Source organism: Pedobacter cryoconitis (assembly GCF_014200605.1).
GTDB classification, from domain to species: domain Bacteria; phylum Bacteroidota; class Bacteroidia; order Sphingobacteriales; family Sphingobacteriaceae; genus Pedobacter; species Pedobacter cryoconitis_B.
Genome location: NZ_JACHCE010000001.1, coordinates 57,672 through 288,357, shown reverse-complemented (window position 1 = coordinate 288,357; position 230,686 = coordinate 57,672). Strand labels below are relative to the sequence as shown.

Annotated in this window: 234 protein-coding genes, 1 tRNA gene, 1 other RNA gene and 1 pseudogene (2 of these 237 only partly in view); 128 read left to right on the top strand and 109 right to left on the bottom strand. The window is 38.2% G+C overall.

Annotation, left to right across the window (positions count from 1 at the left end; all coding sequences use genetic code 11):
* Nucleotides 1-1,633, bottom strand: partial view of an outer membrane beta-barrel family protein gene (locus HDE68_RS01445; protein WP_183878192.1) — the 5' portion only. 830 nt of this gene lie to the left of the window's left edge; 1,633 of the gene's 2,463 nt are visible here — the first part of the coding sequence; the start codon lies at nt 1,631-1,633; its stop codon lies beyond the left edge, outside the window.
* A 305-nt stretch (nt 1,634-1,938) separates the two neighbouring features.
* On the opposite strand from HDE68_RS01445, the gene HDE68_RS01440 reads away from it, so the two are divergent.
* The 3 genes from HDE68_RS01440 to HDE68_RS01430 all read left to right on the top strand — a co-directional run bounded on the left by HDE68_RS01440 (nt 1,939) and on the right by HDE68_RS01430 (nt 4,449).
* Nucleotides 1,939-3,045 carry a sensor histidine kinase gene (locus HDE68_RS01440; RefSeq protein WP_183878190.1) on the top strand — a complete coding sequence of 369 codons (1,107 nt, stop codon included), beginning with the start codon at nt 1,939-1,941 and terminating at the stop codon, nt 3,043-3,045.
* On the top strand, nt 3,020-3,778 hold the full coding sequence (locus HDE68_RS01435; RefSeq protein ID WP_183878188.1) for a LytR/AlgR family response regulator transcription factor: 759 nt from the start codon (nt 3,020-3,022) through the stop codon (nt 3,776-3,778). The genes HDE68_RS01440 and HDE68_RS01435 overlap by 26 nt, the downstream gene beginning before the upstream one ends.
* An 83-nt stretch (nt 3,779-3,861) precedes the next feature.
* Entirely contained in the window at nt 3,862-4,449 is a 588-nt protein-coding gene (locus HDE68_RS01430) for a GNAT family N-acetyltransferase (RefSeq protein ID WP_183878186.1), read from the top strand.
* Here HDE68_RS01430 and HDE68_RS01425 read toward each other — a convergent pair.
* Genes HDE68_RS01425 through HDE68_RS01410 form a run of 4 tightly spaced genes read right to left on the bottom strand, consistent with a single transcriptional unit; the run spans nt 4,406 to nt 7,087 of the window.
* Entirely contained in the window at nt 4,406-5,254 is an 849-nt protein-coding gene (locus HDE68_RS01425; RefSeq protein WP_183878184.1) for a helix-turn-helix domain-containing protein, read from the bottom strand. The genes HDE68_RS01430 and HDE68_RS01425 overlap by 44 nt on opposite strands.
* 38 nt (nt 5,255-5,292) lie before the next feature.
* Nucleotides 5,293-5,517, bottom strand: coding sequence for a hypothetical protein (locus HDE68_RS01420; RefSeq protein WP_183878182.1), 225 nt, complete (start codon nt 5,515-5,517; stop codon nt 5,293-5,295).
* Nucleotides 5,518-5,536: 19 nt separating this feature from the next.
* On the bottom strand, nt 5,537-6,478 hold the full coding sequence (locus HDE68_RS01415) for a DUF6268 family outer membrane beta-barrel protein (RefSeq protein ID WP_183878180.1): 942 nt from the start codon (nt 6,476-6,478) through the stop codon (nt 5,537-5,539).
* A gap of 60 nt (nt 6,479-6,538) precedes the next feature.
* Nucleotides 6,539-7,087, bottom strand: a complete 549-nt coding sequence (locus tag HDE68_RS01410; protein WP_183878178.1) for an SRPBCC family protein — start codon at nt 7,085-7,087, stop codon at nt 6,539-6,541.
* Between the two features lie 210 nt (nt 7,088-7,297).
* Between HDE68_RS01410 and HDE68_RS01405 the strand changes: the two genes are divergently transcribed.
* Genes HDE68_RS01405 through HDE68_RS01395 form a run of 3 tightly spaced genes read left to right on the top strand, consistent with a single transcriptional unit; the run spans nt 7,298 to nt 9,092 of the window.
* On the top strand, nt 7,298-7,882 hold the full coding sequence (locus tag HDE68_RS01405) for a Crp/Fnr family transcriptional regulator (protein WP_183878176.1): 585 nt from the start codon (nt 7,298-7,300) through the stop codon (nt 7,880-7,882).
* A gap of 3 nt (nt 7,883-7,885) precedes the next feature.
* A complete protein-coding gene (locus tag HDE68_RS01400) occupies nt 7,886-8,635 on the top strand; it encodes a DUF4386 domain-containing protein (RefSeq protein WP_260171558.1) in 750 nt (249 codons plus the stop codon).
* A gap of 22 nt (nt 8,636-8,657) precedes the next feature.
* Nucleotides 8,658-9,092, top strand: coding sequence for a DUF6326 family protein (locus HDE68_RS01395; protein WP_183878174.1), 435 nt, complete (start codon nt 8,658-8,660; stop codon nt 9,090-9,092).
* A 52-nt stretch (nt 9,093-9,144) separates the two neighbouring features.
* Here the strand turns inward: HDE68_RS01395 and HDE68_RS01390 are convergent, their stop codons facing one another.
* The 3 genes from HDE68_RS01390 to HDE68_RS01380 form a co-directional block, all read right to left on the bottom strand.
* Nucleotides 9,145-9,996: an NAD-dependent epimerase/dehydratase family protein gene (locus HDE68_RS01390; protein ID WP_183878172.1), complete on the bottom strand. Its 852-nt coding sequence runs from the start codon at nt 9,994-9,996 to the stop codon at nt 9,145-9,147.
* Nucleotides 9,997-10,040: 44 nt separating this feature from the next.
* Nucleotides 10,041-10,535 carry a GNAT family N-acetyltransferase gene (locus HDE68_RS01385; protein ID WP_183878169.1) on the bottom strand — a complete coding sequence of 165 codons (495 nt, stop codon included), beginning with the start codon at nt 10,533-10,535 and terminating at the stop codon, nt 10,041-10,043.
* 136 nt (nt 10,536-10,671) lie between these two features.
* Nucleotides 10,672-12,255: an FAD-dependent oxidoreductase gene (locus tag HDE68_RS01380; protein WP_183878167.1), complete on the bottom strand. Its 1,584-nt coding sequence runs from the start codon at nt 12,253-12,255 to the stop codon at nt 10,672-10,674.
* Nucleotides 12,256-12,373: 118 nt separating this feature from the next.
* Here HDE68_RS01380 and HDE68_RS01375 point away from each other — a divergent pair, with 118 nt between their 5' ends.
* Nucleotides 12,374-13,378, top strand: a complete 1,005-nt coding sequence (locus HDE68_RS01375; protein ID WP_183878165.1) for a helix-turn-helix domain-containing protein — start codon at nt 12,374-12,376, stop codon at nt 13,376-13,378.
* Between the two features lie 8 nt (nt 13,379-13,386).
* On the opposite strand, the gene HDE68_RS01370 is transcribed toward HDE68_RS01375, so the two are convergent.
* Complete coding sequence (locus HDE68_RS01370) at nt 13,387-13,848, bottom strand: DinB family protein (RefSeq protein ID WP_183878163.1); 462 nt, start codon at nt 13,846-13,848, stop codon at nt 13,387-13,389.
* Between the two features lie 135 nt (nt 13,849-13,983).
* Nucleotides 13,984-14,322: a gamma-glutamylcyclotransferase family protein gene (locus HDE68_RS01365; RefSeq protein ID WP_183878161.1), complete on the bottom strand. Its 339-nt coding sequence runs from the start codon at nt 14,320-14,322 to the stop codon at nt 13,984-13,986.
* Nucleotides 14,323-14,461: 139 nt separating this feature from the next.
* Between HDE68_RS01365 and HDE68_RS01360 the strand changes: the two genes are divergently transcribed.
* A complete protein-coding gene (locus HDE68_RS01360; RefSeq protein WP_183878158.1) occupies nt 14,462-15,184 on the top strand; it encodes an SDR family oxidoreductase in 723 nt (240 codons plus the stop codon).
* A gap of 67 nt (nt 15,185-15,251) precedes the next feature.
* Here HDE68_RS01360 and HDE68_RS01355 read toward each other — a convergent pair whose 3' ends face one another.
* A complete protein-coding gene (locus HDE68_RS01355; protein WP_183878157.1) occupies nt 15,252-16,019 on the bottom strand; it encodes a hypothetical protein in 768 nt (255 codons plus the stop codon).
* A gap of 148 nt (nt 16,020-16,167) precedes the next feature.
* Here HDE68_RS01355 and HDE68_RS01350 point away from each other — a divergent pair, with 148 nt between their 5' ends.
* Nucleotides 16,168-16,533 (top strand): winged helix-turn-helix transcriptional regulator, encoded by a 366-nt coding sequence (locus HDE68_RS01350; protein ID WP_260171557.1) that lies wholly within the window; start codon nt 16,168-16,170, stop codon nt 16,531-16,533.
* Between the two features lie 46 nt (nt 16,534-16,579).
* On the opposite strand, the gene HDE68_RS01345 is transcribed toward HDE68_RS01350, so the two are convergent.
* On the bottom strand, nt 16,580-17,635 hold the full coding sequence (locus HDE68_RS01345; protein WP_183878155.1) for an SDR family oxidoreductase: 1,056 nt from the start codon (nt 17,633-17,635) through the stop codon (nt 16,580-16,582).
* Between the two features lie 101 nt (nt 17,636-17,736).
* Between HDE68_RS01345 and HDE68_RS01340 the strand changes: the two genes are divergently transcribed.
* The gene (locus HDE68_RS01340) at nt 17,737-18,645 is read left to right on the top strand and encodes a LysR family transcriptional regulator (RefSeq protein WP_183878152.1); all 909 of its coding nucleotides are present in this window, start codon (nt 17,737-17,739) and stop codon (nt 18,643-18,645) included.
* 73 nt (nt 18,646-18,718) lie between these two features.
* Nucleotides 18,719-19,171: a VOC family protein gene (locus tag HDE68_RS01335; RefSeq protein ID WP_183878150.1), complete on the top strand. Its 453-nt coding sequence runs from the start codon at nt 18,719-18,721 to the stop codon at nt 19,169-19,171.
* Between the two features lie 19 nt (nt 19,172-19,190).
* Here HDE68_RS01335 and HDE68_RS01330 read toward each other — a convergent pair whose 3' ends face one another.
* Nucleotides 19,191-20,141, bottom strand: coding sequence for a helix-turn-helix transcriptional regulator (locus HDE68_RS01330; RefSeq protein WP_183878148.1), 951 nt, complete (start codon nt 20,139-20,141; stop codon nt 19,191-19,193).
* A 65-nt stretch (nt 20,142-20,206) separates the two neighbouring features.
* Nucleotides 20,207-20,788: a YdeI/OmpD-associated family protein gene (locus HDE68_RS01325; protein WP_183878146.1), complete on the bottom strand. Its 582-nt coding sequence runs from the start codon at nt 20,786-20,788 to the stop codon at nt 20,207-20,209.
* 210 nt (nt 20,789-20,998) lie between these two features.
* Here HDE68_RS01325 and HDE68_RS01320 point away from each other — a divergent pair, with 210 nt between their 5' ends.
* Nucleotides 20,999-21,391: a RidA family protein gene (locus HDE68_RS01320; protein ID WP_183878144.1), complete on the top strand. Its 393-nt coding sequence runs from the start codon at nt 20,999-21,001 to the stop codon at nt 21,389-21,391.
* 124 nt (nt 21,392-21,515) lie between these two features.
* Here HDE68_RS01320 and HDE68_RS01315 read toward each other — a convergent pair whose 3' ends face one another.
* Complete coding sequence (locus HDE68_RS01315) at nt 21,516-22,088, bottom strand: Crp/Fnr family transcriptional regulator (RefSeq protein ID WP_183878142.1); 573 nt, start codon at nt 22,086-22,088, stop codon at nt 21,516-21,518.
* 150 nt (nt 22,089-22,238) lie between these two features.
* Here HDE68_RS01315 and HDE68_RS01310 point away from each other — a divergent pair, with 150 nt between their 5' ends.
* The 3 genes from HDE68_RS01310 (at nt 22,239) to HDE68_RS01300 (ending at nt 24,754) form a co-directional block, all read left to right on the top strand.
* Nucleotides 22,239-22,691, top strand: coding sequence for a cupin domain-containing protein (locus HDE68_RS01310; protein ID WP_183878140.1), 453 nt, complete (start codon nt 22,239-22,241; stop codon nt 22,689-22,691).
* A 245-nt stretch (nt 22,692-22,936) separates the two neighbouring features.
* Nucleotides 22,937-23,767, top strand: coding sequence for a sulfurtransferase (locus tag HDE68_RS01305; protein ID WP_183878138.1), 831 nt, complete (start codon nt 22,937-22,939; stop codon nt 23,765-23,767).
* 63 nt (nt 23,768-23,830) lie between these two features.
* A complete protein-coding gene (locus tag HDE68_RS01300) occupies nt 23,831-24,754 on the top strand; it encodes a GyrI-like domain-containing protein (protein ID WP_183878136.1) in 924 nt (307 codons plus the stop codon).
* A gap of 61 nt (nt 24,755-24,815) precedes the next feature.
* On the opposite strand, the gene HDE68_RS01295 is transcribed toward HDE68_RS01300, so the two are convergent.
* Together HDE68_RS01295 and HDE68_RS01290 are read right to left on the bottom strand one after the other, a co-directional pair.
* Nucleotides 24,816-25,199: a VOC family protein gene (locus HDE68_RS01295; protein WP_183878135.1), complete on the bottom strand. Its 384-nt coding sequence runs from the start codon at nt 25,197-25,199 to the stop codon at nt 24,816-24,818.
* A 121-nt stretch (nt 25,200-25,320) separates the two neighbouring features.
* Nucleotides 25,321-25,707: a hypothetical protein gene (locus HDE68_RS01290; RefSeq protein ID WP_183878133.1), complete on the bottom strand. Its 387-nt coding sequence runs from the start codon at nt 25,705-25,707 to the stop codon at nt 25,321-25,323.
* Nucleotides 25,708-25,916: 209 nt separating this feature from the next.
* Between HDE68_RS01290 and HDE68_RS01285 the strand changes: the two genes are divergently transcribed.
* Both HDE68_RS01285 and HDE68_RS01280 read left to right on the top strand, forming a co-directional pair.
* Complete coding sequence (locus HDE68_RS01285; RefSeq protein WP_183878131.1) at nt 25,917-26,789, top strand: helix-turn-helix domain-containing protein; 873 nt, start codon at nt 25,917-25,919, stop codon at nt 26,787-26,789.
* Nucleotides 26,790-26,869: 80 nt separating this feature from the next.
* A complete protein-coding gene (locus tag HDE68_RS01280) occupies nt 26,870-27,985 on the top strand; it encodes an FAD-dependent monooxygenase (protein ID WP_183878129.1) in 1,116 nt (371 codons plus the stop codon).
* 133 nt (nt 27,986-28,118) lie between these two features.
* Here HDE68_RS01280 and HDE68_RS01275 read toward each other — a convergent pair whose 3' ends face one another.
* The gene (locus HDE68_RS01275) at nt 28,119-29,096 is read right to left on the bottom strand and encodes an NmrA/HSCARG family protein (protein WP_221300644.1); all 978 of its coding nucleotides are present in this window, start codon (nt 29,094-29,096) and stop codon (nt 28,119-28,121) included.
* A 111-nt stretch (nt 29,097-29,207) separates the two neighbouring features.
* Here HDE68_RS01275 and HDE68_RS01270 point away from each other — a divergent pair, with 111 nt between their 5' ends.
* Nucleotides 29,208-29,591 carry a winged helix-turn-helix transcriptional regulator gene (locus HDE68_RS01270; protein ID WP_183878127.1) on the top strand — a complete coding sequence of 128 codons (384 nt, stop codon included), beginning with the start codon at nt 29,208-29,210 and terminating at the stop codon, nt 29,589-29,591.
* Between the two features lie 18 nt (nt 29,592-29,609).
* Here the strand turns inward: HDE68_RS01270 and HDE68_RS01265 are convergent, their stop codons facing one another.
* The 3 genes from HDE68_RS01265 to HDE68_RS01255 are packed head-to-tail and all read right to left on the bottom strand — an operon-like array spanning nt 29,610 to nt 33,648.
* Nucleotides 29,610-31,214, bottom strand: coding sequence for an MFS transporter (locus tag HDE68_RS01265; protein WP_183878125.1), 1,605 nt, complete (start codon nt 31,212-31,214; stop codon nt 29,610-29,612).
* Nucleotides 31,211-32,254: an HlyD family secretion protein gene (locus HDE68_RS01260; RefSeq protein ID WP_221300643.1), complete on the bottom strand. Its 1,044-nt coding sequence runs from the start codon at nt 32,252-32,254 to the stop codon at nt 31,211-31,213. The genes HDE68_RS01265 and HDE68_RS01260 overlap by 4 nt, the downstream gene beginning before the upstream one ends.
* Before the next feature lie 41 nt (nt 32,255-32,295).
* Complete coding sequence (locus tag HDE68_RS01255; protein ID WP_183878123.1) at nt 32,296-33,648, bottom strand: TolC family protein; 1,353 nt, start codon at nt 33,646-33,648, stop codon at nt 32,296-32,298.
* A 162-nt stretch (nt 33,649-33,810) separates the two neighbouring features.
* On the opposite strand from HDE68_RS01255, the gene HDE68_RS01250 reads away from it, so the two are divergent.
* Nucleotides 33,811-34,704 (top strand): helix-turn-helix domain-containing protein, encoded by an 894-nt coding sequence (locus HDE68_RS01250; protein ID WP_183878121.1) that lies wholly within the window; start codon nt 33,811-33,813, stop codon nt 34,702-34,704.
* A gap of 1,040 nt (nt 34,705-35,744) precedes the next feature.
* On the opposite strand, the gene HDE68_RS01245 is transcribed toward HDE68_RS01250, so the two are convergent.
* From HDE68_RS01245 to HDE68_RS01225, 5 genes are all read right to left on the bottom strand, one after another.
* On the bottom strand, nt 35,745-36,197 hold the full coding sequence (locus tag HDE68_RS01245; RefSeq protein WP_183878119.1) for a PDDEXK nuclease domain-containing protein: 453 nt from the start codon (nt 36,195-36,197) through the stop codon (nt 35,745-35,747).
* 46 nt (nt 36,198-36,243) lie between these two features.
* Nucleotides 36,244-36,462, bottom strand: coding sequence for a DUF1016 N-terminal domain-containing protein (locus HDE68_RS26675; protein WP_411267905.1), 219 nt, complete (start codon nt 36,460-36,462; stop codon nt 36,244-36,246).
* A 569-nt stretch (nt 36,463-37,031) separates the two neighbouring features.
* Nucleotides 37,032-37,580 carry a biliverdin-producing heme oxygenase gene (locus HDE68_RS01235; protein ID WP_183878117.1) on the bottom strand — a complete coding sequence of 183 codons (549 nt, stop codon included), beginning with the start codon at nt 37,578-37,580 and terminating at the stop codon, nt 37,032-37,034.
* 55 nt (nt 37,581-37,635) lie between these two features.
* Nucleotides 37,636-38,691 (bottom strand): cytochrome-c peroxidase, encoded by a 1,056-nt coding sequence (locus HDE68_RS01230; RefSeq protein ID WP_183878115.1) that lies wholly within the window; start codon nt 38,689-38,691, stop codon nt 37,636-37,638.
* A gap of 52 nt (nt 38,692-38,743) precedes the next feature.
* Nucleotides 38,744-39,841 carry a GlxA family transcriptional regulator gene (locus tag HDE68_RS01225; RefSeq protein WP_183878113.1) on the bottom strand — a complete coding sequence of 366 codons (1,098 nt, stop codon included), beginning with the start codon at nt 39,839-39,841 and terminating at the stop codon, nt 38,744-38,746.
* 228 nt (nt 39,842-40,069) lie between these two features.
* Between HDE68_RS01225 and HDE68_RS01220 the strand changes: the two genes are divergently transcribed.
* From HDE68_RS01220 to gap, 7 genes are all read left to right on the top strand, one after another.
* Entirely contained in the window at nt 40,070-40,663 is a 594-nt protein-coding gene (locus tag HDE68_RS01220; protein WP_183878111.1) for a TetR/AcrR family transcriptional regulator, read from the top strand.
* A 204-nt stretch (nt 40,664-40,867) separates the two neighbouring features.
* Nucleotides 40,868-41,401, top strand: coding sequence for a DUF420 domain-containing protein (locus tag HDE68_RS01215; protein WP_183878109.1), 534 nt, complete (start codon nt 40,868-40,870; stop codon nt 41,399-41,401).
* A gap of 94 nt (nt 41,402-41,495) precedes the next feature.
* The gene (locus HDE68_RS01210; protein ID WP_183878107.1) at nt 41,496-42,632 is read left to right on the top strand and encodes an efflux RND transporter periplasmic adaptor subunit; all 1,137 of its coding nucleotides are present in this window, start codon (nt 41,496-41,498) and stop codon (nt 42,630-42,632) included.
* 17 nt (nt 42,633-42,649) lie between these two features.
* The gene (locus HDE68_RS01205; protein WP_183878104.1) at nt 42,650-45,820 is read left to right on the top strand and encodes an efflux RND transporter permease subunit; all 3,171 of its coding nucleotides are present in this window, start codon (nt 42,650-42,652) and stop codon (nt 45,818-45,820) included.
* A gap of 27 nt (nt 45,821-45,847) precedes the next feature.
* Nucleotides 45,848-47,260, top strand: a complete 1,413-nt coding sequence (locus HDE68_RS01200; protein ID WP_183878102.1) for an efflux transporter outer membrane subunit — start codon at nt 45,848-45,850, stop codon at nt 47,258-47,260.
* Between the two features lie 91 nt (nt 47,261-47,351).
* Nucleotides 47,352-47,834, top strand: coding sequence for a hypothetical protein (locus HDE68_RS26460; protein ID WP_260171555.1), 483 nt, complete (start codon nt 47,352-47,354; stop codon nt 47,832-47,834).
* A 21-nt stretch (nt 47,835-47,855) separates the two neighbouring features.
* Nucleotides 47,856-48,833, top strand: a complete 978-nt coding sequence (gene gap, locus HDE68_RS01190) for a type I glyceraldehyde-3-phosphate dehydrogenase (RefSeq protein ID WP_183878100.1) — start codon at nt 47,856-47,858, stop codon at nt 48,831-48,833.
* A 397-nt stretch (nt 48,834-49,230) separates the two neighbouring features.
* Here gap and HDE68_RS01185 read toward each other — a convergent pair whose 3' ends face one another.
* Together HDE68_RS01185 and HDE68_RS01180 are read right to left on the bottom strand one after the other, a co-directional pair.
* Nucleotides 49,231-50,223: a YhcG family protein gene (locus HDE68_RS01185; protein ID WP_183878099.1), complete on the bottom strand. Its 993-nt coding sequence runs from the start codon at nt 50,221-50,223 to the stop codon at nt 49,231-49,233.
* 136 nt (nt 50,224-50,359) lie between these two features.
* A tRNA-Ile gene (locus HDE68_RS01180) sits at nt 50,360-50,433 on the bottom strand.
* A 68-nt stretch (nt 50,434-50,501) separates the two neighbouring features.
* Here HDE68_RS01180 and HDE68_RS01175 point away from each other — a divergent pair.
* From HDE68_RS01175 to HDE68_RS01170, 3 genes are all read left to right on the top strand, one after another.
* Nucleotides 50,502-51,140 carry an HAD family hydrolase gene (locus HDE68_RS01175; RefSeq protein ID WP_221300641.1) on the top strand — a complete coding sequence of 213 codons (639 nt, stop codon included), beginning with the start codon at nt 50,502-50,504 and terminating at the stop codon, nt 51,138-51,140.
* Between the two features lie 18 nt (nt 51,141-51,158).
* Nucleotides 51,159-51,476 carry a DUF962 domain-containing protein gene (locus HDE68_RS26340; protein ID WP_184660192.1) on the top strand — a complete coding sequence of 106 codons (318 nt, stop codon included), beginning with the start codon at nt 51,159-51,161 and terminating at the stop codon, nt 51,474-51,476.
* A 116-nt stretch (nt 51,477-51,592) separates the two neighbouring features.
* Complete coding sequence (locus tag HDE68_RS01170; protein ID WP_183878098.1) at nt 51,593-53,101, top strand: catalase; 1,509 nt, start codon at nt 51,593-51,595, stop codon at nt 53,099-53,101.
* A 169-nt stretch (nt 53,102-53,270) separates the two neighbouring features.
* Here HDE68_RS01170 and HDE68_RS01165 read toward each other — a convergent pair whose 3' ends face one another.
* Nucleotides 53,271-54,455 carry a proline dehydrogenase family protein gene (locus tag HDE68_RS01165; protein ID WP_183878097.1) on the bottom strand — a complete coding sequence of 395 codons (1,185 nt, stop codon included), beginning with the start codon at nt 54,453-54,455 and terminating at the stop codon, nt 53,271-53,273.
* A 95-nt stretch (nt 54,456-54,550) separates the two neighbouring features.
* On the opposite strand from HDE68_RS01165, the gene HDE68_RS01160 reads away from it, so the two are divergent.
* From HDE68_RS01160 to HDE68_RS01125, 8 genes are all read left to right on the top strand, one after another.
* The gene (locus tag HDE68_RS01160; protein WP_183878096.1) at nt 54,551-54,757 is read left to right on the top strand and encodes an RNA-binding S4 domain-containing protein; all 207 of its coding nucleotides are present in this window, start codon (nt 54,551-54,553) and stop codon (nt 54,755-54,757) included.
* Entirely contained in the window at nt 54,757-55,824 is a 1,068-nt protein-coding gene (gene aroB / locus HDE68_RS01155) for a 3-dehydroquinate synthase (protein ID WP_183878095.1), read from the top strand. Before HDE68_RS01160 ends, aroB begins: the two co-directional genes overlap by 1 nt.
* Nucleotides 55,814-56,746 carry a sterol desaturase family protein gene (locus HDE68_RS01150; protein WP_183878094.1) on the top strand — a complete coding sequence of 311 codons (933 nt, stop codon included), beginning with the start codon at nt 55,814-55,816 and terminating at the stop codon, nt 56,744-56,746. The genes aroB and HDE68_RS01150 overlap by 11 nt, the downstream gene beginning before the upstream one ends.
* Before the next feature lie 270 nt (nt 56,747-57,016).
* Complete coding sequence (locus tag HDE68_RS01145; protein WP_183878093.1) at nt 57,017-57,850, top strand: prephenate dehydratase; 834 nt, start codon at nt 57,017-57,019, stop codon at nt 57,848-57,850.
* A gap of 52 nt (nt 57,851-57,902) precedes the next feature.
* Nucleotides 57,903-59,039, top strand: a complete 1,137-nt coding sequence (locus tag HDE68_RS01140; protein WP_183878091.1) for a chorismate mutase — start codon at nt 57,903-57,905, stop codon at nt 59,037-59,039.
* 67 nt (nt 59,040-59,106) lie between these two features.
* Entirely contained in the window at nt 59,107-60,369 is a 1,263-nt protein-coding gene (gene aroA / locus HDE68_RS01135) for a 3-phosphoshikimate 1-carboxyvinyltransferase (protein WP_183878089.1), read from the top strand.
* A gap of 62 nt (nt 60,370-60,431) precedes the next feature.
* A complete protein-coding gene (aroC, locus tag HDE68_RS01130; protein WP_183878087.1) occupies nt 60,432-61,523 on the top strand; it encodes a chorismate synthase in 1,092 nt (363 codons plus the stop codon).
* A 166-nt stretch (nt 61,524-61,689) separates the two neighbouring features.
* A complete protein-coding gene (locus tag HDE68_RS01125; RefSeq protein WP_183878085.1) occupies nt 61,690-63,330 on the top strand; it encodes a S8/S53 family peptidase in 1,641 nt (546 codons plus the stop codon).
* Between the two features lie 85 nt (nt 63,331-63,415).
* Here the strand turns inward: HDE68_RS01125 and HDE68_RS01120 are convergent, their stop codons facing one another.
* On the bottom strand, nt 63,416-65,839 hold the full coding sequence (locus HDE68_RS01120; RefSeq protein ID WP_183878083.1) for a thiamine pyrophosphate-dependent enzyme: 2,424 nt from the start codon (nt 65,837-65,839) through the stop codon (nt 63,416-63,418).
* Nucleotides 65,840-65,969: 130 nt separating this feature from the next.
* Between HDE68_RS01120 and HDE68_RS01115 the strand changes: the two genes are divergently transcribed.
* Both HDE68_RS01115 and HDE68_RS01110 read left to right on the top strand, forming a co-directional pair.
* Nucleotides 65,970-66,356: a DUF1573 domain-containing protein gene (locus HDE68_RS01115; protein ID WP_183878081.1), complete on the top strand. Its 387-nt coding sequence runs from the start codon at nt 65,970-65,972 to the stop codon at nt 66,354-66,356.
* 66 nt (nt 66,357-66,422) lie between these two features.
* Nucleotides 66,423-67,622: a pyridoxal phosphate-dependent aminotransferase gene (locus HDE68_RS01110; RefSeq protein WP_183878079.1), complete on the top strand. Its 1,200-nt coding sequence runs from the start codon at nt 66,423-66,425 to the stop codon at nt 67,620-67,622.
* Between the two features lie 82 nt (nt 67,623-67,704).
* On the opposite strand, the gene HDE68_RS01105 is transcribed toward HDE68_RS01110, so the two are convergent.
* The 6 genes from HDE68_RS01105 to HDE68_RS01080 form a co-directional block, all read right to left on the bottom strand.
* Nucleotides 67,705-68,148 carry a GNAT family N-acetyltransferase gene (locus HDE68_RS01105; protein ID WP_183878077.1) on the bottom strand — a complete coding sequence of 148 codons (444 nt, stop codon included), beginning with the start codon at nt 68,146-68,148 and terminating at the stop codon, nt 67,705-67,707.
* Between the two features lie 115 nt (nt 68,149-68,263).
* Nucleotides 68,264-68,440, bottom strand: coding sequence for a hypothetical protein (locus HDE68_RS01100; protein ID WP_183878075.1), 177 nt, complete (start codon nt 68,438-68,440; stop codon nt 68,264-68,266).
* Between the two features lie 92 nt (nt 68,441-68,532).
* Nucleotides 68,533-68,937: a hypothetical protein gene (locus HDE68_RS01095; RefSeq protein ID WP_183878073.1), complete on the bottom strand. Its 405-nt coding sequence runs from the start codon at nt 68,935-68,937 to the stop codon at nt 68,533-68,535.
* 2 nt (nt 68,938-68,939) lie between these two features.
* On the bottom strand, nt 68,940-70,364 hold the full coding sequence (locus HDE68_RS01090; protein WP_183878071.1) for a COG3014 family protein: 1,425 nt from the start codon (nt 70,362-70,364) through the stop codon (nt 68,940-68,942).
* A 62-nt stretch (nt 70,365-70,426) separates the two neighbouring features.
* Nucleotides 70,427-71,023, bottom strand: coding sequence for a penicillin-binding protein activator LpoB (locus HDE68_RS01085; protein ID WP_183878069.1), 597 nt, complete (start codon nt 71,021-71,023; stop codon nt 70,427-70,429).
* Nucleotides 71,024-71,072: 49 nt separating this feature from the next.
* Nucleotides 71,073-71,453 carry a hypothetical protein gene (locus tag HDE68_RS01080; protein WP_183878067.1) on the bottom strand — a complete coding sequence of 127 codons (381 nt, stop codon included), beginning with the start codon at nt 71,451-71,453 and terminating at the stop codon, nt 71,073-71,075.
* 288 nt (nt 71,454-71,741) lie between these two features.
* Between HDE68_RS01080 and HDE68_RS01075 the strand changes: the two genes are divergently transcribed.
* The gene (locus tag HDE68_RS01075; protein WP_183878065.1) at nt 71,742-72,632 is read left to right on the top strand and encodes a DUF3078 domain-containing protein; all 891 of its coding nucleotides are present in this window, start codon (nt 71,742-71,744) and stop codon (nt 72,630-72,632) included.
* Between the two features lie 56 nt (nt 72,633-72,688).
* Here the strand turns inward: HDE68_RS01075 and HDE68_RS01070 are convergent, their stop codons facing one another.
* Complete coding sequence (locus HDE68_RS01070; RefSeq protein ID WP_183878063.1) at nt 72,689-74,032, bottom strand: MFS transporter; 1,344 nt, start codon at nt 74,030-74,032, stop codon at nt 72,689-72,691.
* Nucleotides 74,033-74,202: 170 nt separating this feature from the next.
* Between HDE68_RS01070 and HDE68_RS01065 the strand changes: the two genes are divergently transcribed.
* The 11 genes and pseudogenes from HDE68_RS01065 to HDE68_RS01005 all read left to right on the top strand — a co-directional run bounded on the left by HDE68_RS01065 (nt 74,203) and on the right by HDE68_RS01005 (nt 81,815).
* The gene (locus HDE68_RS01065; protein WP_183878061.1) at nt 74,203-74,568 is read left to right on the top strand and encodes an ArsR/SmtB family transcription factor; all 366 of its coding nucleotides are present in this window, start codon (nt 74,203-74,205) and stop codon (nt 74,566-74,568) included.
* Nucleotide 74,569: 1 nt separating this feature from the next.
* Nucleotides 74,570-74,995: an SRPBCC domain-containing protein gene (locus HDE68_RS01060; protein WP_183878059.1), complete on the top strand. Its 426-nt coding sequence runs from the start codon at nt 74,570-74,572 to the stop codon at nt 74,993-74,995.
* A 242-nt stretch (nt 74,996-75,237) separates the two neighbouring features.
* Nucleotides 75,238-75,603: a transfer-messenger RNA gene (gene ssrA, locus HDE68_RS01055) on the top strand.
* A gap of 257 nt (nt 75,604-75,860) precedes the next feature.
* Nucleotides 75,861-76,757 (top strand): hypothetical protein, encoded by an 897-nt coding sequence (locus HDE68_RS01050; protein ID WP_183878057.1) that lies wholly within the window; start codon nt 75,861-75,863, stop codon nt 76,755-76,757.
* 16 nt (nt 76,758-76,773) lie between these two features.
* Nucleotides 76,774-77,400 (top strand): annotated as a pseudogene (locus tag HDE68_RS26455) (SOS response-associated peptidase).
* Between the two features lie 70 nt (nt 77,401-77,470).
* Nucleotides 77,471-77,707 (top strand): hypothetical protein, encoded by a 237-nt coding sequence (locus tag HDE68_RS01030; RefSeq protein ID WP_183878052.1) that lies wholly within the window; start codon nt 77,471-77,473, stop codon nt 77,705-77,707.
* Nucleotides 77,708-77,851: 144 nt separating this feature from the next.
* Entirely contained in the window at nt 77,852-78,094 is a 243-nt protein-coding gene (locus HDE68_RS01025; RefSeq protein ID WP_183878050.1) for a hypothetical protein, read from the top strand.
* Nucleotides 78,024-79,265, top strand: a complete 1,242-nt coding sequence (locus HDE68_RS01020; protein WP_183878047.1) for a hypothetical protein — start codon at nt 78,024-78,026, stop codon at nt 79,263-79,265. Before HDE68_RS01025 ends, HDE68_RS01020 begins: the two co-directional genes overlap by 71 nt.
* A 14-nt stretch (nt 79,266-79,279) precedes the next feature.
* Nucleotides 79,280-79,729, top strand: coding sequence for a hypothetical protein (locus tag HDE68_RS01015; RefSeq protein WP_183878045.1), 450 nt, complete (start codon nt 79,280-79,282; stop codon nt 79,727-79,729).
* Between the two features lie 662 nt (nt 79,730-80,391).
* Nucleotides 80,392-80,979: a Crp/Fnr family transcriptional regulator gene (locus HDE68_RS01010; RefSeq protein ID WP_183878043.1), complete on the top strand. Its 588-nt coding sequence runs from the start codon at nt 80,392-80,394 to the stop codon at nt 80,977-80,979.
* A gap of 83 nt (nt 80,980-81,062) precedes the next feature.
* Complete coding sequence (locus tag HDE68_RS01005; RefSeq protein ID WP_183878042.1) at nt 81,063-81,815, top strand: glucose 1-dehydrogenase; 753 nt, start codon at nt 81,063-81,065, stop codon at nt 81,813-81,815.
* A gap of 124 nt (nt 81,816-81,939) precedes the next feature.
* Here HDE68_RS01005 and HDE68_RS01000 read toward each other — a convergent pair whose 3' ends face one another.
* A complete protein-coding gene (locus HDE68_RS01000) occupies nt 81,940-83,277 on the bottom strand; it encodes a paraquat-inducible protein A (protein WP_260171554.1) in 1,338 nt (445 codons plus the stop codon).
* A 34-nt stretch (nt 83,278-83,311) separates the two neighbouring features.
* Nucleotides 83,312-84,628: a paraquat-inducible protein A gene (locus HDE68_RS00995; RefSeq protein WP_183878040.1), complete on the bottom strand. Its 1,317-nt coding sequence runs from the start codon at nt 84,626-84,628 to the stop codon at nt 83,312-83,314.
* Nucleotides 84,629-84,855: 227 nt separating this feature from the next.
* Here HDE68_RS00995 and HDE68_RS00990 point away from each other — a divergent pair, with 227 nt between their 5' ends.
* Complete coding sequence (locus HDE68_RS00990) at nt 84,856-85,191, top strand: hypothetical protein (RefSeq protein WP_183878038.1); 336 nt, start codon at nt 84,856-84,858, stop codon at nt 85,189-85,191.
* A gap of 148 nt (nt 85,192-85,339) precedes the next feature.
* Here HDE68_RS00990 and HDE68_RS00985 read toward each other — a convergent pair whose 3' ends face one another.
* The 4 genes from HDE68_RS00985 to HDE68_RS00970 form a co-directional block, all read right to left on the bottom strand.
* Nucleotides 85,340-86,077 (bottom strand): SDR family oxidoreductase, encoded by a 738-nt coding sequence (locus HDE68_RS00985; RefSeq protein ID WP_183878036.1) that lies wholly within the window; start codon nt 86,075-86,077, stop codon nt 85,340-85,342.
* A 64-nt stretch (nt 86,078-86,141) separates the two neighbouring features.
* Entirely contained in the window at nt 86,142-87,035 is an 894-nt protein-coding gene (locus tag HDE68_RS00980; protein WP_183878034.1) for a helix-turn-helix domain-containing protein, read from the bottom strand.
* 172 nt (nt 87,036-87,207) lie between these two features.
* On the bottom strand, nt 87,208-89,484 hold the full coding sequence (gene katG / locus HDE68_RS00975) for a catalase/peroxidase HPI (protein WP_183878033.1): 2,277 nt from the start codon (nt 89,482-89,484) through the stop codon (nt 87,208-87,210).
* Nucleotides 89,485-89,675: 191 nt separating this feature from the next.
* The gene (locus HDE68_RS00970; protein ID WP_183878031.1) at nt 89,676-90,404 is read right to left on the bottom strand and encodes a hypothetical protein; all 729 of its coding nucleotides are present in this window, start codon (nt 90,402-90,404) and stop codon (nt 89,676-89,678) included.
* 54 nt (nt 90,405-90,458) lie between these two features.
* On the opposite strand from HDE68_RS00970, the gene HDE68_RS00965 reads away from it, so the two are divergent.
* Nucleotides 90,459-90,956: a hypothetical protein gene (locus tag HDE68_RS00965; protein WP_183878029.1), complete on the top strand. Its 498-nt coding sequence runs from the start codon at nt 90,459-90,461 to the stop codon at nt 90,954-90,956.
* Nucleotides 90,957-90,977: 21 nt separating this feature from the next.
* Here the strand turns inward: HDE68_RS00965 and HDE68_RS00960 are convergent, their stop codons facing one another.
* Together HDE68_RS00960 and HDE68_RS00955 are read right to left on the bottom strand one after the other, a co-directional pair.
* Entirely contained in the window at nt 90,978-91,853 is an 876-nt protein-coding gene (locus tag HDE68_RS00960) for an acetolactate decarboxylase (protein ID WP_183878027.1), read from the bottom strand.
* A 35-nt stretch (nt 91,854-91,888) separates the two neighbouring features.
* Nucleotides 91,889-92,611 carry a hypothetical protein gene (locus tag HDE68_RS00955; RefSeq protein WP_183878026.1) on the bottom strand — a complete coding sequence of 241 codons (723 nt, stop codon included), beginning with the start codon at nt 92,609-92,611 and terminating at the stop codon, nt 91,889-91,891.
* 156 nt (nt 92,612-92,767) lie between these two features.
* On the opposite strand from HDE68_RS00955, the gene HDE68_RS00950 reads away from it, so the two are divergent.
* Nucleotides 92,768-95,173 carry an outer membrane beta-barrel family protein gene (locus HDE68_RS00950; protein ID WP_183878024.1) on the top strand — a complete coding sequence of 802 codons (2,406 nt, stop codon included), beginning with the start codon at nt 92,768-92,770 and terminating at the stop codon, nt 95,171-95,173.
* A gap of 23 nt (nt 95,174-95,196) precedes the next feature.
* Here HDE68_RS00950 and HDE68_RS00945 read toward each other — a convergent pair whose 3' ends face one another.
* Entirely contained in the window at nt 95,197-96,156 is a 960-nt protein-coding gene (locus HDE68_RS00945; RefSeq protein ID WP_183878022.1) for an MBL fold metallo-hydrolase, read from the bottom strand.
* 224 nt (nt 96,157-96,380) lie between these two features.
* On the opposite strand from HDE68_RS00945, the gene HDE68_RS00940 reads away from it, so the two are divergent.
* Both HDE68_RS00940 and HDE68_RS00935 read left to right on the top strand, forming a co-directional pair.
* On the top strand, nt 96,381-96,605 hold the full coding sequence (locus HDE68_RS00940) for a hypothetical protein (protein WP_183878020.1): 225 nt from the start codon (nt 96,381-96,383) through the stop codon (nt 96,603-96,605).
* A gap of 120 nt (nt 96,606-96,725) precedes the next feature.
* Nucleotides 96,726-96,902, top strand: coding sequence for a hypothetical protein (locus HDE68_RS00935; protein WP_183878018.1), 177 nt, complete (start codon nt 96,726-96,728; stop codon nt 96,900-96,902).
* 15 nt (nt 96,903-96,917) lie between these two features.
* Here the strand turns inward: HDE68_RS00935 and HDE68_RS00930 are convergent, their stop codons facing one another.
* Entirely contained in the window at nt 96,918-98,375 is a 1,458-nt protein-coding gene (locus tag HDE68_RS00930) for an ATP-dependent RecD-like DNA helicase (RefSeq protein WP_183878016.1), read from the bottom strand.
* 52 nt (nt 98,376-98,427) lie between these two features.
* Here HDE68_RS00930 and HDE68_RS00925 point away from each other — a divergent pair, with 52 nt between their 5' ends.
* From HDE68_RS00925 to coaD, 3 genes are read left to right on the top strand one after another with little or no spacing between them, the layout of a single operon-like run.
* Entirely contained in the window at nt 98,428-99,261 is an 834-nt protein-coding gene (locus HDE68_RS00925) for a DUF3822 family protein (RefSeq protein ID WP_183878015.1), read from the top strand.
* On the top strand, nt 99,252-99,791 hold the full coding sequence (locus HDE68_RS00920) for an RsmD family RNA methyltransferase (protein ID WP_183878013.1): 540 nt from the start codon (nt 99,252-99,254) through the stop codon (nt 99,789-99,791). Before HDE68_RS00925 ends, HDE68_RS00920 begins: the two co-directional genes overlap by 10 nt.
* A 3-nt stretch (nt 99,792-99,794) precedes the next feature.
* Nucleotides 99,795-100,256 carry a pantetheine-phosphate adenylyltransferase gene (gene coaD / locus HDE68_RS00915; RefSeq protein WP_183878011.1) on the top strand — a complete coding sequence of 154 codons (462 nt, stop codon included), beginning with the start codon at nt 99,795-99,797 and terminating at the stop codon, nt 100,254-100,256.
* On the opposite strand, the gene HDE68_RS00910 is transcribed toward coaD, so the two are convergent.
* Entirely contained in the window at nt 100,231-100,875 is a 645-nt protein-coding gene (locus HDE68_RS00910; RefSeq protein WP_183878009.1) for an NUDIX hydrolase, read from the bottom strand. The genes coaD and HDE68_RS00910 overlap by 26 nt on opposite strands.
* Before the next feature lie 215 nt (nt 100,876-101,090).
* Between HDE68_RS00910 and pyrE the strand changes: the two genes are divergently transcribed.
* Entirely contained in the window at nt 101,091-101,753 is a 663-nt protein-coding gene (gene pyrE / locus HDE68_RS00905; protein ID WP_183878007.1) for an orotate phosphoribosyltransferase, read from the top strand.
* A gap of 1 nt (nt 101,754) precedes the next feature.
* A complete protein-coding gene (locus tag HDE68_RS00900; RefSeq protein WP_183878005.1) occupies nt 101,755-102,153 on the top strand; it encodes an SRPBCC family protein in 399 nt (132 codons plus the stop codon).
* A gap of 80 nt (nt 102,154-102,233) precedes the next feature.
* Here HDE68_RS00900 and HDE68_RS00895 read toward each other — a convergent pair whose 3' ends face one another.
* The 5 genes from HDE68_RS00895 to HDE68_RS00875 all read right to left on the bottom strand — a co-directional run bounded on the left by HDE68_RS00895 (nt 102,234) and on the right by HDE68_RS00875 (nt 107,348).
* The gene (locus HDE68_RS00895; RefSeq protein ID WP_183878003.1) at nt 102,234-103,685 is read right to left on the bottom strand and encodes a nicotinate phosphoribosyltransferase; all 1,452 of its coding nucleotides are present in this window, start codon (nt 103,683-103,685) and stop codon (nt 102,234-102,236) included.
* A 43-nt stretch (nt 103,686-103,728) separates the two neighbouring features.
* Nucleotides 103,729-104,568, bottom strand: coding sequence for a ribose-phosphate diphosphokinase (gene prs / locus HDE68_RS00890; RefSeq protein ID WP_183878001.1), 840 nt, complete (start codon nt 104,566-104,568; stop codon nt 103,729-103,731).
* A 108-nt stretch (nt 104,569-104,676) separates the two neighbouring features.
* Nucleotides 104,677-105,384 (bottom strand): NUDIX hydrolase, encoded by a 708-nt coding sequence (locus HDE68_RS00885; RefSeq protein WP_183877999.1) that lies wholly within the window; start codon nt 105,382-105,384, stop codon nt 104,677-104,679.
* 205 nt (nt 105,385-105,589) lie between these two features.
* Nucleotides 105,590-106,396: an endonuclease/exonuclease/phosphatase family protein gene (locus HDE68_RS00880; protein WP_183877997.1), complete on the bottom strand. Its 807-nt coding sequence runs from the start codon at nt 106,394-106,396 to the stop codon at nt 105,590-105,592.
* A 40-nt stretch (nt 106,397-106,436) separates the two neighbouring features.
* On the bottom strand, nt 106,437-107,348 hold the full coding sequence (locus HDE68_RS00875; protein ID WP_183877995.1) for an EamA family transporter: 912 nt from the start codon (nt 107,346-107,348) through the stop codon (nt 106,437-106,439).
* Nucleotides 107,349-107,648: 300 nt separating this feature from the next.
* Here HDE68_RS00875 and clpB point away from each other — a divergent pair, with 300 nt between their 5' ends.
* The 4 genes from clpB to HDE68_RS00855 all read left to right on the top strand — a co-directional run bounded on the left by clpB (nt 107,649) and on the right by HDE68_RS00855 (nt 114,371).
* Nucleotides 107,649-110,261 (top strand): ATP-dependent chaperone ClpB, encoded by a 2,613-nt coding sequence (gene clpB, locus HDE68_RS00870; protein WP_183877993.1) that lies wholly within the window; start codon nt 107,649-107,651, stop codon nt 110,259-110,261.
* Between the two features lie 134 nt (nt 110,262-110,395).
* Entirely contained in the window at nt 110,396-110,887 is a 492-nt protein-coding gene (locus HDE68_RS00865) for an FUSC family protein (RefSeq protein WP_183877991.1), read from the top strand.
* Nucleotides 110,888-111,092: 205 nt separating this feature from the next.
* A complete protein-coding gene (locus tag HDE68_RS00860; protein WP_183877989.1) occupies nt 111,093-113,366 on the top strand; it encodes a glycosyltransferase family 4 protein in 2,274 nt (757 codons plus the stop codon).
* Between the two features lie 3 nt (nt 113,367-113,369).
* Complete coding sequence (locus HDE68_RS00855) at nt 113,370-114,371, top strand: glycosyltransferase family 4 protein (protein WP_183877987.1); 1,002 nt, start codon at nt 113,370-113,372, stop codon at nt 114,369-114,371.
* Here the strand turns inward: HDE68_RS00855 and HDE68_RS00850 are convergent.
* The gene (locus HDE68_RS00850; RefSeq protein WP_183877985.1) at nt 114,366-115,859 is read right to left on the bottom strand and encodes a glycoside hydrolase family 130 protein; all 1,494 of its coding nucleotides are present in this window, start codon (nt 115,857-115,859) and stop codon (nt 114,366-114,368) included. The genes HDE68_RS00855 and HDE68_RS00850 overlap by 6 nt on opposite strands.
* A gap of 389 nt (nt 115,860-116,248) precedes the next feature.
* Here HDE68_RS00850 and HDE68_RS00845 point away from each other — a divergent pair, with 389 nt between their 5' ends.
* Nucleotides 116,249-116,872 carry a porin family protein gene (locus HDE68_RS00845; protein WP_183877983.1) on the top strand — a complete coding sequence of 208 codons (624 nt, stop codon included), beginning with the start codon at nt 116,249-116,251 and terminating at the stop codon, nt 116,870-116,872.
* A 124-nt stretch (nt 116,873-116,996) separates the two neighbouring features.
* Complete coding sequence (locus HDE68_RS00840; protein WP_183877981.1) at nt 116,997-117,875, top strand: polysaccharide deacetylase family protein; 879 nt, start codon at nt 116,997-116,999, stop codon at nt 117,873-117,875.
* A gap of 95 nt (nt 117,876-117,970) precedes the next feature.
* On the opposite strand, the gene HDE68_RS00835 is transcribed toward HDE68_RS00840, so the two are convergent.
* Together HDE68_RS00835 and HDE68_RS00830 are read right to left on the bottom strand one after the other, a co-directional pair.
* Nucleotides 117,971-118,423, bottom strand: a complete 453-nt coding sequence (locus HDE68_RS00835) for a GreA/GreB family elongation factor (RefSeq protein ID WP_260171551.1) — start codon at nt 118,421-118,423, stop codon at nt 117,971-117,973.
* 1 nt (nt 118,424) lies between these two features.
* Complete coding sequence (locus tag HDE68_RS00830) at nt 118,425-119,003, bottom strand: nitroreductase (protein WP_183877977.1); 579 nt, start codon at nt 119,001-119,003, stop codon at nt 118,425-118,427.
* A 145-nt stretch (nt 119,004-119,148) separates the two neighbouring features.
* Between HDE68_RS00830 and HDE68_RS00825 the strand changes: the two genes are divergently transcribed.
* On the top strand, nt 119,149-120,780 hold the full coding sequence (locus HDE68_RS00825; protein ID WP_183877975.1) for an ABC-F family ATP-binding cassette domain-containing protein: 1,632 nt from the start codon (nt 119,149-119,151) through the stop codon (nt 120,778-120,780).
* A gap of 73 nt (nt 120,781-120,853) precedes the next feature.
* On the opposite strand, the gene HDE68_RS00820 is transcribed toward HDE68_RS00825, so the two are convergent.
* Nucleotides 120,854-121,741: a polysaccharide deacetylase family protein gene (locus HDE68_RS00820; protein ID WP_183877973.1), complete on the bottom strand. Its 888-nt coding sequence runs from the start codon at nt 121,739-121,741 to the stop codon at nt 120,854-120,856.
* Between the two features lie 78 nt (nt 121,742-121,819).
* On the opposite strand from HDE68_RS00820, the gene HDE68_RS00815 reads away from it, so the two are divergent.
* Nucleotides 121,820-122,008: a hypothetical protein gene (locus HDE68_RS00815; RefSeq protein ID WP_183877971.1), complete on the top strand. Its 189-nt coding sequence runs from the start codon at nt 121,820-121,822 to the stop codon at nt 122,006-122,008.
* A 54-nt stretch (nt 122,009-122,062) separates the two neighbouring features.
* On the opposite strand, the gene HDE68_RS00810 is transcribed toward HDE68_RS00815, so the two are convergent.
* Together HDE68_RS00810 and HDE68_RS00805 are read right to left on the bottom strand one after the other, a co-directional pair.
* Entirely contained in the window at nt 122,063-123,541 is a 1,479-nt protein-coding gene (locus HDE68_RS00810; RefSeq protein ID WP_183877969.1) for an alpha/beta hydrolase-fold protein, read from the bottom strand.
* A gap of 243 nt (nt 123,542-123,784) precedes the next feature.
* Nucleotides 123,785-124,990 (bottom strand): GTP-binding protein, encoded by a 1,206-nt coding sequence (locus HDE68_RS00805; RefSeq protein ID WP_183877967.1) that lies wholly within the window; start codon nt 124,988-124,990, stop codon nt 123,785-123,787.
* Between the two features lie 255 nt (nt 124,991-125,245).
* On the opposite strand from HDE68_RS00805, the gene HDE68_RS00800 reads away from it, so the two are divergent.
* From HDE68_RS00800 to HDE68_RS00785, 4 genes are read left to right on the top strand one after another with little or no spacing between them, the layout of a single operon-like run.
* Nucleotides 125,246-125,875 (top strand): ABC transporter ATP-binding protein, encoded by a 630-nt coding sequence (locus HDE68_RS00800; protein ID WP_183877965.1) that lies wholly within the window; start codon nt 125,246-125,248, stop codon nt 125,873-125,875.
* Nucleotides 125,872-127,146: an ABC transporter permease gene (locus HDE68_RS00795; RefSeq protein ID WP_183877963.1), complete on the top strand. Its 1,275-nt coding sequence runs from the start codon at nt 125,872-125,874 to the stop codon at nt 127,144-127,146. The genes HDE68_RS00800 and HDE68_RS00795 overlap by 4 nt, the downstream gene beginning before the upstream one ends.
* A gap of 46 nt (nt 127,147-127,192) precedes the next feature.
* Nucleotides 127,193-127,630, top strand: coding sequence for a hypothetical protein (locus HDE68_RS00790; RefSeq protein ID WP_183877961.1), 438 nt, complete (start codon nt 127,193-127,195; stop codon nt 127,628-127,630).
* Nucleotides 127,631-127,635: 5 nt separating this feature from the next.
* Complete coding sequence (locus HDE68_RS00785; RefSeq protein WP_183877959.1) at nt 127,636-128,067, top strand: Fur family transcriptional regulator; 432 nt, start codon at nt 127,636-127,638, stop codon at nt 128,065-128,067.
* An 84-nt stretch (nt 128,068-128,151) separates the two neighbouring features.
* Here HDE68_RS00785 and HDE68_RS00780 read toward each other — a convergent pair whose 3' ends face one another.
* On the bottom strand, nt 128,152-128,652 hold the full coding sequence (locus HDE68_RS00780; protein ID WP_183877957.1) for a peptidylprolyl isomerase: 501 nt from the start codon (nt 128,650-128,652) through the stop codon (nt 128,152-128,154).
* 11 nt (nt 128,653-128,663) lie between these two features.
* Nucleotides 128,664-130,676 (bottom strand): thioredoxin domain-containing protein, encoded by a 2,013-nt coding sequence (locus HDE68_RS00775; protein ID WP_183877954.1) that lies wholly within the window; start codon nt 130,674-130,676, stop codon nt 128,664-128,666.
* A gap of 163 nt (nt 130,677-130,839) precedes the next feature.
* On the opposite strand from HDE68_RS00775, the gene HDE68_RS00770 reads away from it, so the two are divergent.
* Entirely contained in the window at nt 130,840-131,709 is an 870-nt protein-coding gene (locus tag HDE68_RS00770) for a pirin family protein (protein WP_183877952.1), read from the top strand.
* A gap of 33 nt (nt 131,710-131,742) precedes the next feature.
* Entirely contained in the window at nt 131,743-132,051 is a 309-nt protein-coding gene (locus HDE68_RS00765; protein WP_183877949.1) for a GNAT family N-acetyltransferase, read from the top strand.
* A gap of 97 nt (nt 132,052-132,148) precedes the next feature.
* Here HDE68_RS00765 and HDE68_RS00760 read toward each other — a convergent pair whose 3' ends face one another.
* The 3 genes from HDE68_RS00760 to HDE68_RS00750 form a co-directional block, all read right to left on the bottom strand.
* A complete protein-coding gene (locus HDE68_RS00760) occupies nt 132,149-132,901 on the bottom strand; it encodes an SDR family oxidoreductase (RefSeq protein ID WP_183877947.1) in 753 nt (250 codons plus the stop codon).
* A gap of 39 nt (nt 132,902-132,940) precedes the next feature.
* Nucleotides 132,941-133,681, bottom strand: coding sequence for an SDR family oxidoreductase (locus tag HDE68_RS00755; protein ID WP_183877945.1), 741 nt, complete (start codon nt 133,679-133,681; stop codon nt 132,941-132,943).
* Between the two features lie 83 nt (nt 133,682-133,764).
* Nucleotides 133,765-134,703 (bottom strand): helix-turn-helix domain-containing protein, encoded by a 939-nt coding sequence (locus HDE68_RS00750; RefSeq protein ID WP_183877943.1) that lies wholly within the window; start codon nt 134,701-134,703, stop codon nt 133,765-133,767.
* 135 nt (nt 134,704-134,838) lie between these two features.
* Here HDE68_RS00750 and HDE68_RS00745 point away from each other — a divergent pair, with 135 nt between their 5' ends.
* On the top strand, nt 134,839-135,648 hold the full coding sequence (locus tag HDE68_RS00745; protein ID WP_183877940.1) for an arylamine N-acetyltransferase family protein: 810 nt from the start codon (nt 134,839-134,841) through the stop codon (nt 135,646-135,648).
* A gap of 31 nt (nt 135,649-135,679) precedes the next feature.
* On the opposite strand, the gene HDE68_RS00740 is transcribed toward HDE68_RS00745, so the two are convergent.
* From HDE68_RS00740 to HDE68_RS00730, 3 genes are all read right to left on the bottom strand, one after another.
* Nucleotides 135,680-136,291 carry a YiiX family permuted papain-like enzyme gene (locus HDE68_RS00740; protein WP_183877938.1) on the bottom strand — a complete coding sequence of 204 codons (612 nt, stop codon included), beginning with the start codon at nt 136,289-136,291 and terminating at the stop codon, nt 135,680-135,682.
* Between the two features lie 63 nt (nt 136,292-136,354).
* Nucleotides 136,355-137,557, bottom strand: a complete 1,203-nt coding sequence (locus HDE68_RS00735; protein ID WP_221300640.1) for a DUF3472 domain-containing protein — start codon at nt 137,555-137,557, stop codon at nt 136,355-136,357.
* 115 nt (nt 137,558-137,672) lie between these two features.
* Complete coding sequence (locus HDE68_RS00730) at nt 137,673-137,915, bottom strand: helix-turn-helix domain-containing protein (RefSeq protein WP_183877936.1); 243 nt, start codon at nt 137,913-137,915, stop codon at nt 137,673-137,675.
* 30 nt (nt 137,916-137,945) lie between these two features.
* Between HDE68_RS00730 and HDE68_RS00725 the strand changes: the two genes are divergently transcribed.
* Nucleotides 137,946-138,137 carry a hypothetical protein gene (locus HDE68_RS00725; RefSeq protein WP_183877934.1) on the top strand — a complete coding sequence of 64 codons (192 nt, stop codon included), beginning with the start codon at nt 137,946-137,948 and terminating at the stop codon, nt 138,135-138,137.
* Nucleotides 138,138-138,224: 87 nt separating this feature from the next.
* Here HDE68_RS00725 and HDE68_RS00720 read toward each other — a convergent pair whose 3' ends face one another.
* A complete protein-coding gene (locus HDE68_RS00720) occupies nt 138,225-139,157 on the bottom strand; it encodes a glycoside hydrolase family 25 protein (protein WP_183877932.1) in 933 nt (310 codons plus the stop codon).
* Nucleotides 139,158-139,190: 33 nt separating this feature from the next.
* A complete protein-coding gene (locus HDE68_RS00715; RefSeq protein ID WP_183877930.1) occupies nt 139,191-140,561 on the bottom strand; it encodes a dipeptidase in 1,371 nt (456 codons plus the stop codon).
* 205 nt (nt 140,562-140,766) lie between these two features.
* Here HDE68_RS00715 and HDE68_RS00710 point away from each other — a divergent pair, with 205 nt between their 5' ends.
* From HDE68_RS00710 to HDE68_RS00695, 4 genes are all read left to right on the top strand, one after another.
* Nucleotides 140,767-143,073, top strand: coding sequence for an ATP-dependent helicase (locus HDE68_RS00710; RefSeq protein ID WP_183877928.1), 2,307 nt, complete (start codon nt 140,767-140,769; stop codon nt 143,071-143,073).
* Between the two features lie 86 nt (nt 143,074-143,159).
* Nucleotides 143,160-143,846 carry a DUF4290 domain-containing protein gene (locus tag HDE68_RS00705; protein ID WP_183877926.1) on the top strand — a complete coding sequence of 229 codons (687 nt, stop codon included), beginning with the start codon at nt 143,160-143,162 and terminating at the stop codon, nt 143,844-143,846.
* A gap of 34 nt (nt 143,847-143,880) precedes the next feature.
* Nucleotides 143,881-145,206, top strand: coding sequence for a UDP-N-acetylglucosamine 1-carboxyvinyltransferase (gene murA, locus HDE68_RS00700; protein WP_183877924.1), 1,326 nt, complete (start codon nt 143,881-143,883; stop codon nt 145,204-145,206).
* A gap of 262 nt (nt 145,207-145,468) precedes the next feature.
* Nucleotides 145,469-146,341, top strand: a complete 873-nt coding sequence (locus HDE68_RS00695) for a ThuA domain-containing protein (protein ID WP_221300639.1) — start codon at nt 145,469-145,471, stop codon at nt 146,339-146,341.
* Between the two features lie 103 nt (nt 146,342-146,444).
* On the opposite strand, the gene HDE68_RS00690 is transcribed toward HDE68_RS00695, so the two are convergent.
* From HDE68_RS00690 to HDE68_RS00675, 4 genes are all read right to left on the bottom strand, one after another.
* Nucleotides 146,445-147,806 (bottom strand): pyridoxal-phosphate dependent enzyme, encoded by a 1,362-nt coding sequence (locus tag HDE68_RS00690; protein WP_183877922.1) that lies wholly within the window; start codon nt 147,804-147,806, stop codon nt 146,445-146,447.
* A gap of 158 nt (nt 147,807-147,964) precedes the next feature.
* Nucleotides 147,965-149,056, bottom strand: coding sequence for a DNA-processing protein DprA (gene dprA, locus HDE68_RS00685; protein ID WP_183877920.1), 1,092 nt, complete (start codon nt 149,054-149,056; stop codon nt 147,965-147,967).
* 60 nt (nt 149,057-149,116) lie between these two features.
* Nucleotides 149,117-149,749, bottom strand: a complete 633-nt coding sequence (gene rsmG, locus HDE68_RS00680; RefSeq protein WP_183877918.1) for a 16S rRNA (guanine(527)-N(7))-methyltransferase RsmG — start codon at nt 149,747-149,749, stop codon at nt 149,117-149,119.
* The gene (locus HDE68_RS00675; RefSeq protein ID WP_317617676.1) at nt 149,740-150,861 is read right to left on the bottom strand and encodes a glycosyltransferase; all 1,122 of its coding nucleotides are present in this window, start codon (nt 150,859-150,861) and stop codon (nt 149,740-149,742) included. Before HDE68_RS00675 ends, rsmG begins: the two co-directional genes overlap by 10 nt.
* A 128-nt stretch (nt 150,862-150,989) precedes the next feature.
* Between HDE68_RS00675 and tgt the strand changes: the two genes are divergently transcribed.
* From tgt to HDE68_RS00650, 5 genes are all read left to right on the top strand, one after another.
* Nucleotides 150,990-152,120: a tRNA guanosine(34) transglycosylase Tgt gene (gene tgt / locus HDE68_RS00670; protein ID WP_183877914.1), complete on the top strand. Its 1,131-nt coding sequence runs from the start codon at nt 150,990-150,992 to the stop codon at nt 152,118-152,120.
* On the top strand, nt 152,121-153,224 hold the full coding sequence (locus HDE68_RS00665; protein WP_183877912.1) for an LptF/LptG family permease: 1,104 nt from the start codon (nt 152,121-152,123) through the stop codon (nt 153,222-153,224). It begins immediately after the preceding gene.
* Entirely contained in the window at nt 153,224-154,117 is an 894-nt protein-coding gene (locus HDE68_RS00660; RefSeq protein ID WP_183877910.1) for a DMT family transporter, read from the top strand. Before HDE68_RS00665 ends, HDE68_RS00660 begins: the two co-directional genes overlap by 1 nt.
* A gap of 135 nt (nt 154,118-154,252) precedes the next feature.
* Entirely contained in the window at nt 154,253-157,057 is a 2,805-nt protein-coding gene (locus HDE68_RS00655; RefSeq protein WP_183877908.1) for a TolB family protein, read from the top strand.
* 4 nt (nt 157,058-157,061) lie between these two features.
* Complete coding sequence (locus HDE68_RS00650; RefSeq protein WP_183877906.1) at nt 157,062-157,352, top strand: LapA family protein; 291 nt, start codon at nt 157,062-157,064, stop codon at nt 157,350-157,352.
* Nucleotides 157,353-157,385: 33 nt separating this feature from the next.
* Here HDE68_RS00650 and HDE68_RS00645 read toward each other — a convergent pair whose 3' ends face one another.
* The 5 genes from HDE68_RS00645 to ispE form a co-directional block, all read right to left on the bottom strand.
* Entirely contained in the window at nt 157,386-158,351 is a 966-nt protein-coding gene (locus HDE68_RS00645; RefSeq protein WP_183877904.1) for an MBL fold metallo-hydrolase, read from the bottom strand.
* 8 nt (nt 158,352-158,359) lie between these two features.
* Complete coding sequence (locus HDE68_RS00640; RefSeq protein ID WP_183877902.1) at nt 158,360-158,752, bottom strand: ACT domain-containing protein; 393 nt, start codon at nt 158,750-158,752, stop codon at nt 158,360-158,362.
* A 78-nt stretch (nt 158,753-158,830) separates the two neighbouring features.
* Entirely contained in the window at nt 158,831-159,997 is a 1,167-nt protein-coding gene (locus HDE68_RS00635) for a trans-sulfuration enzyme family protein (protein WP_183877900.1), read from the bottom strand.
* A 4-nt stretch (nt 159,998-160,001) separates the two neighbouring features.
* A complete protein-coding gene (locus HDE68_RS00630) occupies nt 160,002-160,418 on the bottom strand; it encodes an OsmC family protein (protein WP_183877898.1) in 417 nt (138 codons plus the stop codon).
* 6 nt (nt 160,419-160,424) lie between these two features.
* Complete coding sequence (gene ispE / locus HDE68_RS00625) at nt 160,425-161,228, bottom strand: 4-(cytidine 5'-diphospho)-2-C-methyl-D-erythritol kinase (RefSeq protein WP_183877895.1); 804 nt, start codon at nt 161,226-161,228, stop codon at nt 160,425-160,427.
* Between the two features lie 166 nt (nt 161,229-161,394).
* Here ispE and HDE68_RS00620 point away from each other — a divergent pair, with 166 nt between their 5' ends.
* The 7 genes from HDE68_RS00620 to HDE68_RS00590 all read left to right on the top strand — a co-directional run bounded on the left by HDE68_RS00620 (nt 161,395) and on the right by HDE68_RS00590 (nt 172,505).
* Nucleotides 161,395-162,189 carry a thymidylate synthase gene (locus HDE68_RS00620; RefSeq protein ID WP_183877893.1) on the top strand — a complete coding sequence of 265 codons (795 nt, stop codon included), beginning with the start codon at nt 161,395-161,397 and terminating at the stop codon, nt 162,187-162,189.
* A complete protein-coding gene (locus HDE68_RS00615) occupies nt 162,186-162,671 on the top strand; it encodes a dihydrofolate reductase (RefSeq protein WP_183877891.1) in 486 nt (161 codons plus the stop codon). Before HDE68_RS00620 ends, HDE68_RS00615 begins: the two co-directional genes overlap by 4 nt.
* A gap of 112 nt (nt 162,672-162,783) precedes the next feature.
* On the top strand, nt 162,784-165,729 hold the full coding sequence (gene secDF / locus HDE68_RS00610) for a protein translocase subunit SecDF (RefSeq protein ID WP_183877889.1): 2,946 nt from the start codon (nt 162,784-162,786) through the stop codon (nt 165,727-165,729).
* Between the two features lie 246 nt (nt 165,730-165,975).
* Nucleotides 165,976-169,185 (top strand): glycosyl hydrolase, encoded by a 3,210-nt coding sequence (locus HDE68_RS00605; protein ID WP_221300638.1) that lies wholly within the window; start codon nt 165,976-165,978, stop codon nt 169,183-169,185.
* Between the two features lie 103 nt (nt 169,186-169,288).
* The gene (locus tag HDE68_RS00600; protein ID WP_183877887.1) at nt 169,289-170,002 is read left to right on the top strand and encodes a glycosyltransferase family 2 protein; all 714 of its coding nucleotides are present in this window, start codon (nt 169,289-169,291) and stop codon (nt 170,000-170,002) included.
* Nucleotides 170,003-170,137: 135 nt separating this feature from the next.
* Nucleotides 170,138-171,493, top strand: a complete 1,356-nt coding sequence (locus HDE68_RS00595; protein WP_183877885.1) for an alpha-L-fucosidase — start codon at nt 170,138-170,140, stop codon at nt 171,491-171,493.
* Between the two features lie 145 nt (nt 171,494-171,638).
* Nucleotides 171,639-172,505, top strand: a complete 867-nt coding sequence (locus tag HDE68_RS00590; RefSeq protein ID WP_183877883.1) for a hydroxymethylglutaryl-CoA lyase — start codon at nt 171,639-171,641, stop codon at nt 172,503-172,505.
* A 20-nt stretch (nt 172,506-172,525) separates the two neighbouring features.
* Here the strand turns inward: HDE68_RS00590 and HDE68_RS00585 are convergent, their stop codons facing one another.
* Both HDE68_RS00585 and fbaA read right to left on the bottom strand, forming a co-directional pair.
* The gene (locus tag HDE68_RS00585; protein ID WP_183877881.1) at nt 172,526-172,948 is read right to left on the bottom strand and encodes a GNAT family N-acetyltransferase; all 423 of its coding nucleotides are present in this window, start codon (nt 172,946-172,948) and stop codon (nt 172,526-172,528) included.
* A 204-nt stretch (nt 172,949-173,152) separates the two neighbouring features.
* The gene (gene fbaA, locus HDE68_RS00580) at nt 173,153-174,232 is read right to left on the bottom strand and encodes a class II fructose-bisphosphate aldolase (RefSeq protein ID WP_183877879.1); all 1,080 of its coding nucleotides are present in this window, start codon (nt 174,230-174,232) and stop codon (nt 173,153-173,155) included.
* Nucleotides 174,233-174,461: 229 nt separating this feature from the next.
* Here fbaA and accD point away from each other — a divergent pair, with 229 nt between their 5' ends.
* A complete protein-coding gene (gene accD, locus HDE68_RS00575; RefSeq protein WP_183877878.1) occupies nt 174,462-175,307 on the top strand; it encodes an acetyl-CoA carboxylase, carboxyltransferase subunit beta in 846 nt (281 codons plus the stop codon).
* Nucleotides 175,308-175,396: 89 nt separating this feature from the next.
* Here the strand turns inward: accD and HDE68_RS00570 are convergent, their stop codons facing one another.
* From HDE68_RS00570 to glmM, 8 genes are all read right to left on the bottom strand, one after another.
* Complete coding sequence (locus tag HDE68_RS00570) at nt 175,397-176,035, bottom strand: outer membrane beta-barrel protein (RefSeq protein ID WP_183877876.1); 639 nt, start codon at nt 176,033-176,035, stop codon at nt 175,397-175,399.
* Nucleotides 176,036-176,052: 17 nt separating this feature from the next.
* On the bottom strand, nt 176,053-176,733 hold the full coding sequence (locus HDE68_RS00565; RefSeq protein WP_183877874.1) for an outer membrane beta-barrel protein: 681 nt from the start codon (nt 176,731-176,733) through the stop codon (nt 176,053-176,055).
* Between the two features lie 290 nt (nt 176,734-177,023).
* Nucleotides 177,024-179,315, bottom strand: coding sequence for a GH92 family glycosyl hydrolase (locus HDE68_RS00560; protein WP_183879864.1), 2,292 nt, complete (start codon nt 179,313-179,315; stop codon nt 177,024-177,026).
* A 36-nt stretch (nt 179,316-179,351) separates the two neighbouring features.
* On the bottom strand, nt 179,352-180,047 hold the full coding sequence (locus HDE68_RS00555) for a basic secretory protein-like protein (RefSeq protein WP_183877873.1): 696 nt from the start codon (nt 180,045-180,047) through the stop codon (nt 179,352-179,354).
* Between the two features lie 259 nt (nt 180,048-180,306).
* Nucleotides 180,307-180,513: a hypothetical protein gene (locus HDE68_RS00550; protein ID WP_183877871.1), complete on the bottom strand. Its 207-nt coding sequence runs from the start codon at nt 180,511-180,513 to the stop codon at nt 180,307-180,309.
* Between the two features lie 114 nt (nt 180,514-180,627).
* The gene (locus tag HDE68_RS00545) at nt 180,628-181,161 is read right to left on the bottom strand and encodes a GNAT family N-acetyltransferase (RefSeq protein ID WP_183877869.1); all 534 of its coding nucleotides are present in this window, start codon (nt 181,159-181,161) and stop codon (nt 180,628-180,630) included.
* Nucleotides 181,162-181,225: 64 nt separating this feature from the next.
* Nucleotides 181,226-182,374, bottom strand: a complete 1,149-nt coding sequence (locus HDE68_RS00540) for a cysteine desulfurase family protein (RefSeq protein WP_183877867.1) — start codon at nt 182,372-182,374, stop codon at nt 181,226-181,228.
* Nucleotides 182,375-182,379: 5 nt separating this feature from the next.
* Nucleotides 182,380-183,768, bottom strand: coding sequence for a phosphoglucosamine mutase (glmM, locus tag HDE68_RS00535; protein ID WP_183877865.1), 1,389 nt, complete (start codon nt 183,766-183,768; stop codon nt 182,380-182,382).
* A 181-nt stretch (nt 183,769-183,949) separates the two neighbouring features.
* On the opposite strand from glmM, the gene HDE68_RS00530 reads away from it, so the two are divergent.
* From HDE68_RS00530 to HDE68_RS00520, 3 genes are read left to right on the top strand one after another with little or no spacing between them, the layout of a single operon-like run.
* Complete coding sequence (locus HDE68_RS00530; protein ID WP_183877863.1) at nt 183,950-184,681, top strand: class I SAM-dependent methyltransferase; 732 nt, start codon at nt 183,950-183,952, stop codon at nt 184,679-184,681.
* Nucleotides 184,678-185,241 carry a phosphatase PAP2 family protein gene (locus HDE68_RS00525; RefSeq protein ID WP_183877861.1) on the top strand — a complete coding sequence of 188 codons (564 nt, stop codon included), beginning with the start codon at nt 184,678-184,680 and terminating at the stop codon, nt 185,239-185,241. The genes HDE68_RS00530 and HDE68_RS00525 overlap by 4 nt, the downstream gene beginning before the upstream one ends.
* Complete coding sequence (locus HDE68_RS00520) at nt 185,241-185,966, top strand: ZIP family metal transporter (RefSeq protein WP_183877859.1); 726 nt, start codon at nt 185,241-185,243, stop codon at nt 185,964-185,966. The genes HDE68_RS00525 and HDE68_RS00520 overlap by 1 nt, the downstream gene beginning before the upstream one ends.
* Nucleotides 185,967-185,971: 5 nt before the next feature.
* Here HDE68_RS00520 and HDE68_RS00515 read toward each other — a convergent pair whose 3' ends face one another.
* The 9 genes from HDE68_RS00515 to HDE68_RS00475 form a co-directional block, all read right to left on the bottom strand.
* Nucleotides 185,972-186,427, bottom strand: coding sequence for a MarR family winged helix-turn-helix transcriptional regulator (locus HDE68_RS00515; protein ID WP_183877857.1), 456 nt, complete (start codon nt 186,425-186,427; stop codon nt 185,972-185,974).
* 7 nt (nt 186,428-186,434) lie between these two features.
* The gene (locus tag HDE68_RS00510) at nt 186,435-186,605 is read right to left on the bottom strand and encodes a DUF5522 domain-containing protein (protein WP_183877855.1); all 171 of its coding nucleotides are present in this window, start codon (nt 186,603-186,605) and stop codon (nt 186,435-186,437) included.
* On the bottom strand, nt 186,605-187,546 hold the full coding sequence (locus tag HDE68_RS00505; protein WP_183877852.1) for an MBL fold metallo-hydrolase: 942 nt from the start codon (nt 187,544-187,546) through the stop codon (nt 186,605-186,607). Before HDE68_RS00505 ends, HDE68_RS00510 begins: the two co-directional genes overlap by 1 nt.
* Complete coding sequence (coaE, locus tag HDE68_RS00500; RefSeq protein WP_183877850.1) at nt 187,547-188,143, bottom strand: dephospho-CoA kinase; 597 nt, start codon at nt 188,141-188,143, stop codon at nt 187,547-187,549.
* The gene (locus HDE68_RS00495; RefSeq protein ID WP_183877848.1) at nt 188,143-189,090 is read right to left on the bottom strand and encodes a YbbR-like domain-containing protein; all 948 of its coding nucleotides are present in this window, start codon (nt 189,088-189,090) and stop codon (nt 188,143-188,145) included. The genes coaE and HDE68_RS00495 overlap by 1 nt, the downstream gene beginning before the upstream one ends.
* A 121-nt stretch (nt 189,091-189,211) precedes the next feature.
* Nucleotides 189,212-189,535 (bottom strand): preprotein translocase subunit YajC, encoded by a 324-nt coding sequence (gene yajC / locus HDE68_RS00490; RefSeq protein ID WP_041885747.1) that lies wholly within the window; start codon nt 189,533-189,535, stop codon nt 189,212-189,214.
* Nucleotides 189,536-189,556: 21 nt separating this feature from the next.
* Nucleotides 189,557-190,009, bottom strand: coding sequence for a DUF1573 domain-containing protein (locus tag HDE68_RS00485; RefSeq protein ID WP_183877846.1), 453 nt, complete (start codon nt 190,007-190,009; stop codon nt 189,557-189,559).
* Between the two features lie 12 nt (nt 190,010-190,021).
* Nucleotides 190,022-190,915 (bottom strand): transcription antitermination factor NusB, encoded by an 894-nt coding sequence (nusB, locus tag HDE68_RS00480; protein ID WP_260171544.1) that lies wholly within the window; start codon nt 190,913-190,915, stop codon nt 190,022-190,024.
* A gap of 90 nt (nt 190,916-191,005) precedes the next feature.
* Nucleotides 191,006-192,094, bottom strand: coding sequence for a Glu/Leu/Phe/Val family dehydrogenase (locus tag HDE68_RS00475; protein WP_183877842.1), 1,089 nt, complete (start codon nt 192,092-192,094; stop codon nt 191,006-191,008).
* Nucleotides 192,095-192,205: 111 nt separating this feature from the next.
* Between HDE68_RS00475 and HDE68_RS00470 the strand changes: the two genes are divergently transcribed.
* The 13 genes from HDE68_RS00470 (at nt 192,206) to HDE68_RS00410 (ending at nt 204,914) form a co-directional block, all read left to right on the top strand.
* Nucleotides 192,206-193,996 (top strand): ABC transporter ATP-binding protein, encoded by a 1,791-nt coding sequence (locus HDE68_RS00470; protein WP_183877840.1) that lies wholly within the window; start codon nt 192,206-192,208, stop codon nt 193,994-193,996.
* A 70-nt stretch (nt 193,997-194,066) separates the two neighbouring features.
* Complete coding sequence (locus HDE68_RS00465; protein WP_111632195.1) at nt 194,067-194,393, top strand: DUF3276 family protein; 327 nt, start codon at nt 194,067-194,069, stop codon at nt 194,391-194,393.
* Between the two features lie 506 nt (nt 194,394-194,899).
* A complete protein-coding gene (locus tag HDE68_RS00460) occupies nt 194,900-195,595 on the top strand; it encodes a hypothetical protein (RefSeq protein WP_183877838.1) in 696 nt (231 codons plus the stop codon).
* Between the two features lie 7 nt (nt 195,596-195,602).
* Nucleotides 195,603-196,415: a hypothetical protein gene (locus tag HDE68_RS00455; RefSeq protein ID WP_183877836.1), complete on the top strand. Its 813-nt coding sequence runs from the start codon at nt 195,603-195,605 to the stop codon at nt 196,413-196,415.
* A 39-nt stretch (nt 196,416-196,454) separates the two neighbouring features.
* Nucleotides 196,455-197,033: a hypothetical protein gene (locus tag HDE68_RS00450; protein WP_183877835.1), complete on the top strand. Its 579-nt coding sequence runs from the start codon at nt 196,455-196,457 to the stop codon at nt 197,031-197,033.
* Nucleotides 197,034-197,067: 34 nt separating this feature from the next.
* Nucleotides 197,068-198,876: a type VI secretion system Vgr family protein gene (locus HDE68_RS00445; RefSeq protein ID WP_183877834.1), complete on the top strand. Its 1,809-nt coding sequence runs from the start codon at nt 197,068-197,070 to the stop codon at nt 198,874-198,876.
* Nucleotides 198,877-198,878: 2 nt separating this feature from the next.
* Complete coding sequence (locus tag HDE68_RS00440; protein WP_183877833.1) at nt 198,879-199,934, top strand: PAAR domain-containing protein; 1,056 nt, start codon at nt 198,879-198,881, stop codon at nt 199,932-199,934.
* 2 nt (nt 199,935-199,936) lie between these two features.
* Nucleotides 199,937-200,374 carry a hypothetical protein gene (locus HDE68_RS00435; RefSeq protein WP_183877831.1) on the top strand — a complete coding sequence of 146 codons (438 nt, stop codon included), beginning with the start codon at nt 199,937-199,939 and terminating at the stop codon, nt 200,372-200,374.
* A 7-nt stretch (nt 200,375-200,381) separates the two neighbouring features.
* The gene (locus HDE68_RS00430) at nt 200,382-201,017 is read left to right on the top strand and encodes a hypothetical protein (RefSeq protein ID WP_183877830.1); all 636 of its coding nucleotides are present in this window, start codon (nt 200,382-200,384) and stop codon (nt 201,015-201,017) included.
* A gap of 23 nt (nt 201,018-201,040) precedes the next feature.
* Nucleotides 201,041-202,198, top strand: a complete 1,158-nt coding sequence (locus HDE68_RS00425) for a hypothetical protein (RefSeq protein ID WP_183877828.1) — start codon at nt 201,041-201,043, stop codon at nt 202,196-202,198.
* A gap of 87 nt (nt 202,199-202,285) precedes the next feature.
* Nucleotides 202,286-203,596 carry a spondin domain-containing protein gene (locus HDE68_RS00420; RefSeq protein ID WP_183877825.1) on the top strand — a complete coding sequence of 437 codons (1,311 nt, stop codon included), beginning with the start codon at nt 202,286-202,288 and terminating at the stop codon, nt 203,594-203,596.
* Nucleotides 203,597-203,939: 343 nt separating this feature from the next.
* On the top strand, nt 203,940-204,413 hold the full coding sequence (locus tag HDE68_RS00415; protein ID WP_183877823.1) for a hypothetical protein: 474 nt from the start codon (nt 203,940-203,942) through the stop codon (nt 204,411-204,413).
* 18 nt (nt 204,414-204,431) lie between these two features.
* A complete protein-coding gene (locus HDE68_RS00410) occupies nt 204,432-204,914 on the top strand; it encodes a hypothetical protein (protein WP_183877821.1) in 483 nt (160 codons plus the stop codon).
* Nucleotides 204,915-204,989: 75 nt separating this feature from the next.
* Here HDE68_RS00410 and HDE68_RS00405 read toward each other — a convergent pair whose 3' ends face one another.
* From HDE68_RS00405 to HDE68_RS00390, 4 genes are all read right to left on the bottom strand, one after another.
* Nucleotides 204,990-205,994, bottom strand: a complete 1,005-nt coding sequence (locus HDE68_RS00405; RefSeq protein WP_183877819.1) for a hypothetical protein — start codon at nt 205,992-205,994, stop codon at nt 204,990-204,992.
* Nucleotides 205,995-206,037: 43 nt separating this feature from the next.
* Nucleotides 206,038-207,147 (bottom strand): hypothetical protein, encoded by a 1,110-nt coding sequence (locus HDE68_RS00400; protein WP_183877817.1) that lies wholly within the window; start codon nt 207,145-207,147, stop codon nt 206,038-206,040.
* 7 nt (nt 207,148-207,154) lie between these two features.
* The gene (locus tag HDE68_RS00395) at nt 207,155-207,865 is read right to left on the bottom strand and encodes a hypothetical protein (protein ID WP_183877815.1); all 711 of its coding nucleotides are present in this window, start codon (nt 207,863-207,865) and stop codon (nt 207,155-207,157) included.
* Nucleotides 207,866-208,321: 456 nt separating this feature from the next.
* A complete protein-coding gene (locus HDE68_RS00390; RefSeq protein ID WP_183877813.1) occupies nt 208,322-208,738 on the bottom strand; it encodes a hypothetical protein in 417 nt (138 codons plus the stop codon).
* A gap of 212 nt (nt 208,739-208,950) precedes the next feature.
* On the opposite strand from HDE68_RS00390, the gene HDE68_RS26450 reads away from it, so the two are divergent.
* Entirely contained in the window at nt 208,951-209,076 is a 126-nt protein-coding gene (locus HDE68_RS26450; protein ID WP_260171538.1) for a hypothetical protein, read from the top strand.
* Between the two features lie 99 nt (nt 209,077-209,175).
* On the opposite strand, the gene HDE68_RS00385 is transcribed toward HDE68_RS26450, so the two are convergent.
* The 3 genes from HDE68_RS00385 to HDE68_RS00375 all read right to left on the bottom strand — a co-directional run bounded on the left by HDE68_RS00385 (nt 209,176) and on the right by HDE68_RS00375 (nt 211,416).
* Nucleotides 209,176-209,586, bottom strand: a complete 411-nt coding sequence (locus tag HDE68_RS00385) for an OsmC family protein (RefSeq protein ID WP_183877811.1) — start codon at nt 209,584-209,586, stop codon at nt 209,176-209,178.
* A 107-nt stretch (nt 209,587-209,693) separates the two neighbouring features.
* A complete protein-coding gene (locus HDE68_RS00380; RefSeq protein ID WP_183877809.1) occupies nt 209,694-210,902 on the bottom strand; it encodes an MFS transporter in 1,209 nt (402 codons plus the stop codon).
* Between the two features lie 250 nt (nt 210,903-211,152).
* Entirely contained in the window at nt 211,153-211,416 is a 264-nt protein-coding gene (locus HDE68_RS00375) for a hypothetical protein (RefSeq protein WP_183877807.1), read from the bottom strand.
* Nucleotides 211,417-211,628: 212 nt separating this feature from the next.
* On the opposite strand from HDE68_RS00375, the gene HDE68_RS00370 reads away from it, so the two are divergent.
* A complete protein-coding gene (locus HDE68_RS00370) occupies nt 211,629-212,516 on the top strand; it encodes a hypothetical protein (RefSeq protein ID WP_183877805.1) in 888 nt (295 codons plus the stop codon).
* A gap of 159 nt (nt 212,517-212,675) precedes the next feature.
* Here HDE68_RS00370 and HDE68_RS00365 read toward each other — a convergent pair whose 3' ends face one another.
* Nucleotides 212,676-213,761, bottom strand: a complete 1,086-nt coding sequence (locus HDE68_RS00365; protein ID WP_183877804.1) for a TlpA disulfide reductase family protein — start codon at nt 213,759-213,761, stop codon at nt 212,676-212,678.
* Nucleotides 213,762-213,830: 69 nt separating this feature from the next.
* Here HDE68_RS00365 and HDE68_RS00360 point away from each other — a divergent pair, with 69 nt between their 5' ends.
* Nucleotides 213,831-214,310, top strand: coding sequence for a TlpA family protein disulfide reductase (locus HDE68_RS00360; protein ID WP_183877802.1), 480 nt, complete (start codon nt 213,831-213,833; stop codon nt 214,308-214,310).
* 212 nt (nt 214,311-214,522) lie between these two features.
* On the opposite strand, the gene HDE68_RS00355 is transcribed toward HDE68_RS00360, so the two are convergent.
* Entirely contained in the window at nt 214,523-214,915 is a 393-nt protein-coding gene (locus HDE68_RS00355; RefSeq protein WP_183877800.1) for a (deoxy)nucleoside triphosphate pyrophosphohydrolase, read from the bottom strand.
* A gap of 147 nt (nt 214,916-215,062) precedes the next feature.
* Between HDE68_RS00355 and HDE68_RS00350 the strand changes: the two genes are divergently transcribed.
* Both HDE68_RS00350 and HDE68_RS00345 read left to right on the top strand, forming a co-directional pair.
* Entirely contained in the window at nt 215,063-215,599 is a 537-nt protein-coding gene (locus HDE68_RS00350; RefSeq protein ID WP_183877798.1) for a hypothetical protein, read from the top strand.
* A 116-nt stretch (nt 215,600-215,715) separates the two neighbouring features.
* On the top strand, nt 215,716-216,495 hold the full coding sequence (locus HDE68_RS00345; protein ID WP_183877796.1) for an SDR family oxidoreductase: 780 nt from the start codon (nt 215,716-215,718) through the stop codon (nt 216,493-216,495).
* Here HDE68_RS00345 and HDE68_RS00340 read toward each other — a convergent pair.
* Complete coding sequence (locus tag HDE68_RS00340; RefSeq protein WP_183877794.1) at nt 216,488-217,141, bottom strand: DUF6266 family protein; 654 nt, start codon at nt 217,139-217,141, stop codon at nt 216,488-216,490. The two genes, HDE68_RS00345 and HDE68_RS00340, sit on opposite strands and share 8 nt — an antisense overlap.
* A gap of 657 nt (nt 217,142-217,798) precedes the next feature.
* Here HDE68_RS00340 and HDE68_RS00335 point away from each other — a divergent pair.
* Nucleotides 217,799-218,575, top strand: coding sequence for an SDR family NAD(P)-dependent oxidoreductase (locus HDE68_RS00335; protein WP_183877792.1), 777 nt, complete (start codon nt 217,799-217,801; stop codon nt 218,573-218,575).
* Nucleotides 218,576-218,852: 277 nt separating this feature from the next.
* On the top strand, nt 218,853-219,659 hold the full coding sequence (locus HDE68_RS00330) for a phytanoyl-CoA dioxygenase family protein (protein ID WP_183877790.1): 807 nt from the start codon (nt 218,853-218,855) through the stop codon (nt 219,657-219,659).
* A gap of 191 nt (nt 219,660-219,850) precedes the next feature.
* Here the strand turns inward: HDE68_RS00330 and HDE68_RS00325 are convergent, their stop codons facing one another.
* Nucleotides 219,851-220,189 (bottom strand): hypothetical protein, encoded by a 339-nt coding sequence (locus HDE68_RS00325; protein ID WP_183877788.1) that lies wholly within the window; start codon nt 220,187-220,189, stop codon nt 219,851-219,853.
* A gap of 517 nt (nt 220,190-220,706) precedes the next feature.
* On the opposite strand from HDE68_RS00325, the gene HDE68_RS00320 reads away from it, so the two are divergent.
* Entirely contained in the window at nt 220,707-221,348 is a 642-nt protein-coding gene (locus tag HDE68_RS00320) for a YceH family protein (protein ID WP_183877786.1), read from the top strand.
* A gap of 47 nt (nt 221,349-221,395) precedes the next feature.
* On the opposite strand, the gene HDE68_RS00315 is transcribed toward HDE68_RS00320, so the two are convergent.
* Nucleotides 221,396-221,770 carry a YybH family protein gene (locus HDE68_RS00315; RefSeq protein ID WP_183877784.1) on the bottom strand — a complete coding sequence of 125 codons (375 nt, stop codon included), beginning with the start codon at nt 221,768-221,770 and terminating at the stop codon, nt 221,396-221,398.
* A 273-nt stretch (nt 221,771-222,043) separates the two neighbouring features.
* On the opposite strand from HDE68_RS00315, the gene HDE68_RS00310 reads away from it, so the two are divergent.
* The 10 genes from HDE68_RS00310 to HDE68_RS00265 all read left to right on the top strand — a co-directional run.
* A complete protein-coding gene (locus HDE68_RS00310; RefSeq protein ID WP_183877782.1) occupies nt 222,044-223,306 on the top strand; it encodes a prephenate dehydrogenase in 1,263 nt (420 codons plus the stop codon).
* A 9-nt stretch (nt 223,307-223,315) separates the two neighbouring features.
* On the top strand, nt 223,316-224,524 hold the full coding sequence (locus tag HDE68_RS00305; RefSeq protein WP_183877779.1) for a GAF domain-containing sensor histidine kinase: 1,209 nt from the start codon (nt 223,316-223,318) through the stop codon (nt 224,522-224,524).
* A 437-nt stretch (nt 224,525-224,961) separates the two neighbouring features.
* A complete protein-coding gene (locus tag HDE68_RS00300) occupies nt 224,962-225,264 on the top strand; it encodes a hypothetical protein (RefSeq protein WP_183877777.1) in 303 nt (100 codons plus the stop codon).
* Nucleotide 225,265: 1 nt separating this feature from the next.
* Entirely contained in the window at nt 225,266-226,480 is a 1,215-nt protein-coding gene (locus HDE68_RS00295; protein ID WP_183877776.1) for a PQQ-like beta-propeller repeat protein, read from the top strand.
* Nucleotides 226,481-226,587: 107 nt separating this feature from the next.
* Nucleotides 226,588-227,391, top strand: coding sequence for a methyltransferase, TIGR04325 family (locus tag HDE68_RS00290; RefSeq protein ID WP_183877773.1), 804 nt, complete (start codon nt 226,588-226,590; stop codon nt 227,389-227,391).
* On the top strand, nt 227,384-228,412 hold the full coding sequence (locus HDE68_RS00285; RefSeq protein WP_183877771.1) for a glycosyl transferase: 1,029 nt from the start codon (nt 227,384-227,386) through the stop codon (nt 228,410-228,412). The genes HDE68_RS00290 and HDE68_RS00285 overlap by 8 nt, the downstream gene beginning before the upstream one ends.
* A gap of 37 nt (nt 228,413-228,449) precedes the next feature.
* Nucleotides 228,450-228,932 (top strand): CHRD domain-containing protein, encoded by a 483-nt coding sequence (locus tag HDE68_RS00280; RefSeq protein WP_183877769.1) that lies wholly within the window; start codon nt 228,450-228,452, stop codon nt 228,930-228,932.
* Nucleotides 228,933-228,939: 7 nt separating this feature from the next.
* Entirely contained in the window at nt 228,940-229,554 is a 615-nt protein-coding gene (locus HDE68_RS00275) for an RNA polymerase sigma factor (RefSeq protein WP_183877768.1), read from the top strand.
* 10 nt (nt 229,555-229,564) lie between these two features.
* Nucleotides 229,565-230,560 carry a FecR family protein gene (locus HDE68_RS00270; RefSeq protein WP_183877766.1) on the top strand — a complete coding sequence of 332 codons (996 nt, stop codon included), beginning with the start codon at nt 229,565-229,567 and terminating at the stop codon, nt 230,558-230,560.
* Nucleotides 230,561-230,686: the 5' portion of a TonB-dependent receptor gene (locus tag HDE68_RS00265; protein ID WP_317617675.1), read on the top strand. Its footprint extends 2,412 nt past the window's final position; 126 of the gene's 2,538 nt are visible here — the first part of the coding sequence; it begins with the start codon at nt 230,561-230,563; its stop codon lies beyond the right edge, outside the window.

Below are 230,686 nucleotides of genomic sequence, written 5' to 3'. Positions count from 1 at the left end.
TCAGTACATTGGGAAACAAAGAAAAATAATTTTGGCGGACCTGGCTTTCATAAGCTCCGGCATTACCCCTCACCCGGGTATATTCTCCGCGCAAACCGGCATTAAAAGTCCATGGTTTCATATTTAACTCCATAGCAGTATAAGCAGCATAAATGGCTTCCCGGTAGCTGAAATTATTGTTACGCAGCGGGTCTGCCTGCCAATTTCCCCCTACCCTGTTTTCACTGAACTGAGAAGTACTGATATGGGTTTGTGAACTTTTAACCCCAGCTTCAAACTTACCCGTTTTTTGATCTTCTTTCATCAGTTCCTGCACATAGTCTGCTTTGAATATCCTCCGGTTTATTTTTGAAGGATAGGTATTCCGGTAACGCAACTCAGGTAAACTAATTCCTGAACCTAAGGTTTTATGAATTGTAAAATCTTCAAATCCATCCGACTTCAAATGATTGAACTGGGCAGAAGCGCTCAGGGTTTTCTGCTCATCGAACCTGTGTTTAAACTTTAATCCATAATCCAGGTTCCGCAAGGTATTACGCAGGTAATTACGCTGATTTAATAAAGAATCTTCCACTATTCCCATACCAAAACGGGTAACCGTGCGCCCATCGGTGGGATTTCTGATATCATTAAAAGACAGGTTAATTCCTAAAGTGTTTTTCTCCTCAAAATGACGATCTAAGCCAAATTTCATCATATGTGTTTTTGATTGATCAGGATTAAGCTGCATTTGACTCATATAGTAATTTTTACCCGGGTCAGATAAGCCCGTAACATAGTCTGTGCCCTGACTTCTAAACATGCTGTCACGGTTCTGACTATGTTCAAAATTATAAGCATAGAATGCATTTAGTTCCCATTTTCCGGTACCATAAGTCAGATTGAGACTCTGGTTTGTATTGTAATACCTGCCTTTACTGACAGTAGAACTCATGGTCCCGTTAAAACCCTTTTTAACCTTCTTTTTGAAGACCAGGTTAATTACACCTCCGGTTCCGGATGCATCTAAACCCGATGGAGGATTAGTCATCACTTCCATAGTTTGAAGCGTAGTCCCCGGTGTACCTTTAAGCAAACTTTTGAGCTGTGAGCTGCCTATTTCTACAGGTTCCCCATCAATCATCACCGTTACTCCAGACTTACCTTTAATGCGGATATCACCGTCCTTATTGATACTTACACCGGGGAGGCTTTTGAGCAGATCATAAGCCGACTGACTTTGGGCCAGGTTGCTTTGTTCTACATTCATTGTGGTTTTGCCAGCTGAAACGGTAATAGCTTGTTTTTTTCCTTTAATAGTTACTTCCGCCAAATGCTGAGTTTCGGGCATGAGTCTAAAAAGCTGAACTTCTATCGGATCATTTCCTACGGTAAAAGTCCTTTCCTGACTCTTATATGTAATAAAAGCAACCTCAAGCTGATAATTTCCAGCCTTAATATTTTTCAATTTAAAACTTCCCAAAGAATCCGCAATGGCATAATAGCGTATTTTAATCTCTGTATGATGTCTTAATGTAATGGTGGCACCGGGTAATGGCAAGTTCCGCTGATCAGTAACTTTACCTGTAATGTCCTGCTGGGCGAAAGCAGTTAATGAACCCAGCAAGATTAAAATCAAACAAAAACAACGCATAGTCAATGGGCTTTAATCAATTAGTAATAGGCCCAAATTAGATTAACAGGCTATAGCCACGGGCACTAAACTACCCCAGCTTACTAAATTGATACGCCAACTGTTAGCTTACTTTCCTGAACTTGTTTTTGATATTAAATCTGATAACCATTTTGGGTCAGGGAACGATTTATACGATTAAACTGTAAATTCATACATCATTTAGGCAAGTTCAGTCGTTTTCTATTCCATCAGATCATATGATCCGCTTAAATTTGATCTGAAAATTGATAAAGAAATTCTCTTTATTTATTAAAACCTTATTCATGACTTCAAAGCAAGCTGTATCTATATTCAGTTCGGGAATTTTCAGGGTAATCCTTCCACTTATAGTCACCTCAGTTCTGATCTTTTCCATGATGATTATCAATCCTATCAGTGAGCGGAACTATATTCTGGAACCGGAATTAAGCCGGGACTTTTTTATGGACCTGATCTGGTTCATAACCCTCGGCTGGGCCATTACAGAAATCGGTATAATTATCTCCTATTACCTTGACCAATGGCTGCCATGGGTACAATTTTCTGTTAAACGCTTTTTTTTACAACTTTTCATACAATGTGTCCTGGTGATCGCAGTGATGACTTCACTTTGGTATGTTACAGATTTAGTACCCCCCTATTATGACGGCGCCGAAAATGATTGGGTAGGCTACCGCCAGATGATCTTTGTCAGCATTGTGTTATCACTGATTGTTACTGCGGTTCACATTGGCAGTTATTTGCTGCTCAATTGGAAAAATGCAATTGTTGAGGCCGCCGAATTAAAGCAGACCACTTTACAGTCTCAATTACAATCTCTTAAACTACAATTGGATCCGCATTTTATGTTTAACAATTTCAGCACCTTGTCCAGTCTGATTGCCGAAAATCAATCAGAAGCGCAGCAATTTCTGGATTGTCTTTCGGAGGTTCATCGTTATATGCTTTATAACCTGGAGAGAAATGTTATTCCCCTAAAAGAAGAACTGGATTTTATAACCTCCTATATCTATCTGATTAAAATCAGGTTTTCTGAAAACCTAAAGATTGAGGTTACTATCAAGGAAGATCTTTTGAACCAGGGAATCCCGCCAACCACCTTACAGCTGTTAATTGAAAATGCAGTGAAACATAATATTGCTTCCCGCAGCCAGCCACTTCATATCAGGATCTCTTCAGCAGGCAATACTATATGCGTTGCCAATAATATACAAAAGCTACCCTCCTGTATAGGCTCTTCCAAAATTGGTCTTAAAAATATTATTAACCGCTACAAATTATTATCCGCAAAGCTTCCCGAAATCATTCAGACAGCTCATGAATTTGTAGTTAAAATACCACTGCTTCCTTTAAAAACATCACCAAATGAAAGTACTGATTATAGAAGATGAATTGCATAATGCCAAAAGGTTAAAGGGTATCCTGGAAGATATTGATCCGGAAATTGAGGTCATTGCGATGCTCGAAGGTGTAACTGAAAGTATCGGCTGGTTTAAAAACCAACACCATCCGGACCTTATTTTTACAGATGTCCGTTTAACAGATGGTCTTTGTTTTGATATTTTTTCGGAAGTGGCATTTAAATGTCCTGTTATTTTCACCTCTGCATTTGATGAATATGCCTTACGTGCATTTCAGGTGAATAGTATCGATTACCTGCTTAAACCTATAAAGAAAGAGGATCTTATAAAAAGCCTGCATAAGTTTAAAACGACTGTACATCCACCTTATCTGGGTCAGGTTATGGATGATATAGCAGCTATTTTAAAACAGCAGCAAAAAAACTACCGGGCCAGGTTCCTGATCCCTACCAGAGACTCATTCTACACCGTAATGATCAAAGAAGTTGCTTATTTCTATACTGAACATCGGATAACCTGGGCTGTTATGGCTAACAACCAGCATCATACCATTCCATTTACGATGGAAGAACTGGAAGAGCAATTAGATCCGGACGTTTTTTTTAGAGTTAGCCGTCAATATTTGATTAACAATTTTAGCATTACACGCATTAATAATTATTTTAACGGGAAGCTGCAACTGATGTTAAATCCAGAAACGCCCGAAAAGATTGTCATGAGCCGGGACAGATCTAAAATCTTCAAACAATGGCTGGACCGTTAAAATTGTATATTTACATTAACCTTAGAATTATACAGGATGACAACTATTTCAGAAACTAATCATGATCTATCCCTGATCAATGTATGAATCAAATGATAATCACAGGCAAAAAAATAACGCTAAATAGCTTAACCGCTGTGCATAAAGCCGCATTGATTAAAGCTGCCAGCGATGGACAGCTATGGGACTTACCATTTACAGTTGTGCCCAATGAACAAACCATTGATGACTATATTGCAACAGCCCTGAATGGATACACTGACGGAACAGTACTCCCCTTTGTAATAGCAATAAAAGAATCAGGATTAATCGTCGGTTCGACAAGGTTCTGGAAAATAGATCCTAAAAACAGAAGCCTTGAAATTGGACATACCTGGATAGCTTCTTCCTGGCAGCAGACTTTTGTAAATACAGAAGCAAAATACCTGATGCTAATGTATGCATTTGAAGAACTGAAATGTATCCGCGTTCAGTTTACAACCGATGAGATCAATGAAAAATCACGCTCAGCCATTTTAAGACTCGGCGCTAAAGAAGAAGGGATTATCAGATATGAAAGGATCATGCCAAACGGCAGAAAACGGAATTCTGTAAGGTTCAGTATTATTGAAGAAGAATGGCCGCCGATCAAAAAAGCGCTGGCAGAGAAGTATGATTTTCAGAATTTATAGAGGACACACAGATTCCCTGCCTTAATTTTATATATTTTGATGGACTGAGATTAAGATAGTGTTTAAAGTCATGGATCAGCTGGCTCTGATCATAATAGCCGCATGCTTCGACCACTTCAAACCAATTTACCTGATCGGTACCGGAAGTCAAATGCTGAACTAACTGAATAGCTTTGAGAAAACGTGTATAACGCCCCATCTCTCTCGAAGAGTATCCTAAATGTTCTTTTAGTTTCATTTGCACAGATCTTTCAGACAACTGCTCCCTATTGGAGATTTCTTTCACCGGGCTAATCCCATTATTTCCTAAAGCAATGATTTGTTCTGTAATGGGGTGCCGGCCCTGTAAAAAGGGCCGGCAAAAAGTCAGCATATGGGTTATCTTACGCTCCAAAGAATCAATTTTGGTAAGTTCTTTCCAGAGCGTAGAGAAACAATTGTCAGTCATTAAATCATCCGGGTGAAGATGATCTTCAAGCAATGCTGTCCCAAAAAAACGAAAAAAAGCATCGTTTTTAAAATTAATCACCAACATTTCAGCACCCGACGGAAGCGTATAGCGAACTGCCTGTTTAAGGGGGCCGGCAATCATACAATTGCCCATTTCTATCTCGTCATTCTGTTTATTAATAAAAGAAACAGCTGTACCAAAATTGAATATCATCATCGTCTGAAATGATGGTACAAGGGTGTGGGTAATGGAATTGCCGGATTTGTTTTCAGAAAAATAGAAATGTGAGAACACCTCTTCAAACTCAACCGGCACCGCTATCCGATAACCGTTATATGTTCCCTGATTTTTCATGTTTCAAATATGCCCATTTTTTTTTCAAATAAATTACCTTATTCTAATACAGAGCACTCATAACCAAGATGATTAATGAACTTAATCACCTGATGGCGACTCAATTGAGCAGAGATGACTCTCAGCACACATTCCTCATCCATCAGATCTACATTCCATTCTTGAATAGACAGATGTTCATCTAATGCAGGCTTCAGCCTTAATTTATCTGATTCAGATTTTATATTCGTTTTAAAAATTAATACATGATCAATGTTCACCATCTTACAGTTGTATTTAACGTTAAAATCTATATTTAATTCCGGTTTGCGCAGCAAATCCTGCTTTTTTCAGCTCTGCTAAAGGCTCCCTTTTATTCGGATCATTAAATGGCACCCAGTCTACTTTCTGATCTTTTGAATACAGGTCTAGCTGTTGCTTTAAATTATACCCTGCATTCAACTCCACAGAGAATTTTCCAGAAAAGGAATATTCATAGAAAAAGGCAGTTTTAAATTGCTGGAGCTGTAAATAATCAGAGTTCATCTTCTTTGATAAACGATAAGTGCCACCACCAATAGCAAAATCAGCCAGTACCCCAAATGCACTTTTATCCGATAGCTGATATTTGATTTTTTCGGAGATGGGCAGAATACCAGAAAACGTAAGCTTATCATTTACCTTCCAGTCAACGGCAACTATAGGTACTAATACAGTACCAAAAAACTGCCTCGCAAAAGCAATCCCCAAGGAATAGTTAAATTGTCTTGATTGATTAATTTTTAACATAACAGCACCCGAATACACCATATCTTCTCCGGATATGTCTTTCATATCAGAAGAAAGTGAAGGGACAAACGAGGCTACAATTGCGTATTTCTGTGAAAGGGCTTTCTGGAAGGTAACGGGTATAGCAATAGCATGAAAATTTGTACCTCCAAATTGTTCCCCGGCACCAGAAAGAAACAATCCATTATAGCTGGCCCCCACCAGCAGGAAATCAAGTTTACCATCTTTCATATGATTTATAACGGGTATAGTAAGTGCCCCTCCAACCTGCTGCATGTTTATTTTTGCCCCATTGAGTTTAAATGGTGCGACGCTGTGATTGGCTTCAAAAGAACCCAGTCCCCGGATTGATGAAGCTGATGTTGCCTGCTCCAGCGGTGTACTTTCCCTATCCTGTGCAGATAGTTTAGAACCTATTAAAACTAGAGTAAAAAGAGACAGGACTATTGTTTTCATATCTGTGTGTGTTTATAATTTGAAGTTTTAATTAATTTTAAGGCTATAGACAAATAGGGTTTAAGAAGAGAAGACAGGGTTGTTTTTCTTTTCGGAAGCTATTTTTAAGGCATTTAACCAATAAATAAGAGAGCCGCGGTTTACGGCCTGAAAGTTATCCTTCAACAGCCAGACCAGCCATCCTTCCATACTTTCCTCCACTTTTACAACGGTATGATTTCCCTGTCTGATAAAATGCCAGTTATGAATGGCAAAGGAGCCTAATGCCGGACCAGACCATCCGATCTCACTATTGGTATTCACAGTATGGAATGTTGAATGAATAGTTAGCCCATGTGTCTTCCAGTCAAAAGATGCCCCTGTTTTGAAAGGTCCGTTAATTTTACTTTCCGGAATTTCTTTTTGCCATTGAGACCAGTTATCGACATCGGCAAAAACTTTCCATACGGTTTCTACAGGAGCGTCAATAGTTATTTGTAATTGATTAATTACAGGGGCATCTGTATGAATAGTTCTGGTCATTTTATAAGAACTGCTCATTTCCAGTATGGCTATTATTAAAGCCAGTGTTCCGATAACCAGGGCGGTTATTTTAATAAAATTTTTCATTACTGTTTCTTTTACATTGATTTAATGATGTAAAAGTATGCCCGCCTGTCAGCATAAAATTGTAAGATTCCGAAAAGCGAACTTTGCAGTTTACTACAGCTGGATTTTTCTTATTTTTATTGTTCTGATGTCGCTTTACTATTGCTAAGCAAATTTTACTCAGCCCTGCTTTTGTAATTTTAAACCGCTTATTTATCAGCTTGAAATAAAATGGATCATTATTACGAAACTCTTTTCAACTACATCACACAAATTATAGAAATTCCAGAAACGGATAAAGAACAGTGCCGGCATTCTTTTATGCCCGTATCTGTTCCTAAAGACACAATACTTGAACAAGCCGGAAAGGTCCCGGGCTATCATAACTTTATTGTATCAGGTTATATGCGCAATTTTCATGTTGATCATAAAGGCGAAGAAATAACTGTAGACTTAAATGATGGGCCAAGGTTTTTCACCTCCTATTTTCATTTTATGAATCAAACAGTTTCTAATGAAAGCCTCCACTGTATTACAGATTGCGAACTGCTGAGAATTACCATGGCTGATGCCCAGGCTACTGCTAAAACCAGCAGTACACAAAAAGATTTTACGATTAAGTTATTTCAGAAAATACAGGAAGAAAACAAGCAAAGAATAAACGATCTGGCTACACTTACTGCCGAACAGCGGTATTTAAAACTAGTTAATGAAAAACCTAATATTATAAAGAACATACCACTTAAATATATCTCCTCTTACCTGGGTATAAAACCCGAAAGTCTAAGCAGAATAAGACGGGAACTATTTTCCTAACAAATGTTAAGTGTACTGAATATTGTATTGGATATCTTAGCCTTACAAATCAGAAGAAAAATGAACCCCAGAAAAAACACGGCGGGAATAGCTGGTTTACTCTACTTAATTGTGATTTTATGCGGCACACTTTATTTACAGTATATCCCTTCCAGGTTTAAAATAAAAGGTGATCCATCAATAGTTATACACGATCTCCTCACCTCACAATTGCTATTTAAAATTGGCATCATAAGCGAATTAATTTGCTGGATTTTCTTTTTACTATTAGCTGTCACTTTATATAAATTACTCAAACCTGTTCACGAAACCTGTGCTAAACTTATGGTTGTTTTTGCTATAGTTCAGGTTCCTGTTGCATTTATAAATTTGCTCAGCAAATTTGCAGTCCTTTCTCTTCTCAGTGGATCTGTATATGTTAAAACACTCACCATAGACCAGCTATACAATCAAATCTTATTTTATATTCATTTGTACCATCAGGGTAACTTTATTAATCAGATATTTTGGGGGCTGTGGCTATTCCCATTTGGTTATTTAGTCTTTAAATCAGGGTTTCTGCCAAAAATACTGGGTGTTTTTTTAATGATAGGATGCATCAGTTACCTGATAGATTTTTCCGGAACTTTTCTTTTTCCTGAATATGATAAAACTTTAATTTCTAACTACATCACATTCCCAGCCAGTATTGGTGAAATAGGAATTAGCCTATGGCTGATTATTGCAGGAATAAAAGACAGACAAATACAGTAATCACTATTTAACAGATTTAAAGATGATCAAAACAAGAAATGGCTATCAGGATTTCAAAATAAATATAAAGCTTAAACTTTCGGCTTTATGGATTTCCGTTATGTTTTGTTATATCTATGGAGATTTCTTTTCATTATTTGTACCGGGCCGGATTCAGGGTTTGATCAATGGCCAATCCGGGGCTGGCCCAACTACCCCCCTGGTATTACTCCAGTATGCAATACTTTTATCACTGCCACCGTTAATGATATTTTTATCCTTAGTATTAAATCCTAAAGTAAACCGGATGGTCAATATAATTGCAGGGCTATTGTTTACTATAATTATGTTATTAGTTGTTGGCTCTTCGATCAGTAAATGGATGATTTTTTATAGTTATTTAGGTGTCCTTGAAATTATAATCACTTGTTTAATTGTAAGATATGCCTGGTTCTGGCCCAGAGAAAGACACAATTAGTTTTACTCCTGATAATCCGGCATAAGTTTCACGACATGCCCGAAGAGCTGTTCTACGGATTTAGGTTTTCAAGTAAAAACCCGAATGTATATTTAGGTGAATACCCTAATAATTTAGTCGCTTTTCCAGTCACATAAATCCGGTCAATGCTTTCAGGAAAAAACCAGTTATTCGCTTCATAAATACCTTTAGCAACAGGATACTTTCTAAGGATTACCGCTATAGGATCTGTCTTAAGAATTTTTAAGTCACTTTTTGAAAACTGACTGCTGCTGGAAATATTGAAAATCTCAAAATCAGCAAAATCATACTTTAATGCCAGGAATAATGCCTCTGCAGCATCCCTTTCGTCAAGCCCGCGGTAGAGCCGGTGATTGGCCTGCAAATTGGAGTCTTCCGGTAAAAAACGACCTACACGATAGACTGAAGTTTGAAGACCGTCTTTATAGAAAAAATCTTTACACAATTGTTCTGCAGCTTGTTTCGTAATGTCATAGATATCCCTGGGTTCTGCCGTTAAATTTTCATCTACCCAGACAGCCTGATCCGGATCATCCATCGCACTGCCATAAATAGAGGTCGTACTGATGTAAAGAAAACGTTTGACCCCATGTTCGATTGAAGCGTTCAGCAAATTTAACGTACCGTATATATTGGTATCAATAAATTCTTCCCTGGGATAATTCAGCTCGTAATGTTTACCATGGATAGCTGCTGTATGAATAATAGCATCAACACCTTCACAAATTTGAAAAACCTGCGCTTTATTTTTTATATCCATGATCGCAGTAGTAGTTGGGCCAGCAATAAGATCGGCACCAATAACAACTATATTTTCAGACCTTAGTCTTTCGATGACTGCTTTCCCAAGTTTACCTGCAGAACCTGTAACCAGAACTTTCATAAAATATTCTACCTTATCCGATTCTAAAACACTAAATCAATACCTTAGCCCAATATTTTCTGAAAAGCATCTCTTGGAGTCCCGTCACTTACATAGATCACTCCACAATAACTGAAACCACTGTTCTTAAGAAAATTCTGCATTGGGATATTGTCATGGTTCGTATCAACTCTCACATTACTGATACGGCTAAATGCAAAATCAAAAGCCTGTCTTGCAATTCCTTTTGTTGTTCCTGATGATGCCAAACGGTGTATTACCCCATAAGGGGCACTGTTAAGCCAGGCACCATTTTCAATTACTTTATAGTTTGGGTCAGGATCATCTCCGGTCATCAAACAAAAATAACCCACTATTTCCATATCAGCCAGACATACAAAGGCATGTTGATTGCGAATATCAGTTGCTATGATTTCCATGGATGGATATCCATTGATCCATTGTGTGTGATTACCATTTTTCCGCATAATCTGTTTCGCTTGCTCGATAACGAGCATAATCTGATTAATATCTTCTGGCTGAGCGGCAATAATCTCCATAGTAATTTTTGAATAAGTTCTTTAAAAAATAATATGCAGGTGAAATTACCATTCCGGTCTTATAAGACAAATATTATTTGATTAAAAGACACAAATCTGAGATTCACAGTACTGATTTTTTTTATCTCATATATGCTCAATTGTCCTTTTGACTTAGAATTGATTGCATTGTATGTACTAAATCACCGGGTACCAGTTTTGCTGCGACAAAATCATCAGGTCTGATTAACAAAGCTTCGGCATATGTTGTCTGGGTCAGTTCCTTCCATTCATTTCTTATATTTTCTTCGTTTAATGTGACTAATTGAATATTGATGTCTAACTCCTGTTCAACTTTATCACATTCATCCCGCCAGCCTTCACTGTTGTTAACGATCAGTACAAATTGACCTCTTATCCAGTCGAGCGAAGATCCCTTATGCGATTCATCGAGCCATAAATGCGGGACGCGCGTTCCTGGCTCTCCAATAAAATAACTAAACGGCAAATTAGCTTCTCTTTGAACGGCTGATGAATAATAACCATAATTAGGTAATCCGATCAGATCTTTAGCCTTTTCAACCATCAGTACACTATTGATTAGTCCACTTTTATCCGCCAGTTCACCAGAAAGCATCGCATAATAAGCTCCTACAGGCTGCCGCTCTACAGGGTAAGTATCCAGTAAAGCATCACCCGCCCCATGTTTCAAAACCGCTGCAATTTTCCAGGCTAAATTCTGGACATCCTGGACACCTGAATTCGCACCTTTACCTGCGTAAGGTGTCATTGTATGTGCAGCATCTCCTGCAAGAAAAATGTTGTTGATCCGCATCTCACTGGCAATGATCACGGTAAGCTGCCAGGGTAAAACCTGGAGAATAGAAATTTTCTGATCCGGAATCCCTAAAATATGCCGAAGGGTTGCCACTAGTTTTTCTTCCGGATAGTCTGTTATTGTCTCTCCCTTTTCAGGATAATAACGCAAATGAAATGCCCATTTATCTTTGTTGTTAATAGCCAAAAGAAAACCTGTTATTTCTGGTGTATCAATCAGAAACTGACTAAACTCTCTTCCTTTTACCAAATGCTCCAAATCGGCTTCAAAATAGATATTCAGCAAATCCGTCCACGAGCCGTTGCCCGATACCGGAATATCCAGTTGTTTTCGCACCATACTATTTGCCCCATCTGCTGCAATCATATAATCTGCTTTGATTGTATATTGTACGCCGGTTATCCTGTTTTCTACTAAGACCTCTACTTCGTTTTCATGTTGTACAAAAGATAACACCTGGTGATAAAAACGAAGGTCTGAACCTTGTTCTTTTGCAGTTTCATAAATGATAGCCTCGCTAATATCCTGTGTACAACGGCATACCGTTTCAGGAGACCTTTCGGCAAAGGATTTAAATTCTTTTTGAGCCTCCATTAACTGGGCCGGGGTTATTTTCCCAGCAGGATTTTGTAAAGCCTCTAACATGTTACTTCCACGTATAATCCCCCAGGCAGGAGCCAATGCTTTTCCTCCTTCACGCAAATCTTCATTGATCCCCAGTCCTCTGAATAGCTCCATCGTTCTGATATCAATAGTTCTTGCCCGTGGATTTATTGAAGTCCCTTTGTGTTTTTCTATCAGGATAAAATCAACTTTTTGTTGCGCTAAATATAATGCAGCACTAAGACCTGTAATCCCACCGCCCAAAATAATGACTTGCGTTTTCTCTATTTGCTGTTTCATTTCTCTTTGGTTATTCTAATCGTGTTTTCAAATAAATATTTGATAACACAAATTTAGATGACCGATAAAAAACAAAATAGCTAGATTTGACTAAATAATAGCTCTAAACGGCCTAAATATGGAATCAGGTTCAGCAGACAAAAGTGACATTACCAAAGATCTGGCAAAAGCAATTGGAGAAAGGCAGGAAAATGGGGTGACCTATATTCCTTCAACTATGGGGACTGGTTATATCAAGGGCTTTTTTATCAATCCGGGGTTACGGTTAATCGTACGGCAATATGAGCTGAAAGACGAATGGGTATTAGACCGGGGCATCGGCACAGAAGAAAACAAATTTGTCGTGATTGCCTTTCACAATATTTATCAATCAAAAGATGATATAAAAAATCTATTGTTACAACCATCATCAAACAGAAAATGGTTACCGTCAGTGCAGGTAGCCACTACTGGATTTAATATCGAACACCTTCCTGCCAACAAAAAGATTAATTCAATAGTGATCACTGTAAGTATAGACTATTTAAAGGATTTGCTGAAACCAAAAATGGGAAATACACTTTTACAAATGATAACTTCTGGTGATCAGCCGTTTTTATTTGAAGAAATAATTTCGCCGCAAATACAGGAAGCCGGGGCTGCTATTGTCACCGCAAATCCTGCTATAACATTACAGGAACTATATTACAAAATAAAGGCCGAAGAGCTTATTTATCTATTGTTTGTGGAATTACTGAAAAGAGAGGATACTACGCTGCAAAGGTTAAATATTGCTGATATTAAAAAAATCTATGAAATAAAGGATAAACTTCTTTCGGACATTGACACCCCACCGAGACTTCCTGACCTTGTAAAACTTTCAGGCATGAGTGAATCTAAATTAAAGCGCCTTTTTAAACAGATTTTCGGAAATAGCATTTACAACTATTATCAAAGTTTCAGAATGAAAAAGGCAGCTTACCTGATCAAAGAAGAAAACCTGTCCGTGTCGGAAGTGGGTTATCGTCTGGGTTTTTCAAACCTTAGCCATTTTACAAGATTATTTGAAGCGCATATCGGTATAAAGCCGAAGAAGTATTCTACTGGTAAGTACTATAATTCATCGGGTAATTATTATAAATAAAATCCTGGTTATTTCCAGATCCCCAATAAACGCCGGATGACTACAATTTCAGCAATATGATATGCCGCATGATCAGCAATTTGAAACGCTTCACGTAAAATGTTTTGTCCACTTCCATGAGGGATTGGTTCATATAGATCCCGTTTCTGAATGAGCTCAATAAATTCATTTAAATCGTCATCAATCTGTTTCAAAGTTTTATCCCAACTATTTTTGTCTGCCGGGGCATTTTCTTCCGGCCAATATTCATCGGGCCATTTGGGCGATTTATGATTACCATCTTTGCTAAACTCCAGCATATCCCATTGGGCAATTCTGATATGTTCAACAAGCTGCCAGATACTGTAAGGTAAACCATGCGGCCTTTCTCCAAGCATAGCAAAAGGAATATCTGCTGCAGCATCTTTTAAACCCACATGGGCACCGCCGCCGATTAATAATTTTTTAAGTTCTTTGATTAAGAGTTCCATACGATGAATCTGAATATTTTTATCATTTTACAAACCGATATAACTAATACAATTCATCAGGAATAAAGTTTTCTTATCAATACGCTTTGTCTGTCCCTTAACCTCTAAATCACCACCGTTTAGTCAGCCCTTCAATTATGCGTTAATATATACCCAGGCCTTTTTCCCCGATGCTAATACAACCTCTACCCTCTTATAATCATCAACTTCATAAGCATCTGTTTGCTTAAGCTCATCTGCTGAAATTTCAAAAACCATTCCATCAACGGCATCTGTAACTATACCTGTATGTTTAACCATTGGATGGTATGCTGCCCCACTTAAGGCTACGACCTCTGCATCTGTAATCTCAATCATTGACAGTGCATATCCGGTAAGCTTATCTGTTTTTCCTTCCAGCGTTCTGCCATAGTTTTTTATTTGTACATTCTCGTTCTGCAGAGTTCCGTAGGAGAATAAATTTTCAGTATTCATATGCTATTTTTTGTCTTTACTCAAGTTTGCGAATATAGTTATCAAACCCATTTTCCTTATCATTTTGTTAAACATAAATCCCCGGCTTTTCCGTTATATTTATTACTAATCCATTGTACATAAGTTATAACTAAGTAAAATGAAAATATCGAACAATAAAATCCTAATCACTGGCGGCGCCAGCGGTATTGGCCTGGGCCTTGCAGAGCGGTTTATTAAAGAAAATAACACCGTTATCATTTGTGGAAGACGCGAAGCAACATTAAAGGAAGTTGCAGACAGGTTTCCGTCTATAATTACCAGAACCTGCGATCTGGGTATTGAAACAGACCGCGTTGACCTGTACAATTGGATTGCAGAAAACCATAGCGATCTCAATGTACTGATCAACAATGCTGGTGTTCAGAACTGGATGGACATTTCAGATCCCAACTTTTACAAAAAGGCCAATGATGAAATTACCACAAATATTGTAGCCCCTGTTCATTTAGCAAACCTGTTCATTAACCTAAAGTCTATAAAAACCATAATTAATGTGACTTCAGGACTAGCTTTCATCCCGCTTTCAAAAATCCCAATCTACTGTGCAACAAAAGCATTTATGCGCTCGTTCACTCTTTCTTTGCGTCACCTGCTTAAATCATCCGATATTGAGGTAATTGAAATGATTCCTCCAGCGCTGAATACAGACCTTGGCGCAATAGGAATGCATGATGAACATCCTCCTGTCAGTGATTTTGTAGAATCTGTATTTGCACAGCTGGAGGAAGGAAAAACAGAATTGACATTTGGAACAAGTGAGACAAGGGCAAATGCTAACAATGAGGTGATCAATGATTATTTTAATAAAATGAACCCATAATACAAAGCCCTTAATCATTTGAAGGCACAATCGTATAATTCCCTGAAGAACGGTAGAAAATCAATCCTCAGAATTTTCCATTTGTATTTTTTTGATTTTCTACCGCAGGGATTTCTTCTATCACATCCCAATGTTCTATGATTTTATTATTTTCAATTCGATATAGGTCATAGAAAGCACAATGTACGTTCTTCTTATAGCCTTCACTGAGTACCAGAACAAAATTCCCTTCTCCTAAAACCTGGTGTACAGCTGTATAATTCTGTTCTTTACCTTCATTTTTCCACTCTTTTAAAACATTAAAAAATTCAGCAACCCCATCCCCCATATCCGGATTATGCTGGATTAAAATATCACCATTAAAAAACTCATGTGCTTTATCAAATTTTTTACCGACAAGCACTTCATTAACAAAAGCTGAGGCTAATCTTTTATTATCTGCTGTTAAGTGGTGATCTATTGCTTTCGTTTTACCGTCTACCATCGTCCTGCCGCTTTTATTGGTTTTCTTTGAATTGGTTTGCAAATTATCCCAATGTTCTACGCTTAACCCATTTTCGAACCGGTGAATATCAAAAGCGACTGTCGGTTCAAATAAATAATAATCAACATGTACAAAACCAATATCACCATCCTGAAATGCCCTGATCACATTGGTATAAACTTTTTCCATTCGCATGAGCTCATGTAATGCTAAAATTGCATCAAATCCATCTGCCACATTTACATTATGCTGTTTATACGATTTCGGGTTAATCAATCCTATTTGTGCTAAAGTTCCGGTCTCGATGCTGTTTTGAATAATCGCTGCCTTTTCTCCGTTAGAAATTTCCATTTTTATAGTTTATTAAATTTGAGCAACAAAGGTATTGTCATCGTACAGCCCATACAATTACGGATAAAAGGTTCATGCAGGGACAATTTTATCCCTACAGTTATTTATATGTACTAATACCTATTTTTGTACCTGTAAAACGGAGGTCATGATGTATGAAAAAAAGATTCCAAAAGATCTTAACTGCGGGATGAGCATAACGCTGGAGATCATTGGGGGGAAATGGAAACCATGCCTGATTGATTCAATAGCTAAAGGCATCAGAAGGCCGGGTGAATTGCATAAAAATCATCCCGATGCCACTAAACGCGTTTTAAATCTTCACTTAAAAGAGTTAGGAGATCATGGTGTGATTACAAAAATCATATACCCTGTACTTCCTTCGAAGGTTGAATATTTTTTAACAGATTTTGGCAAAACTTTATTGCCCCTTATTTCACATATGGAGCAATGGGGAAGTGAGTATATGCCTGTCTTTAATGAATTGCAGAAAAAAAAGCTTAAACACGTTTAAATGTGTTTAAGCCCTTTTATCAGGTTATCTATCATTTAGAAAAAAACTAAGCGATAATCCGTTTGTCTTTTAATTGCTTAAAAGTATCCAGGAAGATTTTAAGACTGTCACCGTTCATTTCATGAAAACCAAATCTCCTTGCTTTATTGACATCAAGAAAAGCATCAACCTCTACATTGAATACAAAATCTCCAAATCCCCATTGAACCAGGGTGTCCAGGTCATAGTTTTCGAGATTGTATTTCTTTATAATCTCTGCCCACAGATTTCTTTTTCCCGGCATATATTCCTGCATTGAAAATGTCTGTGGTTCTGCAACTTCAACTCCAAAAAACTCACCAATCTTTGGCCAAACCTGCGACCAGCGAAAAACATCGCCATTAGTTATATTAAAAATCTCATTGGCTGCGTTTTCTTGCAGTGCCGCCCACTCCAATGATTTGGAAAGAATCTCAGTTCCGGTAACATTGACTAACACCTCGTAAGCTTTAGGAGAGCCGGGGAAGCGCATAGGGATTCCCTCTTCCTTGCATAGTGTCGCATAGGCAGCGATAAGATTTGCAAGGTTCATCGGCGTGCCGACTGTAAACCCAATAACGATATCAGGACGTATTGCCGTCCATGACCAGTTCTTTCCTGCTGATTGCTTCCTTAAATAATCTTCTTGCGCATAATAAAAGTTTGGTGTAATGCTCCTCAGGTCTGTTTCATAAGCAGGTGTTTTATAAATTCCCAGATGAGCGCCATAAGCTTTACCTCCCTGAATGAATAATATACGCTGAAGTCCCGGAGCATTTTTTTCCAGCAGAGGAACAAGGTTTGACAGGATCTTCAAATTTGCTTCCGATTGTTCATAAGGTGTCTTACGTTCTGTATAAGCATTAAAGAAGACATGCGTTACCGCTTTCAATTGATCTGCTACAAGATCCAGAGCTTCTTTATCCTCCAGATCAAGAGCAATGAAATCTGCCGTCGTTTCATAGTTTAATCCCGACCTTGCTGAGGCCAGCACATTCCATTTTCCGGAGTTCATAAGATGCCCGGTTAAATGCCTGCCTATAATGCCATTTGCCCCAATCACTAATGCTGTATTTGTATTCATTGTTTCTCTATTTTAATCCGGTGCAAAATTCGGGAACGAAAATGTATTATAACAATACTAATATCTATAACTATCTATTCATATTTTAATAGATTTGCAATATGGTAAATTTTGAATGGTACCGGACTTTCATTGCGATCTACCAGCAGGGCAACCTGACCAGGGCCGCTCAGGAACTCTCCATTTCGCAGCCTAATGCGAGTGTACACCTTGCCTCATTAGAGCAATATGCCGGTGGAAAACTATTTGACCGGATGCCCAGGAAGATGGTACCTACCGAATTGGGTAAAAAGCTATATATACAAGTAGTAGGTTCAGTTGAAAACCTGTCATTGGTTGAAACTTCTTTTAGAAGAAAGGCACTCAATAACCGTCCTGTGATTAAGCTTGGAAGTCCTCTGGAATTCTTTTTCTCCCAGATTACCCCGCAATTGGAAAATATCTCATCCCAGCTCCATGTTTCTTTTGGTGTGGCCAAAGATCTGATGCAGCAGTTAGCCGAAGGAAAATTAGATCTGGTTATTGCCAGTCAGAAAACTATCGAAAGTAAACACATCTTATATGAACCTATTTTAACAGAAAATTTCATCATCATTGGCAATAAGAATATTGATTTGCAAGATTTCCGGCAGCACTTAGAAAACCAGGACCTGAATGCTATTGAAAAATGGCTCATCAATCAGGAATGGTATGCCTACAGTAACGATCTTGTTTTTATCCGCAGGTTCTGGCTAAAAAACTTCAATAAACGGCCGATCATCTTACCAAAATACATTATCCCAAATCTGAGCGTTATTATTAAGTCAATCGCAGAAGGTGGCGGTATCAGCATCGTTTCGGATTACCTTGCACAGGAGTTTATCAATCAGGAAAAGATCACTGTTATTTGGGATGGAGCAGCGCAGACTTCCAATACCATTTATCTCGCCTATGACAAGAGTAAGATCTCGATTGAAAAAGTAGAAGAAATCAAACGGCTTACTGAAACCATACGATTTCCCAATTTTTAATAGTTTTTATGTCAAGAACTATCAAAAAATATATCTTTTCCAGATATTTATGACAACTTAGAGAAAAAAAAAGATGATAACAGGCCTTTACGAAACACATATTTACGTTGAAAATCTCCAAAACTCAATAGCTTTTTATAAAAATATTCTTGGTCTGGAACAATGCCGTTATGAAGAAGACCGCAAGATTGCTTTTTTTTGGATTGGGAAACCACAGGAAGCCATGCTTGGACTTTGGGAAAAACCTAAAAATGAAATAGATAAGAGACATTTTGCTTTTCGCTGCGATAAAGAATATATATTAAATGAGTCTGTAGACTTTTTAAAAGCACATGACCTTAAACCATATAATTTTTTGAAGAATGGATCTGAACAGCCAATGGTTTTCGCCTGGATGCCGGCAGTAGCGATTTATTTCTTAGATCCGGATGGCCATCAGCTTGAATTTATTTCCATATTAGAAGGAAATGCAAGACCAGAGCTAGGCGTAATTTCGTTCGAAGAGTGGGAGAGAATCAAGACATAGGGTAATGGTCATTGCCGGATTACCCCCTCCTTTCCATACCAGCCTTCAATATCACGAACAGTTCTTCTTTCAGATAAACTGGTTCTACAATCTCCCCGACATCAATAAATCTTAAAAACCACCTTACAAACGATGTCGGATGAGATTTACAATTAAAATACATCAATACAGTTTCACCATTTATAGTTTCTTTGACATAACCGAAGTTATTCCGTTCAGCCGATAAGAAATGAGCATATTTTTTATCAATACTCACTGTAATTTCCGTAAAATACTGGGAATGATAAAGCGCATTTAACTCGTTTATCGAAGGGTGGTCTTTCTCAAAGTATTTTTCCAGGACATCTAATTTTTGTATTCTATCCAATCTGAAATTCCGGTAATCAGATCTGGAATGACAATAGGCCAATAAATACCAATTACCATTTTCATTAAAAACGCCAATTGGTTCTACCGTTCTTAAATTTGGTTTATCGCCCTGTGCATTCTGGTATAAAATCCTGGTCAGTTTCTTGTCTACAGAACTTTTGAGCAAAGCGTCCATAATATTGGGAACATAGTCTTTTGCATCAAATTTTTCCTTAATGAGCAGTTTATCCTGAAGGTGCAGAATTTCATTTTTCTGATGACTATGAAATGCACTCTTGATCTTAGTCAGGACCTGCCCGAAATTTCTTCGGACAGATTCAGTTTCATGATTGCGCATAATTTTTTCTGCAATCATTACGCTCAATACTTCTCCTTCGGTAAACCTGGCTGGAGGAAGCCTGAAACTATCGACTATTGAATAACCAGCTCCAGGGCTGTGGACTATTGGAACTCCTGCACGTTCAAGAATATTAAGGTCCCTATATATAGTTCTTTTGGTTACCTCAAATTTCTCCACTAATTCTTCGATCGTTAAAACAGCTCTCGATTGAAGCAGAAAAAACAGATGAACTATCCTCTCAAATTTTTTTATGTTTTCCATCTTTTACGATTATGAGTTCATCCCTGCATTTAAATCTATATTTTTCAATTTTCGCACAGCAATAGCTATGAAAACTGTTTAGGCAATTTGCCTTCGCTGGTAAACCTGAGGATTTCAGCGACCCGCCGATTTCTTGTCTCTTCTCTTTTGGCAGACAACAGCCAGTAAAAAACAGATTTTTTGACCGAATTACTCAAAGAGGTAAAAAACACTTTGCAGTGGTTGTGCTCATCGAGTATTAAAGCCAGCTCTTTAGGCATTATTAGCTTCTCGACAGCATCCAGCGCATTCCAGGAACCATCATATTTTGCCGCTTCAATAATCCTCAAACCAGCCCCGGTCATTAGTCCAAGCTCAATTAAATTCTCAGCTTTTTCCTTATTAATTTTAGACCAGCCACTTTTAGGGTTTCTTTTTGAAAAAAACTGCATAAACTTCTTCTCATCGATAGGCAGTTTTTTACTGTCTATCCAGCCAAAACAAAGTGCTGTATCTACAGCCTCACCCCAGGAAAGCCCCGGCAACTCCCCTCCCTTAATTTTCTTGTTATAGATTAGCCAAACACCTTTACATTCTAAATGGTTTGATTCAAGCCATTTGCGCCATTGTATATTGTCTGCTGGATATATTGTTAATCTGTCTTCCATAACTGTTGCCTTTGGTATTTTTTGTAAAGAGTGATTTAGTATGGACAAATTTAAGAGTACCAGTGACAACAGTATGTCACCACGATTATTAAAATCCAACTAATTATCAGGATATATATAATTAAAAAAATAATGCAGTTTTTGTGTGACAAACAGTTGTCACTACCTGGATTTAGGTTTGTAGAAATAAACAATAATAAATCAAAAACAATGGAAAAAAGATCAGTTGACCCGTGGAAATGGGGTGAATACACGAATTCAGCTCAGGCAGTTGAGGTTAAAAATGCAGAGAGCACACTTTATTGCTCAGGGCAAGCAGCAATAGATGCAAATGGACAACCTAGTGCAGCAGATATGAGAACTCAGCTCCTGCTTACTATTCATAACCTGGAAGAACTTATTCAGAGCGCAGGTTATAGCTGTGCTGGTATCGTCCGTCTGAATATTTACACCACTTCTGTACAGGATTTCTTTAGTACATGCGCAGATGTATATCAGGATTTTTTACAGAAGTATGGTATAAAACAAGCTACAACCTTATTGGAAGTTAAAGGTCTTTTCGCAACCCTGACGGTCGAACTGGAAGCTACTGTAGTAAGATAAGAAATCAGAATTAAAAAATAAAAATCAGCTTTTCAGATAAGAAAAGCTGATTTTTAAGGCTGAATCTAAAGGATACCCAACCCATCATTAAGTTTAATATTTATGCGCTTTCCGGCTATTAACTTTATCTGATATTTTTACGGATCCGGCTTAAAGACTGAGGTGTTATTCCAAGGTATGAAGCAATATCAGTCAGCGCAATTTTCAAAGCAATTTCAGGTTCCTGCTTAAGAAATAAAGAATATTTTTTTGAAGAATTCCCGTTCAGATAAGTACTTTTCAAATTGACCATTTTTACCATGGAAAGATTTGAAATCTCATTCATCATAATCTTTAAATATGGCAGTTGCTCATATAAACGGTAAAGATCATCCTTATTAATCATCATTACCTCCGTATCGCATGCTGCTTGCAAACTTTGTTCTGCAGGCACATTTCCGTACATGCTATATAAAAAACTTACAAATTGCTTTTCTTTTAGAAAATAATAAGTGATCTCGCTGATTTCATCGTCTGGTATAGTAATTTTCAAGATACCTTTATTGATAAAAAACAGTTGCTTAGTTATCTCGCCCGCACAACAAAGGCGATCACCGGACTTAAAAGACATTCGGGTAAAAGCTGAAAAGATTTGATTTTGTTCACTTTCAGCTATATCTCCAAAATTTAGCAGGTATTTAATCAAAGAATTCTCCATTTCACAAATCTTTATACAGCAAATATCAATCACATATATTAAGAAGATATAATTTTAACGTGATTTCTTACCAATTGTTAAACGTGCAATTCCTTTTTCCTTTTCAAATTTGTACTTGAAATCTATTCCATTTCAAAAATTATTATGACTATGAAAAATTCATTCTGGCTGTTTGGTACACACCTTACAATCATAGAAAGCGAAGAACATACAGACTCTCGCTATGACCTTATTGAAGGTCGTTTCCCTCCTGGGTCTGAAACGCCCCTGCACGTTCACTCCAGATATTCAGAAACTGTATATGTGCTTGAAGGTAAAGTTACAGTCTATACACCAGGCGAGACAAATGTATTATCCACTGGGGATACTTATCATATCCCTAAAAACACGCCACATACAATTGCAAACAGTTCAAAAACAGAACCATTCAGAGCACTGGCTGTTGCTTCTCCAAGCGGATTTGCGAAACTGATCAGGGCAGTTGGTTTTGAAGGATCTGTAAATGATACCCCACCTGAGAAATTCCATGACATGGAACTGGCACTGAGAGTACTGGAAGAAATAGGAGATACAAATATCGGCCCTCCGGGCGCCCGCCCATAATTTACATAACGGTCAGGATAGAGAATATTCTTATCCTGACCGTTTCTATTAGAATCAAACACAGTCATAAATACTATGGCTTTCGGGTTTTATTCTTAGCTGCTAATTTTCTATCTTAAGATTTCAAAAGCCTAAGATGGACTTTACCAAAATTGCGCCCAACCCAGATTTAGATGATTCGAAGATAATCAGGTTCTAACAGACAAATGATCAGATTTTTATATATTCACAATTTTAAAAAGACGATGAAACTAGCAGCTGTTATACAACCTGAGGAATTGATTTTACAAGGTAAAAACGATTTCACCCTTTTCGATGTAAGTGCAGGATCAAAAGTCAGATATGATGAACAGCACTTGGACGGTGCTTTTTATCTGGACTTGAACACAGATCTGGCCGATATTAAAGATTTTGCTGTTGGCGGCAGACATCCACTGCCATCCTTTGAACAATTTGCCCGGCTTTTGGGAAAATACGGAGTTACAAAAGATACGCATGTAATCATTTATGACGATAAAAACGGAGCCAATGCTGCTGCAAGATTCTGGTGGATGCTAAAGTCAATAGGTCATGAAAAAGTGCAGGTGTTGAATGGTGGCTATACTGCAGCGATTAAGGCCGGCTTTGCTGTAACTGCAGATGTTCCCGAAGCGAAATCAACAACCCCCTATCCAATCACAGCATGGCAGTTACCATTGGCAGCAATAGATGAAGTGGAGCTTGCCGGCAATAGTAATCAGTATGTAATTATTGATGTACGTGATGCCAATCGCTTTGCAGGTTTAACCGAACCTATAGATTTAATTGCGGGTCATATACCCCATGCTATAAATATTCCTTTTACTGAGAATCTGGATGCTGAAGGAGCTTTTCTGGCGTCCGAAGTTCTAAGGGAAAAGTATGCAAAAGCACTGGCCGGTTATCAGACCGAAAACGTGATTGTACATTGTGGTTCTGGTGTCACCGCTTGTCATACACTGTTAGCGATAGACTATGCAGGTTTAGAAATACCTAAATTGTATGTGGGTAGCTGGAGCGAGTGGAGCAGAAATAATAAGAAAATGATTTTAGCTTAAATTTTAACCAGTTCCTTATTTTTAAACTAAGCATTTGACACAGGTCAGCATATTCCTTAAAGAATGGCAAGTTTAGATAAACAAATACAAATAACTTACATCAGCAGTGTGAATAAGGCCCTGCAATTTATGGATGAAAATCTTGACACAAATTTGTCTCTGGAAATGATTTCAAAAGTTGCCTGTTTTTCTCCTTTTCATTTTCATAGGATATTTAAGGCGATTACCAATGAGACATTAAATTCTTACATCACCAGAAAGAGAATTGAAAAAATAGCATCGGTTTTAATACGTCAACCAGAAGTAAGTATTACCGAACTTTCACTGCTGTTCGGTTTTAGCAGTAATTCTTCCCTGACAAGAGCGTTCAAAAAACATTACAGGATAAGTCCATCTGAATTCCGTCAACAAAAGAACAGCAGATTTAGCAAGATCAGTAAAATTGAAAGCAAGAATGGACAAGAGCACGTAGTCTTTGAAGAATACATTTGCAGCATTAATCATCTTAAAAATTGGATCGAAATGAATGCAAAAATTGAAATCAGGGAAATCGCTGAGCTGGAATTAGCTTATGTAACAAGTATTGGAAAACAGGGAATTACAACAGCTTATGACACGCTGGTTAAATGGGCAACCCCATTGGGATTACTAAACAATCCTGACACAAAAATGGTTACTATTTATCATGATAGTTTTAAAACTACAAATCCAGAAAAAGTAAGATTAAGTGCATGTATTTTGCTAAATAAGCCTTTTAAGGTGTCAGGGAATATTGGAAAGACCACCATTGAAAAAGGGAAATTTATTGTCGGAAGTTTTGTAATCGGGCTTGCTGAATTTGAAAAATCATGGAATAGTCTTTTTGTATGGATGGCCGAAAATGGATATAAAAAAGCCGACAGATCTCCGTTTGAGCTCTATCACAATGACTACAGGGTACACCCTGAAAAAAAGTGTATTGCAGATTTTTATATACCAATTTTGTAGTATAGCTCAGAAGAAATAGTTCTCTTGTTAATTGTTATACATACAACAATGAACAAGAGAACTATTTCTTCTGTTTCAACTGAAAAACATTCCCTTCCGGATCTTCACCATCACATAACCAATAACCATAATTGTCAAAGGTTTTGATCTGCTTCATCTCTACATTTTGCTTGACAAAATGTGTTCTCATCTCATTAATATCCTGATCTATTTCAAAAACAAGTTTTGCATTGCTATCAAATTTAAATGTCCCTTTACTTTCGTCCCAATATTCATGACCAATTTGATGAAGACCGATCTTACAGCTCCCGGCTTCTAAAAGTGCCCACGACGATTCATATTCTTCGACCACCTTAAAACTAAAAACACTACTGTAAAAAGACTTCAATCTTTCTACATTTTGAACATAAAATATAATCGTATCCAAATTGAATTTTATTTCCATAGCTTATTAGATGAGTATATGAGTATCAGAAGATCCAGAATTGCTGATCGCGTCTAATTATTGAAGAATTTATGGAGATAAGACCATTTAAAAGACCTTTCAGCTGACAGCTCTTTCCATATTAACGTTGCGCCCTGGTTGCTTTATCAAAAGATAATACCAGGTTCTTCTGATCAATCTGTTTTAATGAAAGTTCATGACTATCTTTTCCAAGACCAGCAGTAAAATAAACACTGGATTTAACTGTTTTTCCTTTTTCCAGTCCATCTTCAAATAAAGCGATTCCGAACAGCGTACTGTCTACTTTCGAAGAAGCAATAATGCTTACAGTACCTAAATTATAGTTACCGTTATTTTTTAATGTGATAATTCCGTCTTTATATGTATAACTAAGTCCTTTAACTGTAGCAAGATAAGTTTTGTTCTTACTAGTTACGGGCTGATAAGTTTGTGCATATCCTGAAATTCCAGCAATTAATAAAACTGAGGCTAACAAGATTTTCTTCATGTGATTTTAGGTTTAAACAAAAATAGTTTTTAATGTTACTATTTCAAAAAGTGTTTAATTTTCATTTTTCTTCTGCATCAGCTTGTTTTATAAACTTCATAGACTATTCATATAAACCTCTTTATACAAATGACTAGTTGAGCAGATAACGGACACGGCGGTGTTCAGTAATTATTTATTATGTTAGTGCTACAGATAATTGAAATCAAATGCCTAAAAACAAGAACAACATACCTGTTAATTCAATGACTGATGGCTTCAGTCAGGGCATTTCTGTAGACAGAATCAGGATTAAGAATGCTGACTTCATAACTGCACAGCAGTATGAAGAAGCGAGGTCTTCACACCGGGACGATGGTCATACCTTCCATATCGTGGAGAAAGGCGCCCTTCATATTGAAATTGATTTTCAAAAATATGAAATCGAAGCACCTTCTGTTGTTTATATGCACCCAAGTCAAGTGCACCGCATTTTAGATTTTCAAGAAATTACTGTTTGCTCATTGGCTATTAAGAATGAGAACCTGAATCCTGATTATCTTAAATTTCTGGAAGAAATTGCACCTGCAAAACCTCTGAAATTAACTCAGGAAACGTACTTGATCTTTTCAGATATATTTTCGCTTTGTTTAAGTTTTTCCATTCACAAAAACCATAAACTTCATTTTCCTTTATTAAAGGACAGTTGCAATACTTTAGTTGCTTTTTTAACCTTACAGTTTTTGAACCAAAGCAAGCCGGATGTCAATCTTTCAAGATTTGAAATAGTGACGAAAGGATTCAAACAATTGTTAGAAAGAAATTTTCATACACTGAAACGACCATATGAATATGCGGGTAAGCTAAATATTTCTACAGCTTATCTGAATGAATGTATCAAGAATACTACAGGATTTTCCGTTACACGGAATATTCATGACAGAGTTATCCTGGAAGCAAAACGGCTGCTACATCACACCGGCAAATCTGTGAAAGAAATAGCGTTTGAACTGGGTTATGAAGATTACCCCTATTTTTCAAGAACTTTTACCAAAGCCACAGGCATGTCTGCTTTGTCTTTCAGGAACAAAAACCACGATTAGTCCAATATCTACTATACCTGGTTATCTTTTTAACGTATTTAACTTTCGAGTTTTACACCATAATTTAAAACAGTTAAATAATGGAACGAAATAAAAAAGTGCTCGTATCAGGTGCAAGTTTTGCAGGGCTAACGATAGCTTACTGGATGAATAAAATGGGTTACAAAGTAACTATTGTAGAAATCGGGGGCTATCTTAAAACAGGTGGTACACCTGTGGACATTAAAGATAGTACGGTTGATATTGTCAAACGAATGGGGCTTTTGGAGCAAATAAAAGCCAACAGCTTAAAATTAGAAAAATGGGAATTTAAAAATGCTGACGATATTACAGAAAAAGCTATTCTATTAGATCAGCAAGATAAAGAATCACCTGACAGTGAGTTTGAAATTGAACGGGATGTTTTGCTCCATATGCTTTTTGACACTATAAAAAATGACGTGAGATTCATTTTCGGCAATAGCATTACCGCATTACAAGAAACCGAAGATCATATCACAGTAAGTTTCAAAGATGGCTTACAAGATACCTATGAATTAGTGTTTGGTTGTGATGGTATACATTCGGCAGTTCGAAGAATCTGGTTTGGAAACGAATCAGAATACACTCATTTTTTAGGGCAATACTTTTCCATTGCCATTACCAATAAACTATTAATTGAAGAGAGCACTTTACAGCTTTACGCAGAACCAAATAAAGGTTTTATGCTCAATGCCTACAACAATAAAACAGACATTGTATTTACCTTCAGAACAGCACAGGAAATACCCTATGATTTCCGCGACCAGAATCAAGTTAAGCAAATAGTTTTTGAACAGATGCAGGGTATGAAATGGAGGGCACCAGAATTGAAAGAAGAATTATTAAATTCTGACTCCTTTTACTTCGACAAGTTTTGTCAGATAAAAATGCCTTCCTGGACAAAAGGCCGCGTTGCACTGGTTGGTGATGCAGGTTATTGTGCTTCACCAGCAGCAGGAATGGGTGGTTCATTAGCTATTATAGGTGCTACGGCACTGGCAGATGCTTTTGAAAAATACAATGGTAATTTTGAACTGGCGTTTAATGACTACAACAAAGATTTACGCCCTTTCATAACAGAAGTGCAGGCAGATGCAGTAGATATGCTGGACAAGCTTCTACCAGCAACAGAAGAAGAAGTAAAATGGAGGAATAAGAATGGGTTTTCCATGTAAAAACTGTAGCCTGCAATTCATAATCAGACATAAAAAAGCCGTTTTATTTGTATAAAAACGGCTTTTTAAGCTTAGGCCGGGGTGGTGCTTCCCGAACCATTTTCTATCTGTTTTACAAGTCCTTCCAATCCAATTAATAAGAAATTTTCTCTCCTTCCCAACCGGTACTGCGAAGAAACTGTTCCCAATTAAGGCTATTCTGGTTTGTTTGGCGGCTCCATAATAAGTCACGATCTTTGCCGAAATAACCATATTCCACTGCGTACTCTGCCATCCCCAGAATCTCACTCACTAAAAGTTCATTCGGGCCTAAATCCGGAAAATAATAAAGCATATTCTCCCTTGTGAATGCAGAACTATAAATAGCTTTTTTGCCGGTAACCCGAACAAATGTGTCTACAATTTCCTGAGGTGAAATAATATCGCCAATTACTGGTAGAGATTTACCGGCATATTGACCTGGATTAGAAAAAATCTCCAAAACTGCCGGCCCTGTGGCAGTAAGGGGATCAACAAATGGCGCACGAAAATCCTTTGGTAAATAAATAGGAAATACAAGTGTATCCCCCTCTATAAGAGGAGTGTAAAACTCCATAAAATTAGTGTAAAAAAAAGCCATGCAGATAAATGAGCTTGCGATTGGAAGCGTACGTATATATTCTTCAATCATAGCCTTATCTGTAAAATGAGGAGCAAACTTTTGCCCTTGTGTAATTTTATCTACATTTTCCAGACTGCTAAAGACAAGATGCTGAACCCCTGCTTCAACCGCTGCGTCTGCCAACTCTTTACCCAACTCCATTTCGTGGGTTTGCGGAGGAACAATACCTGGGGTCATCAAGAAAACACCATACGAGCCGCGAAATGCTTCAACGAAGTCTTTTTTATAGCCCAGGTCAAGTGGTATACTCACAAGTTCGGCTCCCAGTCCGGCCAAATAAATGGCCTCTGGTGAATCAATACGCCGGGTAATTCCGCGTACCCGATAACGCCCACTCTGTAACAGCGTATGTGCAGCACTACGTCCCTGTTTGCCCAAAACACCAACTATTGTGATAAGCGGTTTATCTTCTTGTTTCAGTGCTTTTTTTCCTTTTAAATTCGATATCATTCTTTTATTATTTAAGTGAAACCTTATACTATAAAAACTATAGTTGCAAAATTATTTTTAGCACACTACATTTGCAATAACTATCTAAACAGATAGGTTAAAGAATGCCAGATGAAAACAGAATGTATTGGTGATTATATAAAACTAAAGGGGAAAGTTTATCCCTGCACGATAAGTCTTGCGATGAATTTGATAGGTGGCAAATGGAAAGCGGTCATTCTGTATCATTTAAAGGATGCTGAAAAACGTTATAGCGAACTTCGCAAAGAAGTTCCAAATGTTACGGAAATGACATTGAGTTTGCAGTTGAAACAATTAGAAAAGGACGGTTTAGTATTAAGGAAAGTATATGGCAAAAAACCTCCTATTAAAGTTGTTTACAGTCTAACAGATTTTGGAAAAACATTTATACCAGTCCTGGAAATAATTACTAGCTGGGGAAACCAGATAGTTTTAGAAAAGGGTGAATTTGTCAATAACTCTTCTTTACCTTAAAGTGTGATTAATCAGCCACTATCTGTGAAACACCCGGATAAACATACGTTTACTATAATGCAGTACCGTTTTATTCAGTGAGGGCATCACAGCGATAAAAAACAAGACTATGCACAGCACGATAGCAATGGTCAAAAATATGGCCCGGTAACTTAATATTTGTGCCTGAAGGTCTACTGCCCGCCCCAAAGAACTGTAAGCAAGTGAGGTTGCCTGCTCCGTAGGGTATCCTTTGGAACTGAACATTTGTAAATAACTGTTTAGCCTTTCGCTGGTTGCAAAATCAAGAAAACTCACGCGGTTTAAAATGCCTGTTTTATAATTTTTATTAAAGTAAAGCTGCAAGTTGTAAAATCCTGCAATAGATTGAAGGGTGGCATTGAAGCGGGTACATGCGGCAACAAAAATGCCAGTAGTCCCCGTATGTTTCGGTGCAGAAGACAGGATAAAAATAACTACCGGAACAAAAATCAGCCCTCCAGATGCCCCCTGAAGGAATACTGGGATAATTAAATTTTGAAAGGAAAGATCCGGGGTGAATACAAAATACATCCACAGGTGATATATGATCATGATGCTAAACCCCGCAATTAGAAACCCTTTAGTAGAATGGCGGTTCCTGATGATCAACAGCCCTGATAAAATCATAAATATGATAATACCGCTTACATTACAAAGTCCTAAGATCATTAATCGATAAGGGCTCCAACCAAGAACACCGCCAGTATAACTGTATATGAGATTGATAGAATCCTTGAAACCATAATAAATAGCGAGTATGACCAACCCAATTACAAAATTGCGCGATTTAAAAATACTCAAATCAATTAAGGGGCGCCTGATCAAGTATTGTCTGAAAAGAAAGAACAATGTGCCAGAAGCCGCAGCCAGAGAAGAAATTACAATTCTTCTGTCCTGAAACCAATAATATTTTGAGCCATAAACCATGGTATAAGTCAGGGAACCTGCCGCAGCAATGAGCAGCACGAAACCAATCCAGTCTATTTGGTAGAGCGGATATTTTTTATGATCTGAGGTTGATTTTAATGCAAGCAATACGATAACCAGGGTGGCCAGCTGAAAAATGATGGAATAAACATAGACCCGGGTCCAGTCTGAACTATTCACTACCATAGCGGCAGCGATACCTATAACTACTCCATTGCTGAAAATAGACCCATAAAACACTGACGATCCAATGGCCTGCATATGTTCTGTTTTAAGCCTGGAATAGATCAACACGACCATACAACCTGCGATGTTACAAACTACAATACCTTGTAAGAACCGGACAACGAAAAATAAATTAACGTCCCTGACGAAGAGACAAGTCAGACTGAGCAGAATTCCTGCCGTTATGTTTACGATCAAATAATTTCTGGTTTCGAAATAGCGCAAAAAGCGGAACTGTATAGGAAGTATGCCCAATATACCGACATAACATATCTGCATGCCAAATGATAAATCTTCACTTTGAAATCCCAGCAAAGAGACCAGGTAATTCTGGGTCATCGCAAATACCCCGAATTGAACCAGCGAAGACATCAGGATCAGGAATAAGGCGATACGGACACCCCAGTTCCAATCGTTGATCCAGTTCTTAAAATACTGAGGTTTCATCATGATTTTCTTTGTTTCTGAATAGATACGATTACATTCATCCCCACTTTAACGGCATTCATATCGTCCGGATTTAGCTTAATTTTAACTGGAATGCGTTGAACGATCTTTACAAAGTTCCCGCTTGAGTTATCTGGAGGAAGCAAGGAAAATTTAGAGCCGGTAGATCCCGATATCGCCTCAATAGTCCCGCTGTAGTGTGTGCCATCGAGCGCATCTACACTGATATCTACCGCCTGGCCGATGTGCATTCCCCCAACCTGGGTTTCCAGAAAGTTAGCAGTAACCCATTTTTCTTTTTCATTGATAATATAGACCAGAGGTTGTCCGGGTTGTATCTGCTGGCCGGTCAATACAGTTTTTCTTCCCAATCTCCCACTATACGGAGCTGTGATTACCGTATAAGAAAGGTTAATGCGGGCCAGTTCCAGCTGAGCTTCTTTTTTCTTTAAATCAGCCAATAGCAGATCTGTCTTCGATTTAAGTTCAAGAATTCTGGCCTTGCTCGTTGTCAGGCTACTTTTTGAAGCGTTAAAATCACTTACAGCCACATCGTAATGAGCTTTTACCTGCTCGAATTCAGCGCCCGTTACGGCTTCGGCTTTTACCAGGTTCTTATATCTGTTTATGTCCTGCTGACTTTGCCATTGCCGGGCTTTAGCACCTTCAATCTGGTCTTTATTGACTGTTGTAGCTACTTCTGCTGCATACACACTGGCATCCAACATTTTAAGCTGTGCATGGGCATCATCAACTGCGGCCTGCGCCTCCTGTAACCTGGCTTTATATTCACTATCCCCGATTGTGATTAATGTATCTCCCGCCTGAACAGGGAGATGTTCATTAAACCAAACTTTTTTAATGTACCCTCCCGCCCTTGCGGAAACCGGATTGATATTTGCTTCCACCTGTGCATCATTGGTTTCTTCATATTTTTGCATTCGCAATAAATAACTGGCCGCGTAAAATATACCCATCAAAACGACCAGTACTGCCACAATTGAGAGTGCGATATTACCTGCATGAGGTCTTTTTCTTTCCATTTTTATAATCACTAATAGTTCTTAAATTTTGTCCTTCTGTTTTAAAGTCTTCCTGTGGAATAAAGCATCCGGTAATAGATCATCATCGCTTCTACTTGTGAATTGACCAAATTGAACCTTGAACCCTGAAACAGGTTATCAGCATCCAGCAAGTCAGTCAGCAGTGCCAGCTGGTTAAAGTATTTGGTGCTCATGATTTCATAGTTGGATTTAGCCTGCTGAATAGACTTTTGATTCACCCCGATCCGGTTTAGAGCTTCGCTATATTTAATATAATAACTTTCAATTTCCTGAAGTTTATCGTCCAGCTGAGCTTCTTTTTCTTTTTCGGCCCTATTTAAACGCCATTTTACTGCTGCAACTTTGTGCTTATTCTGGTACAAAGAAGAAATACTGTACTGCGCTTTTATGCCAACGAAACCGATAGCATACATTTGATCCACTGCCGGTTTAAAAAGAAAATTCGGATAGTTGAAACCATAGGCCGTCACAAGGTTTAAAGTTGGCATATTATAGCTCCTGGTTAGTTTGAGGATAGATTGATTTAACGCTATCGATTGATCCGATCTTAATATATTAAATGCCCCCTCACCTTTGGTTTTTACTAAAGCTTCTAATTCATCGGCAGAAGGTTTAATCATAGCGGCAGAATCCTTGGGAAGGATAAGGGTAGATTGCGGTAGATTCAACAGAACGGCCAGCTTTTGACCCGAGATCCTGATATCATTCCCTGTTGAAGCTAAATCAAGCTGAACATTTGACAGCATCACCTCTGCTCTCAATACATCACTTTTCGTTACTTTTTGATTTTTGTAAAGTGTTTTAATATTCTTCAGGCGAAGCTCTGCCCGCTTAAGCTGATCGGCAGTAAACCTTTTAAGGTCATATAACCTGATTAGTCCCAGATAATAAGAAGCCGCCTGTAATTTAATACTGCCAGATCGTTCTTTTACATTCAAAGAAGCTATATTAGTTTTAACAGATTGCTGCTCTTGTATGGCTTTGATTCTCCCCCCACTATATACATTAAAAATGCCTTCCAATCCTAAGCTGGCCTCGTTTAGTGTTGGATACCTTGGAGCAGAACTGCGTCCGCCTAAACCATCTTCATATACAGATAGATTTGAATAACGAAGATAGGACGCTTTTGCTTCAAACTGCGGGAGCGCCATTAGTCTGGCATCTTTTTTCTCGGCTTGTGCAGCTAATTCTTCCGTTTTATCAATGTCTATCCATTTATTCTTTGCTCCGGCAAGTGTAAGTGCTTCTTCTAAAGAAAGTTGCTTTACGTTTTCATTCTGGGTATAGCTTTGTCCGTAACTGGTAAAAACGCCAAATAATAAAGTTGATATACATAAAATTAGTATTAGAATAAGCTGGGTTTTAAATTTCATTGCGGATTAATTTTTCGTCGGTACAAAACTACCCGCATTACAATCGCGCCTGATGAGCAAACCCGAAAAATACTGGTACTTTTCGTGCATATAACATCTATCCAAAACGATTTGTCGTTTTCAATTGTCTACTTTTGCATTGTACTTTCAGATCTGTTGCCAATGGATACCTCAAAGACTAAAGGAATTAAACACATATCATCCGCTGAATATATCAGCCGTTTTGTAAATACCTATTCGACTGCACAGTTTAAGAATGCAATGGTACAGGTATACGATTATCAAAACCATTCTAAATTCTTAAAAACACCAACCACACTTTTCAGGCCGGATTACAATTATGTTATTTATCTTAAAAGTGGTTTCATTAAAAAACAACTGGGTACAGAGATGAAATGTATTGAAGCTCCTGCTGTGGTTTTTGTTGGTGCAGGCCATGTAGTTGGAATGAATGAAGTATCTGCTGATCCGGAGGGAACTATTGTAGTCTTTGAGAACGATCTATTAAATGAAATTCTTTCCAGACAGGATCTGCTTAAATTGTTCGACATCAATCCTATCATCAAACTGAATAAAAAAACAAGTCCATATATTGGAGCATTAAGTGATCTTCTATTGCATGAATATCAGGAAAATAAACCGGATATACAGATCATTACCCCTTTACTGCAGGCGATGTTCCAAAAGCTGTTAAGCTTATCTGACCGCCATTTTGTTCTTTCACAGAGCCATTTAATTGCCCTTCGTTTTAAGGAGCTGGTCTATAGAAATTTTGTACAGGAAAAAAGTGTTTCCTATTACGCCAGGGAAATGGCCATTACTGAAAACTACCTGAATAGATGTTCTAATCAGATTTTAAACAAATCAGCAAAAAAATTCATCATTGAAGTCACAGTTTTACAAAGCAGGATTTTACTTCAGGATATGGGAAAGCATGTTGCTGAAATTGCAAATGAACTTAATTTTGACGATCCGGCATACTTTGCCAGAATATTTAAAAAAGTAACAGGTATTTCACCATCAGATTATAAAAAACAAATACTAAATAATTTATAGCATGGCCATTAAATGTATATTTCAGGAAAATCAAGCAATACTTAGGTAAACTTAACGTACTACTATTTCCATCTGCCCAGGGTAATGCAACTGGATCAAGATAATCAGAAACAATAGCATATGTCTCTACAGATAATGCTCCCACAGCTATATTTTTGGTTCCTGGCTCTATACAAAGAGCTGAAAGTGTAGCTGTTAAAACTTTTCGATCTGGAATTCCTGATGGATTACTGACCAGACCAGAACTATAACAAGAAGATTGGAATTATGAGGATGTCCATGATACTGTTAGTTCAGAAGGAAGGTTCGAAATAGCATAAGACTGATCTTCGTCTTTTGTGATGAACAAGAATTTTCACATTGAAGGTTCCATCGCCCTTTTTTTCGTGATCGGCGTACACTTTTGCGCTTACAGTAGCCATAATCAGTTGCATAAGCACGCAAATCTTAGTTATGATTTTGTAACGCTTTTGCGTGAAGTTGAACAAAAAATCCTGTTGAACCTGCCATTTGGACTAAGCCAAAGTCAGTGCTGTAAGGGATCAGGTCATCAACTTGTGGAGCAGTCTCTTTTTAAGCATAAATTCTGACACGCTAAACAGAAAGTCTTTGCTATCAGGGATGCTCTTATGGCTCTGGAAGTTGCTTTGAAAGCTTTCAATTTGCATGGGAATGACTCAGCCGAAACAAGGCCGTGTTGTTAGTAAATAGATTCAAAATAGCTAAATAATCAATCTATACCGGCCGGGTACTGCCTGAGTACTGTCCGGGTACTCGTTAGGGTAAGAGCAGTGTTAAAGTAACGTAAGAGCATGGCAAGTCCAAGTAAAAACAACTAGTTGAAATGACATAGAGTTACTATGCTTAAAGGCTGTTTACAACGTGGTGTCACCCCGATCTCTATTCAGGCACAACCAAATCATAACCGGATGAAGATTAATGAAATTATAATTTTCCCTTTGACTAACCCATGGACAATTGCGGACAATTGCAGACAGCTGCGGACAATTACGGACATTTTTTACTCACCAGGATAATCTTTAACGCGAATAGCTTACATTGGTGGAAAAGCATTTATTTATTATGGGAAGTTTAAAGGGTAAATTTTCAAAGGGAATCCTGGGCGGTTTCATTTTTAAAGCAGTAGTCTGGAGTACAGGTTGTTTCAAAAGTTCTGTACCGGGCATAATGAAACAATCAATGGAAACCTTTGGACTTGATCCCATTTTAACCTGTTCAGGTATAAAAGCAAAGCCTTTCCCCAACTCCATTAGAAATTGCTGTAGATGATTAATTAGGGCTGTTTCTATTTTATTCTCTGAGATCTTGGTCTCCATTGGTAAGCCCAAAAATTCAAATATATAAGGATCTTTTATTAATTGTTGAGCTCTTGGAATTTCTTGCTTACTCGTATCTAATACACGTCCGATATACTGAGACGTGATATTACGCTGTAAGGTATGTGTATTCCAACCAGATTCAATTGTATGCAAGACATATTAATTTCTCAAACTTTCAGTTTCCAAACGACTTATAATTCTATAATGAGTCCAACTCAATTCGTGACGCAGTGCGCCACGAATTGGAAAAGCGATATAAAAATTGCCGGATATTTCTTAGATTACTTTCATCAAAACCTTTTCCAAATTCAAGCGTAAGCTGTTCAGCTAAATTTCTTAACACACCTTTTCCGTATATCGCCTTAGCATCCCCATGCTGTTCATCCTCAACTATAAGATAGCCAATTTGCCAGTACATCTCCAACAAAATGGCATTGCTACTTTGATATGCTTTTGCCTGGCATGAGTTACAATTTCAGTAATTTGCTTAAAAAGAATACTCGATTTTTCTAGTTCTCCCATGTAAAAGTAATTTCATCTAGTCAAAATTACGTAGAATAACTTTAATAAACCCACATAAGACATCGCTCAAGAATCCTGGAATGACATTAAAACCAAGCTTAAAAAGCCGTTCTTCTTATCGAAAAACGGCTTTTTAAGCTTGGACCATGATGGGCTCGAACCATCGACCAAAAGATTATGAGTCTTATAGACTCGAAATATGCTTTAGGCAAAAAATCATCCTTTTCTGCTCAAACAAAGCACTAATTTAGTACTTATTATCTGTTTGTTAAAACGCTTACGTTACACATGAGTTACACAAAATTTAAAGTTTTAAGCTATCCGCTTTGGTGCCAGGCTCTAAACAATATATTATAAAGTAACCGGACGAGTACCTCGAGTACATTGCAATGTATGAGGAAGGGCAAGCTTAAATTTATAATTAAGCAGTCGTATCTGTAAATACACGCAAACAATTTAAATAATTCAATGATTATTAAGGACAAATGCAAAACGATCGAAGGTATCTACAGCGGTTTCTATTACTTCCTGCTGTGCCGACGCCATGATATTTTTATTCAGAGACTCCATAAAACAAGCCCATTTAATTGGGGTCTCGGACCCGTATCCGGAGAAAAATGAAGTGCCTGTTGTAATCCCATACTTCTTCAGCATCTGAACGATAATTGGTCCGCCCATAATAGAACCCTCCATTACATATAATGCGCCGAGTGCCTGGACCGGGTTATTAATCTCTGGGACTTTGGGAACAGGAATATCATCGGTTGTTCCTCCAAGGCTAATGATGTCCTTTGCTAAAAACCCGGAGTGCCGGCGCTCCGCACGGTCAGGTAAAATTTCATCGGTAATAAAAGGTTCTATAGCATGCTCCAGGCGATTGAAGTAAGTATAAAATTGCTTAAGCAGTTCAACATAATCTTTTTGGCTTCGTATAGATTTCAACTTTGCTACAACTATTTTTTCTAATTGTTGATGAGCAAACGCAGATCGTTCTTTTAAGGTTTCTTGTAACATATCAGTATTAAATATAACATTCAGGATGATTGATTAAAGCTCATTAGCCTTTTTACTAAGGCGTTTGAAATCTTATATCGTTTATAAAGTTTTTATCAGTAAGTGTTTTTAAAAATGCCAGGATTTTGTTTTGTTCTTTAAAGCTTAGTGAGATACCTAACCTGGCATTACTTTTTAGCTCCGGATCGAGGTTGGGATTAGGTTGTACACCGTGGTCATAGTGTGCCAAAACCTCATTAAGTGTCGCAAATCTTCCGTCATGCATATAAGGAGCTGTTACCTCCAGGTTTCTTAGAGAGGGTACACGGAATTTCCCAACGTCTGTAGCAGTTCGTGTTAAACTGTCTCTTCCCTTGTCCAGAGACCGAACATCTAATCCATTGTTACGATAAGTTCGGTCAGTGAATAATGGTTCCTGATGGCAGGATTTGCATTTTTGTCTAAATAGAATATAACCCTCCTGTTCTTCATCGTTGAAATTACCACCTGGCTCTTTACGTATGTACTTATCATATTTAGAATTAGCAGAAACCAGCATGGCCATAAATTGAGTAAGAGCATTTAAGATATATTTTGATTTGATAGTGCTATCTCCAAAAGCTTTTTTAAATAGCACCGGGTATACTTTTATTGCCTGAAGTCTCGCGCTGATATGATCAAAATCGTTCGCCATTTCGCAGGGATTGATAATTGCATTATGAGAGGAAAGATCAAACTGGTCGATTCGCCCGTCCCACATATATCCACGCTGCCAGGCTAGGTTGAACAAGCCGGGTGCATTCCGGTTACCAGCACATCCTTTAACGCCACGGCTGACCGGGCGGTTAAAATTTGAGAATGCGGAGGATGATTGGTGACAGCTGCCACAGGATATCGATTGATCCAATGATAATTGACGATCATAAAAAAGAAGACGGCCCAATTTAAATCCTGTCGGCGTCAATAAATTTCCTTTAAAATCATATATCGGTTTTGGAAAATTATTGGGCACTAAAAACTCGACTTTTTCTTCGCTTAGGTTGTAATCAATCTTGGTTGGCTGAAGATTAAATGCAAAATAGCCGATGATAAGATTGATCAGTAAAAAAATAATTGTAATTTTTTTTTTCATTAGATGCACATAATCAAATTAGGAACAAACGCATACTAAGGTTGACCATAGCTCACCCATTCAAGAGATGTAACTTACCTAAGCCGGCATCTTTCAAAGAAGTTCTGAAAGTTCGGCGGTAATCAGATGGCGTAGTCATCAGTAGCCTTAAAAAAGTTCTCCGCATAGAACTAAGGCCGCCTAATCCACACAGCTCAGCAATATTTTCGAGTGAATTATCTGTGTCTTCCAGAAATTTTCTAGCTTGCTCGACCCGGACTTTTTCAACAAATTTAGCTGGGGGCATGCCAGTTTGCTTATGGAATACCCTGGTAAAATTTCGCGGGCTAATATTTAAGTGGTCTGCGATTCGCCGAACGTCCAATGTCTCATGTAAGTGTTCTAAAACCCAATTACCTAACTTTTGGCTTAGACCAGAATTGTTATAAGAAGGAAGCAAGCTACCAAACTGACTTTGATACCCGGGTCTGTACAGATAAACCACTAATTCTCGGGCCACCTTCAGGGCAAGTTCTTTTCCAAAGTCCTCCTCGACCATTGCCAAAGCCATATCTACTCCTGATGAGACGCCACCTGAAGTGTAAATATAACCGTCCTTGGTAAAAAAGAAATTAGTGTCAACGTTTAATTGCGGGTAATTGTGCTTTAATTTTTCGTTAAGGTTCCAGTGCGTGGTAACCTTTCGGTTGTTTATAAGACCTGCCTTTGCCAGAGCAAACGTGCCTGCACATACTGAAGCGATCCGACGCGTATTTTTTTCTGTTCTTTTAGCAAGCCATGTATAAAATGGCTGAAATAGGTCAGAAGGACTTTCCTGGAACTCATAATTGCAAATAATGAGTGTATCTATGCTTGACTTGATATCCATTGCACTGACATCACATAAAATTTTCATTCCTGCTCCGCTGGTAACCATTTTATCAACAGTAGGTGTAACAATTTGTACATCATATTCTCCGTTCAACCCATATTCTTTAAGAAATATATTGGTAGTGGTAAATACGTCTGAAGGACCTGCAAAATCAATAAGCATACGACCTGTCATCGCAACGATGACGACCTTTTTTTTCTGATTCATATTACCGGATATAAAAACCTCATCTTTCATGACAACAAATTTACCAGTTGATTTAGTTGTCTCAAAGGACATAAATAGCGCATTTTAGGCCATTTTAAAAAATCATAAGAAATCTCCTCAATAAATAATATAAATATATAAACAATTGATTATTAGATTCTTAAAATTTATTTTAAATCTTATTTTGTCGAAATATATTTAAATTTGGCGTTTCAAATACTTGACATTTAAAGATTCATGACGACTTGGAATTAGGAAATCCCAGCAAAACATGAATAACTTTGCGCCATACTAATCGGTATGGAAATGTTCAAAGCAGAATTAACCAGGATAGAAATTTTAAGAAAATCATTTGACCTGATCTATAAAAATGGTTATCAGGCGACAAGTATTGATGAAATTCTCGCAACAACCAAAGTAACGAAAGGTGCATTTTACTACCATTTCAAAAGCAGGGAAGAAATGGGTATGGCGCTTATATCAGATGTCATGCACAAGGAGCTTTGGCCGGCTGTAAAAAAATCCATCAGTACCACCAAAGATTTCAGAAAGAATCTTTATAAGATGCTGAGAAACCTTCTTATAGAACATCCTGTTCTGACTTGCGAATATGGTTGTCCATCAGTAAACCTGATCCAGGAAATGGCACCCTTACATGAACATTTTCGTAAAGCACTAAAAAAAAATTTAAGTGAATGGCAGAAGGTTATCGAGGAAGAGATCGTCAGAGCTCAGAGTGCAGGTCAATTAAGTGCAGATCATGATTCCCAAAATATTGCCTTGTATGTGATCACTTTATATCATGGGGCCCGAAACATGGGAAAAGTGCTCGGAAAAGCCTATTACATGACTTTTTTGGGGGAGTTTGACAATTATCTTCACTCATTAAAGTAATATTTTTTAAATAACATAGTACGTATATCTTAAAAGTTCAATAATGACAATTCAAATCTCTTGCCTAAAAACATACCATATAGTATGTTATTTCACTTTAACTGATCACTTAATTATGATATCATTTGACAACTATTTCAAATGGTTAGCACTGGAACCAACTGCGTTAATGAATCCGACTGTTAACACCATATTTTTAAATTGATGCTACAAAGAAATTATAAACAGGTCACATGGCTACTCACTATTGCTATCAATGGTCTAATTTCGCTTGCCTTTTTCTTGCCCAAGATCTCTTCATTTAAGGGATACGACTTTTCAAAGCTTCCGCTCATAAACGCTATTCTTAACGGTCTGACCTTCCTTGCTTTATTGATTGCGCTATGCGCGATACGTCGTAAAAAAATACGCTTACACCGAACCTCTGTGTTCCTTGCTTTCTCATTTACCTCCTTATTTCTGTTTTCATACCTGCTTTATCATTTTTCTACACCCTCTACCAATTATGGTGGTGAAGGTATACTTAGGGTAGTTTATTTTTTCATTTTAGTCACTCATATCTTTTTTGCTGCCCTGGTCGTGCCACTTGCCCTGTTATCCATAGCATTGGGATTAAACAATCAAATTAGCCGGCATCGCAAAATTGCCAAATGGACAATGCTGATCTGGTTATACGTCAGCTTTACAGGTGTAATTGTATACTTACTTATTTCACCTTATTACCATTATTATGCATGAAGGCATAACAGACAGGTCCGGTAAAAAAGCTAATGGTGAAATTTAACTCATCGCTCATTTTAGTACACATTTCTAATATATCAATTAATTTTTTATGAAAAAAAACCTATTACACGGAATGATAATTCCAGCTATCATATTTTCTTCCTGTACACCGGGAAATCAACAGGCGCAGAACACGAGTGCGCCTGAGGTTCAGGTGGCAATAGTAAACCAGACCGATGCGGTGGTTTATACTGAATATCCGGCAAAAATTGAAGGCCAGACCGACGTGGAGATTCGCTCTCAAGTCAATGGAATTCTGGAAAAAATACTGGTTGAAGAAGGTGCTTACGTTGAAAAAGGAACACCATTATTCCAGATTGACACCCGCCCTTTCCAGGAAGAGTATAACAACGCCCAGGGCGAGCTATTAGCAGCGAAGGCAAACGTGGCAACTGCAAAAATTGAAGTAAAAAAACTTACCGCACTCGTACAAAATAAAGTGGTTTCTCCATATCAATTGCAGACCGCACAGGCGGCTTATGATGCGGCGGCGGCTCACGAAAAACAAGCATTGGCAAAAGCTGGGAATGCAAGAATCACACTGGGATTTGCAACAATCAAAGCTCCAGTAAACGGTTATATCGGTCGTCTCGGGAAGAAAACCGGTAGCCTGATCGCACCATCGGATTCTGAACCATTATCCTACTTATCTGATAATAGGGAAGTGCATGCCTACTTTTCTGTTGGGGAAGCTGACTTTGTTGCCTTTAAGGATGGTTTGAAAGGATCTTCTATTAGTGAGAAATTAAAAAACACCTCAGCAGTGACAATGGTACTTTCCGGGGGTACCGCTTATCCGCAAACAGGTAAACTGGATATGGTAGATGCCGCATTCGATAAATCCACCGGTGCAATTACACTAAGGGCAACGTTTCCGAACAAAGAAGGTTTGCTTCGTTCAGGGAACTCAGGCCGTATCAAACTGGGACTTAAACAATCAGGCGTTATTGAAGTGCCTCAGGCTGCAACATTCGAAATGCAGGACAAAACTTTTGCATTTATAGTTGATCAAAGCAATCAGACCAGACAAGTAGCCTTAACTATTTCCGGTTCAATTGGAAATACTTATTACATTTCTGGCGGTTTGAAGACAGGTGATCGTCTGGTATTAAAAGGATTGGAATCCCTCAAAGATGGAATGCCTGTTAAACCTGAAATAACTAAAGCAAAATTGGCCAGCAATTAACCCCTAATTATTACATCATGTTAAAAGTTTTTATCGATAAACCGGTTATCGCCACGGTGGTCTCCATCATGCTGGTAATTCTCGGTGCGGTAGGCCTAATGGGACTACCTATACAACAATTCCCTGATATAGCTCCCCCTGTCGTACAGGTGTCAGCCAATTATCCTGGCGCAAATGCTGAAACTATGGTACGTGCAGTAGCACCGCCATTAGAAGAAGCGATCAATGGGGTCGAAAATATGACCTATATGAGTTCCACTTCGAGCAACGATGGAACCTTAACCATTTCAGTTTACTTTAAATTAGGTACTGATCCTGACCAGGCGGCAGTAAATGTTCAGAATCGTGTATCGTCGGCAACCGGACTTTTACCGCCGGAGGTGGTTCAGGCTGGCATCACCACACAAAAAGTGCAGAATTCGCTCATTATGGCGATTAACCTGATGAGTGAAAAGCCTAAATTATATGACGCAACTTATCTGACCAACTACGCACAAATAAATATAATTCCTGAGCTTAAACGAATACAAGGCGTTGGCCAGGTGACTTTCTACGGTAGCAACAAAGATTACTCCATGCGTATTTGGCTTAATCCGGCACAAATGGCCAATTATAGCATTACTCCAACGGAGGTAATGACAGCCGTTAAAAGCAAAAATCAGGAAGCAGCCCCGGGAAGATTTGGCGAGTCAAGCAACCGGTCTTTTGAATACGTACTTAAGTATCCTGGAAAATACACCAAGCCCGAGGAATATGGAAATATGATCATCAGAGCGAACGCTGATGGTAGTATGTTGAAACTTAAAGATGTTGCAAAGGTTGAGCTGGGTAGCTATACTTACAGTTCGCTCAATACCGTGAACGACAAACAAAGTGTTCTATTCCAGGTTATACAATTGCCCGGCTCTAATTCAAGGGAAATACAGACCAAGGTAGCTGAGTTTCTAAAAAAGGCAGAGAAGGATTTTCCACCCGGAATTAAACAACAGATACTTTACAATACCAAAGATATGCTGGATCAATCCATTAGCCAGGTCGAGCATACTTTGATAGAAGCCTTCATCCTGGTTTTTATCGTAGTGTATCTATTCTTGCAGGACTTCCGCTCAACATTGATTCCAGCAATAGCTGTCCCTGTAGCCCTTATTGGTACTTTCTTCTTTATGTCTGTCTTTGGATTTTCCATCAATCTGCTGACCTTATTTGCGCTTGTACTCGCCATCGGAATTGTGGTGGATGACGCGATCGTGGTGGTCGAGGCAGTGCATTCCAAATTAGAGCATCGGAACATGACGCCAAAGAAAGCTACTATGGCCGCCATGCATGAAATCACTGGCGCAATCATTTCAATTACATTGGTAATGGCGGCTGTATTTCTTCCAGTCGGTTTCATGAAGGGTTCAGCTGGTGTGTTTTACCGGCAGTTCGCGTTCACCCTGGCAATTGCAATTGCCATATCTGCACTGAATGCGCTAACCCTTAGCCCGGCTTTATGTGCATTATTATTGAAAGATGTGAATCATGATCGCCACGAAAAGCCAATGACTTTTAAACAGCGATTTTTCTTTGCTTTCAATAAGGGATTTGAAAATGTGACCGGTAAGTATATAGGAGCTGTAAAGAAAATGATCCAATTCAAGTGGATCAGTATTGGAGGGCTGGTACTTATTGTTCTGATTACAGGATGGCTTATTAGAAGGACGCCAACCGGTTTTATTCCATCTGAAGATTTAGGCTTTATCGCAATATCGGTGAATCTTCCGCCAGGATCTTCTATGAACAGAACACAGGCAATACTTGATGAAGCGGCTAACAAAGTGAGAGATATGAAAGCAAAATTTGCTTTCAATGAAGTGGCAGGTTTCAATGTGTTGACTAATTCAACAAGCCCATCATCCGGTGTCGCTTTCTTTAGGATGAAAAAAGATGGTGAACGGGGTGAAATGAATGATGTCGGTGCAAATATAGCTGAACTGCAAAAGCGTCTTAATACTATAAAAGGTGCCCAGAGCTTCGTATTTTCTTTTCCGACTGTGCCGGGATTCAGCAATGTAGATGCACTTGATTTTGTCCTGGAGGATAAGGCAGGTGGTAAGTTGGATAAATTTGGAGGTATTGCAAACCACTTTATTGCCGAATTAATGAAGCGCAAGGAAATCGCGGTTGCATTTACTACATTTCGAGCAGATTACCCTCAATATCAAATGGTCTTGGATCATGAAAAAATCGAGCAACTGGGGGTTGATGAAAAAGATGTGCTAAGCACAATGCAATCCTATTTCGGCAGCGCCCAGGTTTCCGATTTTAATCGGTTTGGGAAGTATTACAGGGTTATGGTACAGGCAGAGCAGGAAGAGCGTGCCGATCCAGCCTCCATGAATCAAATTTATGTGAAGAACAAAATGGGTAACATGGTGCCTGTTAAAACGATGATAAGGTTGAGAAGAGTATATGGCCCGGAAGTTATCACCCGTTATAACCTCTTCAATTCAATAGGTGTCAATGCTGTGCCAAAACCAGGTTATAGCACAGGAAGTGCGATTCAGGCAGTTCGCGAAGTTGCCGCAAACGTGCTGCCCACAGGTTATTCTTACGAGTTTTCCGGAATGACAAGAGAGGAGATTTCTTCCGGCGGCCAATCGGTGATCATTTTTGTTCTCTCTCTTTTATTCGTTTACTTTTTATTATGCGCTCAATATAATAGCTATATCCTACCCCTCGCGGTAGTGCTCTCCGTACCAACCGGTATTATCGGAGTTTTTATAGCAATTGGGTTGACGGGCATTGATAATAATATCTATATCCAGGTAGCCCTCATTATGCTAATCGGATTGCTGGCAAAAAATGCTATTCTAATCGTGGAATTTGCTGTGCAACGCAGACATGCCGGCCACACACTGGTGGAATCGGCACTGGAGGCTGCCAAACTTCGTATTCGTCCGATTATTATGACATCTATCGCATTCGTGGCAGGTATTTCTCCTATGATGCGCGCTACCGGTCCCTCTGCCATGGGTAATCATTCTATCAGTATCGGCGCGGCCGGAGGTATGCTGGGCGGGGTCGTTCTGGGATTATTTATTATACCGGTTCTATTTGTGGTCTTCCAGGCGCTGCATGAAAAAGTTTCCGGTAAGCAGATTCATTCAGAACCTGAACTAGTACCCGAAGCTGAAGCAGTCAATTAATAAGCATTTAAATATTTAACATATTCAATGAAAAATTATTCTCGAATCATCTCAATTATTGGGCTGCTTTTTACGGTTGCGGGGTGTAAAATCTACAAAGACGTACAGGCACCCAAAGCAGAATTGCCGGTTGCCTTCAATGATGAGGCAGCAAAAGACACCGTGGGTATAGGTGCTCTGCCATGGAAGAGCTTTTTCCGTGACGAAGTATTACTGGCGCTGATTGACAGTGCGCTGAAAAAAAACTTCGACATGCATATCGCACTAAAAAACATAGAAGAAGCGCAGCATATTGTAAGGCAATCCAAGTGGAACAATGTACCGACCCTCGACTTAAATATCACAGGCAGCACGATTATTCCGTCGAAATACAGTCTCAATGGTTTGACATCCAGCCAGTTTTTAGGTTCCAATCATATTGAAGATTATTCTGCCGGAGCAAGCCTTTCCTGGGAAGCCGATATCTGGGGAAGGATTCGAAACACCAATAAAGCTGCGCTTGCTGCCTACTTGCAAAGTGATGAAGTAAGGAAAACCTTGCAAACAGATCTTATTGCCAACGTGTCCAAGGGCTATTTCAACCTGCTCATGCTAGACCAACAGCTACGGGTCGCAAAGCATAACATGGCTTTAAATGATAGTACATTGCACATAGTAACCGTGCAATACAATTTCGGGCAGGTTACATCCCTGGCTGTTCAGCAGGCGCAGGCACAGCAACTTATAGCGGCAGAGCTTATTCCGCAACTTGAGCAAGAGATTGCTTTACAGGAAAATGCACTTCATATTCTTGCTGGGCAACTGCCGGTCGCCATCCGCCGTCACGCCATCCTCGATGAAATCAAGTTTCCTGTCGAGCTTTCGGCGGGTGTACCATCAGCTATGGTTCGCCGACGGCCAGACGTTAGAAGCCGAGAGTTAGACTTAGTCATCGCGAATGCGAAAGTAGGTATCAGTAAGGCTCAAATGTATCCCGCACTACGGATCACTGCCAGTGGAGGTGCCAATGCACTGAAAGCAAGCAATTGGTTCAATATACCAGGCTCCCTCTTTGGAGTAGTTGGAGCGAGTATCGTACAGCCATTACTGCAACATAAGGAATTAATTACACAGTATAAATTAACTGATATTGAGCGGGAGAAGGCGGTTATCCTTTTCCGGCAAACCGTTTTGAAAGCTGTTGGAGAAGTATCCGACGCAATGGTAAAGATTGCGAAATTAAAACATCAGGAACTTATTGTGGGTAAACGTGTCGTAACGCTTCAGCATGCGACTGCAAATGCCAATTCACTTTTTCAAAACGGCATGGCGAACTACCTGGAAGTGATCATAGCACAAGGAAACGTCCTGCAAAGCGAACTTGATTTCGCTTCCATCAAGCGGCAGGAGCTTTCCGCAATTGTTGATTTGTACCGCAGCCTGGGAGGCGGGACAAATTGATTGAAAATGACCATTGAACTATAAGTTCAAATAATGATAAAAGAAGAATTACACTAGCATTAATCAATATACTTATTAAAACCGGAAAACGATGATTAACAATTTTTATGGAAGTTACATTGATGGTCAAAGACGTTTGTCCAATAGCCATCGGCCGTTTAAAACTGATATTAGAAGAGATTTGGCAGTTACGCTTTATAATGACGACAAAGAGGCTCAATGCCCATGTCCGAATAAGAAGATACCTGTTTCTTCCAGTCCAAACTTTGAAACGATGAGGTTGAAAATATTACCCAAGTCAGATGCGTCACTTGCTTTTGTGCTTATCTTGTCTTTAACATTTATAAACTCTCCGCAATCGGTAGCGCAGTGTGCCATGTGTTCCATCAATGCCGAGCAAGGTTCAAAAAATGGTAACACAATCTCTCTAGGCATAAACACTGGAGTTTTAATTTTGCTGGGAACGGTTTATTTCCTGATGATTGCGTTGGGGATAATATGGTACAAAAAGTTTCGAAAGAGATCAATAAAAGAAGTGAATAATCATTTTTCAGCTAATTCAGGTATAATCTAATACTAATAAAACGTAAACAATATGAAAATTGCAATTAATGGATTTGGCCGCATTGGCAGAATGACCTTACGCGCTTTACAGAATAAACCGAACATTGAAGTTGTCGCAATAAACGATTTGACAGACATAGATACACTGGTTTATTTACTTAAATATGATACCGCTCACAGTCGTTTTCCAGGAGAGGTCAGCGTCAATGGAGACAACCTGGTTGTTAACGGAAAACGAATTAAACTATTGAGCGAAAGAGATCCTGAAAAACTGCCTTGGGGAGAGTTAGGAATTGAGCGGGTGATTGAATCGACCGGAAGATTTACCGATAAAAAAGCTGCCGAAGCTCACATTCATGCAGGAGCTAAAAAAGTATTGATCACGGCACCTGCGACAGGCGGCATCAAAACCGTTGTCCATGGAGTTAATAATGAATTAATAAGTGATGATGAAATTTACTCTACCGCCTCATGTACTACAGGGAGTATCGCGCCGGTGCTGCACATATTAGAAAAAGAATATGGAATTGAATCAGGCTATATGGTTACAGTTCATGCTTTTACTGCTGATCAAAACTTGCAGGATGCACCGCACAAAGATCTTCGCCGGGCTCGTGCCGCAGCTTATAATATTATCCCAACAAGTACCGGCGCAGCAAAAGCCATCGGCGATGTTTTACCGAGCCTTAAAGGTAAGCTGGACGGTTACTCATACCGCGTTCCGGTGATTGACGGTTCAATTGTCGATCTCTCGATCAACCTTAAAAAAGAAGTTTCAATAACTGAACTGAATGAGGCATTAAAACGTTATGCAGAAACCACATTAAAAGGTATTATGCAATATACTGAAGAGGCTTTTGTATCTTCAGATATTTTAGGGAACCCACACTCATCAATTGTAGATGGCACTATGACTAAAGCTATCGGAAAATTGGTTAAAGTAGTAGCCTGGTATGATAACGAAGTCGGCATATCTAACCGGATATCCGAACTGATCAGTGTAATTTAATACCGTGTAAAAACAATAAAAGAACCGCAGGCATTCGCTCCACAAATATAAAAAACTAAGCATGTAAATATCACGGGCTAGTTCAACTCGTGATATGTATATGCTTACAAATTTTCTCGTGCGATGGGAGTAGATTTTAGCAGTAACACTAGCCATACAAATGGTTGTTTGGCACGCAGAGTTACTTTACATTTTTGCGTGCAGTTAAACAAAAATTTCTGTTGAACCTGACTCGTGGACGAAGCCAAAGCCAGTGATGAAGGCTAAAAACCTGCCTTTAGAAACGAAAAAAACCTCTCATTTTCATGAAAGGGTTAGTGGGCCAAACTGGGTGCTTCTCGAACCATTTCTTGTCTGATTTAGGTTTAATTGCAGATTTGGCTAAAAAACTTTAACACTATTCTTCAAGGTTATTGTCAAGTTCAAATCTTATCCTATCTTGTTCTATTAGCTCTTTCAATTCATCTTCTTTCGGCAGGTATAAACGATACTTACTTGCAAATAATTGCTCGTTTTCTGCTAATATGGAATATTTAACGATAGTTTCATCTTTCTCCGTACAAAGTATAATACCAATGGTTGGATTATCATCCTCACCTTTTTTCAAATCATTGTACATCCTGACATACATATCCATTTGCCCAATTGCTCCATGAGTTAGTTCATCAGTTTTCAGATCAATTAAAACAAAGCATTTCAGATAATAATTGTAAAAAACCAAATCAATAAAAAAGTCAGACGTATCAGTTACAATGTGTTGCTGTCTTGCAACAAAAGCAAAGCCTTTCCCCAATTCCATTAAAAATTGCTGTAGATGATTAATTAGGGCTGTTTCTATTTTATTCTCTGAGATCTTGGTCTCCATTGGTAAGCCCAAAAATTCAAATATATAAGGATCTTTTACTAATTGTTGAGCTCTTGGAGTTTCTTGTTTACTTGTATCTAATACACGTCCGATGTATTGTGATGTGATATTACGTTGCAAGGTGCGTGTGTCCCAACCAGCTTCAACTGCATGGATTACATATTGATTTCTGAGATTTTCTGCATCCAAACGGCATATAATTCTATAATGAGTCCAACTCAATTCGGTACGCACTGCGTTCCAAATTGGAAAGGCATTGTAAAATGCCCTCATATTGTTCAAGTTACGTTCATCAAAACCTTTTCCAAATTCAACTGTAAGTTGTTGAGCTAAATTTTTTAACACCGCTTTCCCATATGCTGCCTTAGCGTTACCATGCTGCTCATCCTCAATAATAATATGCCCAATTTGCCAATACATTTGCAGCAAAATAGCATTGCTATTCTGATATGCTTTTTGTCTCGAATGCGTTACAATTTCAGTGATTTGCTTAAAAAGAATACTCGATTTTTCTAGTCCTCCCATGTTAAAGAATTTCATCTACTCAAAATTACGCAGAATAACTTTAATAAACCCACGTAAGACATCGCTCTAGAGCTGAAACGACTTTAAATCAAAGCAAAAACGCCGTTCTCGGTATGAAAACGGCGTTTAAAAGACGTGGGCCATGATGGGCTCGAACCATCGACCAAAAGATTATGAGTCTTCTACTCTAACCAACTGAGCTAATGGCCCGCGTAAAATCTTATTAGATTTTGCGAGTGCAATGTTACATATTTGTATCGAATTTTAAAAATAGTTTTATGCAAAAAATTAAAAATATAATCTTCGACTACGGAAATGTTATCTTCGAAATAGACTTCAGAATCACACAAAACTCTCTGAAACAACTAGGTATACCAAATATAGAAACTTTTTTCGGGCATTCAGGACATCATAATATATTTAACGATTTAGAGACAGGAACCTCTACTGCTGCCCAATTTAGAGACGGAATAAGGGAAATTGCACAAAATCCAGCCCTTACAGATACAGAAATTGACGCTGCATGGAACAGTTTATTGATCGGAGTTCACCCCGATACGCATAAAGTATTGCTCGAAGCAAAGAAAAACTACCGGACTTTTCTTTTAAGCAACACCAATCAGATCCACTATGACTATATCATGGATTATCTTCAAAGAGAACATGACGTACCAAACAATGATCACCTGTTCGAGAAAACCTATTATTCTCAACTGATGAAACTTCGTAAGCCGCATGTAGAGATATTTGAACAAGTAATTAATGAAAACAATCTGAATCCCGCAGAGACGTTATTTATAGACGATACCCCGGGTCACCTTGAAGGCGCAAAAAAAGCCGGACTGCAAACTTTACTCATGACAGAAAAACCTGAAAACCTCGGAGCCTTCTTAAAAAGTAACGGTATATTAATATAGATGAACAACAATCAGCAAATGCAAGATCACAAATACAAAACATTAAAAGAATTTTACCCTTTTTACCTGCAGGAACATCAGAATACCACTAATAGAATATTACATTTTGTGGGTACCGGTCTTATCGGCCTCTGCTTTATTACAGCTATGCTTTTCCATGCCTTCATTTTCTTCGCGCTAATACCTGTTGCAGGTTACGGCTTCGCATGGACAGGGCACTTCTTTTTTGAGAAAAACAAACCAGCCACTTTTAAATATCCTTTATTTAGCCTGGCAAGTGACTTTTTATTATTCGGAGACCTGATGATGGGCAGACAACCTTTCAGGGTTAAATAGCTGATATTGATAATACTTATAAATCCTCATAGACAAACTCTATATCAGTATAGAAATTAGGTGTTGGTTTACCATGATAATACTATCTACTTTTATCACAGCAAAACGAAATAACCATGGAAGAAACGAACAAACCAACGCGCAAATTAACAACTGCTTCCGGCAGACCCTATGCTGAGCATGAAAATTCTCAGTCAGTAGGCAGAAGAGGCCCTTTATTATTACAGGACTTTGTCTTACATGAGAAAATGGCTCACTTTAATCGTGAACGTATTCCAGAAAGAGTAGTACATGCCAAAGGAACAGGTGCATATGGTACATTAACGGTCACCCATGATATATCAAAGTATACAAAAGCAAAAATATTTAACAAAATAGGTAATACCTGTAAAATGTTTTTACGCTTTTCTACTGTAGGTGGTGAAAAAGGAAGTGCAGACTCTGAAAGAGACCCACGTGGATTTGCACTTAAATTCTATACAGAAGATGGTAACTGGGATTTAGTAGGTAACAATACTCCGGTTTTCTTTATCAAAGACCCTAAAAAATTCAGTGATTTTATTCATACTCAAAAGCGTGAGCCAAGGACTAACCTGAAAAGCCCGGCAATGATGTGGGACTTCTGGTCATTAAATCCCGAAAGTCTTCACCAGGTGATGATCCTGATGTCTGACCGTGGTACACCTTTCTCTTATCGTCATATGGATGGATTTGGTAGCCATACCTATTCTATGATCAATGCTGATAACGAACGTGTATGGGTTAAATTCCATTTTAAAACCCAGCAGGGAATTAAAAACTTCACAGGACCAGAAGCTGATGCTATGCGTACGCAGGATATGGATCATGCCCAACGTGATTTAGTAGAAGCAATTGACAATAAAGAATTTCCGAAATGGACGATGAAAATCCAGGTGATGACAGAAGAAGAAGCTAAAACCTTCAAATGGAACCCTTTCGATCTTTCTAAAGTATGGCCACATGGTGAATTCCCATTGATTGAAGTGGGCGAAATTGAATTGAACCAGGTACCAAGAAACTATTTTGCACATGTGGAACAGGCAGCCTTTGCTCCTTCTAACCTGGTTGACGGAATCGGTTTCTCTCCTGATAAAATGCTGCAGGGACGTATATTATCGTATGCTGACGCACACCGTCACCGCTTAGGTGTAAACTATGAGCAGATTCCTGTAAATGCATGCCCTTTTATGGTGAACAATTATCACCGTGACGGACAAATGCGTATAGATGATAATGGAAATGAAGAACCAAATTACTATCCAAATAGCTTTGGTGATGTCGTTCCTGATGAAAGCTATAAAGAACCGGCATGGGAATTAGAATCTAATGTTGCAGACTGGTATGACAGAAACGAAGGTGAAGGCGATAATGATCACTATACCCAGCCAGGTGACCTATACCGCAAGGTCATGAGCGATAGCGACCGCAAAAATCTAATCAACAATATCGTTGGTGCAATGAGCGGCATTAGCGGCCCCAGAAGGGATCAGATTATCAATCTGCAACTGTGCCATTGGTTCAGAGCTGATATTGGCTTAGGCATGGCAATTGCCAGCGGATTAGGCATTGACGCCGCCCAGGCTATGCAGCAGCAAAAGCACTAGGCTAAAAATCAGCCTGGAATTATACGAATTAAGTTTTTTTTCTAACCCCCTGTTTATCGATTTAAACAGGGGGCTTTTTATGATAAAAGAAATCGGGTCAAGACCCTTTAAAACAGAAAGCCACCTTACAATTGGTCTGTAAGGCGGCTTTCATCAATGATTCTGGAAATTATCCGTTTCTTCTCTGTTTTTCTCTCGCAATCAAATCAAGCTCTCTGCTGGTTTGTCCTGCAACCGAAGTGTTTTCTTGCGCACGTCTGAATAAATAAGGCATAACAGCTTTAACAGGGCCATAAGGCACATATTTAGCTACATTATATCCTGCATCAGATAAATTGAAACTCAGGTTATCACTCATTCCTAACAATTGCGCGAAATATACATGAGGGTGATCATGTTTAATCTGATGGCTATCAAGCAATTCTGCCAAAACTCTGCAACTTGCTTCATTATGTGTTCCACAAACTACACCAATTTGCTCTATATGTTCAACACAGTAAGTAATAGCTTCATTATAATCTCTGTCTGTAGCTTCTTTATCTGGCTGAATTGGCGAAGGATAACCCCTTTCGGCAGCTCTCTTACGCTCTTTTTCCATATAAGCTCCACGAACAATCTTAGTACCTAAAATAAATCCTGCTTTTGCAGCGACCATATGATCTGCTTTTAAATGCGCAAGTTTATCATGACGATACAACTGATAAGTATTATAAACAATCAGCTTCTCTTTGTTAAAAAGAATCATCATATCTAAAGCCAATGCGTCAATAGTATCCTGGATCCAGGTCTCTTCTGCATCAATCATTACAGGCACATTTTTTTCAAATGCTGTTCTGCAAATACGCTCACAACGTTTTTTAACTCTTTCAAACTCTTTTTGCTCTTCTGCTGAAAGTTCAGCTTTAGCATCCAGTTTCTCCAGTAAAGCAAAACGTCCGATCCCGGTAACCTTAAAAACAGTAATCGGAACACGCTTATCTCCTGCCGCACGGTCTATCGTTCTGATAATCTCTGCACAGGTAAAATCAAATACATGCTCCTCATCTTCTCCTTCAACAGAGTAATCTAAGATAGTACCTACTTTACCGTCCGCCAGCTGAGCAATCGTATGCTCACACTCTGCAATAGTCTCGCCACCGCAAAACTGTTTGAAGATTGTAGATTTGATAATTCCCTGGATCGGTAATCCGATGTTTAAAAATAAATTTGTCACAGGCGGGCCTACCTGAGTCAAAAAATTGCTACTCATTATTTTGAATAACCAGTATGCGCTGTTTAGTTCTGATTTTGATTTATTACGAAAAGCTATCTCCGTATTGTCAAAATTTAGTTTTTTCCCTGGGGATACTTGCATTTGGATTGATATATTAGTCAAACGGACGCAAAAATATAAATTCCGGGACTATCATTTGCTAATCCGTTTATAAATAATTGTAAATTTGCAGTACAATGATAGAATTTAAATTAGAAGGCGAATTTATTCCCCTTATTTCTTTGCTAAAAGCTACCGGACTTGTTCAAAGTGGCGGTGAAGCTCAAACAGTAGTAGAAGACGGTCTGGTTAAGTATAATGGAAATGTAGATTATCGCAAGCGCTTGAAAGTACGTACCGGTGACCTGATTGATTTTATGGGTAACCAAATTAAAATAGTATAATGAATAAACTCGAAAGTGCTGGGCACAATATATATTTTGATACCAGATTAGCACCATTAGCAGAAATCATTGAAAACGGCAAATACAGTAATGTATTTGTTTTTGCAGACAGAAATACGGCCGAACTTTGTTTACCGGTATTCAGGGATATGCTCGACGATTTCAGCGGATTCGATCTGATCGAAACTGATCCGGGTGAAGAGAACAAAAACATTGATTTTTGTATTGGCATCTGGAAGACTTTGCTCGATTTCGAAGCAGACCGTAAATGCCTGGTGATTAATCTGGGTGGCGGTGTGATTACGGATATGGGCGGATTTGTGGCCTCTACGTATAAACGTGGTGTTGATTTTATCAATATCCCGACTACTTTGTTATCACAGGTTGATGCTTCTGTAGGTGGAAAAACCGGTATTGACATCGATAATGTAAAAAACATGGTCGGTACTTTCAGTTTACCTCAGGCGGTATTTATTGAAGCAGAATTCCTGAAAACATTGCCACAGCGTGAACTGCTTTCAGGATTTGCAGAAATGATAAAACACGGATTAATTGTTGATCAGGAATACTATCACCAATTAAAAGCAGCTGATTATAAAAACATAACCACTGCCGCAATACACCGTTCTGTAGCAATCAAAAATGAGGTTGTAACTACCGATCCGCATGAAAAAGGTTTACGAAAAATCTTAAACTTTGGTCATACTATCGGCCATGCCGTAGAAAGCTATTCGCTGAGCAATGATAAAAAACCATTGACCCATGGCGAAGCAATCGCTATAGGAATGATCTGTGAAGCTTATCTTTCTCATAAAAACAGTACACTTACAGCAGAAGAACTGGAAGAAATACGTCAGTATATCTCCAAAGTATATCCTGCTTATAAAATTAAAGAAAAATCATTCGCCCAACTTTCTGTATTCATGCAGAGCGATAAGAAAAATGAACATGGTAATGTGCTGTTTTCATTATTGCAAAGCATTGGAAAATGCACTTACAACTGTAGAGTTTCAGAAAGCGACATCGTCGAAAGTTTGGAATATTACAATTTAACCTATGCTAAATGATCCTAGAAATATAACGCTCTCCCTCCTGTTCGGCCTGTTAATTGTCATTTCTATAGTAGAAATGTATATCAGTTACATGCATGACAGGAAGTTATATGCTAAAAAAGATACCTGGACTAACGTATACCTGATGGGGTTAGCCTTTTTAATTAATATATCTACAAAAACAGCTACGTTTTTTTTACTGGATTACTGTTACCATTTCCGGTTATTTGAAATCAAAAATATAGTAGTTTACTGGATAGTCCTGGTACTTGCACAAGACTTATTATACTGGATACTACATACTTCAGGTCATTATATCAGATTTTTCTGGGCGATGCATGTGACACATCACTCTTCCGAATTGTTTAATCTGACCACAGGGTTCCGGTCTACTGTTTTTGAACCGTTATACCGCGTTTTCTTTTATTTGCCGCTGGCATTTATGGGTTTCTCGGCTATAGACATACTTTTCGCTTATCTGGTTACCCAGCTTTATGGAAATATGGTGCATACACAGGCAGTAGGAAAACTACACCCTGTCCTGGAATACTTCCTGGTTACCCCTTCTCATCACCGGGTACACCATGCAAGTAATATCCGTTACCTGGATAAAAATATGGGTATGGTCTTAATTATCTGGGACAGGATGTTCGGAACTTTTCAGGAAGAACTACCGGAAGAAACCGTTGTATACGGCCTTACACATCAGCCAGAAGACACAGGGCCGGTAAATATTGTGTTTCATGAATTTAAAGCCATGACTGCGGATATGAAACGTGCACCAGGCTTAATGAATAAACTCAAGTACATGTTTAATCCTCCGGGATGGAGCCATGATGGAAGTACACAAATTGCAAAAGTGATGCAGCAGGAGCTAAAAGATGCGGAGGAAAAAAATAAAATTGCCCATTCCACACCCCTGAGCCACCATAAATAATTTTTTTTAAATTAAATTTGACAAATTAAATTTTGTTGCTACATTTGAAAAAACAAAGATTAAAAATGCAGGATACTATTTTAGGTGTCCACCACAAAAAAAAAATGAGAAACATCACTACATATTGGTTTAGCTACTTCTACTACTTTAGTAAGAGCCGGGACTGATATGCAATCAAAAGAAACAACATAAATTGTATATGAAAAGTCCCGGCAGCATGCCGGGACTTTTTTTTGTTTAAAGCAAAAATTAACGCAGAAGATTATAAAAATGAAAAAAGTAACACGAGTAGCAATACAAGGTATTAAAGCCTCCTTTCATGAAGAAGCTGCTTTCAAATTCTTTGGCAAAGACATTAAAACTGTCGAATGTAATTCCTTTAAACAAACATGCGAAGTGCTTGAAGCACGGGAAGTTGACTATGTAGTAATGGCTATCGAAAATTCAATTGCAGGTAGTCTTTTACCAAACTACACACTGATCAGAGAATACAATTTTGCAGTTACAGGTGAGGTTTACCTTCCTATACAACTGCACTTAATGGCGCTGCCAGGAGTAAAACTGGAGGATGTGAAGTTTGTTACCTCTCACCCTATTGCGATCCGTCAGTGCATTGATTTCTTTGATGAATTTCCTCATCTTAAAGTAGTGGAAAGTGTGGATACTGCTGCCTGTGCAAAAAAAATCAGAGACGAGCAGTTAACTGACACTGTTGCTATTGCAAACTCTTTAGCAGCTGAGCTTTATGGCTTAAATATTATAGAGAGAAGAATTGAATCCAACAAAAAGAATTACACCCGCTTCCTGATTCTTAAGAACGATAAAACTGAAGATTTGACTGAGACCAACAAAGCTTCTATCTGTTTCCAGGTAGGTAACCATGTAGGTGCACTATCTAAAATACTGAACATTTTTGCAGAGCAGAATGTAAACTTAAGTAAGATCCAGTCTATGCCCGTTTTAGGTAAAAGAAGCGAATATTATTTTTATGTAGACGTGGAATGGTTAGAGAGTGAAAAATATGACATCGCCATCCGCAAAGCACTGAAATACACTGTAAACTTTAACATCATGGGCGAATATCAAAAAAATGATACCGTCTGAATATAAAGCATTAAAACACTAAACATATACTCACATTAAAATCCCCCTCATCATGAAATTAAATTTAAACATTCAGCCATTATCGAGCTGGATCAACGTCAAAAACGAACCACTTATCATCTCTGGACCATGCAGTGCAGAAACTGAAGATCAGTTATTATCAACAGCACATTTATTGGCTGCAACTGGTAAGGTATCTGTATTAAGAGCAGGGATCTGGAAACCACGTACCCGTCCGGGAGAATTCGAAGGAATTGGAAGTATTGGTCTGGAGTGGTTGAAAAAAGCTAAAGCTGAAACTGGATTACCAACAGCTGTAGAAGTAGCTAATGCTAAACATGTTGAAGAAGCATTGGCAGCTGGTGTAGACATTCTGTGGATCGGCGCAAGATCAACAGCTAACCCTTTCACTGTACAGGAAATTGCTGACGCTTTGAAAGGTGTTGATATCCCTGTATTAGTTAAAAACCCGGTAAATCCTGATATTTCTTTATGGATTGGTGCTTTAGAGCGTATCAACAATGCAGGTATTACTAAATTAGGTGCTATTCACCGTGGTTTCTCTTCTTATGAAAAAAGTTCTTTCCGTAACGAACCAATGTGGGAACTTGCTATCCAGTTAAAAACACTTTGCCCTGAATTACCTATCATTAATGATCCTTCACATATCTGCGGAAACCGTGAACTGATCCCTTACATTGCTCAAAAAGCACTTGACCTTGACATGCAGGGATTAATGATTGAATCACATATTGACCCATCTGTAGCATGGACTGATGCTAAACAACAGGTTACCCCTGCTGCTTTAGAAGAGCTTATCGCTAAATTAAGCTTACGTGATCCAGAATCAAGCAATGAGGCTTTTGCAGATAAATTAGCTGAATTACGTAAACAAATTGACAAAATCGATGATGTACTGCTTCAGAAATTAAGCGAGCGTATGGCTATCGTTGAAAAAATCGGTCAGTACAAAAGAGATAGTAAAGTAACCATCCTGCAAGTTAACCGTTGGGATGAAATCCTTAAAAAAGGAACTGCTTTTGCTAAAGCACTTAAATTAGACCTTGGTTTCACAGAGAAATTTTTAGAATTGGTTCACGGTGAATCAATCAGAAAACAAACTGAGATTATGAACGAAGGTAAAACTGAAGAAGAAATCGTTGAAGCTTCAGAAGCTGTAAAATCTTAATCATTTAGTGTTTCCGGGAGCTTTTAATCAGGCTCCCGGAAATATTAAATTCAAAATATAAATACTAATGCGTAAAAATGCAGTTGTTTCCTTCAAGGGACAAAAGGATATCCATGCGACAATTAACTTGACGGGTTCTAAAAGCGAGAGCAACAGAGCTTTAATTATTGCTGCAATCAGTAAAGGGTTAGTGAAGGTGAATAACCTGTCTGATGCTGCTGATACCGTAACCTTAAACAGAATTCTCACCGAATTAAAAGAGGATAAAACAGATGAAAGAAAAACTGTGGATGTGGGTCATGCCGGCACTGCAATGCGCTTTCTGACAGCTTATCTCTCTACTATCCCTCAGCAATTTTTGCTTACCGGTTCATCCAGAATGCAGGAACGTCCTATTGGAATCTTAGTAGACGCTTTAAAAAGCCTGGGCGCAGATATTTCGTATGCTAAAAACGAAGGTTTCCCTCCCCTATTGATCAATGGTGGACTGAATAACGTACGCGCTGAGGTTTCTATTAAAGGAAATGTGAGCAGCCAGTATTTATCGGCCCTGCTGATTATTGCACCAAAACTTCTTGCTGGTCTTTCACTGAATATTGAAGGGGGATTAACTTCCAGGCCTTATGTAGAGATGACGCTGGCTTTATTAGCTTCGGCGGGTGTTTCGCATACCTGGAACGGTGATAATATCTATATCGGCCAGCAGCAATATCAGGAGGCTACGTTAACTGTAGAACCTGACTGGAGCGCTGCTTCTTACTGGTACAGCATTGCTGCACTGGCAGATCAGGCGGCTCTTGAGTTACCTCACCTGAAAGAAGAAAGTTTACAGGGTGATAGTAAAATTCAGGAAATTATGATTGGCCTTGGTGTAAACACCAAAAGGACTGCAGATGGAATAGCTTTATCAGCCAGCAAAAATGAACCACAACCTACAACAATCTTAAACTTAAAAGACTGCCCGGATCTGGCGCAAACAATTATTGTTTGTGCAGCAGCGAAAGGCTTAAATCTTGCTTTTACAGGTTTAGAAACGCTTAAAATTAAAGAAACCAACAGAATTCTGGCTTTACAGAATGAGCTGGCTAAAATTGGCGTTATCTTAAATGAAGAAAATGAGGTATATACTTTAAACTGTGAAGGATTAAACTTCCCGGATAAGGTATCTTTCGCAACTTACGATGACCATAGAATGGCTATGGCATTTGCACCATTAAGCTTACTGATTAAAGAAGTAGAAATTGAAGATTTCCAGGTTGTTGAGAAGTCATATCCTGATTTCTGGAACCACTTGCAAAAAGCGGGTTTTACAGTTGAGGAATTAGCCTGATAACAGGTAAACCTGAATTAAGCTTCTACTTAGAAATAACATACACTATTTAAATTAAAGACATGGCAGGGAATACCTTCGGACACTTATTCAGGATATCAACTTTTGGAGAATCACATGGTGAGGCTATTGGCGTTATCGTAGATGGCTGTCCTGCCGGACTGTCAATTGATCTTGAATTTATCCAATCGGAATTAGATAAACGTCGTCCGGGACAATCAAAGATCACTACACAGCGGAAAGAAAGCGATACGGTACAAATTTTATCCGGAATTTTTGAAGGAAAAAGTACAGGTACACCGATAGCATTGCTGATTCCGAACGAAGATCACCGCTCAAAAGATTATGAGCACAATAAAACTGTTTATCGCCCTTCGCATGCGGATTATACCTATGATGCTAAGTATGGTATCAGGGATCACCGTGGAGGCGGCCGTTCATCTGCCAGAGAAACCGCAGCACGTGTAGCGGCAGGTGCTATTGCAAAATTATTACTGGAGCATTATGGCATTGGCATTTTTGCCCATGTATCTGCTGTTGGTACGATCAATGCACCTAACCTGGAAGCTTTACCTATTGCTGAATTATTAGCTCAGCGTGAGGAGAATATCGTGCGCTGCGCAGATCCTGCGACAGCAAATGAGATGATTGAATTTATTGACAGCGTCAGAAAAGACGGTGATACAGTAGGTGGAAAAATCAGCTGTATTATTCAAAACTGTCCTCCGGGATTAGGAGAACCGGTATTTGATAAACTTCATGCCGATTTAGGAAAAGCAATGTTAAGCATCAATGCAGTACATGGCTTTGAATATGGTTCAGGATTTTCGGGAAGTGAGATGAAAGGATCAGCACACAATGATATCTTTCTGACTGATGGAAGTCATGCACCAAAAACACTGACTAATTTTTCTGGTGGTATACAGGGAGGAATCTCTAACGGTATGGAAATTAATTTTACTGTAGCTTTTAAACCAGTAGCGACTATCATGCACAATCAGCAAACGGTAAATGCAGCAGGCGAAGCCGCAGAAATTAAAGGAAAAGGGCGCCATGATCCATGTGTGGTGCCAAGAGCGGTAGTTATCGTAGAGGCAATGGCCGCTTTAGTCCTTGCAGATCAGTTACTGAGAAATAAATCAAGCAGATTATAAGTTATCAAATCTTCTTTATTCAAAATGCCCTGTTATCTAAAAAATAACAGGGCATTTTTTTTGTGTTAAATCTTTCACTAAAACTATCTTAATTTAAATTAAATGAATTTTTATTTCTAATTTAGGATCACCTATTAAATACCATCTAATCTAATAAACGAAATCTATGAAAAACAATACCAGGAGCGCGGCAATACTATGTGCCACCCTATTAATCACTTTCGCATCTTGTCGTAAGGACAACCTTTCTAATAACAGTCAGGACCCTTCTAATCAAAAAGACAAAATCTACACTGTACAGGAAATTAATGCAGTAATTCAATCGAGCCTGCAGAAGAACGGCAGATTTAACTGGCAGGAACAAAGTGACGAATTATTATTCAGTGCAATTATACACGGAGATAGCCTGGTCTCTGTAGGTTATGGAAATCCACAAACTAACAGTACAACCAATACTGAAAGCCTTAATCCGGAACCACAAATGACCAATATCAGTTTATCTGAAGCCAGAAAGGCCGGGGTAAATATTGATGGTATCAAAACTGAACTCTTACAGCAGGTAAGAAATGATGAAGGAATTAAATCAAATGCTGTTACCACAGAATCTTACAAGGATGTGCTTCAATATGAAAGCCCTGTGCTGACTAGTATGGTAATTAAAATTGGCAAATTAAGAACACTGCAGGATTTGCGTAAATCAAAAGCAATACGTTATGTAGAACCTGCTGATTACAATAAGAACTTAATGAAAAGCAGAACAGCCCTTGCAACGCAAACAATGAGTTCTGGCGGCGGTGACCCTGCTGAACTTCCGGGCTGGTTTATTCAGGGCAGCGGAGAGCCATTGATTCCTAAAAGTTTTGGCGACCAAAAGATTCCTGATGCCTGGAAAGTAAGTACAGGTAAAGGGATTACTGTAGGATTGATTGATAATGGCCCTTATTCTACACAAACGGCCTTTTCACCACAAGAATTCAATAGCGGCGGAACCGGAAGAACGATCGCACTTTTTGGTACGTTCAAGGGTAACTCCTCAGGTTCAAATGATGGTGTTTATGCGAACGCAGATGATATGACTATCGGTCATGGAACTGGCATGGCTACTTTAATTTCTGCTCCAAAAAAAGCAGGCCTTCCAGTAGGGATTGCTTATAATTGTAACCTGGTAAGTTACAGAGGAACAGATTTCGTAGCTTTATGGAGTTCAAAACAACAACAGGGTGTTGCAAATGCACTGATTAAATTAGCGGATGATGATAAGGTTAAAATTATATCTATGTCTAATGGATGGATTTTCGACATCTCTGTTTTGGCAGATGCAGTTAAATATGCTAAAAGTAAAGGTAAACTGATCTTCGCTGCTGCAGGAACATCAATTAAACCAATTGATCTTGGCTTCTTTGTGATTGATATACCTAAAAGTGTTGGTGTTATATTCCCGGCTTCAATGAGTGAAGCCATAGCCGTAACTGGTACTGATTATAGTTCAACTGGTAAATTGGTAAGCTGTAAAGAATGCCATGAAGGCGACAAAGTACTTTTCACCAGTACTACAGCAACTTCTGCGGGGGTAAATAATGCAGTGCCGGTATATCAGGAAACACCTGGTAAATATGGCTTCTCGGGGTCTTCTTCTGCGGCTACAGCAATCAATGCTGGTATTGCTGCATTGGTATGGTCATCTCACCCAACCTGGACAGGCAAACAAGTATTACAAAGAATGACAGAGTCTGCAAAGTTATACCCTAATAAGGATGCTAAACTAGGTTATGGTCCTATCGACGTTTTAAAAGCTGTACAACCTTAATTTAACGGTATAATTAATATATAAATCTCTATTTAATAGGCTAATATATTCAAATAGTCCCGGTTATGCACCGGGACTATTTAATTTAAAAAATCGCAGGAAATTTTGCTTCGTTATGTGCATTCATCATCTGATAAATCATTTCTACTACATCATCAACTGATGGTTTAGTGAAATAGTCTCCGTCAGATCCATAAGGAGGACGGTGAGCTTTAGCAGATAAAGTTTGTGGCTGTGCATCTAAATGATAATATCCACCCTGAACTTCTAAAATCTGTTGCAGGATATAAGCTGTTCCACCACCCGGAACATCTTCATCTACCACTAATAATTTATTTGTTTTCTGTAATGAAGATGCGCATAAATGATCCGTATCAAATGGAAGTAAGGTTTGAGGATCAATAATTTCTACAGAAATTCCGTAAGCTGCCAGTTCTGCTGCGGCTTCTTCTACGATTCTCAGTGTTGAACCATAAGAAACAACGGTAATATCTGATCCTTCTCTGATGATTTCAGCTTTTCCTAAAGGCACTGTATATTCACCTACGTTATCAGGCAACATTTCTTTTAAGCGGTATCCGTTCAGACATTCAATCATTAAAGCAGGTTCGTCTGCTCTGAACAGCGTATTGTACATTCCGGCAGCCTGGGTCATATTACGTGGCACACAAAGGTGTAATCCGCGCAATGAGCCTAAGATCATACCAATTGGTGAACCTGAATGCCATACTCCTTCTAAACGGTGTCCGCGTGTTCTGATAATTACAGGTGCTTTTTGTCCGCCTTTGGTCCGGTATGATAAACTTGCAAGGTCATCACTTAAAACATTTAATGCATATAACAGGTAATCCAGGTATTGGATCTCTGCAATTGGTCTTAAACCACGCAGTGCCAATCCTATTCCCTGCCCTGCAATAGTCATTTCCCTGATTCCGGTATCAGTAATTCTCAGTTCACCATATTTAGCCTGTAAACCTGCAAATCCCTGGTTCACATCACCAATGCTTCCCAAATCTTCACCAAAAGCAACTAAACGCTGATCTCTTGCAAAATTAGCATCAAAACAAGCATTCAGCAATTCACGGCCATCTACCATTTTACTGTTATCATGGTAAGCTGCAGGTAATATATCTACCAGCGAAGGGCTTTCTTTTCCGTCTGTAAACAGTTTGGAATTATAACGTTCTTCGTTGTTTGCTTTCTCTTTTGCATACCAGTTTAACAACTGGGTTCTGGCTTCAGAAGGTGTATTCAAAGTAATACGAAGTGCTTTTCTTGCAGAAGAAATGACCTCTTTACGCTGTGCATCCGGTGTTCCGGCTAGTGTACCAGCAATTTTTGATAAAGCCTGGTTTGTATCAGAAAGATCTCTGATTAATTTAATAACCTCATCTTTTTCTACTTTAATATCACCAAGGAATTCATTCCATGCTTCTTTCTGTGCATCACGAACAAGTTTTTTAGCGGTATCTTCTAATACAGCAATTTCCTCTTCTGTAATTATAGCAGATTCAAGCATCCACAGACGCATCTGACGGATACAGTCAAATTCCTTTTCCCATTCCAGTCTTGCTTTGTCTTTATAACGTTCATGCGAACCTGAAGTAGAGTGACCCTGAGGCTGTGTAACTTCAGTTACATGGATCAGCACAGGTACGTGCTCGTCACGGCAAATTTGAATAGCCTGCTGATAAGTTTCGCAAAGCGCAGGGTAATCCCATCCTCTTACTTTATATATTTCATAACCAGGGTTATTTTCATCCCGCTGGAAACCTTTTAATATCTCTGAAATATCTTCTTTGGTAGTCTGATATTTTGCCGGAACTGAAATCCCGTAAGCATCGTCCCAAACTGACATCGCCATTGGAATCTGTAAAACACCTGCTGCATTGATCGCTTCGAAAAACACGCCTTCGGAAGTGGAAGCGTTTCCGATCGTACCAAAACCAACTTCATTTCCATTAACGGAGAAGTTTTTCAGGTAATTTAATTCTGGATTTTGTCTGTATAATTTAGAAGCATAGGCTAAACCTACCAGACGTGCCATCTGGCCGCCGGTGGGTGCGATATCAGAAGAAGAATTCTTCATTTCTGTTAAATTTTTCCATGAACCGTCCTCGTTAAGCGAACGTGTGGAAAAATGGCAGTTCATCTGACGGCCGGCAGAAGCTGGATCTGCTTCTACACTTGGATTTGCATATAATTGGGCAAAAAATTCTTTAATGGTACATATTCCTGTAGCAAAAGCGAAGGTCTGATCGCGGTAATATCCCGAACGCCAGTCGCCATTTTTAAAAGCCTTAGCCATTGCAATCTGAGGAAGTTCCTTCCCGTCACCAAAAATGCCAAACTTAGCCTTACCTGTTAAAACCTCTTTACGGCCTAGTAAACTAGCCTGTCTGCTCTCGAAAGCAATCCTGTAATCATCGACTACGATAGTCTTGAAGTCGTCAAAACTTAATTCTGAGGCATCGATGGGGTTCGTCGTAAGTTTGTTATTTAGCATCATAAGCACAAAAGTTTATTGGGCAAAGATACGTATTTTCTAAATTGCGTCCCTTAACAGTGTGTAATATATATATTAGCTTTTGACTTTGAAATGTTAATGAAAACATTAAATTTGTTCAAAAGATTAAAACATGAAAAAGCTAATTATACTATTAACCTTTGTTTTAGGTGTTACTGTTACTTCATTTGCACAGAGCAAACCAGCTGAATTTAAATTTGAAAAAGAGACACATGATTTTGGAAAAATTCCATTGACAGCTCCTGTTTCTGTAGAATTTAAGTTTACAAACGTTGGTGACGAGCCGTTAATTTTAACAAAAGTTGAAACAACTTGCGGATGTACAGTGCCTACTTACACTCAAACCCCTATTAAAAAAGGAGAGTCTGGCTTAATTAAAGTTACTTATACGCCTGCTGGTTCACCATTGCCTTTCAGCAAAAGCATCACGATCAATTCTAATGCTAAAACACCTATTAAAGTGTTATACATTAAAGGCGAAACTGTAGCTGGTAAATAAGCTGTAGAAAAATATTATTATCAATTAAACCTCGTTAAATCAACGAGGTTTTTTTATTTTTGACCCATGCCACATATTTCAGAAAAAGGGATTCAAATGCCCGCATCGCCTATAAGAAAATTAACTCCATTTGCAGATAAAGCAAAAAAGGATGGTAAGAAAGTTTATCATTTAAATATCGGCCAGCCGGATATTGCTACTCCGGAAGGAATGTTAAATGCCATTAAAAATATTGATTTCGATGTTTGGGCTTATACCCCATCTGAAGGAACACTAAGCTACAGAACAAAACTTACTGAATATTATAATAAATTGGGGTATAACATCACTCCTGAGGATATACTCGTTACTGTTGGCGGTTCAGAAGCGATTACTATCGCTATGCAGACCTGCGTAAATGAAGGTGATGAAATTATCATTCCTGAGCCTTTTTACGCGAACTATAATGGATTTGCCTGCATGAGTAATGTAGTTGTAAAACCAATTTTGTCTCATATTGAGAATGGTTTTGCCTTACCGGCGATTGCTGAGTTTGAGAAACTGATTACTGATAAAACAAAGGCTATCATTATCTGTAACCCAAATAACCCTACAGGTTATCTTTATTCAAGAGAAGAATTACAGGCATTGAAAGAATTGTGTCTGAAATATGATTTATTCTTATTCTCTGACGAAGCTTACCGTGAATTCTGCTATGATGGCAGAGCGTTCATTTCTCCAATGCACCTTGATGGTTTAGAAGAAAATGTAGTGATCATGGATACAGTTTCTAAAAGATACAGTGCTTGTGGTGCTCGTTTAGGCTGTTTAATCACTAAAAACAAGGAAGTAATCAAATCTGGATTAAAGTTCGCACAAGCAAGGTTAAGTCCTGGTATGGTTGAACAGATTGCCGGAACTGCAGCCGTAGATACTCCTGATAGCTATTTTGAAGAAGTTAATAAAGAATATACTTTACGCAGAGATACTTTAGTATCCAGATTGAACGCCATTGACGGTGTTTTCTGCCCAAATCCAGGTGGTGCTTTCTATGTAGTTGCCAGGTTCCCTATTGATGATGCAGATGTATTTTGCCAATGGATACTGGAAAGCTTCGACAATAATGGCGAAACCGTAATGATGGCTCCGGCAACTGGTTTTTACTCGAGCCCGGGTTCTGGTAAAAATGAAGTGAGAATGGCTTATGTATTAAATATTGATGATTTAAATAAAGCAATGGATTGCTTAACGTTAGCGTTGAAACAATATCCTGGTAAAACAAACTAAGATATTTCAGTCAATGGATTAACCTTTTAGGATTCCATTTTAAATAAAGAAGCCCCGTAAATTTGATTTACGGGGCTTTCGTTTAAATTGTCATATGCAATATCGGAAAAGGTTTACCCATACCGTCTAATTCAGAACGGCCGGTTATCTTAAAACCCATTTTCTCATAAAACCCCAAGCCCTGCTGATTATCTTCGTTTACATCGACTTTATTTACTTTAAAAACTTGTAATGCATATTCCAGGAGTCTTTTCCCTATCCCCTTTCCCATATGCTGCGGATGGACAAATAACATTTCCAGTTTATCACTTTCTATGCCCATAAACCCCATAATCAAACCTTCTTTATCTCTGATGCAAAAGAGTTCTACCAATTTAAAATACTCGTTTAACAGTAATGATTTAAAGAATGCTATATCCTGTTCACTTAAAAAGTGGTGAGTGGCTTTGACTGATGCTTCCCAGACCTCACCCATTTCTGGAAACTCCGGCTCACCCGGAACATCTATTTGATATAAAACTGCCATAATAAATTAAATTTAAGAAAATGCAGAGAGCCGTCTAGATTTAGATGCCTGAACCGGTAATTGTTACAGACGATCAGGAAGAATAAGCAGATGAGTTTTTGTGCTCATGTATCTGCTATTCATCCGGTTTCAAATCTTCGTCTTTCTCTTCTTTGGTTTCTACATTTTCTGATGGATATTTTTGTCTGCCGGCCGGTATAGGTACAGCCCCGCCAACACTTAATCCAAAAGATGCTAAGCCTATCAGTAACACCATACCGATTAGGCGCAATACTTTTTGAATGCGCTGCATATAAAACAGTTATAAGTCATTAGCATTTTCAGCCAGGACTTTCGGTGAAGAAATAAATATTGATTTAGAAGCGATATATTAAACGCGAATGTTTAATATACAAAAGACATTAAGGGCTTAGCTTTTTCCAGGGTGAAACAGCTTACTATTTTAGTGAGCAAATAACTGGCAGGGATAAGTAGCATCCTTGTAAAAATGGCATTAAATTGTATTTGTACCAGCCTGTCTATAAGTAAAAGCCATAAGCTATTGGAGCAGGACAGCAAGGCCTTCTGAAAGTTTATGCCCCGTATTTTTTGAATGAAACTCTTGTAAAATATTTTGGTACTGACAGCCATATTCATGTGGCCTGCCAGTTTACCTGTAGTAATTTTCTGATCGGTTACCGGGCTGCGCCCTGATCCGCCAGCAATAGCAAACAGACTTATAAACAATAAAACAACCATTGCCCAATGGGACAACTTCGTTCTAAGGTCTATAGTTGTTAAATTAATCATATTTACCTTAGGGTTGCGTAATTATAAAACTGAATCCGCCCGTTACCATTGATCTTAATCGTTTTGGTTTCATCTGCTCCCTGAGCATTTTTAAGCGTTAAGGTAATTTCATTCTCGCCTGTTTTCAAAGGGATACGGGCATAAGAAATGCTGCCTGGCAGTGATTGCCAGTTGCGGGTATCAGCTTTCTCAGACAGCAGACTGTAAAGCTGCATGCCATAACCAAGACCTTCCAGTAAGGTATTGTTTTTCTGATTATCCCTTTTCGCACTTTCACGTAAAGCATATTCAGCAATTTTCTTAACCGCTAATCTGGAAAGTACTTTACTCATTTCTTTTAATGTGCGCTGCTGTAAGGTTCTAAAAGCAAGTTCATTGATATCTTCTGTTTTCTCTAAAGTGACATCGCCCTGCGTGCTTTTAATGACTGCGCTGGAATAGTAAGAAGGCTGTGCAACATATTTAGGGAAAGCAGCTCTTAAACTCTCTACTGCGTTGATATTTAATTTATCACGGTCACCGCTATAATTAAATGGAATCAGTAAACCACCAGCCACATTACTAAAGAACAAATTCCCGCCATCGCCCCTTGTTAAAGTGAAAAACAAGTCTTCCTGTTTTTTTACTGGTGCAAGACCATTCTCCCAAAAGAAAATCAATTCTCCACCTTCCGGCGCTTTTTCTGGTTTATATTTGATGCCAAATGCACTTTCAAACTGCATAGCCTCAGAAGTAAAACCATTTAAATAGGCCGTCCTGATTACATCTTTTTGAAGCTCTAAGGGCATTTGAGTACCGTAATAAGTCTTTTCTGGACTTTTCTGATAGATTTCTACAGCATTTCTATAAGAGATAAAAGCATTGTTAACGTCATTATTGCTCTCATAAATCATGCCTTGCAGCGTTAGGGAAAATGCATCCTGGCTATAACGTTTATCCTTATTATTGAACTTATCACCCTGTTCCTGAGCCTGTAAACTGATCCGTCTTGCTTCTACAACAGCTTCTTCTGTATTGTTCAGATAAAGGTAATTGAGCGCCTTATAGTAGTGAATCATGAACTTCTCAAAATCCTCTCCTTTATAACGTTGGGTCATTGGGTTAACCAATACCCCCACTGTTGCATCTAATGTACCGGTCAGGCCTATTTCCAGCATTTGATCAGCCTCATTAAAATACCTGTTGCTATTTTCGTAATCTCCAAGTAAATGACTCACTCTACCCTTTTCCATCAGGAAAAGGAGTTTATTTCTCGGTTTCTGGATCAGGCTGTTCTTATCGAGTTCAACTTGTGCCTCCTTGTAATTTCCTGTCGAAATATTTTTATAATAAGGAGTGATACGGTCGTTATAACTTGCGCAACCAAATAAAAAAAGCATCAATCCTACAACTGATGCCCGAAGAATATACGTACGAATGGTTGTCATATTAGCTATAAAAGCCCTGAAAATCAGGAATATGATATTCAGGGCAATGGGAAATTCCGGGATTAGTTTTTAACGTACTTGGCTATTTTCTTTTCACCGATCCACACGACTTCGTTAGTCTGGATATTGGTCAGCTCAAGATTTACCTGGTAATAAACTACTTTCTGACGTTTATGGGCGTCAACGATAGAGTTTATTGATCCCTGAAGAATATAATCAGCACCATTTTCTAAACCGAACTTCTTAATTGTTGAAGTTGAAGAGTTAGTTTGCTGATCAGCTTTTTCTGCACGTAATTCTTCACGTTTCTTACCACCTTGTACTAAACGTACTCTTTGGGTCTGAACAAAAGAACTTTCTATATCTTTCACGAAAGTCTCCGCATCAATGTGCTCATGACTTTTGTTTTGAACAAATCCAACAATCACTACAGGTTTTTTACCCTGATGCTCTTCCTGATGAGTACCTAACCAGCTTGCATTCAGGATATTTTTTGTCAGTTCATCAGCTACCATTCTGGAATCACTGTTATTCCATGAACCACTGATATCGATTGTCTGATCTGTACTCACACGTGTTACTTGTCTGGATGAACATGATGCAATCATCATTCCTGAAGCGGCAAGCGCAGTAACTGTTAATAATTTATTGAATTTCATCTGTGTTATTCGGGTTTTTATAATTGTTAGATCGTATTTTCAGGAATTGTTACCAGCCAAACCATAAATTACTACGACGACCGTAATAGTTTCCATAGTTATAACCACCAAAAGCATTGTAGCCAAGGCCAAAACTTAAAGAAGGATAAAAATCACCGTAATAGCCATTCATTCTTTCTTCATGTCTCCATTCACGTCTTTGACGGCGACGTTCCAATTTTGCTTCGTACCAGTCATATGCTTTATAAGTGTTCTGTACGGTAGTCCCCTGACGGCTTGTCAGCGAATCGGCTACCTTAAAATACTTGTCCTGGCTTTCTTTATATCTTGGGTTTTGATCTGGAGCCAGACCAGATTGCTGTGCGCTAGCCGTTCCAGCATATAAAGCGCCGAACAACAGGCTTGAGATAACGATTAGATTCCTTTTCATGACCTTAGATTTAATACTAACAAAAATAAACAAAATACGGATCAGGTGTACAAATTCATTGCCACAACTGAGTTAATTTAACGTTTTTTAACGAAACTTTGATAATCTGGCTTTAGACAGACTTTATTTTACCGGACTTTCTATTGGAAGCTGAATATCGTCCGGAATGACAGGTCCCGCTTTTGCCTCTGTCCGGCTGTTCAAAACGTTCAAAATCGGGATAAACCATAATAAATTGTGATATTTAGTACATTTATATGTATAATTTTTAAAAAATAAATCTTCACTATGAAAAAACTTATCCTTTCCTTAACATTGACCGCCATCAGTCTGATCGGCTATGCACAGGTCGCCCCGAAAGCTGATACGACAAAAACCTGGACTATCCATGGAGAAAATACATTATTAATTAATCAGAGTTCTTTCTCCAACTGGTCTTCTGGCGGGGTAAATTCAGTAGCCGGAAATATCCTGTTTAATTATGATTTCAATTATAAGAAAAATGTCTGGAGCTGGGATAATAAAGTGATCTTAGGTTACGGGTTAAGTAAACAACAGAATGTTGGGACGCGAAAAAATGATGACAGGATTATTTTAAACAGTTTACTGGGTCGTCAGGCCTCTAAGTACTGGTTATATACTTTTTATGCAAATTTCCAGACTCAGTTCGCAAAGGGTTATAATTATTCTACAACTCCTCAGAGTTTGATTTCAACTTTTCTTGCGCCTGCCTATCTGACGTTCGGACCTGGTTTTGCCTATAAACGTTCTGATAATTTCAGGATTAATATTTCGCCTGCTGCTGCACGTGTTATTATCGTTCAAAATGATACTCTTTCTAAATATGGTGCTTTTGGTGTAGATCCTTATAAAAAGAGCAAATTCCAGTTTGGCGCTTCATTAGATGCTTATTACAAAGTGAACCTGCTCGAGAATATCAGCCTGGAAAACACTTTAAAACTATATTCTGATTATTTGGATAAACCAGGAAACATTTATACCGATTATACAGCTAATCTTTTTATGAAGGTAAATAAGTTTGTCACTGTGAATGCAGGGGTGCAATTGATTTATGATGATAAAACTAAAATACCTTATGTCGATAATGGAGTAGACAAAACTAAAAAAGCACTGCAGGTAAAACAGATTTTTGGAGCAGGGGTAACTTATAAGTTCTAAATTATTAAATATTTCAGCTTAAAAGGGGTGTTGTCTTTTGAAAGGCAATACCCCTTTTAGTTATCCGGATCTTCGTTCAGTTTTGAAGTTTCTTTTGAATCCTTCATCAAGACATAAACGACGAGCGACATCAATATACAACCGGTTATATACCAGTAAAAATAGGGTTCATGTCCTATTTTTTTAAACCATAATGCTAAATATTCAACGGTCCCCCCAAAAATCGCTACAGTAATGCCATAAGGTAATCCCACTCCAAGCGCCCTGATCTGCGCTGGAAACAGCTCTGCTTTTACAATTGCATTGATACTTGTATAACCGCTGACAATTACTAACGCTGCGAGCAAGAGAAAAAACGCTGTCCATTGTGAGGTTGTGTGACTAAGTGTAGTCAGTAAGGGCACTGTAAAAATAGTCCCCAAAACACCAAAACCAATTAGTAAGGGCTTACGGCCAATCCGATCTGAAAGACCGCCAAACAAAGGTTGTAATATTGCAAAGATGAGCAGAGAGAAAAAAGATAATAAAGTAGCTTCTCCTTTGGAAAGATGAACTGTATTAACCAGGAATTTCTGCATGTATGTTGTATAGGTATAAAATGCGAGCGTACCACCCAGGGTCAGTCCTATTACAGTTAATATCGCCTTAGGGTGCTTTAACAGCTCTCTGATCGTTCCGTTGTTTTCATCTTTTCTATTTTTTTGCGCTTCAAATGCTTTTGTTTCATGCAGACTTTTACGAAGATATAACGCGACTACGGAAAGTATCGCCCCTATTACAAAAGGAATACGCCAACCCCATGAGATCAACTGTTCTTCTGTAAGTATTCTTTGAAGAATGATCTGAATTCCTAATGCGATCAGCTGTCCGCCAATTAATGTAACATATTGAAAACTGGAATAAAAACCACGTCTGTTTTTAGTTGCCATTTCACTCAGATAGGTTGCAGAAACACCGTATTCCCCGCCAACACTAAGTCCTTGTAATAGTCTTGCCAGCAATAATAATATGGGAGCTAACAGTCCTATTGTTTTAAAGGCGGGGGTTAATGCAATGAGTAAGGACCCTAAAGACATCAGCAGGACTGATAAGGTCATACTTTTTTTACGGCCAACTTTATCGGCAATCGTGCCAAACATCCATCCGCCTATTGGACGCATTAAAAAACCAAGTGCAAAAATACCTGCCGTATTCAGCAATTGCGCTGTTGAACTGCCGGAAGGAAAAAAGGAAGAGGAAAAATAGATAGCAAATGCAGAATAGGCATACCAATCGTACCATTCTACCAGGTTTCCTACCGAACCTCCAAAGATGGCTTTTAATCTTTGTCTGGAGATTTTAGGTGCTTGCTGATTTTCAGTCAATTGTTCTATAGCTGACAAATCGGTCTGTCGTTTCATAGGATCATATATTTGGTGGATTGTATTCTTCTGCAAAGGTTAAGAAAGCAGAGCCTTATCTCCATATGCAAGATAAGATAGTCTGACTAATTTTTTTCATTATTCTATTGCGTAACCAAAAGGTTTCATTAAATTAGTAACCGAACGGCTACATAATTAATTATACCCTAATGAGAAGAGATGTGTTTCAGGCTATTGCCGACCCAACCCGCAGAGAGATTTTAAATATGATTGCACATCATTCTTTAAATCTGAATGCCGTGGCTGAGAATTTCGACATCAGTCGACCCGCTATTTCAAAACATATAAAAATATTGACGGAATGTGGCCTTATCGCTATTAAACAGCAAGGACGGGAAAGAATCTGTGAAGCGAAACTGGAAAAACTGAACGAAGTTTCAGAATGGATTGAGCAATACCGGGTATTCTGGACAGCAAAACTGGATGCGCTGGAAAACTTTTTAGCTAAAGATGAACCTGCTCCAATTCTTTCTGCTAAATCTGATAAAATCAAAAATAAATCTAAAAATCAATAACATGAAAAACCAACCATTTGTAATTGAACGGACTTATAACGCGCCTGTAGAAAAAGTCTGGAAAGCCATTACTGACAAAAATGAAATGAAGCAATGGTATTTTGATCTGTCAGAATTTAAGCTTGAAAAGGGGTTCGGGTTTACTTTCGATGCTGGTGATAAAGGTAATATGTACACACATCTGTGCAAGATAACTGAGGTTATTCCTCATCAGAAATTGAGTTATACCTGGAGTTATAAGGACTACCATGGTGATTCACAGGTCACATTTGAACTGTTTGCTGAGGGCGATCAAACGAGGTTAAAACTTACGCACGAAGGACTGGAAACATTTCCTCAGAACAACCCTTCTTTTGTTAAGGAAAGTTTTGCTGCCGGCTGGACTGAAATTATTGGTAAGTCTTTGAAAGGGTATGTAGAGAATTGAGGTAAACCATATTTATGACAGAGGGGCAAGCTCCTCTGTCATAAATAGATTAAATTTAAAATTTCACTGATCTTCTGATATTCAACTTATAGAACCTGGCTCATCGTAAGCTACTGATTACTAACAGTCTTCTCGATTAATGGCTTAAATGACTCTTTTATATAGAAATTGGCATAATATTTCGTAATTTTGCAGATGATAATTGAAAAGGAGTAGTTAACCACAATTATCATGTACGTATTGGGGCCGTTTTGGATTTGACAGGGCGGAGGTACGTATGTTAGCATGCAGTGCGTTGTACGGGGAGCACTTTAAAGTGAACGTTCACACTTTGATTGGCGAAAATAACTACGCCTTAGCTGCTTAATTTAGAATTAAATAGCTTTTGTCCCTCTGGCTGCCGCGTTTTTAGGCCGGAATCAGGGGCATCGAAATAATTACGCTGGCAATTGTAAGGTATGGTACAGTTGTGAGATAAAATACCTAAGGAGAAAGGCAAGGTAGGTTTCCGGCCCGTCTGATCCCGAAAATAAAGTGGAAAATAAGCATGTAGAAGGCATAATTTGCCACGCAACTGGACAAGGGTTCGAACCCCTTCGGCTCCACCAACAGCGAACAGGACGGTTAAGATTGACACAAAATCTTAACCGTCTTTTCTTTTAAGCCGTTTTACTATTTTTTTTAGTATTTTTGGTATCAAATTGAACGCTTTTTGTTGACACCATGTTGACACCGGGGCTCAAAAAACTGTTGACACCATGAATATCACTCTTAAACTTACTTTATACAAGGGTAAAACCTATGCAGATGGCACTCATCCCATTTTACTTAGATATACTATTAATAGAAAAATAAAAAAAAGGTATTGTATAAATGCTTATTAAAGGACTGGGACTTTAAAGCAGATAGAGTAAAAAGTAAAAGTCCAAATGCAGCATATATTAATAATATGCTTTCTGAAAGATTTGCCGAAGCTGAGCGAGAACTTTTTCAAGTTCAAAAGGGTGAAACTAGTTTAAGTTCTTTATTTGGGTCAGAAAAACAGCTTACTTTAAAAGAGTGTTTTGATCTAGAATTAATTCGATTAGAAAAAGAATTCAAATCAGGGTATTATGACAAAATACTAGCACTCAGAAAACAAGTTGATGAATCTGTCCTGGTTGATGCAATTGATGAAGCGTGGTTTAGCAATATGGTGTTTAATTTATCCAAATTGGGAAATATTAATAACACCATTAAAAAGAAAATTAAAGTTATTAGGGGAATCATCCTGGAATATTCTAAAAAAGGTGTTACAAAGGAAATAAAGGAATATTCCATACCAACCACTAAATCTTTAAAGCAAAAGCTGACTAGTTTAGAACTGAGTGCCCTTGAACAATTAAAACTAGAACCATTTTCATTACTTTCAACCTGCAGATATATATTCTTATTGCAAGTTTATCTCAGAGGAATAAGAATAGGCGATTTACTCCAGACAAAGTCTACAGATTTTGTAAATGGACGTTTTAGCTATAGATCAAATAAGACTGATGAACCCTACAATATTAAATTGATTCCGAAAGCTCTGGAAATTGTAGAACTTTATTCAGGCAAATACGAAAGACTTTTTCCATTATTCACCTGGACTCATGACAACAAACTTACCAAGTTTCAAAATTTAAGAAATAGACTAAAACACAAGGAAATGTGTAGATTGACGAGTATTATGAGATGTCTCCCCGGCCTAAAAACAAAAAGCCAAAGCTTGATGTTTGAATAGTAAATCGTTTTGACTTATGTGCGCTCGATATACATTGACTCAGGAACAAAATAAAATCATGGCAGCCTATCAGGTTAAATTACCTGATGATTATCGCGCAAATTACAACATTGCCCCAACGCAAAATTCTTTAGTAATTACTTCTGACTAACCGGATATTGCCCAGCAGATTCACTTTGGTTTAGTTCCATATTGGGCACAAAGTACTAAACTTGATTTCTCAACGATAAATGCCCGGAGCGAAGAAGCCACCGGTAAGAAAACATATGCTCCCCTGCTGCATAAACATAAAACCTGTTTGGTACTTACAGATGGTTTTTATGAATGGGATAAGAAAACCGGGGAGACATTGCCTTACAGGTTTGTATTGAATGATCGGGAGATATTTTCTTTTGCTGGCTTATGGAGTCAATAGAAAGATAAATTATCAGGTGAGATTTACAGGTCATTTACAATAATGACTACTCCAGCAAATGAGACTGTAGGCAAAGTCCATGATCCAAAATTCAGAATGCCAGTTATTTTGGATAAAAATGAAGAGTCACTATGGCTAAGCAAAGATTTAAGCGTTGAACAGCTGCTAACGCTTTGTGATCCCTATCCTGACGATCTTATGGATAGTTTTAGGTTTCTAAAGGTGTAAATATTACAGCTGTTAAAGGAATTCCGAATAATCTCCCAGAGCTTATACTACCATTGAATAGCATGTAACTATGGAGCCTTTTGAACTAACTTTTGCTGAGAATATCAAAATAAATATTGTACCAGCTCACCTATTTGGGAAAGATCTTGTTTACTATTTATTCATTTCTGGAAAAGCACACGGAAGCCTTATACCCTACATCGACGATAATGCCCAGCTGGGTTGGAGAACTGAAGATAATATTGATCCAATTTTGGTAGAAACAATTGGTCGTATGATAGATGAATATGAACAATTTGATTCTTAAGTATTATTGAAAACCTCGCAAATTAGTAGATATGATTACGGGTTTCCGTATTTGCCCAAAAATCACCACGATAAAATCACATTTGACGTAATAAAAAAATTTCCATTCGACTTATTATCTATACTTGAGCAATTTAAATTAAGTATGGAAAAAATATTAAAAAATCGCTCAGTTAAATTAGTTTTCACACTAGTTTTTCTTACACTGACTTATACTTCCTGTAAAAAGGATAAAACAGAAACGCAAAATAAATCTGATATAGTTGGAACGTCTATTTCTGCTGCAAAAGAAAGTTTTGAAAATAACTCAAAAATTATTGAGCCTAATTACACAGGTCAGTCATTTCTTTCAAAAGATTTATTGGGAAAGAAAGTTAGATTGGGATAATGCCTTTTCACAAAGTAATGGTGATACAGTTGCAGTATTCGTGCCTGTGGAACTTGATGCAAGAATTACACTGGTAGATGGAGGCCTGCCTGGTGCTCGTTTAGACAATCTCTTATACCTGAGACTGATGACAACCTCTAAAGCATTTGAAGGAAGTAAAGCAGAAATGATTTCAATGATTCCAGATCAAATTTGGGAAAAAGGAAAGAAGTTTAGTGGTCACATGTTTATAGAAAATTGGTTTGTACCAAATATTTCAGTTGTCTCCAGAACTAAAAACTCAACAATCCCAACAAACATTAATCCTAAAAAGGCAGGTGATAAAGTTGTCAATGGCTTCATGGATTGTTATACAGCCACAGAAACGGCATGTGTTGGTGTTGGTGGTGGAGAAACTTGTGTTACTAATACAACTACAGTCTGTGTAGGTGGTGGTGGTGGCAATCCAGGAGGTGGCGGTGGTTATGGCGGTGGCGGTACAGGTGGTGGTGGCGGCGATGCAGGCACGCCCGGGGCAGCGGGTGGCAGCGGGGGTAATAATGGCAACCCTAATAATCCAACTGCCACCTGGTCACTCGACCTTACTCTTTTTAATTATCCCCCTGGGGAAAAAATATCCGATATTAAAAAATATCTTCAATGCATTGATAGTCAAAAAGCCGCGACGATTACCATCTATGTTGATCAACCAGAAAACAACAGTACAGACACCTGGTCTGGTAACCCGGCAGATCCCGAAGTAGGTCATACTTTTGTAACAATTCAACAAGGAGATACCAAAAGAACTTTTGGTTATTATCCAGATAAACCAGTAAATCCTCTACTCAAACCTTCATCATCTAGTACATTGATTATGGATGAAGGTCATAAGTACAACGTTAAGATTTCGATTCCTGTAGAACCAGCTCAACTTCAAAATGTATTAAATACCTCTGTGAATTATAAAGGTACTTACAATCTGAATAGTTATAATTGTACCGACTTTGGTCTATCTATTATACGTGCTTCTGGATTAAATATGGAAAGCAACGAAGGGAATTGGCCTGGTGGAGGAGGACATAATCCTGGAAATTTTGGCCAAGAAGTTAGAAATAGTAAGTTCCCTGGTAATGTTACTAAAGACACTGTCCCAGGAAATGCCCCATTAAATTCAGGTAATTGTAATAAATAATAATATATTAGATTATGAAAATTTTATTCTTAATACTTACCCTTTCAAGCATAATGTTTAAACAAAGTCAGGGTAATGATGAAAAACAAATAGAGACATATTTAGCTATCGTAGCTAAAAAGAATCTTGACAAAAAATCATTGTATCCTTTTATTGTTCCAATTGGTGATCAAAATGATTCAATAAACAAAAAAAGATATGAAATCTTAGATTTGCAATTAACTTATCAAAATAAATTATTGCAAAACAAAGATCTTAGAAAGATAACAATAGTACCTTACAAATCTTTACCCGCTTCGCAACAAAATATAAATGGGACCGATGAATTGACAGACAATATCTACGAAATCCAATATAATGGTAAGAGGCTGTTTACTATGTTGCTTGATAGTCGACATTTGATAAAATCAATGTCTCTTGCTAGTAAAGGAGAGGGAAGCCCAAGATTCTTCTTTCTAATTTAAATTATTATTAAATAAACTAGAAACCCGGGTCCTATGATAAACTTAGGTCCCGGGTTTCTCAAATAAAAAAGCCAATTATTACTGAAAGGCTCCAGCCTGCTAGGAACCGGAGCCTTCAACTTACTATATAATTCGATACTGAACTGTAAAATTCACCGAGACGGCGGAACGCCCCCCGAAGAAGGGCGACTATATGTTATAGCCGGGCATTGGGTCAGATATCATGGCTGCGCGTCAAACAAAGAACCGAAGAATAATTCCTATAAGGTAAAAAGTATCGGTTCGCCGCATATTTTTTATTTACCTGATTATATCAATCAACCAGTTTCAGCTCCCGAATTACAATCCACCATATTCTGGGAACCAAATTTAAATACCCGGACAGACGGAAAAAGTACTATTGAATTTTACACCTCAGATATTAAAGGAGCATTTACAATTGTTGTACAGGGTTTAACAGTAAATAGCTTAGTCCCTGTTTTTGGAAAATCGAACTTTACTGTACTGCAAAAAAAGACTTCCGATAAATAACATAAGCCATCTATTGGAAATAATTCTTCTCATTTACTCGTCAAAATTTACCTGCTGACAGAAATTATTTGAAACAATATAATGTAATTTGTACTGCTAATCTATTTGTCTGAATCACCAAAAAAACAAAAATGGAATCTCTCGCCCCTTTTCTTGAAAACGTATCCAAAAAAATCAAACTTTCCCCTGAGAATCTGGAAAGTCTTTTGGCTGCTTTTAAATTAACAAGAGTGAGTAAAAAACAGTTTGTTATCCAGCCCGGTTTTATTGCCAAACACCGTATTTACGTATTAAAAGGTGCATTCCGTGCCTACGTGATCGACGAAAAGGGTAACGATCACACGATCCAGTTTGCCATAGAAGATTGGTGGATCTCAGATTACAATAGCTATATCTATCAAACCCCTGCAACGCAATTTGTAGTTGCCCTGGAAGATAGCCTGGTGTTACAGATTGACTACGACACTGAACAACAATTGAAAGCATCCAGTCACGAACTGGAAACACTGTTCCGTATCATGGCCGAAAAGTCCACTGCTTTTTATGCCCGCCGCATTATCGTCAACCTTACACAAAATGCAGAACAGCGGTATAACGAATTTGTTGAAAAGTTTCCCATGGTCGTTCAACGCCTCCCTCAATATGCTTTAGCCTCCTACCTGAATATGACCAGAGAGTTTTTATCCAAAATCCGCAACGATAAAGTCCGAAAAAAGTGAACTGGTTCACCCTTATTTCATAAGATAGTTCATCTTTGTTTCTAAGAATTCCCGGCAATTTTGTGATATAAAAATATCAGAAAATGTCACAAAAATTAAAAAACAAAGTAGCCGTTGTTACAGGTGGTACCAGCGGTATAGGATTAGGAATAGCTAAACGTTTTGCAGAAGAAGGTGCTAAAGTAGCCGTTACCGGCCGTAATCAGGCAACCATTGACGCAGCTCTTGTAGAAATCGGTCCAAATGGACTGGGTATTCAGGGTGATGTTTCCAGCTTAAGTGATTTAACCAGAATCTACCAGAACGTTGAAGAAAAATTTGGAAAAGTAGATATACTGATTGTTAACGCAGGTGTATACGTGCTTGGCCCATTGGCAGACTTTACAGAAGAGCAATTTGATCAAGTAAGCGACATTAACTTCAAAGGAGCATTCTTCTCAGTTCAAAAAGCACTTCCAGTGTTAAAAGATGGCGCTTCAGTGGTATTGGTATCTTCGACAGTAAACGGAAAAGGCATCCCGAACCATGCGGCTTATTCAGCAACAAAAGCTGCTGTACGCTCACTGGCAAGAAGCTTCTCTGCTGACCTGCTTGAACGTAAAATCCGCGTGAACGCCTTAACGCCTGGCCCGGTTGATACACCTGTATTCGACACAATTGCCAGCAATGCAGAAGAAGCAAAAGCGATGAAAGAATCGTTTGGTAACTTTACTCCGGTTAAACGTTTAGGTGCTCCTGAAGAATTAGCAGCAGCAGCGCTTTACCTGGCTTCTGATGACTCTGCATTTATGCTGGGTGCTGAACTGTTGTTAGACGGTGGTTTAAGAGATTTATAATTCAATAACTACGTTTAAATGAAAAGGGGTTTTCATTTAACTGTGACTAATCAAAAAGGCTTTTGAGATATCTCAAAAGCCTTTTTGATTTTCTAACCAGCCAATAACCAATATCTCCACCCAATTAACTCAGCGGATCACTCTCCTGATCGCTCACATGATCATTGGTCATCCGTTTTAAAATATAGGATAACAACATTTCAAAGACTACATAAACCACAAATATGAAATATCCGGGCTGCAAAGAAGTATCATTGGCCGTTGTAGTCGTTAATAAACTGTTATGAACGTTCAAATTAGAAAGCTGGCTTTTTAAAATTCCATTCAAACCAATATAAGTCATCAGGATACCTACTACCATCACATCGGCCATATCCCATTTACCAGACTCAAATGTCAGATATTTCACTACTTTATTTTCAGCTAATTTTTTACTGCTTAACAGATGAATACCCTTAGCAATTATTCTTAAAACAGGCAGGATAATAATAAATACAAGCATTAAAACACCCACTACAACCGCATCAGGTTTAGGTTGTTTCACTAGCACCTCAACAATATCTAATATACTTTTACTCTGGAAAAATAACACCTGGTTTTCAAAAGTAACTTTCTCGCCCAGCAGCATAAAATTCAAACTCTCAATACGTGCATCGACTTCTATAATTGATGCAGTTATCCCTACCGCTAACAGAATAAAAGCAAACAATAGCGACATCACAAAAAGTGTGGTCTGCAGCTGTACCTGCTTTCTCATGAACCACCATAAACATAGTGCAAACAAAACACAGCCCAGCATAGCATAAGCATAATTATAGGTAACAGTACGAATGGCAGCTAACCGGGAATTAATCTGTTTATTAAATTCGGCCGGATTAGAAACCCGATATTTTTTGTACAGATATTTTGTCACCGCAGCATTTGCAACAGATGTACTGTCATAAGTTTCGTTGGCAAGCTGATCAATTTTAGTGGTCGCAATACTCTTTAACCTCTTGTGGCTTGCAGGGCTATTCACCTTATCGATGATCGTTTTTGCAAAAGACGGTACCTGTTTTTGTATGTCAGTAGTATCCACAAAACTATTGAACGCAAGTTTTTTCAGTTTGCCACCCAGACTTTTTTGTGGTTTATTGATCTCTGCAGCAGTCTTGGTAATCAGACCATGAAGCTCTTCTTCCACTTGTTTCTGCAAATCCTTCTTTTGTGCATTAGTCAGCTTAAAATCATGTACCTGGTCATTAATAACTTCGGTCATCCGATCACGCCACTGATCTACGGAAAACAGTCCGAACGTAATATTATTCGACATACTGTAGTCCTCTTTAATCTGCTCCTGCTCCATTGAATCTGTATGCAGGCGGTAACCAAAATAGGCCTCGCCACAAAGCAGGATACTTAACCCAAGAATGAGTATCACATGGGGCAGGCCAAATTTCTTATCTTTTTGCGGAGTTATCAATGTATGAGTTAATTAGATGATCTATGAATAGTATTTAATGCGAATCATAAGGTGTTATAAATTTCAGGATGGTAGACAGGATAAGCCCGTACAACACAAAGCTGATAAATATGATATAGCCAGGCTGTAAAGCCGTATTATTAGTGGTAAGGATGGTTAAAAAATCACTTTGAATATTGAGACTTGACAATTGACCTTCCAATAAACCATTTAAACCTATATAAGTCATCAATATGGCGATAACAATCACATCTGCCATACTCCATTTACCCGATTGAAATGCAAAGTATTTGATGATTTTATTTTCAGCCAGCTTTCTTTTGCTTAATAAATGAATACCTGTAGAACTTAATTTCATAATCGGAAACAGGATACTAAAAACAAGGATTAAAATGCCGACAAGTATCGAATCAATAGCAGGCTGCTTCACCAAAACTTCTACGACATCAAGAATACTTTTACTTTGAAAGAATAACACCTGGTTTTTAAAGACCACATGTTCCCCTAACAATACACAGTCGAGCGATTTGATACGTGCGTCAACTTCAATCATCGATGCAGTCAGACCAACTGCGAGCAGAATAAAAGCAAACATAAGTGACATGACAAAAAGAATAGCGTGCAGTTCTACCCTTTTCCTGAATATCCACCATAGCGATAACACAATCACAATGCAGCCAAGCATACCAAATGAGTAATTGTAAGTAATCGTCCTGATCCTGTTCAATGATGCCGTAAGTTTATCATTAAACTCTTCAGGTGAAGAAACATGGTACTTCTGATACATTTTACCGATCACAACGTTATTCGCCTTTGTCGTACTGTCAGTTTCCTCAATAGCTGCGAATTTCCCCATAGCCATTGCACTCAGTTGCTTTTTATTTTTCGGATTATCTACTTTAGCCAGTATAGTTTTGGCAAACTCAGGAACCTGAGCTTTTATCTTATCCGTATTTACAAAAGTTTTGATAGCCAGTTTCTTCAATTTACCACCTATCGATTTTTGTGGTTTATTGAGTAATCCTTCTGCTTTATTGATCAATGCCAGAATGATTTGCTCCACTTCTATCCGAAGTTGTTTTTTTTGTTTTGGGGTCATCGTAAAATGACGGACCTGGTGGTTAATAATACCAGCTACCTTATCATGCCATTGATCAACTGAAAATAGCCCGAATGTGATATTATTGATATTAGAATAATCCTCTTTGATTTCTTCCTGCTGATTTGAAAGCGTATGCAGACGATAACCAAAATAGCCTTCGCCAACTAACAATAGACCCAGGCCTAAGATTAGTAATAATTTAGAGATGTTAAATCCCTTAACGACATTTTGTTGTTTTTCTGCAGCCAATCAGTTTAGAATTAAATAGTGGAATGATCATATAAACTAAAAACTGCTGAAAATGTTTTAACGCTGATATATTTATACAAATTCATTGTTTTTAATTCAGTAAAGAATATTAATCCTAAACCATAAACCAATTACAGAATGGGTTTATTTACATTTACACCAAAGAAGGTCTTTCACCAATTATTAAACTTTCCTCATCAAATAAAACAACATAATTAATATCATTTATGAAAAAAACGATCTTAACACTCCTGATTATTGGATTTTCTTACACCTCATATGCACAAACAAACATCTTTGAATACCATGGTAATGTAGGAATTGGCATTTCCACCCCCACAGGTAGTTTAGAAGTAGTAGGTCAGTCAAATGGAGGTCAGCTGGTAATTTCCAGAAATATCTTAGGAGCAAACGAAGGCCCGGGAATTACCTTCAAAAACATGATCAATAGCGGCACTCTGGAAAAAACAGGAGGTATTGAAAGTCAATTAAAAAGCGGTAGTACAGGAGCTGTTGCAGGATCTCTGAATTTATTTACATTTATTAATTCTAAAAAAACTTAAAGATCAGTTCTCCAGGCTTCTTTCAAAACAATAGGCATTATGGAGAGCATGATTAATTATCAGGTATAACAAGAAACCTTAGCATATTCTCTCAGTAAAAAGGCCTTTGACTACATCAAAGGCCTTTTTTATTCTAATTCGTCCCATTTTACCACGGACTAATTCCTGTGTCAGGCACATTATCATCACTAAAAAACTGACCTGTAGGACCATCAGAGCCTAATACTACTGCTTTTACCACTCTTGCAGCTGCATCTGGCACTGTACCCGGCCCGGTGTGATGATTAAAATCTGTTGCGGTATAACCCGGATCAACAGCGTTTACCTTAAACGGCGTATCCTGCAGCTCATGAGCAAGTAAAATAGTATAAGCATTCAATGCAGCTTTAGAAGCGACATAACAAGCCGGCTTAATCTGATAATATTTCCATGCCGGGTCGGTATGTAAAGTGAGTGATCCTAAACCTGAGGTCACATTAACGATCCTCGGTTCTGACGATGCCCTCAACAAATCTATAAAAGCCTGTGTCACTTCTATTACACCAAAAAAATTGGTCTCAAATACCTGTTTAAATCCATTGACGCCTGTTTCCAATGCTGTCTGTGGCATATCGCCACTAATACCTGCATTATTGATCAGCACGTCCAGTACTTCAGTTTTTTGACCAAGCAGCTGACGGGCAGTCTTTATAGATTCAATGTTATCTATATCAATTTCTATAGGCTCCACCTGATTTAAGCCTTCCGAATGTAAAGTTTCAACCGCCTGCTGTCCTTTTTCTATATTCCGGCTGCCCAGATATACATAATATCCCTGCTGTAATAATTGTCTGGCTGTTTCAAAGCCAATACTTTTGTTCGCTCCTGTTATCAATACTGTTTTCATATCTTTTGTTTAGCAATACAAATCTACAGCGCACAACATTTTAGCTGTAACACATCCGGCGGTATTAATGGTACATTTTACGGATTTTGGTCCGATAACCAGCAGGTGCTATACCAGTTTCCCTTTTAAAAAAACGGTTAAAATAAGAGGCATCAGAAAAACCGAGGTTAAAGGCAATTTCTTTCAGAGAATGATCGGTATGGAAGAGCAAACGCCTGGCTTCCATAATCAGCCGGTCATGGATATGTTTAATAGCGGGCTTGCCACTCTGGCTCTTCACCACTTCACTCAAATGTTTGGCAGAGATATAAAGCATGGAGGCATAGTCCCCCACTTCATGTAATTGCTGGAAATGCTCATTAATCTTTTGCTGAAACTTCTTCAGCAATAGCTGATCTGCAGGAGTATCATTTTCTTTAAACTGCTCTATATACAGCCGGCTCAAATAAGTAAGCAACACTGTGAGATAAGCAGTCAGCATACGTTGCTGCCATTCACCGGGCTGTTTAGACTCTATACAGATCTTTTGCAGCATTTCTTCTACAAAAAGAATATCAGCATCCGTAAGCAGCAGTTCATAAGCGTTCTGAGGATTTTGAATCAGGGGCAGCTTGTTTAATGAAGCATTTTCCTGGAGTGATAAGAACTCCCCTGTAAAAGCAATGCCCGTACTCCATAATTGTTTAAACTCTTCTTTGACGATGACCTGGTTTGGTCCTGTAAAATAAATAGTATTATCCTTAAGTATATAAGGCGTCATGTCTATCCATTGACGGCCACCTCCGGCTGTTCTGATAAAAACAAGCAGGTAATGATCCTTTCGGTGCGGCACAAGAAGATCAGACTGGTTTGGGAATCCACCTTCATAATTATACACTCTAAAGTGTTTATTGCCAGTGGCCTCATCAGGCTCCAGGTTATAAACCGGTACCTGCAGATTCGTATTAATTACTTGCATTACCTAAAGATATAGTTTTTTTGCAAGCCTGCAATTTGCCGGTCATCACATGGTACTCCATAAAAAAGCACCGGATCCGGAATCACATGTTTTATGTGGCTTCCAGATCCGGTGCTTTTATTTATAGAATGAGGTTATCTGATTCATAGATCAGAAAAGATAACCAGACGGCTTACTTTATATCAAATCTGTCCAGATTCATCACTTTATTCCATACCGTAACAAAGTCCTTTACAAATTTATCCTGAGCATCTGTGCCTGCATATATTTCAGCAACAGCTCTCAACTCTGAATTAGAGCCAAAAACAAGATCAGCACGCGTACCAGTCCATTTGATTTCACCGCTATTGCGATCACGGCCTTCATAAACCTCTTTATCACCAGATACAGCTTTCCAGGCTGTGTTCATATCCAGCAGGTTCACAAAGAAATCATTGGTAAGCTGTCCTGGAGTTGAGGTAAAAATACCATGTTCAGATCCGTCGAAATTAACATTCAATGTACGCAGACCTCCCAAAAGCACTGTTAACTCAGGAGCTGTCAGTGTAAGCAGATGCGCTTTATCTATCAGTAATTCTTCGGTAGATACAGGTACTTTAGTTTTTCTGTAATTACGGAAACCGTCAGCAGCAGGCTCCAGATAGCCAAATGATTCTACATCAGTTTGTTCCTGAGATGCATCCGTACGACCAGCTGTAAAAGGGACAGTAATCGTATGTCCTGCAGCTGCAGCAGCTTTTTCAACTCCTGCAGAACCAGCCAGTACAATTAAATCTGCCAGAGAAACCTTTTTACCATCCCCCTGTGCCCCATTAAACTCTTTTTGAATACCTTCCAGTATATCCAATACTTTTTGCAATTGTGCAGGATTATTTACCTGCCAGTATTTTTGTGGCGCAAGGCGGATACGCGCTCCATTAGCACCACCACGTTTATCAGAACCACGGAAAGTAGAAGCCGAAGCCCATGCTGTAGAAACAAGCTCAGATACACTCAAACCTGATCCCAGTACTTTTGCTTTCAATGCTACAACATCACCTTCAGTTACCAGTATATGGTCAACTGCTGGAACAGGGTCCTGCCACAGTAGTTCCTCTTGTGGTACATCAGGCCCCAGATAACGGGCAAGAGGGCCCATATCACGGTGTGTTAATTTATACCATGCACGTGCAAATGCATCTGCAAACTCATCCGGATTCTCAAAAAAGCGTCTTGATATTTTCTCATAAGCCGGATCAAATCTCAAAGCAAGATCAGTAGTCAGCATCGTCGGCAGATGTTTTTTTGAGCTATCGTAAGCATCAGGAATAATAGCTTCTGCATTTTTAGCTACCCACTGATGCGCACCAGCAGGGCTTTTAGACAATTGCCATTCAAAGCCAAACAGGTTTTCAAAGAAGTTATTGCTCCACTGAGTTGGTGTTGTAGTCCATATCACTTCCAGTCCACTGGTAATCGCATCAGCGCCTTTACCAGATCCATAACTATTGCTCCAGCCCAAGCCCTGCATTTCAGTATCAACGGCTTCAGGCTCTTTACCAACATGATCAGCAGATGCAGCGCCATGGGTTTTACCAAAGCTATGCCCACCTGCAATCAGGGCAACAGTTTCCTCATCATTCATGGCCATCCTGCCAAAAGTATCACGGATATCTTTAGCCGCAGCAACAGGGTCCGGATTACCGTCAGGACCTTCAGGATTCACATAAATCAATCCCATTTGTACAGCTGCAAGTGGTTTTTCTAAATTACGCGAGTGAATGTCACCGTCAGCATCATCATCCGACACCAATACACCATGTCCCTCTTCTACACCTGGTGAGCCACTTGCATAACGCAGGTCACCACCCAGCCAGGTAGTTTCAGAACCCCAATACACGGATTCATCCGCTTCCCATACATCTTCACGTCCACCAGCATAACCAAAAGTTTTAAAACCCATGGATTCCAATGCTATATTACCGGTAAGAATCATCAGATCGGCCCATGAAATCTTATTTCCATATTTTTGTTTGATTGGCCAAAGCAATCTGCGTGCTTTATCTAAACTTACGTTATCGGGCCAGCTGTTAAGCGGAGCAAAACGCTGAAGCCCGGCACCAGCGCCACCACGGCCATCACCTACGCGATAAGTCCCTGCACTGTGCCATGCCATACGGATGAATAAACCACCATAGTGACCAAAATCTGCCGGCCACCAATCCTGCGAATCAGTCATCAATGCATGAAGATCTTTTTTAACAGCTGCAAGATCGAGGCTTTCAAAAGCTTTTGCATAATTAAAATCTTCACCCATCGGATTTGATAAAGAGGAGTGCTGACGCAGAATATTCAGCTTTAACTGGTTAGGCCACCAATCCCGGTTTCGGGTACCCCCACCGCCAATATTATGCTTCATACTGCCATTATGAAATGGACATTTGCTGATGTCATTTGATTCACTTTCCATATTTTGATAAGTTTAGGTATCGAATACTTGGTTATGCCCCATAATTGTAAGGCATCATAAATTTAGGATAATGGATCAAATAATCACAATCAATTATTTCTATGCCAAATAGTTAAAATCTATAGGGCATTCTTAACTGAATGACGACAACAGAATTAATAAGCAAAATAAGCTGCTGTAAAAAAATAAGTTTATTTTATCTTCAGATAAGTACCCTCCAAAGTTGCATTGAACCCAAATTCACAATCACCCACCTGAGTTTGATCACTGGCTGCAATGATTAAAAATCCATTATAAATAGTCACATTGAATTTGCACGATTTATTGATTTCAATCACGAACTTATTATTTTTAATCACAATACCAGAAGCTGAAGCATCAGCCTGATTTCTGGCCGGACCACTGGTCACAGAGCCTATTTCATAAGTATAGGTATTGTCATTTCCTTTTTTGATATCAATGCTTCCCTGATATCCTTTATCCCCATATTGATAGGCATAACTCCCCTCCAGGGTAGCAGGCTCAAAAACTGCCTGTTTTACCTTACTGTTATCTTTTAAATTCAGATCAAGTATGTAACTATCCCTTGATTTTATTGGGTTCCATGATCCATTTAGTTTACGACCATTCATTTTTCCATTTATAATCCCACTGATCACCCCATCTTTTCCATATTCATTTAAAACATACTTGTTTTCAGCATCCATATGCCCAAGAATCCTAATTGGAAGTTTGGATTTAGTATTCAGGTATCTGATCTCTCCTGAAACGATATGATTTGAAACTGTAAAATTAAGTTCAACCGGGATCTTTTTATTGATAGTCCCGATTGCGCTGTATTTCTTCGATTCCGCTGTTTTCTTTTCCTGTCCCTGACAGATTCCAACAGTTAATAATAAAATGGATAATAAGTACTTCAAAGCTTCATAGTTTAATTTACAAAAATAATTAATTAACTTTAAAACAAATTAAATATGAAACGCATCCCCTATTTCTTACTTCTCACATTCTTAGCACTTAACGTATCCTGCAAAAAAGATAAAGATCAGCCCTCTCCAGTTGAAACGGTAGAAAGTCTGATTTGTAACGGAACATGGATAGAAGATTATACAGTTACTGATTATTATGATATAACTAATGACGAATCAAATAGTATACCTGATAGTGTAAGGAGAGTAAATGCTGAAAATGGCTTAAAAATAACCTTTTACAAAGACTCAAAAGTAAAACTTATTCCTAAAGGATATACAAATCCGGTGGAGTCAACCTGGGGATATGATCGTGAATTAGAAATACTCCATACAAATGCGTATCTGAATTTAGGTCCAGGTTTTAGTTTTCCTCTTTTCCCTAATGGTGTAATTGAAATAGATAAAAATCAGCTTATAGTTTTTCAACTTGATTTTTACTATGTGAATAATGTCAGGGGTACAAAACAAAGAATCTCAACTAAAATATATTTCAAACACTAAACCCGGCCAAACCTTAACTCATCAGTTTTTTCCCCCTCTTTCTACACTTTTAATATCTTCTTCCCGGTTCTTCTTAAAATCAAAATGCTCAAAGTCTTTTGTTGCCGGCGGTTGAATAGTATAACTATCAAGCGTATCAATTTCAATCACAATATCGTCAGTCAGCAGGTCAATGACATGACCACCATTATCTTTCTGATCCGATAGATAATGGAAATGATAACCTGAGATATTTGTATTATCCATAAAATACGGCAGACGGTATCCGATCAGATCACCCTGGCAATCTTTATAATTAAAAAACTGCTGTAAATTCAGCATTTCAGCCAGTGGTGTATGCTGATGTGCTTTAACCGGAGGAAAAGCCCTGGTCTTCATCGTCTTGAATTTTCCTTTGATATGTATCGCATACATGCCGTTAACATTGGTTAAAACGCTATCCAGGTAATGAAAAAAAGCAGTTTTATTCAACCCTTTAGGTGGAGTCAGTGTACGTTCGGCACGAAAGAAGTTGACCATAGCAAAAGAAGTCATATCCTGATCCTCTACGGGCACAGTCTTACCTGTATGTTGTGCTTTATAAACTTTTCCTTCAAATACTATAATCTCCCCATCAAGTTTATCAGGGGCACCAAGACCGAAATTTCCATGTTCTTTAAGTGATTTATAAGGATAAAATCCATCATAAAGCCCGCCAATCAGTCCACCACCAATACCAACGGTAAACAAAGAATTAGGCAGACTATCCTTAGGGTTATTCTTTTTGATAAGGATACTATTTTTTCTGGTCAACGATACCTGCGAGGTAACCCGCGGCAGACAAAAAGAAGGGGAAATGGCCGTGAAAGTCATCAGGCCTGTAGTCATAAGAGTGGCAACTAAACTATTGATACGCATAGGATTCCATTTTTTTTGTAAATGTACAAATGGAATTACATATTGCCCTTAGTCTTTTTAAATTCTTCAAAAGATTTCCTGATATAATTATGAAGATCATAATCAGACCACTTTCTTATCTCCTCATTTTTTGGCCAGTAAGCAGCTTTAAACTCTTCCATATCTTCCTCTTTAACCGGAACTAACATTTTAATTTTTTCTTTATTGAACCGGCTCGCTACTTCAGTATAATCAGACTCCCTGGCTATAAATTTATCCAGTCTTCTGGCCCGCTTTCCATCCTGACTAAAAGACTCATATAAAAAAGTAAGCGGGCTGCCCCCTAATGGCGATAATAAACCAGCAGAAGGTTTACCGCCGTAAAAAATTCCTTTATCTCTAAAAGCAGCCCTGTTTTCCTTTAGATTCTGCAATAAAGACTGGCTCGTTATTTTTACTTCTTTCAACTGATTTGATGCGACCCGCAAATAAATAATCAAATCATTCAAATTACTGACCCGTAACTCTTTGTTTATATACCCATCCATTGAAATCTGAAGTGTATCGCCTTCCTGAGCAAGAATATCAAACAAACCAAAATTATTGGATGTATTGGTATAACCTGTTCTCTTATTGTAAACCGGTACATTTCCCAACCGGCTTTTTGTCCCTTCTTCAAATATCACCCCTTTCAGCATTTGCTGAGCCTGCGCCTTAACAATGATAAATTGTAAGATGAATATGCCCGTTAGTAATATCTGTTTATAATTTCGCCTCATGTCCTAAAAATAAGCATCAAGGGAAATGCATTTACATTAATTAACACTGTTTAACTAAAATGTTAATTATTGTTAACGATTAATTTCAATTTTTGCAGAGGAATTGTAATTTGCAGTATATTTAATTATCGCTCATCAAAACCAAATTATCCCCCTTTGAAACCTATACTTACCGCGGCCGTTTTATTATTGATAAATACCAGCCTTTTTGCTCAGTTTAAACTCACAGGAACTGTAAATGACAATCAAAAACTACCTCTTCCCTATTCAGGACTGACCTTATCAAATTTAACCGGTAATCAGACTACAACCTCAGACAGTATAGGTTACTTTAGCTTTAAGAACTTAAAACCAGGTAAATATCAGCTTACCTCATCCTACACAGGTTTTCAAAAAATCAGTATGGAAATCCTGCTTTCTGCTGATACTTCCATCAAAATTGTATTGCAATCCTCAAGTAATCAATTGAATGAAATTACAATTATTGCAGGAAAACCTACACTGCTTAATAACACAGAGAAACTCATTTATAATGTTTCAAACAGTGTTACGGCTACCGGAACTGATGGTTTAACAGCAGTAAGTCAGATTCCAGGTGTAAAAGTAAGCAGCAATGAGATCACCAGCGCAGGTAAAGGACAGCTTAAAGTGATGGTTAACGGGCAAACTATTCAGCTTTCTGGTTTAGATCTGATGCGGTATTTAAAATCCATGTCGGCCAATCAGATTTCAAAGATCGAGCTTATTAAAAATCCCTCGGCAAATTTTGATGCAGATGGAAATGCAGGGCTGATCAATATTGTGACCAAACAAAGTAAAAAGCAAGGCTATTCGGGAAATGTACAGCTCAACGGGAAACATTGGATACATGATCAAAAAACTATTTATGGCACCAGTAACTTTTATGCACTTAATGGCAGTGCTAATCTGAACTATAATTCAGAGAAACTATCGGTTTACAGTAGTGTTAACCTGGATAAAGATCATCATCTTGAAGGCTTCCAGACAGATTTGTATTATCCTAAACAGACCTGGCTACAGACAGATACAGGGGATTATACTTATCATAATATTAACCTGATTGCAGGAGCAGATTATAAACTCAGCCCTAAAACTACGATAGGCTTATCTTATCTGGGTGGCAGAGGAGTCTATGATGGTTCTGACCACGTCAATAACCCAATCTATAACCAAACAGGCAAACTGGATTCCACTTTAAAAACTTATGCAACTTATCATCCTGTAGCATTGAGTAACTCAATTAATATGCATACCATTATCAATTTTGATACGACAGGAAAAAAGCTGGCCTTAAATGCAGATTACTATAATTATTACCGCACAGACCGCTCTGATTTTGAAAGCAACAGCTATCTGCCAGCCATCAGTAACCCGGTAAATAATACACGCTATTTCGACACCAATAAGCAGAATATCAATATTTACACCTTTAAAGCAGATGCAGAACTGCCTACCAGATACGGGGCTTTATCTTTTGGAGGTAAATTGAGTTTTATTGATAACTATAGCAACGCCTTTTATTATGATAAAATAAATGGAGAACAGCTGGTTTACAATACAAATCTCAGCAATGAGTTTGATTATAAAGAGAATACGCAATCGCTCTATGCGACCCTGGGTAAAGAACTGGGCAAATGGAAATATCAGGGAGGTTTAAGAGCAGAACTGACCCAAACCAAAGGTTATTCTTATACAATCAATCAAACCACAAAAAACAGTTATGCTAAACTCTTCCCATCCTTACTGATTTCTTACCAGGCAGACCAGGACGATACTTTTTCATTCACCTTAGGCAGAAGGATTAACAGACCATCTTTCTGGAGCCTTAATCCATTTAAATCACTATTTACTGCTTACAGTTATGGTCAGGGAAATCCTTATCTGCAACCAGAATACAATAACAATTTTGAATTATCACATACCTATAAAAGCAATCTGACCTCATCGTTATTTTTAAATATAACAGACAACGGATTTAGTAATGTCATCATTGCAAGTCCGGATACTAACCTGGTTTATACCACGCCAATAAATTTCCTTAAAACATACAGGTATGGTATTTCTGAAAGTTATGCTTTCAAACTGTTCCCATGGCTGGAGAATAACAATCAGGCTACATTTTATCATACCAATGCGAATTCCGGCAATAGCAGTTTCACAAATATTAAAGGTTATGGGATGTATCTGGCTACAAACAATACGATTTACTTTAATACAGATAAAACGTTTGCCATATCAGCTAATTTCTGGTACCAGTTTCCGGAAATTGACCATATAGGCAGATCAGGAACCACTTATAAATTAGATCTGGGTTTAACTGCACTCGCTCTTAAAAAGAATCTGAATATCACTTTCAATGTCAATGATGTTTTAAGGAGCAGTGCAACTTCTGTAACCACCTATGTAAACGGGATTAAACAAAAGTTCACTAATTTCCAGATTAACCGTTATGCCCAGCTCAGCATGAGCTACCGCTTTGGAAGCAAGCCAAATAAAACCCGTGAAACTGGTAATGAAGACGAACGTGGAAGAAATCATTAAAAACAACAGGGTCAGTTACCGGATCAAAACTCCAGTAATTGACCCTGTTCAGGAAAAACAAGTTTCAAATCCATTGAGTTAACCTGTTTCAATTCATTGACCAGATATTGTTCATCCTTATCCCAGGCTTTCATATGTGTAATAACGATGGATACTTTTTGTAAAGCTTCCTGACCAGTCAGCTGACGGAGTTTATTGAGTTCAACCATCAGCAAACGTGGGGTTAAATGTCCGAACAACTGATTCTCAGGCTGTTTATTTGAAAAAGAGGTTTCAATGAATATAGCTTTCAGCTGATTTTTAATAATCAGCGGCGCTACCTGTTCCCATAGTTTTCTGAGCCGGGTATTCTTCTCAATCTCATCTGCTCCGGTATCTCCCAGGTATAAAAGGGACGTATTATCGTGACTAATTAAAAAGGCTGTACTTTCATAACCCGGTCCGTGACTTAATAAAAATGGGGTAACCTGCATTTCAGTACCTGCCAGGTCTGTTTTTTTATTTTCTTTTAAACGAACATAGGTGTATTTGCCTAAACGTGGCAGCTCACCTTCATTGGCAAAATTAGCCCACGCTTTCCAGGTAAAATATTTGTCCCTTAAAACCTCCGTCACAGAAGGAATTGCATAAATATTCTTTTTTGAATCGTCCGGCGAATTCATAATCAGCCCGGCAACATGATCAAGATGGGCATGTGAAATCAGGTAGCCTTTAATCTTGTTTTTTAAAACATCATCGGCTGGCCCCCTAAATAATTGGTTATTAATCGCGATATCTATTCCATGTCTTATCGTTCCGGCATCAGCACAGATAAAATTTTCACTGCCGGCAGGTGCCACCAGATAAGCCGACAAATTACTTTCATCCAATCCACCTTTTGTGCCCAGTGGGATTACTTTAAACGAAGTCTGATTTTGGGCATAACCATGCTTAAAAACAAGACTGAACAAAATTAAAAGGAGGAAGTATAATTTCTTATTCATAACAATGGTAACATTTAACAAAATTCCAATTTATCTTTTTAGTTTTATACATGTTTTGCGGATTTCACAATTAAATCAACAAAGCTAAAACACTATAGCAATAAAATGCCAGTAACAAAAATGCACAAATTAAGACTAATTTACTGTAGCAGTCAGGTTAATAAAACTGATCATGGCAGGGTTCCTGTATATAGCAATGGGAATCAATATTTTAACAAAAACCAATGAGAAGTTTAGAAATCAATATCGAAGACGACGTATATAGTATACTTCATCCCATTTCTACCATTAACATTTACAAAATCTTACACCTAAAGGGCTCATTTGAGATAACAAGGGCCAGATATACAGGAGAATGGAAGGTGCTGATACAAACAAATAAGTCTGTGACCCTGCCTGTCGCCCCTATAGGAAAGGCAATAGAAGAAAAACTGGGAATAGTGAACTAGATCGTAATCAGATACATACCGTTGATTACATTACCCACTTTGTTCTTAGTAATACCCATATTGTATTATTTATAATGAGGTAATAATTTATATTTATTACCTTCACCAAAAAAAAACAACATGACTATTTGCACAGTTTTAGAAAATCACGAAGCTCTGGTAAATCACGAGACTTTAGGAAATAAAGAAGTTACGTTCATTGTTCTTGCTTTATGCATCATTATAGCTACTACGGCAATTTATTTTTCTTTTCTTAGAAAACCTGCTCATACAGCTGATGGTGAAGCGAAACATTAATCTGTTTCTTTAAAATCAATACTGCTCTTCGGATGGATCTCTAAATAAATTCTGCGCAAAGTTAACCAGGAATAATTCCTGTTTAGACCTGGTAATGGCAGTATACAACCAGCGCAGAAATTCAAGATCTATCATTTCATCGGTCAGGTATCCCTGATCCACAAATACTGCGTCCCATTGTCCGCCCTGTGCTTTATGACAAGTTACAGCGTAGGCAAACTTAATTTGCAGTGCATTATAATAAGGATCTTCTTTAATGGCCAGCATACGCTCCCTTTTATTGGTAATATGCTCATAATCTTCTGCGACCCCTTCAAAGAGCTTTTTGCTATCTTCATAAGCTAAATTAGGGGTTTCTCCCTGTAAAGTATCCAGCATCACCTTACAGGTAACCTGACCCGCCTCTGGATAATCAAAGAATTCAAGCTGTACTTCAGAAAACCTGAACCCATAACGCTCCTCCTCATTTCTTACCCTTACAATTCTTGCCATATCGCCATTCGCAATAAAAGAGGTGGATTCATTATCAGGCAGCCAGAAATAATTATTTCTCACTACCATAATCTGATCTCCGCCGGTCAGCTCCTCTTCCCGGTATAATAGCCGGGCACGGATCTGCTGATTGTAAACATTAGCCGATTTATTAGAACGGCAGACTACCAGAGAATTTTCAATATCAAATTTCCGGTACGCATACTCCAGCCCTTCAACCAGCTTCAAACCTGTCATCCTGAAAATGTCTTTATAGCCTTTGGTAAAAAATTGAGGTAAGTTGACTTTTTCGTCACCATTTCCTTCCGCTATATTTTCTATATGGGTATTAATCAGGTTCCGCAGCATAGAAGCATTAGCCAATATACCCGATTCGCGCCCCTGACGGACAACTTCCTTCAATTCAGTTTCTGTTACCCTTAAGCCAAAATTCTGCGCTACATATTCTTTATTTAAAGCCGGTGAGTCCAGACTACCTACCGGAGGCAGCTGCGCAGTATCCCCTACAAAAAGTACTGCACAGTTTTTACCGTTATAAATAAACTCCATGACATCCTTCAAAAAAGAAGACCCATTCCGGGTATTCCATTCATCGGCAATCATCGAAGCCTCATCAATGATAAATAAGGTATGTTCAGCAAGGTTTGGGGCAAGCTGAAAAGACATATCCATAGATACAGCAGATTTTTTTCTATAGATTTTTTTGTGAATAGTTAAGGCTGTTCTGCCTGAATAACTCGTCATCACCTTCGCCGCCCGTCCTGTTGGAGCAAGTAAAACCGATCTGAGCTTAAATTTAGGCAAAACTTTGACCAGTGCTGCCACTGATGTAGTTTTACCGGTCCCTGCATATCCCCTGAGGATGAAACACCTGTTATCCAGCTCTCCAGATAAAAAATCAGCCATTTGCTGACAAAAAACAAACTGTTCAGCAGTGGGTTGAAACTGATAAGACTGGGCAATTATTGAGGCTTTATCCATTTTACAAATATGCAATGGTGTTGTTATAGAAAAAAGAATTAATTTTGCTAAGATGAACAATAGTAAAAACAGCATTTTATTAGTGGATCCGGAATTTGATCCTAATACTGCCTCAGACTGTAATTTGTTGTTGAAAATTACTGGCGATAGTTTTTCTTATGCCATAATTGATAAAAACACCAGGCAGCTAAAGGCTGTTTTTGACCAGCAGGAATGTGAAGACATGAGTACTGAGCTGGCAGCTATTTTAAAAAACGACAGCTATCTTAATCTTCCATTCAAAGAAATTAAGGTTTCTGTTTATACGCCAAACACTATTGCTGTACCTAATGATTTTTTCTGTAAACAGGATTTAAATGCTTACGCCAACTTCTTCAGCGAAGATCAGTCAGATACCCTATATACCCGTGGATTTTCCCGTTTCGGATTTACCTCGGTATTTAACCTGGAGAAATTCTCAGCACAGGCATTAAATACTTTTTTGGCCAGTGCTGCACGCTATGAGCAAAACGCACCGGTTTTAGCATTGGCAACCAGTGTAAAAGAAACCTCTTTATTACTCGATTTTACTGCCGGCTCTTTCAATGCTTTATTACTTGAAGAAGGAAAAATGCGTTTTCAGAATACCTATCAAATGGAGAATTCTGAAGAATTTAACTATTACCTGGTTCTATTGATCCAGCAATTAAAGTTAGACCTGGCAACTATACCTGTCTTAATCAGCGGGATTATTCATCAGAATGATGAGTTTCATACCTGCCTGCACAAATATTTTAATCATATCAATTTTAACCTTCCTCCTGCTAATGATGTTGATCACGCTATCTTAGATGATATGCCTGCTCATTATTACAGCAGCTTATTAGCTCTGGACTTATGCGTATAATCGGCGGTAAATTAAAAGGTATCCGCATGAATGCGCCTGCCAGTCTTCCTGTAAGACCTACTACAGACATGGCTAAAGAAGCCCTTTTCAATATATTATATAATACTTACGATTTTGACAGTTGCAGGGTCCTTGATTTATTCAGCGGTACCGGAAACATCAGTATTGAATTTGCTTCCCGCGGTATACAGGAAGTTACTGCGGTAGACAAACATTCGGGCTGTATATTCTGGCTTAAATCAGTTATTGAAAAATATGAGCTGAATCAGATCAATCCGCAAAAAGCAGATGTATTTAAATTTTTGGAATCACATACTAAAAGTTACCAGATCATTTTTGCAGATCCCCCTTATGATTTGACTACTATTCCACTTATCCCTCAATTGGTAGCGAAAAACAAACTGTTGACTGAGAATGGATTATTAGTTGTAGAACACCCCTCTTTGTTAAAATTAAAAGACCAGCCTGGATTTAAAGAAACCCGCCGTTATGGCAATTCTTCTTTCAGCTTTTTTGACTATACCCCATAGATTATGAAAATAGCCTTGTTTCCAGGTTCATTTGATCCGCTAACCATTGCACATGCTGATATTCTGAAACGTGCCCTTCCTCTATTTGATAAAGTAGTTGTCGGTATAGGACTGAACAGCTCCAAGCAGAGCTTTTTATCAGGTCAGGTCCGTGAAGAAATTGTAAAAAGCGTATTTGCAGATTATAATAATATCGAAGTACAGTCTTATGAAGGTCTGACCGTCGATTTTTGCAGAAAAATAAATGCGAGCTACATGATCCGTGGAATCCGTTCGGTTGGTGATTTTGAGTATGAAAGGGCTATAGCACAGATTAATCAGACGATGATGCCAGAAATGGAAACCATATTTATTCTGAGCAAACCAGAGTATTCGGCAATCAGCTCCACCATAGTCAGGGATATTCTCCGTAACCATGGTGATGTGACTCCTTTTCTTCCTAAGGAAGCTTTATTTTTTCTTTAACTACCTTCTCTTTAATCAGTTTACCCGCTTTGAGCACATCGATAATAGAAGGATAAGTATTTTTAAGTACGGGTTTAAGGTCAGCAGCGGTAAGCCATTCTGCCTTAGTAATCCCCTCTTCTTTCTGAGGAATAAGTTTAGGGCTTCCTTTAACAGTCATACTGTACCAGTTGGTTCTTTTAAGAACCAATTTGGTTCCCATCTCATAGACATGGTAGGTTTTGCATAAACGCTCATCATTCGTATTGATTTTCACGCCGCATTCTTCTTCGACTTCACGTTTTCCGGCTTCCTTAATCCCTTCGCCTTTTTCAACTTTACCTTTTGGCAGGTCCCATTTCTTATTTCTAAAGATAAAAAGGTATTCCTCTTTAGCGTTCATCACTAATCCACCAGCTGCTTTAATCACAGTTAAACCTGCTTTCAATTGTTTAAAGAACAGTTTTGGATCTGTAGTGATCAATATATATTGCTTTGCAGAGAATTTATTCAGGCCCTCATAGAAAGCTTCAAAGTTAAATTCATTTTCTTCCAGAATTTCAATCTGCTCTGTATGCGCTGGTAATTTATTCGCAATCAGCAGCGTATTATCGTTAATGTAAATGGTGTACGTTTTCATTGGTATGATCATTAGTAAGTCAGCTTATTGAAAGCTTATCTCACGTGGTTTTGAGGAAATAAAAGTATAAAAATTCTGTACGATACAAAGAGGAATCGGATATTATTTAATTTAAAACGTCCTTCTTTCTAATTATCGCATTGAGTATCAATCATTGGCAAAAAAAGGACAAATCCTTTGTATAATTAAGGCATTATTTTGAGTAATTTTGGAGCATGTATAATAAAAGTGATATTGAATTAAAGGTAGCTGAATTTTTACTTCAAATTAAAGCAATAAAATTACAGCCGAATAACCCCTTTACCTGGGCATCAGGCTGGAAATCTCCAATTTATTGCGATAATAGGATAACACTCTCCCATCCGTCAGTACGAACATACATCAGGCAAAAACTTACACAGCTTATCCAGGAAGAATTTGGTTCTGTTGATGTAATCGCAGGAGTTGCAACTGCCGGTATTCCTCAGGGTGTATTAGTAGCTCAGGAATTAGGATTACCATTTGTTTATGTAAGAGCGAAAGCTAAAGAGCATGGAACGGGTAGCTTAATTGAAGGCGAGATCATTGAAGGTCAGCGCGTAGTAGTTGTAGAAGATTTAGTTTCTACTGGTAAAAGTAGTTTACAGGCTGTACATGCATTAAAGAATGCAGGTTTGTCTGTTGCAGGTTTAGTTTCTATCTTCACTTATGGTTTTGACGTTGCTGAAGAAAACTTTAAAGAGGCCAAATGCCGCTTTGCAACTTTATCAAACTATAATACCTTAATACAGTACGCTGCTGAAAATAGTTTTATCGCACAGAGTGATGTGGATATACTTAACCAATGGCGCAGAAACCCATCTGAATGGGGACAGAATTTTGACCAAAATCCAGTATAAAATGACCGTTATTGAAAGTGCCACCACAGTAAACCAGCCGGTAGAGAAAGTTTATGCTTTTTTATCCGACATGAACAATCATCAGCAATTGATGCCTGAAAACATTTATAACTGGTCTTCTACCACAGACGATGCTAGTTTTACAATTCAAAACATGGCTAAACTGGCAATTAAGATTTCCAGCCGTGTAGAGAACAAAGAACTCATTGCTATTCCTACTGAGAAAGCTCCTTTCGATTTAGAATTGAAATGGACAGTTGCGGATAATGGTGATGGTACAACAACAGCTACACATATCATTTCAGCAGATTTGAATATGATGATGAAAATGCTGGCTGCGGGGCCTTTAAAGAAACTTGCAGATCATCAGACTGAACGTTTAAGCGAGATTTTAAAATAAAAATCCCATTTAATAAATGGGATGCTAAAAAAAGAGCCGGTAACTGAATCAGTTACCGGCTCTTTTTTATGATACAGGATTTATAACTCTGTTATTAAAACCTCTTCCTGCATTTTCACTAATTGTCTTATCTCAGATAAAGTGGTTTCTTTAATTAATTTCCCATCTCTGTAAATTACCTGCAATAAAGAATCAGCTTCTTCAGCTGCACTGCACTGATCTTTAGTCAGGTATTCATTCCCCTCTTTTTTCAGGCAAAGCATCCCTTTCAGTGATTTCTTTTTATGGTCTGTTACCGGATCTTTCTCAATTTCCCTTGGTTGTCCGTCAACTTCCACATAAGTGGCTTTGATCGCAAAACCTAAGGTATCGCGGCTGTGGTTTCTTAAGATACCACCAACACCAATAACCAGGTTACTTGCTGCATAGCCCATATCTTTCAAACGGTCCAGTGTTCTTACATATCTTTCCAGATACATTCCATCTCCATAAATCAAACCTACTTTCGGATTTAAAACTTTATAGCCTTTGCTGTTTAAAGAAGATCCGAACTTTTCGTCCAGTAAACGAATCGCACCTTTCCATTCATTACTTCCAGGTTCTGCCTCAGGATTACCACAAATAATATATTCAGGATTTCCGCTGTCTGGTCTGAAAACAACTTTGCCATCTCTTTTCAGAATATCTTCTTTAAGGGTTTCCGCAAATTCTGTTAATACTTTATATACATCAAAAGTATCAGAAACAATAGATACAATCCCGGTTGGATACAATTCCAGCATATGACGGAAAGCACCTATTTCATCTTCTCTTCCAAAAGAACACATTACACTGTGCTCACTGGCTGGTACAGAAAGCATAATTGGAGCACCATTGATATCCGCATTGTAATATTCTACTGCACATGGCAGCGCAGGTACGTTATCACTGCCTAAGAATGATAATAAATGTGCTACCCCGCTTATTGCCGCTCCCTCTTCAGAAGCATCGCCACGGTAACCGAAATCATGTACCTGAAAATCTTTTGCAGCTTCCATTTCCACTTCATCAGTTTCATTGAAATAACGGGTTACAATTTTCCGGTACTGATGACTGCAGGTAGCCACTGTAATGGTATACCATAATTTAAGTAACAGACTTTCCATAAAACCCACTACCCAGTAAAAATCAGGATGTGTGTTGGTAATTGTCATCAGTACATTTTGAACGGGCATAATTGTACCTTCTTCAACAGCTTTAATTTCTATTGGCAGGTAACCCAGCTCACATAATGCCCTGATTTTACTTTCCACTTCAGGAGAGTTACTTCCCAAAATCAGTTTACGGTAAGTTAAAAATTCTTCACCCATCTCTTTAGTGATTGGTGCTGATAAATATTGTTTGATATAGTATTGAAGGCCAAAAAACACAGTTTCATTAAAATTCTTATCACTTCTGGCAGTTAAATAAGAATATACTTTATTACATCCGGGAGCATATTGCTCCATATGGCCCATTTTATATACGTCGGTTTGAAGAAGGATATTTTTCATCTGTATAAATTATTTGATTTCAGGATTATTGATATGATTTGGCTTATAATTCAATCAGGTCTGCTAATGCAATTCTGCTGATGAGTGCAGATTCACTATCTTTAATTGAATCTGTTGTGTAGATATGATCTATCCATTCTGCAAGTTCTGTTTCTCCATGAGACATAATCCCATGAGAAACAATCAGGCTTACTTTACCAGCATTACGTTTTTTTAACTCTTTAGCTACCCCTATAAAAGTTGCGCCACCGTCACAGATATCATCAATGATAAAGCAATCTTTGCCGCCAAGATCATCCTGATCTACAGTAATCTGTTTGATCTTTCCATTGCTCACATCTCTGACCTTGTTACATAAAACAATGTCACTGGTATACATTAATGCTTCTGCCAGTTTATAGATTTTTTTAAGTGCACCAGCATCAGGAGAAACCAGCAAATAATCAGTACGTTCACGAAGTACTTGTTTAGCCAGACTTGAATTACTGATCAGTTCACAATTATCCAGTAAAGCGAGTGATACTTCTGAATGCACATCAAATATGTATACCTTATCAAAACCGCAGCTGTTAATCAGGTTACACATCACCTTAATGGATAAAGGTTCCCCTGCTACCATCACTCTGTCCTGACGGGCATAAGGAAGATAAGGAATAAACACACTGATATTTTTACTGCCGTTACGGCGTAATGCATCTACAGCCAGCAATAGTTTCATCACCTCATTTGAGTCATTGAGCCTGGCAGATACCAATACTTCTTCTGCACTATCCTGTAGTTTAATATGTACTTCACCACCGCTAAATAAAAAGCTTTTACTTTCTATTTCCTCTAAAGAGGAATTGAATGGTTTAAATCCGGTTGATAAATTTAATACTTTCATATCTATTTGCGTTATAATGACACAAATTAAAGCCTTTATTATTTCTTATGCAAATTTAATTTGCGTTATTTTAACGCAAATTAAAAACACAATCATAAACTACTGATACTAAAGGAGTTTATTAAGATCAAAACCATTGACTTTAAGTTGCTTATATTTCTCTTTGTCAAAAGAGTAAAGTTTTCCCGGCCTTCCTGCTGTTAAAGCCGGCGCCTTTTCATCCAGTTCAATAACCAGGCCTAAAGACATCACCTTACGTTTAAAATTACGCCGGTCAATATCACGGCCCAGTAATTCCATATATAATTGTTCCAGATGAGAGAAAAGAAATTTAGGATCAAGCAGTTCAAAACCGATCGGTTCGTAAGTAATTTTCGCCCTTAAACGGGCAATAGCTTTTTCAACAACGTCTTTATGGTCGAAAGCCAATGCCGGAAGGTCATAAATGTTAAACCAGGCGGCTTCGGACGCATCTGTGGCAGCAAATAAACTAAAATCAGCAGATTTAACGAGCCCAAAATAAGCAACTGAAATAATACGCATCCTTGGATCACGTGAGGGGTCGCCAAAAGTGAACAGCTGTTCCAGATAGTCTATCGAGACCCCTGCCTCTTCCCGTAATTCCCGCTCCACTGCTTCCTCTAAAGTTTCGTGGTTGAGCACAAAGCCTCCGGGAAGCGCCCATTCATTTAGAAAAGGCTCAATTTTACGCTTAATCAGCAGTACAGAGATCCCGTTTTCCTGATTATATCCAAAAACAATGGCATCAACAGTAACTTTAATATCCTGATTGATGGCAGGCGTAACTTTATTCATTTTAACAGATTTTTGCTACAAAGTAATAACATTAATCGGTCAATGGAGAAAGATAATCTTCATACAGGATCAGATAAACCAGGGGGCGGACTGTGACCGTATTGTCATTTACGTTGGAAGGGGGTTGGAAGGGTCTGGTACCCTTCCAACCCCCTTCCAACTACGAGCGCTTAGCGACGTAAACCAGCCGGACATATTACCGGTTTTATAACATCGAAAACTTAAAAAATACAGGCACATGATCAGAAACCTTTCTGGCTTCCTTCAAATCATCAAATGCCGTGTAAAAAGGAATGATACCTGCACTGATGCAATTAATCTTCGACTCCTGATAGAAAAAATTATCATAAGCAGATGCAAGACAGTTACCATTGATACATTTCTGTTTCAGCGAAGTCTTCTGATTGGTAAAAGCAGGTGGATATCCTGCAGTCTTTAAAGGATTAAATACAGAATGGGATTCTGGCAGGTTAAAATCACCACAGAAAATCAATACATCCGAAGGATAATTTTCAGGCATGTATTTCAGATACTTAATTTCAGTTTCCGGCTGCTTTGATTTTGGGATCGCATGCATGGTAACCAGCGTAAACTGCTTTTTACCCAGCCTGAACCTTGCAAAATAAGGCTCCCTGACAATCTCCAGGTTATATTTCTTTTCCAGCCAGGCCTCTCCTACTTTTTCAGTCCGGCTGGTTTTCCAGACAAAAGCATAACGCTCTTTACTGTATCTGTCACTCGAAGTGCCATGACTAATGGTATAATCCCATTTGGCCCCTGTACGGTTCAGTGCATCACTTAAACGGGCAACTGCCGCAGGGCCTCCGGGTCCCGCTACTACCTCCTGAATTGCAATCACATCACATTTTTTGAGGGTTTGCGCAATAAAGTCTATTTGTATATCGGTCTTTGATTTCCCAAAATCTTTTAAGTTCCAGGAACAAACAGTTAAAGTCTGTCCGAATGCAGAAAACGAAAAAAGGAGGAAAATTGCAATTGTAAATCTTTTCAAATCGTAGCTATCTCTAAGGGCTGTTTAAAATAAACAGGGTCTAAATTATTGGTACCGGTTTCTTTTTTAAATTCTGTATGTTCATCAGTACAATGGCACTGATAATCATTAAAATCCCTACCCATTGCAAGAAATTAACAGGCTCTTTTAATAAGATATAAGCAAACATCACTGATACAGGAAGTTCAACCGAGGCTACAATCGTACCCAGACTGATTCCGGTATGCGGCATCCCGCTGGTAAAAAGTATTGGAGGCAAAATAGTTCCGAAAAAGGCAAGAAATAAACCCCATGGCCAGAAAATACCAAAATTGAAGTTTGCATAAGAGTTGGTACAAAAAATCAACACAATAGCTATTAATCCACCTGCCAGTAACCATAAACTCCTTTTCAGCGGACGCAGATGTGTAGCAATACTATTAGAAGAATATAAGGATATGGTATAAGAAATCCCTGCAGCTAATCCCCAGGCTACCCCTCTCCAGTCCAGCTCATGCACATCCGAAAAGATATTTGTAGCCAGCGCTGTTCCCATTAAAACGATAACAGTAGCCACAATTTTTCTTGCTGTTGGCATTTTTTTATCCAGAACGGCTTCCAGCAATAAACCCATCCAGACAGACTGCATCAGCAGCACTATGCCTACAGATACAGGAATATATTTGACTGCAAAATAATAAAACACACTGGTCAGCCCTAAAGAGGTTCCACCAAGCATTAATTTCCAGACAGATCCTTTTTCTTTTTGAGTTTCTTCCTGAGCCTTTGATTTATTTCTGATCAGTATATTTAACAAAAGCATGCCTGTAAATCCAATTGTAAACTGTGAAGTAGTTACTTCTGCAGTAGTGAATCCATGCGCATAAGCCAATTTAACCACTGTTGCCAGCGCACCGTAACTTGAGGCGCCCAATCCAACTAACAAGGCACCTTTGAGTAAGTTTTTTTCCATTATATTGTATTCGTATTATTTCTTTATAGGTATTGGTAATAATTTTGATGCAAAGAAACTCATTCAAAACTGAAAACACACCATCTTGTGGAAAGATGAAAGCATCCAAAATACTGGTCTGCTATTTCAGAATCAGGACAAATCAGGTAATAATTTACAATTCGCTCTCAAACACAGACAAAAATTCAGTATAAACAGTTAAAAATCAGACATTTATTCAGTAATAAATATCTTTTAGCGACATAATTTCCGATCTCAGGATATCAAAGCTTATGGCATTTCTTTTGATCGGACATTTGCATGAACTTTAACAACTTTACTATAAAAGCCCAGGAAGCAGTTCAACAGGCTTCCGAAATAGCCCAGGGCAACCAGCAACAGGCTATTGAGACGGCCCATTTGCTTAAAGGGCTGCTTACTGTTGATGAAAACGTAGTTTCTTATGTTTTAAAGAAACTTAATGTAAATTTAAACACGCTCAACCAAAATCTGGATGAGCAGATTGGAAAATTCCCAAAAGTAAGCGGAAGCAATGGATATTTATCATCCGGAGCCAACTCTGCACTGCAAAAAGCACAATCTTATCTGAAAGAATTTAAGGATGAATTTGTTTCTGTAGAACACCTTCTATTAGGGATTTTATCCGTTAACGACAATACTTCAAAACTATTAAAAGATCAGGGTGTAACTGAAAAAGACCTGAAGAAAGCCATTGCAGCTTTACGCGGCGATAACAGGGTAACTGATCAGAATGCTGAAGCAAGCTATAATGCTTTAAATAAATACGCGAGGAATTTAAATGAATATGCTGAATCCGGAAAACTGGACCCTGTTATTGGCAGGGACGAGGAAATCAGAAGGGTAATTCAGATCCTTTCGCGCAGAACTAAAAATAACCCTATTCTGATTGGTGAACCTGGCGTAGGTAAAACTGCGATTGCAGAAGGTATCGCATTTAGGATTATCAAAGGTGACGTACCTGAAAATCTGAAAACAAAAACTGTTTTCTCTCTGGATATGGGCTCTCTGATCGCTGGTGCGAAATATAAAGGCGAATTTGAAGAACGCCTGAAAGCTGTAGTGAAAGAGGTAACGCAAAGTGAAGGTGATATCATCCTGTTTATTGATGAGATACATACTTTAGTAGGCGCTGGCGGTGGTGAAGGTGCTATGGATGCAGCTAATATATTGAAACCTGCTTTGGCCCGTGGTGAGCTGCGTGCAATTGGTGCGACTACTTTAAATGAGTATCAGAAATACCTGGAAAAAGATAAAGCATTAGAACGCCGTTTTCAGAAGGTAGTAGTAGATGAACCGGATACGCAGGATGCAATTTCCATCTTAAGAGGTTTAAAAGAAAGATATGAAACCCACCATAAGGTAAGGATCAAAGATGAGGCTATTATAGCTGCTGTTGAACTTTCACAACGTTATATCAGCGACCGCTTTCTGCCTGATAAAGCGATTGACTTAATGGACGAAGCCGCTTCTAAACTGCGTTTGGAAATGGACAGTGTACCAGAAAATGTAGATGAGCTGGACCGTAAAATCATGCAGCTGGAAATTGAAAGAGAAGCAATCAGAAGAGAAAATGATGACAAGAAGGTAAAATCTCTTGGAGAAGAAATTGCCAATCTTTCTGCTGAACGCGATGAACTCAAAGCTAAATGGCAGGGTGAAAAAGACGTAGTTGATGGCATCAATACAGAGCTTGAACAGATAGAAAACTATAAGCTGGAAGCTGACCAGGCAGAACGTGCCGGAGATTACGGAAAAGTTGCTGAAATCCGTTATGGCAAAATTAAAGAGTCACAGGATAAAGTTGAAAAATTAAAAGTAACACTTGAAAGCCAGCAAGGCGAAGGGCGTATGCTGAAAGAAGAGGTTACTGCTGATGATATTGCTGGTGTAGTAGCTCGCTGGACTGGTATTCCGGTGACTAAACTGGTGGCTAGTGAGCGCGAAAAATTACTCAACCTGGAAGATGAACTGCATAAACGTGTAGCTGGTCAGGATGAAGCGATTGAAGCAATATCTGATGCAATCCGCCGGTCACGTGCTGGTTTACAGGATAAACGCAAACCTATCGGTTCATTTATCTTTTTAGGGACAACCGGTGTAGGTAAAACTGAGCTGGCTAAAGCACTGGCAGAATTCCTGTTTAATGATGATAATGCATTGACAAGAATTGATATGAGTGAATATCAGGAAAGACACTCTGTTTCAAGATTAATCGGAGCGCCTCCGGGATATGTAGGTTATGATGAAGGTGGACAGCTTACCGAAGCGGTACGGCGTAAACCTTATTCTGTAGTCTTATTGGATGAAATTGAAAAAGCACATCCTGATGTTTTTAACATCTTATTGCAAGTACTGGATGACGGACGTTTAACGGATAATAAAGGACGTTTGGTCAATTTCAAGAATACGATCATTATTATGACTTCTAATATTGGTTCACACCTGATTCAGGAGAACTTTAAAGAACTGGATGATTCCAATAGAGATGAGGTCATTGCTAAAACTAAAAATGAGCTTTTTGAATTGCTTAAACAGACGATCAGACCTGAGTTTTTAAACAGGATTGATGAACTGATCATGTTTACTCCTTTAAACCGCAGCGAAGTAAGAAATATCGCAGAACTGCAGTTCAGGCATGTACAGGATACTTTAGCTGAAATGGGCGTTGAGATTGAAGCCTCTCCCGAAGCATTAGACTGGCTGGCTGAATTAGGATATGATCCTCAGTTTGGTGCAAGACCTTTAAAAAGAGTAATTCAGAAACGTGTACTCAATGAGCTATCAAAAGAGATACTGGCTGGAAAAATTGATAAAGAAAGCAAAATCAAGCTGGATATGTTCGATAATAAGTTCGTATTTCTGAATACAAAAAAGGAAACAACAGCTTTATAATAAGCAATTCATATAAACAGCACATGCTGGTCTTAGAATAAATATCCTGCTTCAATGCAGTTATTATAGATAAGGCCAGCATGTTTTTTTTTTTGCTAAATTGCGCCTGCAGATGATTCAAGTAAAGATCCAGGATGAACAAAATAGAAATAAACAAAGAGGCTTATCAGACCAATTTCATTTATCTGTTCAAATGTCTGACTGGAGTTATCATTTGTTATGCACTCTATAAATACTTCCCCCAATACCCCTTTTACTGGTCACTGGTTTCTGTAGTTGTATCTTTATCTCCTGATAACAGTAATACACTGGCTTATGACAGAATGAAAGCAAATATGATTGGCTGTGCGGCCGGTATCTGCTTATATCCGGTACACCTTCCCAATCTTGTCATCCTGTGCCTGGGTGTAGTCTTAACTATATTTATTGGCATTTCTCTCCGCATGACCAATACCTTAAAATCTGCTTTAGCTGCTGTAGTCATCATTACCCTGCAAGAAGAGACGGAAAAACACTGGTATGTAGCTCTGGAGAGGGTATCCTGTGTAGTTACAGGCTGTTTAGTGGCTCTTGGTGTCACATTATTGTTTAATCTGCTCATTAGCAAGAAATATTCAAAACAATAACCCAAAATTTTGCTTTCTAAGATAGAAAGGACTTAAGTTCCACTTTTTGACGAGAAATCTGTTCCAATAAAAGTAAAAATTAAACAAAAACATACAATTCTATGTTTTTGTTAAGCTTTTATACAAGATAATTCTTTTTTACAAAAACATTCAAAAATCTATCTCGTACAATAGCATAATAAACCTTAAAAGCAAATTTACATCAATGAAAATAGCCTATATATCTACTTACCCTCCGCGCGAATGTGGTATTGCTACATTCAATAATAATCTTTTAAAAGCGATTGGTCATCATACAGAAGCCGTATCTGAAGACAGCTTTGTAGTTGCGATGACAGATTCCGAAGATCTGACAACTTACGAATATCCTCCCGAGGTCAAGTATATTATCAGACAGGACAATCAAAAAGATTATATCAGGGCAGCAGACTATATAAACACCAGTTTAACGGATGTATGCATATTAGAACATGAATTTGGTATTTATGGTGGCGATAATGGTGTATATATCTTACCCTTAATAGCCCGTTTACAAAAACCTCTGATCACTATTCTCCATACAATACTTAAAGATCCTTCGTACATGCAGCTGACCATTATCAGGGAAATTGCAAAGTACTCTTCAAAAATTGTCGTGATGAGCAACAGGGCTGTCAGTTTTCTGACTAGTATCTATGGGATATCAGAAGATAAGATTAAACTTATTGAACACGGCGTACCGGATCTGGAGCCTAAAGAAAACAATCTGATCAAAAACTCACCTGTTTTTAAGAATAGAAAAGTGCTGTTCACCTTTGGTCTGATCAGCAGAAATAAAGGATTAGAAACAGTCATTCAGGCATTACCTAAAATAGCAGAGAAAAACCCGGACGTATTGTATGCTATTTTAGGAACCACCCACCCTGGCGTGATCAGGAATTCGGGAGAAGAGTACAGAGATAACCTGAAACGTCTTGCAAAAAAGCTAAACGTAGAGCAGCATCTTATCTTTATCAATAAGTTTGTTTCAGAAGAAGAATTATACGATTACCTGACTGCTGCAGATATGTACATTACGCCCTATCTGAATGAAGCACAAATTACCAGTGGTACCTTGTCTTATGCCATAGGTGCCGGAGCGGCAGTAATATCTACCCCCTACTGGCATGCACAGGAATTACTGGCAGATAACCGCGGCAGAATATTCGATTTTAAAGATTCAGATAACTTAGCCGAAATTGTCAATGACTTATTTGCGGATCAGCAGCAGCTTAAAGAGCTCAAAAACAATGCTTACAATTATGGTTTGCATTTACGCTGGCCAACAACGGGCAATGTTTTCATTGAAACTCTAAAAGAAGCTATCCTTTATGCTAACCAGGCCAAGGAAGAAATTAAACCTATCATAGATCCCGATATGATGCCTGCTTTTAGCATGGCACATATCAAAAGATTAACAGATGATACAGGCATAGTTCAACATGCAAAATACGGTATACCCAATCTAAAAGAAGGATACTGTCTGGATGATAATTCCCGCGCCCTGATTATGGTTATTCTGGCCTGGCAGCAAAATAAGAATAAAACAGCGCTCGAATTATTACCTGTCTACCTCAGTTATATCCAGTATATGCAGTGCGATGACGGAAATTTCAGAAACTTCCTGAGTTTCAAAAGAGAATATCTGGATGAAGTAGGCTCAGAAGACTCCTTTGGCAGAACAATCTGGGCATTAGGCTATCTGATTAATAATGCACCTAATAATTCTTATAGAGAATTTGCTACGGAACTGTTTATCAAATCTATCCCTCATTTTAGTAAACTTCAGCATTTAAGAGGTATAGCTAATACGATGATCGGGTTAAGCAGTTTTTTAAAAGCCCATCCTTATGATGAACATATCATTAATGAACTCAATAATCTTGCCCTGCCATTGAAAGCTGCCTATAAAGCTAATAAAAGAGAAAAGTGGTATTGGTTTGAAGAAAAAATGACCTATGACAATGCAATTTTACCTTTAGCGCTGCTTTGTCATTACGAGACTACACAAGATCAGGATTCTTTGGCCATAGGATTGGAAAGTATGGAATTTCTTACCTCCAAAACACTGGACAAAGGTTATTTAAATCCGGTAGGTAATGACGGCTGGTTATTCGAAGGAAAAGAAATGGCCTTATATGATCAGCAGGCTATCGAAACCATGGCAATTGTCTTATTATATTTCAAAGCCTATGAGATCACACACGATTTAAAATACATCAGACAAATGTATTTAAGTTATCAATGGTTCTTAGGCGAAAACAGTTTAAGACTTCCACTGTATGATTATGAAACCAAAGGCTGCGGGGATGGACTGCAAAACTCCGGGGTAAATAGAAATCAGGGAGCAGAAAGTACCTTAGCCTATTGGATTTCACATCTGGTGATCCTGAAATCACTGGAGTTCGAATATGAGTATAGTGATAAACCTGAGGTTGCAAAAATTAAAGAAGAGGCTTAATCAATGAAAATAGCTGTTTTATCGCCTGTGGCATGGAGAACACCTCCACGCCATTATGGCCCCTGGGAACAAATGGCCTCCAATTTAACGGAAGGCTTACATGATGCGGGTATAGAAGTGACTTTATTTGCCACCGGTGATTCTATAACCTCAGCACAATTAAGAAGTGTTATTAAAACAGGTTATGAAGAAGACCGTAACCAGGATGCCAAAGTAATCGAATGTCTTCATATCAGCAACCTGATGGAGCAGGCAGATGATTTTGATTTGATCCACAATCATTTTGACTTCCTGCCTTTAAGTTATTCTGGTTTAATCCGCCCGCCGGTATTAACTACTATTCATGGGTTTTCTTCAGAAAAGATAGTTCAGGTTTATCAAAAGTATAACCGGCATAATCATTATGTCTCCATCAGTAATGCAAACCGCCATCCATTACTTCATTATCTGGGGACAGTATATAATGGTATTGCTGCCGAAGATTTTCAGTTCAATGCAGCTGCCGATGATTACCTCTTATTTTTTGGAAGGGTCCATCCGGATAAAGGAACAGCGGAAGCCATACATATTGCCCTGAAAAGTAAAAGAAGGCTTTTAATTGCAGGGATTATCCAGGACGAACGCTATTATAAGGAAGAGGTAGAACCATATTTAAGTGAAGACATTGTATTTATGGGCTCTGCAGGACCACAACAGCGAAATGAACTGTTAAAAAATGCATCAGCTTTACTGCATCCTATCAATTTTGAAGAGCCTTTTGGACTGAGTGTAGCAGAAGCTTTATTATGTGGCACCCCTGTTATTGCCTTTAACAGAGGTTCAATGCCAGAACTGATTGAGCACGGGAAGACTGGTTTTCTGGTCAGTAATGTAGAAGAAGCGGTTGAAGCGGTTACAAAAATAGCCGGGATTGACAGAATGTACTGTCACACCCAGGCGAAACAAAGGTTTTCAAAAGAAAAAATGGTAAAGGATTATCTCAGCCTTTACCATCAGATTTTATAAAATGTCTGCATCAGCTGCACGCTCACTCGCTGAACTTAACAGTTTGGCGAGCAGTAAATCAATTTTCACCGAAGCAAAAGAAGAACAATAGTCAGATAAGCCATAAGGGATAATTAATTCACCATTATGAATAATTGATCCGCAGGAATAAAGCACATTAGGTACATAACCTTCTCTTTCATCATTGTTAGGGATCACCAGAGGCTCTGTCAGCCTGCCAATCTCTTTAGAAGGATCTTCCAGATCAAGTAAACTCGCGCCCAGACAGTACCTGCGCATTGGGCCCACTCCATGTGTGATGATCAGCCAGCCTGCTTCTGTCTCTATTGGAGACCCGCAATTACCGATCTGAATAAATTCCCATGGAAACTGTGGCTGCTGTAATTTAACAGGATGATCCCATACGGTAAGCTTATCAGAGTACATCAGGTAGTTATTCCAGCCGTCTATTCTTGACATCATGGCATATTTCCCGTTAATTTTGCGGGGAAAGAGTGCCAGGTTTTTATTTTGTGCCCCTGCCCCATGAAGCGGGCTGACTTTAAAATCATAAAAATCTGTTGTCTGTAATAATTTAGGAAGGATCATTGCCCCGTCAAATGCAGTGTAAGTGGCATAGTAGATCACCGATCCATCGTCTTTAATAAAACGGACAAAACGTGCGTCTTCGATTCCCTTACGCTCAAATTCTGATATAGGGAAGATCACCCGGTCAGAGATATCAGTATCCCTGGAAAAGCTTATTTCATGATAGGTATCTGATAACCAAAGTATTTTATCATATTCCAGCTTTTTCAGGTCATCTGTCTGAAGATTCTTAGAATCTACAATAACCCTTCTTAAGATAGCATAGTCGAATTTTTCATCTAATTTTAAGTCTACCTCATTCAGGATATTCTGATCAATCATGGCATCTGCAGCTCTTTTGAGAAAAAGTTTCTTGTTATATACGGCATTACGAACTACTTCTGCCTCGTCAATATAATTTCCCGAAGGATTGACAGTTATATTCCCATTACTGTCAATCAGGGCCCTCCTGAAGACTACAGATGAGATATGCCCCTCACCTACTGCCCTGAAACTAATGATTAATCTTTTCTCCCCTTCTACAAGTTCTGACTGATCCGGGTCTTCAACTACTGATGGATTAAAAAAAGCTGCCGATTCTATAGAATACTCATGTGTAAAGTACGAGCCAAGTAAAAGCCGCTGATATTTACTTAGAGACTCATAATCGATCTCCATCTCATCAATACAGTACTTAATTTTCTTACAGTGACGTGCCAGAATTTTGGTAATATTCCGGTGTCGCTTTGAATATTCCTGCAAAATTGGCGATATCAGGCCAAAAACGTCTTTGTCAGATAAAGTTAAAACTCTCTTAATTACCTCTTTAGCTCTTTCCTCGCCATTAAAAAAGAATCTGGCAATAACACGTTTAGGATCAGGATAGACTTTTATCGGTTTGCGTTCTATTAATAGTCTCATAATTAAATAACGTTTTAAACCCCCATAAAGGTTTAATGAATTTAGTTTTTTTTTACCGGCCCCGTGCCAGAACTTACCAACACCTGTTCATTCCTGCCCAAAAACTGACAGAAATGGCACCAAAAAAACTGACATTCTAACAAAGAAAGTCAAAATGTCCTGCTCATTTTAATGTTAATTTAATGTGAGCATTTTGTTAATTGTCATCACAAAATAATAAAGGCAAAACTAAAACATTTTATCTTACTATCGGATAAGCATTTACGAAAAACGCCATTTCCAGTACGTATGCTAAATATTTGTTTGGCACCGCTATTGACTATATGACAAACATAGTCAGATACTAAAAACAAAAACTCTGGCTTAATATTAATTAAAAAAGCAACAAAATGAAAAAATTATTATTATCATTAATCGCAGTTTCAGCATTAGCATTCACAACTCAGGCGCAAACTGAAAAAGGTAAATTCATGTTAGGTGGTAACGTTGAATTCAACTCAACTAAAAACAACGGTGCACCAAAAGCAGATACTAAATTTAATATCGTTCCAAGTGTAGGATACTTCGTTTCTGACAACTTTGCAATTGGTACAGGTATTGGTTACGGTTTCTCTAAATCTCATGAAGCTACTACACTTTTACCTAACGCAGCATTAAAAACTCAGGAATTTGTAGTTGCTCCATTTGCACGTTACTACAAAGGTATCAATGAATCATTCAAATTCTTCGGACAGTTATCAGTTCCAATGGCATTTGGTAACAACAAAGTTACTACTGATGGTGATAACTATACAAAAACTTCTAAATACAGCAATGTAGGTGTTGCTTTATCTCCAGGTTTTGCATTCTTCCCAAGCAAAAAATTCGGTATTGAGTTTTCAGTTCAAGGAATTAGCTACAACAACAATTCTCTTAAAGATAACAACGGTAACAAACTTGCTGACAGCAACAAATCTTTCGATATTGGCGCAAACTTCTTCGCTCCAAAAATCGGTGTTCAGTTCTACTTATAGTATGTAGATACTCTACAAAAAATTTGTACAAAAAAGGCCAGGCAATATTGTCTGGCCTTTTTTGTATTTAATAGAAAAAATGTCAGTTGATTTCCTAATTTAGCAACACACATAAAATACCTTAATGAAACATTATATTTTAACCATGACCGCTGCCGCATTATTTTTAAGTGCAGGCTGCCAGTCCAAATCTCAAAACAATAAAAAGGAAGAAGTTAAAGATACAACTGCTACCGTAGCTCAGGCCCCCGCCGGTCCTGCTGCACCTAATAAAGCTGTAGATATTTCAAAAATCAAAGTAGCTGATGCCAAAACAATCCTGGCACGTAAACAGGTTCCGGTATTATGTTATCATCAGATCCGCGACTGGAGACCTAAAGATTCTAAAGCCGCTAAAGATTATATCATTCCTATTGATGTTTTTAAAGGCCATATGAAAATGCTGGCAGATAGTGGCTATCATACTATTTTACTGGATCAGTTATATGACTACCTGAACAATGGTACTCCACTGCCCTCAAAACCTATTTTATTAACTTTTGACGATACAGACCTGGATCAGTATACTATTGCTGAACCAACCATGAGAAAATATGGTTTCAAAGGCGCTTTCTTTGTGATGACCGTTTCTTTAGGCAGACCAAACTACATGAGCAAGGCACAGGTTAAAGATCTTTCAGATAAAGGAAATGACATCGGTTCACATACCTGGGACCATCATAACGTAAAAAAATATCAGGGTAAGGACTGGGAAATTCAAATTGATAACCCAACTAAAACCCTGGAAGCAATTACTGGTAAAAACATCCACCACTTTGCTTATCCATTTGGTTTATGGAACCCGGAAGCTATTCCTGAATTGAAAAAAAGAGGATTTAAAAGTGCCTTCATCCTATCCACTAAACGTGACGAGAAAGATCCGTTATTTACGATCAGAAGAATTATCGCCAGCGGTTACTGGACTCCGAAAACATTAAGCAACAGCATTAAAAATAGTTTCTAAATAAAATAGATAAGTATTTTAAATAAAAATGGCCCCGAAATCGTCTGATTCCGGGGCCATTTTTATTTAAATATTAAATTTGAAAGATCTCCTGACTAACCGATCTTTTTGATGGTATACTCGTTTTTGTTAAAACTGAAAGACTCACCTTCTTTTTTGCCTATCAGCAATTGTCCGATTGGAGAAACAGCCGAAATAGCAAATACCAATTGCTCATCCACTTTCAATTGCCCTGCACTGATACTGATATAGAATATCCCGTTAGACGTATAAACAAGTGCACCATTTCTAACCACATCACCAGGTACAGTTTCTTCCAGTGAAGTTAACAGCTGTAAATTTTGATTGGCATCCAGCAACAGGTTTTTATTTCTGGCAATATCCTGCTGCATCATCTCCCTTGTAGTTTCAAACTTATCTCCCGCACTGCTTTTTGTATCATCATTACTAGCTTCCTGTGCTTGTTGTAAAGCAGTTTCAGCAGTATTTATCCTTTGCAGGATAAAATCCATACAGGACTGATATAATTTAGCTTTTAATCCTTCCATATTAATCATTTATCCATCTCACTTTTTCTGCCATTGGCGTACGTTTTGGCAGACGTGGCTCTTCATTATGAAAGCCCATATAAAACAAACCAAAACATTTTTCGTTTGGCTTTAACTCCAGATATTCATTCAGCTGACTGATCATGCCCGGTGAACTCCAGTATGCGCCAATTTTCAGGGCTTCGGCAGTTAATGCCATATTTTGTACTGCACAGGCAAAAGCTGCGATTTCTTCCCATTCCGGGATAAGGTCAGGATGTAATTGTGCATTAAGTACGATCACACAACTGGACTGTACTGCTTTCTCTACTATTCCTTCATACTTTTTTTGAAGAAACTGCGCTGCTGGCGTCTCCTGCTTATATAAGCGGGCCAGTTCTTCACCCAGTTTACGTTTTCCTTCGTTACGGTAAACGATAAATCTCCAGGGCTGTGTTAACTTATGCGTAGGTGCATAATTTGCACTTTCCAATACCCGGGTGATCAATTCTTCAGGGATTTCTTCCTGTGTATAACTTGGCGGGAAAATGCTCCGCCTGCGCTGTATAATAGAACTAAGTATATTTATTTCACTTTCCATAATACTTACAAAAATAACATTTTAAACAGGTTCTGAGTTGATCAAAACAATATTACCATAAATCTCAGGAATTCTTCAATCAATCCCAGCTGTACAAAACATTTTATTAAATTATCGTTACCTTTGCGGCTTATTTTTGTGCAATATGATTTCAGTTTCTAATTTATCCCTGCGTTACGGAAAACGTACCCTATTTGAAGATGTTAACCTAAAATTCACTCCTGGCAACTGCTATGGTGTAATTGGAGCGAATGGCGCAGGTAAGTCAACTTTCTTAAAAATCCTGTCAGGTGAAGTTAATCAGACTTCCGGAAACGTAGCCTTTACACCAGGAGAACGTATGGCAGTTTTAAAACAAAATCACCATGAATATGATGATTTCACAGTTCTTGAAACGGTTATGATCGGTCATAAAGAATTGTATGACATCATGAAAGAGAAAGATGCGATTTATTTGAAAGAAGATTTCTCAGATAAAGACGGTGAACGTGCAGGTGAACTGGAAAATAGGTTTGCAGAAATGGATGGCTGGAATATGGAAAGCAATGCAGCAACCATGTTAAGCAATCTTGGAATTAAAGAAGAGTATCACCACAAGCAAATCACAGAATTAGATGGTAAACAAAAAGTACGTGTGCTGCTTGCACAAGCGCTTTTTGGTAACCCTGATATTCTTTTACTGGATGAGCCAACGAATGATCTGGATATAGATACTATTGCCTGGTTAGAAAACTTCCTGGCTGATTACCAAAGTACAGTATTGGTTGTATCTCACGACAGACACTTTTTAGATGCTGTTTGTACACATATCGTGGATATTGATTTCAGCAAAATGACTACTTACTCTGGTAACTATACTTTCTGGTATGAGTCAAGTCAGCTTGCTTTAAAACAACGTGGTGATCAGAACAAAAAATTAGAAGAAAAAGTAAAGGAACTGCAGGAATTTATCCAGCGTTTCAGTGCGAATGCTTCGAAATCAAAACAGGCTACTTCCCGTAAGAAAGCCCTGGATAAGATTGACTTAACGGAGATTAAACCTTCCAGCCGTAAATACCCTGCTATTATGTTCAATAATGTTGGTGGCAGAGAAGCAGGAGATCAGATCCTTCAGGTAGAAAACCTGGCATACAGCAATAATGAAGGCGTATTATTTAAAGGTGTAAACTTCATGGTCAACAAAGGCGATAAGATTGCTATTGTTTCTCAGAACAGTTTAGCGACTACTGCTTTCTACAATGTATTAACAGGCCGTGATACCAATTATACAGGAGAGTTCAAATATGGGGTAACGATCAATACTGCTGATATCCCGAATGACAACTCTGCATATTTTGAAGGAAAAGATATGAACCTTGTGGATTGGTTAAGAGAATACTCTGATACGGATAAAGACGAGCAGTTTGTAAGAAGTTTCTTAGGCAGAATGCTGTTCTCAGGCGAAGAAGTACTGAAAAACTGTAAGGTATTATCAGGAGGTGAGAAAATGCGTTGTATGTTCTCTCAAATGATGTTAAGACAAGCGAATCTGTTATTATTTGATGAGCCAACGAATCACCTGGATCTGGAGTCAATCACTGCATTGAACAATGGTATGAAGGATTTCAAAGGGACAGTATTATTTACTTCACGAGATCATGCATTAACTGAATCTGTAGCGACAAGAGTAATTGAACTGACACCTAACGGATCAATTGATAAAATGATGAGCTATGATGATTATATCAATAGTGAAGATGTAGCACAGTTAAGAGCAGAACTATATAATAAACGATAGTTTAAACTATAATCTATAATAAAAAAGGTCTCCGGAAATTCCGGAGACCTTTTTTTATACATGGAGAATATCTTTATTTAGCCACAACAGCTGCATCCTTCTTCTTGTTAAAGCTCTTCTGTAAACTATTGTAAAGGTTTTTAGCAGTATAACGTCCCGGATCAATAATCCTTCTGATCGTATAGATCGGATTTACCGGGTCCATTGGTGTAGACAGAATAAATGCCGCTTTAAAACCATGTTCTTTTAACTTATGCAGGTTAGCAGCTTTGAAAACACCATAAGGATAAGCAAAATACTCTACCTTTTTACCTGTTAATTTTTCCAGCGTCTGTGTAGGTTTGTCAATCTGGATGTCCCAGTCTTCGTCCGTAAACTGCGCAAAATTCTTATGGTTCCAGGTATGACTGGCAATTACATGGCCCTGATCTGAAAGCTCCTTAATTTGTGCTTTACTCATATATCTTGGCCTGCCGATAGAAACAGTCATAATAAAAAACACACCTTTAAATCCATATTTCTTTAATTCCGCAGCCCCTACCGTGTACTGGTCCAGGTCGGTATCATCAAAAGTGATCATGATAGGTTTAGCAGGCAGCTTCTTTCCATAGTTCAGATAATCATACAATTGATCAGGTAAAATAGTATGATAACCACTGTCAGCAAGCATTTTGATATGTTCTCTGAAATTAGCAGGAGGAATAATATCATCATGTGCCCTTTGAGAATCTGAAGCTTTCCAGTCCCTGATCTGGTGATAACATAATACCGGAACCTCTTTACGGGATAGGATCGTTTTAGCATCCGCAGCGGCAAGTTTTACCGTATCCTTTGCAATCTCAGCTGCAGCTGCTGTCCCCTGAATTGATTTAGCATCATGAACATGATCTTTAGGTTCTGAATGACAAGAGAAAAGAAGCAGTAAAAGAAAGAGAGATAAAGGGTTGGGGTATGTTTTCATGGGTGCAAAAATAAAAAGATTTTACGAACGGCGTCAAAATTACTAATACCCTTAAATAAAAATTCATTAAATTTAGGTATGGAAAAAGAAGAAATCAAATCAATACTGGAAACAGTTGAACAACAAGTTAGCTCTTCTATTCTTGGAGGAATGGAAGATGCTTATGAAGAACTAGAGCGATTGGGCTATATCATTATTCATCCGGATAGCGCCCATCCCTCCGCAACTATTACTCAAAAGGGAGAAGACTTCCTGGAGAACTATTAAAAAAAGAAGGTCTGAATGAATCAACAATACATTATCAGACCTTCTTTAAATTAATTATCTGTTCGCTTTATTTTTAAGCAGCCAATCCTTATACTTCCCTTCCAGGAATCCGAATGTATCGGCCAGATATTCTTTTGTGCTTACCGTAAAGTGGTCTCCCGGATAATACTGAAAAGTCACTGAAGCATTTATAGCTTTCATTTCCTTTTCCAATAATTTTACCGGATAGTTGAGCAGAAAATTATCATCATTACCTACTGACACCCTTATTTTCCCATCCAGGTCATTTTTCAGCTCCTTCCAATTCGTTCTCAGGTATAAAGAAATATCATATTTTTTCCAGCTTTCGGCAGTAAGATGATTGATATCACCAGTTTTAGCATCACAAATTAATTCAGGTAAACCGTCTTTACCTTTTTTGCTAAACACCGCTTCAAAAGAACGTTGCTGCTCTCCTCTTGAAATCACATTTTCTACCCGGTACATTTCTTTCAGATAAGAAAAAGGAAATCTGCCGGCAACTGTCCCACCCGGATAAACCTGCCCTTTTTTATTGTAATACAGATTACTGTCTTTATAAAGATCTACTTTGGCAAAACTACGGAAATCCACATAATCAGGACTACTGGATGCGCTTGCCAAAAACACCTTAGGATAATGCGTTTGCAGCCATAATACAGACCAGCCGCCACTGCTGTGCCCCATTAACATTCTGGCACCATTACAGCGATATTTCTGTTCTAACAAGGGTATAAGTTCCTGTGTGAGTGCATCGCCCCATGGCCCGTTATTTTCACTATTGGCATAAGCTGAATGCCCTAAGGAACAGTTACCATCCAAAAACACCCTGATCACTTGATCAGCTCCTAATAAAACAGACTTCATGCCCACATTCCTGCCTATATTATGATAATCAGCGCCATAACCAAATACAACAAACACAACAGGGAATTTTTTCTCCGGATTTTCATAATACTCCAATGGTAATTGTACAGCTGCATTCAACGAAAACTGCTGATGATGGAAATCACTTAAGAGTTTTGAAGGAGCTTTAATTTCTTTGATAAATTCAGATTCGGTAAATTCCTGCTCAGGCACTACCTGATCTGCCAGTATAGTGAAAGATTGCGCACGGTTTTTACCAATCAATATTTTTTGCGGCTTACTGAATAAATTACCAGGACTGCCTGGTATAGATCTTCCACCCAGATTTAAATCCCATACCGCCTGAATATAATATTCGCCACGCTCTATATCCGAAGGTGCAACGGGATAAGACAAAGCCTTATCGTCAATCACAATGCTTTCTCCCGGTTTAACTCCCTTCACTTCAACAGCAAAACAAGTTAGCGGCTCAATACCTATAGAAGCTGTTACTGGTTCCGTATTATTTTTAGATAAATACAGAAAAACTTTTCCCGAAAATGGCCGGTTAAGCGAAGCAGAGGAATAAGCCAATTGAAATTGCTGTGCAAAACAGCTCAGAGAAACAAAAAAGGAGAAAGATAGAATTATAGTTATCTTTTTGAACATAGCGATTAAAGACCTTGGTTAAACTCCTAATATACGGCCATGAAATGGTATTAATCAATAAGAAATCAAATTTCCCCAAAATAATCAGCGAATAACCCTAAAATATAAAAGCACCATAACGGGTGATGAATCCGTTAGTGGTGCTTCCCTATTAACTAAATAATGAAGATCAAATATACAATTAATATCCTTAATTGCAACTATATTGCATTAAAATGCAATACATAATTAAATCATTGTTGCCTATTGAATTACATGTGCAAAAGGATTGGTAAATACCTCCTTATTCTTATACCGGATAGCTTCTTCGTCAGTCATCAGACAGGCATTCAGCTCTTGATGCAATTGTTCCTTTTGAAGGTCCTGCGCAATAAATACCAGTTCATTCATCCGGTCTCCGTAATGCTCATCCCAGCGCTGTTCAATTTCTTTCCTGTTTTCTGTAAAATCCTGATAATTGAGTCTTTCTGAAGGCAGCATACTTGCCCACCAGGTTCCTGCACTTTCAATTCTTAAAGATCCGCCCGCCTGAGAAAAGTTCAACGCACTGTCTGGCATAGATGCAATCCAGAACAATCCTTTTGTTCTGATTACATTAGGAGGAAACTGTTCGTTCAGATAGCTCCATAAACGCTCCGGATGAAAAGGTTTGGAAGAACGGAATACAGTACTGCTGATACCGTACTCTTCTGTTTCCGGTTCATGTTCGGTATTCAGCTCTTTAATCCAGCCTACCCCCTGTGAAGCCTCATCAAAATCAAATAACCCCGTATTCAGGATCTCTTTAAGATCCACTTTGCTGAAAGAAGTATCAATTTGTTTAGCCGAAGGGTTCAGTTTTCTAATCACAGCTTTTAAAAGCAGCAGGTCCTGGTCAGAAATCAAATCAGTTTTATTCAGAATAATCACATTCGCAAATTCAATCTGATCAGTCAGCAGATTTACGATAGTCCGCTGATCGGCAGCATCATCTACCCAATCCCTGTCAATCAGTTTTTCATTCGTACCAAAGTCTTTCTTAAAATTAAAACAATCCACAACAGTAACCATTGTATCCAGTTTGCTAAACTTACTCAGATCAATATTCATTGCCAGATCTACATAACTGAAGGTTTGTGCTACCGGAACAGGTTCAGAAATACCAGTACTTTCAATGATCAGATAGTCAAACCGGTTTTCTTTAGCCAGTTTCTCAACCTCAGCAATCAAATCTTCACGAAGTGTACAGCAAATACAACCATTACTCATCTCCACTAGCTTCTCTTCCGTTTTTGACAACATATTCTCCCGCTGCACCGCATTCGCATCAATGTTAATCTCTCCCATATCATTGACAATCAATGCTACACGCAGATTTTGCTTATTATGAAGAATATGGTTTAATAATGTTGTTTTCCCGCTTCCAAGGAATCCGCTGAGTACAGTTACAGGTAATAATTTTGTTTTCATTTGATGTGTGTGTTTAATCGTAATCTTAAGCAGGGAGCTTGAATTAAGCAACCTATAATGCAATATAGTTGCAAATATACTAATCCCTTGTATAAATGCAATTAAATTGCATTTATACAAGGGATTCATAATAATTCTAAACGCCTCCTTAAGAGTGTAGTGCAAAACTTTACACACAAAATATATGCAATACAATTGCATTTGTTACTTTTGTTAAACAATCATCCCTACAGCTATATAAAACAACAAACACGAATGATATCCATTAAATCAGTTTCACACAGTTATGGCCATGCGCAAAACATTGGATTTAAAGACTGGGAAATCAATAACGGTGAACAATGGTTACTTCTGGGAGAATCCGGAAGCGGAAAAACCACCTTACTGCATGTGCTCACAGGTATATTAAAGCCTACAGCAGGAGAAGTAAATATTGACGGTACAAGCTTATACTCACTTTCTTCCAGAGAACTCGATCAGTTCAGAGGCAGAAACATAGGGATCATTTTTCAGCGGCCACACCTGATCAGGAGCCTGACCATTACAGAAAATCTGGTCATGGCTCAAAGTTTTGCCCGTCTCCCTGCAGACCTGAAAAGAGTCCGGGAAGTATTGGAGTCTTTAGGAATAGCAGCTAAGAAAAATGCTTATCCAAACGAACTTAGCCAGGGACAGCTGCAAAGAGTATCTATAGCCAGGGCTGTGATCAACAAACCTGCTTTATTAATTGCCGACGAACCCACTTCCAGTCTGGATGATAAAAATGCCCATGCTGTACTGGATTTACTAATGCAGCAATCAGGCTTAAACCAGGCGACACTAGTGGTTGCTACCCACGATAAAAGAGTTAAAGATGCATTTACTAATACTTACGAACTAAGATGAGCCCATTAAAAATCAGCTGGAAAAGTTTATGGTCTAAACCATTATCCTCCGCATTAAATATCATGCTCATTGCTTTTGGTACAGGTATCCTGACAATTCTGCTCTTAGCATCCACACAAATTGGTCAGAAATTAGATAATAATTCTAAAGACATTGATCTTGTTGTTGGCGCTAAAGGCAGCCCATTACAGCTTATTTTGAGCAGTATCTATTATATTGATTTCCCTACCGGAAATATCCCGCTTAAAGCAGCACAGGAATTAGCGCATAGCCCCTTTGTTAAAAAAGCCGTTCCATTAGCGCAGGGCGATAATTACCAGGGGATCAGAATTGTAGGAACAGACAGCAATTTTGTCAGCATTTATAAACTAAAAACGAGTGCAGGTAAATTCTGGTCGGCAGATTTTGAAGTCACTATTGGCTCAATTGTAGCAGCGAATCAGAAATTAAAAATTGGAGATACTTTTTTTGGTGCACATGGACTGACCGGCAGTTCAGACATCCATAAAACACATGCCTATAAAGTAGTTGGTATTTTAACGCCTCAGGGAAATGTGACCGATAATCTCATTCTGACCAATATTGCCAGCGTCTGGAAAATGCACGAAGATCATGAAAAGGAAGAAGCTGCTGAACATCATCAGGACGGTAAAGGCCATCAGCATGAAGACGGAACTACCCATCAACACGATAAAAACCAGCGACCAGATCAGGGGCCTCAAAATGAGGAGAAAGAAATTACAGCTTTACTAATCCAGTACCGCTCACCAATGTCTGTAGTCATGTTCCCAAGAATGGTCAATCAGTCTACAAATTTACAGGCCGCCTCTCCCGCTATGGAAAGTACCCGCTTATTTTCGCTGATAGGTGTAGGTGTAGACACTTTACAATGGTTTGCCGCTTTGATTATGCTAATTGCCGCAATCAGTGTATTTGTGAACTTATATAACTCATTAAAAGAAAGAAATTACGATCTGGCCATTATGCGGACCCTGGGTGCATCAAGATCACAATTGTTCTGTATTGTGATTTTTGAAGGGATCCTGCTTACTTTAGCCGGTACAATTATTGGTATCCTATTAGGCCATCTGGTACTTCAGCTGATTGGAAATTACCAGGAAAGCAGCCAGGCAAGGTTAAGCGGGTTTATATTTCTTAAGGATGAAATTTATTTATTTGCTGCCGGCCTTGCGATTGGTATATTTGCAGGTATTATCCCTGCATTGCAGGCTTACCGGTCAAATATTTCTAAGATATTGTCTAAAAACTAATTATTAAACAGGTCAGATGCTATCTGATAACAAATAAAATAAACAGATGAAATCATTGATCATTATATTTTTCTTACTTTCAGGTTTCGCAGTGAAAGCCCAGCACAACCCCAATGACCAGATTACCTCTAGCAACTGGGACGTTATTGGAAGTGTGGATTTCAAAATTGTGAAGGATACACAGATGTTTCCTATTTACAATGCGGATATTAAAAAGTATGCAAATAAGACATTTGAGCTGGAAGGATATTTAGTCCCGATTAAAGACGGGATGAAACAAACAAAGTTTATGCTGTCTACCCTGCCGATTAACCAATGTTATTTCTGCGGAAAAAACGGCGTACCGATTATGGTGATGGTTGAGCTTGCTGAACCGATTAAATTCACCTATCAAACGATAACAATTAAAGGAACGCTAAAGTTAAGCGCGGGAAATGCAATGGATAACCCGCCAATAGCTTTGGTTAATGCAAAGTCAATCTAACAAATATGAAAATCGACCCTACTCACATATTAAAAGAACACTCACTGAAACATACCAAACAAAGAGTTCGTGTTTTAGAAGAGATCGCTTTAGATACTGTCGCCATTTCACAACCTGAACTTGAAAAAAAGCTGGGTAAGGAAATTGACAGGGTAACACTTTACCGGATATTGAATATCTATGAAGATAAAGGGATTCTGCACAGGATTATGGATATGAATGGAACTGCAAATTATGCAATCTGTTCTGCTTCATGCTCCGAAGATCATCACCATGATGAGCATATTCATTTTAACTGTACAAGCTGCAATAAAATATACTGTCTGGATGTTGCCGTTCCGCATAGCACGATGCCAAAAGGTTTTACAGCAAAAACTGTGAATACTACTGCATACGGAGTTTGCGAGAAATGTAACCTGGCTGTTAAAAAGAACTAATTAAAATCCACAGCAGAAGAAATTCTCAGACATAAAAAAAGGTGCAGCAATTAATTGCTGCACCTTTTTTATAATTTATCAGGATTAGTGTCCTGCATGTCCGTCAGCACCATGTGCATGACCGTGACTTAATTCTTCTTCAGTTGCTTCACGTACTGAAAGGATTTTACCACCAAAGATCAGGTTTTTACCAGCCATTGGGTGGTTAAGATCTACAGAGATAGTTGTGTCATGCACAGCAGTAACACCAGCTCTGAAATGATTTCCTTCGTTATCCTGTAAAGGAATAACATCACCTACGTTAGGCAGGTCAACATCTTTGAACATTTCTTTTGGTAAATCAGCGAAAGCTCCCGGATCTAAATCTCCGTAACCATCAGCAGCACTTAACTCAAATTTATATTCATCACCAACATTTAATCCAGTTAAATGCTCTTCAAATTTAGGCAACATCATGCCTGCACCGTATAAGAAAACCAATGCATTTTGCTCATCAGCTTTTTCTACGAAAACTTGTTGTCCCTCTTCATTAGTCGTATGCAGTTCGTACGTTAATGAAACTACTGTATTGGGTTTAATACTCATTGGAATCTTATTTAGTTAATTAATTTTAATGCTTCTTCAACTGTTGTTACAGGCAGCTGACATGATTTATTTCGGCAAATATAGATTTTTGTTTCAATGCTTTGCTTATCTTTTAACAAAGGAAGCACAGAATTTGTTCCTGCCAATACAATTTTATTTGGAATATACCTCTTACTCAGGTCTTTCCTAACCTCATTCACAGAATTTCCGGTTAATGCAATTTCATTAATTCCGAACACTTCATTCATTAATTGTATAGCCCAATTGGAATAAGCAGAGCCATAAGTTTTAATTTGAGGGTGTACCGCAGCCAGCATCGCATCTGCTTTATCGGTATAACGTATTTCATCAAATAGTATCCCCAGATGTTTCAGGTTCTGTGACATTACAGAATTGGCAGCAGGAATAACATTATCCATAATCTCATGTTTACGGGCAATTAGTGATTCTCCGTTTGCAGGGGTATAGAATAACATCGGGCTATCCAGATCACGGAAATTACTCAATACCCACTCCGTTAACCTTTTCGCTTCCAGCAACCACCGGTCTTCGAAATCTGTTTCATATAAAGCAATCAGCGCAGAGATAAAGAAAGCATAGTCATCCAGAAACCCTGTAATAGAGGCCTTATTATGTTTATAATTCCGATATAACCCACCATTTTCAGTACTCATATGAGAAAGGATAAAATCTGCTGCTTTTTTAGCTGCCAGGTAGAAATCCTCCCGGTCAAAAATCTGACTGCTTTCGGCAAGCGCTTTGATCATCATCGCATTCCATGCCGTCAGACATTTATCATCTAAACCCGGATGCATTCTTTTACTGCGTACTGCCAGCAATTTTTCTTTGGCCAGCTTCAGTTTCACAGCAAACTCAGCAATCGGAATATTTTTAAGTTCAGCGTATTCTTCAGGTGTATATTTCCTTAATAGGATATTCACTTCCTCTTCCTCCCAGTTACCATAAGGTGTCACATTGAAATATTCTGCCATCAATGCCGCATCGGTACCCAGAATTTTTTCAAACTCCAGTAAATCCCAGACATAAAACTTACCCTCTATGCCTTCACTATCCGCATCCAGTGCAGAATAAAACAAGCCTTCGGGAGAAGTCATTTCCCTTTCTATCCAGGCAATAGATTCTATAGCCACTTCTTTAAATAACTGATGACCCGAAAACTGAAAAGCTTCGGCATATAAACCAATCAGCTGTGCATTGTCATAAAGCATTTTCTCAAAATGAGGGACATGCCAGTTACTATCTACAGCATACCTGGCAAAACCACCACCAATCTGATCATAAATGCCACCAAATGCCATCTTTTCGAGTGTTAGTAAAGTTGCTACCTGTGTGGCATTCTCCTTCATCAAATGACTGTAACGCAATAAAAACTGCCAGTTATTTGGTAAAGGAAATTTAGGTTCCCTGTTATAACCACCCTCAATCATATCAAAATTACGTTTCCAGGGTGTAGTAATGTCCTGTAAATCCCTTTCTGTATATGGAGCAGTCCTGATATTCGGAATAACTTTTTCCGAATTACGGATTCCTTCTGTTAACTGCACCGCATATTGCTCCGCTTTCCCCGGCTCAGTATCCCATAAATCTGCAACATTCAATAAAATATTGATCCAATCATTTTTTTTGAAATAAGTACCTCCATAAATCGGGCGCTGATCCGGCAAACAAATACAGTTAAGCGGCCAGCCCCCGCTGCCAGTCATCAGCTGGATAGCGAGCATATATATCTGATCAATATCAGGACGTTCTTCACGGTCTACTTTAATACAAACAAAATGTTTGTTCATCACCTCTGCAACTTCATGCAGCTCAAAACTCTCCCTTTCCATAACATGACACCAGTGACAGGCAGAATAGCCTATGCTAACCAGGATCAGTTTATTCTCCCTTTTTGCTTTTGCTAATGCTTCCTCACCCCATTCATACCAGTTTACAGGATTATAAGCATGCTGCAAAAGATATGGCGAAGACGCGTGGATTAAACTATTAGGTTCGAGATTCATAAAACAAAGATAAAAACAATTCCGTTTGGGTGCTGCACTTCTTATCCTACATCAACCGTTCAGGGCGCTGTTCAGGTTATCTTTGTATAACGAAAATCAGAACATCATGTTGTTAAAATGTTTTAACCCATAGGTTTTGATCTGCTAAAAAAGGAGAAATAAAATGCAAAAGTTAATTGAAAAAATCGTGACAAAACCTGGTCAGCCAGGCATGGTGGGTGACGGATTCAGGGTATTTAATTATATACCCGGAGCGGATATTTCTAAAAGAAGGATCAGCCCGTTTTTATTAATGGATTTTAATGCAGCCTATGATTTTGGCCCTTCTGACCATATCAGAGGAGTAGACGTGCATCCGCATAAAGGTTTTGAGACCGTAACTATCGCTTATCAGGGCAGTGTAGCGCACAATGACAGTGCTGGCAATAGCGGAATTATCAATCCTGGTGACGTACAATGGATGACAGCTGGCGAAGGTATCCTTCATAAAGAATACCATGAAGAAACCTTCTCTAAAAAAGGAGGGCCGTTCGAAATGGTGCAGTTATGGGTCAATCTGCCTAAAAAGGACAAATCCGTGAAAGCACATTACCAGGCGTTAACAGCTGCCGGAATGGGAAAAGCAGTATTAGCAGATGGAGCCGGGATAGTGAACGTTATTGCAGGAAACTTTAATGGGGCTAAAGGATCTGCTGAGACTTATACCCCGGTAAATTTATTTGATATTCAATTGAATGAAGACGGAGAGCTGACTACTTCAATTGATGCAGGGCACAATACCGCTTTACTGGTAGTCAACGGAAGTATTCTGGTCAACGGTGAAATTGCCGCAGAACATAGCTTTGTATTATTTGAGAATAGTGGAGAAGAGATTCATATCAAAGCAAATCAGAAAAGTGTTATCTTGTTATTAAGCGGCGAACCTATTGATGAACCCATTGTCAGCTATGGTCCATTTGTAATGAATACACAAGAAGAAATTCATCAGGCAATTGAAGATTTCAATAGTGGAAAATTTGGCGTACTGAATTAATAATCAGAGCCGATTGAATTAATTATAAAAGATATGAATGAAGAATATATAAGTATTCCCCTGGTTAAGAATCAGGATGCCAACCGTTTTGAGCTCAAAGTAGGTGATTATACTGCTTTTATAGCTTATAAAGAGAGAAGCAAAAAGATCTGGCTGATCCATACTGAAGCGCCCGAAGAACTCAAAGGCAAAGGTGCTGCAACCGCAGTTATAGAGAAGACACTGGCTTATCTGGAAGAAAACGATTATAAACTGATTCCTTTATGTCCTCTTGTGGTTGCTTATCTTAAACGCCATACAGAATGGAACAGGATACTGGATGCTGGCATAGACCCTTTTTAATAACCTTTAAATAAAAGCCATTCCACAAAAAGCTTTCTCTGTATACTGAATATACGGAGAAAGCTTTTTTAATTATATGTTTTTATCAATCCTCTATTTAATTTGTTGCACCGCCATTAACCAGTAAATGCTGACCGGAAACAAATGAAGAAAGGTCACTGGCAAAAAACTCGGCAAGGTTCGCAACATCTTCAACCTCTGCAAGTCTGCCCATTGGACAGCTATCTACCAATTGTTTTCTCAGTTCAGGATAACTGCCAGCTTCGGCAAAGATACCGGACTTATCCACTGCGAACGGAATAATAGAATTTACAGTTACCCCTTTGTACCCAATTTCTTTAGAAAGCACATCAACCAGGTAACGTGGTGTAGTTTTGCTGCCACCATAAACAGCCATCCCCGGCACTGGAAATGCAGTCGTACTGGAAGCGATATAAATGATCCTGCCGTTATCTGACACGTGTTTCGCCGCCTGTTGCATCGTAAAATAACTACCTTTCGTATTGATCGCAAAAAGCCGGTCAAACTGTTCTTCCGTGAAGTCAGTTACTGGTACTTCTACCATTTCTATTCCTGCATTCGCAACCACAATGTCTATTTTTCCAAAGGCAGCAATGGCTTCTGCAAACAGGCGTTCCAGGTCTGTAACTTTACTGACATCTGCCTGAACCGCCAGCACCCTCACGCCCATTGCTTCTATAGTAGAAACTACTTCATCAGCGGATGCTTTATCTCTTGAATAATTGATGACGATATCTGCGCCTAAAGCTGCATAACGTTCTGCGATAGCTTTACCCAAACCTCTTGCTGAGCCTGTAATCAAGGCTACTTTATTTTTTAAATCGTACATGATACTGAATATGATAATCGGTAAGAAAAACGGGCTTAATTAAGCCATACCACCATTGGCCCCAATATTCTGAGCATTGATCCATTTGGCTTCATCACTTGCCAGAAATACAACCAGTTTCGCAATATCTTCAGGTTCACCGATCCGGTTAAAAGATGAAAGAGAAGCCAGCCTGGCTATAACTTCTTCAGATTTACCATTCGTAAACAATTCGGTATTAGTCGGGCCCGGAGAGATTGAATTGACATTAATGCCACGGCTGCCAACTTCTTTAGAAAATACACGTGTCAATTGCTCAACAGCTGCTTTGGTCGCCACATAAGTTGCATAACCAGGTAACATAATACGGTTTACGGAAGTAGAAAAATTAATCACACTGCCTTTATCTTCCAGACGGGTTGCAGCTTCACGCATGGTATTGAAAGTCCCTTTGACATTGATATCAAACTGACGGGTAAAATCTTCATCGGTGGTATCTTTAATTAGCTTGGTCATCATGATACCCGCGTTGTTAACCAGCACATCTATTTTACCATAATGTGCAATAGCTGTATCAAATAGATTTTTCACCTGGTCTGCTTTGCTGACATCTGCCTGAACCGCAAATGCGTCACCACCAAGTTGTTTGATCTCGTCAACTGTTGCATCTGCAGCTTCCTTACCACCAGCATAGTTAACGATTATTTTTGCGCCTGCACCTGCCAGCTGATGTGCTATGGCTGCACCTATTCCTCTTGATGCACCTGTTACTAAAATTACTTTTCCGTTTAGCGTTTTCATAATGCTTTGTTTTAATTACACCACAAAGATGAGGAATCGCTGATGCCGAAAAATATAAAGATTATAGGATAAAGTATAAATATCTAAGATGTGGTGCCCGATTGCTGTTTGCGATAAAAAACAGGAGAAAATCCGGTATGCTTTTTAAAGTAATTACTGAAATTTGCAGATTCACTAAAACCTAAGCGGTAAGCAACTTCCTTAATAGAGATCGCAGAATTTTGCAGCATAGATTTGGCTTCAGCAATAGTTTTCTCCGAAATCCATGTGCCAATGGCTTTACCGGTTTTACTTTTAATCACATTATTCAGATAGTTAGGATGCAGGTGCTGTGCATCTGCATAATCCTGAACCCGGAACATCATTTGGGCTTCGCCGGATGCTAATTGCCTGTAATGCTTTTCCAGCAGTTTTTTAAAGTTTTTTACAATCTGAGAACTGCGGTTCCCTTCATAAATCGGATTATAATCTTTCCAGAAACATTCTTTGATCCTTAAAAGCAACACGACAAACAGGTTTCCTATGATTCTGTTCTTATAAACAGATCTGGAAAAATAAGCCCTGTTGATTTGCTGATAGAGCTGTTCAAACTCAGTAAACACATCAGGCTTTATCACTCTTGGTGGCACTGTTTCTGCTAAAAGAAAAGGAAACTCATCAAAAATATCGGCATGTACATTTTCTTTCAGGAATGACTCACTTAAAGTAACCAGATATACTTCTTCGAGCGTTCGCCATTCATAAGACTTAAAATGTCCGGGATTGGTAAAATATATCGTACCTGGCCTGATCTCAAAAACAAGTTCATCGGTTGTGTATTTTCCGCTGCCGTCTTTCACAAAAACGAAAGAAAAGAAATTAGTACGGTATACCGGAGACTGGTAAGGAATAACCTGATGGATATCCTTCAGGTTATGAATCGTAAAATCGGCTTCCTCATCAATAAACTCTTCAGTCAATCCGAGATACTGATACTGATCAAGAAGTTTATTGAAAACCAGTGTTTTTTCCGTTTCTTTCATCTAAAGGAGGGTATTCTATAAAATTACGCGAATTTGTCAATTAACCCGCTAACTTCAGAAACAAATATTCAGAGGTTTTTTAATTTAGCTGACCGGAATTAAAGCATAAAACCGGTCAATTTAATCAATAAAAATATGCAAGTACAGGAATATCTGGACAGAATAAAGTATAAAGGAGAACCTGCCGCTGATTTAAATTCACTTCAGGAATTAATGAAAGCACATTTGTTAAATGTTCCTTTTGAAAATCTGGACATTCATTGGAAAACCTGGATCACACTCGATGAAGAAAAGATCTATACCAAAATCGTGCAGCATCAAAGAGGTGGTTTTTGTTATGAATTGAACGGAAGCTTTCAGCAATTGCTTATACAGCTGGGCTTCGATGTACAGCTTATCGGTGCTAAAGTATATCATTCAGATACAAAGACCTATTCGCCGCCAACAAGCCATATGGCTTTATTAGTCAGGCTTGAACAGGACACCTATTTAGTGGATGTTGGTTTTGGGGATTTTATTTCAGAGCCTTTCAAAATTAATATAGAAAGCCATTCAACTGGAAATCACTCTTCAGAAAGTTATCATACTGAACGTTGCGGTAAGTTCAGACTGACAAAACCAGATGCCTGGTATTATCTGGTTGAAAAGTACAATGAGATTCAGGAAGTTTATCTCCCGGAATACATTTTCTCAACTGCTCCGCTCCTGTTAAAAGATTTCTCACATAGTTGTTATTTCCAGCAATTATCCCCCGATTCCAATTTCACCAAAAACAAAGTTTGTTCTTTATTGACCGAAACTGGCAGAAAAACAATTACCCAGGGAAAATTTATTGTGAATTCAAACGGGATTAAGACCGAACAGCCCATAGCTGATGAGGATGTATTCCATGTTTTACTCCAAAAGGAATTTAACATTAACCGCCAGGCCATAGCCCTTTTATAAACTTAATTTTCGGCTTAATGCTTCTTTTAGCTTAAATAGATACCGTTTTGAGCAGTTTACTATTAAAAATAGAAGCTGGTGAAATTACGGTCTCATTTAACGGAACCTTATTTCCATATCTGGACTTCATTTTTTGTGTGACAATATCATTTGATAAATCAAAATCCCTCAGTTTTTCCAGTTTTCCTATTTGAAGACCTGTAGCACGCTGATAGATTTTCCAGATCAATTCTGAACAATAGATTTGATCATCCGACCATTCAAAAGTTAAATCATAATTTTTGCCGCTAAAATACTGACCCGCACGTTTCATTTTCACCAGAACCTCTGGCTGTAGCACCTGATCTGCATTTTTCAATCTTTTAATAACAAAACTCTTCTCTTTACCCCTGGCTATCCACTGTGCTAAAGGCGTACGCTTCACTTTACTGATTGCCTCCAGAACATAATATCCATTCTTATCTTTAAAAATAATACCACAATGAGAATATTTAGATTTTGTAGCCAGCTGAATAGCTTTACTCTGTGCAGATAAGGAGGTTTGAAAAATAAGATCACCTTCCCTTACCAGACCAGGCTTTACTTTAGCCTGCAGCCCGGCAGACAGGATCAAACCGGCAATTATCAATATCACTCTTCTCATAAATATTTATTCTGATCGTAAAAATATATAGTGGTACCGGTTAAGACCAGTACCACTGCAATACTATAGAATATTTACAGTAACCGGAGCAGACACTCCATTAAAAATATCAGTAATTGTAATCCTCAGCTGGTACTGACCACTACCCAATGCCGTATTGATGACAGCCTTTCTTTTCTCTGGCAGTACCTCATTAATGGTTTGTACGACCGAACCGGACGCATTCAGAATTTCAACTTTTGAAGAAAACTGAGGACTAAGGTTAGCCGTTACATTCCAGTTTACAGTAACCACACCAGTATTATACTTAGCTGTAACCCCATAAACAGAACCAACAGTCAATACTGGTTTATCGCCCTGATTAGTCTGTACAGGCAGCGTCAGTGTCCTGCCAGTTCCAAATGCTGCAGCAGGTTTAACATTCCCGCCATGTTCCATAAAATACGCATCTTCTGCTGCATCATAACCGGCATTGAAACTCCGGTCATAAATTCCATTTCTGCCGGCATCATTTGCATTCGCACTAAAAGACCTGCTGCTATGTTTTTGCCATTGATTGGCCGTATTAAGGTTCCAGCAATCTTTAAAAAATGCTTTTCTTTCAAAACGTCCGTCATCAGCAGCATTCGTACCATCCCAGTTTTCCAGGAAAGCATCGTTTCCTGAACCCAAAAATGCTGTTCGCTCAGGAATAGCAAGCGTCGAAGTATGGAACCAGTTACCAGTCGATAAATTTTGGATAAACGTACCGATAAAAAGTTCTCCATTTAACTTCCAGGCACGAATCGCTACAGTATACCAGGTATCCTTTACCCATTTATATGGATTAATAGTTTTATAACCATCCCCTTCTCCGCCAAAGCGGCTCGAAACAGTTCCTGCACCAGTATAAGCAACCCTCGAATATATTTTCCCTGCCGTATTAGGGTCCCATAAAGAAGCAATTAAGATATTGGGTGTACCAAAAGATTTATCCGGAGTTTGCTGGAGCCCATTATATCCTCCCGAAAAATTATTCACAGAGAAATATTCCTTATCTGCAGTTTTAGTGATTTTAATCTTGTGCATTTTAAGGATTGCATCCGAAGGGAAAGAGAAATACAGATGCTGGGAAGGTGCGGCATTTTCACCACTGACAGCGGTTACAGCTGTTTGTGCTGAGGATTGACCAACAGGAGAAATTGAAGATTTTGAACAGCCCGTAAAAAGTATCAGGGCATAAACAGACAGGCCGAATGGCAACATGGTTTTTGATAGATTTTTCATAGGTACTATAGATTTAGGTTTTATACCTATAATTTAGAAAAACAAAGAGACAGACCGGATTAATAACACTGCGCAAACGTTTGATTTATAACAGAATCAGACTTAAAACCAAAACTCATCCCTTTTGAAAAAAAAGACAAATATCAACCTCCAGCTTTTCAGCAACCAATACAAGCATTGTAATGTTACAATCTGTCAATCCCAACTCTACCCTGCTAATCTGATGCGGATCTACTTCACATCTGAATGCAAATTCGGCGATGGTCCAACCTTTAAGTTCCCGCAATTTTCTCACATTGCGGCCAACGATTAAGATTGCCTCCTGGTTTCGTCTTTTCTTAAAAGTTGTTTTCGCCATGTCTACGAATGAAGCAAAAAAACATAGCGTATGGAAATCAGACTGGATCATAAAAGCTTACCTACAAATAACCAACGTGTACGTTTTCAGATTGTTATTGAAGAACTGCACGGCATTTGGCATGAGGGGGTTTACCTTGCTGATGAGGATGTTTTTAAGGTAGATGAAAAAATATGGTATGACATCTGGTCGGAAATTGTCAGATGGGAACCGCTCAGTTAAATACCCAAAAATAGCACGAATAATTAATCAAAGCTCCGGGACTGGCATTCCGGGGCTTTATTTTGACGTAGTCAAATCTGCATATTTTTATTTAATCAGCAATTGCTGAAAAGATAAACTATCTCCCCTGAAAGCATTGAAATCCACAACATGATTAATTCCGGTAATCCTCGCTTTATCGGAATGCTGCCAAAAAGCCCATTTGGTATTTGCACCTGCATTTAATTCTGGTTTATAATAATGTGCTATCCATAATGGATACGCATCAAAGTGCCCTTTCAGGTAGTCTTTATAAAAAACCAGTCCTGAATAAATGATAGGTTTTACTTTAGTTTTCTTTTCCACATGCTGGATAAAATCCTTTAGCTCCATTCTCATTTTCTCAGGAGAAACTCCACTGAGCTGTTCAACATCTATAACCGGAGGTAAATCTCCTGTATCAAACTTAACCGTTTGCAGGAAAAATCTGGCCTGCCATAAACCCGATTTCTTAGGAATGAAATAATGATAGGCCCCACAAATGATTCCCGCTTTAGGGGCTTCCCTCCAATTGCGCTGAAAATAAGGGTCCACACTCGAAATGCCTTCTGTAGCTTTGATAAAAGCAAATCTGATACTGACATCATCTTCTTTCATTGCTTTCACTTTATTCCAGTCAATCTTTCCCTGGTAATAAGAAACATCTATTCCATGAATGCTATAACGCTTTGGAATCTGAATATCATAACTTTTATAAGTGCGGTAATTGGGGTCCTCTCCGATATCCAGTACCCATCTGGTGGCAGAGGTAAAAAACCTGAGCACATACCCATAATATAAAGGAGAAAATAAAATGAGTAATAAGCCTGCAATGACAAATTTCCATTGTAAGGAAAGACCTTTTTTCTTTTTAGCAACAGGCTTTCTGCGCTTTACAGGAGCTTTTGGGACTAAAGGCTGGTCAGCAAAAAGCTTTCCCTGAATTGAAGGTTTTTTCTTAATAGGTGGCGGCACGGGGTAAAAATACAAAAGGGCAGCCATTTAGCCGCCCTTTGTTTATAGAATTATATAAAATTATTTACTTAACTCCGCAAAATACTTGTGGAATAAAGGCAAAGTTTCAATTCCTTTATAGTAATTATAGATATCATATTTTTCATTTGGTGAGTGTAAAGCATCACTGTCAAGACCGAAGCCTAACAATACAGATTTGATACCCAGCACATCCTCAAACAAAGCAACGATAGGAATACTTCCTCCGCCTCTTGTAGGGATTGGTTTTTTACCAAAGCTGGTTAAAATTGCTTTCTCAGCAGCACGATAAGCTACACTGTCTGTAGGGGTAACTACTGGCTCACCACCATGATGTGCAGTTACTTTTACCTTCACAAATTCAGGAGCTATACTTTCAAAGTGTTTCTGGAAGATAGCAGATATTTCATCAGAACTCTGGTGAGGCACCAGGCGCATAGAGATTTTAGCATTTGCTTTGGATGGCAATACTGTTTTAGCCCCTTCGCCGATATAACCGCCCCAGATACCATTCACTTCTAAGGTAGGTCTTGTACCGGTACGCTCTAAAGTAGAATACCCCTTTTCGCCCCATTCAGCATTGATATCAAGGTCTTTTTTATAGTCATTCAGATCAAAAGGAGCTGAGTTTAAAGCAGCTTTCTCATCTTCTGTCAGTTCTACAACTTTATCATAGAAAGCAGGGATCGTAATATGGTTGTTCTCATCATGTAAAGAAGCAATCATTTTACATAAAATAGTGATTGGATTGGCTACCGCACCACCATAAACACCCGAGTGAAGATCTCTGTTCGGACCAGTAACTTCTACCTCCATATAAGCCAGTCCGCGCAGTCCGGTTTCAATAGAAGGGTTTTCCATACTGATCATTGAAGTATCAGAAATCAGAACCACATCAGCTTTTAAACGTTCAGTATTCGCATTTACGAAAATACCAAGGTTGCTTGACCCAACTTCCTCTTCACCTTCAATCATAAATTTTACATTACAAGCAAGTGTATTGGTTTTCATCATTAGTTCGAAAGCCTTTACATGCATGTAAAACTGTCCTTTATCATCACAGGCACCACGTGCATAGATCTTTCCGTCACGTACTGTAGGCTCAAAAGGAGGTGTATGCCACAGTTCCAATGGATCTGCCGGCTGTACATCATAGTGACCATAAATTAAAACGGTGGGCAATGCTGTATCAATAATTTTCTCACCATATATAATAGGATAACCTGCAGTTTCACAAATCTCTACTTTATCGGCACCTGCTTCTTTCAGTTTCTCTGCAACAAAAGCAGCAGTTTTAAGCACATCACCTTTATATTTTGGATCCGCACTTACTGAAGGGAAACGTAATAATTCAAACAACTCCTCTAAAAAACGCTGTTTGTTTTCTTCTACATATTTTTTGATCTCTTGCATAACAAATGATTTTAGGCAAATATAGAATAATTGATTTTCTATTCCTTAATAGTTTGTCAGCTGTAAGGGGAAGGCGCCGGGCAGAGGTATCTGTCAATCCATATGACCCCGATGTGATTAGATGAAATAAAACAATGAACCGATTGAAATAAGAATATAGTTTTGTTATTTTTGTACCTTTTCATAAGCAAAATCTTTTTTCAATTTGGATTATTTAGCAGGATTAAACCCTCAGCAACGTGCAGCAGTAGAGAATACTCAAGGACCGGCAATGATTGTCGCTGGTGCGGGATCAGGTAAAACAAGGGTAATTACATATAGAGTAGCACATCTGATTGAAAAAGGTGTGGATGCATTTAATATTTTAGTTTTAACCTTTACCAATAAAGCTTCAAAAGATATGCGTGAGCGTATCTCTAAAGTTGTAGGTACAGAAGCAAAAAACCTGTGGATGGGAACATTTCACTCTGTATTTGCCAAGATCTTACGTGTAGAAGCAGAAAAAATCGGCTATCCTTCTAATTTCACCATTTATGATACTGATGACAGTAAAAGTCTGATCAGGTCAATACTGCGTGAAATGCAGCTGGATGACAAATTATACAATGCAAACTTCGTTTATAACCGGATTTCTTCTGCAAAGAACAACCTGGTTAGTCATGTAGAATATATGAAGAGTGCCGAAATTCAGGCAGAGGACATCAGTAACAAGCGTCCTTTAATCGGCTCTATCTATGAAACTTATACCAAACGTTGTTTCAAGGCAGGCGCAATGGATTTTGACGATTTGTTGTTCAAAACCAATGTATTATTAAAAGATCATCCGGATGTATTAAACAAGTACCAGCAGAAATTTAAATACCTGATGGTAGATGAGTACCAGGATACTAACTTTTCACAATATACAATTGTAAAAAAACTGGCCGCAGCTTATCAGAATATCTGTGTGGTAGGTGATGATGCACAGAGTATTTATGGATTCCGTGGTGCAAATATTCAGAACATCCTGAATTTCGAGAAGGATTATCCTGATTTAAAAGTATACAAGCTGGAGCAGAATTACCGCTCTACACAAAATATTGTTGATGTAGCAAACAGTATCATTGCGAACAACAAAAACCAGCTGGAGAAAAATGTATTTTCCGAAAATGAGTCTGGTGATAAGATCAAAGTATCAAGAGCTTTTACTGATAACGAAGAAGGTAAAATAGTTGCCGAATCTATCGTACAGGAAAGGACTTCCAAAGGTTTAAATTATAGTGATTTCGCTATTCTTTACCGCACCAATGCACAGTCAAGGGCAATGGAGGAAGGCTTGAGAAAACTAAACATACCTTATAAAATCTTTGGCGGGCTTTCTTTTTACCAGCGTAAAGAGATTAAAGATTTAATCGCTTATTTCCGTCTTACTTTCAATCCGAGTGACGAAGAAGCTATTAAAAGAGTAATCAACTATCCAAAAAGAGGATTAGGGGATACTACCGTTGATAAGATCATTGTAGCTGCCGATCAGCATAATATTACAATGTGGCAGGTAGTCTGTGAACCGCAAACTTATATTGCAGGCCGCATTGCAAATCAGCTGAATGATTTTTCAATGCTGATCAAAAGCTTCCAGGCTGAATCTAAAAAACTGGATGCTTATGAAACCGCTTTATATATCGCCCAGCATTCTGGTATCTTAAAAGAACTGCATACAGATGATAGTATAGAAGGTCGCAGCCGTTACGAAAACATTCAGGAATTACTGAATGGTATTAAAGAATTTGCAGAACGTGAAGACATTGAAGACCGTAGCCTTGCAATTTTCATGCAGGATATCGCTTTGTTAACCAACGATGACAGACAGGACGATAAAGAAAGAGATACGGTTTCCATGATGACAATCCACTCTGCAAAGGGACTGGAATTCAAGAATGTTTTTGTAGTCGGACTGGAAGAAAACCTGTTCCCTTCACAAATGTCACTGAATTCAAGAACTGATCTGGAAGAAGAACGCCGCTTGTTTTATGTAGCCATTACCCGCGCAGAGAAAAAACTTACCCTGACTTATGCCACTTCACGTTATCGCTGGGGAACACTTACCAATTGTGAGCCGAGCCGTTTTATCAGTGAAATCAGTGCAAGGTTCCTGGAACTGGAAGTGATCAAAGCGCCTAAAACGACCAGTTCATCTGATAGTTTTGACGGGGAACGCAGATCATGGTCTCAGCAAAGAGATTCTTTCAGCAAACCAAAACCAGCATCCACAGGTTCTGCTACGCAAACAGCTCCTCCAAGACCAAAAACGAGTACCATGCTGCCAACCGCACACATACCTACACCAGGTTTTGCACCTGATGCAGCAAGTGCATTTCAGAACGGTATGGAAGTGGAACATGAGAAGTTTGGATTTGGTAAAATCATTAATCTTGAAGGTACTTTACCGGACGTAAAAGCGACGGTATTTTTCCAGGGATTAGGAAACAAGCAATTGTTATTAAAATTTGCTAAATTGCGGATTGTAAAATAAGGTTTATCTTTAAATCAAATTACAATAAAACAGGCCTGGAAGCCTTTTTAATCCCTCTTCAGCGAATACCACAAGAAATAAATAGAATGAATTTCGATTACAATACCACAAGAAACGAGTTAATTCTTGCAGAATACGGACGTAATGTACAGAATATGGTGAAGTACATTTGCGAACTCCCTGATCTGGAAGAACGTAATAAATATGCTCAGGCCGTGATAGATCTGATGGGTTTTTTAAACCCTCATCTAAGGGATGTTGCCGATTTCAAGCATAAGTTATGGGACCATTTACACATTATCTCCGGTTACAAAATCGACGTAGATAGTCCTTATCCTAAACCAACTCCAGAAATGGCATTGGTTAAACCTTCGCATATCGGTTATCCGCAGCAAAGGATAAAATACAAGCATTATGGTAAAACTGTTGAAGTGATGATCGAAAGAGCCATCGCAGTAGAAGAACCAGAACGCAGAGCAGCATTGGTACAAGGTATTGCTAACTTTATGAAAATGGCTTATGTGACCTGGAATAAAGACAGTGTAGCCGATGAGACGATCCTGAAAAACCTGAGCGAATTATCAGGCGGATTATTACAACTGGAAGAAAACATCAACCTGAACAAGGTAGAATTCAGACCTCCTGTAAACAGGGCATCTACCAATACCAATCGCGGACGCAATAATAACAACAACAATAATAAGGGAAGGCAAAATAACAACAACAACAATCGTCCTCGCAGCAGCAATCCCAACCCAAAACAAAGACACTAAACGAGCAGATTTAAATAATATAGGTTAATAGCACATGAACGCATTTGAAATTATAGGTGGGAAGAAGTTAAAAGGTGAAATCCATCCGCAGGGGGCCAAAAATGAGGCGCTGCAGATTATATCTGCCGTTTTACTAACAGAAGAAAAAATAACTGTAAGTAATATTCCTGACATCAAAGATGTAAATAAACTGATTGAACTTCTGGGTGATCTGGGCGTTGAAGTAAACCGCTTATCAAAGGATACTTACACATTTGAAGCAAAAAACATCGATCTTGAATTCTTTAAATCTGCAACTTTTAAAGCTAAAGGCGGAAGTTTAAGAGGTTCAATTATGATTGTAGGTCCTCTTCTTGCACGTTTTGGACAAGCAGCTATCCCTAAACCAGGTGGTGATAAAATCGGTCGCAGAAGATTGGATACTCACTTTCTTGGTTTCGAAAAATTAGGTGCCAAATTCGTTTACGATGCTAAAGAATCTTTCTTTAACGTAGATGCAACGAACCTTAAAGGTGCTTATATCTTACTGGATGAAGCTTCTGTAACCGGTACAGCAAACATTGTGATGGCTGCAGTACTTGCAAAAGGGACTACAACGATATACAATGCTGCATGTGAGCCTTATTTACAGCAGTTATGTAAAATGCTTAACCGCATGGGTGCCAAAATATCCGGAATAGGCTCAAACCTGCTGACTATTGAAGGGGTGACTAAACTAGGTGGCACTGAACACAGAATGTTACCTGATATGATTGAAATTGGTTCTTTCATCGGCCTTGCTGCCATGACTGAATCAGAAATCACGATCAAAAATGTATGTTATGATGAATTAGGTGTAATTCCTGATGTATTCAGAAAACTGGGTATCAACTTTGAACGCAGAGGTGATGATATTTATATCCCTTCTCAAAAGCATTATGTTATCGATACTTTCATTGACGGGTCTATCCTTACCATTGCAGATTCACCATGGCCAGGCTTTACTCCTGACCTTTTAAGTATTGTACTCGTGATCGCAACACAAGCAAAAGGTTCCATCCTGATCCATCAGAAAATGTTTGAAAGCCGTTTATTCTTTGTAGATAAACTGATTGAAATGGGCGCTCAGATCATTTTATGTGATCCGCACAGAGCAACTGTTAACGGCATCGACAAACAGTATAAATTAAGAGGTATCAGCATGACTTCTCCTGATATCAGAGCTGGAGTTTCCTTGTTAATCGCAGCTTTATCTGCTGAAGGAACTTCAACTATATTCAATATCGAACAGATTGAGCGTGGTTACCAGGATATCGATACACGTTTACGCGCATTAGGTGCACAGATTAAACGTGTGGATGCAAATTCACCATCTCACTAATTTATTTTAATAATATCCAATTAAAAGGCCAGGATTTAAATCCTGGCCTTTTTTCGTTTAACCAGTTCTGGTTAAGAATCAGCATCTTTTTCATCAGAAACAGCTACAGCAACTGATTATATTTCACATTAATATAAAATGATAATCAGGCATTAAATATTAATAATAAAATTCTATATTAGTGATAGTATTTAATTATCAAATAAAACCAAAGGCTATAAGAAGAAAAATAACCAACCTAAATTAACCAAATATAAACGCTATGAAAAACAAAAATGCCGTGCTAACCTTTATGGTTCTGCTTTTCTGTGGGCTGTCGGGCTGTAAAAAAAGTGACGCCAACACTAATTCCGGTGATCAGACTGGATTAAATTCAGCAAAAAAAGAAGCAGCTATTGCTCCTAAATTAGCTAAAAGCTTTAATGTAATTGCCTTTTACAATGGAACATGGGATGCTGCCCATATCAATTTTGTCAAAGAAGCAAACATCTGGTTTCCTAAAACTGCAGCAGCAAATGGTTTCACTTATACCTCTACAAACGACTGGAGTAAACTAAATGCAGCCAACCTTGCTAAATACCAGGTTGTTCTTTTTCTGGACGATCGTCCACCAAAAGCTCAGGAAGCCGCCTTTAAACAGTACATGGACAATGGTGGTGCCTGGATGGGATTCCATGTTTGTGCATTCACTACAAATTCTGCAGAGTGGGACTGGTACTTTAATAAGTTCTTAGGTGTTGGCGGTTTTAAAAGTAATACCTGGGGTCCTACAACTGCGGTACTTAAATGTGAAGACCAAACACATCCATCTACACAGCGTCTGCCTCAAAAATTTACTTCTGCAGTAAGTGAATGGTATAGCTGGACAAAAGATTTGCGCAATAACCCTGATCTTAAAATCTTATGTTCTATTGATCCAAGCAGTTTTCCATTAGGTACTGACCCAAATCAAAGCTGGTATAGTGGTTATTATCCAGTAATCTGGACCAACAAAAACTACAAAATGATCTATGCTAATTTTGGCCATAATGCAATGGATTATGCCGCTAATGTAGGTAAGTCTTCTACATTTGGCAGTGAAACCCAGAACAAATTTATCATTGACGGGCTGTTATGGCTTGGAGGTGCAAAATAAATTATCAAGAGAATACGACTGATATAAAAATAGCTTACCAGAATTTTATCCGGTAAGCTATTTCTGTATCAGCGATAAAGCTGTTTAATGCTTAAAACCAGCTCTAAGCTGATATCGCATTGATAATATCGTACTGCGTAATAATTTCAAAATTACCGTTTTCATCTTCAACCAGTACCGCACTGTTTTCTTTATTGATCAGTGAAGAAATCTTATCAATTGAAGTATTCATATCTACAAACGGGAAAGTAGCAGACATAATTTCTTTTACCGGCGCAGATTTAAGTGATGGATTCTCTAATAAAGCTTTCAGGATATCTCCTTCTGCTAATTTACCAACCACCATTCCCTGCTGTGTAACCGGGATCTGAGAAATATTCAGCATGTTCATCGTATTGATAGCTTCCACGATAGTTTTTTCACAATCAATAGTTACAATCTCAGACTGCTCTTTCTTAGCCAGAATAGATTTAGCAGTTAACTTTTCGTCGGTCAGGAAACCACGTTCTCTCAACCAGTCTTCGTTATACATTTTACCCATATAACGGCTTCCATGGTCATGAAAGATAACCACAACCACATCTTCTGGTTTCAGTTTATCTTTTAACTGTAATAAGCCAGCAACAGCAGATCCAGCAGAGTTACCTACAAATATCCCCTCTTTACGGGCAATTTCGCGGGTCATCAGCGCTGCATCTTTATCCGTTACTTTTTCAAATAAATCAATCACATCAAAGTTGACATTCTTAGGCAGAAAATCTTCTCCGATCCCCTCTGTGATATAAGGGTAGATCTCATTTTTATCTAAAATACCAGTCTCTTTATATTTTTTGAAAACTGATCCATAAGTATCAATTCCCCATATTTTAATATCAGGATTCTGTTCTCTTAAATATCTTCCGGTACCAGAGATAGTTCCACCTGTTCCAACACCTACCACAAGGTGAGTAATCTTACCTTCAGTCTGTGCCCAGATTTCTGGTCCTGTCTGCTCATAATGCGCTTCTGAGTTAGCCAGGTTATCGTACTGGTTTGGCTTCCATGAATTTGGGACTTCACGCTCTAAACGGGAAGATACAGAGTAATATGAACGTGGATCTTCAGGCTCTACGTTAGTAGGACAAACGATTACTTCTGCACCAAAAGCACGCAAAGCATCCACTTTTTCCTTAGATTGTTTATCTGTTGTAGTGAAAATACATTTATATCCTTTGATAATAGCAGCCATAGCCAGGCCCATACCTGTATTACCCGAAGTACCTTCAATGATGGTCCCCCCTGGTTTAAGCTTACCGCTTTTTTCTGCGTCTTCTATCATCTTTAAAGCCATACGGTCTTTAATAGAGTTACCTGGATTAGTAGTTTCCACTTTTGCCAGTACAGTCGCCTGAATTTCTTTCGTAACGTTATTCAATCGCACCAATGGTGTATTGCCTATAGTCTCTAATATGTTGTTATACCACATGTTACAAAAGTACGACTTGATTCCTAGAATTTTATTTCTATTATATATTCGTAATCATATTTCGAATAATTCGATATAAGAAAATTATATTCTGAATAAATAAATATAACCTACCCTTCACCTCTATATTATATGGCAAAACAAGACCAGCTTAGTCTTTAAATCAGCTGATATATCTTTCCGGGAAGCGAAATTATCACCCCTTTCATCTCCAGACTGAGCAAATGTAATGCAAGCTTATGCTGTTGGATACCAGCTTTCAAAGTTAAGCCGTCCATACTTAAAGGAGCAGCTTTTAGGCATTGGACCACCGTCATTTCTATAGCTGAAAGACCTGCGGGTAAAGGTTTCTCTACCAAAGGGGATTTGTCTTCATCAGCCTCCCAGCCCATATAATAAACCAGATCTTTTGCCCCGTTAATCAGTCCAGCCCGATTGGTTTTAATCAGAAAATTACAACCCTGACTATATTCATCTGTGGTTCTGCCTGGAAAAGCAAATACATCTCTATGATAAGAATCAGCTATTCCGGCTGTAATTAATGCGCCGCCTTTGATAGCCGCCTCGACAACCACAACCACATCAGCAAGTCCGGCAATGACCCGGTTGCGTTTTGGGAAATTTGATTTCTCTGCCGCAGTATTCAAAGGGAATTCGGTTAGCAAGCCACCGTTTTTAAGCATGGCAGCAGCAGTCTGACGATGAATAGCCGGATAGATCCGGTCAAGCCCATGTCCCAATACCCCTACAGTAGGTATCTGGTGCAGCAGACTTTGCCGGTGTGCGGTCACATCTATACCATGTGCAAGGCCACTGATCACTAACACCTTATAATCCTGTAATGAAGCAACAAGCTGCTGACAGAGCATTTGACCATAAGGACTGGCATTTCTGGAACCTACAATACTGACTATTCTTGGATGATTCAAATTGGCCGTACCTTTATAATATAACAGCACCGGGGCATCGTTGCAGTCTTTTAAACGCTGGGGATAATCTTCTTCTGTGTAAAAAAGGACTTTAATCTGATGTTTTTCCAATAATTCCAAATGCCCGGCAGCAAGGTTCAGGGCATTAGTCCGGAGAATTTCACTGGCTTTGAAACTACCCAGCCTTTCTACCTGCATTAACTGCGCTTCACTGGCATTAAAGATAGCTTCGGGCGTTCCAAAATGGGACAGCAGGCATTTAGCACTTACATGACCCACATTCTTAATAAGGGTAAGGGCGATCTGATGGATTAAGCTCATGGGCTAAATTAATACTTAGCCCATTGATACTGGTAATTTATTATTGCTTAAAAGCTTTGCTTACATCGGGATGTAAACGACAAATTTAGTCTCGAAAAAGTCTTCTTCAAAATAAGCTGATAAAGGATATAATTCTGCTTTTAATCTTGATTCACTAATCTCTTCAGCTAATTCACCACCTTTTAAGTACAAAATCCCATTTGCTATTGCATTTTTTGAGTTTTTGTTGAACTTATCTTTAATCCATGGATAAAAATCTATCAGACGGGTTACTGCGCGTGAAACAACAAAATCATATTTATCGCTCACCTGCTCTGCTCTTAAATGAGAAGCTTTCACATTTTTTAAACCAAGTGCAGTGGCAACCTCAGTGACTACTTTAATCTTTTTACCGATAGAGTCTACCAGGTGAAATTCCGTTTCAGGAAATAGAATAGCCAAAGGAATACCAGGAAAACCGCCTCCAGTACCTACATCAAGGACTTTCTCTCCCGGTTTGAATGTACAGAATTTAGCAATTCCAAGAGAATGCAGGATATGGCGTTCGTATAGTTCTTCGATATCCTTCCTCGAAATCACATTGATCTGCGCATTCCAGAAACTATATAAATCAAACAACTGATCAAATTTTCCGATCTGATCTTCACTGAGATCTTTAAAATACTTTTGTATGAGGGCTGAGCTTATTTCCACTTTACTTTTTTAACAAATATAGACAGAATGCCATTAAACACTAGAAAAATGAAAAGCAGAATATCCAAAATAGGAAACCACCATCTCAAATCGGGGTAATTTAAGCGTTTAAGCAAACGGGGATAGATAAAACTTCTAATGATCAGACTAAGTGCAAATACACCTCCGGCCAGATAATTAGCGGGTTTAAAAAACATTAATATAATGAACAGGGCATAAAACAAAAACTGAAATATGATCTGTAAGGATAAAATAAATTTATGTTTGGCCTTGTAAAATTTACCAGCACCAAAATGTCTTTTCTTTTGTCTCAGATATCCTGAGAAGCTTGTATTTGGTTCAGACCATACGTGTGTAGAACGGTTTAAACGAATTTCTGTATTGTCACGATTAGCATGTGCATTGACAAACAGGTCATCATCCCCTGATGGGATATGCATATGTGCCGCAAAACCTTTATTTTTAAAAAAAAGGGACCTTTTATAGGCCATATTTCTGCCCACCCCCATATAAGGCATGCCTTTAACCGCAAAAGCAAGATAGTTGACTGCGGTAAAAAAGGTTTCAAAACGGATCAGGCTGTTTAGCAATCCGCGTTTACGGATATATGGAGAATAACCCAGTACGATGTCTGTCTGATCATTATCCGGTTGCTGCATTCCAGTCAGCCAATTCTCCGAAGCCGGCACACAATCTGCATCGGTAAATACCAGCCACTCATTTGCAGCGGCCTTAATCCCCATAGTTACCGCGAATTTTTTACCTGCAATAAATTTCTCACCCTCAGAAACGGTCACTACTTTAAGGTGTTTATACTGGGCAGCAAAGCCTTTTAAAACCTCTCTGGTCTGATCCCATGAACGGTCATTGACTACAATTACTTCAAAATCAGGATATTTTTGCTGTAATACAGCAGGTAAGTACTGGGTCAGGTTTTCTGCTTCGTTACGGGCACAGATAATCACACTTATCGGTTTAGAAGCCGTTTCGGGCAATTCTTCGACTTTAATCAGCGCCAGTTTTAAATGTACAGATAAACTAAAATACAGTTGAACAGCAAAACAGAAAATGAGGGCACCCAGCAGGTAGCTTTCTAGTAAGGTTAATTCCACGATGGTTTTTTTGACAAGCGCCAAATTTCTGATTTTTAATCTGTAATGTGGCCTATGTTGATAAAAAAATCGAGAACCGGGTGTTTTTTCATACTTTTGCCGAGATTTTTTGAAGCGTACACACATTTATGAAATTTACCTTACAGGCAAACGACCCTCAGTCAAAAGCAAGGGCAGGAACAGTTACAACTGCTCATGGCGATATCCAAACACCGATTTTCATGCCAGTGGGCACTGCAGGAACGGTAAAAGCTGTTCACCAGCGAGAACTTAAAAATGATATTGATGCCCAGATTATTTTAGGGAACACCTATCATTTATACTTAAGACCGGGACTTGATATCCTGGAAGGTGCTGGTGGTTTACATAAATTTATAGGCTGGGACCGCCCGATCTTAACAGACAGCGGAGGCTACCAGGTCTATTCTTTGAGTAAAGTAAACAAGATCAAAGAAGAAGGAGTTACTTTCCGTTCACATATTGACGGTTCAAAACACCTTTTCACCCCCGAAAATGCAATGGATATTCAACGTACCATTGGTGCCGATATTATTATGGCTTTCGATGAGTGTACACCTTATCCATGTGATTATAAATACGCGGCGAATTCTATCAATATGACTCACCGCTGGTTAAAGCGCTGCTGTGCACGTTTTGATAGCACTGAACCTAAATATGGTTTCGACCAGACTTTATTCCCAATCGTTCAGGGCTCTGTTTATAAAGATCTGAGAAAGAAATCTGCAGAATTTATTGCTTCAATGGGTCGTGAAGGAAACGCTATCGGCGGACTTTCGGTAGGAGAACCAGCAGAAGAAATGTATGGCATGACCGAAGTAGTTTGCGACATTTTGCCGGCAGACAAACCACGTTACCTGATGGGTGTGGGTACGCCTATCAATATTTTAGAAAATATAGCGTTAGGTGTAGATATGTTCGACTGTGTAATGCCGACCAGAAATGCGAGAAACGGGATGCTTTTCACCAGAAACGGGATCATTAATATTGGAAACAAAAAATGGGCAGATGATTTCTCTCCTATTGATGCTGAAAGTGATTTATATGCTGACCAGGTTTATTCAAAAGCTTATCTGAGACACCTGATGCACTCTAAAGAAATGCTGGGTGCTCAAATTGCTACTTTGCATAATCTCCATTTTTATCTTTGGCTGGTTAAAGAGGCCAGAGAAAAGATCATCAGCGGCGAGTTTTACGCATGGAAGAACAAAATGGTGACTATATTAGGGAATAAATTGTAAATGAACATCCTCAAAGGCAGATTTAAGATTATTGACCGCTTTATTATAGGCAAATACCTGGGTACATTTATTTATACCCTGAGTGTGTTTGTGGTCATTATTGTTATTTTTGATTTATCGGAGAAGATGGATGACTTCTTAAGAAGTAAGCTATCGATGTGGGAGGTGATCTGCCAGTATTATGCCGGTTCCATTCCTTTTTATGTGAACATGCTTTCTCCGCTAATTAACTTCATTGCTGTAATTTTCTTTACTGCAAAGATGGCCGATCAGACAGAAATTGTCCCTATCTTAAGCGGAGGTGTAAGTTTTAACCGCTTTTTACAGCCTTATTTCATCTCCGCATTTATTATATTCTCATTTAACCTGGGCTCCAATTTATACATATTACCTTACACCAATCAGCTCAAAAACACCTTTGAAAACACCTATGTAAAAAAGAATGATCCGACCAGCAAGACTAATATTCATATGAAGCTGGATGATAACACGTATATCTATATGGAAAGTTTTGAGAACAAAACCAAGTCCGGATATCGTTTTATGCTGGATAATTTCAGAGGTGATGTACTGATTAAAAAGATAATTGCAGATCAGATTAAATGGGATTCTTTAAAACACAGCTGGAAATTAACCAACTATTCTGTCAGAACTGTCAACGGACTGAAAGAAACGATGTTTAAAAGTATTGATAAACCTAAAGATACCATACTGGATATGCGTCCTGATGATTTTTCTGCCTATGATAATATTTATGAGATCTTACCTAACAAGGAGCTTTCCGATAAAATCAAAAAAGAAAAAACCAGGGGTACAGGTATAGAAAATGATTTGCTTTTTGAGCGGTACAAACGCTGGCTACAACCTTTATCGGCATTTGTACTCACGCTGATTGGTGTTGCCCTATCTTCCAGAAAAGTAAGAGGCGGGGTTGGCTTACCTCTTGGAATAGGGATTATCCTGAGTTTCCTTTATATAGTCATGAACCAGTTTGCCAAGATGTTTTCACTTAAAGGTGGTATTCCGCCGCTGCTGGCTGTACTGATTCCTACTATATTTTTTGGCTTGCTGGGTCTTTACCTGTTAAAAAAGGCACCAAAATAATGGAAAAACTCTCTCCCTCAGCCATTAATAAAAACCTGCTTATCCTTCATTTCACCGTTTTCATCTGGGGATTTACAGGTATTCTGGGAAGTTTAATTTCAATTGGCCCCGTAGAAATGGTCTGGTACAGGGTGATGATTGCCAGTATTACCCTGCTCATTTATTTTAAAGCGACTAAATTCAGTATCAAAGTAAACCGGAAAGAATTCCTTTCTTTCTTTTTTACAGGAAGTATTGTAGCCTTGCACTGGATCTTATTCTTTCAGGCTATTAAAGTATCAACGGTTTCAGTCACACTGGTATGCCTTTCTTCTTTTACTTTATTTACGGCTATCCTTGAACCTCTGATTAAAAAGACTGCTATACAGCTTAGCGATATTTTTATAGGGATGGTTATCATTTCCGGAATCTACCTGATCTTCCATTTTGAATCTCACTATACAGAAGGTATTATTTTTGGTCTTTCGGCAGCAGTAGCTTCGAGTTTATTCTCGATTATCAATTCTAATTTTGCGCAGAAAAGTGATGCCAAAGTGATCAGTTTCTATGAGCTTTCAGGTGCTTTTTTCTGGATTACAATCTATCGTTTATTTGACCATAGTTTGCTGAATGAGCATTTCAACCTGAGTGTTCAGGATTGGATTTACCTATTCATACTGGGTACTATCTGCACGGCACTTGCCTATATCGCAGGTGTCTCGGTGATGCGTACACTGTCAGCTTTCCGGGTTGCGCTGATCAGTAATCTTGAACCTGTTTATGGTATCATCTTAGCCTTCCTTTTCTTTGGCCATAAAGAAACGATGTCAGCTGGTTTTTATATGGGATCTTTCCTGATTCTGGGTGCTGTATTCTTATATCCCATTTATAAGAAACGCCAGAGCAAGAGTTAATTGCATTAGGCAGGCAGCTAAAAAATCTCATTTGTTTTCTTTCCGGCCCTATTGAAAATTTTATTTCTCTGTCCGATTTATTTTGAAAGGAATAAGTGTATCTTCATCACATTGTCATAAGAGCAGCACAAAATAATGCATCGTAAAATAGAGAAGAACATACTCCTGATCAGTATTTTAATATTTATAAATTTATTACCCAATTCAACTCAGGCACAAATTTTTGGAGGAGAACAGAACCCTTTCAGTGTAAACTGGAGACAAATCAACACCAATGGATTTCAAATCATCTATCCTGTAGAAATGGAATCCGAGGCACAGCGAATGGCCAATAATATCCGTTATATTTTCCCTGAGGTAGGCCGCAGTCTGAACGTGAAGAAAACCAGGATTCCTATTATTTTTCAAAACCAGGGAGTAATTGCCAATGGTTTTGTACAGCTTGGGCCTAAAAAATCAGAATTTAATACCACCCCTCCCCAGTCTTTTGACAGTCAGGACTGGCTGAATAATCTGGCTGTTCATGAACTTCGTCATATGGCACAGTTTGATAAACTGACCAATGGCAGGCCTTATCCTTTTCCCGAACAGGTTTACTTTGCATGGATGGGGGTAAGTATTCCATTATGGTTCTTTGAAGGAGATGCGGTATCCAATGAAACGTCCCTGACACATGCCGGCCGCGGGCGTCAGCCGAGCTGGATTATGCCCTACAGAACATCGCTGTTAAAAGGGAAAAAACTATCCTATAGTAAAGCAAATTTTGGTTCTCAGAAAGATGTCACGCCAGGGTATTACCAGATTGGTTACCTGATGGCTTCTGAAATCCGTGAAGCTGCCGGAAAATTCGTTTTCGATAGCGTACTGACAGATATTAAAGATCGCCCGGTGCGTATTTATCCATTCGCGGGCAGCTTAAAAAAATACACGGGTAAGACCGGGAAACAGTGGTATGATTATACGGCTCAGAAAACTAAAGAAGACTGGGAAAAACAGGCTAAACTCAGCCCGGCTAAAGATTATCCGGTACTTAATCAGGAAGCAAAATATGCAACAGATTATTTTCTCCCGGTAAAAATATCGGATGGAAGGACTTTAGTACTTAAACAAAGTAAGGCCGAACCTGCAGCTTTTATACTGATAGATCAGGATAAAAAGGAACATAGGATACAAGGGATTGGTCAACAGGAACAGCCCTGGTTCAGTTATGCAAAAGACCTGATTGTCTGGGACGAGATCAGGCTTGATCCAAGATTCCAGCAAAGGAGTTATAGTGTAATTTGCAGCTATAACCTGCAAACTAAAGAGGTCAGAAAACTGAGTACCAAATCCAGAATATTTTCCCCTTCCCTTTCTGCCGACGGCTCTAAGATAGTTGCAGTACAAATTGACCTGAGCAATAAGATACAATTAATTGTGATGGATGCTGCAAATGGCAGGATTATCCGGAGTTACCCGAATCCTGAAAACATGTTAGTGCAGACACCTGCCTTTAACAGCACAGGCGACAGGATTACTTATATCAGCGTTACCGAGAAAGGAAAAGCACTCTGGACAGTTGATCAGAATGGCAAAACAGAGAAAATCATTGGTGAAACCCAGCAGCAGCTGGGCAGACCGGTATTCGTAGGCGATCGTATTGCCTTTAACGCGCACTACAATGGAATTAACAATATTTATGACGTAGATGTAGTTACCAAAAATATAAACGCGCTGAGCGCCTCAAAATACGGAGCGTTCAATCCTTCTGTAATCAACGGAACGGACAGTATACTCTTCAACAATTATAACCTGTATGGTTACGAAGTGGCCAAAACAAAAATTGAGGAACAAAAGACGGGTAAAGATAATTTCGTTTTCTTTGGCGCTGCGGCCGAAAAACAAGAAAACACCGGAAATGTATTTGATCATATTCCGGACACCAGTTTTACTTCTGCCCCTTACCATAAACTAGGCCATCTGATTAATATACACAGTATAATTCCTGTCGTTGCAGATGAGTACAAAGGTGGCTTGCAAATCGTATCAAATAATCTGCTGAATACTTTTGATGCTTATGCAGGTGTAAATTATCAGCGTGATCTTGGCCGTTTTGAGTATAATGCAGGTGCAAGTTTCAAAAGTCTTTTTCCGATTTTCAATGTCAGTTTCACGAACCGTCCACGCAGAACTTTTTATTCTTCGGGTATGGGTGTAAAACAAGGGGACTGGAGAGAAAACTATGTAAAACTACAGGCTATAGTCCCTGTGAGCCTGAGTGCTCAGAACAATAATTACAATTTCTCCATTAATGCAGGAACAAGTTATACACAAAGATATGATGCACAAAACATGCCTTCTAATTTTGTGACTTCTATCCGTTTTCCTTTAGAAACCGGGTTCACCTTTACACATACCACCCGCACTGCCGAAAGAGATATCGCTCCAAAATGGGCGCAGGTTTTAAGGCTGAGTTATTTTAGCCAGCCATTTGATAAACAGTTAAGCGGAGATTTATTTGCAGCAGCAGGTTTCCTGTATTTCCCCGGACTAGCTAAAAATCACAGTTTCCTGGCCAATTTCAATATCCAGGAAGCCAGCGGGATCCGTACCTATAATAACGAGATCAATACCGTTTACGGGTACAACAATATTCTGGCGAAAAGCAGGCTTAAAAACACTTTACTTTTCAATTATCGCTTCCCGATTTTCTATCCTGATGCAGAAATCGGACCGCTGGCCTATATCAGAAATGTCCGCGGCGGCCTGTTCTGTCATTATGAAAATCTGGGCTCTGATAGTAATCTTGCACAACCTAAAACCTATGGTTTTGAATTACACGGCAATATGAATTTGCTACGCTATCAGCCAAACGTTGATTTAGGTACAAGATTTGTATTTGTCAACAAAGAATACCATCATAGTCCTATCTTTGAATTACTAGTTAACTATACTTTTTAAGCTCATGCGTACTAAAACCATCCTGATCATCATTATAACCGTCTTAATCACCATTTTTTTAATGATGAATACAGACGCAGTTCAATTTGATTTTATATTCGTTAAAAAGGACATTTCTAAACTACTGGTTGTAGGTATCTGCACATTCGCAGGTTTTTTACTTGGTTTTTGGGCAGGCAGACCAAGAACTGTCATCAGTACTTATGACAGAAATGAGGACGATATCCTTCCGGTTAATACTCATCCTGTCAATAAAGATACTTTAAGTGACGAAGACAGGGATTATATCAGCTAACCCTGTCAGCTTTTAATGTAAATTCCGGAGCTTTTACAGTTCAAATATATCGTTATACCGGGCAATGTGAAACCCATTTTTAAGAACGGTTTTAGTTTGCCCGCTTTCCGTATTTAATAAAGGATTGGTATGGTTCAGGTGGATAAAGTAAATTTTATCTTTATCCTGTGGAGAAAGGTTTTTAAATAACTCCATGCTTTCTACAACCAGCGGATGTGGGATTTCAGCAATCGGCCTGTTGTTCATTTCAGCAGCATCATAAAAAGTAGCATCGATAAAAGCATAGTCTGCTTTTTTGATTTCATCAACAATGTTTTTATTCCATTTTGACCATTTGTCGATATCCGGAATAAACAGTGCTTTTTTATGGGGTCCTGCAATCAGGTAACCTACTGTTTCAGAAAATTCATCACGGTGAGGGACTTTAAATGGGGTTATTTTGATATTTGACGAAAGCACATTGGTTTTTTCGTTCTCCAGGGGTCTGATACTGATATTGGCTAAACTAACCAGCTGACTCCAGGGCCCGTTATTCTCTAAAAAAGATTTCATCTTTGGCATCGCATAAACAGGTACCTGTTTTGCATTGAGCGCTTCCCTGCCCAGGTACATTAAGCCAGCATAATGTCCGATATGTGCATGCGTGATGAAAATCCCGTCAGGAACTTCTTTGCTGGTAAACCCGGAAGCTTTCTTTAAAGCTTTCAGCTGAAAAGGCAAATTGGGTGTTGCATCCAATAACCAGTTCAATTTGTTCTCCGGATCAATTACTCCTAATGAAGAAACCATCCTTGCCGGGTCCGGATGTTCAAATAAATCTTTACAGCAGTTTTTAGTACAGCCGATATGCGGTGATCCCCCATCCTGCACATTGCCCAGAACAATAATTGACGGAACAACAATTTTCAATTTATCCTGCACATGGATTATTGACTGTGCTTTTGCACCAGCACAGGCCAGGGAAAGCATTAATAAAGCTGATGAGATCTTCTTCTTCATAAGTGTTTTTAAACAGAGAATGAATTTAAAATATCCATAGCTTTTTCTGTATCATTTTTCCCAACAAAGATATGATCATGATAATAAGCGGCGATTACGTTACAGCTGATGCCTGCTGCTGATAAGGCGGTGGAAAAAGCCGCTGTCAACCCAACTGCTTCGAGCGAAGAATGTACAGTGAGTGTAATCCAGGAGAAAACAGCTGTGTAGTCAAGGCCAAATTCATCTGCTTTGGATTGAGTAAGTATCAATGTGAACCCCTCCTGCTCTTTAAATAACATCGTAGTCTCCGCAATTGGTATGTTATTCAAATCAGATACGATACAAAAAACGTAATCTCCTGCATTGTGTGCTGGTTTCATCGTCTTCAATAACCTGCTTAAATCAGTTTCTCCTGTCATTTTCTCTAAATTATTAGATAAAAAAATAGTTATCCCCCTTTAGAAGGATAACTACCTGTGATCGTATATTATATTATTTTAGCTTAACGCCTGCTCAATATCAGCAATAATATCATTGATATGTTCTAAACCTATAGAAAGACGAACTGTCCCCTGCTCAATACCTACCTGCAGTCTTTCTTCTTCAGTTAGTTTAGCATGTGTACTGGTTGCAGGATGGGTAGCGATAGAACGCGTATCTCCGAGATTCGCAGAGATAGAGAACATTTTCAGTTTATCCATAAAGCTGCCGGCTGCTGTTACACCGCCATTGATAGTCAGCGTTACAATTCCACCACCCAGTTTCATTTGCTTTTTAGCAATGTCATATTGTGGGTGAGAAGGTAAAAACGGATATCTGACTTGTTTTACTTTTGGATGTGCTTCTAAAAATTCAGCAACCTTTAAAGCGCTTTCACAATGTCTGTCCATACGTACAGCCAGTGTTTCTAAACTTTTAGAAAGAATCCATGCATTAAATGGTGACATAGCCGGTCCGCTATGTCTGGCGAAACCTTCAATTTGTCTGATCAGTGTATCAGATCCTAAAATTATTCCACCCAATGTACGTCCCTGCCCATCGATAAATTTCGTAGCAGAGTGTATAGAGATATCAGCTCCGTATTTTAGCGGCTGCTGTAAATATGGCGTTGCAAAACAATTATCAACAACCAATAATATATTATGTTTCTTAGCCAGCTGTCCTATCCATTCCAGATCGATAATATCAATGCCCGGGTTAGAAGGCGTTTCTACAAAGATCATTTTTGTATTTGGCTGAATCCCATTTTCCCACTGCTCTTTATTATCCAGATCAGCATAAGTATAGGAAATATTCCATTTAGGGAAAATACCATTTAATAACTGATGGGAGGAACCAAAAACAGAACGGCTTGATAAGATATGATCACCTGCGCTCAAAAAAGTAGCGAAAGTAGTAAAAATCGCTGCCATACCTGTAGCAGTTACCCAACCAGTTTCTGCACCTTCCAGTGCCGCCATCTTTTCAATCAGCTCTGAAGTATTGGGATTTGCGTAGCGGCTGTAAACATTTCCTTCTTTTTCATTGGCAAATAATGCCCGCATCTCTTCAGAATCATCAAATTTATAACTCGAAGTTAAGTATAACGGTACTGAATGTTCTTTATACTGACTGCGTTCTGCTTGCAAACGGATGGCCAGGGTCTCAAAATTATCTTCTTGCATGGTATTAGTTATGGATAGTGTACGAAAATTTGATAGTAGCCGAACGGCCCAGGATATTTGAAACTGAACAGTATTTCTCGAAGGTCAGGGCCAAAGCTCTTTCTACCTTTTGTTCATTCAGTTTTCCGTAAAGATTAAAATGGATATCGATCACATCGAATATCGGAGGCATTTCTTCGTCTTTACGTGTTGCATTGATTTTTATTTTAATATCGTCTAATGGTTCTTTCTGTTTGGTTAATACATTCACCACATCAATCCCACTGCATCCGCCTAAGCCTACCAATAACATTTCCATAGGTCTGAAACCCTTGCCTTCACCGCCTATCTTAGGATTTGCATCCAGTTCGACTGTATTTCCTCCCGAATTTCCGGCTTCAAAATTGAATAGACCGCTCTTACGTATTAAGTTGATTTCCATTGCTAGCTAAATATTATAAAACACTTTATTATCTTTTTCCAGTTGCGGTAATGTTACTGCCCCCTCAAATATCGCAAATACACTCGAACCACTGCCACTCATTAATGCAAATGTAGCACCCGCATGATAAAGCTGATCTTTTATTTGAGAAATTTCAGGATATTTTAAGAAAACAGGTTTTTCAAAGTCATTTTTTAAAACCTTTTTCCATTCATCTACAGGAAGCTTAATCAGTTCACTTAACCCGGTTTCGGGAAAAGCAGGTTGCAATTTCCCATAAGCTTCTGCTGTTGATACGTGTATGGGCGGTTTAACGAGCACCATAAAACAGGCAGACAAATCTAAACTTAAAGCTGAAAACTGATCTCCTTTACCAGTTGCAAATACAGGTTCATCCCTGATAAAAAATGCGCAATCAGCACCAAGCTGTACTGCATAATTTTCCATTACAGCCGGGGTTAAACCCAATTTGAATTTTGTATTCAGCAATTTAATCAGGAACGCAGCATCTGCTGACCCTCCGCCCAAACCTGCACCAACAGGAATATTTTTTAATAAGGTAATCTGCTGGGCTGGTATATCAAAATCTTTCTGAATCAGGTGAAACGCCTTTAAACAGATATTATCAGTCATTTCACCCGGAATATCAATCCCTCTGATCTGACAGGAAGTTTCCAGAGCATCAGTGATTTCTAATACATCATGTAGCTTTACCGGATAAAAAACTGTTTCCAGATTATGGTATCCGTCAGCTCTTTTCTCAATAACATTTAAGCCGAGATTTATTTTAGCATTGGCAAATGCGAGCATGGTCTGGTTTTTAAAGGTATGGAGCACAAACTTACAAAAGGAAGGAATATTTTACTCTATTAAATTCGTCTATTTTCAGAAAGCTGCTTAAATTCTGCTGATAAATTTAAACAGCTTCTATATAATTTGTTTTAGTTTTGTATTTTAAGCGAAATTATCCTCCAACATGAAACAATATCTGGACTTAATGCAATACGTGCTGGACCATGGGGCACAGAAACACGACCGGACGGGAACAGGGACCATCAGTACATTTGGCTATCAGATGCGTTTTAACCTTCAGGAAGGGTTTCCTATGGTGACCACAAAAAAATTACACCTCAAATCAATCATCCATGAGCTGATCTGGTTTCTGAAAGGTGACACCAACATCAAATACCTGAAAGACAATAATGTCAAAATATGGGATGAATGGGCAGATGAGCAAGGAAACTTAGGACCGGTTTACGGCTCGCAATGGCGGTCATGGCCAACACCAGACGGCAGACTTATCGATCAGATCAGTAATGTGATCAATACCATCAAAACTAATCCTGATTCAAGAAGGATCATTGTTTCTGCATGGAATGTGGCTGATATTGATCAGATGGCCCTTCCTCCATGTCACGCGCTCTTTCAGTTTTATGTAGCCGATGGCAAATTAAGCTGTCAGCTTTATCAGCGCAGTGCTGATATATTTTTAGGTGTACCTTTTAATATAGCATCCTATGCGCTGTTAACCATGATGGTCGCACAGGTATGTAATCTTGAATATGGTGAATTTATCCATACCCTGGGTGATGCACATTTATACAATAACCATATTGAACAGGCAAAACTGCAATTAAGCAGAGCTACTAAACCTTTACCTGTTATGAAAATTAACCCGGAAGTGAAAGACATTTTCAGCTTCACATTTGAAGACTTCGATCTTGAAAATTACGAAGCTCACCCACATATTAAAGGAGCTGTTGCCGTATGATCGTCTCTATCATTGTTGCCATTGCTGAAAATCATGCAATAGGAAAAGATAACCAGTTGTTATGGCACCTTCCCGGTGATCTCAAACACTTTAAGAATACGACTAGCGGCCATACTGTTATTATGGGACGCAAAACCTTCGATTCTGTAGGAAAACCACTGCCTAACCGCCGTAATATTGTAATTACACGTGATGATGCGCTGGAAATTTCAGGAGCAGAAGTGGTGAATACACTGGATGCAGCAATCGCTTTATGCGATCCTGATGAAGAGGTATTTATCGTTGGTGGTGCACAAATTTATAACATGGCCATGGCTATAACTGATAAAATATATCTGACGGTTGTGAAAGACAATTTTGAAGCAGATACATTTTTCCCGGCTATAGACCCCGCCATCTGGAAAGAGGAAAGCAGTAACAGCTATGAGCCGGACGAAAAAAACAACATTGGTTATACAATTTCAACCCTTGTTCGAAAATAGTTCCCAATCCTCAATAAATATTATATAAGGCTGACTATTAATTAAAAAATTAATTAGATTTGCCGACTTGTTGAAAAAAATATACAGCATAGACAAATAATTACAAACAAAAATGCAAGGTAAAGGTTTCATTAAATTTATGGCAATACTTCTAGGTATTGTCTGCGTGTATTCCCTCTCGTTCAATTTCGTTACGTCGAAGGTAGAAAAAGACGCTAAAGCGTATGCTAAAGGCGATTTGGCTAAGGAAAAAGCTTATTTGGACTCCATGTCAACTGTCCCGGTTTATCCGATTTTCGGGTTTGACTATCAGTTCTGTAAAGGGAAAGAAATCAACCTGGGCCTTGACCTTAAAGGCGGTATGAACGTAACGATGGAAATTTCGTTAGGTGAGTTAGTAAAATCTTTAGCTAACCATACTGATGATGCTAATTTCAACAAAGCACTCGCTACTGCTCAAACTCAGCTGAATGCTGGTGGTAAAGATTTCATCAGTTTGTTTGTTAATGAATTTGAAAAACTTAGCCCAAATGTAAAACTTGCGGATTATTTCTCTAATCAGGATAATGCACAACAGTTAAAAGCTAACGCAAGCAATGCTGATGTGAAGAGCTACTTATCAAAAGAAGCAACCAGCGCAATTGACCGTTCATTCATTATTATCAGAAGCCGTATCGACGGATTTGGTGTAGTGAGTCCTAACATGCAGAAACAAGAAGGTACTAACCGTATCCTGATTGAGATGCCAGGTGTACAGGATAAAGAAAGGGTTCATAAATTACTACAGGGTTCTGCTGAATTACAATTCTGGCAGGTGTATCAAAATGAAGAGGTTTACTCTGTCATGGAGAACATTAACAAAACTCTTGCAGCTACATTAAAAGATACTACTGCTGTAACTACAGTAAAAGATACTGCTTCAAAAGCAAAAAGTGCCCTGGCTAACTTAGCTAAGAAAACTACAACCGGAAAAGATTCTGCAGATTTAAAAACCAAAGAACTTTCTAAATCAAACCCATTATTCGCTTTATTAAGTATCCCTACTTATCAGAATGCACAAGGACAGCCTTCTTTACGTCCGGGTCCAACTGTAGGATGGGTTGCACAAAAAGATACTGCTAAAGTAAACTCTTACTTCAGAAGACCAGAAATCGCTACTATCATTCCTCAGAGTTTCAAATTCATGTGGAGTGTAAGACCAATGGATGGCACTAAAGTTTTTGAACTTTATGCAATCAAATCTGTTGCTCCTGATGGAAAACCTGATTTAGGTGGTGAAGCGATCAGCGATGCCCGTCATGATTACGATCAGAAAGGTAAACCTGAGGTGACCATGTACATGACTGGTGACGGTGCTCAGAAATGGAAAAAAATCACTGCAGAAGCTTCTGCTGATCCTAATAACAAAAAATCTATTGCTATCGTTCTTGACAATGCAGTTTACTCTGCTCCTACGGTTCAGAATGAAATTCCTAACGGTATCTCTTCAATCACTGGTAACTTTACAGTGAATGAAACACAAGATTTAGCAAATATCTTAAAAGCAGGTAAATTACCAGCTCCGGCACGTATTGTTGGTGAGTTTGTTGTTGGTCCTTCTTTAGGAGAAGCTGCAATCCACGACGGTTTAATGTCATTTGTACTTGCGTTCATTGTGATCCTTGTATTTATGGCGCTGTATTACAACAAAGCTGGTTGGGTAGCTAACCTTGCCTTAGTGATCAACTTATTGTTCATTATGGGTATCCTGGTTTCACTGGGTGCTGTACTGACTTTGCCTGGTATTGCTGGTATTATCCTGGTAATCGGTTTATCGGTGGATGCGAACATTCTGATCTTCGAACGTGTAAGAGAGGAATTGAATCATGGTAAATCAACTGCTGTTGCAATTAAAGAAGGTTTCAAACATGCCATGCCTTCTATCATTGACTCAAACGTTACGGTATTAATCTTAGGTATTATTCTTTATGTATTTGGTAGCGGCCCGGTTCAGGGTTTTGCAACTACCTTATGTATCGGTATTTTATCTTCACTGTTCTGTGCGGTATTAATCTCACGTTTAGTGTTTGATTCCTTACTGAACAAAAATGCGAATATCACTTTCGGTAACAAAGCAACAATTCATGCCTTTAAAAATATCGCTTTCAACTTTGTTGGACGCAGAAAGATCTACTACATAATTTCTTCTGTTATTATTATCGCAGGTACCGTTTGTTATTTCAAAAACGGTGGATTAAGATTAGGTATTGACTTTAAAGGTGGTAGAACTTACATCGTTCATTTCGATAAAGGAATGGATACCGAAGATGTAAAAGCGAAATTAGCTCCAAGCTTCCAGAATGAAGAAGTTCAGGTAAAAACTGCTGGTGCTGACAACGAATTAAAAATCACTACTACTTATCATATTGCTGACCAGGATGCTGGTGCTGATAAAATAGTTGAAAATGCTTTAAAAGCTGGTTTAGATAAAACAGGCAGCAAATATACAATTGAAAGTAACCAGAAAGTAGGTCCTATTATTGCAAGTGACCTTGTTTCAAGTGCTTACTTTGCAATTTTATTCTCTTGCTTACTGATGTTTGTTTATATCATCGTAAGGTTCAAGAAACTAAACTATGGTTTAGGTGCGGTTATCGCTTTATTCCATGATGTTTTACTGGTATTATCTTTCTATACTATCCTTGATGGTATCGTACCTTTCTCTTTAGAGATTGGTCAGGATTTCATCGCAGCGATCTTAACGGTTATGTCTTATACCATGACTGAAACAGTAGTTGTGTTTGACCGTATCCGTGAGAAATTAGCTGAAACTGGTAAAGATGACTTATATGGTGAAGAGCGTAATACTTTAATCAACTTCGCTTTAAACAGTACATTAAGTCGTACAATCTTAACTTCATTAACTGTATTCTTCGTATTACTTGTAGTCTTCATCTTCGGTGGAGAAAGTATCCGTGGATTTATCTTCGCCTTATTAATTGGCCGTGTTATTGGTACATATTCTTCATTATGTATCTCTACCCCAATTGTAATTGACTTAGGTAAGAAACACGCATAAGTAAAAAATACAAATTGCAAAAGCCTCCTCCTGTTTATTCGGGAGGAGGCTTTTTTATTTTACCGGTTTAGCGATAGACGAACAACGAATTTCCTAAATGTAAATTAATAACCGATACTGATGTTTTTGACAGGAGTTGTCTAATTTTATAATGTTGACTGACAATACAATAACATTGTAAATGATATGAATTTCCATTCTTATAAAATCAAATTGTTCTTGACCAGCCAAACAGCCTTCCTGTGCTTGTTATTCATTCTTTTTAGTGCATTGAATATAAAGGCCCAGTCTAAAACTTACACGCATCCGATGGCTGCATTGGAAACCGGATTTTATACAGTTCCAGACAGTATCAAAACAAGTGTTTACTGGTACTGGGTATCTGGAAATATTTCAAGTGGAGGGGTAATCAAAGATTTAGAGGCAATGAAAAAGGTAGGGATTAACCGTGCCTTTATTGCGAATGTGACCTGGGGGGAGAAAAACGCTGGTAAAATAAAATTATTTACAGAAGAATGGTGGAATATCATGCATACTGCATTAAAAACAGCCACCAGGCTGGGAATTGAAATAGGCATATTTAATTGCCCGGGATGGAGCCAGTCGGGAGGGCCATGGGTTAAGCCCGAACAGTCTATGCGCTATCTGACTTCATCAGAGTTAGTAGTTAAAGGCCCAATACTAATCCATAAAAAACTTGAATTGCCCGACCCTGTTTTTCAGGACGTAAAAGTGATTGCTTATCCTGCACCTAAAGACTATGGTACTGATATATCCGGTTTAGAACCCCGGATCAGCTCTTTTCCTTTATTAAAAAATCTCAGCTACTTAACAGATGGAAAAGAAGAAACTATCCTCAATTTCCCGCCTTCAAAACCACTCATCATAGACTTTACTACAGAAAAGCCATATACAGTCCGCAGTCTGATCATTCATACTGCTCCTGTTCCTATGCGTTTAGAAGGTGATATCCAGGTAAAGACCGGCAACGTCTATCAAACCATCAAACATTTTATGATAGACCGGACTAATCCAAATATAAAGAATGGTTTCATCTCCTATGGTCCGGCAGTAATTTCAATACCTGCTATCACTTCCAAAGAGTTCAGATTGGTCTTCACTGGTTTTTCAGCAAATAGTGGAATAGCAGAACTTAAGTTTTCTGCTGTTCCTTTAGTAGAAAACTATCTGGAAAAAACACTGGCAAAAATGTGGCCCGATGGATTTGTATACTGGACCGCCTATCAATGGAAGCCACAACCAGTGATTACAGATCAGGCCTATTTGATTCATCCGGATCAGGTTTTAGACATATCCAGGTATATGTCAGCGGATGGCACGCTGAACTGGCAGGTGCCCTCAGGGACCTGGATTATTGAACGCAGTGGAATGACGCCAACACTGGTTCGTAATGTACATGCGGCCCCTGAAGGAACAGGACTTGAAACTGATAAAATGAGTAAAGCTCATATTACTGCTCACTTTGATTCGTTTTTAGGAGAAATCATCCGGCGTATTCCGGCACAGGACCGTAAAACCTGGAAAGTGGTTGTTGGAGATAGCTATGAAACAGGAAGTCAGAATTGGAGTGATCAGTTTATAGAAAAATTCAAACTGACTTATGGTTATGACCCCACCCCTTATATCCCGGTATTGCAGGGAAAGGTTGTTGGGAGTGCTGATCAGTCAGATCGTTTTTTATGGGATGTAAGACGCTTTATAGCCGATAGGTTAGCTGATGAATATATAGGCGGACTTAAAGAAGTAAGCCATCAGCACGGGCTTACTACATGGCTGGAAAACTATGGCCATTATGGTTTCCCAGGAGAATTTTTACAATACGGAGGGCAATCGGATGAGGTTAGCGGAGAGTTCTGGAATGAAGGAGATAAAGGTATGATAGAAAACAGGGCCGCTGCATCCGCTGCACATATTTATGGAAAAACAAAAGTTTCTGCTGAATCCTTTACCACAACAGCTAATTATTTCATGAATTATCCCGCAACCCTGAAACAGCGTCTTGACCGTGCTTTCGCACAAGGGATTAACAATACTTTACTGCATGTTTATATCCAGCAGCCTGATCAGGATAAGATGCCGGGAATGAACGCTTATTTTGGAACCGAATTTAACCGGAATAATACCTGGTTCTATGAGATGGACGATTTCTTAAAATATATCAAAAGATCTAATCTACTTTTACAACAGGGAAAATACGTGGCAGATATTGCCTATTTCATTGGTGAAGATGCACCAAAAATGACAGGTATACAAGAACCAGCTCTTCCAAACGGCTATTCCTTTGATTATATCAATGGAGAAGTCATTAAAACCAGGTTGGCTGTAAAGAACGGCAATCTGGTCCTGCCTGATGGAATGAAGTACCGGATTTTAGTTTTACCAAAACTGGAAACTATGCGACCAGAACTGCTGAAAAAGATAAAGGAACTGGTCAGACAAGGTGCAATAGTTTTGGGCCCCAGGCCATCCAGGTCACCAGGTTTGCAGAATTATGGACAGGCAGATCTTGAAATCCGGCAGCTAACGGCTGAGCTTTGGGGAAATATAAATGCTTCCACCATAAAAGTAAATCATTATGGCAAAGGAATGGTGATTGATGGGATGAATCTGGAAGATGCCTTAAAATTGGCTGATGCTATTCCCGATTTTAAAACAGATGCAGCAGATTCTATACTTTTTACACACAGAGCATTGAAGGATGGTTCCATTTATTTTATCTCTAATCAAGAAAACAAGACTATACAGCTAAAACCTGAGTTTCGTATTGCCGGAAAAATCCCCGAATTATGGGATGCAACTACCGGTTATATACGAGATCTTCCTGAATATACTCAAAAGACTAAAACCACAGCAGTTCCATTGCAATTAGCGCCTTATCAAAGTGTATTTGTCATCTTTAGAAAACAGAGCGGTAAGCCAGGCAATAAAAGTTTAAATTATCCGGAATTAGTCAGCCACATCGCTATCACTGGTCCATGGCTGGTTAACTTTGATGCTAAAATGCATGGACCAGCTAAACCTGTTATTTTTAAAGAATTAGAAGACTGGACTCAAAATGAAGAGGATAGCATAAAATATTATTCAGGCACTGCTTACTATCATCATAGTTTTAAATTATCAAAAGTTAAAAATGGACAAAGGGTCTTATTGGATCTGGGTAATGTGACAGCACCTGCAAAAGTTAAGGTGAATGGAATAGCTGTGGGCGGAGTATGGACTGCTCCTTATAAAATAGATATTACCAGGGCATTAAAACCGGGTAAAAACGATCTGGAAATCAAAGTGGTCAACAATTGGATAAACAGATTGATTGGGGACCATAAATTACCTGAAAATGAAAGGATAACCTGGACTTATTATGACTGGTATGATACGAATGTAAAATTACAGTCTTCAGGATTAAAAGGACCGGTCAGGTTGGAGATTCTAAAGTAAAATTGTAATAAATTGGGACTATTGACCCTAAATTATTCTTTTGAATAGTCATAATTTAGAAATTGTTTAACACTAATTGTTGGGTTAAAATAATTCATAAAATATGGCCACAGAAATAGATATCGTTATTTTAAGTTTTGCGCAAACAGAAGAATTAAAACAAGTTACAGTCAACTGTCTCAATTCTTTAATAGCTTCTGAAGACCCTGAATTGATTAAATTCAATATCATTGTGGTTGAATCCCGAAAAGATTTAAAACCTTTTCAATATGAATACGGACAAACGGTTTATCCGGATGAATCATTCGGCTATAACCGTTACATGAATATTGGTATTTCAATGACATCAGCGCCTTATATCTGTTTATGTAATAATGATCTGCTTTTCCATGCCCAATGGGCAACCGAAATATTGAAACCCTTTAGTACTTACCGTGATGTCGTAAGTGCATCTCCAATGTGTACCATCCATCACACCTCATTAGGTGTAGAGCCAAATTCCGGATTATACCCAGGTTATAGAGAACGGGTGGAAGTTTCAGGCTGGTGCCTCTTCTTTAAGCGGAATATGCTCCGTTTAATAGGCCAGTTAGATGAGAATTTTATCTTCAGACATGCATCACATGATTATACCCATTTACTTTCAGCGTTAAATTTATGCCATGTGCTGGTTACTTCCTCTCTGGTAGATCATTTGGACCATACCACATTAAATAAACAGAAACCAGAGCGGTTTGATGAACTGATGTGGAAACAAGACATCTATTATGAAAAAAAATGGGGCTATCGCCTGGGTAGGAAATGGGAAATGTTATAAATTATTTCATCCCAAAAAAGTTCATCATTTAGCTAATTTTCTTTAATCATTTCAGGTCAGATTTCTTTTCTTTTGTTTAGAAGCTAAATCTATTTATAGTATAAAATCTATTCAACCGAACCTAAATCTCAGAAAATGATAAACAAAAAACTACAGCTGATACTCCTGCTTATCCTGGTCACCTCTTCAGGTCTTTTTGCACAAAAAATGATCGGTAACGAAACCCCGGAACAAAAACAGAAACGCATGGAATGGTGGACACAGGACCGCTTTGGAATGTTTATTCATTGGGGCCTCTATGCAGAACCAGCAAGACATGAATGGGTTAAAAGTATGGAAGGACTCTCCAATGAGCAATATCAGAAGTACTTCGATCAGTTTAACCCCGATCTGTTTGAACCAAAAAAATGGGCTAAACAAGCCAAAGCAGCCGGGATGAAATATGCTGTACTGACGACAAAACATCATGAAGGATTTTGCTTGTTTGACACGAAATTCACAGACTATAAAGCGACCAATACCCAAGCTAAACGCGATTTGGTTAAAGAATATGTAGATGCCTTCAGGGCCGAAGGTATCAAAGTTGGTTTTTATTATTCTTTATTAGACTGGCACCATCCTGATTACACGATGGATGAAAATCATCCGCTTATAAAAAAAGACAAAAGTGATGCCGCCTATGCCCGTTTAAATAAAGGGAGAGATATGGCAAAGTACCGGGCTTATATGCGCAATCAGATCACCGAGCTTTTAACAAAATATGGAAAGATAGATATCCTGTGGCTTGACTTTTCTTTTCCTAAACCAAATGGCAGAGGCAAAGGCAAAGATGACTGGGCTTCGGTTGAATTGCTGAAGCTGATCAGAAAATTACAACCCGGTATTATTGTAGACAATAGACTCGATTTGGGTGAATATAAAGACGGGGCAGATTTTGAAACCCCCGAACAGGTTGGAACAGCAGAACTTGCTAAATACAAAGGAAAAACATGGGAAACCTGTCAGACATTTTCAGGCTCCTGGGGTTATCATCGTGACGAGAACAGCTGGAAAACACATAAACAATTGTTAGATCTGCTGATTACTTCGGTGAGCAATGGCGGTAATTTAATTCTGAATGCAGGTCCAACTGCAAGAGGAGAATTTGATCATAGGGCAACCAATGCTTTAGATAGCCTGAGTCAGTGGATGCATGCCAATGATAAGGCCATTTATAACTGTACCTATGCGCCAGATGAATATCATACACCTGAAAACACTAAACTTACCTACAATCCAAAAACAAAACGATTATATGTACACCTGTTTGATTATCCCACAAATGGCAAACTGATTTTACCCGGTTATAGCGGTCAAATCAAATATGCTCAGTTCTTAAATGATAGTTCTGAGTTATTATATAAAGAAACAGGATCGAATGATATTCTGATCACACTACCCGTTAAAAAACCAGACTTTTCTATTCCTGTAATTGAATTAATCCTTCAATAAATAAAGGTTTTTCATTAAATAATAAGGCAGCTTTTCTACAAGAGGAGCTGCCTTATTTATGAAGATAGATTTACCGTATTTCTGTTATTTCGTATTTTTACCTACATTGAGCCAGCACGTCAACAGCCAGCGTGCTTAAAAAGATATGAGTCAGAAAGCTATTAAACTAATCGAATGTCCAAGAGATGCCATGCAGGGTATCCATGATTTTATTCCAACCGATTTAAAAGCAACCTATATCAATTTACTTTTGCAGGTTGGTTTTGACACGATAGATTTCGGCAGTTTCGTATCGCCAAAGGCTATTCCTCAATTGAGGGATACGAAAGAAGTTCTGGCGCAATTAGACCTGAGTAATACCAGAAGTAAATTACTGGCTATTACAGCTAATCTTCGTGGTGTGCAGGACGCCATGCTTTTCCCTGAAATTGACTATATAGGTTTTCCTTTTTCCATCTCTGAAACTTTTCAGCAAAGAAATACAAATTCAAGTATTAAAGAATCTTTAGCCACAGTAGAACAAATGCTTGAATTATGTGATAAACATCAGAAAACTGCTGTGATTTACCTCTCTATGGGGTTTGGAAATCCATATGGAGATACCTATCATACCGGAATTGTAGAACAATGGGCCGCTATCCTGGTAGAAAGAGGGACTAAAATACTTTCTCTTTCGGACACTACAGGTGTATCTACTCCCGAAAAAATCAGGGAATTACTCCCATTACTGGTTAATAGTTTTCCACAAGCAGAAATCGGACTCCATTTGCACAGTACCCCAGATACACGTAACGAAAAAATCGAAGCCGCTTACTTAAGCGGGTGCAGACGTTTTGATAGTGCCTTAAAAGGTTTCGGAGGATGTCCTATGGCTGCCGACGATCTGACGGGGAATCTCGCTACCGAAGGATTGATAACTTATCTTGAAAAACAAGGAGAGCCACTCAATCTGCATATGGATAAATGGCAGCAGGCTATGTTATTGTCATCAGAAGTATTTCAAGGGATGTAACCACATCCCTTGAAAATTATTTATTTCTTAACCATACGCAGATGCTGTATTCCGGCTTCTTCAAACTGTTCGCCTTCAACCGCAAAACCAAATTTAGCATACAGGCTCACAGCCTCTACCTGTGCATTTAAATAGATCGCATTGGCACTGTCAGGTATATCAGCTAAAACAGCAGCTACCAGTGCCTGCCCTACCCGCTTACCTCTATATTCTTTTAATACAGCAAAACGTTCCAGTTTATATCCATTTTCAGTTTTCCTCCATCTGCAGGCACCACAAGGATGGTTATCCATTAAAGCAAGGAAATGATGAGAAACTTCTTCATTTTCCCATTCCAGTTCTGGTGGACAGCCCTGCTCTTCTACAAATACCTGTTTACGGATTGCAAATGCACTTTCCAGCTCTTCCTGCGTCCTGATTTTATTTACCTGAAGTAGTTCCATGATTTTTAGGTTTAAATAAATGCTTTGCTTCAATCAATTACCTGCTGCACTGCATCGATAGTATTTGAACAATAAACAGGGCTTTCTTGTTTTATATTGGCAATAATGTGACATAGAATTTATGTAAAATAAAAAAAGAATATATACGACATAAAAAAAGCGCTTCAGGATTATTGAAGCGCTTTTAAAAGAATTATATTTTAATTATAATTTATCACTTGCGTCTCTGCAGTTCAAATCTTCAAAAGCCTGAGTTAAACGTTTAACAAATGCTTCTTCTCCTTTGCGTAACCAAACACGTGGATCATAGTATTTTTTATTTGGTTTATCATCTCCATCAGGATTACCAATTTGTCCCTGAAGATAAGCCTCATTAGCTTTGTAATAATCTAATACGCCTTCCCATAATGCCCATTGCATATCAGTATCAATGTTCATTTTGATTGCACCGTAAGAGATAGCTTCTCTGATTTCTTCCTGAGAAGAACCCGATCCACCATGGAAAACAAAGTTAATTGGTTTTTCAGCTGTTAATCCTAATTTCTCTTTGATATAGTCCTGAGAATTTTTAAGAATTACTGGCTGTAATTTAACGTTACCTGGTTTATAAACACCGTGAACATTACCAAAAGCAGCAGCTACAGTGAATTTATCACTTACTTTACTCAATTCTTCATAAGCATAAGCTACTTCCGAAGGCTGAGTATATAATTTAGAACTATCTACGTCACTGTTATCCACACCATCTTCTTCACCACCAGTTACGCCCAGTTCGATTTCGATAGTCATGCCCATTTTAGCCATACGTGCTAAATATTTAGCTGAGATCTCCATGTTTTCTTCAATTGATTCTTCAGAAAGATCAAGCATATGTGAAGAGAACAGTGGTTTACCAGTTTCAGCAAAGAATTTTTCCCCGTGATCTAACAGACCGTCAATCCATGGCAATAACTTTTTAGCTGCATGGTCAGTATGTAATACTACCGCAACACCATAGTGCTCAGCTAATAAATGAACATGTTTTGCGGCAGATACCGCGCCCAATACACATGCATTTAAGTTATCATTGTTCAATGTCTTACCTGCATAAAATTGTGCTCCACCATTTGATAACTGAATCATAACTGGTGAATTCACCGCTTTAGCAGTTTCCATAACTGCATTGATGGTATTTGTTCCGGTAACATTTACTGCAGGCAATGCAAACTGATGTTTTTTTGCCTGTTCAAATAATTCCTGAACAGCATCTCCGTAAATTACGCCTTTATAGCCTTTTAAACTCATTGTTATTAGATTTTATGTAAGCCGAAGTTAGGAAAAATATTAGCCTGGACAAACCTAAGCCGGTATTATTTTCATTGATTTTATAGCATCTGCCGATAAAGCCATTCTTATATAGTTCTATCTTATCAATTTATAAACTTCTGAGACCTCACATAATTTATACGAAATCTAGGTTAAGCTGTTCTGATTTTTTTTCGTTTCTTTGTAATCGCATTTTTCAACGAATAACATGGCTTGGTTTAAGAGAGAAAAAAAAGGTATCAGTACGCTGACAGAAGAAAAGAAAGAAGCGCCGGATGGCTTATGGAACAAGTGTCCTAATTGCAAAAAAGCTTTACACAGCGCAGACCTGATCGAAAATAAATACGTTTGTCACTATTGTGACTATCATTTGAGAGTTGGCTCCAAAGAATATTTTCAAGTATTATTTGATAAAAACGAGTTTAAGGAGCTTTTTGCAGATCTGACTTCGGGCGATCCGCTAAACTTTACTGACAGTAAACCTTATACTGAACGTCTGGTTGATACAATGGCTAAAACAGGCCTGAAAGACGCTATACGCTCAGCAGTCGGTAAAATAGATGGAGAAGACCTGGTAATTGCCTGTATGGATTTTAATTTCATCGGTGGTTCAATGGGTTCTGTAGTAGGAGAAAAAATCGCAAGATCGATCGACTACAGCATAAAACATAAAATTCCATTTCTGATGATCTCCAAATCAGGAGGAGCAAGAATGATGGAAGCTGCATTCTCATTAATGCAGATGGCTAAAACATCCGCTAAACTAGCACTGCTTAATCAGGCAAAAGTACCTTATATCTCTTTATTAACAGATCCGACTACAGGAGGTGTAACAGCATCTTATGCTATGCTTGGTGATATTAATATTGCAGAACCAGGTGCATTAATCGGATTTGCAGGGCCAAGGGTAATTAAAGAAACTATCAAGAAAGATTTACCTAAAGGTTTCCAGACTGCAGAATTTGTGCAGGAACATGGTTTCCTTGATTTTATTGTAGACCGCAGGGAGATGAAAACCAAACTGGCTACTTTCCTTAAAATGGTAAAAAACTAGAAGTTAATATACATAAGAAATCCCCTGTAGAATTGATAGCTGTTAAAGCTATCATTCGCAGGGGATTTTTTGTTTGTGCTGGATTTCGCTTACAAATAGAATTGCATTCCTAAGCGGGGATTAAAGAAATCAGAGCTTAGACTAAAATTTCTATTTTCAGAAAATTTTTCACCTTTATGTTTGAATTTCTGATCTGAATAACTAAACCCACTTAATGATAACTCAATACCGATCCTTTTAGAAGGAAAAATTGCAAGACCAGGAGATAAAGAGGCACTATAAAAATTACTCTTCATATTCGAATAATCGATTACTGTATTCTCCGGAACATCAGCTTTGAATTTCGTCCATTCCGCAGAAGCCTGTAACTGGCCAAAAAATTTAAGTTGTGGGGTTATACCGATATAGTACCTTCCAAACGGGCTTAAAGCTATACCATTTGACTTCTGTACGTAATCGTTGCTTTTATTAGTCAGAGGATTTATTTCGCTTTGAGGGTAACTCGAATGCATGTAACGCAGGCCAGCTCCTATCACCAGATTATTAGAAATAAAAAATCCTGCTGTAGGATTAATACCAAAATTAACCCTGCTCTTTGGTTCACTATTTAATTTCTGTGTTGAGAAATCTAAATATCCTCCTAAAAGTACTTTCCCCTTCTCAGTTTGAGCCATAGAATTGGCTGATATTGCTGTTAAAGCAATAAAAAATAATATTATTCTTTTCATGTGATACAGATGAGAAACTACAAATAAAACTGAATACCAATTCTCGGAGCCAGGAAGTTCGTTCCTAAATTAAAAGCGTGATCCTTCTGGTCATTGTTAAAAGAATTAACTTTGTCTTCAGTTTTATTCCAGATATAAGATAGCCCGCCAACAGACAACTGTATACCGATCTTCTTCGTAGGAAAATAAGCAAAGCCAGGTTCCAGTCCAACTCCTACAGATGTAGTTTTAACTTTTGTATTAGGGATAACATCAAGTGCAGGATTTTTTGTAATAAATTCTGATTTTCTATTTCCCCATTTCATAGGCACTGAGAATTGACTGAAAAACTTAAATTTCTCAGATATATTTACATAGTGACGTATAAATGGGCTTACAGTAAAATAATCGGTAGTTTCTTTAAGACTATAATTAGCATAACTAACCGCAGGAGAAACATAGTAAGTAGTACTGGTAGTCGAAGTAGTTACATTTCTAGAATAGCCAATACCTAAACCCAAAGCCAGGTTATCACTCACAAAATATCCCGCACTTGGGAGTAAATCAAAATTATTCTGTTTACTGGCGCCTTGCGAATTTTCATACTTTGTACTGGAGTAACCTATTGTACCTCCCAATATATATTTACCTTTTTCAGTTTGGGCATTTACTGCCATAACAGATGCGCATAGCATCATTAGTGTTAATAGTTTTTTCATACAATGTTCATTTGTGTACTCAATATTAAACATATAAAACGAAACCACAACACTTAAAGTAAAATTATTTTAACAATAAGCTATATTAAATTAATGATTTTAAAAAAATAAACCATTAAACACTTAATAAAAACCAAAATAGTTAATTTAAATTTCCCTAAAACATCAATTAGTTTACTTATAAAACCATCAGTAAACTGGAATCAATAATTACAAATAAAAAATGGCTTTATCATTTCATGCTATCGAATGAAATGATAAAGCCATACATTACCTATCTTCCTTTTTACTTATCTTTTCTCTATTGACATAGAATAAGGAAAGTCAGCATCAGAAATACCTCTTGTTTTATTCGGTGTAGCAGTCATATCAAAATCCAATGTTGCACCCTTAACTAAATCAGAGTGGCTTAACCAGTTTTTACCATAAGCCTTACCATTATATTTTAATGAATTGATATATTTATTATCCGCACTGTTTGCAGCAGCATTGATCACAATCTGTTTTCCATTCTCAAGGTTCAGGGTTACTTTTTTGAATAATGGGGCACCGATTACATATTGATCAGTAGCCGGTGTAACCGGGTAAAAACCAAGCGAAGAGAAAACATACCATGCAGAAGTCTGACCGTTATCTTCATCTCCACAATATCCATCAGGCGTAGCCTTATACATTCTGTTCATAGTTTCCCTAACCCAGTATTGTGCTTTCCAGGGTTGTCCTGCATAGTTATACAAATAAATCATATGCTGTATCGGCTGATTTCCATGGGCATACTGACCCATATTTGCAATCTGCATTTCTCTGATCTCATGAATTACAGAACCATAATAACTCGCGTCAAAAACCGGAGGCATAGTAAATACTGAATCCAGTTTATCTACAAATTTATTCTTACCTCCCATCAGTCCTACCAGGCCATTTACATCCTGAAAAACTGACCATGAATAGTGCCAGCTATTTCCCTCTGTAAAAGCATCTCCCCATTTAAATGGATTAAACGGTGACTGAAACGAGCCATCTTTATTCTTTCCACGCATTAAACCTGTAGAAGGATCAAAAAGATTTTTATAGTTCATTGCTCTTTTCGCATAGATATAGATTTCGGATGCTGGTTTCTTTAATGCTCTTCCCAATTGATAAATAGTAAAATCGTCATAAGCATACTCTAACGTTCTGGCTGCATTTTCATTCAGCTTCACATCATAAGGCACATATCCCAGTTCGTTGTAATACTTCACTCCTGCCCTGCCTACTGCTTCATTTGGACCTTCATTATTTGCACCATGTTTAAGCGCTTCAAATAAAGTTTCAATATCATATCCGCGAAGACCTTTGATATAAGCATCTGCAACTACAGAAGCAGAATTGTTACCGATCATACAGTTTGCATAACCCGGACTTGACCATTCAGGTAACCAGCCGCCTTCTTTATAATCATTAACCAGGCCTTCCTGCATCTCTTTATTAATCGATGGATACACCAGGTTAAGAAATGGATATAAAGCTCTGAAAGTATCCCAGAATCCAGTACCTGCAAACATATAACCAGGCATGGTTTTACCATTATATGGGCTCCAGTGAACAATCTTATTGTTCGCATCTATTTCATATAACTTATTCGGGAAAAACAACGTCCGGTATAAACTGGAATAGAAAGTACGGGTCTGATCGACAGTTCCGCCTTCTATAGAAATTTTGCTTAAAGTTTTATTCCATATTGCTCTTGATTTCTGCTCAGTAGCTTCAAAAGTATCATTTGCAAGTTCTCTTTTTAAACTAATCTCTGCTTGTTCTATACTGATAAAAGAGGAAGCCACTTTCATGCCTACCTTTTCTCCTCTTTCAGTTTTAAAACCTACAATAGCACCAGAATGGTCACTTTTCAATTCAAGTGTATCTTTCGCTATGGTATTGCCATGCCATGTATTTGCTGATGTAATCGCCTTATCAAAATAGATTACAAAATAGTTCTTGAAATTTGCAGGCAGCGGACCGCTTGCATAACGCGTACTATAACCTATAATTTTTCTTTCTTTAGGGATAACTTTAATATAAGATCCTTTATCAAAAGCATCAATTACTACATAAGAACTATCAGATTTCGGGAACGTAAAACGAAACTGTGCAGCCCTTTCTGTAGGTGTAATTTCAGTTGTCACATTGGCATCAGCCAGGTAAACACTATAATAATATGGCTTTGCGGTCTCTGATTTATGAGAAAACCAGCTTGCCCTTTCATCCTGGTTAAATTTCATTTTGCCAGTTACAGGCATTACTGAAAATTGTCCGTAGTCATTCATCCATGGAGAAGGCTGATGCGTTTGTTTAAACCCTCTGATTTTATCAGCATCGTAGGTATATGCCCATCCATCGCCCATTTTTCCAGTCTGAGGTGTCCAGAAATTCATTCCCCATGGAACTGCAATTGCCGGATAAGTATTACCATTGGACAGGCTCGGTTTACTAGCTGTCCCCATTAGTGGATTAATCCAGTCTACCGGATCCGTCACTTTTCCAGCTTGCTGTGCCAATACAGGCATGGCAGCAGAAATAAGCAACGCTGATAAGAAATGTTTCATCATTTTTTTGTGTGGTTTATAATTGATAATGTTATTCTAAATTACTGGATTAAGTACATATAAATCCCATAATTCAGTTAAAGTTTTGGTTGTTTGTTTTTTCCAGAAGTCTTCAGTATAAGTATGATTTCTCATGTTCTGATCCAGGGCTTTTACGAACCCGGGATAATCATGTTTCTCCAGCCAGGCAAAAAACCTTGCCGTAACCCGGTAACCATTATCATACTTCTGTCCCGTTTTATAATCAGGCAGAGCCCATTTTGCCCCTTTATTATCAACACCGTATTTAAAGCGGACATAATCAGCTATTCCTTCAGTTATCCACCACGGGCCTGCATTACTGCCATAATTCTGCACAATATGCATCACCTCATGGGTAACCACATCGATATCCTCAGGATGCTGTTTAAACCAGACAGGGCTATAAGCAACAGTAGTGCCTTGTGTAGCAGCAACTCCTTTATAAGTTGTATCAATAACAAAGGTGACCTGTTTTGCAGTTTTTTCGTTGTAAGCGCCTTTTAAAGCCGGATAGACCTTAAAAAAGGTTTCAATCATTCTCTTCTTCAATACAGGGGAAAAATTTTCATCCTGATTAATGAAGGTTAAGGTCAGGTCATTTCTTCGAATGACTTCTTTATCTTTAAAAGTGTGTTTTACCTGAGCAGAAGCAATGTTCTGCATAGAGAATAATAATAGGCTGGCTGCCGCTAAAGTCCGAATGAGGGTCATATATATGGTTATAATATTAAAAACGATTTAGCAAATCAATAAACACTAATAATCCCTTTCTACTTAAAGCCAAATGTATCCTCTAATGTAATGGAGAAAACATTAACAGGCAAATAAATCAGGTAATATTTACAGGATAGAATTCCATTATTTTAGCTTAGAAACAGAAAACCCCGAATCAATAGCTGATTCAGGGTTTTCTGTTTACCTGTTTAAATTTATCATTCAGATTTAAACAGGTAATAAAAAATAGTCTTTTTTAAAACTCTCTTCCGGGTGTAACCCCTGGCTCATGACTTGAACCTAATGGTTTATTCTTTCTCTCAGGCCTGTGTGTAAAGGCAGTCCTGCCAGATTCTGACTCAGAAGATGTTTCTCCACCCGTTAAATCTTCACTATTGTCTGTCTCTTTATAAACCGTTTTCTTTTTTTCATTTTCGTGGTCTTGCTTTTCCGGAGTACTCATAATCAATATTTTTAGTTCAAAATAATTTGATAGTTGAATGGTAAACAAGCCATAAAAAATATAGTTTCTATTATTTTATAAATATCACACTATTTGTAATTCAGCTCCTGAAAATCAGATTGGACGATACAAATAAACCTGTCTTTTAACCTTAAGAATGATTTCATCAAAATATATTTCCCCTGTTTCAGGCACATTAGTCATCAGCACTAAAGAATGAGAAACATGAGAATCGTGGTAAGAAGGATGAAGATAATCAAAAGGTAAACAAACTAACCCCAGTCTTTCATAAAAGCCTACCCTGCGCACAGCATCTACAGATAAAGGTGGCTCAACTTCTAATAATAACTTACGGTTCTTTGTCATGAAGTCTTTCATAATCCTTTCCCCAAACTTCTTTCCCCTGTTTACCGGGTCAACAGCCAGGTGTTCTACAAAACACCAGTCGTCAAACTTCCAGCTAATCACAAACCCTATTGCTTTTTCTTCGGCCAGGACTACCTGAAAAGACATTTCGGGTACTGTGCCGATCATTTTAAGCAATTGCTCCCAATTTCTTCTTTCCTCCAATGGAAAAGCAGAATGATAAAGTTCCTCTACAAAGGACAAATACGGACTCTGATTATTCTCTATTGATAAGTATTGCATAATTGATTGTTAAAAAAAAAGCTCCGACCAGCGGTCAGAGCTTTTTCATTTATATTATAAATTACTATACAGCAATATTCTGCTCTACAATATGTTTCACTTTTTCTATTACATAATCGATTTCCTCTTTGGTATTCAGTTTACTGAAAGAGAACCTTACCGATGGACGGTTAGGATCAGTTCCAATAGCAGTTAATACATGAGAACCAATATTTGAACCAGATGAACAGGCACTGCCGCCAGATGCAGAGATCCCGTTAATATCCAGATTAAACAATAACATATCAGACATTTCCATTGCCGGAAATGATACATTAAGCACTGTATACAAACTTTTCTCAGGATCAGTTTCACCGTTAAAACTAATTCCAGGAATTTCAGCTACCAGTTTATCTTTCATGTAAGTTTTCAACTCCTGAATATAAGACTGATGTTCTGCCATATGCCCATAAGCCATTTCCAATGCTTTAGCAAGGCCTACAATTCCATATACATTTTCTGTTCCACCACGCATATTACGCTCCTGCGCACCACCATAAATCATTGGACTGATTTTAATGGTATGATTTACAAACAAGAATCCAACACCCTTAGGACCATGCAGTTTATGTGCTGCACAAACAATAAAATGTGCTTTTATCTTTCTGACATCATGTACATAATGACCCATAGTCTGTACGGTATCACAATGATAAATAGCCTCATAACGCTCACAGATATCACCAACTTTTTCCATATCAGTCAAAGTTGCCAATTCATTATTTGCATGCATTAAAGAAACAAAAGAACGCGAATTCTCTTTTAAAAGCTGTTCAAGATGGTCATAATCAATATTACCTTTAGCATCAACATTAACAAAACTAAGCTTGTCAATCACTCCATCCTTTAATAATTGTCCCAGCGTATGTTCTACGGCATGATGCTCGGTTTTTGAAGTAATTGCATGTTTAATCCCAAAAGCTGCAATACCACAACGTATAGCTGTATTGTCTGCTTCTGTACCACCCGAAGTGAAAAATATCTCAGCAGGCGTCGCATTCAGTAATCCAGCTACAGTTTTACGGGCCTTTTCAATCAATGTACGCACCTCACGGCCCTGCGCATGAATTGAAGACGGATTACCATAGTAATTCTCCATCACATTCATCATTTCGGCCATTACCTCTTTGTCAAGAGGTGTTGTTGCAGCATTATCTAAATAGATCCTGTTCATTTGTATTAATTCAATTTTAAAATTTCTTTGATATCTGATATGATCTTTTTCGCCAGGTTTTCAGCTACAGTTTCATTCTCCGCTTCACTATAGATCCGGATAATTGGTTCTGTATTTGATTTACGCAGGTGAACCCACTCATTATCAAATTCTATTTTTAACCCGTCAATCGTACTGCTCGGTTGGTTTTTATACTTTTCCTGTACTTTAACCAACAAAGCATCAATATCCATTTCAGGAGTTAATGTGATCTTATTTTTTGAAATATGATAATTCGGATAACTGCTTCTTAACAGGGATACAGATTTTCCAAATTTAGCCAGATGTGTTAAAAATAAAGCAATCCCCACTAAGGCATCACGGCCATAATGCAATTCAGGATAGATTATTCCACCATTACCTTCGCCACCAATAATCGCGTTGGTCGCTTTCATTTGTGTAACCACATTGACCTCACCAACTGCAGCAGCATTGTAAACTCCGCCTGCTCTAAGGGTAACATCTTTTAAAGCTCTTGTCGATGACAGATTAGAAACAGTATTGCCTGGTTGGTTTTTAAGTACGTAATCAGCTACAGCAACTAAAGTATATTCCTCGCCAAACATCGTTCCGTCTTCACAAACAAAACATAAACGGTCCACATCAGGATCTACTACAATACCCAGATCTGCCTGTTTACTTTGTACTACTTTAGCAATTTCAGTCAGATTTTCCGGAAGAGGTTCAGGATTATGTGGAAACTCACCATTAGGCTCACAATATAATTCAAATACAGTTTCTACACCCAATGCCTTTAGTAAAGCCGGAATAAATATACCACCAGTAGAATTAACACAGTCAATCGCAATTTTAAAATTCGCTTTTCTGATCAGTTCCACATCAACCAGAGGCAAAGCAAGAATTACATCAATGTGTTTCTGCAAATAAGAATCATCATAAATAACTTTTCCAAGTTCATTGACGTCAGCAAAAGAGAAATCAGCTCTTTCAGCAATTTCTAATACTTCTTTACCATTTTCATCATTGATAAATTCACCTTTCTCATTTAAGAGTTTCAAGGCATTCCATTGTTTAGGATTATGACTGGCCGTCAGAATAATTCCGCCGCCCGCTTTTTCCATCGGAACAGCAATCTCGACAGTTGGTGTAGTTGACAGACCTAAATCTATCACCTCAATACCCAGTCCCTGTAAAGTACCGGTTACCAGATTATTCACCATATCGCCTGAGATCCGCGCATCCCTTCCGAGTACGATTTTCTTAATATTCGTATTTTTAATTACCCACGAGCCGTAAGCTGCGGTAAACTTCACTATATCAATAGGTGTTAGCCCATTTCCAGCGATTCCGCCGATAGTTCCCCTGATTCCTGAAATAGATTTTATAAGTGTCAACTGCTATGAATTTTGTTTTTCAAAAATAGTAAAAATTTAAGAAGAGCCTGTCATAATTAAGCTTGTTTAAATTAATTTGAGCGTAAAATTCAAACAGATGTCAAGATAATTTGACTTGAATATCCACCCAGTTGCATTCCTAATCACTATATTTGTTTTTTCTAAATTTAAGACGGTCCCTATGCAGCGAAAGTGGTTTCAATACTGGTTCAATTCTCCTTATTATCATATACTATATAGTCAGCGTAATGATGCTGAAGCAGAATTTTTAATTGATAACCTGACTGCCTACCTGAAACCGGCATTACATTCCAGGATACTGGATATTGCGTGTGGAAGAGGCCGCCATTCAGTTTATTTAAATAAAAAAGGATTTGACGTTACAGGAATCGATCTTTCTGAGCAAAGCATTAAATACGCCAAACAGTTTGAGCAAAAGCACCTTCATTTTTTCGTACACGATATGCGTAAACTGGGCTACATCAATTACTATGATATCGCCTTAAATCTTTTCACCAGTTTCGGCTACTTTGATACTGAAAAAGATCATGTAAATGCGTTGAAGTCTTTCAGAAAAAGTATCAAAGAAGATGGAACAGTGGTTATTGATTATTTCAACACCCAGAAGATTATCAGTAACCTTACCCACAGAGAAACAAAAACCATAGAAGGTATAGATTTTGAACTGCGTAAATTTGTAGCAGAAGGGAAGATCATTAAACATATTAATTTTGAGCATAAGAGTAAACATCATGCTTTTGAAGAACGTGTACAGGCTTTCACCTTAGCAGATTTTGAACGTATGTTTGAGAAAAGCGGGTTAGCTATCGTGAATACATTCGGCAGCTATAATCTCGAAGCCTTCGATGTAGCCAAATCCGACAGGCTGATCCTTGTTTGCAAAAAAGCATGATAGAAAGCTTACATAACTTTGATGTAGAACTGTTTCTTAAAATTCACAGAGGACTCTCCAATGGATTTTTTGATTGGTTGATGCCTTTAATGCGGAATCGTTATTTCTGGGCTCCCCTGTACCTTTTTATTATCATTTTCTGTTTCAAAGAATATAAAAAAAGAGGATGGTATATTATAGGAGGTGTACTTCTTACCTTTGCTATGGGCGATATGATCTCTTCCAGATTCATCAAACCATTCATCAGCAGATTAAGACCCTGTAATGATCCTGCCATGGCCAACTATATTATCCACCGTGTAGAATGCGGCAGCGGATTTAGTTTTCCATCAGCACATGCGACCAATCACTTTGGTATTGCAGTATTCTTAATTATGGTTTTCTATTCCAGATGGAAACCAATCCTGCCTATCGGCCTTGCCTGGGCATTTATTATTTCTTTTGCACAAATATACGTCGGCGTACACTATCCGATAGATACCGTAGCAGGTGCTGCTTTAGGTTCTACAATTGGGTTTCTAGTATCCCTGCTTTATAAAAAATTACAACCAGCAGCTTAATGGAAGTTTGGAAAATCTTAATACTGTTCTTTTGCGCTTTCTTAGGGGGGCTGTCCATATTTTTAGTAAAAAGTGATAAATCACAATTGCTAAAGCTGATCCTTTCTTTCAGCGGAGCCTACTTATTTGCGATCACCGTTTTACATTTGATACCTGATGCCTACAGCGGACCTGATCATGCAGAAATCGGTTTGTATATATTAGTCGGTTTTCTCTTACAAATTGTACTTGAACAGTTCTCTGAAGGCGTAGAACATGGCCATATCCATAAACATGATGATACACAGATCTTTCCTTATGGCATTATGATCAGTTTATGTCTGCATGCCTTTCTGGAAGGGATGCCACTTGCCGCCGATCAGCACAATGCATTGATTTTTGGGATCTCCTTACACCATATTCCTGCCGCTTTTGCTTTAGCGAGCATATTGATGCAGAATAAATTTAAACCTTCGGCGATTATCTTTTACCTGGCTGTATTTGCAATTATGGCCCCACTGGGATTTTGGGTAAGTAATGGAATCAGTACCGGCCGTATTGGAGGTATTGAAGTTTACTTCCACAAAATGATGGGTGTAGTAATTGGAATATTCTTACACATCTCTACCACAATTTTATTTGAATCCAGCGTTGACCATAAAGTTTCAAAGCGAAAAATGATTGCTGTTTTATTGGGTATAGGAATTGCACTGATTGGATTTTATACCTCAGGGCACAGTCATTAGGGGTATTAATCTTTACCCCTTGCTTTTTCCAGTAATGTAGTCAGCAATTCAGCTTCCTGTTTTGTTAAATTGCAGGAAATGATGCCTGAAAGATCCATTTCTTTATCCATTTTCTTTAACAGCGCCATTCCTTTTTCATTAATCAGGATATCAACCGCACGTTTATCATAAGCATTAGTGTTTTTACAGATCAGGTCCTTCTGTACCAAACGGTCTACGATCCTTGAAGCATCACACATCTTATCCAGCATTCTGGATTTCAGCAGATTGATTGTTGAAGGATTCGGGTATTGTCCACGTAATATTCTCAGCACATTAAATTGCTGATTAGTAATATCATATGGTGAAACAGCCTGTTTCACCTGGTCATTACACCAATTCTGTGTAAAAGCCACGTTGACCATTGCTTCGTGGAATACACTTTCATAGCGGGGGGCTTTATTATCTTTCTGCAGCTGCATCAATTATTTAATTTTCTTTTGTTAATTCACTATCATTACTATCATTCTTTTTTTTGCCGTATTTCCAGGGACAGTGTTTACAACCATTTTTACAGCAATAACCACGTTTACGATGGTAGGCTTCTGTAAAAACCATCAATCCTTCTTCATTGAAATAATAATCGGCATCCTGTGTCATTAGTTAAGCAATTTAACAGTAATAATGTTTGTAAAATAACTTTTTAGCTGAATCCCACTTCCATGTGTAGTCCAGATTTCTTTCGGTTTGATTTTTTCTATGGTATAAATGATATCATCCCAATCCACATGGTCAGAAATGAATAATTGCAGCTCATTATTGTTCTGTAAATGTTTCCATCCTGTTGCAAAAACACGGATCACATTCACAGCTTTGATATAACTTCTGTAAACCAGGGGTGGCACAAGATAAATCATATCAGTTTTATTATTTTTCATCACCTTACGGTCGTAAACTTCATATTTCCCCATATCAATACCCATTTGCTCATAAATTTTCACAAAAGGAAGGATACTGTGATGAACCAGAATTCTTCTCTGCGGACAATGATCACTGATCAGTTTGATCAACCGCTGACTTTTACCCAAAGCATAAGCCCCAAGCATAATATTACTTGTCGTTGAATTCAATTTTTTGATTTCCAGCTCCACATCCGGATGTTTCGTATCCGGATTTGCAAAAGTAGTTTCTGTAATCAGTACATCCGCTTCGGCAAATTCAATAGGTTCACAAGTTGTGTCCGGCTGAAGTTTATAATCGCCGGTATATAGATATTTTACCCCTTTATATTCCATCATCACCATTGCAGACCCCAGAATATGCCCCGCAGGGATAAAACTGATTTTAACACCATTCAAGATAAATTCAGCATGAAAATCATATAAATGAAATTCGCCCGCCGCAAACTTCTTATACCTTTGTATCATAAATAATGAGGTCGCCTGCGTACAATACACATTGAAATTCCCACTAATTGCATGATCACCATGTGCATGTGAAATTACGGCATCCTTAACCATTTCCTTCGGGTCAAGGTAAAAATTACCATAAGCGCAAAACAGTCCAATTTTCGTTGGAACTAAAAAATCCTCTAATATCATTTATTTTGTAAGGTTTATAAATTGATGGTGCAGCTCCAATACCTGAAGTATCACCGATTGGCTTTCATCATTTGTAATCAGAAAATCAGCCATTTTATTCTTTTCATCATCACTAAGCTGCTTATCCATGCGCGCTTCTACCTGTGCCCTGGTTACCCCGTCACGTTCCATAACGCGTTCAATCTTAACAGCAGCAGGTGCTGTAACCAGAATATTTTTATCACATAACTGATAAGAACCACTCTCAAATAATAAGGCAGCCTCTTTTAGTGTATAAGGTACATCAGCAGTTATAGTTTCTTCCCAGCTATCAAATGCCCTGAATACAGCAGGGTGAACCAGCGCATTCAGTTTCTCCAGCTCTTTTTTATCATTAAATACTAGCTGAGCGATATATTTATTATTCAGTCTTCCATCATTTTCATAACTCTCCTGACCGAATGTATTGATTATCCCTTCCCTTAATACCGGGTCAGTAATCATGATTTCTTTAGCCACTGTATCCGCATAAAAAACAGGGATACCCAATTTCTCAAATATCCTGCAAACCGTAGTTTTTCCACTTCCTATCCCACCTGTGATACCTATCTTAATCATTATTTTTCTATAATAAAATCAATTTTCTCCGGATCAAGCCTTACCTTTCTGCAATAATCAGGAAAACGTGTTAGTTTAACAGACAATTGTCCGTGGTGTTTTAATTTCCATTCATTCAGGTCCACTACAGCTTCAATAAAATCCTCATTGACCTGCTGATAACTTGAAAGTGCAACCATAAAAGTGATCTTCACCTTTTTTGGATAAAGCTTCACATTATAGTATTCATTGTTATTGATAATCTTCAATGGTACTTCCAGTGTTTTTTCAGTGAACTCATCTACCGGTAATTTAACTTCAACACTGGCTGGGAAGATATTTACATTTTTAAGCAGATTCTGCTTCATAGCTACCCTGGTAACTACCTGATTTTGAATATTACGAAGAGTCAAAGTATCAGTTTTCCATTCACTGATCTTTTCAAGTTCTTCCTGCGGGCCAGAAACAGTTACATAATTAGGCGTACACTGGATCACATCAGAAATTCCGAATTGCTTGACAAAAGACAGGTTAGAAACCAGTTTAACAGGAACACGCTTTACAGTCCGTTTAGAAAAATCAAAATATAAGGTATCCGGTCTTACAGATATAATCTTCTGTGAAGTTTCCAATTGATTATTTACACTATACAACTGCTCTGAAAAAAGAATATAGTTCCTGTTATTCAGTTTTTCGAGACTGATACTTATAAATTGCGGATTAACTCTCAAACGTGCAAACAGCAACTGCCAGCCCGTTCCTTCGACCAGCAGATCTACAGTATCAGATTGTAAAGGATGGAAAGCTTTTTTCTGAGGGAAATTTTTATAGATCAGGACAGTCTTGGCTGTATAAACATATTTATTGTTCAATGCCAGAAAAAGCCATCCTGCAATAGCCAGAAGCACACAAGTGATCAATACTAAAAAGCGCTTTCGCTCTATTTTTGTAAGTTTAATGAATGGCATATGGCTCTGATTAATCAAATTTAGAGAATTTAACCTTAGATCAAGACGATAAAGTTACATTCTCTTAAAAAACAAAAAGCCGCGCCAAATAATGGAGCGGCTTATAATGTCTGTTAACGAATTAAGCCTTAGGCAATTCAGTAGATGCTTTAGTTGCATCTAATGAAATAGCAGACTTATCAAAACGGATTTTAGTACCGCCTTCAACTTCGATTAAGAAAGTAAGTTCATTCATATCAACGATTCTACCGTGAATACCAGCAGTAGTGACGATTTTATCACCTTTTTTCAAGTCTGCAACTAATTTCTTGTGGTCTTTAGCTTTTTTTACTTGTGGTCTGATCATGAAGAAATAGAAAACTACCATGATTAATACCATTGGAACCAGGGTACTTAACATACTGCTTCCGCCGGCAGCAGCATCTAAAATTACTGTTAATGTCATATTGATTGTATTATTATATAATTATGTTCTTTCTTTAACCTCACCAATCAGGTGTACTTCACTTGTCGAAGGATTACCATTTGATGTGATTGTAATCACTTTATCCTGCATTCCCATTTTACCAGCACTGTTAAATACAACTTTGATCACACCTTCACCACCTGGTTTAATAGGTCCTTCTGGTTTCTCAGGAATAGTACATCCACAGGTTGCTGTCGCATTGGTAACAATTAAAGGAGTTTTACCTGTATTTTTAAATTTGAACTCGTAATGTACAGATTCTCCCTGTACGATTTTACCGAAGTTATACATTCCCTGTTCAAAGCTCATCACCGGTGCATCAGGTGAAGCAACAACAGTACTGGTTGTAGTAGCTGTCTTCGCTGCACTGTCAGCAGCAGCTGCAGTAGGTTTTGTTTGTTGGCAGGCAGCTAATGAAGCTGCTGCAAATGCAAGTAAAAAGATCTTCTTCATTAATATGTTTTTTTATTCTTCTATTAATCCGCGGCCAATTTTCTTGATACTGTTTGTACGTTTCAAATCGCCTAAAATTTTGTCCAATATACCGTTAATAAATGAATTACTTTTCGGAGTACTGTAATCTTTCGATAGATCAAGATACTCGTTTATCGTCACTTTTACAGGAATTGAAGGGAAATTCATTAACTCACAAATAGCCATTTTCATCAGAATAGTATCCATTAAAGCGATACGTTCCGATTCCCAGTTTTTAGTGCGCTCAGCAATCAGGTTCTGATATTCAGTATTATTTTTCAGCGTATAAGTGAAAAGATCTTCTACAAATTTGCTATCCTCTTTCCAATCGGCACTAATTGGAGTAAGCTTGTTTTTGAACGGGTCTTCTGAAGTAAAGTTTTTCAGCGTTTTTGCAACCATTCCCTGCATTACTTCCTTATCTACAGGCCAGTTGATAAATTTATCTTCAAAAGCCTGGATGATATTCTGGCTTTTAAGAATGATTTTTCTAAAGATAAATTTGATAATCTCTTTTGATCCTTCCAGACTATCATCAGTATCGTTCAGATAAGCAGCATACTCAGGAGTAGTTTTCAGCTTATTATAGATCGTCTTGATGAATTCAGGGTCCGCATGCCAGTTAATCTGGTATTTGTTTACAGCCGATTTAAATTCAGGGTTTTCCTGCAGCAGAATAATAAATTTATTGCGCAGTAATTTTTTGTTAGGATTCAAATCCTCAGCAGTAGGAAAATGCTTATTAGCTCTTTCAATAGCATCAACTGATGTGTATTCTGTAATTTCTGAAAGTAACGCCAGCATTCTGACATACATTTCATAAACATTATCAATACTGTGCATCAATTCCTTCTTTGCAGAAAGTAGATCCTTTTTGTCTGTCATTTGCCACGCAAAGATGTTTTGCAGGACTTTAATTCGTAGGTGCCTTCTATTTAACATGAATGTAAGAACGAGTTGGTAATATACCGGTTATTAAAATGATGATTTTATTTTTTTGATGTCTATTATTCTTTGTTCTGCAATCCTGTTTGCTGCAAGGATTGTTGGGATATTTTCTGTCTTTGATAGTTTAATAACGTTACGTGTGGCCTGATAGATATTTTCCGTCAGCTGCATCGTACGTTTTCTGCCGAAACCTGTTAATTCCGAGTAGCAATTAATCAGACCACCTGCATTAATCAGGTAATCTGGTGCAAAAAGTATATTCTTTTCCAACAGCAATTTACCATGCACATGTTCATCTGCAAGCTGATTATTAGCTGAACCTGCTATAATCGCAAACTTCATTCTTGGAATAGTTACGTCATTGACTGTAGCACCTAATGCACAGGGTGCATAAATATCTACATCCAGACCGAATACTTTATTAGCCTCTACTGGTTTTGCTTTATATTTTCTGGCGATATGATGTAAACGTTCTTCGTTAATATCACTGATAAAAACTTCCACATTTTCATTTCTCAATAGTTCTACCAGCTGCTCTCCTACATTCCCGATGCCCTGTACAACAACAGAACGTCCTGCCAGCATATCGGTTCCAAAAACTTCTTTAACACAAGCTTTTATTCCCAGAAAAACGCCTTTAGCAGTAGTAGGAGAAGGATCACCCATTCCACCAATTGATTCAGGGACTCCCGTCACATATTTGGTTTCCATGCTGATGTATTCCATATCCTTAGTAGTTGTACCTACATCTTCGGCAGTAATGAACTCACCATTCAGGTTTTGAATAAAACGACCAAAACTGCGCATCATCGCTTCAGATTTACCTTTACGGGAATCACCAATGATGACAGCTTTACCGCCTCCCAGGTTTAATCCTGTGATTGCAGCTTTATAGGTCATACTTCTCGATAACCGCAGCACATCTTCCAGTGCTTCAGTTTCTGTAGCATAACTAAGCATTCTTGTACCACCCAAAGCAGGGCCCAACGTAGTATCATGAATAGCAATAATGGCTTTTAAACCGGTATCGGGATCATTACAAAAAACAACTTTTTTGTGTCCTAAAGCACTTAGTTGATCTAAAATTGAGGTTACCGCAGAACTATTACCAGACATAAGATTTCGTTTATCAGACAGCTCGCAAAACTAAGGATAAAAAACATTATTTACATTGTTTTAACCAAACAGTTTTCAAAAATCATGTGCAATTGGCTAACTTTACGCCACATGAAGCACCTTCGTTTTTTAAATAAACATTTCTATAAATATAAATGGTGGATCATACCCGGGGTGTTTTTCGTTATTATCTCTAATATTTTCGGTGTAATTCCAGCCCAGGTTATTGGCCACGCTTTTAACCTGATTACTGAAAATATTCAGATTTACTACCTGTTCAATGATTTCCAGAGACAGCAGATTATTTATGACATTTTCAGTTACAGCCTCCTTTATTTTGGCACATTAGTACTTATTCTCTATCTGATCAGGGGTTTATTCCTCTTTTTTATGCGACAGACACTTATCCTCATGTCCAGGCACATTGAATTTGATATGAAGAATGAGATATATTCACACTATCAAAAGTTAAGTCTTGGCTTTTACCGCCGTAACAATACCGGCGATCTAATGAACCGGGCAACAGAAGATGTAAACAGGGTAAGGATGTATGTTGGCCCTGCAATTATGTATGCCATTAATACACTGGTTTTATTTCTGCTGATTATTACTTCGATGTATACAGTGAATGCAAAACTTGCTACTTTTTGTTTACTGCCTTTACCAGTCCTGGTTGTGATTATTTATTATGTAAATACCCATATTAATAATAAAAGTGAGCAGATCCAGGAACAGCTTTCCAGTTTATCAAGTTTTGTGCAGGAAAGATTTTCAGGTATCAGGGTGATCAAATCTTACGTACGTGAAGATTATACAAGAGAAATCTTCGCTAAAGAAAGCAGTGCTTATAAAGACAGCGCAATGGGACTTGTCAAAGTACAGGCCCTGTTCTACCCTACTATGCTTCTTTTAGTAGGTTTGAGTACTATTCTGACTGTATATATTGGCGGGGAACAAGTATTGGATGGTTCTATTACAGCAGGTAATATTGCAGAATTCATCGTTTATGTCAATCAGCTTACTTTCCCTGTAACCATGCTCGGCTGGGTAACCACTCTGATTCAACGTGCTTCGGCCTCACAAAAAAGGATCAATGAATTTCTGGAATTAAAACCAGATATCCTTACCGGAGACGCACCAATAGCAGATCTGAATGGAAATATCAGCTTCGATAAAGTAAGCTTTACTTATCAGGATACTGGTATTAAAGCCTTACAAGAGGTAAGTTTTGAGATTAAAGCTGGTCAGTTTGTTGCCGTTATAGGCCGCACAGGGTCTGGAAAGTCTACCCTGGCTAACCTGATTATGAGGATGTACGACACTGATTCCGGCCAGATTTCAATTGATGGAACCTCCCTTAAAAAATTGGATCTGAATTCATTCAGAAATCAAATAGGTTTCGTTCCACAAGAAGTTTTTCTCTTTTCTGATAATATTAAAAACAATATAGCTTTTGGTTTAGACAAGGTAACTGATCCTGAAATAGAAACAGCCGCCCGAAATGCAGCCGTATATCATAATATAATGGATTTTGAGTTAAAGTTTGACACCATGCTGGGCGAGAGGGGGATTACCTTATCAGGCGGTCAGAAACAACGTGTGTCTATAGCCAGAGCATTGATTAAAGAGCCCAAAATATTGATTTTCGATGATTGTCTTTCCGCTGTCGATACTAAAACTGAGGAAGAAATCTTAAATAACCTGGGCAATGTCATGAAAGGAAAGACCAGCATATTAATTGCCCACAGGATTTCCACTATCAAAAAAGCAGATAAGATCCTGGTCCTTGAAGAAGGCCGTATTGCAGAGCAAGGTACTCACGATGAACTAATTAACTTACATGGTATTTATGAAGAAATGTATCAGAACCAGTTATTGGAAGAAGAAAATAAATCTCTTTAATTTCTATTTTGATCTTATCTAATTAATACTTTATATTTACCCGAACCAAAAACCAACAGCAATACCAAACATGGGAGAATTTGACAACAAAGAGAGAGAAGAGGTTTTTTCTAAAAAAGTAAGGGCCGGTAAAAGAACTTATTTTTTCGACGTTAAAGCAACACGTTCAGGAGATTATTATTTAACTCTTACTGAAAGCAAGAAAAGACTGGAAGACGGTGTATTTGTAAAACATAAGATCTTTCTATACAAAGAAGATTTTGAGAAGTTTGCTGAAGGATTAAATGAGACAGTTGATTATATCAAGAATCACCAGGAAGTAGTTGAAAAACGCTATGAATATTCAGAGAACCATGAAGGTGCTGCAAAAGGCCAGAATGATGATTTTTCTTTCTAGGATTTAAGACCTTTTAGAAGCTCCTTTCCAGGGGCTTTTTTTATGTCCAAAAATTTGATAATTCCTGTAAAACAGACAATTAATATTATGTTATCTTAAAAACCCATAGACAATATTTTTGAAGCGATAAAGAATAAATCCCCCTTGAATCGCAGTAAAATCAAATATTTTAATCAGAGATTAAAACTAGAATCATCTGGGTCATAATTTTATGCCAACGGCATGGTTATTGTACTAACTCACTGTATTTTAGAATGTTTTACCCTTAAAATTGTATTATGGCTTTCAAAGCAACAATAGACTTTTTGGGCATGGGGCACATGTTGCTTCTTTATGCCGGTTTTCTAAAAATTAACAACACTCTAGAGAGAAGCTCTTTCTCCTTGTTATATAGTTCATCTTCTGGTAATCCTGCTCATTTCCTGGTCCCGCGCTAAATTTCTTTTTATACAATTACTGAATTTTCCGATTCTGATGCAATCCTGTACCTATATAAACCTAAATCAATGAAACTGACCACTATCATTTTAATCTTATTGACCCCTGTGCTGAATAGCTGCGGTAACAACAATTCATTAAAACATCAAAAAGCACTTGAAAAGGCTTTGAAAGAAAAATATGGAGCAGAATCTGTTTCCATTACCGAAAGCAAAGAAAATGAAAACGCAGTCATGTCAGTGAATATCAATTTTAAGACACTGGCAAATCCGGACGATATCAGGCTGATAGGATCTTCTGCTATCCTGTTATTATACAATGATTTAGATGACAAAGAAAAACAAGAGTTCTCTCTTTTAAGAACCACTGTAGAAATTCCTTCCGGAAAATCTGATGTAATGGAATATAAGATTTCAGATCTTAAAGGAACCGCTGCTGATCTGAAATTCAACGATAACTTCTTTGATTTGCTAAAAAAAAAGAATTATAAGCAGATTCAACCTTTATTCTGGTCAAAAATTCTTCCTGAGGCAGACAAAGTTATTACCATCTATGAAAAACTTTGTGGTACACAAGGCCAGATTACTAAAATTGAATTACTGGGTTTCAATTACGTAGTTAAAACAGATGTCAGTTCGGGTGCAAAGGTTCCGGTTTTTATTGGCTGGTATGCTGTCTACCATGGAACGACTAAGAATGAATACAAACTTAGTTTCAGAACTGACACCAGACAAGTTATCGCATTTGCTATTAATGAAAGCTAATTAAGCTATGATACCAAACAGAGATCTATATGGGATGCCAAGGAGCATACGCACTATCCCATCAGCCGGTATTTCCGTTAAACCTAAAGTTCCGGCGATAATTATTTTCGTGAACGGGTTCCGGCTGGCCTTTCCTGTTGAAAATGTTATCCGCGAAATCAGACGTGATGATCAGGTGGTTAGTTATGATATAAATGACTATTGGGGAGATATAGATGATAAATTTCAAACCAGACTAGGCGATCAGTTCTCTTTTTATGCAGACGGTGATGCCCCTGCAATCACAGCAAAAAATGCTTTAGGTTTTGAAGCCCGAAAACAACATGGCAGAAAAGCCGGGTTTTCACTGATCAGCCAGATCAATCAGATTAACCGTTCTCCTATTAAAGATAGAGCAGGCAGAAAGATTATCTGGGGAGAAAACGGTGATCTTGACCTCTATGATCCTAAAACAATCCCTATTGATATTGTATGTCACAGCATGGGATTTGCTTATGCACTGGGCATGGCCGAGGTACTTTATGAATCAGGATACAATCCAGAAAGAATATATGCACTGGCTCCTGAAAATCCGGGAGCAGGTCCGATTCCAGGCTTTGTCTCAGAAAGTGCACAATATGGTTCCGGCCCCGACGACCCCTGGTATCAGCAAGACTGGATTGCCCCGCAGGAACGTATTCCTGGTGTAGATGCTAATATTTATATCCCGCCCAGTGTGCCAAAAGGACCTTATGCCAGTCATAGCGTTGCCAATTACGGATGGATATTTAATATCAGAAAAGGTATCCGGGGATATGTTAAACCAAGAGGAGTAAATTAATTATATTAAATTATATTAAAGAAGTCAATCCGTTATCAGATGAACAAAAAAATAATTGCATACCTGCTCATTCCTTTTTTTGTTTCTTTAGCAGGATGTTTAAACGGACAAAGTAAAACTAAGAAAATGTTTGAAGAACAATTGAATGCAATAAAAGGTACAAAACCTTATCAGGACATACAAAAAAGTGCTAATGAAAACATAAATCAATGGCTTGCAGCCGGATTGGAAGAGGTACAGGTACTCAAAGAATTTAACTGGAAAGTAGATGATGCCGTATTTTTTAACACCCAAAAAGACAGAGCTTATTTACTGCTGCTGCTGCAGGACAAAGCTAAAGATGCAGAGCTTGATTATGTATATGTCATGTATGGCGCATTGGAAAATGAAAAATGGACTATCTATTTTGTCTCGCTCCCTAACCTGGTATTTCCAAGAGAAAGATTAAGCGGTGATAAACATCAGCCCGTTCCTTTAGCAGAGCTTTCCAGATTAGCGAGACAAGAAATCCTGAAAGGTTACTATAAAGGCGCAGCTATCAATGATGAATATGTAGAAAAAGCATATACAGAAGAACTCCGGAACAGACATGCCAAATTCTTAAATCAAAAGCACTAATTAACACGCTCAAAAAACATTAGAGATTAGCGTTATGGAAGAAAAAATAATTACCGAAATCCATATTGAAGGAGAGCCAGTTCTGGCTTTTTCATACCTGACTATTAAACAGGCATTCAATGCACACCATTGGTTTGAACTTCATGTTAACCATGATACATTTGAAAAGCTCGGCTCAGCTACCGCTGAGACTTCGAAGGGTCTGATCAGTAAATTCATTTCCATAACACTTACCGCATCGTTAACAGGCCGGACAACCGTTTTCAGCGGCATTATCTGCGAAATCGGTTTATCGCAAAGCAACGGTCTTCATGGAGACCTTGTTATTCGCGGATACAGCCCGACCATACTCCTGGATAACGGTATAGATCTAAAATCATTTAAGGATAAAACGCTCAGGGACATTGTCACTAAAGCGACCAGCAAAGTAGTTTCCAACGATCTCAGGATCGAAGCCAAACCTGTCTATTCGCGCCGGATCCCATACATGACGCAATATAAAGAAAGTACCTTTTCTTTCTTAAATCGCTTATCCTCAGAATATGGAGAGTGGTTTTATTACGATGGTCTAAATACAAACTTCGGTAAACCTGATTCTTTACCCGTAATTGATCTGGTATATGGAAGAGAAATTTCCAGTATGAACTGGTCCATGAAAATGGGGCCTGTTAATTTCTCTCAGTATTCCTATAATTCAGCTAATAATAATCTGTTGCAGGCCGATGCGCCCAGCTCAGTTGATGGACTGGATGCAGATAGCCAGTTCGCATTAAATAAAGCGCAGGACCTATTTTCAGGATCAGTAAACGTCCCGCTAAAACCAAGAGTAAAAGACAAAAGCGAGCTTGACGATATGCTAAAAGTCAGAAAAGAAGCTGCTGCCGCAAGTCTGGTTGCCTTATTAGGAAAATCAAGTAGTCCTGGTGTGAATATTGGAGTTATCGCAAGTATCAAAATATCAAAAAAAGGAGTACTGGATTTTATCACAGAAGATTACGGACAGTATCTGTTAACCTCAGTAACCCACGAAGTAGACGGGAACAACAGGTATAGAAATACTTTCGAAGCTATTCCCGCAGCCAGTAATGTGGTTCCTGTAAAAGAAGTCAGATATCCGGTGGCAGAATCACAGATCGCTACTGTTAAAACAAATAACGATCCTCAGGGAATGGGCCGTGTTCAGGTACAATTCCTATGGCAACAGGCAACTGGTGAACAAACAGAGTGGATCAGGATACTAACTGCCGATGCAGGGGAAGGAGACGGAAAGACAAAAAACCGCGGGTTCTTTGTTCATCCCGAAGTTGGCGATCAGGTGATCGTAGGTTTTAGATACAATGACCCGAACCGCCCATTTGTGATGGGAAGTATTCATCATGGCCAGAGTAAAGACAGCCATCATATTCAGGAAAATAACGTCAAAGCATTTACCACAAGAACAGGCAGCCAGCTGATATTTAATGATAACAAACATCAGATTAAGATTTCAACAAGTAAAGGAAATATTATCAAAATCCACGAGAAAACCGGTTCCATCTCCATTACCTCAGCAAGCAGTATTGATATTAATTCTCCGGTAATCAGAATTAAAGGTTCAACTTCAATTGATATACAATCACCAAAAATTACCATGGGAACTATTGGAGGTAAAACCCCTACAAACACCATTGACATCAAAGGAAAAGCAATTAAAATTGAAGGAGAAGATACACTGAACGAAAAGTCAAAAATAATGACTTCAGAAGGAACTGACTCCCACAGTATATCATCAAGTAAGCTGGTTTCAGTTTCTGGGGGGGCAACAACAGATATTAAAGCAACACTTGTTAAAATAAATAGTTAGTCATGGGAAAACCAGCAGCAAGAATGCTATTAGATAAGGGAGCTCATACCGGACCTATCTTATCGGGCAGTCCAAATGTATCAATCGGTGGCAAACCAGCTGCAAGACAAGGTGACCTCGTTGCATGCGCTATTCACGGAGGTCCGGGTTCTATTATTGAAGGTTGCCCTACTGTACTCATCAATGGTAAACCCGCGGCCAGAATGGGAGATAAAACAGACTGTGCTACTCCTCCGGCTCCGGCTCCGGCAGGGCCTGTAGCGGCAAAAGATCAGTTTCATTACCTCACTCCCGTTAAAGAATCAAATCCAGATGGTACAGTAAAAACTATACACCCGGATAATCTTACTATTAAGGTAGCTAATCTATATGCCAATGAAAAAGACACCAATAAAGATGGCCAGATAGATTATCTGGAAGCCGGCGCAGTAATGGTAGAATTTAACGCTAAAGGAGATTACGTACCAAAAGATGGGAAGTATGGAAAATATGGCGGTGGCGGTGGTTTCTCTGCATTTAAAGCAGAGTCTAAAAACACTAATATTAATACCGCCCAGGGAAGTTCTGTCATTTCAGAAGGCAAAGCATCTGTCCTTTCTGGTAATGCAGATTTCCATCTCGGAAAAGAAGGTACCCTTTATCATAAATCGGAAGGAAAAGGAGATCTTTTATATGCCGAAGGAAAAGCAGACGGACAGGTATTTACAGGTGCTAATAATAAGTATGGCTTTCAAACAGAAGTTTCCGGTGATTTTGGTGCTGCAAAAGCAGAATATGAAGGTCAGTTAGATATACTTTCTATCCTTAATGTAAAAGCCAAAGCTGGTGCAAAAGCAGGTGGCGCTGCTGCAGGTGGAAAAATTGGAGGTTATGTCGATACAGAAAACCTGGCCATATCAGCAAATGTTGGAGCAGAATTAGCACTATTATTAGGATTAGAAGTAGATTTGGATGTTACTATTTCATTGAAGCCTATATGGGATGGTCTTAAGAATTTCATGAACGGGCCAATGGAAGGTACAATTTTATCAGGATGTCCCACAGTATTAATTGGTTAATTATGAAAATAGTATTTTACGCTTTATTTGTTATTTTAAATTGCTTCTTAATTTTTAAACTTACTAAAATTGTCACCCCGAAAACAGCAGCAATAAGCTACGGATCAGCTATGTTGATCGTACCTCTTCTGGCATTTATTGCAGCAGGTATAGTAAGGGGCATCCATTACATTCCAAGCCCCTTTTTCCTGGATATTTTCAAGGCCCTTCTCTTATCCTTCTTTATACTTATTCTGTTGAATCTTATGGTTCTTGCTGCTGGCGCTATCGTCAGTAAACTCAACAGGTTTCAGGAAACACATAATGCAGTAAACCTGGAAAGAAACCCTGTTAGTTTCGCACGTAACAATTTACAAACAATTGAATTAGCTTATAAAACGATCTTTTTTGCCCTGTCTCTTTTAATGCTTTACGGAGTTTGGTTTGGAGAAAAAAAATAAACATACAATGATTAGAATAATATTAGCTGGTGCAGCAGTAGCTTTACTGACAACTTCTTGTCAGATGAAAACAGGCAATGAGGTGAAAAAAGAAGAACAAAAACAAATGGACATCAAACAAGATATAAACTTTCCTCTGGAAACCAGTTTCACTAATGATTATTTAGTTAAAAACTTCTGGAAAGCTAATTATGATTCTGCGGGAGAGAAACTGGCTTATTATGTAATTCTTCCAAAAAATGTTAAAGCAACAAAAGTAGAACCTGAACTGGTTAAAACCTTAGGCCTGACTATCATTGGCCAGTATAGCACGATTGATCAGGGAGCCTACATGGAAGTACAGGTTGCTTATGAAAGCCTGAGTACTAAGATTCAACCTTCAGAATGGCTGGGGGACAAGTTAAAAACTATGAATGAAACTATTTTGAAACAGCATCTTATTACTGCAAAAAATGGAGAAAAATATCTTGATGTATTAACAGCAAAAAAAATGAAAGACGGTAATGATATTATCAGCAGACTTACCGTATTAAAAAGTGACCTTAATTATTTCACCATAAAGACTTCATGTGCCAGAAAAGATTATAAAAGTCTGGCCGGGACTATGCAGCATATCAGCAGTAACTGGGGTCTAAAGTCTTAATACCTGCCTGGAGGCATTCTATCATGGAAGAAAAACAAATAACCTATTCTTTTCCCATCAGATCAGTATTGGAAGATGATTATCTGGTATCAAATTTCTGGAAATGCTTATATACCTCGGCCGAAGAATCACTTCAATACTGGGTGATTTTACCAAATCATGTAAAACCAACCAAAGTAACCCCTATTGAGATAAGTAATGTTAATCTCGTTAATATAGGTCAATACATTAGCATAGACGATAGTCCTTACCTGGAAATTGAAGTAGTTACCGAATATTGTGAATATGAGATTAACGCTTCAGACTGGTTATGGAAAAAGCTGGCTATAATTGGAGAAGCTGTTTTAGATTTCAGAGAAATAACAGGAGAAAGTACAGGAAAGTATTTAGATGTCCTTACCATCAAAAAAACACCTGGTGGTGAAGAAATTATATCCAGATTCACTACAATCAAAGACCACGATAAAAATAAAAATGGTGCAAACTTATTCTGTATTAAGGCTACCTGCTTTTCTAAAGACTATGAAAACCTGGCAGGTAACATATTTCATATTGTAACGAACTGGGACCTGATTTATAAATCAGACTGGCAAATGGCAGAAAACATCCTTCCTTTTGAATATGATTTTACTGAAGCCATCCGATTTTATATTCCTGTATCCTGGGAAATAAAATACGAAACAAAGAATACAAATACCTTCTCAAGATTTGTATTTGCACATCCTATTGGCTCTTTTAACAGAGGTGTAATTAATGCATTTTTTTATTCCATAAAAGAGACCGGTAATGTGGCCACCATATATGAAAAATCGTTTAACAGAATGTCAAAACTCACAACTGACCTGACTGAGCTTACAAAGATAAGGTCTGACAATCCAGCGATTAAAGAACTATGGACATTAAACGGAACTATTGAATATAAATCAGAAAATTATGCGGCCTGCTTATTCATTTATATTATAAAAACTCTTAATGGATGGTATTATTTTGAATCTGTCGGACCCAAACCTAATTTACAAAATTATTATTTTGAGATCAATATCAGATGTATTGAAATAATACTTCAATCTTTTAACAACCTTAATCTTGATACTGTTAAAGAAGATGATCATATACCACCAGAAACAGTTTCTCCTTCAGTTAATAAAACTCTTAAGAATAACTGGCTTATAGACCAGTAAGTAAATAACAAAATTAATTTTTAAAATTGCTGTAAGGTTTCTTGTTATCCCCCGACAAAGGGGTATAACAATCTAAAAGAAACACAAATGAATTTACTTCAGAACAAATGGAACTGGCTTATCTTAGCTATCTTACCTTTAACATTTACAGCCTGTAAAAAAGACGCAGCTACTACTCCCGCTTTAAACAACAAAACTACAATCAGTGTAGAAAACGTATTAAACTCAAGCAGTCTGGTTGAATCCGGTACATTTCAGGGAACGGGTACACCACCTGTTATCCTTCCGGGACAATCAGTTTCCTTCCGTTTTTCTGCATCCATAGGTCAGGCCGTTACATTTGCCTCTATGTATGGGTGGTCTAACGATTTGTTCTTCGCACCGGCAAACCCAGGTATTGCACTTTATGATCAGAATAAAAAACCAATTGAAGGTGATGTTTCTTCACAAATCAAATTATGGGATAACGGAACCAGGATAAATCAAAAACCAGGTAGTGCAGTTAACCATCCGGGTACGGCAGAAAACAATCCGGTTACAGAGGTAAATGGTACAGATGCTCAGGGAAACACCTATCTGCCAGCTTCTTCTTTAGTTAAAGCAACCTTGAAATATGAAGGAGATTCTTACTTTACCTTAACCTTATTGAACACCTCAGGGGGCACAACTAACGAAACCCCGCTAAGTCCTGGTGTATGGGCAATCTCTTATATTGCAGGCGGTAAATTATTGAATCCTGCCCCTATTTTCACCAGCGGACAGCCTACAGCGAATGGTTTGACTCAAATTGCTGAAGCAGGAAACAATGCACCCTTATATACTTATATCAAAAGTAATACAGGAATTTTCACCCCATTATCTCCAATATTAGTAGTTGTATATAATGGAATAGAAAACCCTATCTACAACCTTGGAGAAAAAGATCGCAATGAGGGTTTAAAAGACCTGGCTCAGCAAGGAAATGCAGCAATACTGGCCGCAACACTAAAAGGAAAACCGGGCGTTAAGAATGTATACATCTTACCTGCTCCTGGATCTAATATTTTACTACCTGTAATTGGCAACCAGGCTGGCGGCAGTGTTTCTCAGGAACTTTCTGTAACCAAAGGTGATCGTATTGCTATCGCCACCATGTATGGCTTCTCTAATGACTGGTTCTTTGCTTCTGCCGGAAACGGTGTTGATGCCACACAAACAGCTGATATTTCCAGCTCTATCAAACTATATGATAATGGTACTGCTATTGATCAGTTTCCGGGAGCAGGGAATTCACAATTCAATCTTGGCGGTGCAACAGCTTCACAAAGTAATCCGATCGCCGAAGTACCTAACCCAAATCCTTTTACTACTTTACCTTCAATTAATAACATCATTAAGGTGAAGATCAATGTGAATTAATTCCATAAGATCTATTTAAGAGAGCCGCTTCTGTTATACAGGAGCGGCTTTTTTATTACTCCTGCAACAGGATAATTAAATAAGAAACGGCTTTACCTGTTTTTACTACAGCGCAATGAATCACTATTCTTAACAAACAAACAAAAAGAAATCATAACAACCAATATATTAATAAGTTAAACCGAAACAAAAAATTTAAATAGTCATAAATAGACATATGGCATTAATTTTGACATCACAAATTCTTTAGCTAATAAAAAAAATACCTATTAACAACACAACATATTAATTTTAATAAAAATACTATTGTTTAAAATCCATTTAACTCTTTTAACTCGAAAACATGAACAACTACAAGTACTTTGAACAGGATGGCGAAAAATATCATTTAAAAGCACAATTTGTATTTATAGCTTTTCTTGGCGGCATTTTTCTTTTAGGTGGCCTTTTACTTGCTTTTACTAAAGGCTCAGCAGATAAAGCCGTAATGTGGATCGGTTATGCGATGGCATTACTGGGCGCATTAGTATTACTTCGTCTTACTACAAAAACAACCATTGATATGGAAAACCGCCAAATCCTTTTTAAAAGGCACTTCCTCACTTCGGAAGTGGCTTATAGTCTGGACAATTTTGAGACTTTTGTTGTAGCGAGTACAGTTTCTTTATTTGGGATTACAATGAATGGTGCAGTCAATATGGTGCTTAATATCAATGGGAAAGAGAAACTCCTGATGCTCAATCAATCTATATTTACCGTAGCGCCACTTAACAATATGGTTAATGAAGCATTGCAAATTATGAAATTGGAAGACTAAACTGAGCTTAGAAATCATATGGCACTTTATAATTTACAAATCTCGGATGGACGTTTCAGTATTCAGCCAAACCTGAGTTATTATACCAAAATCAAGATCTTTCTGGTGGGCATTTTTCTATGTTTTGCTGTCGTTCCATTTTTACCCATAGGACATGACGTAAAATTTATACTTTATCTGATTGGAGGAGGACTTTGCTGTTACGTAGTCTATGAATTCCTGTTTTTAGCAAATGTAACCTTGATTTTCGATCAGGGCACCCGCAAAGTATACCGGAAGATCCCTGGCATTTATACCAAAACCCTGATGGATTTTGAAGAAATAAGGCTGGTAAACGATACCAGTTATGGTCTGCTGACCTATACTATTGGTGCAAAAAGCACTCGTTTCATAAAAAACTATCCGATCAGCGATCCCTTTTCAAATAGCAAGAAAGGGCAGAGACAGCAACTGGAATTTGAAACAACCATTCTGGAGCCTTTGATGGAGTTTGTGAAGTAAAACAATCTTATAGCTGATTAATAAAAAAAGCCGCCTTATCAATTGACAAGGCGGCTTTTTAATCGCTAAAATCTCTTACTTAACCGACAGTAAAAACCCTATCGTAAAGTTAGCGTCCCAGTCAAAGACAAAAGTATCACAATGTGTAGCATACTTAATAGCTTTATAAATATTCACACCGCTCTTAATCTTTACTTTATCCGTGTTATACTTTTCAGGATTATTTAATACAGTAAACCTTTCCTCACCCACACGTGTTTGTTTAGCCAGTTCAAATGGAACACCACCAATAATAAAACAAACTTCACGTTTAGCAGAAGGGATCTTTTCAGCAATAGCTTTAACCTGATCATAAACAGCAGCATCCTTTAAATCCTTCTCATAATATTTAGCTCCTGGTGCTTCAGAAGATTTAACAATACCATCCATCCAGGAGATCTTCGTATTACCAGAACCAATATCCACAACGAAAGAATTATCATAATAAGATGCAGGCAATACACATTTTAAAGCCAGCTTGCCCTCCTGCTCTGCAGTAACCAGGTTAACTATATAACCCATTTTTTTCAATTCAGAAGTAATAGCTGCAGTTTTAGGTTCTTTCTGTGCACCAGAGCTGATCACAAAATGGATATTTTTAGATTTTACTCCCTTATCAAACATTGCCCCTATATAATCTTTTAATCCTGTACGGATATCAGCTGCAGTGGCCATACCTTCGTACACAAAAGATTTTCCAAAGTCTTTAGAAATAATCTCCCAGCGTTTCTCTTTATCAATATTAACCACGAAAGAGTTAAAACCAGAAGCACCTACCTCAACCACACCTTTATACTCGCCATTTACTGGTTTTTCAGGGGTATAGTTGAAAGTACGTTTCTCATCACTGGTTGCTGCCGAAGAAGACCCGGATTTTTCAGCAGTTCTGCTGATTCCGGTACTATCCTGAGTGGCTTGCGTTGCTTTACCATCAAGTTTTCCCGTTTCAGATGCCCAGTAACCCAATCCTATAATTGGAATCGCAATAATTATTGCCTTGATTGGCCAGCGTAGTCTGCCCCATGTTGATTTCTCTTCCATATTCTTTTTTGTATACTAATTTTATTGTTAAAAATTCCTTTTCTTAATCTAATAAAGTAAAACCTTTATCTACTTTCTCTGCCGGTTTCAATTCATAAGAAGCATCAGACATTTGACTAACATTCAACATCTTAAGATTTCTCTGATCTACTTTCTGAATAAACTCTTCCAATTCTCCCTGTGTTGGCGCACCACCTACAGTGATATTGTTATTCTGGTCAAGGAAATCCAGATTGGAACGTATAGAAGCTATATTCTGGCTTATCGCCCCGGTTGCTGCGTTCATTGCTTCCTGGAATACCCAGCTATCCTTAATATTAAAAACCTCAGCTAAACCATCAGTCGCATTTTTCATTTTCTGAGTAGCTTCCAGTTTTTTAGAAATGATAGAAATACTGCTATCAAGCGTACTTACATAAATACGGGCAGCACTTTCATTATCTTTTAATACTTCCAGAACTTTGGCAAACTGGTTGGCATATTGCACATAACTTCTTGCATTCTGCTCCTCAGATTCACCTTCTTTACCTAACAAAAATGCTTTAGTACGGGTCTCTTTCGCATCTCTGCCGTATCCGTTAGCTTTCTCCATATTGTTATTGGCAGCTTCCAATTTTCCTTTTTCATCCAGATTAGCAGCTTCAACAGTAAAACGTTTGGCATAAGTATACTTTTCTTCTGCTGTTTTTTGTGCAGTTTCACCACTCTGTATCATATCGATACGTACCCCATCCACATTCGTAATTTTCTCTTTCACACGTTTTAAAGTATCCTTAGCATCTTTGGATAACAATTGCAGCGTTTCAATTGGATTATTACGGATAATGGCTTTCTCTCCTTTAAATATCAGAATTGTTCCCAAACGGTGCAGTAAAGCAATAATTTTTGGTGCAAGTAATAATAATACAATCAGAATGATACTAAAAATAACCAGCAAAATACTTTTAGCCGCATATTCCAGCATAATTGGCAGGAATTTAAAAAAGGCAAAAGCTCCGCCCAAAACAACTGCCCAGAAAAATATATTGGCCATTGTCTTTTTAGCTTCCGGGGTTTGCATCTGACTTGGCAAATGATCACCCAGTACCTGGAATATGGGTAACTGGCTCTTCAATTCGGCCGGGATATTTACAAATTGGGACTTACTTTCCATTTTTTTCTTAGTTTATATTTGTTTCAATTATGTTAAGGGCGTTTTTAATATCGGTAATAACTTCGGCGACGGCAGTGTTGCCAATAGTTATCTTTGCGTCGATATCCTGTAATTGTGGTTCATATTTGCTATTGATTTCTTTTAGTTCCTTTTGCCTGGAATTCAATTTTTCACGCAATTCATCAATATTTTGCTCTAACCTTTGAATTTCAGCAGTCAGGTTAGCTTTTTCAGCAATCAGATTTTGTTCAATACTATCTTTTTGTAATTGCTTCTGACTGGTCTCTTTATCAATGACCTTTTGAAGTTCAGTTATATAACCCTGGCCAGTCCTAACCAGTTTATCTTTATCCAAAGTTTTATCTACATATTTCAAAGAAGTGAACGCAGCTTTAATCGAGCCTGCATTGACACTGCCCATTTCAGCCGCCGCATTCCAGACTTCAAAGAAATCCATCCCCGGTTCGTTAATCCTTTCCAGTATTTCCAATACTTTAACTTTCATCTGCTTTACATCGGCAGGTGGCAGGGCCGAAGTATTTTGTGTTAGATTAGTCTGAGGGTTTTTAGTTACATTTTCACCCGTTTTAGTTTCCACTACCGGCTGACCAGCCATTGGTTTAACTTCAGGAACAAAAGGTTCAGGGCTATCCTCAAAGATTAATTTCTTTAAGCTTTTTAAAAGCCCAAAGGACTTATTTGCTGGTTCCTCACTCATAATTTAATTTATCTATCACTAAAATAACAAAAAACGAAGATAACATATCGATTTAATTTAACCCCGTCTCTTCCCTGAAAATTATTTTAAAATAATCCATGCGGAGGAAGAAATAGCAGTCCGAAAAAAAGAACAGTAAATCAACCTGTTGAGGTTTTAATAAAATTCTTGTAGAATTTTCACCTTTAAGAATGGCAGGAAATCGATAAGAATTATTGCAGATGGAAGAAAATTAAGCAAAAAAAAGGAAGAAATAGTTTCAATCAGAGCAGAACAATGCACTGAAAAAAGACAGCAATAGCACCAAAACTATAAAACTAATAAGATAAGCGCTTAGTGATTAAAATTACAAGCAGATTCAGGAAAACACAAACCGGAAACACAATATCCGGCAAATTTCAATTTCCTGAATCTGAATAGAATAAGGTAAGATAAGTAGCTTAAAAAACAGCCTGATTAAGCCCCTTTAACCAGGCACTCTTTTACCTGTGCGTCCGTTAAGGTGATCCAGCTTTCCTTTGCAGCGACATTACTGCCCAATACAATTTCTTTATTCTTCTGCAAATGCTTTTCAATACTTTCCAGCAAGTCATTAGCAATCGCTTTATTCAATACACGTACAGGTTCATCCAGCGCATCTGTCTTAATTTCCAGATCATAAATTCCAGAAACCAGTGTTTTACAAATGACCAGTTCTACCACCTTATCCCCCGCTACATTTTTTAAAGCCTTAAAAGCATTAGCTACTTGCTCAGCATGATCTTCTTTAAAGCCAAGCATCAGCGCAGCATCCGATCCGGCATTTCCACCTTCATCTGATAAGTATATCTTTTCGGCCTCTGCCAGTATTGATTCTATTACTAACCTGTCCATAATTTAATTTTTTAGAAATCTATACCTTAAAAAGGAATGAAAGACCGTATTGTTTGGTTAAAGATTAAATTTTAAAGCCCGTTTAAATTATTATTTAATACATTGAAATTCAAGATCATCAATAAACCAATCAGGAACATGAAATGATCCAGGTAAGGGAGATGAAATAAATTCAATTAGCAAAGTCAACTGCTTAAATAAAACTACAGAATATGAATACACTACTTTATATGGTCAACGGTACTAACATTGGATTCTCAGAAATAATGATCATCATGCTGGCAGTTATTATTATCTTTTTAATCGCAAGGAACCTGATCGCCCCTCCCAAATATTAATCCACCAGGCCCTCTAATAAAAAATGCCTTCTTCACAGAAAGCATTTCTTAAAAAATTATATTAATTATTCCAATAAACAGGAAATCGGTCAACCGGACTTAAACTAAACTGGCTTCCAGAGAAATCGCTACATTATAAGCCTTACTCACCGGACAGTTTTCTTTAGCTCCGGCTGCAATTTCCTGAAATTGAGTTTCAGTGATACCAGGTATATCAGCTTTCAATACCAGGTTAGAGCTTGTGATCACCCCATTATCTAATGATACTGTTGCTTTAGTTTCCAGTGAAGTTGGATTAAAACCAGCTTCAGTCAGATCAAGACTTAATTTCATAGTAAAACATCCTGCATGTGCAGCAGCCATCAATTCTTCGGGATTAGTTCCCACCCCATCTGCAAAACGGCTGTTAAATGAATATTGAGTCTGGTTCAAAACAGTACTGTCAGTGGTTAAATGACCTTTACCTTCTTTGATTGTGCCATTCCAAACGGCTGTTGCATTACGTTTCATCTTTTATTTATTTATGGTTTATTTTAGATAAATTATAGAGCCTGTTCAAAACCCAAACAGCTTCCCGATGTAAACACTCTGCCCGAAAATACAAAATTGTGCTTAAACTAGTCCATTTTATGCTTCAGTAATTTAAATCCTGACGCACAAACGACCAACAGTAAAATCAGCATAATCCACAACCAGTTATATCCATATTTCTCGGCCAGATAAAAACCTGCCGAAGGTCCGATCACCTGCGAAACAGACCAGCTCAGCGTATAGCCCGCAGCATATTGTCCCCGGTTAAATTCATTTGTCCTGCTCATCACAAAAGTATTAATAAAAGGAAGGGCAAACATCTCTCCGATCGTAAACAGCAATACAGATAATAGTGCAACCATGACAGGGGTGATTCCAGGTAATAATAACATGACATAGGCACTGCCGATGAACAACACCCCTTTAACGATATAATGAATCGGAGAACGTTTATTCTCAATCCTGCTGATCATCACCATTTCGAACAATGCGATAATCAAACCATTCATCCCCAGGATTAAACCAATTTCCATCTCATTGATATGCCATACCTCTTTATAAAATAAAGGCACTACCCTAAACATCAAATAGAAACAGGTAGTCAGCATTGTGGTCAGCAACAAAAATTTGATAAACAAAATATCCTCCCAGGGTTTACGCACCTGCATTCCCTTTATTTTTTCTGCAACCGCTTTACGCGCACCCCTTACTGTTGCCGGTAAAAGCAAAAGAATAGCCAGTCCTGAAAGTGCACTCACTGAACCATCTACCACAAAAAGCATAGGATAACTGAAAGAAGCTACAATTCCACCAACCGCACTGCCTACAGCGAAGCCCATATTGGTCGCCAGCCTGTTCAAAGAATAAGATCTGGTCAGAGTCCCCTCTTTTGCATAAGTCGCAATGGCTGCAAAGTTTGCAGGTCTGAATGCCTCTGAGAAGAAACTGATTACTACAGTCATTACACACAGGGCATGGAAATGTGTAATGGTAGAATACAGAACAAAGAATACACCTCCTATAATAGAAGAAATAATCTGTACCGCTCTGAAACCAATAACATCGGTCAGTTTCCCGCCTGCGGTTGCCCCCATTATAGAGCCAATACCAAACAAAGTAATGATCAGTCCGGCATCAGAAGGCGGTCTGTGCAAATATTGAGTCATATATAAACTCATAAAGGGTACAGCCATGCTGCTGCTCCTGTTGATGAGCATTACTATACTTAATAACCATGTTTCAGCACTTAATCCGGAAAAAGAATTCTTATAGGTGGTATATACTTTTTTAATCATTATTCGTATCGTTCAAAAAACTCATGGTCCTCAGCATCTGGTCAGCATAAGCCTATAGTTTACAGACCTGATAAGCTCATGTGTAGCTTCCGGACGTATTTACTAAACAGCCATAAAACGATGGTGAATAGAGGATTTACAGCATCAGATCAGAGACTTCGTTCAAAGCTCTAAAATAAGACAAAACCTCAGATTTATACTATGGATTAGTACCTAAAGGCATTTAGTATCGTAATTATTAAGTCAATTTTCAACTCACATTTCTCTTGAGTAAAAAGATCTCATGATAAGCATTAATGACCAGATCTCTGATCTCCTGAGGTAAATCGCTATCATTATCAAAAGATAATTCAAAAGTATCATGATTAAGTATGAAATGATCATAAATGCGCTCAGTCTGAGTTAATTTTTTTTGAATAGATTTCAGTCCGAAATACAAGTGATAATCTTTTTCCACCTGATCTATAGCACTATAGAATAATTCCTGTCTCTTATGGAGGTCAGCCGTTGTCATGTTTATATTTAGTATTTGGGCCAAGATACAGCCTCCCTGTAAATTTCACAATAGTCAGGAGTCCCATAAGTATATTATGAACGAAAGGAACAGTGAATAAATATCTTTTCCAGACTGTCAATGCGTTAAATAATGTTAATTAATAAAGAATGTAACAGTGATCAGATAATTTTGTTAAGCAAGGTCTTTTGTCCCCCTTGCCACAAAAAAAAATGGATAAGAAAACCATTCTGAGTTTAATACTCTTCACCAGCATTATCGCAATTCATCCTACACTTTACGCACAAAAAAATGACCCCGATGCCGACGTAAATTTATGGGCAGGGCATCCTGTAAAAGTGGATGGAGTTTCGGATGAGTGGCATGAACCACTTAACAACTACAATACGGAAACCAAACTTGCATTTGCACTGGCCAATGATCAGCAAAATCTTTATCTGATCATTGAATCACTTGATGAAGTGACAACCAGAAAATTAATGTCTGGCGGACTTACCCTGGATATTAATACGGCGGGAAAAAAGAAAGATGGGATCAAACTAAATTTTCTGGGTATGAACCAGCCTCCGCCACCACATGAACAAAATGACTCTTTACAGCATCATGAACCCGCTATAGACGCGGATGAACATGCGGGTGTACATGTCATACAGGTATCCGGTTTCAAAAATATTCCCGATGGTAGTTTAGCCATGCCAAATAAAGACGGTATAGAAGTAGCCGCAGCATTCAATAAACAAAGAGATTATATCTGTGAACTGGCTATTCCTTTAGCACAACTTGGTCTAAAAGGCAATGAAATAAAAGCCATAGCCTATAATATAAAAATCAACACTGGCTTAGAACATCACCATAAAGACATGCCGGCTGGCGAAAGTGCACCTTCAGGTGGTCGTGGTATGGGTGGCGGAAAAGGTGGGGGTATGGGTGGTGGAGGTATGCATGGCGGTGGCGGCGGTGGAAGACACGGCGGTAGCGGTATGGGTGGCGGCAGAGGATCTGGTAACGCCGCAGGGGTAAATAGCCAAAATGCAACAGCTTCTGATTTCTGGATCAAATATGAACTGGCCAAACCATCAGATTCTTTCCGCGCTAATTAGACGGTTATTAAGCTTAAACCACGATATCTTTAAAATTTTACAATTTATTTTTTTCGCACACAATAAACAACATATTTCAGCGTCTTATATGGGAGAGCGTTAATTAGATAACGGGGACCGTCCGCCTGGATGGTCCCCGTTTCTTTTTCCAGCTCTTTTTTATGGAAGTAATTCTTCCAGTTTCTTTGTCAGTTGTTCACCCCTCAGATTTCTTGCTACAATGATTCCGTTTGGGTCTACCAGATAATTTGATGGAATGCCATTAATGCCATAATATTTAGCGACCTCATTTTTCCAGCCATTTAGCTCAGAAACCTGATCCCAGGGTAATTTATCATCTTCTATTGCTTTTTTCCATTTCGTCCCATCCTGATCAAGAGAAACTCCTAATACCGTAAAACCTTTTGGAGAAAAACGGTTATAGGCTTTAACTACATTTGGGTTTTCTCCACGACAAGGGCCACACCAGCTTGCCCAAAAATCTACCAGTACATATTTACCTTTAAAAGAAGAAAAACTAACCGGTTTGCCAGATGGGTTATTCTGTGTGAAATCAATCATTTTTTGTCCATTGCTTCCTTTTTTAAGAACAGCCAAAGAAGTTTCAACTTTTTTTCCTGCTCCGGATGCTTTAATTACAGGAGATAATCCCTGGAATAATCCCGAAACTGCGGCATAATCAAGCTCATAAGTTAGCTCGTTAATTTTCTCTAAGCTGACATAACTCGCAGGATGTGTTTTTATAAACTCAATAGTCAGCTGCTTAGAATGCTCTTCCAATGGCTCCATCTCTTTGTCAGCCTTAGCCAGCGCAACCGGGTCTTTTGCTTTATTAGCGGTTCCCCAGGCTTCATAAATTTTATTCAGCTGTTCATCAATGTTTTTCTTACTTGCTGAAAGCTCATTGTTATCTGTCTGTGTTTTACCACCTGTAATGATGATATCATCTGGTTTATCTAAATCACCTTTAATCGTAACCGGAACATTTTCAACATAAAAGGTGCCCAATCTAACCACCTTATTATGTAAAGTTACTTTCGAAGGCGCAGTGACATTTTCGCCCTTGTAACTAAATTTGCCATCCTTTACCGCTGCCGAATCAGACTTTCCATTCACCGACAAATAAACATAAGGCGATTTCAATCCCAGTATATTTCCATTAATTGTATATCCACCTTTCTTTTGCTGCGCATTAGCAAAAAAAGACAGGCTGATCAGACCCAAAATAAGTGTACTCGCCTTCATATTCAATAGATTTTTTATTTATATTTCAATCATTAAATTAGCAAATATTAATCATATTCACCTATCTCTATGAAAACATACTTATTCAGCTTTCTGCTGCTCTTCTTTTTTATCAATGTTTCAGCCCAGACCCCTGCCGCGGCCATACCGGCTTTCCAGTTCTATAAAGCAGACGGAAAAGCATTTACAAGGGCGCAAATCACTCCCGGCCATAAATCACTGTTCGTGTTTTTTGATGCAACCTGCAGTCATTGTCAAAAAGCAATGCTTCAGCTGTCAAAAAAATATGATGAGATTAAGAAAATAAACATCTACCTGGTATCCCTTGACCAGCATATTACAATGAATGACTTCATGAGTAAATATGGGAAAAACCTGATTGGAAAGAAAAATGTATTACTGCTCGAAGACCGGGACCATGTATTCATCCCACTATTTCAGCCAACAAAATATCCATCCCTGTTTCTGTATTCGCCTAAAAACACAATAGTATTTAATACCAGCGGTGATACAGAATTACCAAAACTTTTTGAGGCTATTAAAAAATAGACTATCAATAACTGACAGCTACCTTCTGTTTTCAACAGCGGGTACTGTTTGATTAAGTGCTGCCGTTTTTTGCGGGGTTCTGCTGCACTGACCTAATGCAACATAAATCAGAACGAAAATTAAAATGGTAGATAAACAGCCGCCACCAAGTTTTTTGGCTCCCCAGCCTGCTATTATTGTTTTAAAAAATGAGTTCATAAGATAGATTTGTTTTATAACATCATATCTCTCATAAAGTTTTGAACTACCGGAATATCTGCCTCCGCCCAGTCCAGCGTACTTAGCGCTGAAGGTTCCAGCCACAGAAATGCAGCATGTTCAGTTAGTTTCACCTGTCCCCTAACCAATACACATTGAAAAGGAATAAGACGAATTATTTGTTTTCCCTGATCATAGACAACCGGGGACATCTTTTTTACAATTTTGATCTCTACTCCTAATTCTTCCCGAATTTCACGGATCAGACATTCCCTTGCACTTTCACCTGGTTCAACTTTACCGCCAGGAAATTCCCATTTAAGCGGCAAATGCATATTTAAGCTTCTTTGAGCGACTAAAACTTGTCCGTTATGGCTAATAATCAGGGCGCAGGATACATCTATCATCAGGCTAAAATATTAAAAAAATCTGCCACGGGCGATAAGTATTCATCCTCCATCGGCAAATAGCCCCTGCTCATAGATGCATAGCTTTATATTTTTAATGATGGCATATCATTTGGAATATCCCATACAGATAAGAACCAAACAAAAATGAAGAGAATAGTTTTAGCTGTAATTATCGGAGTAGCTTCGTTTAGCAGCATCAAAGCCAATGCACAGGTAAGCTTAAATATCAATATAGGTTCTCAACCAAGCTGGGGTCCGGCCGGATACAACCATGTTGATTATTATTATCTGCCGGATGTGGATGCCTATTACAATGTATCTGCACAGCAATATGTTTACCTGATTAACGGTCAATGGGTATTTAGAAAAACCCTTCCCCCAAGATATAGCGGGTATAATTTATATAATGGCTATAAAGTGGTTATGAATACACCAAAACCTTATTTAAACCATGCACAGAATCTTAAACAATACAGCAAATACAGAAATTATCACGGTAAACAAGGCAATATCAGAGATAGCAAAGATAAAAGGTACGTAACTGCCAGAAATAACAGACCGGTACCTGTAAGAGAAACCCGTCCTGCTGCAAGGCCACAAAGAGGGGATGATCACCATAATGACCAGAGAAACGGAAGGGATGATAACAGGGGAAATCAGCCTCGAAGAGGCGATAGATAAAGATAATAAGCTTCACACACGCAAAAATCGCTGGTCTTTTATAAGAGGCCGGCGTTTTTTTTATTTGTACCTTTAAAAAAACAACTATTAAACTCCCTTTTTAAAACCTGATTAAAATGAATTTATCTCTTTCTAATAAAACTGCCGTAATTTGTGGAAGCACACAAGGTATCGGACTAGCTACAGCCATCATTCTTGCCCGCTTAGGGGCTAACTGTATACTTATTGCCAGAAACGAAGAGTCATTGATCAGTGCTTTAAAAGAATTGCCAATCACCGGCAGACAGCAGCATGCTTATGCAGTTGCAAATTTTTCAAATCCGGCATCGGCCGATGCTGCAATTCAGCAAATAGTTTCAGAACAAGAGGTAGAAATTCTGGTCAATAATAGTGGCGGCCCCAAACCAGGACCAATTACATTTGCATTAACCAGTGATTTTGAACAGGCATTTTCGCAACATCTCATCTGTAATCATTTATTGGTCAACGCAGTTTTGCCAGGAATGAAAAAAGCAGGATATGGCAGGATTATCAACATTATTTCCACTTCTGTAAAAACACCACTTCCAAATCTGGGTGTATCCAATACCATCAGGGCTGCAGTAGCTTCATGGGCAAAAACCTTATCTAACGAAGTTGGACAATACAATATTACTGTGAATAACGTACTTCCGGGCTTAACCCATACTACGCGTTATACTAAATTACTGGATAGTCTGTCTGACCACACCAATAAAGATGAAGTAGAAAAAGCATTAATTGATAGTATACCTATGAAAAGGATAGGTACAGCAGAAGAAATCGGAAATGTAATTGCATTTCTGGCCTCCCCTGCTGCTGCTTACGTAACAGGTACAAGCATCCCTGTAGATGGAGGAAGAACACCTGCTATTTAGCAGCATTATCCCAGGATATTTCCCCCAGATATTGGCTATCTGAAATAATTTTACGGTTATCTGAGATAAAAGACAAATAGAGATGTGCTTTAGGCATAACCGCATCTCTGTTTAGTTTAAACGTATATCTGCCTTCAGCTCTTCTTACTTCTGTAGTAAAAATACGCGTTTTAATTATTGTACCTGGAAAATAAGCCAGCAGCATAAGCTGGTCATCCTGACGCATTCCTTTCTCTGCCGATTGATTATCCCAGGTTACCTTTAATCCGCTGGTTAATATTTTAGCTTTTGCATTTTTAACAACCGGCATCAATCCCTTTGTAACCAGCATCTTTGCAAATTCTATTTCAACTTCAGGATATAATCCTTTAATATGCAAACGATTAGACCTCATAGCCATATTAAATTGATTTGATGTCGTACCCTTTGCCTCCAGTTCAAAACCGACGTTAATATAGCCTTTGATATCCCTAAAAAAGTGGTTCAGCTTTTCGATAGCCATACGTGAGGTCTTCTGATTAATTGTAGCAGGCTTATGAGATTTCCCGATTGCACGGGATACGATCTGTCCTTTAAGCTGATAAATAACCATATTCCCTATTTTCCCTGTAAATGTCCCTAAATGACTTTTTGTAACAATTGCCATAGCTTTTAAATTTTAATTGAGTGAACAATGAAATAACAGTTCTGTATCTCAATTGTAATTTTAACAATTAATAAACATTCAATAGCCACAGAACAAAAACAAGTTAATTAAAAAAAATAATTAATCCATATTTTTTTTATTTTAATATTTAAGAAAAAACACTTATTTCCAAATTGTACGCTGACTGTTTAAAGTTATATTAGCACAATACCCTAATTACTTGTTTAAAAGCCCCTAAAAGGCTATTGAGAAGGGGTTGTAAGGACTCAGGTCATTCCAACGTCCTTCCAACGTCCTTCCAACCCCCTCTCAATGGCCTTTCAATAGGCTTTCAGACTATCTTTCATCCCCTGTTTCAACGGTTAACCCTATATTTTCAGATCTATTTCAAACAACAACAAACAGCCAAAACTTATCAACATAAATAAACAACTGAAAAACAAACACTTAACACAGTTACCAACAATCACTGTGAATAAACACCAATCTGATACATAAATAGCTATCTTTTAGCACCGGCTACAATATAATTCTACAGCGTTCTTAACAACTGTTCACATTAAAATCCATGTAACCAACAGTTTATCAACAGTCCATGTGAATAAACAGATTAAAGAAAAAAACCTTATTTTACACCCTATTATATACCTCTCTGTGATGAATGAATACGCTTTAATAACCGGTGCAAGTAAAGGAATAGGAAAATCTATCGCAGTATCACTTGCAGAATCAGGTTATCATTTATTGCTGGTCGCACGTTCTGAAAGCGATCTTCTGCTACTTTCACAAAGCATAGTGGCTGCCTATAAAGTGGAGGTGCATTATTTATCAGTTGACCTTTCTTCCAGCGCTGCTGTTCTTGAAATCGCAGACTGGTGTAATCGTAAAACAACAAATTTATCGATACTGGTCAATAATGCAGGATATGGCTTATGGGGTAATTTTGATCAGCTCAGCATTCAGCAACAACTGAATATGCTCAGATTAAATATAGATGCAGTCATTGAGCTGAGTTATCATTTAATACCAGTTTTAAAAAAGCAAAAGCAAGCTTATATACTTAATGTATCAAGTACTGCTGCCTATCAGGCTGTACCTACACTTGCCTTATATGCAGCCAGCAAATCATTTATTTTATCTTATAGCAGAGCATTACGTTATGAATTAAAAGATAGCCCGGTTTCAGTAAGCTGTCTTTGCCCCGGTCCTACCGCAACAGGTTTTTCAAGCCGCGCCGGAATGGACGCTTTAGCAGAACTTGCTGAAAAATTCAATATGACACCCGAAAAAGTGGCTGAAACCGGGTTAAAAGCAATGTTTAAAAAGAAAGCAGAAATCGTTCCCGGCTTTCTGAACAAGGTATCTGTGTTTGGCGCAGGGCTGCTCCCTAAGTCATTGATTGAAAGGATAACAGCTGGCTTATACAAGCAATAGAAAAGAATTCATATTTATTTTAAAACATTCTTTTAAATAGAATATTTTCATACATTTGTAATATCTACTAAATTAGTATACATTATTACAGATGAACATCAACAACCACATTCATAGCGCATGCACCATGCGAATGCCCCTTTCTGAAAGGGCAGGTTGTTGCTATTGTTGTTGTTAAGATCTTTTAAGAAAATCCTGATTTCACAAAAATAGAACCTGCTAATCCAAGCAGCAGAATCTCCTATATCCTGAATTTTAACGCTTAAAACTAACAGCTATGAACCACGCTTACACAAAATTTACCCTGGGTGAAACCCTTACCGACGAACAGAATTACTTTTTTAATAGAAATGGTTTTATCCATTTTAAGAATTTCATTAAACCAGAAACGGTAAATGATATTATCGAAGCTTCTTTAAAAGTACAGCAAGACTGGATAACACAAGAAAAAGATAAAGTAAACGGAATACCTATTAAATATGGTAAAGACCTGGACGGATCGACCCTGGTACAGCGTTTTGCTTTTGTGAACCAGTATCATCCACTTTTTGAAGAACTGGCCCATGATCCGCGCTTAGAAGTATTGTTGAATTTTATCGGACCTGGTGCCAGATTTGGTACCAGCGAAAAAGATGGAATGGTTTTAAATCATTATGTCAACGGCCCGGAAAGCAAATTCACACAAATGGGATGGCATACAGATGGTTTACGTGATATATTTCATGGCCAGAAATTAAACCCGATGCTGAATGTAGGTATTCACCTTAGTACACTCAAACCCGAAAATGGTGGATTAAGAGTTTTACCTGGCACTCATAAACAGAGTTTATACAACCTTTTATTCCGCAAAAAATATTTCCTGGACAACAAGGCCGATTTAAAAGAAGTTGCTATTATCCCCGAAGCTGGTGATCTTACAATACATGATGGCCGTTTATGGCATCGTGTTGCGCAGTCGGCGGTTACAGGAGAAGAAAGCCGCAGGAGGGTTATCTATTTTCCTATCATTGCCGGAAAATACGAGCCTAAACATGAGCATAGTCCTACCGCATTTTATCAGCGTTTTGCTAAACTGGTTAAATAATGCTGATCGCTCTCCTATTAGGTTACCTGATACGTTCGGGAAAATTACCTGCCTTACAAAGGTTTGCAAAATATCTTAACTGATGAAAGAGCTCAACATAAATAAATTATGTATCAAGATGAAGAAGCTTAAAATAAAAAAGGAGCCGAATAAATCCGGCTCCCCATTTATTGTTAAACATTCGGTGATGTCTATTGAACTACTACTCCATCTTTATTGATCTTAATGAAAGCTTTTTCAGTGTTTTTAGCTACATTAATTAAGTAGTACTGTGATTTATCTGCTGCAGTTACCAAAAATGCATCTGTAGCTTTCCAATCTTTATAAGCATCTGCTTTTAGAGTAGTAGCTACCGGAGCAGGAAGTTCTTCCAATTTAACAGGTACTTTTTGAGTACTGTCCTGATGTACTTTAAGCGTACTATCCATTTTTATCGTAATCGCTAAAGGAGCTTTAATTTCTGATGCTTTTACTGTTGATATACCTGTAATGGCTAATAATGCTGCTGCTGTTAAAATGATATTTTTCATAATGATTCGTTTTATTATTGAATATTAATTCACTATTTGTGTTTTTCTTTAACTAACCTGAATACTATTGTTCACAATAGATGCCAAATACAGACATAACAAACAAAAAACTGTAAATCAACAACATAATAAATAAAAAAGAAAAATAAGTTGTGGAATAACGCTACAATCTGATGAAACAGGTAACAAAGAAAAATGCTGACATCCATCAGCATTTTTTTTAACTACCTATTTATAAGCCGAAGCCTATCTCTTTCGCAGAAACTCATCTGCATATTTTAAAAATCAAGTTCTATTAAAACAAGTTAATAGTATATATTAAATTAAAATCAGGAGTGATAATTCAAAAAACGAGAGCGAATTATGACTATATCAGTATTTTATTCTGATTACGATTCTAAGATAAAACTTTCCCGTAAAAAAATTAAACAGAGACGTAATTGTTACAAAGATGATTTAATGTTATAAAATCATAACAAGGTTTCTTGTCCTGAGTCAAATCCTATATATTTATTACATGGAAAATGATCAGCCCTTAATTTTACTCAATGCTGCAGAACAGCGTGTTGCAGGTGTCCTTCTTGAAAAAAGCAGAACTACCCCAGACTATTATCCCATGACTATTTCTGCATTGACCACTGCATGTAACCAGAAAACATCAAGAAACCCTATTGTAAATTATGATGAAGAAACGGTCACACTTACCTTAAATTCATTAAAGATCAAAGGCTTAACAAGCACTGCTATGGGTGGCAGCAGCAGGAGTACGAAATACAAACATAATCTTGCCATTGTTTATCCCCTGCTCCCTGCTGAACTTGCTGTCATCTGTTTATTGCTGCTGCGCGGGCCTTTAACGCCTGGTGAAATCAATAGCAATTCTGCAAGGTTATATGAATTTGAAACCATAGAAGAGATTCAGGAAATCCTGCATAAACTAGCTAAAGAACAACCTGTATATGTTAAACAATTGCCTAAAAAACCAGGACAAAAAGAAGCACGTTATCAACATTTATTCGGTGGCGATGTAGCAGAAGAAGAGATTTCTGAACCAGAATTCGTCCCGCAGCCTTCACCTGATCTGGAAAATAGAATTACCAGATTAGAACAAGAACTCGAAGAGGTTAAAGAGATGCTGAATCTTTTAATGAATCAGTAATTAACCATTTTAATTTATAAGGATTAAGTGTTTGTTTACACAAACACTTAATCCAATGAAACAAAAAGTTCAGACTGTGTTAACCATCTGCCTTTGACTTTACGCCACATGGCAGAATAATTACCTCTGAATTTTTCTGTTTTATAATTCCATTCCCCTGTTTCCCAAGCCAGTATTCCATTATCACCTATAGTAATTTTTGTGGGGATACGCTCAAATACAGGCGGATGATCTTCGAACATTTCTGTAAAAACTTCCAGCAGCAGCTTTTTTCCTGCATACTGCCCCCCTTCGCCAGAGATCACAATAATATCATCCATCCAGTATTGTGCAACACCGGCTGCATCTGCTTTACGAATAGCAGCATTTGAATTTTCACGCGAAGCCTGGATTATATTGATCTCGTTTTGCTTTTGTTCCATCAACTATATTTTATATTATTTATTCATTAAAATCTTGTTCAGATAAACCGTAAAATTACCGTTTTTACTAACAACCAGTACACCTATCAAAAGGATACCATAAAGCGGCCGGTATTTCCTCATTTTTCAAGTAAGACACAAGTATAAGATTTGTTATATTAACGGGAGAAGCCTCCTAAAGGGCAACTCTTTACTGAACAGCTATGATAAAAATCATTATAATGATTCCATTTCCCATAGAATTTCGCTTATTTGCCGAAATAATATTAGGAGATGGACATAGGAATTATTGGCTTAGGAGACATGGGTAAACTTTATGCAAAACATTTTGCTAAAGCAGGTCACAAAGTTTGTGGCGCAGATTTACCAGCATTCAGAGAAAAACTAGAGGAAGAACTCGCTCCTCTGGGTATAGAAATATTAGCGGATGGAAATGCGGTATCGCGCAGATGCGATGTGATATTTTATGCTGTTGAAGCAGAAAAAATAGCCGAAGTAGTAGCCCTTTATGGCGCTGCAACTAAATACGGAGCTATCGTTGCAGGACAGACTTCTGTAAAACATCCTGAGATCGAGGCTTTCGAAAAATACCTGCCTAAAGATATCAATATTATCACTTGCCATTCTTTACATGGCCCTGGTTTTGATCCTAAAGGCCAAACGTTAATTGTAATTCCTCATCGCTGTGATGCTGCGGCATATACACGTATGACTGATCTGCTCGCTGTTTTAGGCTCAGATATTGTTGAAATGAAAGATTATCATGAACATGATAAAATAGTTGCTGATACACAGGCGGTTACCCATATGGGTTTTGAAAGCATGGGTACAGCATGGAAAGAGGCCGGGTTTTTCCCCTGGGAGAGTCCTTCCTATCTCGGTGGAATTGATAATGTTAAAATACTGACCATGTTGCGTATTTTTAGTTATAAATCGCATATTTATGCCGGGCTTGCGATTATGAACCCTTATGCCCGTCAGCAAATCAAACGTTATGCTCAATCAGAATCAGAGCTTTTTAAACTGATGATTATGGAGAAAGAAACAGAATTTCGCAATCGCATTCAGGAGGTTAAAAACTTCCTGTTTCCTGATGACAAACAATTTCTGCTGCTGGATAATCAGATCATGAAAGAATTTTCTTTATCAGGCAGTGGCGCGCCACATACACCTAATTCACATTTAAGTTTACTGAGCATGGCTGATGCCTGGTATCATTTGAAAATAAATCCTTATGATAACCTGATCTGTCAGACCCCGCCCTTTCGCTTACGCCTGGGAATTGTAGAATATCTGTTCAGGAACGAAGAGTTACTGGAAGAATCTATTGTGGCCGCCATCTATGACAAACAAATCCGTGCAGATGATCTTGAATTCCATTCTTCGGTAAGAGAGTGGTCTTCTATAATTGGCTATGGAGATATCAATGGATATAAACAGCACTTTGATCAAACTAAAGATTTCTTTAATGACAGGTTGGAACAAGGTAGAAAACAAAGTGCCGAACTCATCAGCAGATTAAACCGGAACTCCTAATTTGAATACATGCAAAAGAATCTCAATCCAATTCCCGCAAATGAGTTAGCGCGGATATATAGTCTGGCAGAATTCGACATTGATTATTCTTCTATGGAGAATAACTTCAAAGATCTGGCTCATCTGGCAGCAAAGATAGCCGGAACGGAAGTATCACTGGTGAATTTGATTGACACCTTTACACAGTGGACTTATTCTAGTTATGGAATGGACGACATCGTACAGGCGCCAAGAGAAGATACTGTATGTCAATATACTATAATGGAAAATGAGTATTTTGAAGTTCCTGATTTATCAGCAGATGAAAGATTTAAAGAAAATGCAGCCGTATGCGGTCCGCCTAATTTCCGTTATTATTTCGGTGTGCCATTAACTACTGCTGAAGGAATAAATATCGGCTCGCTCTGTGTCCTGGACCAAAATCTCAGACAACAGAGTCCGGAAAAAATCGAGCTGCTCAAAATTGTGGCCAGCGAAGTAGTGAACAGGCTTAAAGCACTAAAGGCTATTGACGAACTCAAACATCAACTGGATAAAGTAAATGAGACCCACAAAAAAGTTGCTCATGATATCCGTGGCCCTATTGCTGGTATTGTCGGACTAGCTGCGATACTTGCAGAACAAGGAGATAAAAATAACCTGGATGAGGTATTGGAATTCATCACCATGATTCATAAAAGCGGCAGATCTGTACTTGAGCTGGCAGATGAAATCCTGACAGAAGGGAAAGACACACCTTTAAAAACAGATGAATTTAACCTACTGGTATTCAAAGAGAAACTAGAAAGGTTATACCTACCGCAGTCGATGAATAAACATATCGATTTCCAGGTCCGCATCAACGAAAAAAATGAGCATATTCCTTTTATTAAAAATAAGCTGCTCCAGATCACAGGAAACCTGATCTCAAATGCGATGAAATTTACGCAACAGGATGGGAAAGTAATCGTAGACCTTGATCTTAAAATTGATGTTGGACAGTATGAACTGAAGATCAAGGTCGAAGATTCGGGTATAGGTATGGATGAAGCCACAATAACCTGTATTATGGAAGGGAAAACCTCTTCAACAAAAGGTACCGTTGGCGAAAAAGGATATGGTTTTGGTCTTTCCCTGGTCAAACATCTGGTCAATAGCTTACATGGCAGCTTCAATATCTACTCCAGATTAGGGATTGGTACAAGTTTCGAAATCACGCTGTTTCAAACCATGCATTAACAATTCTCTTCTTCGGTTTTCTTAAAAAAATAAAGATGATATGATCTCATAAAACCATATCATCTTTCCAATACTAAGCAATATACCACTCGATAGTACCTGTTCAGCTATTATCAAACCAGTTTAACACTTCCGTTATCTTCTCTAGCTAATATTTAATATTAGCTAATTATCTCAACAGCATCTCACTAATTACCAGCATATTAATACATCAATATATTTAACTAAAAATATTAACAATCCTATTAAAAATTCCAAAAATTAACATTAGAGTAAATTAAATGATTTTCTTATAGGACTTTTCAATTATTTTATTGTCAGTTAAATAAAACAACGAAAATAAAAACATCATTTATAAGATCAATAGCTTTAAGAAGAGTTTATAAGAGGAACCGAAAATCTTTATAAGAGTAGGATAACAATAAATATTAAAAACAATGCATTTAAAAAAATTGTCGCTGACAATTTCAGTCGCACTCTGTCTGGTTTTGACAGCTTGTAGTAAAGAAGAATTAAAACAAGATTCTAAAAACAGTGTAGATACCAAATCAGTAGCCGGCGAGCCAGCAGCTTTAAAAAAGTTTTTATCAGTCATATTAAACGTTCCTCAGGACGTAATTCTTTATGACAAAGAAAAGAAGAACTTCTACATCCCTAATACGGTCTTTTCAGAGAGTTATGATACCATAAAATACAGGTACGAGGAAGCAAATGAGTATAAACTTAATAATCCGGATTAACATGAAGAATTATTATTTTTTATTACTCATCCCTTTCTTTTTTTTAACAAATGCAAAGGCCGCTTACCTAACTAAATTTGCAATCCAATCTCAATATCTAAGCAATGCCAACAGTCTGAATGTCAACACAAATGGAACAACACCATTCGCAGTAAATATAACGATCGCCAGAGACATGAAAATTTATGGTTACGAAAATATTGATTGGATATTAACTGTTGTTTTTCAAAAAAGCGGCGAACCGGATTTGGTGCTATCTACCCCAAAAGTCATTAATGGAAGTGATTTCTCAGGTGGATTTATGGATTTCACTACCAATGCAACATTACCGGCTGGAAAATCAGGTGGTAAAATAATCCTGAAGTATTCATATATTTTCTATAATACTACCGGTGTTCCTATAAGTAACGTAAGAAGTATAGGAGAATCAAATAGTTCTTACAATGCTTCCATAACTCCAACCCCTCCTCCCAGCTCGGGTTTTAACTTACAAAATGCCCGTTTATTTATGGCGAATCCAAGTGGCTATAATATGAGAAAGGCAGATTATGTTACTGGTGGACAAAGGAACTTTGCGGAACAGGTTTGGGGAAACATCCAGGGGATGACTTCGTTAAATGATTACTTATATGTCGTGCAAGCCGATAACCTCCACAAGGTAGATAAGGATGGAAATTTCATCCTACTCGGAGAACTAGGTATTTGGAAGGGAACAGAAGGAATAGCCTCTTCAACGAACGGCTATCTTTATATAGTCCAAAATTCACGTATTCATAAAGTTAACCCAACAACGGGAGAGTTTAGTATAATTGGAAATCCGGAATGGGCCAATACTGATGCAATAGTTGCTTATAATGGATATTTATTTTTAGCAGAAAATGGGTATTTATATAAAGTAAATGAAAATACAGGAACATACATACAATTAAATGATGCCGACTGGAAAGGAACTGAGGGCATGGCAAGCGGAGCAGACGGCTGGATATACATTGTACAGAATGGTTATCTCCATAAGGTTGATGCAGAAACCGGAACCATTCAGCTTTTAGGTGGAAGAGATTGGCCTAATACAAATAATAAAGGTGTTGCATTTTTTGATAACTCCGTTTATATCCTGCAAAATTACTCTCTCCACAGAGTGAATAAAAACACTGGTACATTTACAGCCCTTGGAAACAGAGAATATAGTAATAGTTGCCATTTAACGGTACTTTAATATGCTCACAGATCCTGATGCATCTAACAATTTTATAATATAACATATAGGACCTTTTGAATAATCGATTGTCATGTACATGAAAAATCGATTATTCAGAGCTTATAATGTTCAAATTATTTTCTTCATCAAAATCTAAAAAGTCCCCATATGGCTGGTTTGGAAACTATTCCAACTGGGATGACTTAATGAACTCTGTCGATGGTTACAGTTCAGTCAATATACTGAATAAAACCAAAGACGCCTTATTACAAGTTAAGGAAGGCACCGCTGTTTACGAACGCGATTCTGTATTATTTGATCAAATAATACATCCTTTTCCGCTGTTAACCTGTCTGTTTAAAAGTGCTGCAACGCTCAAAAGACCGCTCCATATCATCGATTTTGGAGGATCACTGGGAAGTACTTATTTTCAAACTAAACACCTTCTTGGAAACGACATTTGTGCCAGCTGGAATATTGTGGAGCAGGAACATTATGTCGCTGCAGGCAAAGAACATTTTGAAGATGACCATTTAAAATTCTTCTCTTCTATTGAGGCCTGTCTGCAGGTTCAGAAAATAGATTTGATCCTGCTCTCAGGATCTGTACAATATTTACCTGAACCTCATCTCTTTCTGGAAAAATTAGCTGGTTATAACTTTGACTTTATTGTTTTTGACCGCACTGCTTTTCATCAGGGTAAACAAGACCGTTTAACGCTTCAGATCGTACCACCTGAAATTTATAAAGCCGCTTACCCTGCCTGGTTCTTCCATGAAGAATCTTTTCTAAATCATTTTATTTCTGATTACACCATCATGTGCGACTTCACTTCTTATGTAGCAGGAGAATCACTGATGGACATTGATCATCAGCCAGTTGGCTATGACAAAGGATTTTATTTAGTTCAAAAATCAAGATATGCTTAAATTCTGCACACTATTCAATACAACTTACCTTTCCCGCGGACTGGCAATGTACAATTCACTAGAACAGCATAGTGAAAATTTCCATTTGTATATTTTTGCTTTTGACGACCACTGCTTTGATATATTAACCAAAATGGCATTGAAGCATGCTAGTATTATCAGCCTGAATACATTTGAAAACGACAGGCTTATGGCCATAAAAGGCGGCCGTACAGCCGGAGAGTATTGCTGGACCTGTGCTTCTTCAACAATTAAGTACTGCCTGGAAAAATACAGTCTGGATCATTGCACTTATATTGATGCTGACCTTTTATTTTTCAGTGATCCGGCATGTTTACTGGCAGAAATGGGGCAGAAATCAGTATTGATTACTGAACACAGATATACACCTAAATATGACCAGTCACTAACCAGTGGTATTTACTGTGTACAGTTTATGACTTTCAAAAATACGGTTGAAGGAATGGAAGTGCTGAACTGGTGGGTAGATGCTTGTATAACCTGGTGTTTTAACCGCTTTGAAGATAATAAATTCGGAGATCAGAAATATCTTGATGACTGGACTACACGTTTTGATACTGTCCATGTCTTAAAAAATCATGGTGGTGGGGTAGCCCCATGGAATGTACAGCAATACACCTTTGCAAATAATGGTCACACAATTCAGGGTAAAGAGACAGCGGCAGAGAATTCTTTTGATCTTGTATTTTATCACTTCCATGATTTCCAGTATATCAAGGGAAATACTTACCGTTTGTCTGCCCCTGTTTATCATTTGAACCGCAAAGTAATCAAGCAGATTTATAAGCCTTATACCAAAGCGCTTTCCATAGCAGAAGCAGAAATATATGCGGTAAATGCCGAAATAGCTTCTCATGAATTATCAGAAAATAACAGTGGAATTAATAAAGTAATCGGCAGAGCTATTCTTTTCTTTTTAATGGGATATTATAAAAATTTTTACACTAAACGTTCTATGGAATATGGTTTTCTAAGTATGAAAACTTTTAGACTTAATTAAGGGAGATTTAGTATTTTAGCCTTCTGTATCAGATCACATGAAGGTTAGAGAATCAAGCTTATACACGGCTTTAGGGAAGGTTTTATTTTTAGTTATTTTTGTGTTTTTGTCCTGTAAAAAGAATTCATCATCAGAAGAAACCAGGATTAACCCACCAGTAAGAGCTTATGTAATTACTGCCAGAATAGATAAAAAGGGAACAAATACAAATTCTGAAGGTACAGGTATTTTAAATGGTTCGTATGATGAAGGCTCTAAAAAATTAGCTTATGTACTTAGTTTTAAAAACATTGCACCTTCATTGATTACCATCAGAAGCGGTATTAAAGGCTCAGTCGGAGAACTGGTCAAAGAGATTTATAAAAGCAACGGAGAGATTTCAGTACTGGAAATTAGCGGAGGATTCACGCTGACACCTTTACAGGAACGTAATTTACTGAAAGGGTTATGGTTTGTGGCCATGAATACGGTCTCTTCTTCTCCAGAGATTTCTGGTGTACTGACCTTAAAACAAAAATAGTAACCGGATGAGCAAAGAACAAAAATACGCTCTTCCTGATGAAGAACAGGAACTCATAGCTGCGGTAAAAAGACATGACCGAAAAGCTTTTGAAAGACTGTATAAACAATATTACAGGCAATTGTTTGCTTTGGCTTATCGCTATGCTGGCCAGGCACCGGTTGCCGAAGAAATTGTGCATGATGTGTTTCTAACCATCTGGAAAATGGCTGAACAGCTTAACGTTCAGTCTTCGGTAAAAAGTTACCTGTCCAGAGCGGTGATCAACTCTTCACTCAATTTCATTAAAAAAGAAAAGATTGAACATGGAAAGCAAAATGCCTACATGGTTGTCGTAAGTGAGGATGAGACTGAAAATGAGCAAAAACAAAGAAAAGAATCTTTGCTGAACAGTCTGGAAAAAGCACTGGCTATTTTGCCACCAAAATGCAGGGAAGTGATGTATTTAAGTCGTTTTGGAAAATTGAAACAACAGGAAATCGCAACACAGATGAATATATCTATTAAAACAGTTAAAAATCATCTGACTTACGGCTTCCAGAAATTGAGAGAACAATTGGAAAAACAGCAGCAAAATTTATTATTGCTGCTACTGATACTATATAAATATTGGGGCCAATAAAACGCATACCATGAAAGCATTTGAAACTAACGAACAGTTTATCTATTCACTAATTATTGATGATCTCGACGATACGATCAGTCCTGCACATAAAGTTCTGCTGGAGAACTGGAGAGCGGCAAGTGAACAGAATGAAAAAACGTACCAGGAATTTGTTCAGGTTGAACAAAATATTAGTCAATTATACAATGACCAGCCTTATACAGCTCAATCTTCGTGGGCAGCGCTGGATCAGAAAATTGATCAGATTGAAGATAAATGGCTCCAGAAAGAAAAAGACAGTCATACAAAAATCTGGTACAGTATTGCGGCTTCGGTTCTGCTGGTTCTTTCTTTAGGTTATTATTTTATCAACAGGACTTCTTATACAGTGGTTAGCAATGAGCAGAATGCCGCTATAAAAAATATTACACTCCCGGATGGTACGCAGGTACAGTTAAACGGCGGAGCTTCTGTAAAATATGCTACCCGTAGCTTCAGCACAAACAGAAAACTTCAATTGCTTAACGGAGAAGTTTTTGTTAAAGTTGTACATCAGGATAAATATCCTTTTTTGGTAGATCTGGGTGATATACACGCATTGGACCTGGGTACAAGCTTCAATATTATTAAACATAACCGGGACATCACATTAACTGTTGCAGAAGGTGAAGTTGCCTTACAGCAGCATTTGGCTTCCAGATCAATCCGGTTAACCGCAGGCAATACAGGCCGCTATTTTTCTGCCACAGGGAAACTTGTAGCCGAAAAGAATACTGATCTCAATTATAAATCCTGGATAGATAAAGACTTTGTATTTACAGAAACCCCATTATCAGAAGTGGTGAAACAATTAAACAGTGTCTATAAAACTTCAATCACCATTAATGGAGGTCAATTAGAAACACGAAAACTAACGGCACATTTGCATTATCAGACACCAGACAGTGCTTTAAAAGTTATTACAGCAACATTGCAGTGCAAAGTAACCCAGAAGGAAGGAAATTATATCTTAGCTGAAAAATAAGTGAATAAAGTTTTTGTCCTGTTCCTTTTTGTGTGTTTATTGCAAACGGGTAAACTTTATGCCCAGAAGAACACCATTCTGGAGCAACAGATCACTATGAATTTAAAGGCAGACTCTTTGATCAGG

What these genes read in the sequence shown, in the direction of transcription:
- HDE68_RS01440 (WP_183878190.1), top strand. Translation starts at nt 1,939, where the DNA reads ATGACTTCAAAGCAAGCTGTATCTATATTCAGTTCGGGAATTTTCAGG.
- HDE68_RS01435 (WP_183878188.1), top strand. Translation starts at nt 3,020, where the DNA reads ATGAAAGTACTGATTATAGAAGATGAATTGCATAATGCCAAAAGGTTA.
- HDE68_RS01430 (WP_183878186.1), top strand. Translation starts at nt 3,862, where the DNA reads ATGAATCAAATGATAATCACAGGCAAAAAAATAACGCTAAATAGCTTA.
- HDE68_RS01425 (WP_183878184.1), bottom strand. Translation starts at nt 5,254, where the DNA reads ATGAAAAATCAGGGAACATATAACGGTTATCGGATAGCGGTGCCGGTT.
- HDE68_RS01420 (WP_183878182.1), bottom strand. Translation starts at nt 5,517, where the DNA reads ATGGTGAACATTGATCATGTATTAATTTTTAAAACGAATATAAAATCT.
- HDE68_RS01415 (WP_183878180.1), bottom strand. Translation starts at nt 6,478, where the DNA reads ATGAAAACAATAGTCCTGTCTCTTTTTACTCTAGTTTTAATAGGTTCT.
- HDE68_RS01410 (WP_183878178.1), bottom strand. Translation starts at nt 7,087, where the DNA reads ATGAAAAATTTTATTAAAATAACCGCCCTGGTTATCGGAACACTGGCT.
- HDE68_RS01405 (WP_183878176.1), top strand. Translation starts at nt 7,298, where the DNA reads ATGGATCATTATTACGAAACTCTTTTCAACTACATCACACAAATTATA.
- HDE68_RS01400 (WP_260171558.1), top strand. Translation starts at nt 7,886, where the DNA reads ATGTTAAGTGTACTGAATATTGTATTGGATATCTTAGCCTTACAAATC.
- HDE68_RS01395 (WP_183878174.1), top strand. Translation starts at nt 8,658, where the DNA reads ATGATCAAAACAAGAAATGGCTATCAGGATTTCAAAATAAATATAAAG.
- HDE68_RS01390 (WP_183878172.1), bottom strand. Translation starts at nt 9,996, where the DNA reads ATGAAAGTTCTGGTTACAGGTTCTGCAGGTAAACTTGGGAAAGCAGTC.
- HDE68_RS01385 (WP_183878169.1), bottom strand. Translation starts at nt 10,535, where the DNA reads ATGGAGATTATTGCCGCTCAGCCAGAAGATATTAATCAGATTATGCTC.
- HDE68_RS01380 (WP_183878167.1), bottom strand. Translation starts at nt 12,255, where the DNA reads ATGAAACAGCAAATAGAGAAAACGCAAGTCATTATTTTGGGCGGTGGG.
- HDE68_RS01375 (WP_183878165.1), top strand. Translation starts at nt 12,374, where the DNA reads ATGGAATCAGGTTCAGCAGACAAAAGTGACATTACCAAAGATCTGGCA.
- HDE68_RS01370 (WP_183878163.1), bottom strand. Translation starts at nt 13,848, where the DNA reads ATGGAACTCTTAATCAAAGAACTTAAAAAATTATTAATCGGCGGCGGT.
- HDE68_RS01365 (WP_183878161.1), bottom strand. Translation starts at nt 14,322, where the DNA reads ATGAATACTGAAAATTTATTCTCCTACGGAACTCTGCAGAACGAGAAT.
- HDE68_RS01360 (WP_183878158.1), top strand. Translation starts at nt 14,462, where the DNA reads ATGAAAATATCGAACAATAAAATCCTAATCACTGGCGGCGCCAGCGGT.
- HDE68_RS01355 (WP_183878157.1), bottom strand. Translation starts at nt 16,019, where the DNA reads ATGGAAATTTCTAACGGAGAAAAGGCAGCGATTATTCAAAACAGCATC.
- HDE68_RS01350 (WP_260171557.1), top strand. Translation starts at nt 16,168, where the DNA reads ATGATGTATGAAAAAAAGATTCCAAAAGATCTTAACTGCGGGATGAGC.
- HDE68_RS01345 (WP_183878155.1), bottom strand. Translation starts at nt 17,635, where the DNA reads ATGAATACAAATACAGCATTAGTGATTGGGGCAAATGGCATTATAGGC.
- HDE68_RS01340 (WP_183878152.1), top strand. Translation starts at nt 17,737, where the DNA reads ATGGTAAATTTTGAATGGTACCGGACTTTCATTGCGATCTACCAGCAG.
- HDE68_RS01335 (WP_183878150.1), top strand. Translation starts at nt 18,719, where the DNA reads ATGATAACAGGCCTTTACGAAACACATATTTACGTTGAAAATCTCCAA.
- HDE68_RS01330 (WP_183878148.1), bottom strand. Translation starts at nt 20,141, where the DNA reads ATGGAAAACATAAAAAAATTTGAGAGGATAGTTCATCTGTTTTTTCTG.
- HDE68_RS01325 (WP_183878146.1), bottom strand. Translation starts at nt 20,788, where the DNA reads ATGGAAGACAGATTAACAATATATCCAGCAGACAATATACAATGGCGC.
- HDE68_RS01320 (WP_183878144.1), top strand. Translation starts at nt 20,999, where the DNA reads ATGGAAAAAAGATCAGTTGACCCGTGGAAATGGGGTGAATACACGAAT.
- HDE68_RS01315 (WP_183878142.1), bottom strand. Translation starts at nt 22,088, where the DNA reads ATGGAGAATTCTTTGATTAAATACCTGCTAAATTTTGGAGATATAGCT.
- HDE68_RS01310 (WP_183878140.1), top strand. Translation starts at nt 22,239, where the DNA reads ATGAAAAATTCATTCTGGCTGTTTGGTACACACCTTACAATCATAGAA.
- HDE68_RS01305 (WP_183878138.1), top strand. Translation starts at nt 22,937, where the DNA reads ATGAAACTAGCAGCTGTTATACAACCTGAGGAATTGATTTTACAAGGT.
- HDE68_RS01300 (WP_183878136.1), top strand. Translation starts at nt 23,831, where the DNA reads ATGGCAAGTTTAGATAAACAAATACAAATAACTTACATCAGCAGTGTG.
- HDE68_RS01295 (WP_183878135.1), bottom strand. Translation starts at nt 25,199, where the DNA reads ATGGAAATAAAATTCAATTTGGATACGATTATATTTTATGTTCAAAAT.
- HDE68_RS01290 (WP_183878133.1), bottom strand. Translation starts at nt 25,707, where the DNA reads ATGAAGAAAATCTTGTTAGCCTCAGTTTTATTAATTGCTGGAATTTCA.
- HDE68_RS01285 (WP_183878131.1), top strand. Translation starts at nt 25,917, where the DNA reads ATGCCTAAAAACAAGAACAACATACCTGTTAATTCAATGACTGATGGC.
- HDE68_RS01280 (WP_183878129.1), top strand. Translation starts at nt 26,870, where the DNA reads ATGGAACGAAATAAAAAAGTGCTCGTATCAGGTGCAAGTTTTGCAGGG.
- HDE68_RS01275 (WP_221300644.1), bottom strand. Translation starts at nt 29,096, where the DNA reads ATGATATCGAATTTAAAAGGAAAAAAAGCACTGAAACAAGAAGATAAA.
- HDE68_RS01270 (WP_183878127.1), top strand. Translation starts at nt 29,208, where the DNA reads ATGAAAACAGAATGTATTGGTGATTATATAAAACTAAAGGGGAAAGTT.
- HDE68_RS01265 (WP_183878125.1), bottom strand. Translation starts at nt 31,214, where the DNA reads ATGATGAAACCTCAGTATTTTAAGAACTGGATCAACGATTGGAACTGG.
- HDE68_RS01260 (WP_221300643.1), bottom strand. Translation starts at nt 32,254, where the DNA reads ATGGAAAGAAAAAGACCTCATGCAGGTAATATCGCACTCTCAATTGTG.
- HDE68_RS01255 (WP_183878123.1), bottom strand. Translation starts at nt 33,648, where the DNA reads ATGAAATTTAAAACCCAGCTTATTCTAATACTAATTTTATGTATATCA.
- HDE68_RS01250 (WP_183878121.1), top strand. Translation starts at nt 33,811, where the DNA reads ATGGATACCTCAAAGACTAAAGGAATTAAACACATATCATCCGCTGAA.
- HDE68_RS26675 (WP_411267905.1), bottom strand. Translation starts at nt 36,462, where the DNA reads ATGTACTGGCAAATTGGCTATCTTATAGTTGAGGATGAACAGCATGGG.
- HDE68_RS01235 (WP_183878117.1), bottom strand. Translation starts at nt 37,580, where the DNA reads ATGTTACAAGAAACCTTAAAAGAACGATCTGCGTTTGCTCATCAACAA.
- HDE68_RS01230 (WP_183878115.1), bottom strand. Translation starts at nt 38,691, where the DNA reads ATGAAAAAAAAAATTACAATTATTTTTTTACTGATCAATCTTATCATC.
- HDE68_RS01225 (WP_183878113.1), bottom strand. Translation starts at nt 39,841, where the DNA reads ATGTCCTTTGAGACAACTAAATCAACTGGTAAATTTGTTGTCATGAAA.
- HDE68_RS01220 (WP_183878111.1), top strand. Translation starts at nt 40,070, where the DNA reads ATGGAAATGTTCAAAGCAGAATTAACCAGGATAGAAATTTTAAGAAAA.
- HDE68_RS01215 (WP_183878109.1), top strand. Translation starts at nt 40,868, where the DNA reads ATGCTACAAAGAAATTATAAACAGGTCACATGGCTACTCACTATTGCT.
- HDE68_RS01210 (WP_183878107.1), top strand. Translation starts at nt 41,496, where the DNA reads ATGAAAAAAAACCTATTACACGGAATGATAATTCCAGCTATCATATTT.
- HDE68_RS01205 (WP_183878104.1), top strand. Translation starts at nt 42,650, where the DNA reads ATGTTAAAAGTTTTTATCGATAAACCGGTTATCGCCACGGTGGTCTCC.
- HDE68_RS01200 (WP_183878102.1), top strand. Translation starts at nt 45,848, where the DNA reads ATGAAAAATTATTCTCGAATCATCTCAATTATTGGGCTGCTTTTTACG.
- HDE68_RS26460 (WP_260171555.1), top strand. Translation starts at nt 47,352, where the DNA reads ATGATTAACAATTTTTATGGAAGTTACATTGATGGTCAAAGACGTTTG.
- gap (WP_183878100.1), top strand. Translation starts at nt 47,856, where the DNA reads ATGAAAATTGCAATTAATGGATTTGGCCGCATTGGCAGAATGACCTTA.
- HDE68_RS01185 (WP_183878099.1), bottom strand. Translation starts at nt 50,223, where the DNA reads ATGGGAGGACTAGAAAAATCGAGTATTCTTTTTAAGCAAATCACTGAA.
- HDE68_RS01175 (WP_221300641.1), top strand. Translation starts at nt 50,502, where the DNA reads ATGCAAAAAATTAAAAATATAATCTTCGACTACGGAAATGTTATCTTC.
- HDE68_RS26340 (WP_184660192.1), top strand. Translation starts at nt 51,159, where the DNA reads ATGCAAGATCACAAATACAAAACATTAAAAGAATTTTACCCTTTTTAC.
- HDE68_RS01170 (WP_183878098.1), top strand. Translation starts at nt 51,593, where the DNA reads ATGGAAGAAACGAACAAACCAACGCGCAAATTAACAACTGCTTCCGGC.
- HDE68_RS01165 (WP_183878097.1), bottom strand. Translation starts at nt 54,455, where the DNA reads ATGCAAGTATCCCCAGGGAAAAAACTAAATTTTGACAATACGGAGATA.
- HDE68_RS01160 (WP_183878096.1), top strand. Translation starts at nt 54,551, where the DNA reads ATGATAGAATTTAAATTAGAAGGCGAATTTATTCCCCTTATTTCTTTG.
- aroB (WP_183878095.1), top strand. Translation starts at nt 54,757, where the DNA reads ATGAATAAACTCGAAAGTGCTGGGCACAATATATATTTTGATACCAGA.
- HDE68_RS01150 (WP_183878094.1), top strand. Translation starts at nt 55,814, where the DNA reads ATGCTAAATGATCCTAGAAATATAACGCTCTCCCTCCTGTTCGGCCTG.
- HDE68_RS01145 (WP_183878093.1), top strand. Translation starts at nt 57,017, where the DNA reads ATGAAAAAAGTAACACGAGTAGCAATACAAGGTATTAAAGCCTCCTTT.
- HDE68_RS01140 (WP_183878091.1), top strand. Translation starts at nt 57,903, where the DNA reads ATGAAATTAAATTTAAACATTCAGCCATTATCGAGCTGGATCAACGTC.
- aroA (WP_183878089.1), top strand. Translation starts at nt 59,107, where the DNA reads ATGCGTAAAAATGCAGTTGTTTCCTTCAAGGGACAAAAGGATATCCAT.
- aroC (WP_183878087.1), top strand. Translation starts at nt 60,432, where the DNA reads ATGGCAGGGAATACCTTCGGACACTTATTCAGGATATCAACTTTTGGA.
- HDE68_RS01125 (WP_183878085.1), top strand. Translation starts at nt 61,690, where the DNA reads ATGAAAAACAATACCAGGAGCGCGGCAATACTATGTGCCACCCTATTA.
- HDE68_RS01120 (WP_183878083.1), bottom strand. Translation starts at nt 65,839, where the DNA reads ATGATGCTAAATAACAAACTTACGACGAACCCCATCGATGCCTCAGAA.
- HDE68_RS01115 (WP_183878081.1), top strand. Translation starts at nt 65,970, where the DNA reads ATGAAAAAGCTAATTATACTATTAACCTTTGTTTTAGGTGTTACTGTT.
- HDE68_RS01110 (WP_183878079.1), top strand. Translation starts at nt 66,423, where the DNA reads ATGCCACATATTTCAGAAAAAGGGATTCAAATGCCCGCATCGCCTATA.
- HDE68_RS01105 (WP_183878077.1), bottom strand. Translation starts at nt 68,148, where the DNA reads ATGGCAGTTTTATATCAAATAGATGTTCCGGGTGAGCCGGAGTTTCCA.
- HDE68_RS01100 (WP_183878075.1), bottom strand. Translation starts at nt 68,440, where the DNA reads ATGCAGCGCATTCAAAAAGTATTGCGCCTAATCGGTATGGTGTTACTG.
- HDE68_RS01095 (WP_183878073.1), bottom strand. Translation starts at nt 68,937, where the DNA reads ATGATTAATTTAACAACTATAGACCTTAGAACGAAGTTGTCCCATTGG.
- HDE68_RS01090 (WP_183878071.1), bottom strand. Translation starts at nt 70,364, where the DNA reads ATGACAACCATTCGTACGTATATTCTTCGGGCATCAGTTGTAGGATTG.
- HDE68_RS01085 (WP_183878069.1), bottom strand. Translation starts at nt 71,023, where the DNA reads ATGAAATTCAATAAATTATTAACAGTTACTGCGCTTGCCGCTTCAGGA.
- HDE68_RS01080 (WP_183878067.1), bottom strand. Translation starts at nt 71,453, where the DNA reads ATGAAAAGGAATCTAATCGTTATCTCAAGCCTGTTGTTCGGCGCTTTA.
- HDE68_RS01075 (WP_183878065.1), top strand. Translation starts at nt 71,742, where the DNA reads ATGAAAAAACTTATCCTTTCCTTAACATTGACCGCCATCAGTCTGATC.
- HDE68_RS01070 (WP_183878063.1), bottom strand. Translation starts at nt 74,032, where the DNA reads ATGAAACGACAGACCGATTTGTCAGCTATAGAACAATTGACTGAAAAT.
- HDE68_RS01065 (WP_183878061.1), top strand. Translation starts at nt 74,203, where the DNA reads ATGAGAAGAGATGTGTTTCAGGCTATTGCCGACCCAACCCGCAGAGAG.
- HDE68_RS01060 (WP_183878059.1), top strand. Translation starts at nt 74,570, where the DNA reads ATGAAAAACCAACCATTTGTAATTGAACGGACTTATAACGCGCCTGTA.
- HDE68_RS01030 (WP_183878052.1), top strand. Translation starts at nt 77,471, where the DNA reads ATGGAGCCTTTTGAACTAACTTTTGCTGAGAATATCAAAATAAATATT.
- HDE68_RS01025 (WP_183878050.1), top strand. Translation starts at nt 77,852, where the DNA reads ATGGAAAAAATATTAAAAAATCGCTCAGTTAAATTAGTTTTCACACTA.
- HDE68_RS01015 (WP_183878045.1), top strand. Translation starts at nt 79,280, where the DNA reads ATGAAAATTTTATTCTTAATACTTACCCTTTCAAGCATAATGTTTAAA.
- HDE68_RS01010 (WP_183878043.1), top strand. Translation starts at nt 80,392, where the DNA reads ATGGAATCTCTCGCCCCTTTTCTTGAAAACGTATCCAAAAAAATCAAA.
- HDE68_RS01005 (WP_183878042.1), top strand. Translation starts at nt 81,063, where the DNA reads ATGTCACAAAAATTAAAAAACAAAGTAGCCGTTGTTACAGGTGGTACC.
- HDE68_RS00990 (WP_183878038.1), top strand. Translation starts at nt 84,856, where the DNA reads ATGAAAAAAACGATCTTAACACTCCTGATTATTGGATTTTCTTACACC.
- HDE68_RS00985 (WP_183878036.1), bottom strand. Translation starts at nt 86,077, where the DNA reads ATGAAAACAGTATTGATAACAGGAGCGAACAAAAGTATTGGCTTTGAA.
- HDE68_RS00980 (WP_183878034.1), bottom strand. Translation starts at nt 87,035, where the DNA reads ATGCAAGTAATTAATACGAATCTGCAGGTACCGGTTTATAACCTGGAG.
- katG (WP_183878033.1), bottom strand. Translation starts at nt 89,484, where the DNA reads ATGGAAAGTGAATCAAATGACATCAGCAAATGTCCATTTCATAATGGC.
- HDE68_RS00965 (WP_183878029.1), top strand. Translation starts at nt 90,459, where the DNA reads ATGAAACGCATCCCCTATTTCTTACTTCTCACATTCTTAGCACTTAAC.
- HDE68_RS00960 (WP_183878027.1), bottom strand. Translation starts at nt 91,853, where the DNA reads ATGCGTATCAATAGTTTAGTTGCCACTCTTATGACTACAGGCCTGATG.
- HDE68_RS00955 (WP_183878026.1), bottom strand. Translation starts at nt 92,611, where the DNA reads ATGAGGCGAAATTATAAACAGATATTACTAACGGGCATATTCATCTTA.
- HDE68_RS00945 (WP_183878022.1), bottom strand. Translation starts at nt 96,156, where the DNA reads ATGAATAAGAAATTATACTTCCTCCTTTTAATTTTGTTCAGTCTTGTT.
- HDE68_RS00940 (WP_183878020.1), top strand. Translation starts at nt 96,381, where the DNA reads ATGAGAAGTTTAGAAATCAATATCGAAGACGACGTATATAGTATACTT.
- HDE68_RS00935 (WP_183878018.1), top strand. Translation starts at nt 96,726, where the DNA reads ATGACTATTTGCACAGTTTTAGAAAATCACGAAGCTCTGGTAAATCAC.
- HDE68_RS00930 (WP_183878016.1), bottom strand. Translation starts at nt 98,375, where the DNA reads ATGGATAAAGCCTCAATAATTGCCCAGTCTTATCAGTTTCAACCCACT.
- HDE68_RS00925 (WP_183878015.1), top strand. Translation starts at nt 98,428, where the DNA reads ATGAACAATAGTAAAAACAGCATTTTATTAGTGGATCCGGAATTTGAT.
- HDE68_RS00920 (WP_183878013.1), top strand. Translation starts at nt 99,252, where the DNA reads ATGCGTATAATCGGCGGTAAATTAAAAGGTATCCGCATGAATGCGCCT.
- coaD (WP_183878011.1), top strand. Translation starts at nt 99,795, where the DNA reads ATGAAAATAGCCTTGTTTCCAGGTTCATTTGATCCGCTAACCATTGCA.
- HDE68_RS00910 (WP_183878009.1), bottom strand. Translation starts at nt 100,875, where the DNA reads ATGAAAACGTACACCATTTACATTAACGATAATACGCTGCTGATTGCG.
- pyrE (WP_183878007.1), top strand. Translation starts at nt 101,091, where the DNA reads ATGTATAATAAAAGTGATATTGAATTAAAGGTAGCTGAATTTTTACTT.
- HDE68_RS00900 (WP_183878005.1), top strand. Translation starts at nt 101,755, where the DNA reads ATGACCGTTATTGAAAGTGCCACCACAGTAAACCAGCCGGTAGAGAAA.
- HDE68_RS00895 (WP_183878003.1), bottom strand. Translation starts at nt 103,685, where the DNA reads ATGAAAAATATCCTTCTTCAAACCGACGTATATAAAATGGGCCATATG.
- prs (WP_183878001.1), bottom strand. Translation starts at nt 104,568, where the DNA reads ATGAAAGTATTAAATTTATCAACCGGATTTAAACCATTCAATTCCTCT.
- HDE68_RS00885 (WP_183877999.1), bottom strand. Translation starts at nt 105,384, where the DNA reads ATGAATAAAGTTACGCCTGCCATCAATCAGGATATTAAAGTTACTGTT.
- HDE68_RS00875 (WP_183877995.1), bottom strand. Translation starts at nt 107,348, where the DNA reads ATGGAAAAAAACTTACTCAAAGGTGCCTTGTTAGTTGGATTGGGCGCC.
- clpB (WP_183877993.1), top strand. Translation starts at nt 107,649, where the DNA reads ATGAACTTTAACAACTTTACTATAAAAGCCCAGGAAGCAGTTCAACAG.
- HDE68_RS00865 (WP_183877991.1), top strand. Translation starts at nt 110,396, where the DNA reads ATGAACAAAATAGAAATAAACAAAGAGGCTTATCAGACCAATTTCATT.
- HDE68_RS00860 (WP_183877989.1), top strand. Translation starts at nt 111,093, where the DNA reads ATGAAAATAGCCTATATATCTACTTACCCTCCGCGCGAATGTGGTATT.
- HDE68_RS00855 (WP_183877987.1), top strand. Translation starts at nt 113,370, where the DNA reads ATGAAAATAGCTGTTTTATCGCCTGTGGCATGGAGAACACCTCCACGC.
- HDE68_RS00850 (WP_183877985.1), bottom strand. Translation starts at nt 115,859, where the DNA reads ATGAGACTATTAATAGAACGCAAACCGATAAAAGTCTATCCTGATCCT.
- HDE68_RS00845 (WP_183877983.1), top strand. Translation starts at nt 116,249, where the DNA reads ATGAAAAAATTATTATTATCATTAATCGCAGTTTCAGCATTAGCATTC.
- HDE68_RS00840 (WP_183877981.1), top strand. Translation starts at nt 116,997, where the DNA reads ATGAAACATTATATTTTAACCATGACCGCTGCCGCATTATTTTTAAGT.
- HDE68_RS00835 (WP_260171551.1), bottom strand. Translation starts at nt 118,423, where the DNA reads ATGGAAGGATTAAAAGCTAAATTATATCAGTCCTGTATGGATTTTATC.
- HDE68_RS00830 (WP_183877977.1), bottom strand. Translation starts at nt 119,003, where the DNA reads ATGGAAAGTGAAATAAATATACTTAGTTCTATTATACAGCGCAGGCGG.
- HDE68_RS00825 (WP_183877975.1), top strand. Translation starts at nt 119,149, where the DNA reads ATGATTTCAGTTTCTAATTTATCCCTGCGTTACGGAAAACGTACCCTA.
- HDE68_RS00820 (WP_183877973.1), bottom strand. Translation starts at nt 121,741, where the DNA reads ATGAAAACATACCCCAACCCTTTATCTCTCTTTCTTTTACTGCTTCTT.
- HDE68_RS00815 (WP_183877971.1), top strand. Translation starts at nt 121,820, where the DNA reads ATGGAAAAAGAAGAAATCAAATCAATACTGGAAACAGTTGAACAACAA.
- HDE68_RS00810 (WP_183877969.1), bottom strand. Translation starts at nt 123,541, where the DNA reads ATGTTCAAAAAGATAACTATAATTCTATCTTTCTCCTTTTTTGTTTCT.
- HDE68_RS00805 (WP_183877967.1), bottom strand. Translation starts at nt 124,990, where the DNA reads ATGAAAACAAAATTATTACCTGTAACTGTACTCAGCGGATTCCTTGGA.
- HDE68_RS00800 (WP_183877965.1), top strand. Translation starts at nt 125,246, where the DNA reads ATGATATCCATTAAATCAGTTTCACACAGTTATGGCCATGCGCAAAAC.
- HDE68_RS00795 (WP_183877963.1), top strand. Translation starts at nt 125,872, where the DNA reads ATGAGCCCATTAAAAATCAGCTGGAAAAGTTTATGGTCTAAACCATTA.
- HDE68_RS00790 (WP_183877961.1), top strand. Translation starts at nt 127,193, where the DNA reads ATGAAATCATTGATCATTATATTTTTCTTACTTTCAGGTTTCGCAGTG.
- HDE68_RS00785 (WP_183877959.1), top strand. Translation starts at nt 127,636, where the DNA reads ATGAAAATCGACCCTACTCACATATTAAAAGAACACTCACTGAAACAT.
- HDE68_RS00780 (WP_183877957.1), bottom strand. Translation starts at nt 128,652, where the DNA reads ATGAGTATTAAACCCAATACAGTAGTTTCATTAACGTACGAACTGCAT.
- HDE68_RS00775 (WP_183877954.1), bottom strand. Translation starts at nt 130,676, where the DNA reads ATGAATCTCGAACCTAATAGTTTAATCCACGCGTCTTCGCCATATCTT.
- HDE68_RS00770 (WP_183877952.1), top strand. Translation starts at nt 130,840, where the DNA reads ATGCAAAAGTTAATTGAAAAAATCGTGACAAAACCTGGTCAGCCAGGC.
- HDE68_RS00765 (WP_183877949.1), top strand. Translation starts at nt 131,743, where the DNA reads ATGAATGAAGAATATATAAGTATTCCCCTGGTTAAGAATCAGGATGCC.
- HDE68_RS00760 (WP_183877947.1), bottom strand. Translation starts at nt 132,901, where the DNA reads ATGTACGATTTAAAAAATAAAGTAGCCTTGATTACAGGCTCAGCAAGA.
- HDE68_RS00755 (WP_183877945.1), bottom strand. Translation starts at nt 133,681, where the DNA reads ATGAAAACGCTAAACGGAAAAGTAATTTTAGTAACAGGTGCATCAAGA.
- HDE68_RS00750 (WP_183877943.1), bottom strand. Translation starts at nt 134,703, where the DNA reads ATGAAAGAAACGGAAAAAACACTGGTTTTCAATAAACTTCTTGATCAG.
- HDE68_RS00745 (WP_183877940.1), top strand. Translation starts at nt 134,839, where the DNA reads ATGCAAGTACAGGAATATCTGGACAGAATAAAGTATAAAGGAGAACCT.
- HDE68_RS00740 (WP_183877938.1), bottom strand. Translation starts at nt 136,291, where the DNA reads ATGAGAAGAGTGATATTGATAATTGCCGGTTTGATCCTGTCTGCCGGG.
- HDE68_RS00735 (WP_221300640.1), bottom strand. Translation starts at nt 137,557, where the DNA reads ATGAAAAATCTATCAAAAACCATGTTGCCATTCGGCCTGTCTGTTTAT.
- HDE68_RS00730 (WP_183877936.1), bottom strand. Translation starts at nt 137,915, where the DNA reads ATGGCGAAAACAACTTTTAAGAAAAGACGAAACCAGGAGGCAATCTTA.
- HDE68_RS00725 (WP_183877934.1), top strand. Translation starts at nt 137,946, where the DNA reads ATGGAAATCAGACTGGATCATAAAAGCTTACCTACAAATAACCAACGT.
- HDE68_RS00720 (WP_183877932.1), bottom strand. Translation starts at nt 139,157, where the DNA reads ATGGCTGCCCTTTTGTATTTTTACCCCGTGCCGCCACCTATTAAGAAA.
- HDE68_RS00715 (WP_183877930.1), bottom strand. Translation starts at nt 140,561, where the DNA reads ATGCAAGAGATCAAAAAATATGTAGAAGAAAACAAACAGCGTTTTTTA.
- HDE68_RS00705 (WP_183877926.1), top strand. Translation starts at nt 143,160, where the DNA reads ATGAATTTCGATTACAATACCACAAGAAACGAGTTAATTCTTGCAGAA.
- murA (WP_183877924.1), top strand. Translation starts at nt 143,881, where the DNA reads ATGAACGCATTTGAAATTATAGGTGGGAAGAAGTTAAAAGGTGAAATC.
- HDE68_RS00695 (WP_221300639.1), top strand. Translation starts at nt 145,469, where the DNA reads ATGAAAAACAAAAATGCCGTGCTAACCTTTATGGTTCTGCTTTTCTGT.
- HDE68_RS00690 (WP_183877922.1), bottom strand. Translation starts at nt 147,806, where the DNA reads ATGTGGTATAACAACATATTAGAGACTATAGGCAATACACCATTGGTG.
- dprA (WP_183877920.1), bottom strand. Translation starts at nt 149,056, where the DNA reads ATGAGCTTAATCCATCAGATCGCCCTTACCCTTATTAAGAATGTGGGT.
- tgt (WP_183877914.1), top strand. Translation starts at nt 150,990, where the DNA reads ATGAAATTTACCTTACAGGCAAACGACCCTCAGTCAAAAGCAAGGGCA.
- HDE68_RS00665 (WP_183877912.1), top strand. Translation starts at nt 152,121, where the DNA reads ATGAACATCCTCAAAGGCAGATTTAAGATTATTGACCGCTTTATTATA.
- HDE68_RS00660 (WP_183877910.1), top strand. Translation starts at nt 153,224, where the DNA reads ATGGAAAAACTCTCTCCCTCAGCCATTAATAAAAACCTGCTTATCCTT.
- HDE68_RS00655 (WP_183877908.1), top strand. Translation starts at nt 154,253, where the DNA reads ATGCATCGTAAAATAGAGAAGAACATACTCCTGATCAGTATTTTAATA.
- HDE68_RS00650 (WP_183877906.1), top strand. Translation starts at nt 157,062, where the DNA reads ATGCGTACTAAAACCATCCTGATCATCATTATAACCGTCTTAATCACC.
- HDE68_RS00645 (WP_183877904.1), bottom strand. Translation starts at nt 158,351, where the DNA reads ATGAAGAAGAAGATCTCATCAGCTTTATTAATGCTTTCCCTGGCCTGT.
- HDE68_RS00640 (WP_183877902.1), bottom strand. Translation starts at nt 158,752, where the DNA reads ATGACAGGAGAAACTGATTTAAGCAGGTTATTGAAGACGATGAAACCA.
- HDE68_RS00635 (WP_183877900.1), bottom strand. Translation starts at nt 159,997, where the DNA reads ATGCAAGAAGATAATTTTGAGACCCTGGCCATCCGTTTGCAAGCAGAA.
- HDE68_RS00630 (WP_183877898.1), bottom strand. Translation starts at nt 160,418, where the DNA reads ATGGAAATCAACTTAATACGTAAGAGCGGTCTATTCAATTTTGAAGCC.
- ispE (WP_183877895.1), bottom strand. Translation starts at nt 161,228, where the DNA reads ATGCTCGCATTTGCCAATGCTAAAATAAATCTCGGCTTAAATGTTATT.
- HDE68_RS00620 (WP_183877893.1), top strand. Translation starts at nt 161,395, where the DNA reads ATGAAACAATATCTGGACTTAATGCAATACGTGCTGGACCATGGGGCA.
- HDE68_RS00615 (WP_183877891.1), top strand. Translation starts at nt 162,186, where the DNA reads ATGATCGTCTCTATCATTGTTGCCATTGCTGAAAATCATGCAATAGGA.
- secDF (WP_183877889.1), top strand. Translation starts at nt 162,784, where the DNA reads ATGCAAGGTAAAGGTTTCATTAAATTTATGGCAATACTTCTAGGTATT.
- HDE68_RS00600 (WP_183877887.1), top strand. Translation starts at nt 169,289, where the DNA reads ATGGCCACAGAAATAGATATCGTTATTTTAAGTTTTGCGCAAACAGAA.
- HDE68_RS00595 (WP_183877885.1), top strand. Translation starts at nt 170,138, where the DNA reads ATGATAAACAAAAAACTACAGCTGATACTCCTGCTTATCCTGGTCACC.
- HDE68_RS00590 (WP_183877883.1), top strand. Translation starts at nt 171,639, where the DNA reads ATGAGTCAGAAAGCTATTAAACTAATCGAATGTCCAAGAGATGCCATG.
- HDE68_RS00585 (WP_183877881.1), bottom strand. Translation starts at nt 172,948, where the DNA reads ATGGAACTACTTCAGGTAAATAAAATCAGGACGCAGGAAGAGCTGGAA.
- fbaA (WP_183877879.1), bottom strand. Translation starts at nt 174,232, where the DNA reads ATGAGTTTAAAAGGCTATAAAGGCGTAATTTACGGAGATGCTGTTCAG.
- accD (WP_183877878.1), top strand. Translation starts at nt 174,462, where the DNA reads ATGGCTTGGTTTAAGAGAGAAAAAAAAGGTATCAGTACGCTGACAGAA.
- HDE68_RS00570 (WP_183877876.1), bottom strand. Translation starts at nt 176,035, where the DNA reads ATGAAAAGAATAATATTATTTTTTATTGCTTTAACAGCAATATCAGCC.
- HDE68_RS00565 (WP_183877874.1), bottom strand. Translation starts at nt 176,733, where the DNA reads ATGAAAAAACTATTAACACTAATGATGCTATGCGCATCTGTTATGGCA.
- HDE68_RS00560 (WP_183879864.1), bottom strand. Translation starts at nt 179,315, where the DNA reads ATGAAACATTTCTTATCAGCGTTGCTTATTTCTGCTGCCATGCCTGTA.
- HDE68_RS00555 (WP_183877873.1), bottom strand. Translation starts at nt 180,047, where the DNA reads ATGACCCTCATTCGGACTTTAGCGGCAGCCAGCCTATTATTATTCTCT.
- HDE68_RS00550 (WP_183877871.1), bottom strand. Translation starts at nt 180,513, where the DNA reads ATGAGTACTCCGGAAAAGCAAGACCACGAAAATGAAAAAAAGAAAACG.
- HDE68_RS00545 (WP_183877869.1), bottom strand. Translation starts at nt 181,161, where the DNA reads ATGCAATACTTATCAATAGAGAATAATCAGAGTCCGTATTTGTCCTTT.
- HDE68_RS00540 (WP_183877867.1), bottom strand. Translation starts at nt 182,374, where the DNA reads ATGAACAGGATCTATTTAGATAATGCTGCAACAACACCTCTTGACAAA.
- HDE68_RS00530 (WP_183877863.1), top strand. Translation starts at nt 183,950, where the DNA reads ATGCAGCGAAAGTGGTTTCAATACTGGTTCAATTCTCCTTATTATCAT.
- HDE68_RS00525 (WP_183877861.1), top strand. Translation starts at nt 184,678, where the DNA reads ATGATAGAAAGCTTACATAACTTTGATGTAGAACTGTTTCTTAAAATT.
- HDE68_RS00520 (WP_183877859.1), top strand. Translation starts at nt 185,241, where the DNA reads ATGGAAGTTTGGAAAATCTTAATACTGTTCTTTTGCGCTTTCTTAGGG.
- HDE68_RS00515 (WP_183877857.1), bottom strand. Translation starts at nt 186,427, where the DNA reads ATGCAGCTGCAGAAAGATAATAAAGCCCCCCGCTATGAAAGTGTATTC.
- HDE68_RS00510 (WP_183877855.1), bottom strand. Translation starts at nt 186,605, where the DNA reads ATGACACAGGATGCCGATTATTATTTCAATGAAGAAGGATTGATGGTT.
- HDE68_RS00505 (WP_183877852.1), bottom strand. Translation starts at nt 187,546, where the DNA reads ATGATATTAGAGGATTTTTTAGTTCCAACGAAAATTGGACTGTTTTGC.
- coaE (WP_183877850.1), bottom strand. Translation starts at nt 188,143, where the DNA reads ATGATTAAGATAGGTATCACAGGTGGGATAGGAAGTGGAAAAACTACG.
- HDE68_RS00495 (WP_183877848.1), bottom strand. Translation starts at nt 189,090, where the DNA reads ATGCCATTCATTAAACTTACAAAAATAGAGCGAAAGCGCTTTTTAGTA.
- yajC (WP_041885747.1), bottom strand. Translation starts at nt 189,535, where the DNA reads ATGACATTAACAGTAATTTTAGATGCTGCTGCCGGCGGAAGCAGTATG.
- HDE68_RS00485 (WP_183877846.1), bottom strand. Translation starts at nt 190,009, where the DNA reads ATGAAGAAGATCTTTTTACTTGCATTTGCAGCAGCTTCATTAGCTGCC.
- nusB (WP_260171544.1), bottom strand. Translation starts at nt 190,915, where the DNA reads ATGACAGACAAAAAGGATCTACTTTCTGCAAAGAAGGAATTGATGCAC.
- HDE68_RS00475 (WP_183877842.1), bottom strand. Translation starts at nt 192,094, where the DNA reads ATGTCTGGTAATAGTTCTGCGGTAACCTCAATTTTAGATCAACTAAGT.
- HDE68_RS00470 (WP_183877840.1), top strand. Translation starts at nt 192,206, where the DNA reads ATGAAGCACCTTCGTTTTTTAAATAAACATTTCTATAAATATAAATGG.
- HDE68_RS00465 (WP_111632195.1), top strand. Translation starts at nt 194,067, where the DNA reads ATGGGAGAATTTGACAACAAAGAGAGAGAAGAGGTTTTTTCTAAAAAA.
- HDE68_RS00460 (WP_183877838.1), top strand. Translation starts at nt 194,900, where the DNA reads ATGAAACTGACCACTATCATTTTAATCTTATTGACCCCTGTGCTGAAT.
- HDE68_RS00455 (WP_183877836.1), top strand. Translation starts at nt 195,603, where the DNA reads ATGATACCAAACAGAGATCTATATGGGATGCCAAGGAGCATACGCACT.
- HDE68_RS00450 (WP_183877835.1), top strand. Translation starts at nt 196,455, where the DNA reads ATGAACAAAAAAATAATTGCATACCTGCTCATTCCTTTTTTTGTTTCT.
- HDE68_RS00445 (WP_183877834.1), top strand. Translation starts at nt 197,068, where the DNA reads ATGGAAGAAAAAATAATTACCGAAATCCATATTGAAGGAGAGCCAGTT.
- HDE68_RS00440 (WP_183877833.1), top strand. Translation starts at nt 198,879, where the DNA reads ATGGGAAAACCAGCAGCAAGAATGCTATTAGATAAGGGAGCTCATACC.
- HDE68_RS00435 (WP_183877831.1), top strand. Translation starts at nt 199,937, where the DNA reads ATGAAAATAGTATTTTACGCTTTATTTGTTATTTTAAATTGCTTCTTA.
- HDE68_RS00430 (WP_183877830.1), top strand. Translation starts at nt 200,382, where the DNA reads ATGATTAGAATAATATTAGCTGGTGCAGCAGTAGCTTTACTGACAACT.
- HDE68_RS00425 (WP_183877828.1), top strand. Translation starts at nt 201,041, where the DNA reads ATGGAAGAAAAACAAATAACCTATTCTTTTCCCATCAGATCAGTATTG.
- HDE68_RS00420 (WP_183877825.1), top strand. Translation starts at nt 202,286, where the DNA reads ATGAATTTACTTCAGAACAAATGGAACTGGCTTATCTTAGCTATCTTA.
- HDE68_RS00415 (WP_183877823.1), top strand. Translation starts at nt 203,940, where the DNA reads ATGAACAACTACAAGTACTTTGAACAGGATGGCGAAAAATATCATTTA.
- HDE68_RS00410 (WP_183877821.1), top strand. Translation starts at nt 204,432, where the DNA reads ATGGCACTTTATAATTTACAAATCTCGGATGGACGTTTCAGTATTCAG.
- HDE68_RS00405 (WP_183877819.1), bottom strand. Translation starts at nt 205,994, where the DNA reads ATGGAAGAGAAATCAACATGGGGCAGACTACGCTGGCCAATCAAGGCA.
- HDE68_RS00400 (WP_183877817.1), bottom strand. Translation starts at nt 207,147, where the DNA reads ATGGAAAGTAAGTCCCAATTTGTAAATATCCCGGCCGAATTGAAGAGC.
- HDE68_RS00395 (WP_183877815.1), bottom strand. Translation starts at nt 207,865, where the DNA reads ATGAGTGAGGAACCAGCAAATAAGTCCTTTGGGCTTTTAAAAAGCTTA.
- HDE68_RS00390 (WP_183877813.1), bottom strand. Translation starts at nt 208,738, where the DNA reads ATGGACAGGTTAGTAATAGAATCAATACTGGCAGAGGCCGAAAAGATA.
- HDE68_RS26450 (WP_260171538.1), top strand. Translation starts at nt 208,951, where the DNA reads ATGAATACACTACTTTATATGGTCAACGGTACTAACATTGGATTCTCA.
- HDE68_RS00385 (WP_183877811.1), bottom strand. Translation starts at nt 209,586, where the DNA reads ATGAAACGTAATGCAACAGCCGTTTGGAATGGCACAATCAAAGAAGGT.
- HDE68_RS00380 (WP_183877809.1), bottom strand. Translation starts at nt 210,902, where the DNA reads ATGATTAAAAAAGTATATACCACCTATAAGAATTCTTTTTCCGGATTA.
- HDE68_RS00375 (WP_183877807.1), bottom strand. Translation starts at nt 211,416, where the DNA reads ATGACAACGGCTGACCTCCATAAGAGACAGGAATTATTCTATAGTGCT.
- HDE68_RS00370 (WP_183877805.1), top strand. Translation starts at nt 211,629, where the DNA reads ATGGATAAGAAAACCATTCTGAGTTTAATACTCTTCACCAGCATTATC.
- HDE68_RS00365 (WP_183877804.1), bottom strand. Translation starts at nt 213,761, where the DNA reads ATGAAGGCGAGTACACTTATTTTGGGTCTGATCAGCCTGTCTTTTTTT.
- HDE68_RS00360 (WP_183877802.1), top strand. Translation starts at nt 213,831, where the DNA reads ATGAAAACATACTTATTCAGCTTTCTGCTGCTCTTCTTTTTTATCAAT.
- HDE68_RS00355 (WP_183877800.1), bottom strand. Translation starts at nt 214,915, where the DNA reads ATGATAGATGTATCCTGCGCCCTGATTATTAGCCATAACGGACAAGTT.
- HDE68_RS00350 (WP_183877798.1), top strand. Translation starts at nt 215,063, where the DNA reads ATGAAGAGAATAGTTTTAGCTGTAATTATCGGAGTAGCTTCGTTTAGC.
- HDE68_RS00345 (WP_183877796.1), top strand. Translation starts at nt 215,716, where the DNA reads ATGAATTTATCTCTTTCTAATAAAACTGCCGTAATTTGTGGAAGCACA.
- HDE68_RS00340 (WP_183877794.1), bottom strand. Translation starts at nt 217,141, where the DNA reads ATGGCAATTGTTACAAAAAGTCATTTAGGGACATTTACAGGGAAAATA.
- HDE68_RS00335 (WP_183877792.1), top strand. Translation starts at nt 217,799, where the DNA reads ATGAATGAATACGCTTTAATAACCGGTGCAAGTAAAGGAATAGGAAAA.
- HDE68_RS00330 (WP_183877790.1), top strand. Translation starts at nt 218,853, where the DNA reads ATGAACCACGCTTACACAAAATTTACCCTGGGTGAAACCCTTACCGAC.
- HDE68_RS00325 (WP_183877788.1), bottom strand. Translation starts at nt 220,189, where the DNA reads ATGAAAAATATCATTTTAACAGCAGCAGCATTATTAGCCATTACAGGT.
- HDE68_RS00320 (WP_183877786.1), top strand. Translation starts at nt 220,707, where the DNA reads ATGGAAAATGATCAGCCCTTAATTTTACTCAATGCTGCAGAACAGCGT.
- HDE68_RS00315 (WP_183877784.1), bottom strand. Translation starts at nt 221,770, where the DNA reads ATGGAACAAAAGCAAAACGAGATCAATATAATCCAGGCTTCGCGTGAA.
- HDE68_RS00310 (WP_183877782.1), top strand. Translation starts at nt 222,044, where the DNA reads ATGGACATAGGAATTATTGGCTTAGGAGACATGGGTAAACTTTATGCA.
- HDE68_RS00305 (WP_183877779.1), top strand. Translation starts at nt 223,316, where the DNA reads ATGCAAAAGAATCTCAATCCAATTCCCGCAAATGAGTTAGCGCGGATA.
- HDE68_RS00300 (WP_183877777.1), top strand. Translation starts at nt 224,962, where the DNA reads ATGCATTTAAAAAAATTGTCGCTGACAATTTCAGTCGCACTCTGTCTG.
- HDE68_RS00295 (WP_183877776.1), top strand. Translation starts at nt 225,266, where the DNA reads ATGAAGAATTATTATTTTTTATTACTCATCCCTTTCTTTTTTTTAACA.
- HDE68_RS00290 (WP_183877773.1), top strand. Translation starts at nt 226,588, where the DNA reads ATGTTCAAATTATTTTCTTCATCAAAATCTAAAAAGTCCCCATATGGC.
- HDE68_RS00285 (WP_183877771.1), top strand. Translation starts at nt 227,384, where the DNA reads ATGCTTAAATTCTGCACACTATTCAATACAACTTACCTTTCCCGCGGA.
- HDE68_RS00280 (WP_183877769.1), top strand. Translation starts at nt 228,450, where the DNA reads ATGAAGGTTAGAGAATCAAGCTTATACACGGCTTTAGGGAAGGTTTTA.
- HDE68_RS00275 (WP_183877768.1), top strand. Translation starts at nt 228,940, where the DNA reads ATGAGCAAAGAACAAAAATACGCTCTTCCTGATGAAGAACAGGAACTC.
- HDE68_RS00270 (WP_183877766.1), top strand. Translation starts at nt 229,565, where the DNA reads ATGAAAGCATTTGAAACTAACGAACAGTTTATCTATTCACTAATTATT.